Here is a 230,686-nt window from a genome sequence, read left to right on the forward strand (position 1 = left end):
GAGCCAACGCTACTGGATCTACATTATCCTCTACTGTCACCGTTGCATCTACTGTTGATACATTTCCATTGTTATCTGTTACCGTTAATGTCACTGTGTTATCACCTACATGAGAACAATCAAAGGCTGTCTGACTTAATGCTAATGACTGGATTCCACATGCATCATTTGATCCATTATCTACAGCTTCCGCTGTTGTACTTCCGTTTCCTGTGGCATCCAACTGTACCGTCACATTCTGAGCCAACGCTACTGGATCTACATTATCCTCTACTGTGATCTGAACTGGATCACTATCCGTTTGTGCTCCATTAGTATCAGTAACTCTTAAAGTCACAAAAATATCTTCGCCGATATCCGAACAATCAAAGGATGTCTGACCAATGATCTCAATAGAATTTATCCCACAGTCGTCTGATGAATTATTGTTTATATCCTCCACTGTAATAGTTCCATTACCAGTAACATCTAATTCAACTGTAAAAGCCATTGCATTAGCTACTGGTGGATTGTCTGTATATGTAAAGGTTGCTTTAAAGTTACTACCTCCATTGTTAGCAAAATGGGTACCTGTTCCACCTGCTACATTAGGCAAATTCCAGGTATAGTCAGCGGTATTAAAAACCTCCAAAATATAGACACCACTCTCAGTAAGAGATCCCAATAAATTAACATTAGCCTCCAATTTCTGCCATTTTTGGTTTTCACAGTCTTGTCCTGCACCACCAATAGTGGAATTAAAATCTAATCCTAACTCAGAGAAGCCAGGAGGATTCTCGCCCTGTTTGTAAAGACGATACATGGTTTTTCCATTTATAACATCGCCGTTTCCATAGGAACATTTGAATATTTTATTCTCACCACCGTCAATTTCCAATCCTGCATTACATGAAAAAGATCCTAAATCTGCCCCGTCAAAATCGGGATTACCAGTGCTAGCTCCTAAATCAAAGAATTGACCATTTACAACCACATAGCTTTCAAACAGGCCTGAATTTTCATCAGGGGTATTTGGATTACAATCATTATCAATTCCATCAAAATATAACTCCGGTGCGGAAGGATTAGTAGAGGCTTCTGTATCGTCACAATCATCAGCATTATCTACATAACCTGAGGGCTGATCACAAGCCTGTTGGGTTACATCAACATCACCAAAACCATCACCATCTGTATCTGCGTACCAAATTGGTTGTTCGTTGACAGTTAATACGCCATTATTGTTACCATTTCCATTCCAGAACCCATTATTAGTAGCTCCATATTTATAAGTGCAACCATTATCCAGAGAGTATCTAAATGAATAATAAAAGATACCTGTCGTTGATGGTGTTACCGTATATTGGTATTCATCATTATTTTCACCAAAATTATAACCGGGATTTGGAACAGCAGTATTCCAACTATTTTCATCCCAATTAGCGGGATCTTCATTTGTTGAATTAATACCAAAGTCAACTGAAATACCCGGAGCTACACCTCCATTAGCATCAGTTAAGCCGGCTTCATATACCTGCCCAAAAACCGTAAACGATTGGGATAGGCAAATTTCTTCATCTTGATCAGGAAATTGAATGTTGGCAAAATCAACCTCTGGGTTCGTCACTGTCACAGTTGCATCAGCCGTGGCTTGATTTCCATTAACATCGGTTACCGTTAATGTCACTGTGTTATCACCTAAATTGGAACAGTCAAAACTTGTTTGATTCAACTCAAGAGAATCTACGCCGCAATTATCAGTTGAGCTATTGTCAATCTGATTGGCTGTAACACTTGCCAATCCATTTGCATCTAATTCAACAGAAATATTTTGGGTCTGGACAGTTGGTGGGATATTATCTACAATGGTCACCACTGCAGTTTCCATAGCCTGATTTCCATTGACATCTGTTACCGTTAATGTCACTGTGTTATCACCTACATGAGAACAATCAAAGGCTGTCTGACTTAATGCTAATGACTGGATTCCACATGCATCATTTGATCCATTATCTACAGCTTCCGCTGTTGTACTTCCGTTTCCTGTGGCATCCAACTGTACCGTCACATTCTGAGCCAACGCTACTGGATCTACATTATCCTCTACTGTGATCTGAACTGGATCACTATCCGTTTGTGCTCCATTAGTATCAGTAACTCTTAAAGTCACAAAAATATCTTCGCCGATATCCGAACAATCAAAGGATGTCTGACCAATGATCTCAATAGAATTTATCCCACAGTCGTCTGATGAATTATTGTTTATATCCTCCACTGTAATAGTTCCATTACCAGTAACATCTAATTCAACTGTAAAAGCCATTGCATTAGCTACTGGTGGATTGTCTGTATATGTAAAGGTTGCTTTAAAGTTACTACCTCCATTGTTAGCAAAATGGGTACCTGTTCCACCTGCTACATTAGGCAAATTCCAGGTATAGTCAGCGGTATTAAAAACCTCCAAAATATAGACACCACTCTCAGTAAGAGATCCCAATAAATTAACATTAGCCTCCAATTTCTGCCATTTTTGGTTTTCACAGTCTTGTCCTGCACCACCAATAGTGGAATTAAAATCTAATCCTAACTCAGAGAAGCCAGGAGGATTCTCGCCCTGTTTGTAAAGACGATACATGGTTTTTCCATTTATAACATCGCCGTTTCCATAGGAACATTTGAATATTTTATTCTCACCACCGTCAATTTCCAATCCTGCATTACATGAAAAAGATCCTAAATCTGCCCCGTCAAAATCGGGATTACCAGTGCTAGCTCCTAAATCAAAGAATTGACCATTTACAACCACATAGCTTTCAAACAGGCCTGAATTTTCATCAGGGGTATTTGGATTACAATCATTATCAATTCCATCAAAATATAACTCCGGTGCGGAAGGATTAGTAGAGGCTTCTGTATCGTCACAATCATCAGCATTATCTACATAACCTGAGGGCTGATCACAAGCCTGTTGGGTTACATCAACATCACCAAAACCATCACCATCTGTATCTGCGTACCAAATTGGTTGTTCGTTGACAGTTAATACGCCATTATTGTTACCATTTCCATTCCAGAACCCATTATTAGTAGCTCCATATTTATAAGTGCAACCATTATCCAGAGAGTATCTAAATGAATAATAAAAGATACCTGTCGTTGATGGTGTTACCGTATATTGGTATTCATCATTATTTTCACCAAAATTATAACCGGGATTTGGAACAGCAGTATTCCAACTATTTTCATCCCAATTAGCGGGATCTTCATTTGTTGAATTAATACCAAAGTCAACTGAAATACCCGGAGCTACACCTCCATTAGCATCAGTTAAGCCGGCTTCATATACCTGCCCAAAAACCGTAAACGATTGGGATAGGCAAATTTCTTCATCTTGATCAGGAAATTGAATGTTGGCAAAATCAACCTCTGGGTTCGTCACTGTCACAGTTGCATCAGCCGTGGCTTGATTTCCATTAACATCGGTTACCGTTAATGTCACTGTGTTATCACCTAAATTGGAACAGTCAAAACTTGTTTGATTCAACTCAAGAGAATCTACGCCGCAATTATCAGTTGAGCTATTGTCAATCTGATTGGCTGTAACACTTGCCAATCCATTTGCATCTAATTCAACAGAAATATTTTGGGTCTGGACAGTTGGTGGGATATTATCTACAATGGTCACCACTGCAGTTTCCATAGCCTGATTTCCATTGACATCTGTTACCGTTAATGTCACTGTAACTGAATTTGATTCTGCTGTGATATCAGCACATGAGAAATTAGATTGACTAAGCGTCATACTATCCAAACCACAATCAGCAGAACTACCAGCATCTATGTCTGAAAGCTCAATACTTGCTGCCCCATTTGCATCTAATATCGCCGTATAATCCTGTGTTAAAGCTACTGGTAAACCACACACCTCAACAGAGTAATCTTCTATTTGGCCTCTTGAATTACCATTATTTGTGCCGTAGGTATTCTCTTCGCAAGGAGTTAATAAATACCCCCCTCTGTTCATAATAACTCTCATTCTTGTGGTACCTAATACAACATCATTAGGTACATCCACAATGGCACTAACTTCTTTACTTGCCTGAAAACCATTAGACTGTCTAATTGTTCCAATTTGATAATATTCTCCATCATCAACCGAAAATTCCCCATCCTGATTCCAGTCAAAATACACACTAACATAATGGGTTTGTCCACCCATTTGACCGTTGACAGTTATTTCATAACCTGTTCCCTGAGTCACCCCATTACCTTGGATAACAGTTGTGATAAAATCACCTGTAAAGTCCTCATAATCGGTAGACGTGTTACCAGCATTTGAATCTTGAATGTTGCTTATGTCACCAAAAACCACCTTAGTTATAGCTCCAATATTATCAAAATCGGTTTCACAATAATCAAAATCACAGACTTGAGCAGCCGTAGTAAACTGCCACTCCAACGGTGGAGATTGCCCTAACTCATTTTTAGCAATGACCTTACAGTAATAAGTGGTATTAGCAGTTAACGTTCCTACGGCAAAATCCGTGGATTCAATTCCAGAAGCAACAAGACCTGGTGAAGGATTGGTTCCAAAATAAACATCATAAGAGCTTTGACAGCTATTATCACTAGCTAACCACTGAATAGAATTTGCGTTGGGTAAATCAAAAAAACATATATCGCTGTCCCCATTTCCAGGAAATGGATCAGTTGGTGTATCTGGAGCTTGAACTGTCTCACCCTCTACCAATATATTATCGAAGAAATGCGCTTCACAGCAAAATCCACCTGCAATGTCATACCAATTAGAAATAATAACTTGAATCCTTAAGGTTGACCCACACAAACCACTTTGACTAGCAACTCTATTATTGAAATCATCTACAACATAACCATTAGTCTCAAAGTCAATCCAATTGCCATCATTGTCTAACATATACTGGACCTGAATCAAATCTGGGCCACCATTTGGTCTGTCTTCTAGTGTTCCTGTTTCACTAATGTCCATTGAAACTGAAACGTTAAAAAACCCGCTAATATCAATAGGGTTATCGGCAGTAATCTGCCAAGTAGTTAATCCTGTACCATTGGCATCAGACCCCGCTGTCCCGCCATCAAATCGAGTTTGAGTCCCTCTGATTTTCCCGCCTAAAACAGTAATACCATAAGGATAATTGTCTGGTATTGGATTTCCTTCTGAATTTAGTATCTCTGCAAATCCATCGGCAACCCATTTCACGTTATTCCCAAATGCATCTGGTTTATCAGCTTCATTTGTAAGATCTTGATAGTCAAAATCTTCTTCCCATATGGTTTGCTGTGCGTTTGACAAAAAGACCCCAAAGAACAGGGTTAACACGAAAATAAAGTAATGCTTTTTCATAAGTGTTTAGTTTAGTTACAACCACTAAACACAGGCAAGTCATGAGCGCAAAAAAATACGCAGTTTATTATAGAGTTGGGTTGGTTAAACTAACTTAAATAAAGTTAAAGTTGGTTAATGGCAAGGATAAATTTGCACAACTTAATTGAAAAGTCTCTAAAAAAAGGCTGTAAAAACTACGAATGGCTTATTTATTAGGATGAATAGTTAAAAGTTGTTAAATCGTTCGACGAACCGCAATTTGCTAAAGGTAAACTGTTACTTTATCCGGGTTTTCAGTGGTTTAATAGATTTAATTGATGTTTAATGGTCTAATAACGGTCTTAATCGATAAATTTTTTCAAGTCATTGTTGATGTCATACTTTTATTTGTTTGCCAGACAATTTACTAGTGAAAAATAACCAATACATAATTTTTCTTTCTAGGAGACAACTAGAGCTTATTCTGATATCTAAAAGAATTCTTTTACTTTTTACCTTTTTAGGATTAGGCTTTTTTTCACATGGACAATGTACAGATCCAGATGATACTCCCCCCGTAATGGTTTGCCCACCAGATTTGGAATATGATAATGACTCAGGAGAATGTTATGCCTATGTATCTTATATTCCGGACATTCCAAAATTTATCGTACCTCCACCGTCGACCAATGATAATTGCGTCAATGGATTGACACTCACACTTGACGGTGTTCCTACTGGCAATTTATTTCCTGTTGGTGAAACAGTTCTCACCTGGACTCTTGAAGATGCGGCTGGAAATTCGGTTCAGTGTCTTCAAACAATAACCATTAAAGACACCGAAGGCCCTATACTTTTGGCAGTTGATCCTAATGAGACCGAAGCTGATGTAGGGCTATGCACCGCATATGTATCCATTCCTTTGGCCACAGCAACAGATAATTGTGGTAGTAGTACTGTAATAACCAATAACTACAATGCCAATGGAGCCGATGCCAGTGACGTCTATCCTGTGGGAACCACAACGGTTACCTTTACCGCCTCTGATGGAACGTTTACTAGTACTTTTGATATTGATGTGACGGTTGTAAACACACAGAGTCCGGTCATATCTTTAGTTGGTTCTAATGACATTACCATTGAAGCCTGTTCAATTTTTAATGATCCAGGCGCAACGGCATTTGATAATTGTTTGGGTGATATAAGTGCTGATGTTGTAGTGGACAGCTCAGAATTGGACCTTACTAGCCCTGGCAGCTACACCGTAAGATATAACGTCATAAATGGGGCCGGTATTTCTGGAACTGAGGTAAACAGAACAATCAATGTTATTGACACAACAACCCCTGTGCTTAGCTTTGGGGCTGACGGTTCAACTCAGTTTGTGGGGGATTGCTCCACCTATGTAGACCCTGGAGTTGTAATGGACGACGGTTGTGTGACCAATGTAAATACAGTTCAAGTTACCGGAGATACTGTGGATACCACAACCTTAGGCACCTATTTTATCACCTACAGCTTTACCGACGATGCTGGTAATGTTGCCTCTAGTATTACCAGAACAGTAGAAGTTATTAACACAACAGGTCCAGAAGTAACCTTATTGGGAGAGTCTACCATAACCCTTCTGGCATGTACTTCCTATTCAGAACCTGGTTACACAGCTGAAGACCCTTGTACATTTGAAGACTTTACGGCTAACACGGTCATCGACAGTAGCGAGTTGGACCTCAGTGTACCTGGAGTCTATACGATTTATTACACATCCTTTGACGATGAACCAGTGCCTAATGAAGGGCCCACAGCAGAACGAATTATAATTGTTGAACCCAACACCTATATAGCCGATGCAGGACCCGATGTTGCTACAGCCAACTGTTCCGTCACATCTGTAAATTTAGCGGCTAATGCACCACCTGGGTTACTCGAGGGAACCTGGTCCGTCAGTTCTGGACAGACTTCTGGATTTAGTTTCTCGAATATTAATGATCCCAATGCCGTCTTTACAGGCGATGTGGGTGAAACATACACCTTAGACTGGATCGTGAGCTATGGTGGTGGATGTCCCGATCCCAGTGATCAATTGACTATTACCATTGACACCTGCGACGCTCTGGACTTTGATGGAACAGATGACAATGTTACGTTTAGAGATAACTTTAATTTTACAGGCGATTTTTCGATTGAATTATGGGTAAAACCCGAAGCCCAAAGTCTTAATACGCAGACCCTATTGTCCAAAAGGGAAACTAACAATCAAGTGGACGGGTATGATCTAAGATTGGTGAACAATGTTGTTTCCTTTAATTGGAATAACGGACAGTCAATAAGTACTACCCCTTATACACTTAATACCAATACTTGGCACCATGTTGCCGTGACCTTCGATGGGAGCACTTATACACTTTATGTTGATGGTATTGCATTAGATTCTTTGAGTGATTCCAATCAGCCCATAACCAATACGGTTGATTTTATTCTTGGCGCTATGGAAGAAACCATTAATACTCCAACAGATCAGGATTTGCATTTTAATGGGGGACTCGATGAACTTCGTATTTGGAACATCGCCCTTACAGAGAAACAGATCAGGCAAATGATGAATCAGGAGCTATACGATGATGCGGGAACTCTGAAAGGAAAAGAGATACAAGTTGGAATAGATGGGCTATCATGGAACGATCTTAACAGCTATTACCAAATGAACCAGGTAAGTGATATCAGTTCAGGATCTTTAGTATCGAGTAATGGAATTTCTATTGAGGGTATATTACGGTTTATGTCCAGCTACCAGGATGAAACAGCTCCTATCCCCTATGAATCTGAAAACGATGGGGATTGGAATTCTGAATCATCTTGGCTACACGGTAACGCTAGAAGTATTCCTAATGGATTTGGAATTGATGGTATTACCATTATCGATTGGAATATTGTAAAAATATCTCATGCCATAGAAGCAACCGATAGAAATCTGAACTTGTCGTCTTTGATAATTGATAATGGTTCTTTACGGGTATCCAATTCTGATGCAAGTGACGGCCAATACATTTACATTGAAGATTATTTGAATCTTAAAACCACGAATTCAAAATTAACTTTAGTTGGTGAATCGCAATTAATACAGGGAGAGAATGGTATGGTAGATTACACTGGCGAAGGGCAATTAATAAGAGATCAGCAGGGTACTCCCAACATGTTTAACTATAACTACTGGTCTTCACCAGTAAGTTCCGATGGTAATCTTTTTCAAATCGGAACTGTACTACATGACGGCAATACACCAGTGCAATGGACGAATGGCTTTAATGGTAATGCTTCAACTAGTCCAATAACTTTAAGTCGTCGCTGGCTGTATTTATTTGAAAATCATCCTGAGGATGATTATTACAGTTGGAATCCTGTTGATGAGACTAGTTCCATAAGTGTTGGATTAGGCTATATTGCTAAAGGTACAGGAACATCACAGCCCGAACAGAACTATTCCTTTATTGGAAAGCCAAATAATGGTGCTTACAACCTCCCCATCACACCTGGAAACAGAGCACTGGTGGGCAACCCCTATCCCTCCGCTATTGATGCCAATCAATTTATTAATGACAACAGTACTAGTATTCAGGGGGCACTATACTTCTGGGAGCAGTTTGAAACCAATAACACCCATATTTTTGCTGATTATCAGGGTGGTTACGCTACTTATAGTTTATCCGGAGCCGTTGAGGCGGTAGCGCATCCAGACATAAGTGATCAAGGTACTGCATCAAAACTCCCAGAGCGTTATGTACCTGTGGGACAAGGATTCTTTGTAGCCAGTAGTTCTACAGGTGGTAGCGTGAACTTTAACAATGGGCAGCGCGTTTTTGTCAAGGAATCCATAACTGGAGACGGCAGTGGTTCTGTATTTATGAGAAATGCTACTATTGTTGATAATCCAGAACCCGATATTATACAAAGAATACGGTTGGATTTTCATACTCCTGAAGGTGCCAGGCGCCCTTTACTTCTGGCCTTTACACCAAACGATATTGCTTCTGATAACTTTGATTTTGGTTACGACGCCTTAAATATTGAGGTACTGCCAAGTGATGCCTCCTGGATCATTGATGACACTAATTATGTTATTCAAGGGGTTGGATCCTTTAATGAGGACAAAACCTATCCCCTATTTGTAAAGACTCAAATGGACGGAAGCGTCAAATTTGCGATAAGAAGTTTAGAAAATTTTGATCATGCTGTTTCTGTTTATTTATTGGATTCCGAATCTGGAAGCACCCAACAACTAACAGCAGAGGGGCTTAGCTTAGATTTGTTGGCTGGGGAATATAGTAATCGCTTCTATATCGTATTTAGACCAGATGCAGTTCTTTCCGCACCAGAAAAAGATTGGCCACAATTAGATTTGCGCTATTTAAGCGAACGTCATGAAATTCAGATAATACTGCCTAACATTACAGTTGTGGACCAGGCTTACTTATACAATATGCTTGGCCAGCAGGTTCAGGAATGGTCTTCAGAAACATTGATTCCTCAAAATGGCAAGCTCAATATCCCCATTCAGCGTATTGACGAAGGGCTCTACATTTTTATAATTGATACAGACCAAGGTCCAAAGCAATTAAAGTTTCTATATAATTATTAGATGCTCATTCCTTAGGATGTCATAGGCATATGGATTATCAATAACTTTATTATTGATATAGTCACTTGCCATACAAGGACCTCAACTTCAAAACATACGCTCATAAAAAAACCAGATACAAAATGTATCTGGTTTGTTGTAGCGGGAACAGGACTCGAACCTGTGACCTTCGGGTTATGAGCCCGACGAGCTACCTACTGCTCTATCCCGCGATATTGGATGGCAAATATAATACTTTTTTTAAATCTGGCATGCTATTAAAAATAAAACTCCTGAGAAAAAGATCTTCTCAGGAGTTCAGCTAACTAACTTAATTAAAACCAGATTAAATTATTCGTCATCGTCATCATCAAGTTCAATATCCAAGGTTACTAAAGTACCTTTGGTATTGGCCTCATCGATATCAAAATTGATAATGCTTGGTAACTGCTCCTGTAAGTTGGCATAGTTACCTTTAAAGTCGTTATTGGTGAGAAATAATGTTTTTAAATTATCAAGCTTGGCCAGACTATTAGGTAATTGACCAAAAAAAGCATTATTAGATAAAACAAGTTCTTCCAGGTTCTCCAGATTACCAATTGAGTTTGGAAGATTTCCAAAAAGTTGGTTATCAAACACACTTAAAACCTTTAAGTTTTCACATTTTGAAATTTCAGTCGGGATCTTTCCAAAAAAGCTATTACTACTTAGTATTAGTACTTCTAACTTTTTAAGTCCTCCTATAGAAGACGGAATGGCTCCAGAAAAATCGTTGTTGTATAATTCAAGAACTCTTAAGTTTTCGAGGTTGGCAATATCATCAGGCATTGCACCGCTTAATTTGTTAGAGAATAATTGTAGTTCTTCTAAGGATGTAAGATCTGTTAAACTTAAAGGAAGTTCTCCTTCAATTGCATTAAATGCTAAATTCAATTTCTTTAAATGCGTCAACACATTTAAACCTTCTGGAAGTTTCCCTGTAAGGTTATTGAAACTTAGATTGATAGCAACAACCCTGTCATCTTTGAGGGTAATACCATGCCATGTTTCTACCGGCTTGGACATATCCCAAGACTTTGTCCAGGAATCGCCATTTGTTGCGTTGTAAAAGTTGACCAATGCTTCCTTTTCCAGTGGTGAAACGTCCGCATAGCCAAATGCAAATAGCAAACAACATAGTAGTGTTAGTTTGAGGTTTCTCATAATAGTAGATTTTGTTGAGGGACACAATCGTGATACGAATATAGAATATATCGGATAAAAGGACAAAAAAAATCGATGAAATGCACAGTGATTTTTATAAGTATCTGTTTATTAGATACTTAACATTTTACTGTTCGATGCTATTTGCTTGAAAATTTCCTATATTTCCATCCTCAATTGATATGGATATTTCAATAGGGTTGCAACACACTTCGCAATCCTCAACATATTGTTGTTGCTCTATTGAGACATCAACTAACATGGAAATAGTTTCCCAGCAATGCGGACACTGAAAAAACTGTTCTTCCACTATTAAAAAATATTGACATTTAATAATTCACCACTTAACTGAAGTACCACGACCTCAGCAAGCTTTGCTTCGTATTTAGCTTGGTTTCGTGTCAGCTCAGCCGATAGTAAATTAAGCTGTGCCTGTCTAAAGATAATAGATGTTACTTGCCCTAATCGAAACTGCTCCTCTGTCCTTTGAAAATTATTACGAGCCGTTCTAATATTATCCTCCTGGATATAGAAGATATTCAATTTATTCTTGTAATCAGTCCAAGCATTATTGAAATCCCTTTGAACATCTAATTTTATATCCTCTTTTATCAATCTTTGGTTCTCTAAGAGGATTTTGGAATTCTTGACTCGTGTTATGGTACTACCTCCATCAAACAAATTCCAAGAAAGACTGACTCCGGCAGAGACACCAGTATTAGTTGAAACGGCCACGAAGGATGCTGCATTGTTGTTGTTCTCATTCCAGCCATAGGTACCAAATAATCCGATAGCAGGTAAATATCCCGATCGGCTGGCCTTTAGACTAAATTCACTAATTATAATATTTTGCTCTGCCTGCAGCAGAGAGACATTATTAGCCAGAGTTTTAGCCATTAATTGTTCTTTATCCAAGCCTTCTAAAAAAGTGACGGTAGTATCAATTTCAAACTGTTCTGGTATAGCGTTACTTGTAACAACATTTAAATCGCGCTTGGCATTAATTAAATTTTGACGCGCATTAATAATATTGATACTGTCGTTATTAATATCTACCTCTGCGTTTAAAACATCAAGTTTGGTATTCTGTCCATATTCAAATTGATACTCCGCGCGCGTAAGGCGTTCTTTGGATATAGCCAAAGTCTCTTGAAGTGAGTTCACATTTTCAGACTGACGCGAGACATCATAATAAACACTCAATAGTTGCACTATGGTTAATTCAATGGTCTGCCGGGCCTCCAGTTCCGACAAGTTATACTCCTCTTTCAGCTGTTTGTAATTGTAGTACCTTCCTAGTCCATCGAACAACAGGTAATCAAGGCTAATAGACGCATTGTATCTGCTGCTTTCTGCTCCATTGAGTTCAGTAGTCTCACCACTCGCAAACTCTGCCTTTAAATTATCCTGATTATAAGTGGCTCCTCCATTACCTGAAAGAACTGGCAGATAACCTGAGTTTAGAATATCCTTATTATTAGCGGCTAATTCCACGGCATTATTAGCAATCTTAATACCGTAATTATTTTCCAGTGTCAGTGTAATTGCTTCTTGAGGTGTAACGGTTTCTTGTGCTTCAATTGAAGCAACTACGACGCATAGCAAAAAGCTAATAAATACCGTTCTAGTCATGATGTTCCTGAAGTTCATTTTGTTCTTTTATAGCACGTTCCACTTCTTCTTTTGATATCTGATTTCCAGTGGCCAACCATTTACTACCTACCTTTATATTATTGCTAATGGATAATAAAACTGGCAGCACTAAAAGGGTTAGAACCGTTGCGTAAGCAATACCAAATGTTATGGAAATTGCCATTGGTTTTAAAAATTGTGCCTGCCTGCTCTTCTCCAATAGCAATGGAGCCAATCCTGCAATTGTTGTTAAGGAGGTTAAGAAAATTGCTCTAAATCTCGATTTACCAGCTTCTCTAAGTGCCTCCTCGAAGACCATTCCAGATCTTAAATTCCGATTGAATTTTCCAATCAATACCAATCCATCGTTAACCATAATTCCAATCAAGGCAATAATTCCTAGTAGTGACAGTACATTCAATGGAAATCCTAAGAAGAAATGGCCCCAGGCCACTGCTGTTAAACTAAATGGGATTAATAGAATTAATAACAATGGTTGCGAATAACTTCTAAAGGTAAAGGCGATGGTGGCGTAGATTAGAAGAATAACTATTAAACCAACATTTGCTATGGAGTTATTCAACTTTTCTTTTTCTCTGTTCTGACCTTCAAAAGAAGCAGATACCGTAGGATACTTAGACTGAATTTCAGGGATAATGTTTACTCTAAGATCTTCCATCACATCCGTATTACTTCCATTGGGATCCTTCATATCGGCAGAGACCTGAATTTCACGCTTGCCTTCCAAATGGTTAATAACTACGTCACCGCGCTCAATTTTATAGGTCGCAATATCTCTTAAATTCACACGCTCCCCTCTTGGAGTAATGATGCGCATGGCATCCAGATTATTTATAGCTTCTCTATTAGACCTGTCATAACGAACCCATACTCTTATTTCATCTTGCCCTCTTTGAAATCTTTGGGCCTGTACGCCAAAGAAACCAGCTCTTACTTGATTCATTACAGTCCTTAGATCTAACCCAAGTAAATAGGCAGATTCACGGAGTTCAAGTCGAATTTCTTTGATACCAGCAGGATCATTATCTTCCACGTCTTTTAAAAGCGGATTACTACTTAAGACCTCCTTTAACTCACCTTTAGCCGATTTTAATTCCGCAATATTATTCCCTAAAAGCGATACCGAAATAGGACTACCACCAAAGTTGCCACCTGAACCAAAAGTCAGACGCTCCACCCCAATTACCGGGCCAACCATCTCACGTAATCTATTAGCTACTAGTAGTGAGGAAATTTCATCGGGTCGTTCTTCCCCAGGTAATAAGTTGATTCTTAACGTAGCGCTGGAACTGCTAGAAATAGTTCTGATTGTATTTTCAAACAAGGACTTACTAGAACCATCTAAATACTCATCCGTCATTGCCCTGTTTACAAGCTCAGCCTTCTCATCAATCATGTTTATAATGGAATCCGTGACACGCTCATTAGTACCATTAGGCATATCGAGTGTAACGGTGACCTGATCACTTGCAATCCTTGGAAATAAGGTGACACTAACGATACCTCCACCCACTGCACCAAAGGTGAAAATTAAAAGGGCAACAAAAATTCCTAAGGCGAGTAATTTATAAGTAAGGACAAAATTAAGCGTGGGTGCATAGATTTTATCTCTGAAGAACGCCATGAGTTTATCGCCCCATTTATTAATAATTCGCATCTTGGCAAAAAACTGTTGCACTCGTGACATGTCTTCAGTAGGCTTAGGAGGCTTCAGAGCTTTGGAATGTGCCAAGTGCGCCGGTAAAATTATTAAGGCTTCAATTAATGACACGGTCAAGGTGAGAATTACGATAACCGATACCTCACCGAAGAATTCACCGATTCTACTGTCTAGAAATAAAAAGGTTGAAAAGGCTAATAGCGTGGTAACTATGGCTGAAACGACAGGAGGTATCACCTCTAGTGTTCCATCTATGGCGGCATCCTTCGGACTTTTTCCTCGTTCGTAATGCTGATATATATTTTCAGCAATTACGATCCCGTCGTCAACGAGAATACCAATAACAATAATCATCCCAAATAAGGACAAAACATTAATGGTTACATCAAATTGTCCTGCAAACATGAACATCCCCAGAAAAGAGATGGGTAACCCAAATGCCACCCAAAAAGCCAGTCGAGTATTGAGAAATAGCGATAAAAATATCAGAACCAAAATAATTCCTGCAATAGCATTCTCTACCAAGAGTTCCGTTCTTTGTACCAGGGTAATGGATCTATCGCTAACCACATCTAAACGAACATTATTATGTCGAAGGTTATACTCCTCAACATATTCCTTCACCTTTTCGGCAGAGGATATAAGATCTTCATTATTGGTACTGGTTACTGTTACATTAACAGAAAGTTCACCATTGAAAAAGGTGGCATTTGGTGATTCGGAAAATCGATCTCTTATAACAGCGACGTCTTTAAGGCGCACCGTTTTTCCCTGCGGTGTGGCTTTAATAACAATATTAGATAATTCATCACCATAGTAAGAGCGGTTGTTTGCCCGTATCAAATACTCTTCGTTATTGGTTTTAATGGTACCACCAGTAACCAGAATATTAGATTGACCCACTGCTTGTGCTACATCATTAAAGGACAAATCATAAGCTAATAAACTCGTTTCATTAACGGCTATCTCTATTTCTTCTTGAGGAAATCCTGAAATATCTATTTGAGAAATCCCATCTAGTCCACGCAATTCATTCTCAATTTGCCTTGCAATTTGTTTCAATGTAATTAGTGGAATATTGTTACCGCTTACGGCAAAACTTATGGTTTGTCTTACCTCTTCTCGTTTAGCAACGACCAGAGGTTCCATTCCTGTTGGATAGCTTGGAACACGATCTACCGCATTTTTAACCTCAAGAAGCATGAAATCAATGTTCTCATCTTTTTCGATTTCAACAGTGATAGATCCGCTATTCTCTCTTGATTGTGATGTTACTCTGTCTACCCCTCTCAAACCTTTAAGGTTATCCTCAATTTTCAAAACAACACCCTCCTCTATTTCTTGAGGAGAAGCCCCAGGATAGGTGATATTAACAGTAATAATTTTTGATTCTACTAATGGGAAAAAGCTGGATTTTAATCCTAAGACTCCAATTATACCAAACGCCGCAAATGCAATAATCAGCACATTAACGGCTACGTGGTATTTAATGAAATACGCTATTACCTTTCTCATAACAACCTATTTCTCGTTTCTGGCTGATTGAACGGGCTTAACTACCATTCCAGCATATGCTCCAGGCACGGGTTTAGACACAATAACTTCTCCATCTGGAATACCTTTAACTACTACCTCCTTATCTGAGAAGTACACTGGTTTTACATCTATTAAATCCAGAAGAGTGTCTCTAACAACAAATATCTGATCATTTCCAAATAAGAGCCCGCGATTTATTTGTATGGCATTGGTTTCTTTTTTAGCAGCAATTTCAGCCTCTAAATAAATACCTTCGCGTAAATCAGGATGTGCAACTTGAAGAAAGGCTGTAATTGTTTGTGTTGTTAAATCAACGCTTCCATTGATTCTTGCCACTGTTCCAGTATAGGTTGAGGACCCATCCAAAGTAGTTAATGAAACTTCCTCACCCACCTTTAACATACTCGCATATGTTTTTGAAATAGCCACCTCTATCTCATAAGCAGAGGTATCAATAAAGTCTCCCAATTTCTGTCCATTTCGCACCAAACTACCCTCTGTAACAAGAGCATTAGTTAGGATACCATTAAAAGGAGCACTTATCACATATTTAGATAAGCGTTGTTCTAAATTTTTTACGTTGTAATAACTAGAAACAATCCCACGACCGGTAATAAAATAATTCTCTGTTTCACTGGTCATTTTAGGTAATTCTGGTGTGGACTTTTCCATATCAAAACTGCGCAAATAAGTCAACCACTTGTCATAAACATCAGGGTAATCCAAACGTAAATCGGGCATAATGGCTGCTATTGAGTTATACAAGTTGCTTTTGGCTGATTGCACAGACGCATAATATTCCGCAGCATCAATACGTATAAGTGCCTCTCCTTTCTTATAGATCTGGCCAGGTCTGAACAATTTCTTTGCGGGTTTAAAAACCCCCTGAACTTCGGCAAATAATTCCACTCTACTTCTTGCAATTAAGTTTCCACTTGCCTCTATCCTTATGGGCACAGTTCCATTGGCAACTGTATCTACATAGACAGCCTTGACAATTTTTGTGGTACGTGGCTTGGGACGCTTTTTGTTTTCTACTAAGTAAACGGATAAAAAGACGGATCCAATAACGAGTGCTAGCCCTAGAAAGGACAAAATAATTTTACGTAACATAGATATTGACGGTCAGTAAGGTGCAAAGTTACCCCGAAGTTCAGTTCTTGCAGTTAAAAATATCTTAATTGTTAAATCGACAATTCGTCAATACAGGTCTGTAATTCCTCCCACTCCATCATGAGTTGGTCCAGCTGTGTTTTCTTTTCTTGATAGGAATTGAAAAAATCAGGATTAGCTGCTGTTTCATCATAATTTGTTTCGAGCTGAACATCATCTTCTTTGATGGAACTCTCCAAATCGTTGATTTGACGCTCTACCTTACTTAACTTATTATTTAAGCTTTTAAGTCGTTTCTGGTTTTCGTAGCTGGATTTATTACTATGCGACTTAATATTTTTGCTTTTGGAGGTACTTCGTTGTTCAGCTTCACGAAGATTGTTCAAACGTCTGTGCTCCAAATAAAAATCAATATCTCCTAGATATTCTTTAATCTTCTTGTCCTTAAATTCGTAAACAACATTCGTAAGTCCTTGCAGAAATTCTCTATCGTGAGAGACTAAAACTAGAGTTCCTTGAAAAGCTCTCAGGGCTTCTTTTAAAACATTTTTTGATTTGATGTCCAAGTGATTGGTAGGCTCATCCATTATTAAAACGTTTAATGGTTGAAGCAGCAATTTGGCAAGTGCTAAGCGGTTTCTTTCACCACCCGATAACACCTTGACGTACTTATCAACCGTTTCGCCTCTAAAAAGAAATGCCCCTAATATATCTCTAACCTTTGAACGGTTACTTTCATTAGCTGCATCTATCATTGTGTCCAGAACCGTCTTATTACCATCAAGATAATCTGCCTGATTCTGAGCAAAATATCCAATCTGAACATTATGCCCTAATTTGAGACTTCCCCCGTGCTCCAATTCCCCGACCATAATTTTAGCAAGTGTAGATTTTCCCTGACCATTTTGTCCAACAAAAGCAATCTTAGAACCTCTCGCTATCAACATGGATACCGATCGCAGTACTTCGAGTTCTCCATAGAATTTTGAAACGGCCTCTAATTCTAAGATCACCTTCCCAGGCGGCACCTTAACCGGAAACTGAACGGTCATAACACTGTTGTCTTCCTCGTCCACTTCGATGCGATCCATCCGATCTAGCTTTTTAATAAGGGATTGTGCCATAGACGCTTTGGAGGCCTTTGCCCTAAATTTTTCAATGAGCTTCTCAGTCTGCTGTATTTGTTTTTCCTGATTCTTTTGAGCAGCAAGTTGTTGGGTTTTCATTTCTTTTCGCAACTCAAGAAACTTCGTATACGGTTTGTTATAGTCATAAATGGAACCCAATGAAATTTCAATAGTTCTATTGGTTACATTATCCAGGAACATGGTATCGTGTGAGACTAACACCACCGCGCCCGAAAAATTATTTAAGAATCCCTCCAACCATAAAATAGACTCAATATCAAGATGGTTAGTAGGCTCATCGAGTAAGAGAAGGTCATTTTTTTGCAATAACAGCTTCGCCAATTCAATGCGCATACGCCAACCTCCAGAAAAAGTATCTGTTTGTTTATTGAAATCTGAACGTTCAAATCCCAAACCCATTAATATTTTTTCAGTATCGCCTTGATAACTATAACCGCCTAGAATTTCATAGGTGTGCTGAAGTTCATTCAGATCAACCATTAACTGTTCGTAAGAATCGGATTCATAATCTTCACGTTCTGCCAACTCATGATTAATATCGGATAACTGCTTTTCGATTTCCTTTATTTCTGAAAAGGCTTTATACGACTCTTCCAAAACCGTTTGGCCATATTCAAAGTCAATATCCTGTTTTAGAAAACCGACCTTCAGGGTTTTGTCAGCAGCCATTTGCCCTGAATCTGCTTCCATTTCCTTGGATAGTAATTTAAGAAGTGTGGACTTACCTGCACCATTTTTTCCAATAAGACCTACACGATTACCAGGTACAATTTTGAAACTAATATTTTCAAAAAGATAAGTTCCTTGAAAGGCTATTGATAACCCATGTACGTTAAGCATATTTGTGACTTTTGTTACTTAAAAAACTGGTTAATAAAGTATCTTTACTATCCATATTTAGGCCGCTAAATTAAAGTAAATACAGATGATTAAAAAGGGAACCAAATTATACAGCATTCTATTTGGAGTTTGTCCTAAGTGCCAAAACGAATCTATGTACAACGAAAAAAATCCTTATATCATTACCGATACTTTAAAAATAAACGACAACTGTTTCCATTGTAAGACTAAATACAGACTAGAACCCTCTTTTTTCTATGGATCTATGTATGTAAGTTATGGCGTTGGTGTTGCCTTTGCCGTCGCGAGTTTTGTGATTACGTATTTAATAATGGGCACTTCATTAATGACGTCCTTTTATGGCATTGTAGGAACGCTTGTTGTATTTATGCCTATTATTATGAGACTATCCAGAAATATCTGGATAAATCTGTTTATGAACTATGACCCTAAATTAGATAAGAAATCCTCCTGAACTAAATTTTCAAACCTTTTAATATCTAGTTCGTCTTCTAATGGTTGATTTGACTCAATACTATTGAAAAGCTGTTTTGTTGCATAGGGAGCTATCATAACACCTCGAGAACCAAATCCATTTAAAACATAAAGTTGTTTATATTTAGGATGTTGACCCACTAGAGGCCTTCGGTCCTTTACCGTAGGCCGAATTCCCGTACGATGGTCTATCACTTCTACAGGTAACCTTATAAAAGAATTTAACTTATCTAATAATTCTGCTTTACCCTGTTCCGTTGTATCTTTAAGCTTGTCATGATTATTGTAAGTAGCCCCTACTCTATACAGGTCATCACCAAGTGGAATTACAAAAACACCAGATTTAATAGGTTCTTTCAATCCCAAACCTTTTATTCTAACCGTCAATACCTCTCCTTTATTACCACTAAGGGGTAAATAATTAAAAAATGGATTGTGCTTTAATCCATAGCCTTCGGCAAAGACAATTTGTTGCGCCTTGTATGATTGGTAGCTCAGACCATCCAATTTAACCTCCAGTTGATCATATTTGAATGAATCGTTCATCAAAAGTCCCTTTTCTCGTAAATACTTTTGATAAGTACTTATTAGAGCTTCGGTATACACCCGTCCAGTATGCAGTACTGTCCCAAATCCATGAGGAGCATCCACATTTGGATTGTCATTAATTGTTAATTCAAGGTCCATAAATGGAGCTAACCGAGGCTTATCAGCTGCCGTAAACCATTGATTTTGTTCTTCTATTGACGTAAATCGTCGTTTCAAAGGAAATCGGTAGTCAAATGTCTTATGAAGTTTCTCTTCTAACTTTTTGTAAAACGATGGTACAAGCTTAAGCTGCTCTTCAGCTCTCCATACCGGAGTAAAACGTTTTAAAATAACAGGATTATACATTCCTGCAGCAACAGATGAGGATTGTTGTGATCCATTGTCAAACACAACAAAGGTCTTATCATGTTCACTCAGTATCTCACAGAGTGCAATGCCTGCCAGTCCACATCCAACAATAATGTAATCTACTTCATTCACGATTCAAAAATACGTGGATATTAGATATTAAAAAACCCGCAACAGTATTGCGGGTTTGTTTTATAATCTTGAGTTTCTTAGTAACTCCACATATCTTGTTCGAAGTTTCTAATTTTCTCTCTAATACGTTCAGACTCTAGAAGTTGCATTAAGGCATTATCTGCAATATAATCTTTCACTTCTCTATCTCCGTATACATTTTCTTCCTTGTACATGAGTCCACTGAAACGTCTGGTATTTAACAGGTGATCGAAAGATACTGGCACAGCACTGTTATAGTTGTTAAAGGCCTTAGCTTCATAGAGAATATCTCTGATCTCTGGATAAAAAACCCAGAATAAACCAATAGGCTCTTTGTTTGCTTCGTCATCTGAATCAATAAAGTTAACGTCTGGTGCAGCAGGAGCAATTCCTAAAATTCTCCAACGCAATTCACCTTGTCTTTTATCGAAATACCATAACCCTTTGATTAAGTAAGCACTGATATCGCCTGCTCCAATCTCACGTCTTTTGATATATTCCTCTGGAACATCATCTATAGAAGTAATACCTTCTGCATTCATATAATCAATACCAGCGTCTAATATTTCAGCTTTCTTTAAAGATGGCTCCAATTCCTCCATTGTACGCTCTGTAGTAAAGTATTCATCTGCGTATACTTTTGGAATCATTCCATTCTCAATGTTAGCCATAAGTACGTGCCATAAAGATCTACGGTCTGCACTCATATTTACCGTATCAATTGGATACAACAAAGGAAAGTTTACTCGCTCATCTAAAACTACTTTTTCCCAAGTCATTTTAGAAAACAGGATGTCTCTGTCATCAACATAACCATACTCTAATGGTCTATCGTTATCTAAGAGTAACTGAGCTTCTGTTTTTAAGCCTATTTCCTCTGGAATCTTTGCGTTCAGGATATTTGCCTGTGCCATCATTGACTGCGCAGCCATCAATCCTACTAGAGTTAAAAAATATGCTTTTAGTTTCATTGTCTTAAGTTTATAATTTGGGACGCATCATTTCAAATGAAACGAGACTATCTTTTTTAGTTTGTTACTTCAACAGTTAATGGAAGTGGTGTCTTCAAGTTATACTTGCTATTGCCCTGGATCTTTGCCTTAATATCAAAGATTTGAATAATATCACCAGGTCTAGCTCTTTTAATAACACCTTTAGCCTGAGCATTCATTTTTGTTCCTTGAACAACTACTGTAGGCTGACCAGGAACTTTTAATTTAAATGACTGTACCTGAATTGGTAAATCAAAATCAAAATCATCAAGCTTAGCACCAATAGTACCAATTTCAACATTACGTTTAGGTAGTTTTACCATACCGTCCTGTCCACCGATAGTACCAGTTGGTTTAGGAATGTCCTTAATTCTGTATAATTTACTGTCTGAAACAACCTTCCCACCATCCAAAGTAGCATCTACTTTAATGGTAACTTCTCTACCAGATCCTGGCGTCATAACATACTTCCCATTTCCTACTTCCCTAAGTCCTGGGGCTGTTGCTTTTACCTTATTATCTGGAACACCAGAGAATGAAATGGTCATTGGGTTTTCAACACCACGATATACCACATTCATTTTATCAGCTGCAATAGTAGCTGAATTTGGTTGAGGCACTACCACATAGTTTCCTTTAATTGGAATTTCTAATGGCTGACCATCTTCCATGAAAGTGAAGGTACCTGAGATATCTTTCTTACCAACATTACCAACGTTAAAGTTTAGTCTTGCCGCACCTGTGGAATCCATAGCTTCTTCCACATTGATATCATTGCCACCTACAGACATAGCTGTTGGCTTTACATTGGCATACTTTCCAAGCACTACTTTACCAGAGAATTGCTCACCAGCAAAAAAGGCCGACTTATCTGCTAATACAATAGCCTGATAGTTTTTAAGAGTCACAGCTTCATCTAATGTATTACCTAAGAACAGATTATACATGTTAGTCTCTGTAACTTTAACATCGTTCTGCATTGCTGTAATTTTTGTGTAAGAAGCAATAGCTGGAAAACCTTTAAAATTGTAATCTAAAAATCCAATCTTCGCACCATCTAATGGCTTTACGTCGCTAAAGTCAAAACGCTTTTCAAAGTCTTCAACAGCAGACTGGTATTTAATATCATCACCAATAATAGCTTTAATGTCTGATTTGTATTTCTCCATTATCGCCATAACGCGGTCACCTTCCTTCGTTAAACGGTCTCCAGTAAACCAGGCTTCGTCAAGGATGTCTGTTTTATCCATTGCTTGGAATGGTAACTTACCATTTTCATCAAGCTCGTATCCACCTTCCTTGATGATGAACTGTTTTACTTTTTCTAAATCTCCGTAGAATTTATCTGAAACTGCTGCTATTTGATCAGCTTTTTCTGCAGCCTCCTTAAACTCAAGCGGTTTTTCTTCCGCTTTTGTCATTAGGTTTGCTAACATTCCAGCATTTCTTTCTGTTGCCGACTCATTGGATGTTTCGAACTTCTCGTCCATTAATCCAAATGCGGAGAGCACTTCCTTGGACATGTTCATTGCCATCATGGCAATAAATACCAAGTACATTAGGTTAATCATTTTCTGCCTTGCAGATACATTTCCTCCTGCCATAATAATTAGTTTTTAGGTTAATTAATTAAATAGATTGAGATAAAAACTAATTAGCTCTTATTCATTGCAGAAAGCATACCACCATACACTCCATTTAATGAAGATAAGTTAGATGCTAAGGATTGCATTTGCTCTTTCAACTTAGTTGCATTCTCAACAGCTTCTTCATTAATTGAAGCCTGACGATTAATGCTATCTAATTGCACTTTATAAAGACTGTTTAATGATTCCATTTGTGCAGCCGCCAATGAAAGTTCTTCACCATACTTTTTAGTTGCAGCCATAGAATCTACAGTAGGATTTAAATTTTTAGCCGCACCTTCAAAGTTTTTGATGCTGTCACCTAAGCTTGACATTAACTCACCATCAATCTTAGCTTCTTTTAATAACTCATCTAATTTTTTAGATAATTGTGCTTCAGCATCTTTTGGAGTCTGCTTCTTGTTTTTCCCTTTAGAATCACCACCAGCTAATTCTGGATATACTAAAGACCAATCAAGATCTCCTTTTACTTTTTCAAAAGCCGAGTATGTAAATACTAGAGCTTCTACAATCATACCTAAGGTTAGAATCTCTGAACCAAAAGGCCAGTGTTGAATTTTAAACAATGCTCCAACAATTACAATTGCAGCTCCTAGTCCATAGACCATGTTAGTAACAGTTATTTTTCCTTTCTGTGCCATAATTTCAATTTTAGTTTAAGTTAAATGGATAACTTAAGTAGGTTAATTAATAATTTTTAAGTCTTGTTGTTTGTTTAATTTGTTGCAGCATTTTTAGTTACTTCTGTACCCATGTAATCTTGTACAGTTCTAAATCCGATGTAACTTCTAGCTGAATCTGCATATTCATAATCTCTAGAACTCACTTGTAAGAAGTAAGCAACATCTTTCCAGGATCCTCCTCTAACTACTTTTCTAGAGTTATTTGGATCATTAACATTAGGATTAATACTAGAGGAATAATTATATGATGCTGGGTCGTAAGATCCATTTACCCACTCAGACACGTTACCTGCCATGTTGTAAAGGTTAAAATCATTTGGATCGTAAGCATCCACTTCTACAGTATAAAGTGCCATATCTGCAGCATAGTCTCCTCTTAATGGTTTAAAATTTGCCATAAAACAACCTCTATCATTTTTGGTGTATGGTCCTCCCCATGGATAGGTAGCTCCTTGAAGACCGCCTCTTGCTGCATATTCCCACTCTGCCTCAGACGGTAATCTGTAAGAGTTAACAGGCTGATGCCCCTTACTCTTCTGGTAAGCATTATGGTTTAAAGTTCTCCACTGGCAAAATGCCTGTGCTTGTTTCCAAGATACTCCAACTACAGGATAATCTCCATAAGCCTGATGCCAGAAATAATCATTGTGCATTGGCTCATTATAAGAGTAAGCAAAATCACGAATCCAAGCTGTAGTATCTGGATAAACCTCTATTTCTTCTTTAATGATAACATCAGATCGCTTCAGATTTCTATCCTTTGCCGCTTTCTGGATGTCCATGTACGTATACTGAAATTTAAATTTCTTAACATCCCAAGTACGCTGACCGTTGTACGATTCTTCCAATGGAAGATACATTTGGTCCATAACTTCAGCATACAACTCATCTGGATAATCTTCCGTTCTAAAGACGATATCGACATCTCTGTTTATTTTACGCTGCTCGTTACCGTAGGTGTTAAGCATATAACTTTCATAAGCGTTCAACTCATCATCCTCTGCATCCATGTAGGCATATTCACCTATATCACCATTTCCAGGAGTTTTCCCTTCAAGGTCAGCCATTTCTGCAAGGTTTAATCTGATGATTGAGTCACGAACCCAGTTTACAAACTGTCTATACTCAGAATTTGAGATCTCTGTCTCATCCATATAGAAAGCTCTAACGGTAGCTGTTTTGGTAGGTGCATCCATTACGCCTGCTAAATCATCGTCGGACTTACCCATTATAAAAGCACCACCTGGGACAAGGGTCATGCCGTAAGGCTTTTCAGGATGCCATTTCTTTCCTGGCGCCCCTACTAGCTGTCCTTTATCACCAGAGTTACAACTAGTGATAATTGCAAGGACTAATGTTAACAAAATAAGCTTCTTAATATTCATAGTAACTCAAGGTTAAATTAGTTGTTCATAAGTTTTGAGGTGGTAAACATATTATCTATTTTTTGAATAAACAACTTTTTTCAAAGTTTTTTTACACTTTATCCAAAAAAACTGCATTTTATCGATGTTTTGACCCCTATCCTATCGACGAAATGCACAATTTATACGATATTCTTCCTATAAGCCTTAAACCAGCGTTCAGGAATCTCATCCTGTGTTGCACGCACGTAATCCTCATAACTGCAAGGTAATAACGTATGCTTCTTCAATTTATTACTAACATCTGGTAAAAAGGGAATCTCGATCCACCAGCGGTTAGTTTTCAAACTTTTATAAAAAATCAACTCATCATTTTCAATAAGAACCCGATACTTCTGAAACGCACTGTCATTTTGAAAATCATCATCATTCACACGAGCGTTAAATCCTTCTATGAAATACCAAATCATTTGAGCAATAAGCATATCATTTATATCACCCTTATTACCTGTCTTGTATTCATAGACTCCAAATGATGAAACTTTATTACTGATTCCAGCATATCTGGTTATGGCACAAATGTCTCTTCCATTAAACCCATTAGGCGAATACTTCTGGCGGCCTTCAAATTCTGAGGCTCTTATTGATCTTAAGTCCACACTTACAATGTTTGCATCACGAAGAACCGGCTCAGCCAAAGAGATATTAGAAACAATCTCACCCAGTCGGTAGGGTTCAAAGTACAAACGATCCATCAGATCTATTTCCTCCTGAGAATTGAAATAAGTCTGATATCCTAATGTGGCGTAATTAAATAGATTATACGGCTCTTCAACTATAACTTTTCCTATGTAACTAGAATTCTTAATAGGCAAAGCAGCATCTCCAAGATCAAACTTTGCATCAACACTCACTATATTGATCATTGGCCTTAGTTCGTCATAAGCTCTGTAATTGACATAAGTAAGATCCTGACTTCCTCCTATTATAATAGGTGTAATGTTCTTTTCAATAAGAACACTTAAACAAGTTTGTAAAGCATAATAGGTATCATCAATAGAATCCCCAGGAAGCAAATCACCAAGATCAGCGATTTTGGCATGCCAACTTCCTTCTAATAAACTGTATAAAGCATGTCTAATACCAGCGAAATTTAATTCTTCACCCATATAATCCTCATCATTACGGTTTTCTGCAACCCCAATAATGGCGAGCTCTATATTGTCTAATTCTGGTAAGCCGTTTTGTTGAGAGTGTATTTCAATTTTTTTTCCTAGGGCTTGATTTGATAATAGCTCTGTGTGCGCTAATACTTCATCTGATACAGGAGACAAAAAATTGAAATTCATTTAGTTCTTCTTTTTCGTAGCTTTTTTTCTTGTTGTTTTTTTCTTTGGGGCAGCTTTATCAAGTTCGGCAATGGCTTGTTCCAAGGTCATTTCCGACACATCAACAGTTTTAGGCAATTCTACCTTCTGTTTTCCTTTAATAATATTATGGCGTCCCCAACGAGCCTTTTCAATTCTAATACCAGCTTCAGGCCAGTCATGAATCAACTTTTCTTTTTCTTTTTGAATCTTATCTTCGATCAAAGTTACAATATCAGACTCAGAAAGATTGTCCCAATCATACTTTTTATTGACATTAATAAAGAGATTGTTCCACTTAATAAAAGGCCCAAATCTCCCTTTACCCTTGGTTACATCCAAGCCCTGGTATGAATAGATTGGTGCGTCAGCTTTCTCTTTCTCCTTAATATATACTATGGCATCATCCAAATCTACACCTAAAGGATCTACCCCCTTAGGTAACGAAACAAACTTTTTCCCGTAGCGCACATAAGGGCCATATCGTCCATTATTCACCTCTACCTCATCCTCTTTGTAGTGCCCTAGGGATTTAGGTAGTTTAAACAAATCCATCGCTTCTTCGAAAGTAATGGAGCTTAACTGCTGATCAGGCGATAAACTAGCAAATTGTGGCTTTTCTTCTTCATCAACAGTTCCAATCTGAACCATAGGACCAAATCTACCCAATCGTACACTGACTTGTCTGCCAGATACAGGGTCAACACCCAACACCCGTTCTCCAGATTCACGCTCGGCATTTTCTTTTACATCTTCAACTTGCGGATGAAATCCTTTATAAAAATCTTTCATCATGGATCGCCAATCTTCTTTACCATCAGCGATATCATCAAAATTTTCTTCTACCCGAGCAGTAAAATTGTAATCTAAAATAGATTCGAAATTATTGACCAAGAAATCGGTAACTATCATTCCTATATCTGTTGGAACGAGCTTACCTTTATCTGATCCAACTCTTTCCGTAAGTGTCGATTCCTTAACTGAGCCGCCCTCAGCCAACAATTGTATATAATGACGTTCAGTACCATCAACCGTCCCTTTTTCTATATAATTTCTATTTTGAATAGTAGATATAGTTGGAGCATATGTTGAGGGCCTTCCAATTCCTAACTCCTCCAATTTCTTTACTAGTGAAGCTTCTGTATATCTTGCCGGTGGTCTCGTAAATCGTTCAGTTGCACTGATAAAAACTGAATCTAAAGCATCATTGACACTTAAATCTGGTAATAAGCCAGACTGCTCCTCTTCCTCTGTATCCGTTCCTTCTAAATAAACCTTTAGAAATCCATCGAAAGTGATAACCTCTCCATTGGCAACAAAATTTTGAGCAACAGGCCTATCGCCATTAATAGCAATTTTTACATTGGTGCGTTCTAAACTTGCCTCACTCATTTGAGAGGCAATTGCTCGTTTCCAAATAAGCTCGTAGAGTCGAGCCTGATCTCTTTCGGCATTGACAGATTGATTCTCGAAATTGGTAGGCCTGATAGCTTCGTGTGCTTCTTGTGCACCTTTGGACTTACCTTTATAATTACGCGGATTACTGTATACATCCCCATAATTGTTTGTAATAGCAACCTGAGCTCCATTTCGTGCTTCATCAGATAGGTTTACACTATCTGTTCTCATATAGGTAATTAACCCAGCTTCATATAATCGCTGTGCATTGCTCATTGTTCTGCTTACAGAAAAACCTAGTTTCCTAGCTGCTTCTTGTTGCAAGGTAGATGTTGTAAATGGAGGTGCTGGAGATTTCTTGACGGGTTTCTTCTCCAGATTTGAAACCGAAAAATCAGCGCTTAACACTATGTCTAGAAAGTCCTCAGCCTCTTGACGTGAGGTGAAATTTTTTGGAAGTTTGGCCTTAAAACGCTTTCCATCGCTAGTACTAAACTCAGCATCCACTCGGAATGAAGCAACAGGGTTAAACTCCTTAATTTCTCTTTCACGCTCTACGATAAGTCTTACGGCAACAGATTGCACGCGTCCTGCTGACAGACCTCCTTTAACCTTGCGCCACAGGACCGGAGACAATTCGTAACCTACAATTCTATCCAATACACGTCGCGCCTGTTGCGCATCAACTAAATGATAATCAATACTTCTAGGATTGGCTACCGCTCGCTCGATAGCGGATTTAGTGATTTCGTGAAATACTATACGCTTTGTTTTGGATTTCTCAAGATTTAGTACTTCAGCTAAATGCCAGGCTATGGCCTCTCCTTCGCGGTCTTCATCACTAGCCAACCAAACGATCTCTGCTTTTTTAGCTAGGTCTTTTAGTTTTTTGACGACATCCCGTTTATCCTTAGAAACTTCGTATTTAGGTTTAAAATCCCCTTCTACATCGACTCCCAGCTCTCTTGAAGGAAGATCAGAAATATGGCCAAAACTGGACTCGACTCGGAAGTCTTTTCCTAAAAATTTCTCAATGGTTTTAGCCTTTGCAGGAGACTCAACAATCACTAAATTCTTTGACATCATCAATTTTTTGAGGGTACAAATGTAATTGAAAAATAAGTTACTTACCTAATCGCATACCAAATGGGACCTTTAAACAATCGTTAAAAATGATGAACATTATTGCAATTATGATAAAATATTGGATCGTCTTAACCACCTCTTTTACTGACATAATGTCATTTCTGAAGAAATTAGTCTTATCTTTGCTACCTTAAAAACTGAAGACGTTTACGCGAATTAATGGAAAAGATAATTGACGAATCAAAACAAGGAGAGGCTTTAGTTCTTGATCAGAATCAACAAAATACCAAAAAGCTCTTTATTGAGAGTTATGGTTGCCAAATGAATTTTAGCGACAGTGAAATTGTCGCATCTATTTTGGCGGACCAAGGTTACAATACCACCAACGAACTTGAGGATGCAGACCTCGTACTTGTTAATACATGCTCTATACGCGATAAAGCAGAACAAACCGTTAGAAAGCGATTGGAAAAATACAACGCTGTAAAAAAAATAAACCCTGGAATGAAAATTGGGGTTTTAGGTTGTATGGCAGAACGTCTAAAAGCAAAGTTCCTCGAAGAAGAAAAAATGGTTGACCTTGTGGTTGGTCCTGATGCTTATAAAGATCTCCCTAACCTTTTAGATGAGGTGGAAGAAGGTCGAGATGCTATTAACGTGATTCTATCCAAAGAAGAGACTTATGGCGACATTGCACCAGTGCGCCTAAATAGCAATGGTGTTACGGCTTTTGTTTCTATTACAAGAGGTTGCGATAACATGTGTACCTTCTGTGTGGTGCCATTTACAAGAGGACGAGAACGCAGTCGTGATCCTCAAAGTATCATAGAAGAGGTAAATGATTTAGCACTTAAAGGGTTTAAAGAAGTTACCCTTTTGGGCCAAAATGTGGATAGCTACCTTTGGTACGGTGGAGGCCTTAAAAAGGATTTTGATAAGGCAACCGACATTCAAAAAGTCACGGCGGTCAACTTTGCTAATCTTCTGGAATTATGCGCTAAAGCACAGCCAAAGATGCGCTTTCGTTTCTCCACATCCAATCCTCAAGATATGACTTTAGATGTTATTGAAGTAATGGCCAAGTACGATAACATCTGTAAATACATTCATTTACCGGTACAAAGTGGTAGTAATAGTATTTTAAAAGCAATGAATCGTCAACATACCCGCGAGGAGTATTTTGAGCTTATAGATAATATCAAACAAATTATTCCAGATATAGGCTTAAGCCAGGATATGATATCTGGTTTCCCGGGAGAAACTGAGGCAGATCATCAAGACACTCTAAGTTTAATGGAATATGTGAAGTATGATTTTGGATTTATGTTCGCTTATTCTGAAAGACCTGGGACATTAGCCGCTCGTAAACTTGAAGACGATATCCCATTAGAAACTAAGAAACGTCGTCTTCAGGAAATCATCAATTTACAACAAAAACACAGTGCCTACAGAACAAATGCCGTCGTTGGAAAGACCGTAGAAATTCTTATTGAAAAGGCATCAAAAAAGTCTGATCAGCACTGGTCTGGACGTACCACTCAAAATACAGTAGCAGTTTTCCCAAAAGAGCATTATAAGGTCGGTGATTTTGTAAACGTCAAAATTACAGATTGTACCTCTACCACACTTATTGGTGAGGCAGTGGGCTATTCAGATAACCAACCTCAAACAATCTAATTACTATGGAATCTGTTCAAGCAATCAAGCAACGCTTTGGTATTATCGGCAATGATCCCAAATTAAATAGAGCTATTGAAAAAGCCATTCAGGTAGCCCCTACTGATATTTCAGTTTTGGTTACTGGTGAAAGTGGAGTTGGGAAAGAAAGTATCCCAAAGATCATACATCAATTATCCCATAGGAAGCACGGAAAGTACATTGCTGTAAACTGTGGCGCCATTCCTGAGGGAACAATTGATAGCGAACTTTTTGGACATGAAAAAGGTGCGTTTACGGGTGCTACACAAACGCGCTCAGGCTATTTTGAGGTGGCCGATGGTGGTACCATATTCCTTGATGAAGTTGGGGAATTACCGTTAACAACTCAAGTTAGATTGTTACGTGTACTGGAAAATGGCGAATTTTTAAAGGTTGGTTCTAGTAAAGTACAGAAAACAGACGTACGTATAGTTGCTGCCACCAATCTCGAAATGTTTGAAGCCATTAAAAAAGAGAAGTTTAGAGAGGATCTTTATTACAGACTAAGTACGGTTGAAATTCACTTACCTCCACTTCGCGACAGACACTCCGATATTCATCTACTATTTAGAAAGTTTGCCAGTGATTTTGCTCTTAAGTATAAGATGCCAACTATTAAATTGGCAGATGATGGTGTAAATATGCTTCAAAAATATCGTTGGAACGGTAATATTAGGCAACTTCGCAATGTAGCAGAACAACTATCTGTATTAGAACAAACCCGAATAGTCAATGCAGAGACACTTAGAAGCTATTTACCCAATTCAGGTAAAAATCTTCCAGCCATAGTTGAGCGAAAAACGAATGACGGTGATTTTAGTAACGAACGGGAAATTTTGTATAAGGTTCTCTTTGATATGAAAAGCGATCTGAATGATCTAAAAAAACTCACCTTAGAATTGATGAATAGTGGGAATACTAATGAGGTTAGAGAAAGTCATGATGAATTAATTCAAAAAATTTACGGAGAGGAAACAGCTCATAGTGAGTTCAAAGCACCATCCGGTGAAATGGAAGTCATTCCAATTCCAGAACACACACATCATCAAATTGAAAACTCATCTCAAGAGGATAAATATCATTTTGCTGAGGAAATACAAGAAGAAGAGACTTTATCCTTGCAGGACAAGGAATTGGAACTGATAAAAAAGTCTCTTGAACGACATAACGGAAAACGCAAGCTGGCTGCACAAGAATTGGGCATAAGTGAACGTACACTTTACCGAAAGATCAAACAATACGACCTTTAAACACTGCGTTTATACTTAAAATTCATGATAAAAAAACTAAAATCTTTTCTGCTAATCACATCCAGTTTTGTCCTCATAGGCTGTGGAGCCTATTCCTTTACTGGCGCAGATACTGGCAATGCTGAAACCTTTCAGGTCAATTTTTTTCAGAACAATGCACAACTCGTCGAACCCGGTATTGATATCTTGTTTCAGAACACCTTACAAGATCTCATTGTAAATCAAACCAATTTAAGCCTTGTCACCTCCGGCGGTGACCTAACCTATGAAGGAGAAATAACGGAGTACCGCATTTCACCAATGACAGCAACAGCTGAGCAGACCGCTGCACAAAACCGATTGACCATTACAGTTAATGTGCGATATTTTAATAAATTGGACGAAGAAAAGGATTTCGAAAAACGATTTAGCTTCTTCTTCGATTACCCTGCAGATAGTCAATTAGTTGGAACTGTAAGAGATGTTGCTATTGAAACAATTTACGAGCGTCTTACTCTGGATATATTTAATGCGTCATTAGCTAATTGGTAAATGGAAAAAGATGAATTCATAAAACTTTTGGACGACCCTACTCACTTAACAAGTGAGGACGTCAATAGCTTAAAATCAGTTACAGAAGAATTCCCCTATTTTCAATCTGCAAGAGCCTTGTATTTAAAAGGGCTTAAAAACATTGATAGTTATAAGTATAATAACAGTCTTAAAAAAACGGCCGCATATACAACAGACCGCAGTGTTCTTTTTGACTTTATTACATCTGAGGTGTTTAATCAAAATGCCATCTCCAAAAACATCAAACAAAATTCAGAGTATCTCAAGCAAATGGACTTGAATGAACTTGATGACATCTCAGTAAATAAAAGCATGCTTATTGATGAGGCGCTAAAAACGCACATTCAAAATACCGAAGGAGTTCTAGACCCAGACCTATTTAAGCCAAAAGAGACAGAACAAAACAGTCCTGACCGTTCATCAGAACAACCTATTATTGCCATTGACGTTGAAAATATTGCACCTGAAGAAACTCTAGAATTGGGCAAACCTCTAGAGTTTGATAGTAACGAGACCCACTCCTTCGCTGAATGGCTTAAGATTACTGATTTCAAACCAATTGACCGAGGCAATGAAACTTCCAATGACACATCCGTACCACCAATTACATCCAAACTTGATCTGATAGATAAGTTTATAGAAGACAACCCGAAGATTGTTCCTAAAGAGGAACAGCCAACATTGATAGTTACTCAAGAGAATTTATGGAAGGATGAAGGCCTAATGACAGAGACCTTAGCTCGTATATATCTAGAGCAAAAAAACTACAATAAAGCCATTCAATCGTATAGGATTTTAAGTTTGAAATATCCAGAAAAAAGTAGTTTCTTTGCAGACCAAATTAAAGCAGTAGAAGCAATTCAACTGCGCAACTCATAAATACAATGACAAAGTTTACCATATTTTTAATATTGATAGTTTTAGTAGCCTTTTTTCTGGTTGTAGTCATAATGGTACAGAATCCTAAAGGTGGAGGTCTTTCCTCATCTTTTGGTGGTGGCGGCAACCAACAAATTGGTGGAGTTAAGCAAACGGGTGACTTTTTAGATAAAAGTACCTGGGTATTAGCTACACTGCTAATCGCTTTAATCTTATTATCTAATGTTACCATTCAGGGAGCCGGTGAAGTCATAGATTCGAAAGCATTAGATTCAAATGATGTTGAAGTACCTGCAACACTGCCAGACACTTCTAATGAGGATACTACTGGAGACAACTAAAAAAACCCAATACCTTATACCATACAAAAAGCGCTTCCAATTGGAAGCGCTTTTTTTGATTAATCCCTATAAAATTTAATCAACTAAATGCCAATCTTAATTTAGCTTGGCAAAAAGTTTTTGCATTTTTTCCTTTTCTTCTTGGGCTAATTCTGCATCTACAAGAATTCTTCCACTGTGCTCATCAGTAATAACTTTTTTACGTGAGGCTATTTCAACTTGCACTTGGGGTGGAATAGTAAAGAAGGATCCACCAGAAGCACCACGTTCAACTGGTACTACCGCTAAACCATTTTTAACATTATTTCTTATACGCTTATAGGCCTTGACAAGGCGCTCCTCTATCTTGGTCTGAAATTCATCAGATTTCTCTAAAAGGGCCTTTTCCTCTTTTTCTGTTTCTTTAAGGATTTCATCCAACTCACTCTTTTTATTCTTTAAGTGGTTGTTACGCTCCTTAAGTTTATCTTTAGTCTCAGACATAACCTCTTTCTTCTGTTCAATCTGAGCCTTAAATTCTTTTATATGTTTCTCAGCAAGTTGAATTTCTAACTCTTGATACTCAATCTCTTTACTTAATGAGTTGTACTCTCTATTGTTGCGAACATTTTTTTGCTGCTCCGTATACTTCTTGATTAAAGCGTTGGACTCTTCTATTAAGTTCTTTCTTGACTTGATTTCTTCCTCGATCATGTCAAGGTTCTCATTAAGCTTATCAATTCTGGTGTTTAAACCTTCAACTTCATCTTCTAAATCTCTTACTTCTAAAGGTAGTTCCCCACGAACATTTCTAATTTCATCAACTCTGGAATCAATTAGTTGTAAATCGTATAATGCTCTTAATCTATCCTCTACAGAAGCTTCAGCTTTTTTTGCCATAATCTAAAGATAATTAACCGGATTTGTATTGGTTTTCGATAATATGATCTTGCCTTCCGACAAGGCAGGTGCAAAATTAGTAATTTTTTTTGAGAGATAGTCAGTTAAAAAGGATTTTGTAAACTGCTCGCTTTCATAGTGTCCAATATCAGCAATAACTATTTTCCCCTCGGCTCTAAAAAAGTCATGGTATTTAAAATCTGAACTTATAAATACATCAGCTCCTTGAGCTATAGCAGCCTCAATTGCAAAGCTTCCTGAACCACCTAAAACTGCAACTCTAGAAACTGATTTTTTAAGTAATTGACTGTGTCTTACAACTCCACAGTTCATAGTGTTCTTTACAAATTCTAAAAAGCCCTTCTCATTCATCGCCTCTGTAAGATTTCCTATCATACCCATTCCAATATGTTGATGAGAATTGTCTAGAGTTATGATCTCGTAGGCCACCTCTTCATATGGGTGCGCTTTAAACATTGCTTTTAAAACTTTACTCTCAAGATGTTTGGTGAAAGTTACGGAAATGGCAATCTCAGGCTCTTCTTGAACCTTCCCTCTTTCACCTAAGACAGGATTGGAATCTTTATTTCCTTTAAAGGTTCCCACACCTTTATAATTGAAACTGCAATCATCGTAGTTTCCAATTCCACCGGCTCCCGCACTAAAAAGAGCCTCTCTCAAATGATTAGCTGAAGATTCAGGCACATAGGTGAGCAACTTTTTGATTGAATTCTTTTGTGGTATTAATATCTGCTTATTAAGCAACCCAAGCTTGTTACATATAATGTCATTCACTCCCTTAAAAGAATTGTCTAAAGCTGTATGAATGGCAAAAATTGCAATATCGTTTTTTATAGCCTTTACAACTGTGCGTTCCACATAGTTGCCACCGGTTAAGGATTTAAGCCCTTTGAATATTATGGGATGAAAACTCACAATTAAATTGCACCCTGCTTCCACAGCTTCATCCACAACGGCTTCAATGGTATCTAAGGTTACAAGAACACCTTTGACCTCAGCTTCTTTATCACCGACCAAAAGGCCCACATTATCAAAATCTTCGGCATATTTTAAAGGGGCAAGTTCTTCCAGAATCTGAATTACTTCTCGGATCTGCATAAATTGACATTTGTATCAAAAATAGCATATTTTCGTACTAATGAAATTCATAAGGATATTATTGTTCCCTTTGGTCCCAATCTACTTTCTGGTTACCTGGACTCGTAACATCCTTTTCGATAAAGGCTTATTAAAATCAAAAGCTTACAATATCCCGATTATTTGTGTCGGAAACCTGAGCACGGGGGGCACTGGAAAAACCCCAATGATCGAATATCTCGTTCGATTATTATATGAGAATCATGAATTAGCAATATTGAGTAGGGGTTATAAGCGCGATACTAAGGGTTTTATTTTGGCTGATTCCAAAAGTTCTGTTTTAGATATTGGAGATGAACCTTTTCAATTTTATAGAAAATTTGACAGCCTAAGTATCGCCGTGGCCGAAAAACGCGTTGAAGGAATTGATAGATTATTGGCTTTGGACACCCCACCTAATTGCATATTGTTAGATGATGCTTATCAACATCGATATGTTAAGGCGGGATTCAATATTTTGCTTACCTCCTATCAGCAACCATTCTTTGAGGATATTGTATTACCTACTGGAAACTTACGTGAGCCCAAATCTGGTTCTAAACGCGCTGATATTATTATAATAACCAAATGCCCAGGAGGACTAGGTCAAAAAGAAAAAAAAATAATTACACAGAAATTAAAACTTTTACCCAATCAATCGGTTTTCTTTAGTTCCATTACCTACTCTCAAACAGTATTTAACCACAACGAACAAATGGCCCTTAGTGAACTAAAAAGCTTCACCTTGGTCACTGGAATTGCTTATCCAGATCCGCTTATCCAATTTTTAAAGGAGGAAGGGTTAGTATTTAAACATTTATCATTTCCAGATCACCATACCTTTTCGCCGGAAGAAGTAATTGATCTTTCAAAAGAATCATTAATAATAACTACAGAAAAAGACTTTGTAAGGTTATCTGAAGCTAAGGAATTAAACTCAAATCTGTGGTACTTGCCCATCGAATTTGTCCTGGACGATCCCAATAGGTTTAAAAACCTTGTTTTGAATTTTACTAAGAATTGAATTAGGCAGTGACATTTTCTTGGCCACTCAAAGCGCCATACAGCTTCTTCTCGAAGTCTTCTTGCCTAAAAGGTTTGGATATGATATCATCAAATCCAGCTTCATCAAATTCATGCATTTTATCCTCCAGAGTTACGGCAGTTAAGGCAAAAATAGTTAGCTCCTTATCGAAGCTTCTAATAATTTTTGTTGCTTCCAATCCACTAATTCCTGGCATGTGAATGTCCATTAACACAACGCTATAGGATACTTCTTTAACCTTATCTACAGCTGCCTCACCGTTATCAACTATATCACAGTGCAGACCCATTTTGTTGAGAATCTTTTTGGTAATCATTTGATTGATTTTGTTGTCCTCAACAACCAAAATTTTAATGTTACTTAAATCCAAGGCTTGTAGTTTTTTTGATTCCTCACTAACTTTTGGTTTTTCCTTAGGTTCTGAATAGGTTAAAGGAATTTCAAAAAAGAAAGTAGTACCTTTTCCCAGTTCACTAGTGAGATATACTTTTCCTTTGAGAATTTCTACCAACCCTTTTACAATGGATAGACCTAAGCCAGTGCCACCATATTTTCGGTTGATTTGAACAGATCCTTGAGAAAAACTATCGAACATATGTTCTTGTTTTTCTTTGGAAATACCGATACCATTATCCTCCACTTCGAATTTAAGAACGTAATCGTTTTGATTTTGATTTACTTTCTTAACACGAACCCAGATGTCGCCATCTTTGGTGAATTTAATGGCATTGCCAAGCAGGTTAATTAAAATTTGGGATATTTTTAATTGATCCCCATCAAAGGTTTCGGGGATCCCTTTTTCGTATTCGTAATGAATGACACTATTGTTATCATGGGCTGAATTACTTAAAGCCGAAATAACATTTTCTATCTTCTTATGTAAATTGAAATGTTCCGGATCCAACTCCACTTTATTGGCCTCAATCTTATTAATTTGAAGAATATCATTAATAAACGTCAACAAATAGTCTCCAGAAAATTTCAACGACTTTAAATGTGGGACCTGATGCTGCTTTGGATTTTCTTCAAGTAACATATTTGTTAGACCAGTAACTGCATAAAGCGGTGTTCTTAACTCGTGAGTTACAGTTGACAAGAAATTAGCTTTTGTCTTAGAGGCTAATTCAGCTTTTTCCTTGGCCACAATCAATTCATCATTTTTCTTATGAAGCATGTTATTGGTCTTCAACCGAATGTTGTTATTCTTGTATAAAGACAATGTTAGAAGCGATAAAATTGTAATTAAAGAAATACTCAAAATTGTGGTAATTCTTGATAAATTGCTTTCGGCCTCAGCCTCATCGATCTGATCTTTTAACTCCTCATTTTCAGCATTTCTATATTGATTAACATATTGTGCTCTTTTCTCCGGTGACAAATTATCGCGTCTAATATCAAGAATAGAATCTGATAACCTCAGGTGTTTATTTAGATAGACATTTGAGGATTTATAATCCTCAAGTTTCTGGTAAATCTTACTGAGTGCCAAGTAACCTTCATTTAAAGTACCAACCATATCACTATTGGATGCTATATCCATACCCTCTTCAACAAGAGTTAAGGCCATTTGAAGATTCCCTAGAGCACAATTAACTTTACCATTTTGTATAAGTGCATTGCTTAATACTCTTGTTTCGTTATGGCGTTTTGCCAACAAAATAGATGATTCTAATTTAGATTTGGCCTCGTCATACTGCTTCAGTTTCATGTAAACTTTAGCCTCATTTAGTAGTACCTCTGGAATATATTGATCCAAACCCTCTTCCTCAAATTTTGTATGAGCAGATTGAAAGTATTCGAGAGCAATACTGTGCTCACCCATGCTGCTACTGATATAACCTCTTATATTATATGTAAGGGCAAGATTTGCATAATCCTCAATCTCCCGCTGGATTTCTTGTGCTTTTTGGAGAGAGAATATCGCCTGTTTGGGCTCCTCAACCAAAAATTCAATTTTGGCAAGTTTGGTAAAAATCACGCCTTGCGTCTTCTGATCGTCAATTGATTGAGCCAATTGAAGCGCTTTTTCTAAATGATCTTTAGCTGGAAAATAATCACCTCGGTCGCTTTCAAGCCTGGCCTGTTCAATCAAATTTTGAACATTCATGGAAACCTTATCTTCCTCCTCATTATAACCACCTTGTGCTAATAATGGGAGTTGCCAAGTAAAAAGTAATACAAATAACGTCAGCCTGATTTGGGACATCTCAGCAGATTTTATAGAACAAATATAGATATTTATTCGATAAAAGTCACTTTTTTTCCGACAAATTGCAAATTAATTGTAAAATTCGTGAACTATATCCGGTTTCGTTATCATACCATCCTATGATCTTTACCATATTACCAATGACTGAAGTCATTAAAGAATCGAATATGCAGGAATGCCCATTTCCAATAATATCAACTGATACAATGGGATCTTCAGTAAATTCAATAATTCCTTTGAATTCTTCCTCTGACGCTTTTTTAAATACGGCATTAACTTCTTCTATAGATGTTGGTTTTTTAACATTAATAGTCATATCCGTTAAAGAACCATTTGGAACAGGCACGCGAATACCACAGCCCCCAATCACTGTTGACAATTCTGGAAATATCTTTGTCAAGGCCTTAGCCGCCCCAGTTGTAGTTGGAACTATCGATTGTCCAGCAGCACGAGCCCTGCGCAAATCTGCATGAGGAACATCGTGAAGACTCTGATCTGTAGTATACGAATGTACAGTTGTAATGTATGCTTCTTTTATTCCAAAATTGCGATGCATCAAGTCCATCATTGGTGCAGCATTATTGGTAGTACATGATGCATTGGAGACAATGACGTCCTCAGATGTTACGGTTTTATCATTAACACCAAGAACAATAGTTTTAATACTGTCTTCTGTTGGAGGAACGCTTAAAACTACATGCTTTACCCCTTTTTTTAAATGACCCTTTAGGTCCATTTTCTTCTTAAATTTTCCAGAAGACTCAACAACAATATCAACTTTGTAATCTCCCCAAGGAATTGATTCCGGATGCCTGGCATTTAAAAATGGAATAACCTTTCCATCAACAATAAGAGTATTGTCTTTAATGTTAATTGATGACTCTAAGCGACCATGAATACTATCGTACTTGAGAAGATGTCCTAATGTTCTAACATCCGCCACGTCATTTATGGCAACAATATTGATATCCGGATGGGAAATGGCTAATCTAAAAACACGTCTCCCGATGCGTCCAAAGCCATTGATACCAACATTTATCATTAATTGATATGTTTTTGTGCTTTATATGAAGACCTGACTAAGGCACTACTTTCCACATGTCTAAAACCTAATTCCAACCCAATTTCTTCATATTCCTTGAATTCTTCAGGATTAATAAATCTTTGTACTGGAAGATGTTTTTTACTTGGTTGTAGATACTGACCAATTGTAACAACATCCACATCGTTCTCGCGTAAATCATGAAGGGTCTGAATCACCTCTTCTCTAGCCTCACCCAATCCCAGCATTATTCCAGATTTGGTTCTTCGTTGGCCTTGAGATTTTAAATATTTCAAAACCCCCATACTACGATCGTATTTTGCCTGAATTCTAACTTCTCTTGTGAGTCTTTTAACCGTCTCTATATTATGTGAAACTACTTCTGGTGCAACTTCAATAATTCTATCAACATGTCTTTCAATACCTTGAAAATCCGGTATCAAAGTCTCAAGGGTAGTTTCCGGATTCATACGTCTTACGGCTTTGACCGTCTCTGCCCACATAATACTTCCCATATCTTTCAGATCGTCCCGGTCGACACTGGTTAACACAGCATGCTTAATTTTCATGATCTTAATAGAACGGGCTACTTTTTCAGGTTCGTCCCAATCTACTGCTTCAGGACGACCTGTCTTAACACCACAAAAACCACAACTTCGTGTACAAATATTACCGAGGATCATAAACGTAGCGGTACCTTCACCCCAACATTCTCCCATATTTGGGCAGCTACCAGAGGTGCAAATTGTATTAAGCTTGTACTTATCTACTAAGCTACGTAACTCGGTATACTTCTTACCTGTTGGCAGTTTTACCCGTAACCATTTGGGTTTTCTTTCTGGTAAAACATTAGATTTAGACCTTGCTTCCATGCTTTCTTTTTCAGCCAACAAAGATACAAAGTATTCGTCAGAAGATTACGATACTAAAAACCAGATACCAAAGATTATCAAGAATAAAATTCCAGCCCAACTTAACAGTTTCAAATAAGTGCCAGGCCGGTGCTCAACTGGGGTATATTTACTTGTGATTAACCAAAAATTTAATATGGCATAAACAGGTGCTGTGATAAAAGACAGGACTGTAGCAACCTTAACAAGAAGCGCCATCTCTGATGCAAGAAATAAAAAAACCATTATGGTTCCGCAGGTGAGTATAATTAACCACAAATAATAACTAGAAAAAATCGAATTACCGAATAACAATTGTACACTTTTGGCCATGGCCCTTGGAGAGGCATCCAGCGTTGTAATAGTAGTGCTCCACATGGCAGATAAAGCAGCTACTCCAATTATAACAGCTGACCATTCACCAAGAGCACTTGTATACAATCCAACTAGTTGACTTGCAAACTCTGCTGCTCCCGCACCAAAGGTTTCTCCAGAATTGTACAAGACAAGAGCTCCAAGAATTACAAACAAAATACCAATTCCAACTGTTGCTATATAGCCAATATTAAAATCAAACAGCGCCTCTTTTATCTTGAAACTATTTGAGTTTTCAGTTTGTTCTTCTACCCAAAGAGAGTGAAATACTGACACATCAATAGGTGCGGGCATCCATCCCATGAATGCAATCAGAAATACGAGATCGGTCTGAGATACTGGCCAAAAAAACTCTAATTCTAGGGTTGAATTAGATTTGGTGTTTAATACCACCACTGCTGTTAGTGTACTTAATGCCAAAAGAATAATCAGAATCTTTATTAATCTATCTAAGGCCTTGTACTTTCCAATCACCAAAATAACACAACACACTAAAAGAATAATAACAGTCCAAATTTCAACACCACTGAAACCCATACTATTTAGATTGAGGAAATTAATACTTCCAAATAAAGAGTCCGCAATCCCAGCAGTTACGATGGTAACCGCGGTCTGTATCGTAAACATAGTCCCCAGTGATAGAATAAAATACAAGAGTAAATAGGGTTTACCCAGTTTTCGATAGCCGTCCAACAAACTCTCTCCAGTAGCGCCTGCATATCGAGGACCAAATTCGAAAAATGGATACTTAAAAAGATTGACAATAAGAAGTGCCCATACTAACCCAAGTCCATATTCTGCTCCAGCCCTAGTAGATTGTACCAGATGGGATACCCCAATGGCAGCACCTGCAAATAATAGCCCAGGACCTAACCTCCTAAGAACTGAAATCATTGGTATGACGTATAATTTCTGCCAAGAGTTTTTTCGCCCTTAAGAGCTTTACTTTTATGTTATTAATAGGCTCATCCAACTCTTTGGCCATTTCTTTATAACTCATCTCCTGGAAATACCTAAGGTGAATTACCTTTTGATAATGGGGTTTAAGTTTTTTTATTTGAATTAATAAATTGGCAAGATTTTGTTTTTTTATCAAATTATCCTCCGGCGACGGTGACTCATCCACAATTTCATGAATATGGTCTTCAACATTATTAACAGTTTCACTTAAAGACGATTTCCGTTTTCTAATAAGATCGATATGTAAGTTTTTTGAAATACTGATTAGCCATGTTTTAAAACTATAATCCTCATTGTACGTGTCTATTTTATCAAAAGCTCTTGAGAATGATTGTATTGTAATATCTTCCGCATCATTTTCGTTTTGGGTTCGTTGGAGTTGAAACCCATAAACATCATTCCAAAACGTATCAAGCAAAAAATTAAAAGCCAATTGGTTATTTGACTTGGCCAATAAAATCGCCTCTTTTAGTTCCAATGTTTTGGTTTAGAAATAAGATTAGCAATAAAGATAAAAAATTGAGAAATAATAAGAGTTACCTCAAGAACTGGTAATAAAAAAGTGATTCCATGTTCATTGAGCTTGCTTGCGCTCTTGACGTAGGTCAAAATTGAAAGACAAAATCGAAATAATATTAAAGTCAATACAATTTCCCACCTAAATAAGAAGGATAAAAGAAGCACTGAGAGTAAAATAAACATCAATTGAGATGTATAGAACATTCCCAATACTAATTGATGTATTGGTTTATAATAGGAGGCTGTAGAAACATGTCGCCTTTTTTGCGCAATCCATTCCTTCCAATTATTTTTTGGCTTAGAAACTGTGATACTATCGGGATGATCTATAATTGCAACATTTGTTCTGGTCGCCACACTATTAACAAACAAGTCATCATCTCCAGACATAATATCCATATGTTTCATATAACCTGAATTCTCGAAAAATACATCTCTATGATAGGCTAGATTTCGTCCAACTCCCATATAAGGCAAACCTATTCTGGCATATGAAAAATATTGAATAGCCGTAAGTAAAGTTTCAAATCTAATCAAGGCATTAATAAGTGATCCTTTGTAACGCTGGTACGAACCGTAACCCAAAACGATACGCTTAGTTTTAGAAAATGATCCCGATATATGGCTTAACCATCGATTAGATGTTGGTTTACAATCTGCATCTGTAAACACTAAATAAGACTTTGTAGCCGCTTTAATTCCCAGTGTTAATGCATACTTTTTGTTACCCCAGAAAGATTCTACGTTTTCAACATTAACCACTTTTACATTAGGGTTTATATCTGCAAAACCCTCCATAATAGCTAAGGTCTCATCAGAGGAGCTATCGTTGACCAATATCAATTCAAAGTTTTGATATGATTGCTCAAGAAGCAGCGGAATATTGGTCTTTAAATTTTGAGCTTCATTTTTTGCACATACTATAACAGAAAGAGGTAAGGTGTTCCCAGGCTTTAGATCAGAAGTGTTTTTTAAAGCATAATACAGTAAAAAAACTAGAAAGAAGGCCATCTGACAGACGACGACTCCAACAAAAACCCAAAATACAATAGAAAGCCAGGGCATTAAGCCTCTGTATGTTGTGATTCTTTACAACTGTCAAATTGATCCGGAGTTTTTCCACAAAAGCCACAAGCTTCACCCTCTTGATTTAAATAGGGGTTTTGACTGGCACATGTACCGGCAAACTTTCCATCTTTTTTAGCCCAAATTTTAATTGCAATTCCAGCAAAAGCCAAACCTAAAAGCAAGAGCGTCAATAGAAAAAGTTTCATGTTGTAATTTTTAATAATTAAATTTAATGCAAAGATAATGCTTTTCAAGGATTTAAATACAGCCATATAGCTGCAAGAATCGTTGGAAAACAGATCTCATTAACTAACTATTAAAATATCAATATGAAGAAATTATTTGCCGAGTTCTTTGGCACCTTTTGGCTTGTTTTTGGTGGATGTGGGTCTGCCTTATACGCCGCTGGCGTTCCCGATTTAGGAATTGGATTTGCAGGTGTAGCACTTGCATTTGGTCTAACCGTTTTAACAATGGCTTATGCTGTTGGACATATCTCTGGGGGGCATTTTAATCCTGCTGTAAGTTTTGGACTTTGGGCTGGTGGTAAGTTTGAAGCAAAAGATTTAGTTGGCTACATTATTGCTCAATTGGTAGGAGCCTTTGTTGCAGGAGGTGTACTTTATGTGATTGCATCGGGATCTGCAGGATTTGCCATTGACAATGGTGCCGCTGGAGCATTCGCTGCTAATGGATATGGCGATCTTTCACCTGGCGGTTATTCAATGACTGCCGCCCTTATCGCTGAATTTGTACTGACCATGTTTTTCTTACTAATAATTTTAGGAAGCACCAATGAAAGAGCACCTAAAGGATTTGCACCTATAGCCATTGGTTTGGGGCTTACCTTAATTCACCTTATCAGTATTCCAATTACCAATACCTCCGTAAACCCAGCCAGATCCACAAGTCAGGCTATCATTGCAGGCGGCGGTTTTGTATCGCAGCTTTGGTTATTCTGGGCAGCACCAATAGCTGGGGCTATTGTAGCTGGAATTATTCATAAATCACTCTTTGATAAAAGTGAATAAAAAAAGCCACCAAAAAGGTGGCTTTTTTAGTGTTATGAAACACTTGTTATTTATTGTTCTTTAAAGAGATTTCTGCTACCTGATTATCTTCAGACTTAGATTCGCCATTTTTATTCTCAATAGTAATACTTAATGCCACAGCATTCTCCATGTATGGTATTGGTCTTAGTTTTCGCTCAGAGGCGTCTAACACTCCTATATTAACCATTTTATCCTGAAACTCAGCCCACATCTGATAGTATTGCTCTTCAGGAAGTTGTGGCAAGGTTATGACATCTATCATTGATGTCTTTTCTACAGGATTGATATAGGCAACCGTCTTTAGATTCTTAGCACGTTCATTACCTGTAAGAACATATTTCTTAGAGTCAGGATCATTAAGTTTAGACAATTCTTCTGCCAATTGATTCAGTTTATTATTGTTGTTCTCAATATCCTGTCTCAGGTCGAATATCTCCTCAACCACCACATTGTTTTCAGAATTCAATTGTCTATTTTGCTGATAGAGTAAAACACTGGTCACAGCAAATATTAGCGCAGAGACACTAGCAGCCACACTAATCCATGTCATCCTCGAAGAACGGCGTTTCAAACTAATTACCTTAGAATCGTCCAGTTGAGATTCGATTTTTGCAAATAGGTCTTTCGGAGGATTTACGGCTTCAAAATTAGCTAAAACCTCAAGATTATCTTGAAGCTTTTCATAGGCCTCAGCCACTTCCTCATATGTACCTATAAACTGCTCTACCGCCATGGACTCTCTTGAAGAAAGATCGCCAATCACATAGCGTTGCAGCATATCCGACTTTAAAAATTCTTGTACTTCTTTTTTCATTTCAAACCATGTTTAAGGATCGTAGATTTTTTTTAATTCTCTCAATCCAATTTTAAGTCTTGACTTAACCGTACCCAATGGAATTTCTAATTCCTCGCTCGCTTCTTGTTGTGTTAAGCCCTCAAAATACAAGGCTTTAATAACAATCTGGTACTTCTCGTCAAGTGTCTCAAGATGCTTTTTTATATCCATAACATCTTGATTAATATTCATAGTAGGTAAGATATATACGTCCGATTTATCGATTTGGACTTCCTTGTGATGCCTATTGTTGTAACTTCGTAATTTATCTATTGCCGTATTTCGTGCTATCCTGTACAACCATGTAAATAATTTGGCCTTTTTAGGATCGTACTTCGAGGCATTCTTCCATACTTTCACAAAGGTTTCCTGCAGGGCATCTTCTGCTAATTCTTGATTACTAGTTACCTTTAAAATAACACCAAACAAACTACCAGAATAGTTCTCGTAAAGCAAATTAAGCGCTCTTTTATCGCCTTGCTGCAAATATGAGATGATTCTCTGTTCGATGTTTGTCATTGATTATCCTTTCGAAATCCAAAAACACTTTGGCTTCGTAAATATAGAAAATGTGTTTTCAAATTTGTTAAACATAATTTTTAGACGTTAGAATAAAAATTGGAATGATTGATTAATAGCAAATAGTTTTATTCTAAACTGTAAAGGTCACAAACTATTGTGGCCTTTTTAAATTACATTAACCTCCATGATCAGATTAATGTCAAACAGTCTTGAAACAGTCTTCTGAATTAAAACCGCCAAATTGTAAATCTCATCCCCATCGGCACCACCATAATTAACTAAAACCAAGGCCTGGTGTTCATGTACTCCATAATTATTAAAACGCTTGCCCTTAAATCCTGATGTTTCAATTAGCCAACCTGCCGGGACTTTTATTGCTGAATCCGAGACCTTATATCCTGGAATTTTCGGGAATTGCTCCTGTAGCTCTAAATAGTGCTCTTGAGAAATTACAGGATTTTTAAAAAAAGACCCACTATTTCCTATTTCTTTGGGATCAGGCAACTTGCTTTTCCTGATGGTAATAACTGCATTTGATACGTCTCTAATGGTTGGAGAAGAAATATTTTCTGCTTCCAATTGGTTTTTAATAGCCCCGTAGTCTGTTTTAATTTCATGCTCATTAGTAGTCAGTTCAAAAACGACACTCGTAATTATGAATTTGCCTTTTTCTTGATTTTTGAAAACCGACTCTCGATAGTTAAAATTACAGTCGTTTAGATAAAACGTCGCAAATTCTTGAGTTTTAATATCACAGACCTCACATGAGAAAAAATGATCTTTCAACTCTACTCCATAAGCTCCAATATTCTGGATTGGTGCCGTACCCACATTACCTGGTATGAGTGACAAATTCTCCAATCCACCATAATTGTGATCTATACACCACAGAACAAAATCATGCCAGTTTTCACCTGCCATGGCCTTAACCAGCACTTTTCCATTTTCATTTTTTAAAGTTTCAATACCCTTTAAATTCAAATGAAGAACCGGTTTATCAATATCGGAGCGGAGTAACATGTTGCTTCCGCCGCCCAAGACAAAAACATCCTCATCCTTGTATTCAGTTAATGCAAATTTTAAATCCCCAAGTGACCTGACATCAAGATAGGATTTGGCCGAGGCGTCAATACCAAAGGTATTAAAGGGTTTTAAGGAAGTGTTATGTTGTACGGTCATCTAATCGCTGTAAACCTTAAGACCTTCTTTAATTATATTTACGGCTTTCTTAAGACTTTCTTCTTTTAATACGTATGCAATCCTTATTTGGTTCAATCCCATTTCTGGAGTGGAGTAAAATCCTGCTGCTGGAGCTACCATAACAGTTTCCCCATCAACATCAAACGACTCTAGCAACCATTGGGCAAAATTCTCAGCATTCTTTATTGGCAATTCAGTAACACAATAAAAGGCACCACTAGGTTTACCAATTTTCACTCCTTCTATTGATTCCAATTCCTTGATTAAGAGATTACGTCGGTGAACATACTCTTCCTTAACCTCATCAAAATAAGAATCTGGTGTATCTAAAGCTGCCTCACCAGCAATTTGAGCCAATGTTGGAGGACTTAGTCGTGCTTGCGCAAATTTTAATGCCGTTCCAATTACTGCTGTATTTCTAGAAACCAAATATCCAATACGCGCTCCACACATACTGTAGCGTTTGGATACCGAATCGATAACAATCGCATGTTCTTTCAGTTCAGGGAAATCAAGCACTGAATGATGCTCCAGGCCATCGTATGTAAACTCGCGATAAACTTCATCTGCAATTAAAAATAAATCGTGTTTTAAGACCAGTTTTGAAAGTTTCTCTATCTCCTCACGAGAATATAAATAACCTGTAGGGTTACCAGGGTTACAGATTAATATAGCCTTCGTTTTTTCGGTAATCAATGCTTCAAAATCCTCAATTGGGGGTAAGGCAAAGTTATCTTCAATTTTAGACACCACTGGAACAACATTCACGCCCGACGCTGTTGAAAATCCATTGTAATTGGCATAGAATGGCTCTGGGATAATAACCTCATCTCCAGCATCCATAATACTTCCAAAGGTGAATAATAATGCTTCACTGCCGCCAGTTGTTACTACAATCTCATCCGCATTTACACTAATATTATTTTTATCATAATACTGAGCAATCTTAGATCTGTAGGTCTCAGAACCTTCAGATCTACTATAGGCAAGCACGTCAATATCAGCTTGTTTTATAGCGTCTAATGCAACCTGAGGGGTCTTGATATCTGGTTGTCCAATATTCAAATAATAAACTGATTTTCCCTGCTGCACAGCATTTTCTGCAAAGGGTACCAATTTTCTAATTGGTGAGGCCGGCATGTTATGCCCTTTTAAAGAAATCTTTGGCATTTTTAAATCTACTTTAAGAGTGAACAAAGTTCCGAAAAATCTTAAAGTTTAATTAAAAAATATCTCTAAAAAAATGACAATGCATTAAGTTTCGTATCTTAATGATACTCATATAACTAAATCAATTGCAAAAACGAATAGCACATATTGTACTGTTGCTATTTACTGTTGTGTTTTATGGCCAATCAAACTTTCAACTGAAAAATGACAGCAGTAAAAAAATAAGGTTTCAACTTTTGAATAACCTCATAGTTGTCCCCGTAGAATTAAATGGTGTAGAATTATCATTTATAATAGATACTGGGGTGAGTAAGGTCATCTTATTTGATATTGGTAATTCCGATTCGTTAACGTTCAATAATTCTGAAATACTTCAACTTCGAGGACTTGGAGACAAAGGGTCTACCAAAGCCATCAAATCAGAGGGAAATCGTTTACGAATTGGTAATGCGGTTAATTCCAATCAAAGCATATTCGGGATATTTGATAAGAACTTGAATTTCACGCCGCGATTAGGAGTACCGGTACATGGTATCATTGGTTATGACCTTTTTAAAGATTTCTTGGTAGAGATTAATTATTCTTCCAAATACATTAGACTCCATAAAAACAACTCAAAACTGAATCTTTCTAAAAAGTGGGAACAAATTCCAATTAGCCTTCACAAAAAAAAACCCTATTTGTATGCCCATATCAACGGCAGTGATGCCAAGACTGAGGTAAAATTATTAATCGATACGGGGAGCAGTGATGCCCTATGGCTTTTTGAAAATGAAGAAAAAGCACTTTATCCTAATCCAGATTTATTTTTCGATGATTACTTAGGTAAGGGACTAAGTGGTTCAGTTTATGGAAAACGCTCTAAGATGAACGCCTTGACCATTGGAAAATATACACATCTGAATTTAAATGTCGCCTATCCAGATTCCATCTGTGTTGGTTTGGTTAAAAATCATAAAGAACGTAATGGGAGTATTTCTGGCAATCTATTAAAACGCTATAATTGGTTTGTTGATTACCGTAACAATGTCCTTTACGCCAAGTCCAATCGTTATTTTGATGAACCATTTACTTATAACAATAGTGGGATAATTATTGAACAGCATGGGGTGCGGGTCGTTAAAGAGTATAAAAAAGAGCGTATTTCAGATTTTGGAGTTTCAACTGGAAATAGTTTTAAGGATGCTAGTTTTATGGAAGCGTCGGTGGTACACTATTCTCTCAAACCTGCCTTTGATATTGTTGAAATCAGAAAGGGATCTAATGCAGATATAGCCGGATTAAAAATTGGAGATGAGCTACTTTCCATAAATGGTAACGAAACACATACTATGAAGCTCCAAGAGATCATAAAATTACTCCATGGTAAAACTGGTGAAACCTTGCGTCTTAGGGTACAACGACAAGGGGTTGAAAAACAGGTAAAATTTCGGCTCGATAATGTATTCCAAAAAAAAGACCCTCAACTTACTGAGGGCCTTTAACATATAATTTTTCTTTACTACTGCTCTACAGAACTTTTCCCCTCCTTTTCCATCACACTAGTCTTAGAAGGATCAATTACTGTACCTTTTATTTTAAGAGCTACGGTAGAACGGTCTGCATTGGAAATAACCGTTATAGTCTTTCTAATTGGATTAACACGATTGGTATCATATTTTACTTCAATCTCACCTGTCTCTCCTGGCATAATAGGAGCTTCTGGTTTTTTTGGAACCGTACAGCCACAGGTTGAACGAACACTTGATATGATTAAGGGTGCATCCCCCGTGTTTGTAAATTCAAATACACGCACTCCATTGGATCCTTTTTCAATGGTTCCGTAATCAATCACCTCAGTTTTAAACTCAATTTTGGCCACTTTTTCCTGAGCCATGAGTCCTAAACTAAGCATCCCAACGAATAAAATTGCAATTACATTTTTCATCTTTCTATGGTATTAGATTTGAATTCAAAACTAGTCACTTTTGGGGTTTAACCAAAATTTATTAGATGTATGACCCCTTATTTAACAATAATTGTGGATTTATTTCCCAAAAAAGGAATAATAAGTACTTTTGCCAATTACAGGATAAATCGGCAGTTTTAATGGAAATTCCTTCTAAATACAACGCACAAGACGTAGAGAAAAAATGGTATAATTTCTGGATGGAACAGGACTTTTTTAGTTCTAAGCCAGATGAGAGAGAACCCTACACGATAGTAATACCACCGCCAAACGTTACCGGTGTGCTTCATATGGGTCATATGCTGAATAATACTATTCAGGATGTGCTAATAAGACGTGCTCGGTTAATTGGTAAAAACGCATGCTGGGTTCCAGGGACTGATCATGCCTCAATTGCAACTGAAGCTAAAGTAGTAGCAAAGTTAAAAGAAGAAGGAATAGACAAAAATAGCCTTAGCAGATCTGAATTTTTAAAGCATGCCTGGGACTGGACGGATAATTATGGCGGCGTCATTCTCCAGCAACTGAAAAAGCTAGGCTGCTCTTGCGATTGGAACCGTACGAAGTTTACCATGGATGAAGATATGTCCGAAGCGGTGATTAAGGTATTCGTCGAGCTTTACGACAAGGGATTGATTTATCGTGGTCATCGTATGGTCAATTGGGATCCTCAGGCAAAAACCACCTTGTCCGATGAAGAAGTAGATTATATTGAAAAGCAAGGTCAACTTTATTACATCAACTATAAGATTGAAGGATCTAATGATGTATTGACCATTGCTACTACCAGACCAGAGACCTTATTAGGTGATACAGCTATATGTATTAATCCAAATGATGAAAGGCACACACATTTAAAAGGAAAAAGAGCTATAGTGCCTATTGCAAACCGAGTAGTTCCTATTATTGAAGATGAGTATGTAGATCTCGAATTTGGTACTGGTTGCCTAAAAGTAACACCAGCTCATGATGAAAATGATAAAGTCTTAGGTGAAAAACACAACCTAGAGATCATTGACATTTTTAATGAGGACGCTACATTGAATGCTCATGGACTCCATTATGAAGGTCAGGATCGTTTTGAAGTGAGAAAGGCCATTGTCAAAGAACTTGAGTCTTTGAATCAGGTTGTTAAGATAGAAGATTATACCAATAGAGTGGGAATATCTGAACGTACCAAAGCTATCATTGAGCCAAGGCTTTCAGATCAATGGTTTCTGTCCATGACAGAACTAGCGAAACCAGCAATTAAAGCCGTTTTAGAGGACCAAGACGTAAAGCTGTTTCCTAAACGTTTTAATAACACCTACAGGCATTGGATGGAAAACATCCGGGATTGGAATATTTCTAGACAGCTAATGTGGGGACAACAGATACCAGCCTATTATTACGGGCAAGGAACTGAAAATTTTGTAGTGGCAGAAACCGCCGAACTTGCCCTTGAAAAAGCTAAAGAGGTGACCGGTAACTCTGAGTTAAAACTAACAGACCTACGTCAAGAATCTGATGTGGTTGACACTTGGTTTAGCTCCTGGCTCTGGCCAATAAGTGTTTTTGACGGGATCAGACATCCTGAAAATGATGAAATCAATTACTACTACCCAACAAATGATTTGGTTACTGGTCCAGATATTTTGTTTTTCTGGGTGGCACGAATGATTGTAGCTGGTTACGAATTTAGAGACGAAAAACCATTTGAACATGTATATTTAACGGGGCTGGTAAGAGATAAGCAACGTCGGAAAATGAGTAAATCGTTAGGTAATTCTCCCGACGCTCTAGAGCTTATTAATAAATATGGCGCCGACGGGGTACGTGTTGGCCTGTTGTTAAGTTCAGCTGCCGGAAATGACTTATTATTTGACGAAGATCTGTGTCAGCAAGGTAAATCATTTGCTAACAAAATATGGAACGCATTTCGATTGATCAAAGGATGGGAATCCGCCGATATCGATCAACCTGAATCTTCCAGAATTGCTCTGAGCTGGTATCAAAGTAGATTCAATGCTACCCTAAAAGAAATTGAAGACCACTACAGCAAGTACCGTTTATCAGACGCATTGATGAGCATGTATAAGCTTATTTGGGATGATTTCTGTTCTTGGCTGTTGGAAATGATTAAACCTGGATATCAACAACCCATTGATAAGAAAACACTAAAGTCAGTGGTGCAATTAGTTGAGAAAAACCTTAAGATTCTGCATCCTTTTATGCCGTTCCTCACGGAGGAGATTTGGCAATTAATCACCGATAGACAACCAGAAGATGCACTAATAGTTTCTACATATCCAAAGCACCATGAAAGTGACCAACAACTCATTTCAGATTTTGAAATCATAAAAGAGGTGGTGTCCAATATAAGAACACTACGAAAAGAGAAAAACATCTCCTTTAAAAACAGCATTGAATTAGCCGTTATCAATTCTATGAACCTGTCTCAGGACTACTATTCTGTTATTGCTAAAATGGGCAACATTTCCAATATTGCAGAAACGTCAAGTTCTGTAGATGGAGCCCTGACCTTTAGAGTAAAAAGTAATGAATACTTTGTGCCAATAGGCGGAGCTATTGATATTGAAGAGGAAATTAAAAAATTGCAGCAGGAGCTGGAATACACTGAAGGCTTTTTAAAAACCGTTCAGAAAAAACTATCTAACGAACGCTTTGTATCTAACGCACCAGAACAGGTAGTGGCTTCAGAACGTAAGAAAGAAGCAGACGCTTTGGCTAAAATTGAAACCATAAAATCCAGCATTGCCTCCCTCAACTAGTTATTTTGCATAATTATTATTAATGTATTTCATTTAAAACATAAATAAAAATATATCAATTAATAATACGATCTTTACGTCAGTAATGATGACATCACGTCACAGACGTTCTTAAAAAAGAAAATGATCTCGATAGAGTTAGTAGTTAACAATTATGTCGAGAAGAAAATTAGACACCAGATATTAGATATACACTAATTGGTAAATTTTTTCATAGGTTGTTATATATACTAATTAGAAAAAACTCTGAGCAATTGTTGTGCTTAGGCTCGGAGAATTTAATAAAGTAAGTTAGAATGGTTAGTATTTAATAAGTGATATCTATGTTTTGGTGTCTTTTCAAAAACATGGAAGACATGTCAGGTATGAAAGACCGCAATTGCGGTCTTTTTTTATTACCATTCATTGATCTTATTGGAGTCCAGCTTAACAAAAATAAACAGCAAAATGGTAAAGCCCCATAAGGCAGACCCACCATAGCTAAAAAACGGCAGGGGAATTCCAACTGTGGGAATCAATCCCATTACCATACCTACATTGATTAAAAAATGAATAAAAAATATAGCAGCAACAGAGTAGCCATATACGCGACTAAACTGGCTTTTTTGAGATTCAGCCAGGACAACCACCCTACCAATCAATAACACAAAAAGGATAACTACAATTGAAGAACCTAAAAAACCCCATTCTTCTCCAACGGTACTAAAAATGTAATCGGTGTGCTGTTCAGGTACAAATTTACCGGTAGTTCTGGTACCCTCCAGATATCCTTTTCCTTTAAATCCCCCTGAGCTTATGGCCTTTTCAGACTCATTTAAATTGTATAAAATGGTCTGTTTCATTTGCTGGATCTTATCCGGGTCCTTTTCCAATCGTAACCATAAGCTTATACGGTCCTGCTGATGGGGCTTTAGAATCGATTTATAAAAGAATGACACAGAAACTGCTAATAAACTACTAATGAGTAAAATAACAATCGATGGAATAATTGGTGGTTTGCGTTTTCTTAAATATAGATTTACCATCAGACCTAAAACAACAAGTATTAGAACCGTTGTAAGAATACCAAACTTTAATGTTATGACGGCAATACCTACGAGAGTGGCTAATGCAATAAGATATATTTGTTGAATCCCTTCTCTATATAAAACAAAGAAAAAGGCTCCATAAACAAGTGTACTTCCAGCGTCGTTTTGCAATAAAATCAAGAACGCCGGTAATAAAATAATGACCATCGTACGTACCTGATCCTTGATAGTGGTCAAATCTGTTTCTAGGTCACTAATATATTTTGCAACTGCAAGAGCTGTTGCAAATTTTGCAAATTCACTCGGTTGAAGAGTCATACCGCCAATCCCATACCACGATGTAGCTCCGTTTACATTTTTCCCAAATAGAAATAAACCTACCAAGGACAATAAAGAAATAAGATAGATAATACTGGCAAAACGTTCATAAAACTTGGCTTCCAGCGATAACGTAATAGCAATAAGAATGAACGCCAATACTATAAAAACAGCTTGCTTTCCATAGGGTTGGCTCATATCAAAGAAGTTGGTAATTTCCCCTGTATGAGATGCTGACATTATATTAAGCCAACCGAAGAAGACTAACATCAAATAGATGACTATAATCGGCCAATCGAAACGATATGATCTGTCGAGTTGTCTATTCACTAGTTTTCTCAGGGTACTTTAAATGTTCTGGCACCTCAACCTTATCAACAAGCTGTAGTTCTGTTTCGCCATTTATCTTAAAGGGCTCATTAGATAAGGGCTTGTTATATTCATTTTCTAGACTGTGGGTTAAGACCCAGTCTTCCAAATCGGTTCTAGAAATGGTTCCTTTTAGGTGTTTTTCAATCATTAAGCTGGCCATCTTTCCAGCAAATCGGCTCCCCCAGTAACCGTTTTCCACAAAAACGGCAAGTGCAATTTTAGGATTGTTTTTGGGTGCAAAAGCCATAAATATAGAATGGTCTGTCAGCTGCACTTTTTTACCATCAATTCGGGTAAAATTTTCAGCAGTTCCCGTTTTTCCACAGATTTCAATTCCTGGTACCTGAACCCACTTGGCCGTACCCTTATTGTACACATCATACATCCCTCGAATCACAGGCTCAAAATGTTGCTTATCTATAGTAGTGTATTTTTTAGTTGTAAATTGCTCTGGAATGGTTTCGTCCTCAATACTTTTAATGATATGTGGGGTATAGTAGAATCCTCGATTGCCGATAGCAGCTGCCATATTTGCTAATTGAATTGGTGTGGCTAATACCTCTCCCTGACCTATAGCATTGGACAGCGTAAAAGTGGTATACCAACGGTTTTCACCATAGGCCCGGTTATAGGTTATGGAAGAAGGCACTTTTCCGGGTTGTCCAACAGACAAATCATTATTTAAGTAATTGCCAAGACCAAAACTTGTAACATGTTTATGCCAGGCATCCATTCCTTTGGCAGGGGTGTCATATTTATCTATAATGCGTCTGTAAACATTGGCAAAGTAGGCATTACAGGACTCATAAATGCCAAGATTCATATTAACAGGGCTATGATGCGCGTGACAGCCCATACGACGATTCCCATAACGATATCCCATGGAGCAGGTAAAACGGTCACTAACAGAAACCACACCCTCTTGTAAGCCTATTAGTGAATTTAAGGTTTTAAACGGCGACCCCGGAGGATACATCGCCTGAAGCCCTCGATCAAATAATGGATTAGCTATTGAATCGCGGTAAAGTTTTGTGAAGTTTTTAGATCGTTCCCTTCCAACTAAAATATTAGGATCGTAACTCGGTGCAGATACCATCGCCAGAATTTCCCCAGAACTGGGTTCAATAGCAATGATACCCCCCCTTTTATTGGTCATTAATAATTCGCCATACTCTTGAAGTGTGGCATCAATTGTTATAGTAATGTCTTTTCCAGGCACCGGTAAGGTATCATATATACCTTCTTTGTAGGGTCCAATGTCTTTATTAAATCGGTCTTTTTGGATGTACTTGACACCCTTTTGCCCGCGAAGTGTATTTTCATAAGAAATCTCCACCCCTTGCTTACCAATTAAGTCTCCAAGACGATAATAAGGATCTCTGTTAATAATGCGCTGATTTACCTCGCCAATATCCCCTAGTACATTAGCCCCAATGGCTGTTTGATATGATCTTAATGATCGTTTCTGAATGTAATAACCATCAAACTTTCGCATCTTCTCCTGAAGAATGGCATAATCGTCCTTAGACAAATGGGATATAAACACCTGTGGTAATCTTGGTGAATACCGATAGGCCTTTTCTAATTTCTTTTCATATTCTTCAGGGCTTATACCGATAAGACCGCAAAATTCGCTTAAAAGATCATCTTCCATGTCCGTGACCTCTCTAGGAATAACCATAATATCATAACTAGGCTGATTGGCCACCAAGAGCTTTCCATTCCTATCATATACATACCCTCGCTTAGGATAGTCATATACACGCCTTATGGCATTATCCTCGATAATATTATAGGAATCAAACGAATAGACTTGTAAGTAAAACAAGCGTCCAAGAAACACGACTCCAACAAAGACGACTAAAAATAAGAGGAGAAACTTTCTCATTTATTAGAATCAAATAAGAGAATTATTATAACACTTAATACTATGGTAAACACACCCGAGAATAAGGTATTCTTCAAGATGCTTAGCAATTCAGCCAATTGGAAGAAATCCAAACCAAACATCACTACATGGTGAGACATAACCATTAATGCCACATAAGAGAGTAGCGATCCCATTTCAGCATTACCAAATTTAATGGCCGAGTGCTCATACATGGACCCAAAGCTCATCTTTAAAAATCCAGGTCGTATAAATGCCGCAAAAACAGACGCTGCCGCATGAATGCCCCCCGAATCTGAAAAAATATCAACGGTGAGTCCTAATAAGAACGCCGCCAATAAGAAATTAGTACGGTTATTTTGAGAAGGATAAATTAGAATAAAAACCAAATACACATACGGATTGATATACCCTAAAAAATTAATGTGGTTACATATCAAAACCTGGATCATAACAAGCCCAACAAATCGCAGTAAAAACTTTAAAAATTGACTACTCATTGCTTAGGTTTTCCAATTCAAGTCGTTCCTTTTTATCCCTGTTTTCAATAACATAGACAAACCCAATGTCCGTCATATCATTAAAAAGCTCTACATCTAGTATATAGGTATCCCCGCCAATATCATCAGTGACTTCAGTCACCCTTCCAATACCAATTCCTTTTGGAAAAATAGCAGACTTACCACCGGTAACAATAGTATCATTAACAGCTACCGTAGCGAACTTAGAAATATCAACCAGTTGAACCGTATTTGGACTAGCACCATCCCACTCTAGGGTTCCAAAATGATTGGAATTCTTGAGCTGCGCATTGATTTTGCTATTCTTGTTGAGTATAGAAATCACCCGAGCGTACTTGGCTGAAGATTGATCCACGATTCCAACAATACCTTTATCGGTTATAACTCCCAGATCCTGCTTTATAGAATCCCTGATACCTCTATTAATGGTAATAAAATTGTAGTTTCCAGAATAACTATTCTTGTAAACCTCAGCCGCCACTACTCTGTATACTGAATCTATGAGCAATTGCGAATCATTGCTAAGTTGGGCATTTTGTTGATTGTAAAGTTGTTGTCTTAGCATTTGATTCTCATCCTGAAGTCGTTGATTCTCAGTTTTTAATCCAAAATACTGACTAACCGAAGAGAAAACCCCATAAGTACCTCCAGTTACTCTATTAGCAGAACTGATAAACTGACTTCTGTGGTAAGAATGCGACTGAATAGTGAGGGCTACAGAGACAGCAAAGAGTAATAAAAACAACAAGAAGTTTTTGTTTCTTATTACAAAATTGATGATTTGCTGCATTTAGAGAGCTTATTTAATCAATACGCTTTTGTATTTAGTTAAGTTCTTCAAGGTAATACCTGTACCCCTAACTACGGCACGTAGAGGGTCTTCTGCAATGTATACCGGAAGATCTGTTTTTTGAGACAAACGCTTATCCAATCCACGTAGCATTGAGCCTCCACCAGCTAAGTAAATACCGGTATTATAAATATCTGCCGCTAATTCCGGTGGTGTTTGTGATAAGGTCTCCATTACCGAATCTTCAATTCTCAAAATAGACTTGTCCAATGCCTTGGCTATCTCTCTATAGGAAATAGATACCTGTTTTGGTTTACCTGTCAATAGATCACGACCCTGAACACTCATATCCTCGGGCGGCAACTCCAAGTCTTCCGTTGCAGCTCCTATTTGAATTTTAATTTTCTCAGCCGTGCGATCACCCACATATAAGTTATGTTGGGTGCGCATGTAATAAATGATGTCATTGGTAAATACATCACCAGCTACTTTAACTGACTTATCACATACAATACCCCCAAGAGCAATCACAGCAATTTCAGTGGTACCACCACCAATATCAACAATCATATTACCCTTTGGTTGCATAATATCCACCCCAATACCAATAGCAGCAGCCATAGGTTCGTGAATCAAATACACTTCCTTTCCATTCACACGTTCACATGATTCCTTTACCGCACGCATTTCCACCTCTGTAATTCCAGAAGGAATACACACGACCATTCGTAAGGCTGGATTAAAAAACTTCTTCTTTAAAGCGGGAATGTTTTTAATAAACATACTAATCATCTGCTCAGAAGCATCAAAATCAGCAATAACCCCATCCTTCAAAGGTCGAATGGTTTTAATATTCTCATGAGTCTTCCCCTGCATTAAATTCGCCTCCTTACCAACAGCGATTATTTTACCGCTAATACGATCTCTGGCAACAATTGACGGATTGTCAACTACTACTTTATCATCATGAATTATTAGGGTATTTGCAGTTCCGAGATCGATAGCTATCTCTTCAGTGAGGAAATCAAAAAATCCCATGGGCTATGTCGGTATTAAAATTTGGGTTTGCGCACCTGCTGTGCATTCAACGTAAATGTAATGAATTATACGAAATTAATGCCAGATTAGATGTCGAATTCGCAATTAATTATTCACGATTTTTTAATGCTTAAAATGACGTGTTCCGGTGAATACCATCGCCATCCCATGAGCATCACAATAATCAATACTTAATTGATCTTTAATGGACCCACCCGGTTGAATTACCGCAGTAATTCCAGCGTTATCAGCAATCTCCACACAGTCAGGAAAAGGGAAGAATGCGTCACTTGCCATAACCGCACCATTCAAATCAAAATCAAAGGATTTTGCCTTATGAATGGCTTGGTTCAAAGCATCCACACGTGAGGTCTGACCAGTACCGCTAGCACACAATTGTTTTCCTTTAGCCAACACAATGGTATTAGACTTGGTATGCTTACAAATTTTAGAGGCAAAAATTAAATCCTCAATCTCTGCATCCGTTGCAGATTTATTGGTTCTGGTTTCAAGTCCTTCAACACTATCTGTAATATGATCGCGGTCTTGAACAAGCACACCATTTAAACAACTTCTGACGATGGTTGCTGGCACCTCAAATTCCTTTAATACCAATAAAATTCTATTCTTCTTACTCTTTAAAATCTCAAGAGCAGCTTCGTCAAATGCAGGTGCAATTACAACTTCACAAAAAAGCTTATTAATCTCTTCAGCTGTCGCTACGTCAATGGTAGTATTGGAAATAAGGATTCCTCCAAAAGCCGAAACGGGATCACCAGCTAATGCATCTCTATAAGCCTCAGCAACCGTTGCCCTTTGGGCCAGACCGCAAGCGTTATTATGCTTTAATATGGCAAATGTTGGCTTCTCACCTTTAAATTCATGAATTAAATTAACAGCAGCATCCACATCTAATAGATTGTTATAACTCAGTTCTTTCCCATGCAATTTGTCAAAAACAGCATCAAAATCTCCAAAGAAAAATCCTTTCTGGTGCGGGTTTTCACCATAGCGCAACACCTTACCATTGGTTTCGCTGATTTTTAATACGGCCTTGGAATGATCGGCATTGAAGTAATTAAAAATAGCCGAATCATAATGTGATGACACATTAAACGCATTGGTAGCAAATTTTTTTCTATCCTCAAGATCAGAAGCCCCTTTCTTAGAAGATAATAACTCTACCAACGGTTGGTAATCGTCTTTACTCGCCACACAAATGGTGTCTTTATAATTTTTGGCTGCGGCTCTAATTAAAGAAATACCCCCTATATCAATTTTTTCAATAATATCCTGTTCGCTTGCGTCAGATGCTACGGTCTTCTCAAACGGATACAAATCAACAATTACCAAATCGATCTGGGGAATATCAAACTGCTCCAACTCTGCCACATCACTACTGACGTCCTGACGGTTAAGAATACCTCCAAATACCTTTGGGTGTAAGGTCTTAACACGCCCGCCAAGAATCGACGGATAGGAAGTTATGTCCTCTACTGCCACGACATCAACACCAAGATTCTTGATGTATTGTTCTGTACCACCAGTCGAATAAATGGTTACCCCTAATGATTTTAGCTCATGGATAATAGCGTCTAATCCCTCTTTATCAAATACTGAAATTAGTGCCGATTTGATTTGTTTTTGATTCATGTTGTGTTAGGTCTGAGAATTAAAGTGCAAAAATACAGATTTGTTAAGCGTTATTTGACGTGACATGATAATTTGTTTTGGAATTTTGTAACAACTGAATGTTGAAAACGTCCTATTTTTACATTTCTAACTTGCAAGGCCAAATGCTAGTATATTTAAGACTGTTTAAAGAGAGCTTTAATTTTGCGATTAACGCCTTAAGAAACAACAAACTGCGGACCTTTTTATCCCTGCTTGGAGTGACCGTTGGTATCTTTTCTATTATAGCAGTCCTGGCCGCAGTTGACTCTTTAGATCGCAACATCAAAGAAGGTCTTGAAGGCATTGACACAAATACCATCTATGTTACTAATTTCTCATTTGGTCCATCTGATGTGCCACGCTGGGTGCGTGAGAATTTTGCGGAAATGGAATATTCAGATTACCAGTTTCTAAGACGTAACATCGGTAACGTGGACGCCATGGCCTATGTTATGTTTGGAAGTTTTGAAACCGTGCGATATCAGTCTGAGAGCATCGAAAACGTTCAGGTAACACCAGCTACACAGGAAATATATAGTATTAGTAATTTTAAAATTGGCAACGGTCGCTTTTACACAGAAGTCGAGTCTGATACCGGTGCCCCCGTGGTGGTTCTTGGATACTCTATAGCAGAATCCCTGTTTGGAAATATTAATCCGATTGGTAAACAGATTAGAGTTTATGGTCGAAAACTAACGGTTATTGGAGTCAATGAGAAAATTGGAGATTCTGGACTTGGAGACAATCCAGATGAACAGATTATCATCCCTGTTAATTTTGTCCGTCAATTTCAGCGCGTGTCAAAAACAGGTTTAAAAGGAGCTGTTTTAATCAAACCTGAGAGCGGTGCTGATATCGGTGCTCTAGAAGAAGTTTTAAAACAAAAATTTAGAGCACACCGAGGCCGTAAGGCCGATGAAGTGGATGACTTCTTTATCACGAAAATATCAGGATTTGTATCGTTTATTGATGGTATTATAGCGGTTATGAATACCATTGGCTGGATGATCTCTGGCTTCTCATTACTAGTTGGTGGTTTTGGTATTGCCAACATTATGTTTGTTAGCGTTAAAGAACGTACCAATTTGATTGGCATCCAGAAATCCTTAGGAGCTAAAAATAAGTTTGTATTGTTCCAGTTTTTATTTGAAGCCGTGATCCTTGCCGTTGTTGGTGGTCTGGTTGGTCTTGCCTTAGTGTGGGTATTAACCCTAGTGGCTTCAGGACTAGCTGGAGACTTTAAATTTGTACTATCCTTTAGTAATATGATCCTTGGCTTCTCATTAGCCATGTTCATTGGTCTCATTTCTGGTGTAATACCGGCTTTCTCTGCCTCGCGTCTAGATCCTGTAGAAGCCATTAGAACAGGCATGTGATTTTTATAAATTATAAGATTTCTGTAACATTTTCCCACGCTGAGGAGTCTATCTTTACAACCGCACCAATGATGTAACCATGCGACTCTATTTTAGGCTATTTATAGAAAGTTTCAATTTTGCACTCAGCGCTTTGCGCAACAACAAACTACGAACCTTTTTATCACTCCTTGGCGTTACCATTGGTATCTTTAGTATCATCGCCGTTTTGGCAGCTGTGGACTCCTTGGATAAAAACATCAAATCACAACTAAGCGCCCTGGATAGCAACACCATGTATGTAGCAAGGATGTCTTTTGGACCTACCGATGTACCGCGTTGGGTGCGACAAACTTTTGATGATATTAGCTACAGCGAATACAAATTCCTGGGCAGTAATGTAAACGATATTGACTATATGGCCTACCAGCTGTTTGTGAGACGCGAAAATATCCGCTATGGGTCTGAGCAGGTAGAAAGTGTTAATACGGTTGCGGTATCTCGCGAGTTTGAAGACATCCAACGATTGGAATTCTCAAAAGGACGATTTTATAACGAGAGTGAATCCGTAGCTGGTAAACCCGTAGTTGTAATTGGAGATGAAATTGCCAAATCGCTCTTTGGAGACCTTGAACCCATCGGGAAGAAAGTACGCCTTTATGGCCAGAAGTTTACGGTTATTGGTGTTGTTAAAAAAGAAGGTTCTGGCTTGTTTGGGGACAGTAATGACGAATCCATCTTCCTACCAGCCAACTTTGTAAGAACGCGTTTTGGAGAAAACAACAGAAACATCACTCCTGTAGTTATTATAAAACCAAGTGATGGAGCTGATATTGATGAGGTTAAGGCAGATATTACAGGCTTACTACGCAGTCGCCGCGGCTTAAAACCAGAAGAGGTCGATACCTTTTTTATCAACATCATCTCTGGTTTGCAAGATGCTATTGATGGCATTATTGCCACCATGAACCTTATTGGCTGGGTAATTAGTGGTTTCTCACTTCTTGTGGGAGGCTTTGGTATTGCCAATATTATGTTCGTGAGTGTTAAGGAGCGTACCAATCTTATTGGCATCCAAAAATCAATGGGCGCCAAAAATCATTTCATCTTATTCCAATTTCTTTTTGAGGCCGTGATCCTTGCTGTTGTTGGAGGGTTTGTAGGATTGGCTCTCGTCTGGATTGGCACCTTAATAGCCAATGGCCTGGCTACCGATTTTGAATTTGTGCTATCCTTCTGGAATATGTTTATAGGCTTCTTTATCTCCTCCATCATTGGATTGATCGCTGGATTAATACCCGCCTTTTCTGCGGCGCGTTTAGACCCAGTAGAGGCAATACGAACTGGTATGTAATTAGAGAACCAAGCCTTGTTCAGGGTTCCAATCGACAAATTTGGCCACTTCAGCACAAACGAATTCTAGAAAACGTTCATCAGCTTCTGTAAACGGATCTGGAGTATTAGAGTCAATATCTATTTGACCAATATTTTCACCGTTGATAAATAGCGGTACTACTATTTCGGCCTTGACGGTGATACTACAGGCAATGTAGTTATCTTGAGCCTGCACATCTGGTACCACAAAATTTTCATTACTCTCGGCCACTTGCCCGCAGATACCCTTGCCAAACGGAATAATGGTATGATCGGTAGGTTCCCCCACATAAGGCCCTAATTTTAGCTCGTGTTTGTTACCATTTTTAAAATAAAACCCTACCCAGTCGTAGTATGCTACTTTATCCTGAAGCAACTGGCAAATAGCATATAGTTTATCCTCCCTACTTAGTGCAGAATTAGCGGTGATAGCGGATATGTCGTGTTGGAGTCCTGCCCAATCCATAGATTCAAATTTTGAGCAAAAGTATTTAAAAACCCCTATTTTGTCTGATGTATTTTTAACTTTAACACCGTTTTAAACCCAAACCTGGTTGCATTACATTTTTAAGAAATACTGGCTGGTTATAAAGTTCATCTTGAGTTTTGTACTGGTATATTCGGTGCTAACCATTGGTTACAAACTGTATCTGGACTATTCAGACGGTAGCATCAATTATCCAGACTATTTTACCAATCTTGTGGGGAGGCAAAGTCAGCAGATCCTGATCGCCTTAGATTATCCCACCGTTCTGGAAGCGCACCCCAATGAACCTTCACTAAAAGTCATCATTAGAGATAAATATGTGGCACGAGTTATTGAGGGCTGCAATTCCATTTCCATCATCATTCTGTTTATTGCATTTGTGGTCTCCTTTTCAGACACTTTAAAACGTACATTCTTATTTATACTTGCTGGAAGTGTTTTAATCTATTGTGCTAACCTTTTAAGAATTGTCGTTTTAAGCGCTGGGCTTTACCACTACCCCTGGCGCCGCGATATTTTACATACGGTCATCTTTCCTTTAATCATCTACGGTATGGTGTTCTTGCTATGGATGGTATGGATCCAACATTTTACCAAACAACAAAAACAACTTGAGCCCAGCATTTAAAATCCTAACCGCATTGTTATGTCTTACAGGGCTGATTTGTATCAGGGCCTTTGAAAATGAGTTGTTCTACGATCCGTACCTTATCTTTTTTAAAAATGACTATCTCTACATTGACAGTCCGCGCCGGGAAGTAGCCAAACTGGTGTTCTTCACCTCTTTGCGCTATGGATTAAACACCTTGTTTTCCCTTGGTATTTTATATGTAGTATTTAGAGATAAGGGAATCATCAAGTTTTCCATGGTGCTCTATGCGCTGGCCTATCTGGTTTTATTAAGCGCCTTTTTATATTTTGTCATTAAACCACGGCAGGAAGATTATTATTTGTTTTTTAATGTCCGACGTTTTTTAATACAACCTGTCTTCCTTATTCTGTTTTTACCTGCCTTTTACTATTATAGGCTCAAGCGTTAAGAATTCTTAAACTCTAAGCGAAATTCGTCATAATGTTTACCTTTGCCATGTGAAACTTAGTGTGCTACATAAATATGTGTCTGTTGCCATGGCCTTATTGGTTCTGGTATCAACACTATCCTTAACCATTGAGAAGCACTACTGTGCCGATACTTTGGTAGATGTAGCCATTTTTACAGAGGCAAAAGGATGCTGCGCTGGCAAAAAAGCACCAGCCAGCGAATCTAAAAAAGAGGGCTGCTGTAAAAACGAGGTAGATCTCATTAAAGGGCAGGACGAATTGAGTGTCAAAGACACCGAGTCTTTTAAATCAATAAACAAGACCTTCCTGGTGGCCATGGCCACTGTATTTGGGGCCATCTTCCCAATTGAGGATGAGGCACCAGTACCGCAAGATGTTTATACCCCGCCCAAACTCTTTGACGACCTGTACCAACTTCACGAAGTGTATTTGATTTGATGCCGCAATCCATGATGGTGAGCCTATGGGCTCCTGTAATGATTACAAATCAAATAATACACAATGACACACACATATCATATATCGGGCATGACCTGTGGGGGTTGCAAAACCAAGGTAGAAAACGCCCTTAATAACATAAAGAATATCACTAAGGCTTCCGTTGATCTGGACCAAGCAGAAGCCGTGATACACATGTCCAGCCATGTACCTCTAAAGCAACTTCAAGAGGCACTTGGAAACAAATATACCATAGAGGAAGTAGTTAAAACTAACGTATTTAAAAGCACGGAAATTGCAGAAACACCCAATAAATGGCAACAGCTAAAACCGCTATTTCTCATATTTGGCTACCTCTTTGCAGCGGCTTTTTTGTTGAATCGAGATCCGTGGAATACCCAGGGGTTTATGTTGGATTTTATGGGATTGTTTTACATCGTATTTAGCTTTTTTAAGCTATTAGATCTTAAAAACTTTCCAACCAGTTTTAGTATGTACGATCCCATTGCCAAACGCCTTCCGGTGTATGGTTGGATCTATCCCTTCATTGAGGTGGGCCTAGGTTTACTATTTCTATTTCGCTTTCAAGTAGAATTAGCATTAGTACTCACACTCATTATCCTCGGGTTCACTACTTACGGGGTCACACAATCGCTATTGAAAAAGCAGCAGACCCAATGTGCCTGTTTAGGTACCGTATTAAAACTGCCCATGACTCAGGCTACCTTTATTGAAAACGCCATCATGATAGTCATGGCCATCATCATGCTACTAAATACCACGGCCCTATGAAGTACTTAATAGCATTTATATTTCTAATACCACTTAGTGTCTTGGCACAAGACACTTTGAAAGGTGAGATCCTGGAGCTAGTTGATGGTAAAGAGGTACCACTGGCAGGAGCCAATGTTTACTGGCAGAATTCATCGGTTGGCACAATGACGGAAGCCGACGGTAAATTTAGCATCCCCTATACTGGGGAATATTCGCAACTAGTCATCTCTTATGTAGGTTTTAAAACGGTAACACTGGAAGTTACTTCCAACACTTACATTAAACAGGTACTGGAAGCCACTTCCAGTCTGGATGAAATCACCGTTACTTCCAGAAAGCAGAGCACCATGAAATCCTACTTAAAAGCTGAGAACACGTTTACAGTATCCAGTGAAGAATTGTTGAAGGCTGCTTGTTGTAATCTCTCTGAGAGTTTTGAGACCAATCCGTCCATCGATGTCAACTTTGCCGATGCCGTAACGGGAACACGACAGATTAAAATGTTAGGACTCACCAGTCCTTATATTTTAATTGCCACAGAAAACATTCCTGCTGTGCGCGGGGCCTCTCAGGCCTTTGGTATGAGTTTTATTCCAGGCACCTGGGTAGAAAGCATTCAAATCACTAAGGGAGCTGGTAGTGTGGTCAATGGTTTCGAGAGTATTGCAGGGCAAATCAATGCCGAGTTGGTCAAACCAACCACAGATAGTCAGTTCTTTTTAAATGCCTACGCCAATGCCATGCAACGCTTCGAGCTAAATGCGCATTTTAATACGCAGCTGTCTGAAAAATGGAGCACCGGCATATATGCCCATGGTAATATTCTGGATAAGAAACACGACGTTAATAACGACGGATTTTTAGACATGCCTTTGTACAAACAGATTAACGTGATGAATCGATGGCAGTACACAGATGCCGAAAACGGTATTGTTAGTTTCTTTAATCTGCGTTATCTTAAAGATGATAAACAAGGTGGACAGGTTGCTTATAATCCAGCGACCGACCGCTTAACCACTAATGCCTGGGGAAGTGAAATTGATACGGAGCGTATTGAAGGCTCCTTAAAACTTGGGTATGTTAATCCTGAGATTACCTACCAGAGTTTAGGATTTCAGGCGGCCTATAGCTACCATAAACAGAAGGCTAATTATGGGCTACGTATTTATGATATTGCCCACAATAGCTTTTACTCCAATTTAATCTACAATTCCATCATCTCTGATAGTAGGCACAAGATTAAAACGGGTATAAGTTTTACGTATGACCGTTATGCGGAGCAGGTGGAAGCCACACCATTTCAGCGCACGGATAATTCCGTAGGAGGCTTTTTTGAATACGCTTTTGACTCTTTAGAGAATTTTACCATGACCGCAGGTCTACGTGTGGACCAGCACAACCGTTTAGGGTTCTTTGTAACCCCGCGTTTGCATATGCGTTACACTCCTTGGGAAAAAGCCGCTTTTAGAGCCTCGGTGGGCCGTGGTAAACGCAGCGCTAATATTTTTGCTGAAAACCAAAGTTTATTTGCCAGTTCACGACAAATTAATATTCTCAATTCCGGTGGTAAAATCTATGGATTGGATCCAGAGATTGCCTGGAATTATGGGTTCAGCTATTTGCAAGGCTTTAATTTGTTTGGCAGAAAGGCCGATGTAACTCTGGATTTTTACCGTACCGAGTTTCAAAATCAGGTAGTGGTGGATTGGGAAAACCCCTTTGAGATTAATTTTTACAATCTGCAAGGAGCCAGTTTTGCCAACAGCTTTCAGTTGGAGCTCAACTACAATCTGGCCAACCGTTTGGATTTACGCACGGCCTATAAGTATTACGACGTACAAACCGATTATCAGGTAGGCCGTCGTATCAAGCCGTTGGTTCCTAAGCACCGAGTATTTGCCAATTTGGCCTATGAAATGGACGGAAAACGGGCAGATGCTCCCTGGAAATTTGATACCACTTTTAACTGGATAAGTGAGCAACGTTTCCCCGATACCAGTTTAAGTGCTCCAGAATTTCAACGTCCGGAATTCTCGCCGACGGTGGCCACACTACATGCGCAGATCACCAAGGTGTTTTCGCCTAAGTTTGAACTTTATGTGGGAGGTGAAAACCTCACCAATGTGCGCCAACCGGACCCCATCATAAGTGCTGATGATCCGTTTGGCCCTAATTTTGATACCAATTTCGTATATGGCCCTATCTTTGGAGCGGTCTATTACGCAGGATTACGTTATAGAATTAATTAAACAACATAAAAGAATGAAACATATTATCACCATCCTTATGCTAAGCCTTATGAGCTTAGGATATAGCCAGAACAAAAACGCCAAAGCCAGTCTGGAGGTAGACGGTGTTTGTGGCATGTGTAAGGCCCGTATAGAAAAAGCAGCCATCCGCACCAAGGGAGTTAAGTCTGCTGTTTGGAATGTGGACACCCATGAGCTCAAACTTATTTACGATGAGCGCAAGACCAATCTGGACAGTATCTCTAAAAAGATAGCCGCTGTTGGCCATGACACCAAATTGTACAAGGCAACGGACGAAGCTTATAATGCAGTAGATCCTTGCTGTAAGTACCGAGACGAACAGGTGGTTAAAGACCACCAGAATTAAACTTATTAGAAAACCTTGATCATAGCGTCAGGGTTTTTTATTTGTAGAATTTAATTAAGTTTAATCATATGCCATTAAACGCAATACCACTAAGCTTCAATAAAATCTATGAATACATCTTTTAACCTCAAAGCCTGGCTAGGTTTTACTGTCGCCTTCATGCTTTTCACAGTTATTGGAACCCTAAGTCATGAATACGGCCATATTGCCGTTGCCCAATATTTAGGTTATGAGACCGAACTTCATTACTCCAGTATGAACTATTATCCTAAAGGTTATTCAGAGGATGCCGATGTTAAGCAGATGAAAGTTCTTATGAAGGATTATAGAGACAAGGATTATGAGGAGTGGCCAAAGGATGTTAAAGAGAAAAGAACCTATTACAGTAATGTAATACATGAACGCTATTGGGAAGGAAGGTCAATTGATATCCTATTAATATTGATCGGAGGTCCCTTACAAACCATGCTCACCGGCGTACTAGGACTACTCATCCTTTATTGGCGTAGAGCGTCAATTAAACGTCAAAGGCTTAAAATAGGAGACTGGTTGGCTGTGTTTTTGGCCCTGTTTTGGTTACGCGAGGTATTTAACCTGGTCATGAGCATTATCCAAGAATTCACTTCACCAAATGGCTATTGGTTTGGGGGTGATGAAGTACGTATCTCTATTCACTTAGATATATGGGACGGAACCGTACCTGTTATTTCAGGGCTACTAGGTCTTATCTGTGCCAGTTATGTAGTGTTTTATGTGTTACCCAAAAGTTTGCGTTTAAGCTTTATTCTCAGTGGTGTTATTGGTGGTAGTTTAGGGTTTTATCTGTGGATGTTTGTTTTAGGACCTCAAATACTGCCTTAGATTCAAGGGGTAGATACAATTCAACGTACTAATTCGATCGCGCCATATAATCCTGCCATTTCACTAAAATGAACTTGGTCGCATGCGCTTCCTCTTTTTTAAGAAAGCCAAATTCATAAACAAACCTGTAGACATCACCTTTTTGATTACGCCAGATATGGGTAAAGTAATTGGGATTAAAGCCCCCATTTAAAAGAACACTTTGACGAACAGTCGCCTTTCCCGCCTTGTTATAAGATTTTAAGAGTTTCCGATTAAGCTTTAACTGACGGTCTACCTGACTATAAAATCCTGCTTTCCCTTCCTTAGTTTTTTGGTACTGGTGCGAACTTTTGCAATGCACATCGCAATAGATCTTATCGGACCGTCCTTCCAAAGGTTTCTGACAATAGACACAGGTAGCACCTTTCATATAATAGTATATTATACGAATAATATACGCATAATATTCGATTATGGCTTGATTTTCAATTAGTTTGGACTTATGAAGCTGCATAAGAACGTGACCTTAAAACACCTTTTGATTAACAATACCAAGTGTATTGGGCTTAAGTTCTTCGCCGATAAGGTGCTTAGTCGCTTGGTTCTGGACTTGAATAAGGTGGCCTGGAGCGATGATTATGGCATGTACTACGTCCCCAACAACAAAACCCATTTGAGCGAAATCTTTAACCTGTTTCGCGGGGTGGCCTGGGTGAATACCAACTACTTCTTCAACCGCAGTAATGCCAAGCAATTGCGCGAAGAGTTTGACGTGGAGTGGTTTAGGAACCGCCAACCCAAAGAGGATTTTAAAGTGTGCCCGGACAGCTATCTGGACAAATTGCAAATACGGCGCTATGCCAATAATACCGTAAAAACTTATGTGTCGTGTTTTGAACGGTTTATCAATTACTACCCCGATAAATCCATTGATGAACTGGACGAATTGGACGTACGCAACTATTTGTTGTACCTGGTCAAGTCTAATTGGTCCAATTCCTATATTAACCAAAGTATCAATAGTATTAAGTTTTACTATGAGGTGGTGTTGGGTTTGCCCAACCGCTTTTATTCCATTGAACGCCCCAGACCTGAGAAAAAACTACCAGTAGTGCTGTCTCAGGATGAAATAAAACGCATGCTGCAACTTACCACTAACATTAAGCATAAGTGTATTTTGTCTTTACTGTACTCGGCCGGTCTGCGGCGCGGTGAACTGCTCAACCTAAAGCCTGCTGATATTGATAGTGCGCGGATGATGGTTAAGGTCAACGATGCCAAGGGCAACAAGGATCGCTATACCCTACTTGGAAAAGAAACCTTAAAAGACTTACGAACCTATTTTCTTGAATACAAGCCCCAGACCTTTCTTTTTGAAGGTCGACCCGGATACAAGTACAGTGTCGCCAGTGTGTCCAACATAGTACACAAAGCTGCTGATATGGCTCGAATAAAAAAGAAAGTCACCGCCCATACCCTAAGGCATAGCTTTGCCACCCATTTATTGGAAAATGGCACCGACTTACGATACATCCAACTTTTACTTGGTCATAACTCTACGAAAACTACAGAGATCTACACCCATGTAGCCAGCAATCATTTTGTTTCTATCCAGAATCCACTAGATTTGTAGGAAATATATAATGAAAATAAACACAATTGTGTTTATTGAATTGTTGTGTGTAAGCTGACAAAAAATTCGTGAAATAAGTAAATGGGAATATTTGATTTTATAAAAGGCAACAAAAAAACTAAATCGGAAAAAATCGAAAAACCATCGCCTGAACAAAAATTATTCTCGGAAAAAGCTATGGAAATTGTCATTCCGACTTTTGAAAAGTTTGGATTTAAAAAACATCGAATTGAAATAAAACAATACTCATCAACCATAATTTACCGAAAAGACAAACAGTATCTTCAAATTTCGAGTAATACTCACCCAAGAGATTATCCAAACTATTACAACTTAGTTCTCGGAGAAGGAAATAGCAAAGATTTCTTTGAATACGATTGGAATTCAGTCACACTTTGGCGATTTAAAAAAGAAATTAAGCCAGAATTAAAAGCAACGGAATATGAATTCCCAAAGGATAACGGAATTGAACCGAGTTTGAAAAATGCTAACTCTGAATTGCTTAAATATGGACTGACTTTTCTAAATGGAGAATTGGAATTGTTTCATAAAATTAGAAAAGAGCAGAATAAAGATAGAGAGCCTTATAAAATTCACTCACCTGACAAAAATGGAAATTACCAAACGTCATTTGAACCGAAAAGTGTGGAGCAAAAGAAAAAATATAGTTGAATGAAAAAAGCCTACACACAACAACGTGTAAGCGCAATAACGGCTGAATTTCCTACTCGGAAATTCAACTCGTTTTGCTAAATTAGGTGCGTCAGCGGAAAGTACTCGCGCACTTTCCCGTTACTGACGCTTACACAAAACCGTTACCCAACATTATGAACACACGAACCCATATGAAAAAAATGACAATTATTTTTACTCTTCTATTATTAATTAGTTGTAGCGACGACGATGGAAATAACATTTCTACATCGGAAACTGATATTGAATTAGTAACTGGGATTAATATAAGGAACTCTGAATTTTCTGCAGCTATACGATTAGGCAATCCAAATGTTTTCACCAATAATCAATTTATTGCTTATCCAAATCCACCAGCTGGAGCTTTAAGTTTGTTAGCCTCTGAAAATATTTCTGGTGTTTGGATTACAACTGCCAATGCAGAAAAAATATATCAACAAACGGATTTTAATTCAATTTTAAACTCGGATTTATACGCTGAATCTATAATTGAATTAAACTCTGAAATGGAATTTACTAATTTAAATTCAACAAATTTAGTACTAAATTTAGAGAACTTAACTTCTGGTTATTACAAAGTATTCGTTAAAATCAATGGAAACATATATTGGGATAATATATATGTCCCTGAAAACAATTTTGAAATTGATGATTTAATAAATTATTGGAATTAAAAACGTTGGGTAACACCGTGTATAGCTCATTGCGGCTGAATTACTAATCGGAATTCATTGCAATTCACTATCTTTCGGTTACAGCACGAAATCATAGCTGATTTCCCGCAACGAGACATACACAAACCGTTGTAAAGCATTAGAACGAAAATCAGAATATGAAGAAAAATCCGAAATTATTTTCAATCTTAATAACTTTAATTTTTTCTGCAATTTTAGGATATATTGAAATTGGAATATTCAAAGAATATGGTTGGACTGTATTTCTTGTAATACCTTTTATTATTGGATTTCTTCCTGCGTTTATCAATGGAAAACTGACTGAAACATCAAAAAGCAAAAGCTATCAATTGAGTTTTCTCACTCTTGGAATAGTTTTAATCGGACTTTTAGTATTTGCAATAGAGGGTATGATTTGCATAGCAATGTCTTTACCTTTAATTGCTTTACTTGTTTGGCTTGGTTCCTATATCGGATTTAAAGCCAATACTGGAAAATGGACAAATCCAACAAATACAACAATTGGACTTTTTGTTATCTGCATTTGTTCAATGAGTTTTGACTATATCAATGAATCTGAAAACTTAATTCCTGTCAGAACAAAAGTTATCGTTAATTCAAATATTGAGAACGTATGGAAAAACGTTGTGACTTTTGACAAAATAGATGAACCAACTGACTGGATTTTTAAAACTGGAATTTCATATCCGACAGACGCAACAATTAAAGGAAATGGAGTTGGAGCAATAAGATATTGTAATTTTACAACTGGTAGTTTTGTCGAACCAATTACAACTTGGAATGAACCGAATTTATTACAATTTGACGTAAAAGAACAACCAATTCCTATGAACGAATTTAATCCATTTTGGGAGATTCACCCACCACATTTGGATGGATACTTTAAATCTTACAAAGGTCAATTTAAGTTAACCAAAATAGGAGAAAATCAAACAGAATTAGAAGGAACAACATGGTACAAAGTGGATATAACACCAGAAATTTATTGGAAAACTTGGTCTGATTTCATTATTCACAGAATACACGAGAGAGTTCTGAACCATATAAAATTAGAAACTGAAAAAAAATAACGCTTTACAACAATGGCTATAAGTAATTGCTTGGGTTGGTAAGTGTTGCTCGGAAAATTCTCCGAATTTTCCTCAATTAGTGCCTTTTTGCTATCTTTAAAACCTTAAGCAACTACTCATAGCCGAACCGTTGCCCACAATATGAATAAATCACTCGCGATATTGATATTTCTGACTCTGAACTCGTGTATTATGTTCAAAGAAAACGGAATTGAGATGAAAATAACAAATGACTCAAGCGAACCGATAACCAGTGTGGAATTTACAACAACAGAAAAACTGGACGCGATAAAAATTGACCGAATTGAACCGAATGAAAGCGTGACAGAATTCCTGTCGATGCGTAGGAATAAAATTGACGGATCTTACTCTCTGACTTTTACTCGCGCAAGTGGAAAAAAGGAAATTAGTGGTGGAGGATATTATACAAATGGAGGCTCACTTGACCATTCCGTAGACTTCATTGTAGAAAACGATACGACAGTAGTAAAGTTTGATGGACCGATATACTAAAGTAAACCGCTAAGAATTTTATGAAAAGATTTTTTCTAAAAAAGATTTCAGTGTTATTCATATTCTCAATTCTCTTAATCATATTGTGTCTTTCAATTATGATCTTTGATTTTAAGGCTGTGAACGACCCATTTGGGTATGGATTTATAGCAATGGGAGTTGGAATTGGAGTTGGTCTTTTTGGAATCTTTATAGATTTTTTGCTGTCGTTAATGTTTAAAAATAAATTAACGCTAAACATAACGGAACTGGTTATGATATGCCTCTTTCTATATTCAGTATGGCCGAATTAAATACTGTGGGCAACACCACCTATAATGCATAGCTACTTCCAAGGTAAGTTAGAGATTATTTCCTACATTTAGTCTTAAATAAATGTATGAACGTTGAGAACATGCAGCGCGCTCCGCTACCGGTTAGAAAACCAAAGCAGACCGGAATGGCGCTTCGCCACGCTGCCTCTCGCAACGCATCATAGCCAAACCGTTGTAGCACATAAAAAACAACATTTGAAATGAAAATAATTCTAATTCTTGTATTTCAGTTACTTTCACTCTTAATAATCGCTCAGAGAAAAGTAAACGAAGCAGATATTAAAAGAATTAATAAAGAAATTGGAACTGAAATTGTCAAACTTCAAGATTCTTTGATTAGAGCTGATCAATATTTAAAACCAATTGACTTAGAATTTAAATCTGATATTTATAAAATTGAGAAACTAGCTGCCAAAAAAATTGATATTGATTATTCTACAGCTGGAATGACTAATGCTGTCTATGAATTGGAAAAAGGATATGATAAATTATTAAATAAATATTATAAAATTCTGTACGCAAAACTAAAGCCTGAGGATAAAGAAGAATTTAAAAAATCTCAAAGTAATTGGATAAAATTCAGAGATAGTGAAAGAATTATGATAGGAATTGTATCACAAGATGAATACTCAGGTGGAGGAACAATACAGAGCAATCTGAAAGCTAGTAGAATATGTGAGATTACATTGAAACGAGTGTATGAAATAAAAGAACATATTGACCAATTTATTGAGTAAAAAACGTGCTACAACAACACCTAATAATGCATTGCTACTCTCCTACTCAGTTTGAGAATATTTCCTACTTTTAATCAATAAATTAAAGCATGAACGTTTGCGTATTGCAACGCGCTTCGCTACTGGTTAGAAAACGCCAATCACACCGGAGTGGCGCTACGCTGCGTTGCCAACCGCAACGACATCATAGCTAAACCGTTAGGCACAATTGAAATGAATAAGCGGACTAAAATATTATTTACATTTTTCATTTTTATTCTAACACTCAATTCTTGCTGCTTTGGAGTAAAAGAGGAGTATTTAGGTAATAATATGTACCTATCTGAATATGATAATGTTGACCGACAAATTCTATATCAAAAAGAAAGCTGTGCTTCTTCTAGCATTCAAATAGTCCCAGTGACTGTGTTGGAAATTGGACATAATGATAAATGGATTATAGCAAAGTCGGGACTGGCTAAGGGTCAAGAACAATACGATTTAATTAGATACTGGGTAATTAAGAACGATTATCCAAGTCTACCTGACTCAGAAATTGTTAAAAGCAATACCACCGAATTTAGAAACCGACAGGATTTTGATAATTTTCTAAGTGAAAATAAAATTGGACTAACTCTAAGCAGTGTTGAATAAAAAAACTGTGCCTAACACCACCTATAATGCATTGCTACTTCTGAGGTAATTTGAAATTTATTCCTACATTTAATCAATAAACTAAAGCATGAATACCTGCGTAATGCAACGCGCTTCGCTACCGGTTAGAAAACGCCGATCACACCGGAGTGCCGCTACGCTGCGTTGCCAGCCGCAACGTCATCATAGCTAAACCGTTAGCCACAATTAGAAAACAATGAAGAAAGTCGAATTAAATAGTTATGATTTGTCCGATGAAGATTTATATCTTTTAATGCCTGATTATTTCTACAAATATTCGACCATAAATAACAATCTCAAGGATTCAATAGCGAATGGAAGGCTCTGGTATAATACTTCATCAAATTTCAATGACCCTTTCGACTGTAGAGCTTATCTAAATTTCGGAAGTACTGAAAAGGAATGCCGTAAGAATTTTGACAAATTTAATAGAGCATTTAATAACGACCTTCCAGAAATAAATAAAAAAGTTTGGAATCATCTTTTAAAAAAACCAAATGATTTCAACTTAATGAATTCTTATAGCGCAGCAAATAATATAGAAAAATCGATAGGTGTTACTTGCTTTTCAGAAAATTACAATAACACATTAATGTGGTCTCACTATGCTGATAGTCATAAAGGGTTAGTTCTAGAGTTTAAGAAGGACATAAATGGGAGTTTATCTCGTAAAATGCTTCCTGTAAATTATTTTGAAAATTATCCCATAATAAATGTTTCCGATTATACAGAAGAACAAATGATTTCTATCGTATATCAAGTTATTTGTGCAAAAGGAATTGATTGGGAATACGAAAATGAATGGAGAGCAATTACAGCTAATGGTAGTGGCCTAGAGGAATTTGACAAATCCGAATTAAGTGGTGTTATTTTTGGATTGAATACTGAAGAAAATCATAAAAAGGAAATATTTGATTTAATTCAAAAGTCGGGCTATTCCAAAATCACTTTCAAAGAGGCGGAATTTCAAAGCAGAAAATTCGTTGTTAATTATAAAAAATATAAGCCAAAATAACGGTGGATAAAAATCTAAAGAAAACTATGATAAAAAACGACTTTGACCCATTAAATAGTTCAGATAGCTTTGATAGTGAAATTGTTAATTCTGCTAAAAAAAGAGAAATTCGTAATATTTTAAAATCGTATGTTGGAATTTTTGATTCTTTTTCGGAGCTAATTCAGAATTCACTCGATGCGGTTGATAAAAGAAAAAAAGTCGACACAGATTTACAGAAAAAACTTTGGCTAGAAGTTAACCTACAAGATAATTCATTTACCATTGCAGATAATGGAATTGGATTTCAACAAAAAGAATTTGAAGCCTTTTTAGCACCGAATATATCTTTTAAAGATGGTAGTGAAACGAGAGGAAACAAGGGTGTTGGAGCCACTTATATCGCTTATGGCTTTAACAAATTAACACTTGGAACAAAAAATGCTGACTTCAATTATATTGGGCAAATTAGCAATGGAAGAAAATGGGTAGAAGACAAAGAGGGAATTGTTACAAGACCTGTTGTGACTTCTTTTGAACAAACACCTGATTTATTCAACCAAACAGAACAAGGAACTTTTTTTAAAATCGAATATGGAGGTGATTTTACTAGACCAAAATCCCTAACATATTTTTCTGCTAATAATGCAGAGCAATGGATTTATCTTTTACTATTAAAAACACCGTTAGGTGGAATTTACTTTGATGATTTAACTGACCAAGCCAAATTTAATTTAAAAGTTATCGATTCCTCTGGTTCTGTAACTGAAATTGACAATGAATCAGCTTTATATATATATCCGCACAACAAAATAAAAGCAAGTGCGAATATTAAAGAAATAGCTAAAATTCAAAAGAAACTTCTCGAAAGTGGAAAAGACCCATCAAAATTACCTGCTAAGTTTGAAAGGTTAAATGGAGTTTATGAAAACTATTCTTCAAAAGAACTAAAAGCCTTACCAACAAACAAATTAGAAGATAAACATCATCTTTTAATTGACGAATATTCAATAGAAGCATATGGCTATTTTGGTTACTCAACTCAGCTTTGGGATGAATTTAATGACAACTTAGCTAAATTGAGAAAAGGATATAGAGTTCTTAAAGGTGGTTTATTAATTGCTAATAATAATATGCTTCAAGGTGATTATATTGCTATTCCTTTAACTTCAAACATTGGTTATCAAAATCAAGCACACATTATAATACATTTAAAAAATGCAGACCCAGATTTAGGAAGAAAAGGTTTTCAACCTGAGATAAAAGAACTTTGCGAAATTCTGTCTGTTGGAATTGTAAATAAGCTAAAGCATTGGAAAAATAAGTTAAGAAACGATACTGGTGCAAAACCAGTTATTACAACACAAATCAATCTTCACAATTGGATAAAAGAGCAAGAAAATCACGAACAATCATTTCCGCTTGACTTAACAAACCCAAATTTTTTCAAACCAATTAACGAAATATCAATTTCATCAGTTCCGCAATCAGAACAAGATGTTATCGTTTTGTTTAATCAATTAATTGCAGGAGGAGTAATAAGAGGTTTAAAATTATTAGCTACAAGTCAATATGCAACTTATGATGGTATATTTAAATTCTATATTAAAGAACCAAGAGAAAATCACATTTTTGAAAAGGTAACTAATCCACTTGGTGTCCAAGAATTAGGGTTACCTATTGATACTGTATCAAACCCTATGGTACTAGAATACAAATTCAATTTAAACGCCCTTTTCCAAGAATTTGAAAATGAAGATAAATTTGAAAAAGATGTGAATTTGGCAATTGCTTGGGAATTAGGAGATGCCTGGAAAAGAAATTATGATATAACATCTTTATTAGACCTTGATAATTTACATCACAGACAATTTCACGGAATTACACACATAATCCATTCAAAGACTTCTAGCTTCAATTTAATAGTGTTAAAAGAGTTGATGGAATATTTAAATGACGTAGATGGTGTTCAGGATTTTCATAGTAAAAAGTATGGAGAAGATATTTTCGAATAAATAACTGTGGCTAACAATGTGTATAATTAATAGCGGTTTAAGTGATAAAACGTAAGATAAAACATAAAATAAAGATCAGTGTAAAACCGAAAGGTTTGTGAGTAGAAAACCGCTACTACTCATACACGAGACCGTTGTGCTTCATTTTAACCAACTACTAACCAATGATAAAATTCTTTAGAAAAATTAGACAAAACTTACTAATGGAAAACAATACTGGAAAGTATTTAAAATATGCTATTGGTGAAATTTTTCTCGTAATGGTTGGAATTTTATTAGCATTACAAGTCAATAATTGGAATGAAAATCGGCTTAAAAAAATACAAGTGTATACTTATCTTGAGAGTATTATAACAGATTTAAAATCTGATATTAGTTTATACCAGTTAAGTATTGATGTATATGAAAAACATATTGAAAATATTAGTCAAGTCTTATCTGATAATGAATATAAGCAGTTAAAAGTTGATTCCATTTACACTTTAATTACCAGGACTTGGGGTACTAATACGATTAAAACTCAAACTTACGAAAAGATAAAAAGTACAGGATTACAGGACATTCTTGGAACAGTGGAAATAGATAATGCAGTAAATAATTACTACGAAGAATCAACAACTTTTTTCGATTACTATGTAAATTGGAATAGAGAAATGACAAATAGAGATGATTTATTTTGGAATTATGCTAACAATTTTGAAACTGGAATTCTTGAACGAGTTAATTCAACTTCTATACCATATCAACAAGATCCAATAAAAAGAAAGGCGGAATTGGTAAAACTTGTTGAATCAACTCTTGGAAGAAATTATCTGAAAAATGCTTTGAGTCGTGATGTTTTTGGTGTCAAAATAATAAAAGACTTCAAGGCGAAAGCTGAAAATTTAGTAGAGTTAATAGAAGAACAAATTGACAAATAACGAAAGCACAACAATGGCTATAATTAATTGCTTGTTCTCTCCTACTTCTGAAAATCCTCGCGGATTTTCAGCTTTGTGTGTACTTGCAAAGTTAAGTGCTAAACCACGCAACTACTCATAGCCGAGACCGTTGTGCACAATTTGCGAAATGAAACAATAATCTAGAATTGTTAAGTGTTACTTAACTACAATAATGAAATTAAATATTTTAGGTAAACAAAGTGCTGTGGGAAATAAACAATCCAATTTCTTCACTTATGCTATTCGAGAAGTTATCTTAGTTGTAATAGGGATATTAATAGCCGTTTCAATAAACAACTGGAACGAAAATAGAAAGAAAAATAACGAACTTAACCAAATACTAGTTCAAGTAAAAGAAGATCTCAAAACTGACCTAGTCAAAATTGATAAAGTTTTCGAGTTTTATGAAAATAAAAAACCTGTATTCAAAAAAGTTCTAAAATCCGAATACACCATTGAAGACTATACAGAGAATCCAAATATAGCTTTTCTTATTTTTGGTTACCCAGAACTAGCTATAAATCAAAGAGGTGTTTCGTTATTGGAGGACTTTAAAGGAGATGTGGAAATAGAGAAAGAAACCCTAGTACAAGAATTAATTATGTTTTATAAGCAACAGATATTGGAAATTAATGTTGATGATGAACTGCGTTTCAAGGATTATAAAGAGAATTTCACATACTGGAAAAACAATACTGATTGGTGGTTAGATTATGTGCAACTAAAAGTAAATAAGGAGTTTATTGAATATGCTTTAAAAAGCAGAGACTATAAAACTAGAGTAGCTACTGCTGAATTTTTTGCCTATAAAGTTTATTTACCCGAATTATCGAAATTCAAACAGAAAGGACTCGAACTAATTGAAAAAATTGAAAAAATTAATGAATAAAAACTATGCACAACAATGTATAACCGCAATTACGGCGGATTCGACTACGTTCGAATCCACTCGGAATTGCGAGCGTCTGTGCTTAATCGAAAAACAGTAATTTAAAACCCGTAACTGACGGTTATACGAGACCGTTGTGCATAATTTAACCAATCAGAAACGTGAAAAAAATATTCATCTTGACTTTACTCTCTTTTTTCGGTTGTAAAAACGAACCAATCTGTACTATAAATGAAAATAACGCTGGAAAAGAAATTTATGACTTGGATGAGGCGACTTGTTTCATTGCTTTAAAGCTGAACAAAAATAAGTCTGACTTGAAATTGATTCGTAGTGCTCTAATTGCAGAAGAAAACTATATGAGTAAAATCGGACTGACAACAGAAAATCCGAATCCCGAAAATGAACTTGAATCGAATGCAGAATTGGACATTAACCAAATGGCTGAATATGCTATTAGTGAGGAAAAAGTTGACCTAACAAAAGAAGAATTAATCGAAATCTATGATACCGAAATTGAATATTTAATGTTCATTGGAGTCGTATCTGAATAAAAAACTATGAGGTTAATAATAATACTGACTTTAATTCTCGGAATTAATTCGTATAAAGCGCAATCCATATCTGAAAATAAACTTATAGGAAAATGGATTTTAGTTGCAGAAACGGACTCTTTTCCTACCGATATTGAGCCACTTACTGAAAACGAAACTGACTCGGAATCTGACTCAAAATCGGAACTAACAACTACTCTAACTTTTAATAAAGACAAAACAATCTTTATTAACCAAATGGGAAATGAATACGACTCAACTTATAAATTAAGTGACTCAATTCTAACAATTGGAAATCGGAATTACATTCTGGTTGAAATTAATGAGAAGAAGTTGATTTATAAAAATAAAGGTGGTTTGTTCAACAAGCATTATGAGTTTAAAAAGATAAAATAAAAACTATGCACAACAACGGCTATAGTTCATTACGGCTGAAATTCCTAATCGGAATTTCAAGCCTTTTTGCTAAATTAATGGTTACGGCGGAATGATACTCGCGTACCATTCCGTAACAAAACCATAGCCCAGACCGTTGGCAACAATTTTGACCAAGCTAAATCAATGATAAAATTCTTTAGAAAAATTAGACAAAAACTTCTCTCTGAAAATAAGTTCAGTAAATATCTGATTTATGCGATTGGTGAAATTATTCTTGTCGTAATAGGAATTTTGATTGCGTTAGCAATAAATAATTGGAAAGAAAATCAAACTGAAATTAAGCAACAGAATTTAATTTTTGAAAACTTAAATTTAGAATTAAGTAATAATCTAAAAAATCTGAATTCAGCAATTAAATTTTCTGAATCCTATATCAACTCTTCAGAATATCTTTTGCTATCAATGAATAATTTGGCAACTAACAAATTTAAAGGTGAAAAATTGGATAGCTTATTGTCGACGTTTGGATTTTCTCAATGGAAAAGAACTAATTTAAATTTAAAATCTCTCGAAAATTCTGGTAGATTAAATTCAGTTGAAAATAATGAACTAAAGAGATTGATTTATGACTGGTTAAGCTTGATTGAAGACCTAGAATTACTTGAAAAGAGAAGTGATTATTCCTTTCAATACTACGTAGATTTCATTAAAAAAAATGGTTCTTGGAGAGAAATAGATAAATATATGTTAGAAAGAGTTCAAGGTTCTCAACTTCTTCAATCTAACGACCATTTATTGTTGAGTCCTGAATTTGAAAATTGTGTGAATGACTTAAACATTTTTGAGACTCATAAATACAATAGGTATAAACAAATCAAGGTAACATTAAACCAATTAATAGAATATACCGAATAAATAACAGTTGCTAACAATGGCTATAAGTAATTGCTTGTTCTCGCCTACTTCTGAAAATCCTCGCGGATTTTCAGTTTGGTGTATACTTGCAAAGTTAAGTGCTAACCCACGCAACTACTCATAGCCTAGACCGTTAGCAACAACCTGAATATATGTCGAAAAAAAGAAAATATATCATCCCTTTCGTAATTATTATAATTCTAACTGCAGGATATTTAATAGCTGATTCCATCTTATTTGATGGGGTAAAACCAAAAGTTATAAACGTAAATGGTTTTCAAGCAAAATATTTTGCTAAAGATAATTTGGCCAATAAAACTGCAGTTATTCTAATTGGAGGTGGACAATGGGGAGATTATTGGGCAAATGAATTTGCCAATAAGGAAATGGTAGCATTATCATTGCCATATAATGGAATAGAGGGATTACCAAAATTACCTGAAGATATTGATTTGGAATACTTTGAAAATGCAATACAATGGCTAAAATCAAAAAAGGAAGTTAGTTCTGAAAAGATAGTTGTAATGGGAGCATCACGAAATGCTGAATTAGCTTTAGTCATTGCATCAACTTTCACAAATAGTATAAAAGGAGTTATTGCTTATTCACCAAGCTCTGTTTCTTGGTCAAATACAGTACTACCCTATAATTCGAGTGAACTGAAACCAAGTTGGAAATACAAAGGGATTGATATTCCTTATATACCCATGGAAAAATTATCTGGAAATGTGTCTGGTAAAGTTGAAATGATAGATTATTGGGAAAAGGGGTTATCTAAAACTGATTTAGTTGAAAATGCTTCTATAAAAGTAGAAAACATATCAGGACCAATCTTACTCTTTTCTGGCAGTGATGATAGGGTTTGGCCATCAGCAAAAATGGCTGATATGATTGAAAAAAGACTAGAAGAAAATAGTTTCACATATACCTTTAATAATATTCAATTTGAAAATGCAGGGCATTTAATTTCAAGAAATCCCGAACAAAAAACAGATATTAGAACCGGAAAAATCAATCTTGGTGGAAGGGAATTTGAATATGAATTTGGAGGAACTGATAGTGGAGATTACAAAGCCAAGAAAGATGCGAAAATGAAATTAATGGAATTTTTAAAAGCAATGTGAAACTTTAGAAAGGCAGTTGCTAACAATGTATAACCTCAATTACGGCGGATTCGACTTCGTCCGAATCCACTCGGAATTGCGAGCGTCAGTGCTTAATCGAAAAATAGTAATTTAAAACCCGTAACTGACGGTTATACGAGACCGTTAGCACTTATTTGAGAATAAAATGAAACGATTAATAAAATTCATAGAAAAGAATATTTCAGGCAAAAAGGTTTTAGGACTTTTTATCTTGACTAATCTTGTTTACACCTTTATGCTGACCGTTACAATTCCCAAAACAATGGAATTCTCTAATGGAATGAAATTATTGGATATGATGCCCACAGGATATGATTTGAATTATGTAGGTGAATTATTCACTTCGCTTGGAGAAAATGGACGTTTGACATATCTAACCAACCAAATACCTGTTGATATGATTTACCCACTGCTATTCGGACTTTCTTATTGTCTGCTTTTGGGATATTTTTTGAAAAAACTGGACAAATTAAATTCCCCATATATTTATCTCTGCCTATTACCGATAATTGCCGGAATTGCAGATTATTTGGAAAATATCGGAATTATCACAATGCTTAAAAACTATCCAGAATTGAAAGGGACTGCAGTTTATACAACTAATATATTTTCAGTTATAAAAAGCATTTCAACAAGTATATTTTTTATTGCATTAATAGTAATCTTAATAACACTTGGAATTAAAGTATTAAACAGAAAAACAAGTGCTAACACCGTATAAAAATTAATTGCTTGTTAAGAGCCTATTTATGAAAATCCTCGCGGATTTTCTATTCGGTTTGTACTTGCAAAATTAGTTGCTAAACCACGCAACTAATCTTATACAAAACCGTTGTACTCCATTAGAAAATGAACAATGTCAAAATGAAAGCAGCCGTACGAAGAGATTATTGTTCGCCAGGTCAACTTAGAATAGAGCAGACTGACAAACCAATCCCTAAGGACAATGAAGTCTTAATTAGGGTTTATGCTACAACCGTCAATAGAACAGATTGTGCTAACCTTACAGCGAAACCATTTATCATGAGGTTTGTTCTAGGGTTGTTCAAACCTAGAAAAGTTATTGTCGGGACGGATTTTGCAGGAGAAGTAATATCAATTGGCAAAAACATTAACTCAATTAGTATTGGCGACAGGGTATTTGGTTTTAATGATACAGGTTCCGAATCTCAAGCTGAATACTTAACAACTGTTAAGGAAAATATTTTCGCTATTCCAAAAAACATTGACTTCAAACAGGCTGCTGCAAGTTTGGAAGGAGCACATTACGCTTACTCGTTTATTCATAAAGTAAACATTCAATCAGGGCAAAGCATTTTAATAAATGGAGCAACTGGGGGTATTGGCTCTGCACTGCTACAATTTGTAAGACAATATGATATCAAAATAGCAGCTACCTGCAACACCAAGAACATCGAACTGATACAAACTTTGGGCGCTGACAAAATTTTTGATTACACAAAAGAAGACTTTACAGAGAAAGGTGGAAAGTATGACTATGTCTTTGACACGGTTGGTAAAAGCACATTTGGTAAATGTAAATCACTTTTAAATAAAAAAGGAGTTTACATTTCCTCTGAATTAGGACCTTATTCACAAAATGTTTTCTACCCCCTGTTTACGTCAATGTTAAGTAAGAAAGTATTCTTTCCTATTCCATATAATAAGAGAGAAACAATACCATATATCAGTAAAAACTTAGAGAAAGGAACTTTTAAGCCAGTGATTGACCGAGAATATTTATTAGAAGATATTTCTAAGGCGTACGAATATGTAATTAAAGGACAGAAAACAGGAAGCGTATTAATCAATTTAAATAACGAGAGTACAACAAAACATAAACTGCATTAAAACGCAGTTTAGCCAGACCGTTGTACCCAATTAAAACATAGATGTGAAAACACTCAAGATTAAAATAAAACCGCTTCCATTTTTAGTTCTAATAGCGATAGTGGTTTTCGGGTGTGAATCAAAAAATAAGAGTAAAGAATCTACTGAAGGAGTGATCCCTACTTCTAAATACCTATCTGTGCAAAAAGTTATTTCAGCGGTAGCGGATTCTATTAATTTGGAAATCAATAATGGAAAATACGGACTGATTGACCGTTTTATGGTCATACAAAACGAAAAATTATTAGCTGATTTTAAATACGAGCAGGACTATGAAACCATCGCTCAAAAATTTGACACCACTAATCATCAATATAATTACAATCATCCAAATTGGCATCCTTATTACAAGAAGACTAACTTACATACACTTCAATCAGCGACCAAAAGTATAACATCAATTCTTGTAGGTATAGCTTTAGATTCCAATAAAGATTTTGATGTTAACACAACAGTCGCGTCACTATTTGACAATTATGATGTTCAATCTTGGGGTAATAGAAAGCAAGAGATGACCGTTGAAGATTTACTAACTATGAGAAGTGGACTTAAATGGAACGAGGCAGACTACACCGACCCATTAAATGATTGCGTTTTATTGGAGGAAAGTGATGAATGGGTAAAGTTTATTCTGGATAAACCTTTGGATACAATTCCTGGTGCAAAGTTTAATTACAATAGTGGTGCAAGTGTCTTATTAGGTAAAATTGTTCGGATTATAACTGGAAAGCGCATTGATAAATGGGCAGAAGAAAAACTATTTGATCCCCTTGGCATAAGCGATTATTATTGGAAAGAGACACCTGATGGAGAAAATGATACGGAAGGAGGACTGTACCTTTCGTCTGAAGATCTATCAAAGATTGGCTTATTATTTCTTAATAAAGGGAGATGGAATGAAAGACAAATTGTATCTGAAAATTGGATTACCGATTCGACAAGCCCCATAGTCGAAGACACAAATCGAGGTGATAAGCACAAGATAGGATATGGTTATCAATGGTGGATTCCAGAACATACTAATGGTAAAAGTATTATTTATTCTGCGAACGGTTTCGGTGGTCAATTTTTAATGGTAGCACCTGAATATGAATTATTAGTCATTTTTAACGGATGGAATATTAATGACAGGGCTGAAAAGTCTACTTTTAGAGTTTTACAAGACAGATTAATCCCTGCACTTAAAAATGAATAACTGGGTACAACAATGGCTATAAGTAATTGCTCGTTCTCGCCTACTTCTGAAAATCCTCGCGGATTTTCAGCTTGGTGCGTACTTGCAAAGTTAAGTGCTAACCCACGCAACTACTCATAGCCGAGATCGTTGGCAATAATATGACAGAACAATCGAAAAATAAGAATAAAGTAAATAAAGGCGAAATCGTTGCCAATTTGTTATGGATGATTTTCGGGTTGATTGGAGGAATTGACTATTATTCCAAATCGGAATACTTGATTTGCGGAATTATGTCCTTAATTGGAATTTTGTATTGTTATAAACTGTTTCAATCAATATTGACGAAATGAAAAGAATACACTTTGGGAATTTGAATAAAAAAGGTCGCTGGATTTTACTACCTCTGATTTTAATTGGATTATTTCTAATAATAAATGGAGCTTTTGATTTTATTGAATTTGAGAATCCAAAAACACATAAGTATTTGAATGTTTTAGGATACATAATTGTGTTCGGATTTAGTACAAAGATTTTTTGGTATAAAAATTATGTTCAATGGAACAACAGGGGAATGTTAATCAGAATCAAATCATTTTTAGGGAAAAATATAAAATTTAAAGAAATTATATCATCTGAATTGACAAACAAGCAACTGATTTTAAAAACGGTTTATGGAAATAAAATTGAATTAGACTTGAGTGAAATTGTAGAATCTGACTCGAAAAAACTTCATGATATAATCAGAAAAAATACTATTGCCAACAAAGTATAAATGGCATTAAAACGCATTTTATACAAAACGTTGGGCATAATTTGAGAAAATCGTGAAAATGAAAAGTTTGGATTGGAAAAATATTTTATGGATTATAATTGAAATTATTATTTCAGTAGCTCTTTATTATTTAATTCAATGGACTTTGAAAAACACGGAATTTCCTTTCACGAATGACATGATAGCTGGAGTGTTCCTTTTACTTGTGACTACTGGAATAATTTATGGAATTACGATTTTTGGATTTATAAAAATTGACGAATTTATATCAGGAATTAAATTGAATGCGGGAAAAGGAATTTTACTTCTGATTATTGGAGCGGTGGTTTCATTAATCGGAATGAATTTACTTGTGGAATTGAATATAATTGATTCTGACTTTCCATTGTTATTGTTCATCTTAATAATGATGACGATACCAGTAATTTGTTTGAATTATGGATTGCGGATAAAAAAAACTATGCCCAACAATGTATAACCGCAATTACGGCGGATTCGACTACGTCCGAATCCACTCGGAATTGCTAAATACAGTGCTTAATCGAAAAATAGTAATTTAAAACCCGTAACTGACGGTTATACGAGACCGTTAGCAAAAATTTAAAACCAACCGAAATGAACAAAATAATTCTAATATCATTAAGCATAATTTTTGCTTGTAATTCAATTTTCGGACAAACGAACGAAGAAAAATATGCAAAAGATGTGAAATCAATAGATGCAATAATTAATGCATATTATGATGTTGTTTCAGGTTCGAGTAGTGACCCTTGGGAATTCGAAAGAGATAAATTTATTCATTCAGAAACTGCTCTAATCACGAGACTGAACGAAAATGGAAAAGCGGAATCACATAGTCTTGAGGCGGAATATATACCAATCGGATTATCACCGAAAGAGGATTTTTACGAAAAGGAACTTAAAAGAAAAGTAAGCAAATATGGAAATATTGCCCAAGTTTGGAGTGCATTTGAAATACGAACTGACCCAAATACGGAATCTAATATTAGAGGACTGAATAGCATTCAACTTCATTACGAAAATGGAAGATGGTTTATTGACAGTTGGACTTGTGAAATGGAATCTGATAAAAACAAAATTGTGACTGACTTTTTAAATGGCGAATAAAAAACTTTTGCTAACAATGTATAATCGCAATTACGGCGGATTCGACTACGTCCGAATCCACTCGGAATTACTAAAGCCTGTGTTTAACTTAAAAGTCCACGTATATTAACCCGTAACTGACGGTTATACGAAACCGTTATAGCCAATAGGAAGCCCATACCAAGCTATGTATAAAACAGAGTTTAACATTTCAAAGATGGATTGCCCCTCAGAGGAAAATCTGATCCGAATGAAGCTCAGTGAATATGATATAGCAAAGCTGGAATTTGATCTGGAAAAAAGAATACTGTTCGTATATCATTCAGAGGATATAGCCCCAATAGAAAAAGCGCTCTCAGAATTAAACCTAGGTTCAAAAGTGTTGTCAACCAGCAGCGTGGAACATTTTGAAATAGTTGAAGACACAAGTAAACAGCGCTCCTTACTGTGGACCGTTTTGATCATCAATTTCGCTTTTTTCGTGGTGGAAAGCCTCACTGGGTTCGTTTCCAAATCAATGGGTTTAGTAGCAGACAGTCTGGATATGCTTGCAGATGCCTCTGTGTATTCATTAAGTCTGTTTGCGGTGGGCGGTTCTCCACTTCGTAAGAAGAACATTGCAAAAGCCGCTGGCTACTTTCAGATCGTTCTTGCCATAATTGGATTCACAGAAGTCGTGCGTAGATTCATAGGCGTTGAAGAAATCCCTGAATTCAAGACAATGATCATTGTCTCCATTTTGGCATTAATAGCAAATGGAATTTGTTTATTCCTATTGCAAAAATCAAAAAGTAAAGAGGCGCATATGAGGGCAAGCATGATATTCACGTCCAATGATGTGATAATTAATTTAGGAGTAATAACTGCCGGTACCCTTGTTTACCTGATAAATTCCAGCTATCCGGATCTGATCGTAGGAACGATTGTTTTTGTTCTTGTTGTAATCGGGGCAATACGTATCTTGAAGCTTGGTAAATAAAATGGCCATAACAGCCACTAAAAAAGATAGGGCTATCAACCACACACGAGAAAAAGCCCTACCTTTCCTAGTGGCAAAACGTTGGCAAACATTTAAAACGAACCGAACAATCAACAATTATAACTGGATGGAAATGAATAAAATTTTAAAACCATTATTGACTTGGTTACCCTCTATAATAATAACATTGTTTTTTATCCCAAACGCTTTAGATAAAATACTTAACTCAAATCAATCGGATAAAATTGTAGCAAATAGTACTATAATGATTGCTACTGGAATATTTCTTTTAATATCAACAGCAATGTTCTTGTACAATAAAACAGTATTAATCGGAACTACTCTTTTAGCACTGTATATGACTTTTATAGTGTTTATTCATATGTACAAAGGGAAACCTTATGAAGTGACAATTTTAATCGTAATGGCAACAATATTCGCTTCTTATATTAGAAAGCCGCATCTATTTCAACAAAAACAAGAATTGTAGATTTATGAATAATTGGACAGAATTAGGGGCTAATAAACTGAATGAAATCGGAAATGAAAATCATTACATAATTGGATGATGAAAATTGTAAACAGAAAATAAAACGATTTGCCAACAACGCATATAATTAATGCCCTACGGGACACTAATCATATACGGGGACGTTGTGGTGCATCAAACAAACAATATGAGACTAAAGAAATATTTATCAGTCAATTTTAAACTTGCGGGTCTTGCTAGCTTGCTAATAGTTTTAAGTTCTTGTCAAAACACCATTCAAGAAGAACAAAAAATATCCCCCTATGAATTCCAAGGTGGATACCCTACTCAAGCTACTATTGAAAAGACATATGATGAGTTAGATGTTCAACGAGTCTCTCAAGTATACATGGAGTTCATGCCTTTGGCATCCATGCAAGCTCTATTCAATAGTCATGTTAATGAATCAGGAATGGAGTCTGGTGATATAGCAGTGTTCACAGAAATTGATGAAGGCAAGGTAAACCACATAGGTCTTACCTATAATACAGAAAGCATTTATGCATCAGCGTTTATTGATTTAAAAACTGATGGACCTATTGTTTTGGAAACTCCTCCAAACGTATTAGGTATAGTTAATGATGGTTGGATGCGTTATGTAACTGATCTTGGTAATGCAGGACCAGATAAGGGCCAAGGAGGAAAATTTTTGATCATTCATCAAGACTATGATGGAGAAGTCCCTGAAGGGTTCTTCGTATTTAGAACGCCAACCTATAGAAATTGGGTTATGGTAAGGGGCTTTGAGGAGAATACTGGAGCAGGCGATGAGGCGATGAAATATTATAAGAATCATTTTAAGATTTATCCATTAAGTGAAGGCCTAGAAGGTGTTGGTAATTATACTAACTACTCAATTGAAAAAGATATAAATACTACTCACCCAAGAGATGAGAATTACCTAGACTTGATCCATCAGACCTTACAATATGAGGCCAATGCAGCATTTACTTCATATGAACTGGGACTTTTAGAAACAATAGGCGTCAAGAAGGGCGAAGAATTCAACCCTGATAGTAGAATGGTGGATATCTATCGAAGAGGTATAGAAAGAGGAGATGCTATGGCTAAAGCAAATGCATACGCCAATCGGTTAGAAGACGTAAAAGTATATGATGACAGAGAATATGAATACCTATTTGTAGGAGGGAATTACCAGTTTATGAGAGGTCCTGCCATAAACCTAGATGCACGAACCTTATTCCATTATGAAGCTATTGTGGTCACACCTGCAATGGCAGCTAAAATGGTCGGTATTGGATCCCAATACTTGGCTGGATATAGAGATAGTGATGGTGAATTCCTTATGGGTGAGAACACATATAAGTTGCATTTGCCTGCTGGTATTCCAGCGAAGGACTTTTGGTCCGTGACTTTATACCATCCAGACACACGATCATTACTCCAAAATGGAATGGTGAAACCAAGTATCAACACATACGATGAGCCTGTAATTAATGAAGATGGCTCTGTGGATCTATATTTCGGACCTGAAGCACCAGAAGGAAAAGAAAAAAATTGGGTCAAAACATTACCTGGTGAAGGATGGACCACCTTGATAAGATTCTATGGGCCATTAGAGCCATATTTTGATCAATCTTGGAGGCCGGATGACATTGTGAAACTCTAGAATTAAAAAACTTCTTAAGACAAAGTTCTCTTCAGGGAAGTTGTTCACAATACCGTCAAATTAATTGTATATTCTGTGGTAGTCCAGAGTAAAATACGCACCACAACAAGGTATATAAGCCATTAAAAACGGCTCATATACGAACCGTTATGTATAATTTCGGCTGACAACGGTCTATTCAAACGATATAAACATAAAATTGATAAATTACAGGAAGATCATAATATTCATTTCTATTTCCTTTATTTCCGTGCAAATGGAGGTGGTTGCTCAGTCTGGCCCTGATTACTTTGTTTTTAAAGATTCTATTTATAATAATCCTATTGATGCCGCTAATGTAAAAGGCATTAGAATCCCATTTAAAGCTAAAATGAGGTCTTATTATCTATTTCAAGACCTATCAACAAACAAAAAAGAAGCTTTGGCTTTAGGTGGAAGTTTGCAATGGAACCCTTCTATATTTTCTGAGCACATTACCGGACGTGTTACTTTAGCTACTTCGCAAAAAATATACGGACCATTGGACAGGGATGGCACTATGCTATTAAAACCAGGTCAAGAAGGATTTGCTGTGTTACAGGAATATGCATTAAAATTCAAAAAAAATAAATTTCTCTTGAATATAGGTGCTAGAGAAATGAATAATCCATTATTGAATACGTCTGATGTTCGTATGCTTCCAGCCACGCATCGTGGAATAGACATCAACTACCTATTTAAAGAAGACAGCTATATAAGTTTTGGTGTCGTTGATCAAATAAAATGGATTAACAGCGATAGATTCGTTGATTTATATGAGTTTGCAGGTTTTGATAAAAACGAATTAGTTTGGGGAAGTGCAAATCGCTACAAAACTGATAAAATGGCTTTTGGATTTTATTATCTCAATGCAAAAGATTACTATCATGGATTGTACACTGAATATTACAGAGAATTTACTTTGAGTAATAATCCAATGAAATTAGGATTTCAGTACATGCATGAAAATGATATCGGAGATGGAATTGGTGGTGACTTTAATTTTAATATGATTGGAACGAAATTAGACTTCAGTATTTATGGAATAAAAAGCTTTATTGGATATACTAATGTGTTAAGCAAAGACAAGGCTCAGGAAATATGGAGTATTATGCCTTATTATAATATGATGATCTTTAACTTTTTTAATCGTCCTAAAGAGCAGTCTATTAAACTTGGTGTCATATTAGAATTTTCTGAAGTATTAAAACTTTATCCCAATATGGGGTTTGGTTTTACACCCAACAGTGGTGATGTAGCATCCCCAAACCAACAAGAATATAACCTCACTTTTGACTATACTTTTTTAAAGGATTTCAACTTAAAGGTGCGCGGTGCATTTGTTCATCAAAATTCGATTGGTAACCTTAATTTGGAAAGTAAGGACATTGTAGATTTTAGAATAATACTTAATTATAATTGGTCAAATAAATTTTAAACATATGAAGCGTAGAGATTTTGTTAAAAAGAGCAGTAGTGGTATCTTATATACTGCCGTTGCTGGTAGTATTTTACCAAGTGTATTAACCTCATGCCAAAATGGTAATAAAAAAATGGGGCAGGTAATGCCTGAATTATTTGATGAGTTTATGCAATATGATGCTATTGGTTTATCTGAACTTATAAAAACCAAACAAATTTCACCTGCCGAATTATTAGAGATCGTTATAACAAGAATAGAGTATTTTAATCCAAAAATCAATGCGGTTAATATTAAGCTTTATGAAAGAGCCATAGATACGATTCAAAACACAAATACCAAATCTATTTTTGCGGGTGTCCCGGTATTAATAAAAGATATGATTGATATAGGCGGAGTTGTACGTTCAGACGGATCCAAATTAATGCAAAATAATATACCTTCAGAATCTGTTTCTTATATTATAGAACTTGAAAAATCAGGTCTTAATATTGTAGGAAGAACTAATGTTCCTGAATTTGCTTCAAACTCAAGTACCTGGAACGAATTGTATGGAAAAACACTAAATCCTTGGGATGTAACAAAAACAGTATTTGGATCTAGTGGTGGCAGCTCTGCAGCAGTTGCAGCTGGAATAGTACCATTGGCTCATGGAACTGATGGAGCAGGCTCTAATCGCATTCCACCAAATGCTTGTGGTCTTTTTGGATTTAAACCATCTAGAGGCCGACTAGCCTCTGGAGAAATAGATGGATCGGACGATTTCTTAAAAGCAAATTGTGGAATCAGCAGAAGTGTGCGTGATAATGAGCAATTATTTATAGCCACTCAAAAAAGAGAGAATAATCCTTATGCCACTATAAAAAATTCATTGAAGAATTCACCTCTCAAACCTTTAAAAATTGGTTATATACGAACAGGCTTGGAAGGTTATGAAGTAGACCCTGATATTGTCGCTAAACAAGATGAAATTGCAAAACTTCTTACTAGCCTAGGACACCAAGTACAAGAGGTTACAATTCCATTAAATGGTGATGATTTTTATGATCAATTTAATATATTCTTCTTGACTAAATTTGTGCCTTTAGTTAATAATATAATCGCAAATAATAGCGCTTACACTAAAATTGAAGATATTAAAGAGCTTACCAATTTCGTGAAAACAGAAGCCATTTTTGCTAAAGATTATAATGAATCAGAAATAGAAAAGGCAACAGATTATATTAAAAATTATATCCCTACTATTTTTAAATCTATGTTTGAAAAAAATGATGTGCTCTTTTCTGCAGTTTGTCCTATTAAAACACAACCAGTTGAATTTTTAAATCCCATGACAGATTCTTTTATGGATAAAAAATATATTGTTGGCCAAACTCTAAGTTTAACTAGTTTTTCTAACATCTGTGGTCATCCTGCTATGTCTGTACCTTTATCTAACATTGATAATCTTCCATTAGGATCGATGTTTCAAGCAGCCAACGGCAAAGATGAATTATTATATCAATTAGCATATCAATTAGAAGATGCAAAACCTTGGAAAGACCAATGGCCAAAGATGTCTTATAAATAATCTAAATTTAAAAAACTATACATAACAACGCATATAAAAAATAGCGGTTTAAGTGTTTAAACAAAAAATAATGAACGCAATATAGATAAGTTTTAAACCCAAAAGTTAGTATGTGAAAATCCGTTACTTTTCATATACAAGACCGTTGTGAATAATTAAATTTACATGACTTATGAAAAATATATATCTAATTTCATTTATAATCATCCTCTTTTATGGTAATGTCCAAAGTCAAACATGGGAAAAGCCATATGTCGGTTCCGATAGTACCGTACTATATCTCCCAGATGCAAATGTTGTTTATTGGCGTTATGGTTGGAAACGGGAAGTAAATGATAAAAATGGGATTGTAATCAAAGGGGAATTCCCTAATGCTCGATATTTTAGTTATAACGTGTACAACGATGATACTAAAATGTCATTAGGTAGCTTCACAGATTTTGAAATTATACCGGAGAAGGTGGGGACTAATCCTTTCAAGACTCCTGAGACTAATAATAGCGGTTCTTATACTTTATTTGTCGTCCCAGAAGGCTCCGAAATTTCTGGAGAAAATATTTTGCACTTCCCTGATTCACTTACAAATGTTTCAGTGATACTAAGACACTATCTTCCAGAAGGTAATATCAATGGCGGGAAGGAACTCGCAAAAATATCTCTCTTGGATGTTGAAACTGATAAGATAATTGATGCCCCACCAAGTGTTCCAATCCCAAAATTATCTAAAGAAGAAGTAAAAACATATTTAATTCCACTTTTTAAAAAGTTGACAAAGGAATTCGAGGAAAACCCTAAAAAGGTGTTGTCTAAATTGGAAGATCAAAGAAAACAAAAGTCATTAAAAATAAATGAATTGGTGTGTAAAGAAGTTGTAGCCCGCTCATTTACACATTTTAAGTCAGGCGATAGCGTTCATTCTTTTAATCTTCAGACACAAGGAACCTATCCAAACAATGACAATTATTACCTAACAATGCCGATTATAAGAAAAGGAAATGAAGTATTATTTGTCAAATTTAAAAATCCAAAATACCCAAAATCAAGAAGCGACTATTCAAAATCAAACATTCGATATTTTTCTATGAGTCAAGGTGATGAATACACATATAATTATCTCACTTTAGCCGATAAAGATTTAACAGTAAGTGATGACGGTTACATCTATATCATTGTTGCAGATAACAAAAAAAATATAGCTGATAAGGCTAAAGAATTAAACATTAACTATATGCCTTGGGAAGTGAATGAAAAAATGCTTCTAATATATCGCCAAATGTTACCTAGAAAAGAATTTGAACACGGAATAAATAAGGTTAAGAAATATAATAATGATAAAAATGAGAAAGGACAAATGGCGGATGAATTTATAGGTGATTTTGCTCCTTTCGGAAAGTTCATTGATGTCCAACAATTTCTCCTTATTGATAATATTAAAAAACTGGAGTAAACATTTAGAACAATACCTGTTAGTAATTGCTTGTTCTCAAGCACTTCTGAAAATTTGCCACCGCACAGTTTGCACTTTGTACTCATGTCTCACGGATTTTCAGTTTAGTGTGCACTTACAGGCTTAAGTGCCAAACTGCTATATTACTCATAGCCAAGACTGTTGACTCTGATTTTAACCAGTAGCATGAAATGAAGCTAGACCTATATCAAATAGATGCATTTACAGACAAAATATTTGGTGGAAACCCAGCCTGTGTCGTCCCGCTAAAGGAATGGTTGCCTAATGATATACTTTTGAATATCACAAAGGAAAATGCCGTTGCTGAAACCGCTTTTTTTATAAATAAAGGGGACAAAATACACTTACGCTGGTTTACTCCTGAAATAGAAATGGATTTATGCGGACATGCAACACTTGCAACGGCACATTGCCTGAAATCAATTCTCAATTATTCTAAAGAAGAAATTGTATTTGAAACATTGAGCGGAAAGCTGACTGTTTTTACAAAAAATGATTCTTACTTTTTAGATTTTCCTTCGCGTATGCCCAAAACCACAGAACTTCCTAATATAATAAAAGAATCTTTAAATATACAGCCGAAAGAAGTCTATAAATCTAGAGATTATCTATTGGTATATAATACTGAAAAGGACATTAAGAACATCAATATCAACAAACACATATTTGACCGAATAAATCTTGCCCCAGGAGGGGTAATAGTTACAGCAAAAGGTGATAATAGCGATTTTGTTTCAAGATTCTTTACGCCACAAGCATCCATTTTAGAAGACCCAGTAACTGGTTCTGCTCATTGTTCGTTAATTCCATTCTGGTCACAAAGACTTAGAAAAAAAGAACTGAATGCAATACAAATCTCTGATAGAGTTGGTTTTTTAAAATGTGAGAATAAAAATGATAGAGTAATCATAGGTGGAAAAGCAAAAACATATTCAATTGGAAGCTTATGGATAGAATAAATCTACCGCGAACAACGTGTAATCATAATTATGATTGGATTCAGTTTTCTCTAAACGAAGTAAAAAGTTAGTCAAATTCACTCTTAATTTATAAAATACAGTGCTTAACCGAAAACCCTAACTTTAAACCCGTAACGGACGGTTATACGAGACCGTTGGAGGTAATTAAACCTTTATGAGAAAATACAGTCCAAGAACGGAATTTAATTAATGTACCAATTATGAATAAAATTGCTTACTTAATAATTTTCGGGGTATTATTATTTACTGCTTGTAGTAAAGATGAACCAATTTCACCAGTCAATGCAATACCGGTAGTAAAGGCTGAAGCCTCTTACACGATTTTAAAAGAAGAAGATATCACTTATGCTAATGGACTTAGTCATAATGCAACAAGTAATTCCGCTTTTTCAATTCCCCTAAAATTAGATTTGTATTATCCTGATAATAATTCTAGCAATAGACCTGTTTTTATGTTTATTCATGGAGGTGGATTTACAGGAGGAATAAAACATAAGCCTGAAATAGTAGATATGGCAAATTACTATGCTTCAAGAGGATGGGTTTTTATTTCTATAGATTATAGAACAACAGAAGAATTGGGAGTAATACAAGGAATGACCCCAGAAGAATTATTAGTGTATTACAGAGGAATTGCACCACAAGAATGGATTGAGAATGCTTTGCAGGGAGCACAGAGTTCGGGTCAAGTTCAGCAAGCTACTGCTATGTATCTCGCCCAAAGGGATGCAAAAGCGGCTCTTCGTTGGATAGTTGCGAACGCAAGCACTTATAACATAAATAAAGATTTTATTACAGTTGGTGGGGCTTCAGCAGGAGCTATCACTACTATTGCTTTGGGAATTTCAAATCAAGAAGACTTTAGAGACGAAATCACCATTAGCGAGGACCCAACACTATCTACTACAAACTTAAACCAAACTTACAATGTGAGGAGTATGGTTTATTTCTGGGGTTCAAATATAAAATTAGATGTATTTGAAGCAGTTTATGATTTGAATCAATACGACAGATATGACGGTAGCGATCCTGAATTGTTCATGGGACATGGTACTGCCCAGGATCTTGTCACACCGTATGAAGAAGCACTTGAACTGCAAAGTATCTATAACTCTTTGGGTATTTACAACAAACTGGCGACCCTAACACTACCGAATGGTAACCCTGCAGGACATGGAGCTTGGAATGGTGTGGTAGATGGAAAAGGCCTATCGGAATTAACTTTTGATTTTCTAGTTGAAAGACAAAATTTGAGTGTCGAATAAATAACTACCGCCAACAATATTATATTTTATCTAAACAGTATGAGAAAAGTAATTGTGTTTTATATGCTGCTACCAATGCTATTGCTTACAGCATGCTCTAAATCAGAGGATGAGCAAAATGTTCAAACTGGAAAAATGACAAAGAACCTCATAGTCAATGGGACTGCCAGAGAATATATTATTTATGTCCCAGAAAGTTATAATGCAACTACTGAAGTCCCTCTATTATTGTCTTTTCATGGGTTAACAAGCAACATGGACTTTAATTATAACTATACAAATTTTGATGAGATCGCAGAACGTGAAAATTTTATTGTTGTTCATCCGAATGGTATTGATAATAGGTGGACACTAAGCGCAAATAATAACCCAGACATTGATTTTATCAAAGCTCTATTAGAGCAATTGGAGAATGACTATAATATAGAATCTAACCGAATATACAGTACAGGAATGTCAAACGGAGGAAATTTTAGTTTTACATTGGCTTGTGGGCTAAGCAATAGAATTGCCGCTATTGGATCGGTAACAGGATTAATGCTTCAAGTGGCTATTGGCGATTGCATTCCAACAAGACCTTTGGCTATACTTCATATACATGGGACGGAAGATTCAATAGCGAATTATGCATTTGTACAAGGGGGCCTAGATTTTTGGATCGAACATAATTCCACTAATATGAATCCAGTTGTTTCTAATATCCCAAATATAGATACTCAAGATGGCAGTACGGTTGAAAAATATGAGTATTTAAATGGTGAAAATGGTGTAGAGGTTCTGCATCTTAAAGTCATAGGAGGTGGTCACCAATGGCCAGGTTTTCAGGGAAATATGGATATTAATGCTTCTGAGGAAGTTTGGAACTTCGTAAAAGCCTTTGACCTAAATGGCAAAATTGAATAATACAACTACTGGCAACACCACCTACTCCGTACGCGACAAAGCACTGCTTTAGAGTAAACGGATATCACGAAGTGATCATTGCTTCTTCTTCGGTGATTTGAAATTTATTCCCACATTTAATCACAGAAGAAAGCATGAGTGTTGAGTGAATGCAACGCGCTTCGCTACCGGTTAGAAAACACCAATCACACCGGAGTGGGGCTACCCTGCGTTGCCAGACGCAACGAAATGAGCTTGCGAATTCATGAGCTCCTCAAAAATAAAATTGATGCGAACTACATGATAGCTAAACCGTTGTATGCCATTTGAGAACAACTATTCAAATTGAATCAACATTGAGCTATAATTATTCTGAACAGTATCAATGATCATTGATTTATCAGCCTTAAGACCATCCACTAAATCTATTTCATTGAACTCTCTCAGATTAATGTTGCCCCATAGAGTGAGTTCGATAATTATTGTAGCTAAACCTATACCCTTCTTTGTAAGCAAGTAAATATTCTCTTTTTTATTTTCAGGAAGTTTTCTCTTTGTAACTATTTTATAAGACTCTAACAATTTAAGTCTAGCTGATAAAATACTTGGGGCAATTCTTTCATCTGAATCTGATAATTCTTTGAATGTTCTTTTATGTTTAATTAGCATATCTCGGACAATTAACAAAGACCACTTATCGCCAATAATGTCTAAAGTCGAAGCGATTGGACAACCAGAACGAAATCTATTATTCATTTTATTTAACTATTATTTCGATAGTAATAATTATTTTTACTATCGAATCGAAAGTAAAATTATGAAATTAAATCAAGAATTATGTTAGCAGGTCACTTCACTACAGCATTGATTGCAAAACACAAATTTCCGAAAGGAACTCTTTTGTATTTCTTAATTATATCTCAATTACAGGATTTTTTGTGGTTTTTATTCCATTATTTAGGACTTGAACCAACCGAGCCAAGTGATGCATTTGATGCTACTTTAAGTAATATGATGGTAGATATGATTTACAGTCACGATTTGTTACCTCAGTTATTTTGGTTGGCAATTGTTTTCTTACTTGGAAAATCCCTATTTAAAAGTAGTAAAATAGGTCTGGTAAGTGCGGCTTTAGTATCAATTCATTTTATTTTAGATTTCTTTTCAGGTCATATGCACCACATTTTTGGAACTGATACAATGGAAGCAGGACTTGGACTATACGCCTCTAATCCTTATTTAGCTATTTTAATAGAAGCCTTATTTATTATTGGTACTTTATGGTATTTCTTTAGAGAAGAAGCAAAAAAAGGAATTATCAGAACTACAAAAAATAGAATTGCAATTGTTTCTGTTTTCACTTATGGAATTGTTTTTATGTTATTAATTGCCACAAAATCATTTAGAGAACTATTTAGTATTCCAGAATTTGAATTAGGTTTTAACACCAATATTCCCACACTCATTTTCACTTATGGAGCAATGCTATATTGCTTGAATCACTATGCAACGACATTTGAGACGAAAAAAGAATAAAAAAACAGTATACAAAAAGGTAAAAAAGTAATTGCGGTTTCGATACATACTCCAACTACTTTAGTGCTTAATTGAGTACATTGGTTTTTGAAAGTAACCTCCATATTGTCCGCTACTACTCTTAAACAAAACGTTATTAAACCAATGAAGGAAATACTAGTCTAATAGGGAAAAATAAATAACATGAGAAAATTCAAATTTTTGATAGCTGCCGTAGTGGTATTATTTCTGTCTTGTAGTAATGAAGAACAATCACCTCAACCTACAGAAGCACAAGGGTATAACATGCTTCTCATTGGAAATAGCTTTTTTAGACCTTACGCGGAGAAACTTGATGTTATGGCAGTTGATGCTGGTTTTATAAATCACAATAGTAAAACTGTCTTTCGCGGGGGCGAAAATGGAAGACCTATCAATTTTTGGAACGATTCCACAAGTGCAGAACATCAAGAGATAAAGTCTATACTTGATGCGGGAAATATTGAATATTTTGGGATGACTTTTGGACATGATTCAATCAATCGAATTGAAGGTCATCACGCTTGGATAGAATATGCATTACAAAACAATCCAGACATCACTATTTTTATATCATTATCACCTTTTGACTTTCCTAATGGAGATCCAAATGGTACTCGACCTGATTGGAATACATTTGCAATAGACAACGGATTCAGCTCAATACAAGAGTTTTATGCTTATTATGTAAATGAGATCATACACAACGAAATTGTAGACGAATTGCGTATTGAATTTCCGTCTACCAAAATATTTACTATCCCAACTGGATTAGCAACTTTTAATTTAGCACAAATGAAAATTGATGGCCTATTGTTGGATGATATTGCTATGTTTGGGGCACGCGAAACTTCTATTTTTACTGATCCAAAAGGACATCAAGGTGATGTAGTTCGCGAAACAGGTGGTCTTATATGGCTAAATAGTATCTATAATGCCGATCTAAATACCAACACTTATGAAACAGGATTCAATACTGATTTACACGAAATTGCAAAGCAAATAACCAATAATCATGATCCAAATTACAAACAGTAGAGACCAACTATTTAAGAAATCATGAATCTAAAAAACAACAACAGCTAACAAAGAATATACGTAATGCGGGTTGGTGCGATATTATTAAAACCTAAGGCAACTAATAAATCTTTTAGCGGGTTGATAACTTGGAGCGTTAAAATTCCGGACTGCGCATAGACAAACCGTTGGCAATAATTGAACTTAATCGAGATATTTTAAAAGAATGAATCGTGAAATAATAGATATAAATGATTATACCATCTTGTTGGAAGAAGCTTCTACCGATAATAATTTAATTGATTCATGTTTCTTTGATGAACCTGTAATAGCTATAGCATTTTATGGTGCAGGTGATGTTGGTCTAAAGGTAAAATTTGATGAACAAATTAAAGAATTTCATCATACCAAAGGTATGGTACTATCGTTTTATGCCGATAGTAAGGTAGAATTTGAGCATCATGTATCTAAACTAAAATCTTTACAATGTTTAGTAATAGCAACTACCATTAGAAATTTAGATAAACTACCGCATGGAGAAAGTCAGTTTTTGGAACAGTTTTTACACCAATTAGTGCATCCTAAAGATCATTATGTTGAAGGTCCGGTATTTAATATGATCCCAGAAATGTTTCAATTAGTTGAACAGTTCTTCAGTAATACTTACGAGGGTGAGATTAAAATGATGTTTTATAAAAGCCATATCACAGCCTTACTTTCTCATTATTTTGGACAATTGGCTAAACAACAAAACTTAAAGCTTAATTCTTCTCAATTAGAAAAAATTATTCAGGCTCAAGAAATTCTTCTGGCTAATTTAGACACCCCTCCTTCCCTAACCGAACTGGCTAGCAACATAGGAATTAACACCAACAAACTTAAAATAGAATTTAAGGCACAGTTTGGTGTTCCTGTTTTTAAATACCTACAAAACGAACGCCTAAAGAAAGCCTACCATATAATAAAAAACGAACAAAAAACGATCCAGGAAGCTGCTTGGGCTGTTGGGTATGATAGTTTAGGGTCGTTCTCAAATGCCTTTGAGAAAAAGTTTGGCTGCAGACCAAGCCAGATATAAATTCTTTTCGAATAAATGATAATTCCTTTGGAATAAAAGGCTGGTAAGCTAGCTCTATAGATTTGTATCATAATTAAAAACCAAACAATTATGATCAACAGAATCCTATACAGTACTGTATGCGCCATCTTAGTATGGATCCTGGGTGTAAGTTGCTACTATCTATCTTCTTTTTTGACAATTTTAGAAAACACCCAACTACAATCAAATATTGTACTTGCGCTTGCCATTGTACCATGTGCATGCATTGGAACTTACCTGTTTTATAAAAGAAGCTTTATCAAACCTTCGGTATTAGCATTAATCTTTATCGGGGTTTCTATTGTATTGGATGCCCTAATTACAGTCCCACTGTTTATTATTCCAAATGGCGGCAGTTTCTCGGAGTTTTTTGGTGATGCTATATTTTACACCCTAGTCGTCGAGTTTTACTTTATAGTGCTATACTATGGCACCCATATAACCCAAAGCGCTGAAGCTTAAACACATACATGGAATTAAACCACTAACCTTTAATTTATCCTTCAACGCAATCAAATAAAAATTCCAAAAATAGACTTCAAATATGGTGACTCTAATTAAAATTTTAGTGGGAATTATAGCGACTCTCGTTATTATTACTGTAGACTCTTATAATTCAAATGGGGCAACTAATGAGTCTATTGCGCAGCATTCTTCAATAGCTTTAGATAAATCTTGTAAAGAGAAAGCTTATAAGATTCTAGAAAGTAAATGCAATATCTGTCATCGTAAGCGTAACAGAAGAAGAGTATTTACAAAAGAAAATATGGACAAATGGGCAAATGATATTTACAAACAAGTCTTTATAAAAAAAAGAATGCCAAGAGGAAAGAATGTAAAACTCAGTCCAGACGAATATCAAGATTTATTAACATGGATAACAACCACAAAAAACAGTCAAAATGGAAATCAATTATAAAATTATTGTTCTCATACTAAGTGTTCTCTTTACAGGTTTAACAGCCGGGTTATGTTTTACTTGGTCCAACGCAGTTACGCCTGGTATTGGAAGATTAGATGATATTAGTTATTTAAAATCTTTTCAAGCTATGAACAGGGCAATTATAAATGCTCAATTTATGCTTGTATTTATGGGACCAATCATACTGCTATTTTTTAATGCTTATTTATTTAAAAATAACGATACAGGTTTTTGTCTATTTCTTATTGCGGCAATACTCTTCCTTATTGGTATAGGTTTGGTAACCGTTTTTGGCAATGTTCCTCTAAACGAGATATTGGATAAATCAAATCTAGAATCACTCTCAAAATTAGAATTACAAACACTTCGAAGCAAATTTGAACAGCCATGGAATCGTTGGCATATGGTGAGAACGCTGTCCTCGCTTACTTCCTTTCTGCTATTAATCTGTGGTATTCTATATTTAAAATAAAACGCAATAAAATCTACAAACAAAAATTAAAATTATGCCATTTTTCAAAAATTTAAACGAGCTATCAGACATTACAGATATCACTTGGAACGACCGAAAAAGGTTAGGTCCACTAGACAAGGCTTCTCAACAAATTATGCGAGGAAAATCAAACTTTACCTACGCCCAAAAAGAGCTTTTCGCAGCCTATATTTCTGGACTTAACGCATGTAGTTTTTGTTATGGTTCTCATGTAGCGGTAGCCGAAAATTTTGGTGTTTCCCCAAATGTTGTAGAAGCGCTATTAGAAGATATTTCAACAGCGCCTGTAGATACTCATGAAAAACCACTATTTAATTACCTCAAAAAACTAACTCAATCAGCTAGTAAACTTACACAAATAGATGCTGACCATGTATTTAATGCAGGTTGGACTGAGGAAGATCTACAAGAGGTCATCCTTATTGGTTGTCTTTTCAATTTTTATAATCGCTTACTTGATGGTCACGGTATAAAAGGCAACAAAGCTATTTATCATTTTGGTGCAAATCATTTACATAAAAATGGCTATAGCGTTCCTTGGTTTATTGGATTAATCAAAGGCTTTATCAGAAAAAGTAAAATAAAAAAGCTTCAAGAATTTGAAGCCTAAATAATTTCAATTAAAATTTAGAATATATGAGCAGAGAAAATATTTTAATAATCGGAGGAACTGGAAAGACTGGTCGCCGAATAGCAGAGCAATTACAAAACAAAGGAATTGAACCAAGAATTGGCTCAAGAAATTCATCACCAAGCTTTGATTGGGATAATAAAGAAACATGGATAGAAACCTTGAGCGGCATCGAAAAAATGTATGTTACGTATTATCCTGATCTAGCTGTTCCAGGAGCCAAGGAAGCTATCGAAAGTTTAACTTATTTAGCAAAAGAATTAGGTGTTAAAAAAATGGTGCTGCTCTCTGGAAAAGGTGAAACTGAAGCTGAAACTTGTGAAAAAATTGTGATGGATTCCGGCTTGGATTACACAATAATTAGAGCATCTTGGTTTAATCAGAATTGGAGCGAAAGCTTCTTTTTAGACCCTATTCTTTCAGGAGAAGTGGCATTACCACTATCAGATGTTTTAATTCCATTTGTAGATGCTAATGATATTGCAGAAGTAGCAGCAACTGTATTACTAGATGATTCTTATAATGGTGAAATTATTGAGGTAACAGGTCCAGAATTAATTACTTTTAAGGATATTGTCAATATCATTTCAAAGACTAGCAACAGAAGATTAAATTTCTATGACATTACATTAGAACAGTATATTGAGGGTATGAAGCAAATGCAAATACCTGATGATGTTGTGTGGTTAATTGAGTATTTATTTAGCCATGTTTTGACCAATCCAAATAATCAACAGGTAGTTAATGATATTGAACGAGTTTTAGGCAGAAAAGCAAAAACATTCTCGGAATATGCTCAAAAGACTGCTGAATCTGGAATTTGGAATCAGGTAGGCGTCAAATAACTATTGCCAACAAAGTGTGTAAGTAATAGCGGTCTAGGTGAAAAATTAAACCGTTTTTGTTTTTAAAATATTATTTTAACAACCTGAAATATCGTTATATGTAGTCTGCTTCTACATATCCACAAACCGTTTTTATCACACCTTAACAATATCTAAAGTCTTGGGTCCAGATGATCAAACTCTTCAAATACACTCGTAGAAAACTACTCTCTGAAAATCAACTCAGTAAGTACCTCGCCTATGCAATCGGTGAGATTTTCTTGGTCGTAGTCGGAATACTAATTGCACTTTGGATTAATAACAAGAATCAAGAAAGAATTTACGAGGCAAAAGCAGTGACTATCTTAACGGAAATTCAAAGGGATTTGAAAAAAGACATTAGATTATCTAAAGATGTTGTTAATAGATTTATCACCCATGACTCAATTGCTAGGTTAATATTATGGGACAAGCTCACCACCCATGAAATGTTCAATGGTACTAACGGGTCACCTTACGAAATTGTATATCAAGGTATAACTTTCGAAACCTCTGATAATGGCTATCTTAATTTTAAAGGAAACCTCAATAACATACCAAGTAAATACAATTCTATAACAAATAAATTAAAAGAATTATACGATGTGAGAGTGGTAGAACTGGAAGTTTCTAATGAGAGAATACGATCAATTGTTTTCGAAAATCTTGATAAGATTAATAGGTTTGATTGGCATATTGAGAGCATAAAAAATGGATTACCAGAGGAAGCAAAGAACTATTACATGCGAGATTTAGAGTTTAAAAAAACAGTTTTAAAGTATATGAATGGTATTGAGAATGTTTTTCTTTCAACGGAAGTATTTAAATCAACAGCTATTCAATTGCATAATAAAATTTCGGATATTCTAAATATTGATGATTATATACCTTACTCGCCTACTTTCAGCTCCAATCTAGGTTCTTTAAAGGGAAAGAACATTCTTGGGAAATACAAATTAAAGGAAACGGTGAGTCAAAGGTTTCCAGCAGTTATAGAACTTAAGGAAGTAGACAACAAATTGCAACCTTATGCTCTTGGCTTGCCTGAAGTTAAATATTATTGGAACGATAAAACAACTTTTTTATATACGATGGATTATGGAGAACGCCTCTTAACCTATATCACCTTTAATAGATCAAAAAATAGCGAATTTTTTATATCAGTAAGTAAAAGCGAGTATGCTTATTATACCAAAGTAAATGACTAGTTAAATTGTAGAAAGGATCTAAAACTTGGGTTACCCTACATGATTTCTCTACTGATACAATTTGTAGTATATCTATTTAATCAACTAGAAGAATACATCTTACCGCCTACTTACCATCAACCAAACATTGGCTACAATAAAATAGTTGATCCAAGGCTTTCGGTTAAAATGCCGACGATTTTAGCACAAATGAAAATTGATAGTCTCTTGTTGGATGATATTGCCTTGTTTGGGGCACGCGAAACTTCCATTTTTACTGATCCAAAAGGACATCAAAGTGATATAGATCGCGAAACAGGTGGTCTTATATGGTTAAATAGCATCTATAATTCCGATCTAAACACCAACACTTATGAAACAGGATTCAATACTGATTTACACGGAATCGCAAAGCAAATAACCGACAATCATGATCCAAATTACAAACAGTAGAGACCAACTATTTAAGAAATCATGAATCTAAAAAACAACAACAGCTAATATTAGCTATGAGTAATTGTCTCATCTACTTATTATCGCTTGTTCTCGGTGGATTTGTTTATTTATTTTCGCAGCCTACTTGATGGTTGCGGCAAGTTTTGATAGTTCAATAGAATTTTGTTACTTATCTCAAGGAAATAGTCCTTTGACGATGGTGAAATTTAATCTGTCTATATTTTCAGAATGTATTTTTTAAAAATTTTATCTTCTTTTCTCTTTATACGGGTTGAAATACTATAACTAATATGCTCATTTATTTGTTCACAAGAAACTAATGCCTAATACGTGATATTCTTAATGAATTTAGAAATTAGTTTTAATTATAGTATATGGATCTTTCTAACATCAGTAATACTGCTTTGGGTTTTTAGTAATAAATTATCGAAAGTAGTTAACTTCATTGATGATGAATTTAAATTGGGTAGTTCATTTGGTGGTACCATCATATTATCAATAGTCACAAATCTGCCCGAAATTGCAATTACAGTTAATGGCGCTTTTAAGGGTAATGTAGACCTGGCAGTTGGTAACCTATTAGGAGGTATTGTAATTCAATCTATGCTTTTAGTGCTTTTTGATTTTGCGTCTCGAAAAGAAAAAAAACCATTAAGCACTTTAGTCAGTAATAAATCAAGTATTCTTCAAGGTCTGTTTTTAGTAGTTATTCTAACCTTGGTTATTTTAGGAAAACAGCTAAACGAAACCACTCTTTTTTTAAGAAGCACCATACCTGAACTGTCGATTGCTTTAACTTGGATTACAAGTATTATTTTATTAAAAAAGGTACAAGTGAACGACAATAAAAACACCCAAAAATTAAAGACAAAGGGGACCTCACTTACACGAAAATCATCTATTTTATGGCTTATCTCTATTTCTGCGGTTGTGCTAGTGTTTGGTGTACTTTTAGAGATAACAAGCGATACAATCGCAAATCACTATAATATTAACGGAATTATTTTTGGCGCTACCGTATTGGCCTTAGTCACTTCGCTTCCCGAGGTTTCTGGTGGACTTGAGTTTGTAAAAGAAAAGACATACCAGCCAATAATTAGTGATATTTTTGGTGGCAATGCATTTTTACCTGTACTGTTTCTACTTGCAACCTTAATAACAAATGATAGCATACTGCCAAAAGCACATAGTATTGATATTTACTTAACTACTATTGCTATACTTATTACATTGATTTACATGATGGGTATGCTACTCAAACTTCCCAATAGAAGAAAAGGAATTGGTATTGATTCTTGGCTGGTAATGGCTATCTATGTACTATCAATAATTGGAATGTTAGCCATAAATAACCACACACAATAATGGCTATTAATTTTAATAAAAAATCTCATTTTTTTCAGAGAATAATTGATGTTGGTGCTAATAAAGAGTTTTCATTCACAGAAAAAAGATATCTAAGAATAACAAATATTGCCTCTATTCTTGGAACGGGGTATAATGCAATTTGGATGCTAATTGCAATTTTTCTAATAGACTCGCAAATAATGTACTGTAGCAATGCTGTGACAGGATTGATGTTTCTTCTTGTTTTATTTTTCAATAAGAAAGGTTGGCGTGTTTTGGCCTCAGTATGGCTTATTGTCTTATCGTATTCATCGGTTATCTATTTTATTTATTTGCTTGGATATTCCTCAGGAGTTGCAGTCATTTGTTTCTTACTAATTATACTACCCTACATAACTTTTCCTCAAAGGGCAAGAAAGTTAGCTCATGGTTTTAGTCTTCTAGCTTGCTCAACTTTAATTGTTGCTGTCTGTCTTCAATCGAATATTAATGCCCAATATAATGGCGTAGATCCATACTTATCTCAAGTAGTCAATATTAGTTTAACGGGTTTAATCTGTCTCGCCATCATCTGGAGCTTGTCTATTCTAATTGATAGATCAGAGGAATCCTTATTGGTTGAACAGAAAAAAACAGATGACCTTTTGCATAACATTCTTCCGGCACATGTTATACCAGATTTAAAAGAAAACGGTAAAACCATTCCTAAAAGGTATGATAATGTAACTATTTTATTAACTGACTTTGAAGGGTTTACCGAGCTTGTATCATCCATCTCAGAAATCACTTTGGTCGAGGAGCTCAATGAGATTTATGGGCATTTTGATGAAATAATGGAGGAGACAAACGTTGAAAAGATTGAAACAATTGGCGATGCATATATGGCTGTGTGTGGACTTGAAGAAGACGTCATTTATCATGCTGTTAACTGTATTATAGCAGCACAGAAGATGCTATCCTTTCTGGAAGAGAGGAATAAGAGCCATGCCATACAATGGAAGATGAGGGTTGGGATACATTCAGGAACTATAGTTGCTGGTGTTGTGGGCAAAAAGAAATTTGCCTACAATCTTTTTGGTGACACCATCAATACGGCAAGCAGAATAGAATCCGCTGGTGAGGCCGGTAAAATCAACATCTCCTCATCCACTTATGACCTGGTTAAAAACGACTTCGCATGTCTGTCTCGTGGAAAGATCTTTGCAAAGGGAAAAGGAGAATTGGAAATGTATTTTATAAACTAACTTCAAGCTATCAAAGTTTATACTACTAAATATCCATGTACATAAGAGAATCGTTGGCTGCTTTAAGAATAATTTTATTAAAACTTTCTGGCAAAAAGCTTAAATTTTAGCCAAAATAAATACCGAATAAAACGCAAATAATATTGGTACCAATGCTATGGAATGAGCTCTTTTTTAAATCAGAACTATGGTATCGTCTGTCCGCTTGTATAGCCATAATAGTTCTTGTAGGATGCAAGCCAGACCATAAAGAGTTTGAACTTGCAGATAAACAACAACCCATTCAGGTTAATATAGTCTCACCTGACACTATTCTCCTGGCTAATCTACCAGACAGTCTACAGCCCAAACCAATATTTCTAGAAAACAGGCCAGCACCATTGAAAATTAAAATCCCAAAACCGGGTTCATCCGACCGCCCTGAGTTCCACCCAATCTTTAAAAAATCCCCACTGAAACCTCCTGTTGAAGTCGAGGCAGAATTTTCAACGGTATTCCAAAATTATTCCACTGAGGAAGGTGTGGCTGTCGACCTAATCTCTTGCTCATTTGCAGATTCAAAAGGTAACCTTTGGTTTGGCACATTTGTTGCCGGTTTGAGCAAATACAATGGAAAAGTTTTTACCAGATATACAACATCACATGGCTTAATTGATAACGAAATTTCTCAAATTTCAGAAGACCAACAAGGGAATATATGGATCGCCACCTCAAAAGGTGTTTCCAAATTTGATGGGGCAGGTTTTACAACTGTATATAATGAAAGTAAGGTAACTCACATTCTTCAAGACAGGGATGGGACATTTTGGTTTTCCACCTATAAAGGCCTTGTTCATCACACTAATAATGGCAACACACTTTATACAAAAAATAACGGTCTTTCCTCTAATCGCGTACATACATTAATCCAGAATGAATCGGGTGAATTATTCATAGCTAATGAAAATGGAATAAGCATTTACGATGGTGAGAAGTTCACTCATAAAACCGATGAGATCGATCCCAAGTACAGGCCCATCCGACAAATTATTATTGACAATAATCAAAATATCTGGATAGGATCACCCTTTGGCCTTGCAAAAGTTACTAAAGAGAATATCCGTTATTATCCTGTCAATAAAAAATTCAATAAATATTCGAAAACTTATACATTTTTAGATAGTCAAGGTAATATTTGGCTTGTAATTCGGGGAGAAGAAATACTTCGGTTTGATGGTTCAAATTTTACTTCAATCAATCCTTCGAGAGAAACAGAAAATAATGATATAGAAAATATTATAGAAGATGCAAGCGGCAATATTTGGATGGGAACAAATTCAGGCATAATAAAATATGCAGGAGATGCAATTCTTAATATCAAACGAGAACAAGGAATCATTGACAGGAGTATCAGAAGTATTGTTCAAGATGATGAAGGTTACCTCTGGTTTGCCGGAAACTCGGAAGGCATAAGCCGATTTGATGGTGTTCATTTTTTGAACTTTAGCATAAGACAAGGATTGCCCACACAAATTTTTTGGGCAATTGAAACAGACGATAAAGGCAATATTTGGTTAGGTACCACTAATATTGGCTATGGTGGTCTCATAAAGTTTGATAAAGAGTCTTTTACTATATTATCAAAGAATCAAGGATTGGCCTCCCCCCAGGTTTATTTCATTTATCATGACCAAAATGACTCCTTATATATTGCCACGTCTGCCGGAATAAGCCTATTCGACGGAAAGTCTTTTACCAATTTTTCAGACAGAAATGGACTTGTCAACAATCAGGTGTTTTGTATAACAAAAGATAAAAATGGAGATTTCTGGTTTGGTACGGCAGATGGTATTAGCAAGTTTAATGGTCAATCCTTTATCAACTACCATGGGGAGAACGGACCAGGTGACGCAGACATTAAATCCATCATTGAAGATAAAGACGGGAACCTCTGGTTGGGTAGCTATGGAAAGGGCTTATACCGATTTGATGGGGATTCTTTTCATCAATTTACAACCCAGAATGGCTTACCTGATAATGTCATTACACAAGTTGCCTTATCCGAAGAAGGTAATATTGTGATAGGGACCAATAACGGCATTGCCATACTTAAGGGGTTTAATCAAAAAAGGAAAATAAATAACTTTCAAAATAAATCAGAAAGTCTTCATATTAATGTAAATAACAGACTTTCAAATAGTGAATTATCCGAGTACGCACCTGTATTTGAAATTTACAACACCAGTACTGGTTATCAGATTAAAGATGTTAACCGCGGACAACGTGGCATCTATTTAGATAAAAAAGGTGTGCTATGGATAGCTACAGGCTCCGAAAAGAGTGGTTTAGTACGTATGGATTATAAAGAACTATCAAATAATAGACGTCCGCCTAATAATACGCTCACTGCCATTAAGATCAATAACGAAAATATTTCCTGGCGAAGTTTAAGGTTAGATTCGACCACGAAAAAATCGGATATCCATTCATTTTATACAGTAGATCCATCAATTTCTGAAGAGATTACTACTTTCGGGAAACCATTGAGTAGGGAAGAAAGATTAGGGTTAAGGTCAAAATATAAGGCCTTAGTTTTTGACAATGTTAGCCCATTCAATTCCATTCCCCAAAATTTGATCCTACCTCATTCACATAACAACCTAACTATTGAATTTTGTGCCATAGAGCCTGCGTACCCAAAACTCGTTAAATATCAATTCAAGTTGGAAGGATACAGCGACTCTTGGAGTCCTCCGTCTAATCAAACCTCTGCGACTTTTGGAAACATTTTTGAAGGTGATTACACATTTTACGTGCGTTCTAAAAGTACTGAAGGGGTTTGGTCGGAACCATTAACCTATTCATTTACTGTTCTCCCGCCATGGTATAGAACACTCTGGGCCTATGCTTCCTATATTATTATCTTTCTTTTTGGTTTCAGGAGCTTTAGTAAATACAGAGAACGAAAACTCATTGCTGAAAAGGAAAAGTTGGAAGAAACCGTTCTAGAGCGGACCAATGAATTAATTCTAGAAAAAAAGAAGTCGGATAATCTTTTACTCAATATTCTACCCAAAGAAATTGCTCAAGAACTAAAAGAAACGGGTAGCGTAATTCCAAAAAGACATAAAAATGTTACAATTCTCATGACCGATTTTAAAGGGTTTACTGAGCTGGTAGCATCTGTCCCGGCCATTACTCTGGTCGATGAACTCAATGATATTTTTGGACGATTCGATGAAATTGTTGAGGAGACAGGTATTCAAAAAATTGAAACCATTGGTGATGCGTATGTTGCTGCATACGGGCTTGAGGAGGAGACGACCGAGCATGCTATTAATTGTATTATAGCCGCACAAAAGATGTTAGCCTACCTTGAGAAAAGAAACGAAAAACATGACATAAAATGGAATATGAGAGTTGGCATACACTCTGGTCCAATAGTGGCTGGAGTCGTTGGAAAGAAAAAATTTAATTATGATCTTTTTGGGGATACCATAAATACAGCAAGCAGGATGGAGTCCTTAGGAGAGCCTGGCAGAATAAATATTTCAGATTCTACATATCAGCTTGTCAAGCATGCCGTCAAATGTGAGTATAGAGGAAAAATCCATGCCAAAGGTAAAGGTGAATTAGACATGTACTTTGTAAAATAAGATGAAATAGACTTAATTGAGGGTTCAAGAGGATCATGTGGAAATAATAACTATTACTGTTAACAAAAACTTGTTTGCACTTTAAAAACTACTGCCAACTATGTATAACTGCCAAAAAAAATTGTAATGAACGTTTTACCTAAAGAAATAAATAATAATTATCAAGGCAGAAAAATAGCGTTATACCTTTTCTATCTTATTGCAATAATGACTGTTGTAAGAAGCCTAATCCATATGTTTGCAACTGACGGCGGCGCTCAGAGTATCGCAACCATCCCCTTAAGCAGCTATTCTGCAGAAGCCGCAGATGTTGTTGTGCACATTTTTGCCGAGTGGGGACTGACCCAATTGCTTTTTGGCATTTTATATATCATTGTTTTGTGGCGATATAAAAGTCTAATTCCGTTAATGTATTTATTCATCTTAACAGAATACTCTGGCAGGCTTTTTCTAACATTCTATAAACCTATCATCTTAGAAGGCAATGCCCCTGGAGGTGTTGGCAATTACATCATGATTCCTTTAGCCCTAATAATGCTTGTTTTATCCCTTCGAAAGACTAAAAAAAATGCTTGACAAATCCTTATCTCTAAAAATCAACACTATCATTTTAGGTGTAATTGCTGTAATTGATATTATTCGAGGATATATGCACACGTTTAATATAAATTATGCATCTGCAAACATTGCTAGAATTGATCCGCACCCAGATGCAATGTACCTATTGGGTGTATTTGGCATGTCAAACTTTCTAACGGCATTCGTTTATGCAATTATAGTTTGGAAAGCCAAACACATAACCCCATATATCTTACTCATAATTCCTTTTGCGTACTTAGTAGGAATTATTGGACTTAGAACTGAAGATGTTCAAATGCAATCAGAATTTAATGGCCAGTACATAATGTTTGGCTATTTCACTATATGCCTCTTAACATCACTCCTGTATTTCACTTCAAAAAAACAATGATGAAGCATTTAATTTTAATCGCAGTAACACTTTGTTCATTTTCAGTATTTGGACAATCTAATCTAACCGGAACTTGGAATACAGGAGAAGACAATACCGTCATTGAAATAACTGAATCAGCTGGTAAAACAACCGGAAAAATTAAATCATCTGACAATCCCAAAGCCACCCTTGGCAAAGTCATGTTAAAGGATTTAAAAAAGAGCAGTAGAAGTTGGAAAGGAAAAATCTACGCAGCTAAAAGACAAAAATGGTACGATGCTGAAATCACCCCAAAAGGCGATGTTCTTGAAATTAAAATAAGTGTAGGTTTCTTTAGTAAAACTGTTGTGTGGAAGAAAACTTAAGATTTAACTACATATCCAAATTATCTAAAGCAAAGAATAAGTAACTGAACGAATTATAAAAGGAAATTATGAAAAACACAATCTTAGCAGTAACAATGATTATTTTACTCGTAAGTTGCCAATCAAACAAAAAAGAAGAATCAACCAAAACAGAGCAATCAACAACAGGAACAGTAACTACTGAGGATGCTTTTTTTGCTACCAATGGAAGAATAGTTACTCCTGAAACATATCCAACAGACGAAACATCCCGTCAAATCCTTAAGAATCAGAACCTAGTTGGAGTAAATAAATTTCTTCATAAGAGCCAATTAACGCCAACAGATAACCAACCAGTTGTTAGAATGAACAGAGATACTTACTACTCATTTGCAGTTATTGATGTTTCCAAAGGAGCTAAGATTATCATGCCTGAGATACCTAAAGGAAAGTATATGTCGGTACAGGGTGTGACAGAAGACCACCGTATTCAAGCAATGAAATATGGTCCTGGGACATTTAACCTATCAACCCATACAGGAAAGCATCTAAACCTTATTATACGACTAGATGCGACGTTCACCGAATCAGAAGTCAAAGAAATTCAGGATAAAATGCGTATAGAATCCAATTCCAATGAAGAATTTAGAACCGCTCCTGTAAATCAGAAATCATTCACTGAAGTGGAAAACGCGCTGAAAGCTAAACTACCTGCTATAGCTAAGCAAGATGATTTAAATCTGATGCAAGGAATGTTTACTGACCCCAATGATGAATCGGGTCAGGACTTTTCAGATGAGAAATATCAAGTTGGCGCAGCAGTTGGATGGGGAGGCGCACAAATGAAGGATAATATTTATGAAGCATCTGGAAACTTTTCTACGGATAGCTGCTACGAGCTTACCTTTGAAGACCCCAAAAACACAGCATTTTGGTCCATTACCGTTTATGATGCAAAGGGTTTTATGTTTAATGATCTAGCCAACTTCAGCTCAAATACTGCTAAAGCGAATGATGATGGAACATACACCATAAGTTTTGGTTGTGGAGAGGGTGCATCGAACAACATAGAAGTCGCTAACTCAACTAACCAATTTAACATCATTGTTCGTCACTACCAGCCATCAAAACGAGTAATTGACGAGGGCTATCGACTCGTGCCTTTCTTGAAAGAAGTTTCCAATGAATAGGGCTTTACTGGAATAAATGATAGAAATAAAATGTTTGGTTAGTTATGAAAAGTAACGTTTTTAATTCCCGTACTACTCATAGCGCTGACCGTTTTATGCAAACCTGGGAAAAATCTGATTGCTTCTAGAACATAATGAATTCGTGACAAAACAAATTTTAACGATTGAATAATCCTTTTTATTAATTGACGTTTGTATTTTTGTTTAGTTTATTTTATTAATGTTTAAACAAAATGAACAGGATAGAGCACATAGAAAAAGAAATCTCAAACTTAAGAAGAGAATTACAAAACCACATTTTATATAAAAATTTAAATACCGTTGAAGACATAAAGGTATTTATGGAAAATCACGTCTTTGCTGTTTGGGATTTTATGTCACTCTTAAAAAATCTTCAAATAAATCTTACTAAAGTCCAAACACCTTGGTCACCGCCAAAAAACCCAAAACTATCAAGATTTATAAATGAAATTGTATATGGTGAGGAAAGTGACATTAATGAATTAGGAGAGCCAAAAAGTCATTTTGAGATGTACTTGGATGCCATGAAGCAAATCAATGCATATACAAATGAAATTGATCGTTTCATAAAGTTGATTGAAATAGGTTATTCTGTAGAATATTCCTTAAATGAGACTGCAATTGATGAAAGAGTGAAAGACTTCGTTAAATTCACCTTTTCTGTAATAGACACGAATAAATCTCACCTTGTTGCTTCTGCATTTACATTTGGACGTGAAGACCTTATACCCGATATGTTCATTGAAATTCTCAAAAAGGCTGATTCCAAAAACGTAAAATATAGCAAATTAACCTACTATCTTGAAAGACACATCGAGTTAGATGGTGACGAACACGGTCCTTTATCCCTTGAATTGATTTCTGAGTTATGTGGTAATGATCGCACAAAATGGGCTGAAGCTTTAGCAGTTGCAAAACAATCTTTAGAAAAAAGAATTTCTCTTTGGGATGCAATCAATGACATCATTCAAAAGAAACAGCCAGTGTATAATACTGTGTATAATTAATTACTAGATCACGGCCGATTTACGAAAATTAGACTGGAATTTTCTATCTGTGATTTGTTTGATAGCATAGTTGCTTAACCACGTAACTAATAATACACATAACCGTTAGACAAAATTAAAACATACTCTCGTTATCAAGAATGCAAATTGACGGTCCAAATTAAAAAAGCTCTAAACAAAGAATGATCTGTAAAAACTGTGAAACTCAACTTGAAGGAGACTATTGCAATCACTGAAGCAGATGAATCCATTGAAAAGACCAACTGCGGTAGCACAAGAAACTATAGAACTGAAATATTTGATGGAACTTTTTCTAAAAAAAGGAATCGTCCTTGAAGAAAAGGTATATGATATTGAAGATTTAAAAAATGTTCCAAAAACCCTACACGTACCTAGCCATTTAAACGCTTATTGCGGATCTCGTTTTTAAAGAAGGAGTATTGGATACGAAGCCTTCTAAAACTTTAAAGAAATTAAGAATGTCTTCTTTACTGTTATTGGCATTAATGGTTACAAATCTTATGAAGGTATCATCATTGAAGGAGCCAAATCCAACCACTGTTTGCTGATGTTCGTATAAGGCCGTACAGAGTGCCATGGGATCTGTATCTTTATAATTAAAACAAACAGAAATGGAGTCGTCATAACTGTATAAGGTATAATCTGGATGACGTCTTATATAGTCCAGAGCTACATTTGCCAGCTCAAACTGTTGATCAATAATCTTCTCTAAACCACTGGTGCCAATAGACTTCCAAAGTGTCCAGAATTTTAAGGCATCATTTCTTCGTCCACATTGAAATGATGTTTTACCCAGGTTAAAGTCATCACCATCGGTCTGATACAAATAACTAGCGTCATTACTGAACGAATTGTGCAGGTGTTTTTTGTCATTAACCAGAATTAAAGAGCAGGTTAATGGAGTGCCTAACATTTTATGTGCATTGTAGCTAAAAGAGTCTGATCTTTCTGCACCCTTCACAAGATGTTTGTAAGTGTCACTAAAAATCACACTGCCACAATAGGCTCCATCTACGTGGAGCCAGATGTCATATGTTTCGGTAATATCGGCGATTTCATCGATGGGATCAAACGCCCCTAATACCGTAGTACCTGCCGTGGCATTCACAAAAAAAGGAATGCATCCCTTACTTATATCCGCTTTAATTTGGGCTTCTAGTTTATGGGGTATCATTTTTCCATCGGCATCCGTTTCTATATACCTCATGTTGTTTCTACCAATTCCCGCAAAACTGGCATTCTTTGCATTTGAGTAATGCGATTCTTTAGAAGTGTAGGCAATCAAGGGTTTCGACATTCCATCAAATCGGCAATTAGGATCTTTGGCATCACGTGCCATGACCATAGCCATGTAATTACTCATAGAACCCCCGGTTGGAAAAGTGCCATTACTGCTTTCTCCATAACCCACTAGCTTACACGACTGTTTAATAATTTCCTGCTCGATCCCAACCTGTGGACCAGCAACCTTGTAAGTATACATACTGTTATTGAGCAGCACCGCTAGCAAATCACCCAACACGGCTTTGGGTTGTCTCCCACCAAAAAGCTGATTAAAAAACAAACGGGTTGCAGTTTTGGGTGTTGCGATTAAAACATCACTTAATACGGCCTTCAATTCATCATCAATGACTGGATTCTGGTTTAATGATAGATCGAGCGTGTCGTATAATTGATTAGCGTCTATGCGCTCGGCAACAGGATTTTGCTCTTCTTCGTTGATTAATACCTCGACAAGCTCGTGGAACAACTCCAAATCGTTTCTTAGTGTAGACATAAATTTTTAAAAATTAAGCTGTAGTATGGTAGAAAAGCTCAGTTCTTACAAAGGTATTAGAATCCTCATCAAGGATATTGCAAGAACTTATAGGTTTTGCATACAAATGAAGAGTCAAACTTCTACTCTCTGATACATTTTGTAAACTATGGAAACCCATGAAGTCTTTCATATAGGTAACCTGATTAGGTTTTGAAATGGATGACCTGACGGCCACAAGATCATTATTTTTATTCTTCTTATAAATCACCTCTTCCAATTCACCCTCGATTACTTTTACCCAACATTCTTCACCACCATGATCATGAATGGGTGTCATCTGACCTGGCCCCCAACAAATTAAAACTAATTCAAACTTCTCATTGTTAACCACACAATTTCTAGTGTAACAATCTTTAGACCATGATGTATATGCATCAAAGTCTTTAGCCTCCAAACTAATGGATTTTATAAGGTAATTGTAGGTTGTTTTATCCTCTTCTAATAGAGCTGTAATTAAATCATCTAAGGTTAGAAGTGTTTCTAAAGAATCTGGATTAGAATTCAAAATTGTGAGTTTTTATAGGTTTAGATTACCAACTCAAGGACGATACTTAAACCTATCTACATTGAAGCCCTAAGCGAAATTGCTTTTTTCCAAAAATAGCATTTTAAAGCTGTTTTTGCTGGTTTTTTGGTCGTTTTATCATAAAAAAACGCTCAAAACCACCTGATTTTATATATTTTGAAGACTTTTAAAAATCCAACATCTACCTTGTTCAAGGCATCCAGATGATAGAATTTATAGAGTACATTTAGCATATGCTGTCTAAATACCTGAATTTATCGCTGCCAGGATGCCATGGTTAATACAAGCGAAACTCCAAAATAAAACCACAACAACTATATTAATTAAATCATGAGAATCATCCTTATATCATTAGTTTCATCCCTGTTGCTTAGTTGCTCAAGTGAGGCCCAGATTTACCCAGATACCAATTGGACAGTTCTACAAAATCCAGCTCATGAAGGTTGGAGCGAAACTGGCCTCAGGGGTTTTACGCGCTTCATTGTTGATAGTACTCAGATTACTGGACTGCTTATTATTCATAAAGGGCAGATAGTCCTTGAATACGGGGATATTGAAGAAAACAGCTATATCGCCTCATGTCGAAAAAGTGTTTTGGCCATGCTTTACGGTAATCACATTGAAAATGGAACTATTGATCTTGATAAATCTCTAAAAGAATTAGGTATCGAAGACCACTCACCCTTTCTTGAAATTGAAACATCAGCCACTATAAAAGATGTTATCTCAGCCCGTTCTGGTGTTTTTCTACCTGGCTCCAATGGCGGTGATTTTAGACGACTCGCCCCAGAAAGGGGATCTGTTAAACCAGGAAGTTATTGGCTTTATAGTAATTGGGATTTTAATGTAGCGGGGTATATCTTCGAACAGGAAACCCACCAAAATATCTATGACGAAATAGATGAACAATTAGTAAGCCCTCTTAGAATGCAGGACTGGGATCGAGCCTTACAACAAAAAAGTGGTGATTTGGAAGTATCGAAGTTTCCAGCCTATCACATTTGGTTATCAACAAGAGATATGGCGCGTTTAGGATTGTTGATGCTACGTAAGGGAAAATGGAGCGATGGTCAGGTTATTCCAGAGAACTGGGTAGAAGACATGGTAAAGCAAAAAACCTCTTATCTTGAAGCTCAAAAAAATGCACCAATCTTAAAAGAAGACGGCCTTGACCTGGGTTATGGGTATATGTGGTGGTTAATAGAAAACACCAAGGATTACAGACTCAAAAATGCCTATTCCGCCCAGGGGGCTTTAGGGCAAAATATTACTGTTTATCCAGAAATAGATGTGGTATTGGTTTTTAAAACTAAAAGTGCTTACGGAAGGGGAAATAGTATTCAAACACAAATGAGTGTCATACAAAAGGCGGTTGAAATCTATAAGCCCGATTAAAATAAACCTGAAACAAAAAAAATGACCTGTAAAAACTGTGGCAATGAATTTAAAGGGGACTACTGTAATCAATGTGGGCAGAGTTCAAAAGTGCAACGCATCAACTGGAACTATTTAAAGAACTCTATTGCAGACAATGTTTTTCAAATTAACCATGGCTTTTTGTATACGGTGAAAGTGTTGTTATTGAATCCAGGGAAGACTTTAAAAGATTTCTTCTATGGAAAAAGGACAAAATTCTACAAGCCATTTGCCTTTTTACTCATTTCTTCCACCATATTTCTTCTGTCTACAAAACTTATAGGCAATGATACCTTTGTAGATGATTTTTTGTCAGGGGTTAGAAATGGGGCTAGTGACAACCTAAATCAAACAGTCAATTTTGAAATCCTCGACTTTTTAAGCAACAATCAGACCTATGTATTTCTAAGCTTCGTTCCTTTGTTTGCTTTGGCTTCCTTTATAACATTCAGAAAGAATGACTACAATTTTTCGGAACATCTTATAATAAATCTGTACATAACAGGTGAGCAACTCTTAATCTACACCCTGTTTAGTTTTATACAAGACCGTAACAGCATCATCACAGTTGTACCATTGTTGCTAGGCTTTCTTTACAATTGGTATGTGTACAATCGCCTTTTTTCTGAATTGAGCTGGACGAACAAAAATTTGAAGTTGCTAGTCTCCTATGTGATTTATTTGACGCTATTAGTAATTACCTTAATGCTCTTATTAATCTTAATTTTAATAACTACTAAGATTTTAAAGTAATTTCAAATGAATCGATAGACTATGGAAGCTTATAAAACCAGGCATATCAACTTTAAAGAATTGATCACTGTAAACGACTGGCGGGTAAAAGTGTATACCATTTCTAAATCAAATGAATCTTTTTTTCGAATTATTTAGTACCGACCCTTCTTATTAAAATCCTTCTAATAGTTTTAATACCTGAGTCTTATAACTACGGCTAATGGTGAAGGTCTTATCACCTACAACCACATGTTCATGGGTAAAAGAGCTAATGTGTTTAATGGCAACAATATAGGACCTATGGATTCTTAAGAATTGAGACCGTGGGAGCTTGGCTTCAATATTGCTAATGGTCTCACGGGTAACTACAGACTGATGCTCACATTGGATTTTAATATAGTCACTATAGCTCTCCACATAGCGAATCTCAGCAAAATCCAGTTTTTGCATTTGCCGATTGGCCCGGACAAAAATAAAATCAGTGGTAGGCAGATCGATTTTAGCGGCTGGCGGGTCTTGCTTAGTAATTTCAAAGTAACGATTTACGGCTTGTAAAAGGCGCTCGAAAGACACAGGTTTCACGACATAATCTACCGCCTGCAAATCAAATCCTTCTACGGCATAATCACGGTAGGCCGTGGTAAAAATAATCCGAATATTCTTGTTTATGGATTTAGCAAAGGCAATCCCTGAGATATCGGGCATATTAATATCTAAAAACACCAAATCAATCGCATTCTTGCTAATGACATTAAATGCATCAATCGCATTACTGCATTGAGCCACAATGGTCACACCAGTCATACTTGTTAAATGAGTAGCAATAACACCTCGCGCCACGGACTCGTCGTCAACAATAATACAATTAATAGATCTAGTCATGTAAATCAAGATTTAATGCTACCTTAAAACTGTATTCATTTTCCTTGATATCTAAAGTATACCGGTTTTTATATAGCATTTCAAGCCGTTTTTTAATATTCTCAAGACCAATACCCTTGGAAGATGACTCTTGTTTTTGGCGTGTATTCTCAATGTAAAAATGAATGCGTTCATCCTCGCAATTAATTTCAAGGAACACCTGTAACTTGCCATCTTTTATGGCACCATGTTTAAAGCTATTTTCTACAAACGGTAGAAATAGCATGGGTGCTATACTAATGTCTTTGGAACAATTTTTCACCTCAAATGAGACATTAAGTGTATCGTTAAAACGCATTTGCTCTAATCCAATATAATCCTTGATATGGTTGATCTCTTCTGCAAGTGCCACCTTGGGTTTATCCACCTGATACAACAAATAATCCAATAGATTGGAGAGTTTTAAAATCATTTCAGGCGTACTCTCAGATTTCTGTAGGGCAAAACCATACATGGTATTCAAGGTATTAAACAAGAAATGGGGATGGATCTGCATTTTTAAATAATTGAGCTCCTGTTCTTTTAACTTTAATTGTGCCTCCAGGATTTTAGTTTCCAAAGCTTTGGTGCGTTGGGTTTGTTTTAAATTGTATTGCAATAGCTTAAAAGCACTAATAACAAACACAATAAGATACACAGCCCCTAACACCAGAATAATATTCTTAGTAGCAGGGTTCATTTCTGAGTATTCAAATCCGGATAGGTAAATAAGACTAAAAAAGACACTTGCCATCACCAAATAAGCAGAAATAACCAATGTATAACTGCTGTAAATAGCAAACCTTAAATACCGTTTGGTGATGAGATAATCAGGGATTAATTTATACACAGATACATAGGTCGTAGCAATGGTCGTGGGCATTAAAAACAAGCTAAAGGAAAAGGCATTTTCAAATGAGGTATTGCCAATACTAAAAAAGTAACTGTAAAATATAAGCACTGCAGACCAAAAGGCGGTGTGAAAAAACAACTGGATGAGTTTTACTTTAAGAAAACGCTGAAACGTCATAGAAATACTAGCTCTTACAATAATACTATATTTTTAAACGCCCATATGGCTTTGTAGACGAACGACGGATTTTGGCCTGGATTCAACATTTGGTATAAACCCTTTTTAAATTGGTTGTTCATCGCATTTTCATATTTTGGGATGGCATTAAAACTAAGTTTGGTCATGTTTAACTAAAATCTGTTTATGATGACTCTAGTAATTACCAATGAATTCGCGGATCGCTTTAGTGAGGGTGGCCCATTTTTTATGTCCTTAATTTTAATCTGCTTACTCCTGTCCATAGGCCTGCTAATTCGCGGTTTTTTAAGTTTAAAAAAGGATAAAAACCTAGCTCAAAAAATGCTCAACTTAACTGTAGACTCTAGTCTCCTGGGTTTGGTTATTGGGTTTTTTGCCTCTGTAATTGGCCTTATTACGGCTTTTGATTCTGTGGAAGCGATGGGAGATCCAGACCCTTCAATTTTTGCCGGTGGCCTTAAGGTCTCTTTGTTAACGGCCACCTTTGGACTATTGTCCTTCGTCATTGCCAGGATTGGCATATTAATATTGCGCTGGTTTATTAAACCAGAAACCCAAGAAGAATAATATTATTTAAGCTTTTTAGGCTTAGGTTCAATGATATGGTTCAAACTTAATAACCTAAGCCTAATCATCTTTTATTTGGTCTCACTTACTCATAAATAAGCGCGCCCAGAAACGTCAGGATTCCAGCAATACACAGGCCAATTATCTCTGTTTGCACGAGGGTGATTCCGGAGGCAAATCCAGCCCCACTTACCAGGCCTACAGTACCACCGGCCATAAGACCTAAAAAGGCAGCTACTAGAAAAAAGCCTAGGAACAAGTACTTTCGTTTTTTACAGGTTTCGTCCTCTTTACGACACTTCTTCATGTGTTAATTAAATTAAGATTCAAAAGAAAAACGAATCATTTCAATCCCGTGTGAACACACAAAATTATTAATGGAAAGATTTGATTGTCAGTTAGTAGGCTTAAATTACAACGAAATTTTTAAACAACCAAAAGTGCCATTTGTATGCTTGAATACCAATCTAAGGGATGGATTTACGCATCAGAACAAAGCCTATGCTCCTCATGAAGCTTAGACTTCTAACAATTGCAGAACAATCTTCCTGGAATCAAAATAACGCTCTGCAATAGCCCTGTAATAACCGGTGTCTGCTACATAATTTTGTTCAATATCTGCTTTTACATGTGCCAGATCAAACTTGTAATTATAAGCGCGTCCCGAACAATTTTTTTCTAAAAGTGCGGTTATATTGTCCTTAGTAACCAATCCATCATAACAGCCCTCCAGATTGTATTTTCGTTCGTCATAAACAACTGCACATCTGCCGCATGCTAAAAGTTCAAAACAACCCCTACCTAAAGAAAACCCCAAATCGGCCCAATTATACATTTCAATTTTAAGTTCTCTTCTGGATCGAAGGGATACAGCTGTTGAATAGGACTTATAACCAAGCTTAGAAATTCTAGATCTGGCTTTTTTCGATTGCACAAGGTTTAAAACCTGCATACGCTGTGCATTAAGAGGGTGTGTAGGAGTATATCTGGAAAGATTGATAGGATTATGCACCACAGTAGAGCTAAAACCCTTAAGTAGTAGATGATCCTGTACTTCTTTTGAGATGGCTACATAAGCGTCAAACCCTGCAATAGGTTGTTCCAGCTCTGGATAAATACCATGACACAGCATAACCTTCCTTTTAATAATGGCTTTACTGGTTAGCACATCCTTAGCACAGGTGTTGTGATTAACCAATGCCAAATCGTAATCTCCAGTGATCGAGTTAATAGAGGGAATCAAAGCTCCAACACCCGATTTTGCGGTGGTGGTTGTATAAACATCCACCTCTATACCTAGCGCAATTAGGGCCTCATAAACCGTTAAGATCCAGGTTTCCGTGCCACCAAATGATGAGAGATGATTATTGGTTAATAGTACCTTCACAATCGAAGTAGGCTTTCTTTAAATGTTAGAATGGCAGACGAAATTACTACCAAGGCACAAAGTAAGCATATTCCATTAGTTTTGTAAACGAACCTCAAACGAGAAAAAACTAAATCCATTGCCCAATACCCTCTATCGCGTTTATGTAATTGAACTTTCTAAAAAGGTATATTCAGAGCATACCCGTTTCCGGGCGGCTAATCCACAATTCAATGGTGTTCTGGAATGCCTGTATGTTGGCATTACTAGCAAGACCCCTAAAGAACGGTTTCAACAGCACAAAACTGGTTATAGAAATAAAAAAGGCTATAAACTGTCTTCCAATATTGTTGAGAAATATGGTTTGTATCTGCGGCCAAGTTTATACAAGCATATTGATCCTTTAACGACTAAAGCGGAGGCGCTGGAAGTAGAAAAAGGATTATCCCTTGAATTGCGACGTAAAAAATATGCGGTTTGGTTTAACTAAAGAGTATTTTTAACCACTCTTTTAACATCCAAAACAATTTCTGAGAAAAGTAACTACATGCAATTTGCCTATCTTAGTAGAATCAGTGATATAAACATCCTACTAATAAAAAAATCTAAAATTAGAATATAAAATTCCTACTTGTGATAATTGACTCAAAAAATGAGTACAAAAAAGGATTTAATAAACCTCTTAAAACAACATCGTAATGAGCGAGGAGTTGATCATTGGAGACGATTAAATCCTGATCCTAATGGATTACAAAGTTTTGGGGTTGGACTAACAGTTCTTCGGAAATTGGCCAAAAAGATAGGTAAGAATCATAAGTTGGCCGCAGAATTGTGGCCCAGTAATATCTACGATGTTAAAATCATATCCTTATTGATTGACGACCCTAAATTCATGACGGTTGAACAAGCAGAGTCTAAAGTAGATCAATTATACTATGGCTATTTAGCTCATGTGTTTTCGTCCTGTGATGCAGCCTTAGCAAAAACATCGTTTGTAGTACCACTGCTTATGGAATGGATTAATAGCAACAGTACCATAAGAAAACGATGTGGTTATGGCTTACTCTATGAAGTGTCTAAATCCACAAAAAAAAGTGCTCCGGACACAGATTTCTACCTTGATAGGATCGCGCAAATTGGAAACTCATATGCTAATAATAAAAATAGTGTCCGTTTGGCAATGGCCACAGCACTCATGGGTATGGGGAAAAAGAATATAACGCTTAATTCCGCGGCCTTGGAAGTCGCCAAAAAAATGGGTCCGATTGAGGTGACTTCAGGTGTTAGCAAGTGCGAGCCATTTGATGTGAGTAAACACTTAACCAGTGATTACATTAGAAACAAACTAAGTTGAGCAGAGAATCAAGAATACATGATTATTTGACCAAAGCCTGGCAGCTCAGAAGTACAGGAGATGCCACTAGCTCAAAATCAACTACAGATAAGGCCTATGAGCTTTGCCGTAGCGACGATAACGAGTTCCTTGGTCGAATCTTCCATATCTACAGACAGTTGGAAGCTGATACTGATAACTATGATGAAGCTCTGGCGCATAATATTCAGTCATTGACCTATTACAAAGCATCTGGTAATATTGACCGTATAGCCCATTCAATGAGACATTTGGCCGACCTACAAGCCCAACTTAAAAACTACAAAGAAGCGACTAAAAATTATACATCGGCCATCCAATTGTATGAAGACAATTCCAATACATGCGAAAAGGACTTGAGTAATGCTCTAATATCCTATGCCGAATTGTTGGATTTAATAGGCAAAAAAAAAGAAACTATTAATCAATGGACTAAGGCTTTGGATTTATACCAAAAAATAGGATTTAAAGAAGGAATGAAATTAGCCGAACATAAATTGACACAACTTCTTAAAAGTTGAAATAAAAAAGATGTTAGTTTTAGTAATGGCCACCTTAATCACTATGAAAAACAAAATAGAAATAAAAGAGGCACTTTAGATTTTAACCAGGTAACATCCTAAGACATACATTTAATGTTCCAAGTAATAATACAATCACAAAACTATTAAAGGTAAAAACATTCGATAAATCTGTTGTAAGGATGGTCAGTCTCTTAAGACTATTCACTCACATACAGATAGCCCTGGAAGCGTTACGGTGGTGTTAAACTCCTAGCCTTGCCTATTAAATGGTCTATCTTTGTCAATGAAAAAGAAAATAAACGTTATGAGAATTTCATTAATCTTAATTTTATGTTTGGTATTCATTACTGGAGCCTGCCAAAGCAATACCAAAACCGCAAACGACAATACCGTCTATCCCATTTCTAAAACCGATGCCGAATGGCAGAAACAACTGTCGGACGAACAGTTTTACATCTTACGGAAACAAGGTACCGAGCGTGCATTTACAGGGGAATACTGGGATAACAAGAAAAAAGGCATCTATTATTCTGCCGCTACTGGGCAACCCTTATTCAGCTCTGAACACAAATACAAATCCGGAACGGGCTGGCCAAGCTTTTACAAACCTATCGATGATAACGCCGTAAAAGAATTGGCAGATAGAAGCCATGGCATGGTTAGAACTGAGGTGGTAGACAGCGGTAGTGGATCGCATTTAGGCCATGTATTTAATGACGGGCCTGTACCTACAGGCTTGCGATACTGTATGAACTCAGCCTCGATGATTTTTGTTGCAGAAGGCGATGAGTTGCCGGGTATAGTCAAAGAATGGCAAGCTAAATACGGTGATAAGGCCAACTAGTTTTTCTGTCGTTCTGCGCTTCTAAATTGGTGGTCAAAAAAAGTGTTTTTGATAATTAAAAATCGGATTTTATAAAGACCTTTGTGATGTAAAGCTCACTCAATTCAGCCTATTCAATTCGTAAAAACCCTTTTGACAATGCACAAAAAACTGGAGATCAACCTTCTATTATCCTTAGGTCTGCTCATCGCATTTTTCGTCCTTACTGGTCATGACCTGTACTTAAAAATGGACACTTATTTCTTAAGACCCAATCAAGACGCTACACTAAGTCTGTATAATGGTACTTTCGAGAAAAGTGAAAACATCATTACCCGAGATCGCATGTTGGATGCTTCCGTGGTCATGCAAGGAGAGCGCATGACTATAAATCCGGACAAATGGATGGACAAGGATAGCACCATTACCTATCTACCATTTAGTGCGGGGAACTCAGGTACCTATGTGGCAGGGGTTTCTACAAAACCAAGAAACATAGAATTAGAAGCCGAAAAGTTCAATGATTATCTAAAACATGATGGTGTTTTAGATATGCTTGACAAGCGTACAAAGAAAGGCCTTTTAGAAGAAGATGCTGTTGAGAGTTACCAAAAACATGTTAAGGCTATTTATCAAGTGGGTAATAAAAAGACTGAGGACTGGAACACCGTCTTTGGGTATCCTATTGAATTTGTCCCTCAAAGCAATCCTTATAACAGCTATACCGGTGACAGCTTAAAAGTTCAATTATTACTGGACGGACAGCCTTTAGCAAACCAGTTGGTATATGCACATTATGTAAAAAACGATAACGCGCATACACACAATCATGATGATCATGGCCATGACCATGAACACCAACATAAACATGAGCATGGAAATACGGAACACAGTCATGAGCACGACGGTGAAAACCATTCCCATGATCATACAACAGAAGCCCATCATCACGAGAGTGGGCATTCGCACGAGCATGAACATGATAATCATTCCCACGAGCATCCCCATGATACCGTTAATCATGATCATAACAATGATACCGAGCATTCTCATACCGAAAGACAACAATTACGAACCAATACCGAAGGCATAGTAGCAGTTAACTTACCAGAAGACGGTATCTACTACATACGTACCATTCATATGGTTGAAGCCAACGATAATGATGAATTGACTCACGTATCTAAGTGGGCGACTTTAACCTTTGGCGTGACACACAGGCATGATCAAGAGGCGCATTCACATAATGGCCATGATCACGACCATGATGACGAAATTCCAACCTGGTGGTTTATAGTAGGCAGCTTATTAATTATCGGAGTGCTGTTTTTTGTCTTTAGAAAAAAGAGCTAATGGATCAACAACGATTAAATCAAATCTTAAGCGTTGTTTTAGTTTTTACCCCATTGATCGGTTTTGCTCATGATGTCACGAGTGCCGATCAGGAACTTCTACGCGCTGGAGGGCTTTGGGCCTACATCCAAGTTGGGGCTACACACATGCTTACCGGTTATGACCATCTGCTTTTCTTAACAGGAGTCATTTTCTACCTCAACAATTTTATAGACATCTTAAAGTTTATCACAGTGTTCACCTTAGGCCATTGTGTAACCCTCATTGGTGCCACCTATTTGGGCATTACTGCCGATGAGCATTTGGTCGATGCGGTCATCGCACTTAGTGTTTTATACAAAGGATTTGAAAACCTAGGTGGCTTTAAGGTCCTTGCTATCAAAGCCCCAAATTTATTGTTTATGGTAGGTCTTTTTGGTCTTATCCATGGCTTTGGATTATCTACTCGATTACAGTCTTTTGACATGGGACAGGAACAATTCTTAGCTAAAATTCTATGCTTTAATCTTGGCGTTGAAATAGGTCAGGTTTTGGCCTTAATTCCTATGATGTTCATAATTTCCTGGTCCCGTACACAAAAACAATTTCCTGCTTTCTATAAAGCCATTAACTGGTATTTGTTTCTTGCCGGTATTGGTTTGCTTATCTATCAGCTTTACAATTACTTCAATGGTCATTACTAATCATTTAAGTGGTATGTGGAAAACCCTTGTGTTTAGCTTTCCTTCAATGCCTTTAAAATCTTGAGATCTCATTTAATGGCTCCTTGAGTTTAATTATTTGAACTCATTGATCTGCCTTATCTGGAAATAGATTTAAGCATTAGTTTTTTCTTGAAATCAATAAATCTATATGGTATCTTCAAACAAAAGTAAAGCCATGATTAAAGGACTTTATGAAACCCATTTATATGTTGAAAATCTGGAGCGTTCTATTGAATTTTATTCTAAGGTTCTTGGTTTAAAACAATGTCGATTTAATGATGAACGACGTATAGCATTCTTTTGGATTGGCAAAGACAAACAAGCCATGTTAGGACTTTGGGAACGCCCTAAGGAAGAAATTGACCCCAGACATTTTGCCTTTGAATGCGATCCTGACTGGGTGCTAAATGAATCGGTACCCTTTCTAAAATCGCACAACCTCAATTACTGGAATTTTCTAAACGACCAAAATGACATCCCTATGGTATTTTGTTGGATGCCAGCAGTTTCAATCTATTTTTCGGATCCTGATGGCCATTATCTAGAATTTATAGGCATTCTTTCAGGTAAAACCAAGTCCAATGATGAAAAACGCGTGGTGAGCTATAAGGAATGGCTATCTTTAAGGGATGAATAACCTTTACGACGACATAGGCATCAACTACAGCGAAAAGCGCCAAAGCGACCCAAAAATTGCCAGACAAATCCATAAAAAGTTAAAGGGTGCCCAACGCATTCTTAATATTGGCGCTGGAGCTGGGTCTTATGAACCTACAGATATGGATCTCGTTGCAGTTGAACCCTCTATTGCAATGATTAATCAACGACCTAAGACGGCCCATCCCGTGGTCCAGGCTAGCGCTGAAGCCTTACCCTTTTCAAATAAAAGCTTTAGTCATGCCCTTACCATTCTATCCATGCACCATTGGACAAATAGAGACAAGGCGTTTAAGGAGATCAACAGGGTAACCACAGATCATTTCATTGCGGTATCATGGAATCCTGAAGCGGCGCCATTTTGGTTGACTCGTGATTATTTTCCTGAGATTATTAAAATGGACCGCCAAATATTTCCAAAAGTGTCCGAACTCGAATCCTATTTCGAAAAGGTTTCGGTTGAACCACTTCTAATACCTGACAATTGCATGGATGGGTTTCTAGCAGCCTACTGGAAACGTCCAGGTGCTTATCTGGAGCAAAGCGTTAGAAACTCAATTTCCAGTTTTGCCAAGCTTGAGAATCCTGAACCAGGTCTGGCATTACTTAAATCAGATTTAGATAACGGTAATTGGGAATCTAAGAATGTTAACATTCTAGAGCAATCGTCAATAGATGCGGGTTATGTGATAATTTCAGCTTATATAAAAAATTCTTAACTCAATGAATTCAAAATACAGCGTTGGCCACTTATTGTACGACCCTCAGATCTATGATGGTATGAATACCAACATGGACGATCTGCCATTTTACCGGAAATGGCTCCCTCAAAGTACAGAAGGATCGGTATTAGAGTTATGCTGTGGCACCGGCAGATTAACCCTCCCTTTAGTTGAAAATGGTCATCTTCTAACAGGAGTGGATTTTACAGCCTCCATGTTAGAAGAAGCCCGTGATAAATCAAAAGCCAAGCATTTGGGTATTGAATTTATTGAAGGAGATATGCGGACTTTAAATATAGACCAATCTTATAATAGCATTTTTATCCCCTTTAATTCCATTCATCACCTTTATGGTAATAAGGATTTGTTTGACTCACTTAGAACTGTTAAACGTCATCTTAAAAATGATGGCACGTTTCTATTTGATTGTTTTAATCCAAATATTGCCTTCTTAGCTGAGGGCTCAAAAGAACTCAAAACAATAAGCAACTACCAAACTCAGGATGGTCGAGAAGTGATTATCAAGGAGATTATGAGCTACGAAAGCGATACGCAAATTAACCGTATTGAATGGCATTACTTTATTAATGGCAACTTCCACTCTATTCAAAATTTGGACATGCGCATGTTCTTTCCACAAGAATTAGATAACTACCTAAGCATAAGTGGATTTGAAATAATCAAAAAGTTTGGAAGTTTTGAAGAAGCACCTTTTGATCAGCATTCAGACAAGCAGATCTTTGTCTGTAAATTGAAATAAATAATTCGTGAGCTATTAGTAACTTTAACCTAAAACTTTCTAAATACGAGGTCCATGATTCTGCAAGTCATTAAATTAAAGTCCAGTCTTAGTGAAGAAGAACTTTTAAAACGAGCCCATGAACGGGCTCCACAATTTGAAGCGATTTCGGGGTTGGTACAGAAGTACTATGTAAAAACTGACACAGCAGGAGAATATGGTGGCATCTATGTCTGGGATACCCCTGAGTCATTAATGGCCTTTCGAGAATCTGATTTGGCCAAGAGTATACCTGGAGCCTATGAAATCACAGAGGCCCCTAATATTGAATTGATGAACATCCTATTTCAGTTACGTTCATAATAGATTTTTCTTGCCTTAACTTGCTTCTAAAACAATTTAATTGCTATGCCAATGTTATTAATTGCAGCAAATAGCAACAATTAACAGTTTGCTAGTTAGATTTTTATATTTTTAAAAAAAATTAACCTCAACAGAAGATGGTCAGCAGCTTACCCAAGCAACGAAGCCTTTGGATATCCTATATTATTTGTAGTAGACTGCTGATAGCATCATCTCTCATCTTTGTTCTGGAGTCTTATCTATATTTCATACCATTAAAACGAGCCTATGCAAATGACAGCGCACTATGGACAGGCTATTGGCTATTTATGTTTCTGTTTGCATTTTTTCATATTTTCCTGGTATTTGCAGATGCCTGGTCGCGCTTTCAGAACTATAAACGCATTAAAGATCAGTTTTTCTATTTTGGGTATAAGACTAGAATTGTCAATCAGTATATTGGTTCTAAATGTCAACGCTTGGCTGTTGAGACTGCCGCTGATGAATTAGGATTTGGAGATGAAGTAAGACAGCACTTTAAGGCCATGGGCTATAAGTGGTACCATTTTATCCCTAGTTTTATGGTACAAGACCCCCTCTTTATTTTTAAACGTTACTACTGGAAACGCACCTTTGTTGAAAAACACTACGCCCCTAAATACGACTATCTTGCTTTAGAGAAAAGCATGGCTTTTCAGCAACAAGGATAATCCACGGAACATTTATGAAAAATATACCGCTAAAGGTACTTCTCCTTGCAATTGCTCTATTAACCTTTTCCTGTCAGGATAAACCAGGCCAGTCGGCAACAGTACAATCAGAGATTTCAGCTAAAAATCTTAGTGCTATTTTAGATAGCATTTGGATGAAAGAGCAACTTCCTATTCGCGAGCGCGATTCAATGATGGACATCTATGGTCCAGAGCACGACTATTTAATCCCCATTACTGAGGAAATTCGTGCCAATCATGAACAGAACATGAAACGCATTGCCCAGATTATAGACACCTTTGGCTGGCCAAGTCCTGAGCAATCGGGAACTAATGGCAACTGGACCATTTGCAATGTGATTCAGCACGATACACCTGAGACGCGTGAAAAGTACATTCCAATAATGCGACAAGCTGTAAAGGATGGCAAGCTGGAAGCGCGATGGTTGGTGCGGACGGAAGACCGATTGGCGACTGATAAAGGAGAACTGCAGATCTATGGGGGTCAAATGAAATATTACAAAGAGACTAAGAGCTTTAACGTATGGCCCGTATATGACCCTGTAAATGTTAACAAACGCCGCGCGGCCATCGGCCTAAATACCATTGAAGAGCATCTGAAAGAGCGTTTTGATTTTGAATGGAATCTTGAAGAGCAGATTGAGCGTACCAAAGCGTTTGGAAGACAACAATTAAGCGACAGTACTTATTAAAGATTTCTAATCCTTCTTTTGATGAAAATGAAAATCCCAAAGAGTGGACAATCTTTAATAAGAGAGACCTCTTTCAAATTGGAGATAAAAAAATCACCATTATGCTTTGTTTTATTATGGCTGTTATTTCAATTGACCTTTGCCCAAAAGGAATATCATTTCAGTCATGTTCTTCAATATAAAGAGACCTTTTACAAAGATTCCATAAGAATTAAAGATCGATTTTTTTATGAAAGAGACACGACTCGAAACAGATATTATTTAATTAATGTGAGTCAAAATCACTTTTTCGCTACAATTTTTGATAAGGACAGTTTAGAATACGATTTCTATTTTAAAGATGAAAATGGCATTGCTTTAAACGTCCAATACGTCAAACAGAATTTAAATAAGGCTGCCAATATAAAGGTGCAATGTGAGCATGTGCATAGATATAGAAACCCTTATAAGAAGCTCATAAATGACTATGCTTTTTCAATGGTGGGGGATACGATTATAGGAACAAGCACGTACAAAGTTTATAAATTGGCTTCTTTTAATTCTAAGCAAGTAAGAAAACATAAAATTGGTACACAGTACTATATTGTTGACACCACAAAAACAGACCTTCTCCCCTTCTTCAATTATTCTACAGCGTATGAAGAATGGAAGGCCAAAAACACCTTACCCAATGGTTTGATAATTGAACGTTATTTTATTGATTATTATGGACAACTGCATTCAAAAGAAACTTTGACAGATATATCTCCGACTAATAAAAAGCTATCAATAGATGCAGAATGTGATTTTACAAGCACTCAAAAACCTTAGGTTTATATGAACTACTTAAAAGCCACCTATTTCCTCGATTTTGAATCGGACCATATTCAAAAAGTTATATCGGATTTAAATAATAACAGCTTAACTACACAGCAAAAAGCTATTGACACTTACAAAAAGGTGCGTGATGGCTGGCGCTACGATCCCTATAGTATTAGCCTAGCTAAAGACAATTACAAAGCCAGCACTATTGCCCAAAGAAACTTTGGCAACTGTGTTGAAAAATCAGTACTCCTGGTAGCCTGCCTCCGTGGATTAGGAATTCCAGCCCGTTTGCATCTTGGGAAAGTTAAAAATCACATTGCTGTAGAGCGCCTCACCGAAAAATTTGGTTCCAACGAACTAACACCACATGGTATGGTCAATGTTCAGTTGAATGATGCATGGCTTAAATGCTCCCCAGCATTTAACGCAGATCTATGTGCACGTTTTAATGTAGACCCCTTAGAATTTGACGGAGTCTCCAATTCGTTTTTACAACAATACAATTCTGAAGGGAGCTTGTTTATGGAATATACAGAAGACTACGGCCATTTTGAAGACGTCCCTGTAGAGTTCATGAAGGACAATGTCATTGAACACTACCCACATATATTTGATAGGGACGATTCTATAACAGAGTTCAAACTCTAGTTATTAGGCTTAGGCCCATTACAATAATTCGGTTAGCTTTACTCTATGCAAGAACAACTCTTATTAATTGCCGCCGGTATAGGTATTATGATAGGGTTGTCATTACTATCTCAGGTTTTTACCAAACGAAAGGCCAACTTTTTCCTGGGCATAGTTATTCTCCTCATTGCGATTCAGCTATTATTTTCATGGGGAGCGCAATCCGGGTACAACAACCAACCCAATGCTATTCCATTCTGGTTGCTCCTCAATTATAATTTATCCTGGCCAGCGCTATGGCTATTTGTAAAGTATCAAGTGGATGATAATTTCCAATTTAAGCAAATGCATCTGTGGTTGTTTTTGCCGGCTGCTTTAGAATGGGGATTTCAATTTTGGTTCAGTGTACTAGGACTCAATTTAATTGAACACACATTTTGGCCAATACTCAGTGAGTACATTCCTGTACTGTCATCTGTTGGGGTATTGGTCTATTTCTGGGTGCACTACACTAATTATCGTAAATCGGTAAATCCAAAGCTGCAAAATAAGATAGTCATTGCTCAGTTAAGACTGCTGACTCTAATGATTGGTCTTAGCATAATGGTGCTGTTCTGGATTGTGTTTTCATTTATTGGTTGGGAATACTTTCAAATCATTGAGTACATCATTAGCATTACCATACTGATTTTGGCATTTCTACATTTTATGGATAGCCAGTCATTTGCGCATACTGGTTCGAAATCCAAATCAATAGAGTTCCCAAATTTCGAGGACGATTTTGAACTAAAAAAACTTAATGATACACTTATCAGAAAAGAATTATTCCTAAAACCAAATTTACCACTAAAGGAATTGGCTCTTGAGCTAGGATTACCCAGCCGCTATGTCTCTTATCTGATAAATCAATATCTAAATAAGAACTATAAGGAATACATCAATCATTTCCGCATCAATTATTTCCTAGACAAAGCCGCAACGGACGAAAAAAATAAGAAGACTCTTCTAGCATTAGCACTGGAGTCAGGCTTCAGCTCAAAGTCCACATTTAATCAGGTCTTTAAAACACAAATGGCATCCTCTCCCTCGGAATATTTAAAATCCACCTGATTCAAACTGTGCCCAATTCATGATTTTAGACGTCCGAAAACAGGTTTTCGGTCGATTTGCACCATTCTAACTTATAGGTTTGCTGAAAAATAAAAAATCATGAAAACAACAGTATTTACCCTCATTTTCAGTTTAACATTACTTCTTAATGCCCAAAAAAAAACAGTATCTATTGAATTTAATAAGAACCTTGATTTCTTTGGTTACTTAGTACACCTTGGGGAACCAGGTGATGACGACCCTAATCATCCCATTAGTATTATTCTTAGCAACTATAAGGATAATCAGTCGAACCCCTTACTACAAGAAATTTACGGAAATGCCAGTGACTTTACCTTTGCTATGTTTGTGGAGTTTTTCTATAATGACTTACCTGAATTACCCTTTTCATCGGATTATAATCTGGACGGCTTAATTCAAAAAAAATACCACTATAAATCAGAAGAGGATAAAGAGGCTCTTAAAGACCTTATGCTTTTGGTAAATAGGTTCTATCGAGAATCACAATTTGAAACAATTTGGAACCAACTTGAACCCCATCGTGCAAAGACCTTTGAAAATTTAAAGAATCGCCTGCCTTCAGATTCGGTGATAAAACTAATGGAATCATTCTATGAACAACATTTCAATTTCTATAAAATAGTCCCTAGTTTAACCATATGGCCAACAGCCGGGTGGGGACTTAAAAACTCTGAATTGTCAACAGACTCATTTATTTTAGGTCCGCTTCAAAAGAACTTTGACTTTACAGATATGGCACGTTTCGAAAATTTGGCCATACATGAATTTGGTCACTCTTTTGTCAATCATATTGTTCTCGAAAACAATAATACTATTTCTAATACCTCCAGTCTTTATGAACCCTTAAAAGGAAAAATGATCCCTCAAGGCTATAATGACTGGGAAAATTGTATCATCGAGCACTTTGTAAGAGCCAGCGAAATCATAATTCCAGAGCTTTTAAACAATGGAACTCAAACAGACACAATTCGTGATGATTATATCAATAATCGAGGCTTCGTATCCTTACCTTTTATTATAACTCAATTAAAACACTACCGTTTAACCAAAAGGTATTCTTATAAAGAATCTGTTAGAAGAACTATTGAAGATTTAAAAGAACGGTATCTATAAAGTACATCCAATTTTAATCATAGGGATAGGTTTTAAAAAATGAACCACAATTGTTATTGACCAAATGGATTTCACAATTGTATTGATTGGGACTTTGTTTACCGCTCGAGATCTTATTAAATTACACTGATTAAAACGAAACATTTAGTTCATGGCACCAATAGAAAAGATTAAAGACACAAATAGTGCAGCTGGTAGAATAATTTTAGTAACCTCTTTTTTTTCTATTGCTTATGCGGTTTTGAGATATCATGTTCTTGGTCCCATTCCTTGGAAAGATTTTCCGTTTTTTATTCTCAACAAGGGCATAGCCCTTACTGGTTTCATCCTACTGATACTAAATTTTTCATTAGGGCCTCTTAAAACTATTGGCGGACCAGTACCTTCCTCTTATTTAAATTCCAGAAAATCAATTGGAATGACAGGATTTCTCTTAGTTCTAATACATGTGCTAATGAGTTTTTTAATGTTTAGACCTACAGTGTATAGTCAGTTTTTCTTGATTGATGGTACACTTACATTAAACGGTGGACTTAGTATGCTTGGAGGGGTATTAGCCTTTGTCACATTATGGGCCTACAACTTAAGTTTTCAAACGTTTTTGAGAGAGGACACTAAGTTTATACAATTTATAACTTCAAGGAGATTCATGCTGGGAGCCATGTTATTTACTTTGATTCACCTATTCTTTATGGGATATAAAGGTTGGCTGGACCCTAGTTCATGGCATGGAGGTCTTCCCCCAATTAGTCTGGTTAGTTTCATTTTGTTTTTAATTGGATATGTTATCAACTTATTAGGAAGAAAATAAATTGGATATAAAATTCCATAACCAGTAATTCTTTGAAACTAAATTATTTAATACTTTTAAGCTTCTACTAATTCATTACCAATAACTTATGAAATGGAAAGGCCAACGCCGCAGTTCTAATGTTAGAGATCAAAGGGGGCAATCGGCAAGAGGAGCCGGTGGCATTAGCCCCATGCTAATTGCTCCTTTAATTCGATTACTTTTTTCTAAAAAAGGGCTCATTATTGTCGGTATATTTCTTGTTTTCTCCTATTTCACTGGTATTAATCCATTAAGTGTTATCGGACAGTTTTTTACTGGTGGAGGGCAACCTGTTCAAACCAGCAATACTTATCAAGGGTCTGTTGAAGAAAATGAGTTAGCAGAGTTTACTAAAACCATTCTGGCCAGTACCGAGGATGTCTGGCATCAAATCTTACCAAACTACGAAGAACCACAATTGGTTCTATTCACCAATTCTGTTAGCTCGGCCTGTGGATTTGCTTCCAGTGCTACGGGTCCTTTCTATTGTCCTGGAGACCGGACTATTTACATTGACCTAAGTTTTTTTAAAGACATGGAACGCCAACTAAATGCCCCTGGAGATTTTGCACAGGCCTACGTCATTGCGCATGAGGTTGGTCATCACGTCCAAAATCTGATGGGTATTACTGATGAAATGCAAAAAGTTCGTCAACGTGTTTCCAAATCTGAATACAACAGATACTCGGTGCGCTTGGAACTTCAGGCCGACTTTTATGCTGGTGTTTGGGCCAACCACTCTCAAGAGATGACGCAATGGATGGAGGCAGGTGATCTTGCAGAAGCCTTGAATGCTGCCAATGCCATAGGTGATGACAGGCTGCAAAAAAACGCCACGGGAAAAGTGATTCCAGATTCGTTTACCCATGGGACTTCTGCTCAACGCGTGCGCTGGTTTAAAAAAGGTTTTGAAACTGGGGACATACGTCAGGGTGATACTTTTACTACAAATAATCTCTAATTTTAGAATTCGACTCAATAGGCGTTAAATAAAAGCTAAAAATACTAACCCCTTCCAATAAGTACACTGCCTTATGCGTATTTTCATGCGAATTTTTTAAAAACCGACTATTTTGAAACAGATGACAATTCGCATCCTGTTTGTGGCACTTGCTTTGTTTGCATACTCTTGTAAGTCTTCAAAAAAAGCCAGTAAATCTAAAGCCAACACAGCAGCTGCAAAACCACCAGCCAAAAAACCTGGAAAGAATGACATTCAACCTTATGATAAGGTAATTACTAAAAAAGCCATTACGGATAAAGGACTATTTGATGTTCATAAAATTGATGACAAGTTCTTTTATGAAATCCCAGACACTTTGTTTGAACGAGAAATGCTCATGGTCACTCGAATTGCAAAAACTGCAAGTGGTATCGGTTTTGGTGGTGAAAAGCAAAATGAACAAGTTATCAGATGGCAGAAAAAAGACAAAAAAGTGCTTCTTAGAGTGGTTTCTTTTTCAATTGTTGCGGCAGACTCCTTGCCAATTCATCAGGCAGTAGTTAATTCTAATTTTGAGCCTGTTTTGGCCACCTTCCCTATTAAAGCTTTTAATAAAGACAGTACAAACACAGTCATTGACGTGACCCCTTTATTTACAAAAGATGTTAAAGCATTGGGATTTCCTGATTCAAGAAGACAACAATATAGGATCACAAGACTTGACAATGATAAATCATTTATTGAATCATTAAAAAGTTATCCTATCAATATTGAAGCACGTCATGTTAAAACCTATAATGCTGGAAGACCACCTTCTAACAGCAGCACAGGAACTATTTCATTAGAAATTAATAACTCCATGATTCTATTACCTGAAGTCCCAATGACAAAAAGGATATTTGATCAAAGAGTAGGCTGGTTTACAGCTGGACAAGTCGATTATGGTTTGGACAATCAAAAGAGCGAGACCGTCAGTTACCTAAGACGCTGGAGGTTAGAAGTTAAAGATGAAGATATTGAAAAATTTAAGCGAGGCGAATTGGTAGAACCTAAAAAACAAATTGTTTATTATATCGACCCTGCAACACCAATGAAATGGCGTAAATATCTTAAACAAGGGGTGAATGATTGGCAAGTAGCCTTTGAAGCTGCTGGTTTTAAAAATGCCATCATTGCCAAGGACCCTCCAACCCCTGAAGAGGACCCAGAATGGAGTCCTGAAGATGCAAGATATTCAGTAATACGCTATTTTGCATCACCTATACGTAATGCATATGGTCCACATGTTGCTGATCCTAGATCAGGAGAAATACTTGAGAGTGATATTGGTTGGTATCACAATGTCATGACCTTGCTTAGAAACTGGTTCTTTGTGCAAACTGCTGCCATTAACCCAGACGCCAGAGGGGTTGCCTTTAAAGACGAAGTTATGGGGCGCTTGATACGTTTTGTGTCTTCTCATGAAGTAGGACATACCTTGGGTTTACCGCATAACATGGGTAGTTCTGTGGCCTATCCAGTTGAAAAACTAAGAGATGCTGAATTCACTCAAAAATACGGTACAGCGCCATCGATTATGGATTACGCTCGATTTAACTACGTGGCACAACCAGGTGACGAAGGTGTTGCTTTAATGCCCAACATAGGGGTTTATGACAAGTATTCTATTATGTGGGGTTATAAACCAATACTTGATGCCGCCTCTGCAGAAGATGAAAAGAAAACTCTAGATAGTTGGATACTTGAACATGCCGGTGACCCGATGTACCGTTTTGGTCGTCAGCAATTTGGTGTCATTGACCCAAGCTCTCAAACAGAAGATCTTGGTGATGATGCGGTTTTGGCTAGTGAATATGGTATTGCCAACTTAAAGCGTATTATACCAAACTTAATTGAATGGACAGCTGAAGATGGTAAGAACTATGACGATCTTGAAACCATGTATCGAGAAGTTCTTGGACAGTTTAGTCGCTATATGGGGCACGTGTCTTCCAACATTGGTGGTGTTTATGAATATTACAAGACTTATGATCAGGAAGGTGCTGTTTACACTCATGTGGATGCTGACCATCAGAAAAAGTGTATGGCATTTATTCAAGATCAATTATTTACCACACCCGATTGGATGTTAGATAATGAGATCTTTAATAAGATTGAAAGTGCCGGACATATTGAGCGTGTTAGAGGAATTCAAACCCGAACACTTAATAATATGATGGATTTTGGAAGAATGCAACGTCTTCTTGAAAATGAGAACATCAATGGTTCTTCGGCTTATGGCCTATATGATATGATGAAAGACTTACGAAGCGGTTTATTCTCAGAACTTCGTACAGGTAAAACGATTGATATCTACAGAAGAAACCTTCAACGTGCCTACATTGACCGAATGGAGTTTATTATGACCAATGATCAACCTTCTGTTCCAGCACAATTCAGAAGATTCTTTGGTGGCACTAGAGTCAACGTAAGTCAATCCGATATACGTGCAGTAGTAAGAGCAGAACTTAAGTCATTAAGATCACAATTGCGCTCGGCTGGTGGTGCTGATACCATGAGTCGTATCCACATTGCAGACGCATTAGAACGTGTCAATAAGATTTTAGACCCTAATGGGTAAATCCCAGATTCTATAATAATTAAAAGGCCTCATAAAAGAGGCCTTTTTTTATTTTAAGGCTTTATCCAGAGCCCTATGAAAACCATCAAAGTCGACTAAGTTGTTATGGTCTCCCCTCTCAATGGTAATAAATTCAAGACCATCCGGTTTAAGAGCGGCCAATTTTTGTGCCGATTTATATGGCACCACACTATCGTCTGTGCCGTGAATTATGGTCACGGGAACATTTACATCTGGAATGTATTTATAACTGGGAAACTTATAGGTCATTAATTTCTCAACGGGAAAAATAGGAAATCGGTACTGCACCACATCTACAATACTATAGTATGGTGTTTCCAGTAGAAGTTGCTGACAAATTCTCTTTGAGGCCAGATAGCTTGAAATCCCAGTCCCTAAGGATCTGCCGTATAATACAATCTCTTCGGGCCTGTATTTGGTTAGTAGAAAATCATATATATGTTCGGCGTCATTATAAAAAGCCATTTCAGAGCGTGGGCCTTTACTTTTTCCATAGGATCGGTAATCCCAGACCAGCACATCATAATTGTACTTGACAAATCGCGAAGCTATCTCTCCCCAACGACTAAGGTCACCTGCATTTCCATGACTGTATAAAATGACACCTTTGGGTTGCGCACTTTTAAAATACAGCGCATTTAATCTAACTCCTTCTTCAGGTTTAAAATTCAATTCTTCAAATGGAAGGTCAAATTGGAAAGTATACGATTCTTCCAATTGTGTTGGGAGAAATAAGAGTTTTTCTTGAAAGAGATAAAGTGCCGATCCAATCACAATATAGAGACCTATTAATAGTATGATACCATTTTTAAACTTTCGATTTTTTCTTCCCGTGATTGACATGAATGCTTGTAGTTTCAAAATCGATTTTATTAGGCTTAGCCTTTAGAATGCGATCTAATATTTTATGATAGGACTCGAAAGTATTTAAATCTTTATGACCTCCTCCGATGATACTGTGCAACGTTGTGTTTTTTGGATTCACTTTAGACAACTTGACACTAGTTTTAAAAGGAATCAGTTTATCATTGGTGCCATGAATAATGTGAATGGGGCATCGGACATACTTAAGCCACTTATATGTTGGCAAAGGGTATTTAATAAGAACCGATAAGGGCATAAAAGGCATGTAACGCGAGGTGACTTTTGTAAGACTGTAATAAGGAGCGTCTAAAATGAGCATTTTGGGATGGTTCATTGAGGCGAGTTTTGCGGCAAAGCCTGAACCCAGTGAACGTCCGTATAGAACTATTTGATCTTCAGGAACCAGTTCCTTTAGCTTATTATAAATAACTTGAAGATCTCTTTTAATTGCTTTTTGTGAACGCTTGCCAGTACTTTTGCCAAACCCTCTGTAATCAACCATAAGCACGTTATAGCCATGTCTTGTAAAATCTACAGCAAACTTTCCCCAGCCTTTAATACTCTTAGAATTTCCCTTTAAATATAGAACTATGCCTTTGCTTTCACCCTTGGGGATAAACCGCAAACCATTAATAATAGCCCCATCTCTAGTTTCAAGATTGTATTCTCTAGTGGTTTGATTCTTATAATGAAATTCAAAATTGTCGGGTAATTTTTCTGGCTTAAATAGGAAGTAATCCTGTAGATAATATAGTAGGATGCTTATAACCACATAAGCAATCAGAACAATAACAAGTACAGATATCCAATAAGACATTATTTAATATTCGCTTAGATGTTACAATTTATGAAATTGTTATTTATAAGAGTAAATACAAAAATTAGTCTTTGATTTTAAGAGATTTAATTACATTTGAGATTCACCTTTTAAAAAATTCGAGAAATGAAAAAAGTATTAGTTATTATGTGCCTTCTGGTAGTAGCAATGAGCTATGGGCAAGATTTAAAGTCAATGGCCACAAGTACTGCAACCTCCAAAGTGTTAAACAACGATTATATTGATAAGCTAGCTTCTGATCAGGTTAAAAAACTTACCAAGAAGTTTAACCTATCTGAAAGTCAGCAAACTCAGGCCACTGATTTGGTAATGAAACAACTAAGAAGCGATAAGTTTCAAAGCATGCTTTCCAAATACACTCCAGAGCAATTAATGAGTTCTGAAGGAAGCGATAACATTACTAAAGCATTAATGGGTAGTGATAGCTTTAAAAAAGACATGGGTGGAATGCTTGACGATGAGCAGAAAAAAGCGATGAAAAAAGCCAACCTCCCCAAGTATTAGATCAACAACTTTTATCAATGTTAATTATTTGATAAAGTATAGTTATTCATTAAACTTATCTTGCTCTAGGCTGTCTTAACATTGAACGTAAAATAAATTAATCATGAAAAATATCTTTCTTATAGCGTTTAGTTTATTCTTTGCTGTGGCGATGTCACATGCCCAGGAAAGAAATTGGAACGAAGCTACCAAAAAGGAAATGAAACGAAAAGGGCAAGGAAAAAGCCCTGAAGAGCGCGCTAAAATTCAAACTGCAGAGATGAGTAAATCTCTGGATTTAACTTCAGACCAAGCTGTGGAAGTTGAAGCAGCACTTTTGGACTTTCATAGCGAAATGGAACAAACCAGATTATCTGTTAACAAAACCCATCAAAATATGAGTCCAGATGAGCGCAAAGAGATGAAAAACAAACATCTTCAAGCTCAGGATAAGCTTAAGAATAAAATGAAATTGGTACTTAACGAAGATCAATATGCCAGTTTCCTTTCAAAAATGGGGGAAATGCAACGTAAAATGCGTAAACGCAGAGCTGAAGGTAAAAGATAAAAATCAACTTGACGTTTAAAAAAAGGCCGCATTTGCGGCTTTTTTTATATCAGTTTTGTAAAGGCTCTAACGCCATCCAAAGTTTCCTCCAAATCAGATTGACTAAGCGCATCGGAAATAAACCAGGATTCATAAGCACTCGGGGCTATATAAATGCCACAATCCAGCATGCAATGAAACAACTTATTAAAGTGTTCCATATTGCAGCTACTAGCCTGAGTAAAATTGGTGACTTCTGTATTGGTAAAATGTACCGATAGCATGGACCCAACTTGATTAGTTATAAATTCAACTCCAGCTTTTTCTAATATTTCGGATATTCCTTTATTAAGAAAACTTGTTTTATCATTCAGTCGAGTAAACAACTCAGCATCATTATTTATTGAATAGAGCATGGCCAAGCCAGCAGACATAGCCAGTGGGTTCCCACTTAGAGTTCCTGCTTGATAAACAGGCCCTTCTGGAGCCAGGTAATTCATAATTTTATTTGGTCCTGCAAATGCACCAACTGGTAATCCACCCCCTATAACCTTGCCAAAACACACAAGATCAGCGGTGACCCCAAATAATTCTTGCGCTCCTCCTTTGGCCAACCTGAAACCGGTCATAACTTCATCAAAAATTAACAAGATATCGTTGTTGGTGCAGATGTCTCTTAATCCATTTAAAAATCCATCATTAGGAGGAATACAACCCATATTTCCAGCCACGGGTTCAAGAATAATTGCCGCAATTTCACCAGAATTCTGTTCGACTATTGATTTTACATGATCCAAATCATTATATACAGCTAGCAAGGTGTCCTTTGCTGTTCCTTGCGTAACACCAGGACTGTTAGGTGACCCAAAGGTAACTGCTCCACTTCCAGCCTGTATTAGAAATGAATCGCTATGACCATGGTAACATCCCTCAAATTTTATAATCTTGTCTTTTCCTGTATAACCTCTTGCCAATCGAATGGCACTCATACAAGCTTCTGTTCCAGAATTGACAAATCGGATCTTATCAATCCCAGGTACCATACTCACGGCCAATTCGGCAATTTGGGTCTCTAATTCGGTAGGCATACCATAAGAGGTTCCTAGCTTTGTTCGGTCAATAACAGCATCAACTACTGGGGGATAGGCATGACCTAAAATCATTGGCCCCCATGAATTAATATAATCTATATACCTGTTGTCGTCTTCATCATAGACATAAGGCCCTTTGGCAGACTTAGCAAAAATTGGCGTACCACCAACAGCTTTAAATGCTCTTACCGGAGAATTAACACCACCAGGAATGACCTCCTGAGCAGTTTTAAAAAGTTCGCTACTTCTTTTGTATAGCATATTATTTATTTGAAACTTTTAATGTTTGACCAATATTTATAGTATTATCTGTAAGCCCATTAAGTGATTTTATCTGATCCACACTAATTCCAAACCTTCTTGATAAACTAAAAAGGGTATCCCCTTGTTTAACAATGTAGGTACTAATACTTGTAGGAACACTGGCTACAGGTTCAGATTTCTGTTTTGGAGGAGTTTTTCCTTGCCTTCGACCTTTTTTAAGTCCTTCTCTGTCAAAGTCATCTAAATCATTATCCTCAATAAGTGCAATTAGTTTTTTGGGGTATTTCCGGTCTGTAGCATAACCAGCTTTCTTCAAACCTTTGGCCCATGCTTTGTAATCGTCTTCTTTTAAGTCAAATAAAAATGCATAACGTCCACGTTGTGTAAGAAACTTTGAATGATCTTCATACGATTTTATGGGATCCTTGTACTTTCTGAAGCATTCTTTAGATCTATCATCATCATGATATATACGAGCACCTGTCCAACCGTGACACTTAATACCAAAATGATTATTAGCTTCTACTGCTAGTCGACCTCTACCCGATCCAGACTCTAAAATCCCCTGTGCTAATGTGATACTTGCGGGAATACCATACCGACGCATCTCGGTTATGGCAATATCAGCGTAATTGGCGATATAAATATCCACAGCACTATTGGACTTTGGAATTCTAACTGACGGCTTAGCTATGACCAAGTCCTTTCCTTCCCCGGGTTTTTCAGACTCAATAACCACAGGGGAGGTTTCCATCTTTTCACTGGTCGCCACACGCTCTTTTTGATTTTTCTTTTTAGTGACTATGCCCTTTTTGGGGCCACAGGAACAAAGGGCCGCAATAACCATCAAAAAGCATATTTTAAAAATTGATTTATTCATTAATAAGGGGCTTTTGTAGGCGACTTAAACGCTTATTCATTCCTTTTATACCTTGTAATCCACCTGTATGAATAGCTAATATTTTAGACCCTTTAGGAAAATACTTAGCCTCAATTAAATTCATAATTCCGTACATCATTTTACCAGTATAAACAGGATCTAATGGAATGTTATAGCGGGTTTTAAACCAATTTATAAACGACACCAGGTCATCATTTATTTTGGCATAACCACCAAAATGATAGTCATAATTCACATCCCAATTAGAATGATTGGCAAATTTACTAATATCTTCTTTTAATCCCTGACCCTTTAAGGCCGAAAATCCCATAACATATTGATCAGAAAATGATGCTCTAATAAGACCCGCTAGAGTACCACCTGTACCTACCGAACTACAAATAAAGTTGTATTTTTTATCAACTTCGGTTAGAATCTCCTCACAGCCTTTTATAGCCAGTTCATTAGTACCCCCTTCGGGTAATATATACAGATGCTCGTATTTGTTCTTGAACCCTTCCAAAAATTCCTGTTGATGCTTTTGTCTGTATACATCTCTGCTTACAAAGTCTAAATGCATACCCATGCTTTGAGCAAATTTTAGAGTTGGATTTTCATTTATCCGAGCGGCTAGTTCTTCACCGCGAATTATGCCAATAGTGCGCACACCATAAAGCTTTCCTGCGTAGGCGGTAGCAGCAATATGATTGGAATAGGCTCCACCAAATGTTAGAAGGGTTTTACACCCCTGTTCTCTGGCTTCAATAAGATTGTATTTAAGTTTGCGAAACTTGTTTCCTGATATATGCGGATGAATAAGGTCTTCTCTCCTAATATCCAATTGAATTCCATAATCACCATCAATTTCAATATGTTCCGTCTTAACAATCTGCATAGAGCAAAAATACAATTTGACTAAGATAATTGTGTGATTTATACTCACAATAGCGCACAGCCACACAGGTTTCAGCTCAAATTTTCCGCTATCTTTGTAGAGATGAAAAAATATGTCCCCATTGAAGAGGGTGATTACTATTTAACCCCAGAAGGATATCGCTGTTTTACAGAACAATACCATTTAAAAAGAGGATACTGTTGTGAAAGCGGATGCAGGCACTGCCCCTATGGATTTGATAAGAAAACCCAAAGCACAAAACGATAATGACACAGATTGAGCAGTTGACATTTAAAGAAGAGATTAGTTTAGGAATTCCGGACTACTTGCCACAAGCATCAGTTTACGATCCCCAAGTCAATCACGCACCTAAGCGAAAAGACATTCTTAATGCCCAGGAAAAGCAACTAGCATTGGCAAATGCCTTGCGCTATTTTGACCCTAAATTTCATGCTGAATTAATTCCTGAATTTAAGCAAGAATTGGAGACCTATGGCCGAATCTATATGTATCGCTTCAGACCTACATACAAAATGTATGCGAGGCCTATTGAAGACTATCCAGCAAATACTGTACAGGCCGCTTGCATCATGATGATGATACAAAACAACCTCGATCCAGCTGTGGCTCAACATCCACATGAATTAATCACCTATGGAGGTAATGGAGCTGTGTTTCAAAACTGGGCTCAGTATTTACTCACAATGCAATATTTATCGGAAATGACGGATCAACAGACTCTGGTCATGTACTCGGGTCATCCACTAGGATTATTTCCATCTCATGAAAATGCTCCACGAGTTGTGGTTACTAATGGAATGATGATCCCCAATTATTCCAGTCCTGATGATTGGGAGCGATTTAATGCCATGGGAGTGACGCAATATGGTCAAATGACCGCAGGCAGCTATATGTATATTGGACCTCAAGGTATAGTTCACGGCACCACCATTACCGTCATGAATGCCTTTAGAAAAATAGGTACCTCACCCAATGGTCGTCTCTTCGTAACCTCTGGACTTGGCGGTATGTCAGGAGCACAACCTAAGGCAGGCAATATTGCCGGTTGTATAACAGTCTGTGCAGAGGTTAATCCAAAAATCACCCAAATACGATTGGATCAAGGATGGATTGATGAAAAAATTGAATCCATTGAAGAACTTATATCCAGAGTAAAGACCGCCAAAAACAACAAAGAAGTAGTCTCTATAGCATATTTAGGAAATGTAGTTGAGGTATGGGAGGCCTTTGCGCTTCACAATATTCATATAGATATAGGAAGTGATCAAACATCCTTGCATAATCCGTTTGCTGGAGGTTACTACCCTGTTGATTTAGACTTTGAAGAGGCCAATACGCTTATGGCTAAATCACCAGCAAAATTTAAGGATTTGGTATATGAAAGTCTTCGCAGACATGCCAATGCCATTAATGCGCATACCAAAAAAGGAACTTACTTTTTCGATTATGGAAATGCATTTTTATTAGAAGCTTCCAGAGCTGGCGCTGATGTTATGGTAGCAAATCCAGAAATTGGGCGCGAGTTCAAATATCCGAGTTATGTTCAGGACATTATGGGCCCCATGTGTTTTGATTATGGATTTGGGCCCTTCCGTTGGGTCTGTGGATCTGGTAGGCAAGAGGATTTAAGTATTACGGATCAAATTGCGACAGAGGTACTTGAGACTCTTATGCTAAAAGCGCCAAATGAAATTAAACAGCAAATGGCCGATAACATCCAATGGATCCAAGGCGCTCAGGAAAATGATTTGGTTGTAGGATCTAAAGCACGCATACTATATGCCGATGCAGAAGGAAGAATAGAAATTGCCAGGGCTTTCAACAAAGCTATTTCTGAAAATAGGATAGGACCTGTTGTATTGGGTAGGGACCACCATGATGTTTCTGGTACCGATTCTCCGTATAGGGAGACAAGTAATATCTATGATGGATCTCGATTTACAGCCGACATGGCCATACATAATGTCATCGGAGATTCCTTTAGAGGAGCCACTTGGGTCAGTATCCACAACGGTGGTGGTGTTGGTTGGGGTGAAGTTATAAATGGTGGCTTTGGTATGGTTCTTGATGGAAGTAAGGAAGCTGAAAAACGTTTAACATCTATGTTGTTTTGGGATGTCAATAATGGGATTGCCAGACGCGGTTGGGCCAAAAATGAAGGAGCGGAATTCGCCATAAAAAGAGCCATGGCGGAGCATCCAGGGTTAAAGGTCACATTACCAAACCATGTAGATAAAAAGTTGTTATAAGATGAAACTAGTTACAAATTCCATTAAGCTGTTAGTACTTGTATTATTGGTCTCTAGCTGCAATTCTGTACGTGTTGTTACCGATTATGACAGTCAGGTGGCATTTGATGATTATAAAACCTTTGCATTTTATAAACCAGGTATAGACCAAGCAGAAATTAGTGATTTGGATAAACGTAGAATTCTAAAAGCTATTGAAACAGAACTATTGGCTAAAGGGTTTACAAAGTCCACAAACCCTGATATGTTGGTAAGCATATTTACCAAAGCCAGTACGCGAGTCAATGTCTACAATAATGCTTGGGGCTATGGTGGCTGGGGCTGGGGTGGCTGGGGCTACCCTTATGGATATTACGGTGGCTGGGGCTGGGGTCCTGGTTGGGGTTGGGGATACGGTGGAAGCACCGTTTCTACAAGTGTTGAAGGCACATTATTTATAGACCTGATTGATTATAACAATAAACAGCTGATTTGGCAGGGAACGGCCAAAGGAGATTTACCACAGCGTCGGGATAAAAAGGAAACCAAAATTAAAGAATTTGTCAATCGGATGATGCTTGATTTCCCACCCCAAGAGGCACAATAAAACAAACACTTCCTAATCGAATCACCTGATAATCAGGTGATTTTTTATTTTAACACATTTCCAATCTTCTAAATAGAATCCAGTATATTTGCCGCTTTTTAAGGAGCGTCGGATATGTCACTAGTTCAAACCACAATAAAGAACTTTACTCAAAACCCAAAAAATGATATTCTCTCAGGGCTAACCGTGGCTCTGGCTTTAGTCCCTGAAGCAGTGGCCTTTGCATTTGTTGCAGGGATAGACCCATTGGTTGGGCTTTATGGTGCCTTTATGATGGGTTTAATTACGGCGCTGTTCGGGGGTCGTCCCGGTATGATTTCTGGTGCTACTGGAGCCATGGCTGTTGTCATGGTACACTTAATTCAAAAAGGAAATGAAGTTGGGTTGAGTTTAGCAGATCCCATTGATAATTTAGGATTACAATGGCTTTTTATAACCCTATTAATTGTTGGTGGTATACAAGTATTGGCAGGTATTTTGAGACTCGGTAAATTTGTAAGACTGATTCCTCATCCCGTTATGCTAGGCTTTGTAAATGGATTGGCAATCGTCATATTCCTATCCCAACTTGGTCTGTTTAAAGAACGAATAGATGGAGAGATGCAATATATGACAGGGACTACACTATGGACCATGTTAGGACTTGTAGCGCTAACGATGGGTATCATGTTTGGACTACCTAAACTTACCAAAAAGATTCCTGCAGCCTTAACAGCTATTATTGTTGTCGCTGCCATCACCATACTTGGAAAACTAGATGTAAGTACTGTTGGATCTTTTATTAGAGAAGGTGGCGGTTCGGGTCTTAAAGGAGGGCTTCCTTCATTTCAAATTCAAATATTTAGTCTTTTTGACACCCTAAATGGGCACTGGAATTTGATCATTTCTACCGCCTTTATTTTGGCAGCGGTTGGACTTATAGAATCACTAATGACCTTAACTCTGGTCGACGAATTGACCGAAACTCGTGGTAGTGGTAATCGGGAGTGTGTAGCGCAGGGTGGGGCCAATATTTTAAATGGTCTTTTCGGCGGAATGGGTGGATGTGCCATGATTGGACAATCCATCATCAACGTAAATTCTGGTGGTCGTGGAAGATTATCTGGGACTATTGCTGCCATTGCACTGCTTTGTTTTATTCTTTTTGCTGCTCCACTTATAGAACAAATTCCAATTGCGGCACTTGTTGGAGTTATGTTTATGGTAGTCATTGGAACCTTTGCCTGGTCGAGCTTTAGAATTTTACATAAAATCCCTTTAACAGATGCGATTGTGCTAATTGCTGTTTCCGCCATCACAGTTTGGCAGGATCTAGCTATTGCTGTTATTGCTGGCGTCATAATGTCGGCCTTATCCTTCGCCTGGAAAAATGCAAAGATGATTAGAGCTCGTAAGAGTTTTAAGGATGATGGTACAAAGGTTTACGAAATCTGGGGGCCGCTGTTCTTTGGATCCATTCAGAATTTCAATTCAAAATTCGATGTAAAAAACGACCCAGATAAGGTTGAGATTGATTTTATTGAATCACAAGTTACAGATCACTCCGGAATTGAAGCTTTAGAAAATCTTGCAGACAAGTATATTGCGGCCGGTAAACAGATAACTTTAAAGCATTTGAGCCCCGATTGTAAAGCGCTGCTTTTGAAGGCGAACCCTGGTTTTGAAAAGGTGATTGAAGAAGATATTGAAGACCCAAGGTATCATGTAGTAACTGATCTTATGGATGCAGAGGTATAATACCTACATCTGAACATTTCGTTCTTCAGGAAATTGGGTTGGAATATCTTCATGGTTTTCATCAAGCATCTGTCTCAAATTAATTTCAATCGCTCGTGAAATAGTGGAAATCGGAACATCATTAGGCACCCCTTCAAACGGATTTTCACCTACTCTAGCCATGCGCTCCATTACATGGAATGCCCATGACACCACGCCACAAAATGGAATTGCCGCCCATATAAAATAGTTACCAATATGATAAAAATCATCCAGCATACTTTCTCCAATTTCAGCAAACTCTGGAATTAAACCAAAAGGAAGTAACACAGCAAATACTCTTGTTAAATACAAAGACAAACTTGCATATTGCCTTGGGTATGGGAAATTCTTAATTCGTTCAGATTTACCTTGGTGTGTAAATAATTCTTCTAAAACATTTTCCAGATTTATAAAAGCAAATTGCCATAAACAACCTTTTTCTTTTAGCCGTCTTAAATGTTCAGACTGAAGAAATAAGATTGCCGTTGGTTTATTCCCCTTGCTTAATACATACTCATGTTCTTCTCTAGATAGGTACATCAATAAATTATCCTCAAGGGTAGATACCTCTTCTGGAATATGAATAGAATTTCTCCACTCTCGATTTGTTACAGCGGTATGCTGTGTTTCCCAGGATTTACGTGTACGCATAGCATATCGCAAGGCCGTTAACCAAGCAATGTGTCTATAAATCAAAACACGACGTTCCTCTATAAGTTCTTCTTCTGTAAGCTGTGCTTGATCCTCATAAGGTCGAATCATATCCTGCACTTTCATACCCCAGGTTCGTGATGTGTTAACGATGGCCCCCCATATTTTTCGAGCCTCCCAAATTCTTCCGTAGGCCGAATTGTTTTGAAAACCAATCATAAATGCTACGGCAGTACCAATCAATGCCACGGGAGTCCAAGGAACATTCAAAAATGTAAAATCAAAGACCCTATATAACACTGTTATAACACCAGCATATCCTAAATAAATTAGGGTTTCACCACGGGTCCAAAGCACCATTTCCTTTACGGAATAACGTCTTTTTGTGAGCACAGCTTAGCAATTTAAGTTTTGAAGATACTAAAATCTGCGAAGCTTGAAAACTGACTAATACGCTATAAGCTCTTGTATCTTTGAGATGACTTTTTCAGTGGACGGAATCATGGTCTGCTCTAGAGTAGCATTTAATGGAATTGCCGGCATATTTTCACTCCCTATGGTCATAACTGGAGCATCTAAATACTGAAAACATTCTGCTTGAATTTTTCCTGCCAATGCCATAGCAAAACTATTATTAGAAGGCTCCTCAGTAACAACCAAACACTTTCCTGTCTTCTTAACAGAGGTCATTATTGTTGTTTCATCCAGAGGAAACAAAGTCCGAAGGTCAATGATTTCAATTCTATCTCGCATGCCCAATTCTCCAGATGCATTATAAGCCCAGTGCACACCCATTCCGTAAGTAATAATCGCCAGGGTTTCTTCTTGTTCTTGTTTCCAAATTTCCTGTAACAACCAGGCTTTCCCAAAGGGCAAAATGTAGTCCTCTGCAGGTTCCACAGACGTGGCGCCTTGAGTTCCTGGAACCTTAGACCAATACAATCCTTTATGCTCTAGAATCACTACGGGGTTTGGATCATGATAAGCTGCTTTCATTAAGCCTTTAAGATCAGCCCCATTACTTGGGTAGGCAATTTTTATACCACGAATATTGGTTAATACACTTTCAACAGATGATGAATGATATGGTCCACCACTTCCGTAGGCACCAATAGGTACTCTTAATATCATACTCACTGGCCATTTACCATTGGTGAGGTAGCAACTTCTACTTACCTCTGTGAATAACTGATTAAGTCCTGGCCAAATATAATCGGCAAACTGTACCTCAACTATAGGCTTTAATCCAACTGCACTCATTCCAACTGTGGATCCTACAATAAATGCTTCTTGTATTGGAGTATTGAACACGCGGTCATCACCAAATTTTTGTGCTAAGGTTGCAGCCTCTCTAAACACACCACCTAGGCGACCACCAACATCCTGACCATATAGCAAGCACTCTTTATGTTTGCGCATTAATTCTTCAACGGCAAAAAGTGCACAGTCTACCATCACAACTTTATCAGCACCTTCTGGAGTTCGATCTCCAGATTCTTCAGTAATAGGAGTCGGCACAAAATCATGGGTGAATAAATCTTCTGGCTTTGGATCTTCGGCCTTAAGAGCTAATTGAAAATCCTTTTCAACTTTAGATCTAATCTCTGCTTCAATGGCCCTAATGTCTTTTTCAGCAATACCTGTATCCAATAATTGTTGTTTTAAAACAGGATAAGGATCCCTGGATTTGGCTTCCTCCAAATCGTCGCGATACCATTCCATGCGCACACCTGAAGTATGATGGTTTAAGAGTGGGACTTTAGCGTGGACCAACATTGGACGACGTTCGGTCCGAATGGTTTTTATGACATCCTGAAGTGTTTTGTAACTCTCTTGAAAATTAGCACCGTCTATACTAACCGCCTCTAAACCGTGAAATCCTTGAGCGTATTCAAATGCATTCTGAGCTCTCGTCTCTTCTGCATTGGCTGAGATATCCCAACCATTATCCTGAACTAAATATAAAATGGGCATTTGTTTAAGTGCAGCCATTTGAAACGCCTCTGCAATCTCACCTTCTGTCACCGATGCATCTCCAAGGGAACATACGACAATGGGATTTTCTTCATCTGGATTGTTTAAGCCTTGTAGCTCTTTGTATTGCATACCCATTGCAACGCCAGTTGCTGGTATGGCCTGCATACCAGTTGCCGATGATTGATGTGGAATCTTAGGTTTATCATCATCTCTTAAACTAGGATGGGAATAATAGGTACGACCACCTGAGAAAGGGTCTTCACGTTTGGCTAATAATTGCAACATTAAGTCATAAGGTCGCATTCCAATTGCCAAAAGCATGGCGTCATCCCTGTAGTATGGGAACATATAGTCCTGGGGAAGCAGCTGCATTCCGATAGCTGTTTGTATGGCCTCATGCCCTCTTGAAGTAGCATGGACATATTTTGAAACCAACTTAAAATTGGCTTCATATAATTCAGTCATGGTTTTAGCCGTTACAAGATTGTAAAAACCTTGCTCAAGAATCTCTCGGGTCATATTAAACTAATTCGCGTTCTGCCTTCACCATCCAATTGAAAGGATCGTCTTCTTTACCTATTTTAATTTCGTTTAAAGTATTATTAACCCTAACAGCAACAGGGCTTTCTTCAGACACATGAATGGTATCCTCACCATGACCAATTTCTTTGATGTATGCAATACCCACAGCAGTTCCCGTTCCAAAGGCCTCTTCCAATGTTCCATTTATAGACGCGTCTCTAATCTCATCAATAGTAATACGACGTTCTGTAACTTCATACCCAAAATGCCTTAATAGATCTATAACACTTGATCTTGTAATACCGTGTAATACAGATCCATCCAATTCAGGAGTTATAAATTTCCCATCGATTTTAAAGAAGATGTTCATGGTACCCACTTCTTGTATGTACTTATGTTCAGCTGCATCTAACCATAACACCTGGTCATATCCCTTAGCTTTTGCAATTTCAGTTGGTCTGATTGCCGCCGCATAATTTCCTGCCGCCTTAGCTTCACCGGTACCACCATGAGCTGCACGGATATAGTGATTTTCTGCCCATAACCTAATATGCTTGCTAAAATAGGGACCAGATGGAGATGCCATGATTATAAATTTATAACTAGTAGCTGCACGCATTCCAATGAAGGCCTCATCTGCATACATAAAGGGTCTCAAATACAGGGCTGAACCAGCTTGAGGTGGAATCCAGGCCGCATCAAGGGCTACTAACTGCTTTAATCCTTCAACAAATAAATCTTCTGGAAAATCCGGCATTCCCATTCTATCTGCGCTTTCATTTAATCGCTTGGCATTCTCAAAGGGTCTAAAAAGCATCGGATCTCCATTTGGATCTTTGTATGCCTTCATGCCTTCAAAAATAGCCTGACCATAATGCAAGGCCATAGCTGCAGGATGCGTAGCTACAGGTCTCAAAGGCTCTATACGCGGATTTATCCATTTTCCATCTTCATAATCACAAATAAACATGTGATCTGTAAATGTAGTCCCCAAAGGGATATTATTAAAATCAAGATCATGAACCTTGGACTGAGCGATGGGTGTTATTGGAATATTGTATTGCATAGTATGTAATTAAAAACTCAAACAATTATAACTAGTATTAGAATGAGTTTGATTTATATAGTTCGATTCACATCGAATTGTTCAAGATAATCGGCTACGCGCCTTAAGAAACTACCTCCTAAATAACCATCTACCACGCGATGATCAAAGGAAAGTGACAAATACATCATACTGCGAATAGCAATTTCATCACCATTTGGTGTTTCAATAACTTCAGGTCGTTTCTTAATGATTCCCAAGGCCAATATCGCCACTTCAGGTTGGTTAATTATTGGTGTACCCATGACACTACCAAAAGTGCCCACATTAGAAATAGTGAAGGTGCTTCCCTTAATATCATCTCCACCAAGATTATTCTCTCGTGCTTTATTGACTAGGGCATTGACATCTGAAGCCAACTCTTTTAAGTCTTTAGCATCGGCTTTCTTTACTACCGGAACTATTAAGTTACCAGAAGGCAAGGCTGTGGCCATACCAATATTAATGTCATCCTTTACAATTATGGTGTTACCATCTACCGAGGCATTAATATTTGGAAAGTCTTTAACGGCTTTAGCTACTGCTTCAACAAACAAGGGGGTAAAGGTTAATCGCTCACCGTATTTTTCTTGGAAAGCTCCTTTATTGGCATTTCGCCAGTTGACCATATTGGTCAGATCTGCCTCAACATAGGCGGTTACATGCGGTGAGGTATGCTTGGAATATACCATATGATCAGCAATCATTTGCCTCATACGATCCATCTCAATTCGCTTGCCTTCGCCTTTATCTAAATTCAATTGTGGAATGCGATAGGCTGTCTCATCTCTTTGGACTGGCTGGGCGAATTTATATGGTCTTCCTTCATCAATATATTGGAACACATCACTTTTTCTTAACCTTCCTTCCTCACCAGTTGCCGGAATACGTGCCAATTCCTCATAGCTAATATGGTGTTCCTTTGCAATGGAAAGAATTAAGGGTGATATAAACTGATTGGAATTAGATACTGTAAAAGCATTCGATGTGGGTTGCGAAGTCTGACTTTGAGTCACTGAGATTCTTTTATTCTCCTTAGGCTTTGAAATTCTGCTCTTATTTGTTGCTTTCTGCTCAGACTTCTTGATGGGAGCCGTAGCAGAAACTTCATTGAGATTCAACGTTGCTATTACCTCACCTACAGGAACGACATCTTTTGGGCCAAAATGTGTCTTTAATAGAATACCACCAGCTGGTGCTGGCACTTCATTATCAACTTTATCTGTAGCTACCTCCAAAAGAATATCACCTTCTTCAAAGCTATCCCCTTCTTCAATTAACCAATTAATAATAGTGCCTTCTGTGATACTCTCGCCCATCTTGGGCATTTTTAAGTCCGTTTTATTCAATGTACTCAGCCTTTAATACAGAAGTACCAAAATTAAGTGATTATAGTATTATTGACTGTTAATAACTTCTAAATTATATTTATACAGCATTTTATTCTTTATTTTTGATTTATTATTACACTATTTTCTTTTGCATAATCATTGATTAACACTTAAAATGAATTTTTGCTGATGGCCAATTTAGATACAGTTGATATCAAGATCTTAGAACTCTTGCAACAAAACAGTAATCGCACAACAAAGAGTATTGCTGAAGAATTAGGAATGACCACCTCACCCATTTTTGAACGTATTAAAAAACTTGAAAAAGAAGGGTACATTAAAGGCTATGTAGCGGTATTAAATCAGAAGAAAATTGGTTTAAAGCAAACAGTATTTATGGGTATAACACTGCAAGGACATACGCGAAGTTACCTTGAGAAATTTGTCACTCAAATCAATAATTTCCCTGAGGTTATTGAGTGCCATCGTGTAAGCGGGAATTTTGATTACTTGCTAAAACTTGTGGTTGAAGATATTGAGGCCTATGAACACTTTATTATATCTAAATTAACCTTACTACCTTATTTGGGGAATGTTCAAAGTTTAATCACCCTATCAACAGGCAAGGAGACCAATGAAATTAATCTAAGCAGATTGCAATAATTATTTTTTAAAGATCTCCCTTAAGGTCTTGTAAATGTCCTTTTGAACCTCTCTATTCTCAGGGACTTCACGCAATGGCTCTACTTCCCGCAGGCTCATATGACATTCTGCAGGAAGTTGCTGATACAGTTTGGTACCTTTGGTCTTCCAGGCAATCATCTCATCTGTCACCTCTTTCACAATCTTAGCAGGATTACCCACCACTAATGATCTCCGAGGAATAATGGTCTCAGCTCTTACAAAAGCCATTGCCCCAACTATACTTTCCTCACCAACTTCGGCATCATCCATGATTACCGAATTCATACCGATCAAACAATTTCGCCCTAGATTGGCACCATGGATGATAGCACCATGTCCAACATGAGCACTTTCTTTTAATACTATGGACTTACCAGGAAACATATGTATCGTACAGTTTTCCTGTACATTAACTCCATCTTCAAGAATAATCTGTCCCCAATCCCCTCTAACGGCAGCACCAGGTCCTATGTAACAATCTTTGCCTATAATAACGTTACCTGTAACAGCTGCTAGCGGATGAACAAAACTACTTTCATGAACTACAGGAATAAACCTCTGAAATTCGTAAATCATTTATTTAAATCGTTTCAATGTCTCCTTTGTGAATTCACTCAACACTAATCGACCACTAATAGCAGCACGTTTCGCCAGTAACTCATCCCAATCATCAGTTCCGGTCCAAAACATGGTTTTCATTTCACGCATGGCATCCGGATTATAAGTAGCTAAATGTTCTGCAAAAGATTTTACCCCAGCATCAAGTTCTTCTGTTGACTCAAACACCTGTGTATAAAGACCTTTATCCTTAGCCCATTCTGCAGAATAAAAACTATTGGCGTCAATAGCGATTTGAGACATTCCAGATACACCAAGTTTACGTTGAACTGCAGGTCCAACCACAAAAGGTCCAATGCCTACATTAAGTTCACTTAACTTAATGGCCCCAAACTTACTAGCCATACAATAATCGGTTGCAGAGGCCAAACCTACCCCCCCACCAACGGTTTTACCCTGAACTCTACCAATGATGAATTTTGGACACTTACGCATGGCATTAATAACATTTGCAAATCCAGAAAAAAATACTTTTCCAGTGGCCTCATCATTGATATTTATTAATTCTTTAAAACTGGCACCAGCACAGAATGTGCGGTTTCCTCCACTTTTAAGAACGATTACTTTTATCTCTTTATTAGTACCTGCATCAGTTATTGAAGTAGCCAGATCAGCAAGAATATCACCTGGAAGTGAATTATGGGCTGGATGAAAAAATTCTATATAACCGATTCCATTTTCTATGGTTTGCTTTACATAAGGTTTTGTCATAATTATAAAAGTCCAAATTGTTCAAAATGATGATTGTAGTGTTTTCTATGGAACAAATTCCACTCGTATCGATTCAGATTACCAAATACTATGTTCTTTAGCCTGGTGTCTGGATTGGATTTAAAATATTCAATATAATTATCATAAGCCTCAATTAGCTTCGCCTTTGCCGCATCTAGGTCAACATGTTTTAAGGTTTTCAGTTCTTCCTCAAGCAAAGCTGGCGCACCAAACTCTCTTGGCATTTTTCTATAATTGTACAAGGTAGTGTGCACCTTTTCCATAATCTTCTCAGGAGTTGAAAATTCAAAATCTTGTATTTCACCTGAGGAAATTCTAGTAGAATATTCCAGATGCTCCAACATATGCTGCGGGGACATGGTCCCCCACAATGGCTTAGTATCTTCAGTCAATTTACTAAGATAACCCTCAATTGTTTCTCTATTGATTTCTACAAAGGTCTCTTGCTTCTTCTGCACCATGGTTAAAATGGTAGCTACAGCAACTAAGGGAGTGTCCTTGGGTGATTTCTCACTTTCAGGTCTACTTTCAAAATTGGCATCAAACACCTCAACATGCCACTTTACGATACCACTTGGATGTTCAGTAGAAGACACATCACGATCCACTTTCTCTTTGCATGTCAATCGCACATAAATGGTGTCATTATGATATAAGGGTCTTAGAAATCTAATAGTATCCAAGCCATAGTTGGCAGCTACAGGTCCCTTATTAGGGTGCACAAATAAACCAGCGGCGGCCGAAATTATGAAGTAACCATGAGCCGTGCGTTTTTCAAATATACTTCCATCTAAAGCAGTGATGTCCGTATGCGCATAGAAATGGTCCCAGGTAAGATTCGCAAAATTAATAATGTCTGTATCTGTAATCGTTCTCTGATGGGTCTTTAAAGACATTCCTGGTTGAATATCTTCCCAATGGTATTTAAACGGATGTTGCTCTGCTTCCTTGTATTTAGCATTTTGCTGATAAATACCTGTAATAGCAGTTATTGTCGTTGGTGAGCCCTGAATAGCTGTTCGTTGCAGGTAGTGCTTAATACCTCTCATTCCACCCATTTCTTCACCACCGCCCGCTCGTCCTGGACCACCATGAACTAGATATGGCAATGGAGACCCATGCCCTGTGCTCTCCTTAGCATTCTCTCTATTCAACACCAAAATTCGTCCGTGATGACTAGCGGCATTAACCACATAATCACGAGCAATAGCATCGTCGTAAGTTGCAATAGAAGATACTAAAGACCCTTTACCCATCTGAGCTAGGGTAATAGCTTCATCTAAGGACTTATAGGGCATAATGGTACTTACAGGACCAAACGCCTCACGCTCATGTACCGTTAAACTTTTAAAAGGATTATCCGTTCTCAAGACTATTGGACTTATAAAAGCCCCTTTGGTGGCGTCGGCACCAAACGTATCTATTTTATCTAAATGACCATACACTATCTCTGCCTCCTTAGCAAGGTCAGACACCGAGTCTTTAACGGCCTGCACTTGTTGTTGACTAATTAATGCGCCCATACGTACTTCTTTTAGTCTTGGGTCTCCGATAGTCACCTTGTCTAAGGCCTTTCCAAGGGCAATTTGCACATCCTCTACCAGGGATTCTGGAACAATTATTCTTCGAATAGCGGTACACTTTTGACCGGCCTTAACCGTCATTTCTTTACGGACTTCTTTAATAAAAAGATCAAATTCTGGCGTTCCTGATACAGCATCTTCTCCAAGGATAGATGCGTTTAACGAGTCTGCTTCTGTGGTAAAAGGTACGGACTCTTGGATGAGCCTGGGGTGTGCTTTCAACAAACGTCCTGTTGCGGCAGAACCTGTAAAGGTCACCACATCCTGAGATTCCACCGTATCCAAAATAGTTTTGACGGTACCATTGATAATTTGAAGAGCGCCCTCAGGTAAAATTCCTGAATTAATTATGGATCGCGCTACAGCCTCTGCAAGATATGACGAAGAAGGCGCCGGTAAAACAACCGCTGGCATTCCTGCCATCCAGTTCACAGCACATTTTTCCAACATTCCCCAGACCGGAAAATTAAAAGCATTAATATGTACAGCCACACCCTTTTTAGGTACCATAATATGGTGGGCCATAAATCGTCCGCCTCGTGATAAATCTACAGGATCTCCTTCCACATGGAATGGTTGGTTAGGAAACAACTTCCTAAGTGATGCGTTGGCGAAAAGATTCCCAAAACCACCTTCTATATCAATCCAACTATCCACTCGGGTAGCTCCCGTCCGATAACTTAATTCATAGAAATCTTCTTTCCGTTTAGTGAGGTAGAGTGCTAACTTCTTGAGCATATTGCCGCGCTCTTGAAATGTCATTTTCCTTAGCACTTCACCACCTTTGGTTCGTCCGTAATTAAGAACTTCAGGAATATTTAAACCCTCAATAGCCACACTGGCAAAAGCCTCTCCTGTTACAGCATCAAAAATGGGTTGTCCTTCCTCTGTTCCTGTAGTCCAGGCACCCTGAACATAATGTTGTATTTTTTCCATATTAGACCCGTTCTATAATTGCTGCATAGCCCTGCCCTACCCCCACACACATGGTAATCAAGGCATATTGTTTTTGCTGTTCATGTAATTCTAAGGCCGCAGAATAAGCGATTCGCGTACCTGTTACGCCTAAGGGATGGCCTATGGCAATAGAACCTCCATTAGGATTTAATCTTGGATCATCATAATTCAAGCCCCAAGCCCTTGTGCAGGCTAATGCCTGTGCAGCAAAAGCCTCGTTTAATTCAATAACATCCATGTCATCCATGGTCAGGCCTGCTTTTTCAAGTGCTTTGTTGGAAGCCTTAACTGGACCGATTCCCATAATTCTGGGTTCCACTCCAACAACTGCTGAACTTACAATCCTTGCTAATGGTTTTAAATTATACTGTTTTACAGCATCTTCGGATGCAATAATGGTAGCCGCTGCCCCATCATTAAGACCACTTGAATTACCAGCCGTGACACTTCCTCCGTCTTTTTTAAAGACCGCGCGTAATTTTCCTAGAACCTCAAGAGATGTCCCTGGTTTAATAAATTCGTCTTTGACAAAATGAATTGGGTCCTTCTTTCGTTGTGGAATATCGACTGGTATAATTTCCTTTGCTAAACGTCCATTCTCTTGTGCTTTAGAAGCCTTCATCTGACTCCAAAAAGCAAATTTGTCCTGGTCTTCGCGGGATATCCCATACAATTCAACCAAATTCTCGGCAGTCACCCCCATGCCGTCGGTGCCATACATCTCATGCATTTTTGGATTGATAAACCTCCATCCAAAGCTGGAATCGTACATTTTAGAGTCATTTCCAAAAGCTGAAGAGGGCTTAGCAATTACATAGGGACCTCTGGTCATGTTTTCAACTCCACCTGCCACAAACACATCTCCATCTCCACTTTTTATGGCGCGGTTAGCATGAATTATGGCTGAAAGGCCTGAACTGCACAAACGGTTAACCGTTTCGCCAGGAACACTGAAGGGTAACCCTGCAAGTAATGCCGACATCCGAGCTACGTTACGGTTGTCTTCACCCGCTTGGTTGGCACAACCCAAAATAACATCATCATAGGCGTCTTTTGGAATGTTTGGGTTCCTGTCAACAACTGCTTTAATAACGTGAGCACCTAAGTCATCCGTTCTTACAGCTGACAAAGTTCCTTTATAATTGCCGATGGGAGTTCGTACCCCATCAATAATAAATGCGTCTTTCATAATTTATTCTTCCCAATCTTTTTGCGTTCTATATACAATCCCTTTAAATAAAGCCACTAACTCGTCCTGTCGTTTTACTTCAATAATATTAAAGCCTAATTTGGTTTTCACCTTTTCTATAACCGATTCAGCAACAAGATAATCCCCTTCGTTAAGCGCTTCAATATGGTTGATGCTTGATTCAATAGACACGGCATATTTTCCATAGGTATTGGCTGCAAAACCAAAGGCCGTATCTGCCAAACTATAACTTATACCTCCATGAGCCTTTCCCATACTATTAAGCATATCTTTTCTCACGGTCATTCCAACTCTACATCGCCCTAATTCGCACTCTAAAATTTCAATACCCATCCAAGTACTAAATGGGTCCTGACTGAGCATTTTGTATGGAATATCCTCTCCCTTCATTAAAAAAATGTTTTCTGATCGCGATTCATTTTTCTCAAAAGGGGACTGCAACGGTATCGGTCCTCATGATATTCATCATAAAGTGCATCCATTCGCTCAACACACCAGTTGATACCCATTTCATCGGCCCAGGCTAAAAGTCCTTTAGGGTAATTAACTCCTTTAGTCATGGCTAAATCTATATCCTCTGGAGACGCAATATTTAAAAATAAAGCATCAGCTGCTTCGTTAATAAGCATCACGAGTACACGCTCAAATATGAGTCTTGACAACTCCTCATTTTCGTCTGGCTTAGGTCGCTGAGATCCTTCATTATAGTCATAATAGCCTTTCCCCGATTTCCGCCCTAAATAACCTGCTTCAGACAGACGCTTTTGGGTAAATGACGGTTTGTATCTAGGGTCGTAATAGAAAGCTTCAAAAACCGTTTCAGTCACGGTATAATTGACATCATTACCAATAAAGTCCATAAGTTCAAATGGTCCCATTCGGAAACCACCAAGTGTCTTTAAACTATCGTCGATAGTTGCAAAATCTGCCAGACCTTCCTCATAAATCCTTAGGGACTCCCCATAAAAGGGGCGCGCTACTCTATTGACAATAAATCCTGGTGTATCTTTAGCAATAGCTACGATTTTACCCCAATCCTTTATTGTGTTCACACAAGATTCTAACGTCTTTTCAGAAGTTTGTACCGCTGGAATAACCTCAACCAACTTCATTAATGGTGCTGGATTAAAAAAGTGAATGCCGATACAACGTTCAGGCTTTTTCAAAGATGCAGCAATTGAGGCTATAGATAAGCTAGACGTATTAGATGCTATTATACAAGATTCAGAAACCATTGTCTCCAGTTCAGAAAACACTGCCTGTTTAATCGATAGGTCTTCAACTATGGCTTCAATAACCAGGTTAACCTCAGACAAATCTTGAAGTTGTTTGACATAGGAAATATTTGATTGTATTCGATTTTTCTCAGCTTCATCAATTCGACCTTTCTCAATAAGCCTTGATAAAACCTTCTCCAGATTAGCCTTTGCTTTATCCAATGCCGATTGATTAGTATCAAACAGACTAACCATACATCCCGCAGTGGCTGCCACTTGAGCAATTCCACTTCCCATGGTACCAGAACCAATAACTCCTACATTCATACTTTTTGTTCGAAAGGAAGATTTTTCAGGTCGACATTACCACCCGATAAAATAATTCCGACTTCTTTATTTTTAAAAGTTGATTTTTGTTTTAATACTGCTGCAAAAGGAACCGCACATGAGGGTTCAATTATTATTTTCATTCGTTCCCATATAAGCCTCATAGCTTCAATAATCTCATCTTCTTCTACGCGAATGATATCATGAACCAATTCCTTTATAATGGGGAAATTACGATCCCCCAGATGCGTTCGTAATCCATCAGCAATCGTATTAAAAGATGTATTGGTTTCTATCTTTCCCGATTTTAGGGATCTATAAGCGTCATCAACATTCATAGGTTCCCCACCAATGACGACACATTTTCCTGAAAATTCATTAGCCGACAGAGCTGTTCCAGCAATGAGACCTCCACCACCAACTGGAGTTAATATAACATCCAGATCTGGATAGTCCTCAAGCAATTCTGTCGCGGCGGTGCTGTTGCCTATGATGACCTCATCCTGATTGGATGGATGCAAAAATGTTGCTCCTTTTGAGTTCTGAATGGCCATTGCAGTGGCCTCACGTGCTTCAGGAGTTGATTCGCACTCAATAATTTCTCCCTGATAGGACCTAACAGCTTCTTTTTTAACATCTGGGGCATTTTCAGGCATAACTATATAGGCCTTAACTCCAAGTTTCAAGGCGGCCAAAGATACGGCTTGAGCAAAATTTCCAGACGAATGTGTGACCACACTTCTATCTCGCTCTTCCTGGCTTAAGGATAAAATAGCATTGGCAGCACCCCGCATTTTAAAAGCCCCCATCTTTTGGAAGTTCTCGCATTTAAAATAGAGCTTAGCGCCAGCTTCATCATTGAGTAATTGTGATGTGAGAACTGGCGTCCTATGAATATAAGGAGCCACACGTTCCTGTGCTTGTAATAAAATATCTCTGTTCAACTATTGACCTTTGAAGTTAGGTTGACGCTTTTCAATGAATGCCGCTACTCCTTCTGCATAATCATCCGTTTGAGCCGCTTCAATTTGATATTCTGATTCCATAGCTAATTGCTCCTCTAATGAATTTGACATAGAGGCATTAAACAACTCCTTAATCATTCCCAATGCCTTTGTTGGCATTTTGGACAATTTATCAGCTAATTTTAAAATCGTGGATTCAAATTCTTCTAAAGGTACAGCTTTATAAATCATTCCCATAGCCTCCGCCTCTTCAGCGGAAATCTTATCACCGAGCATGGCCAATGCCTGAGCTTTTTGGAAGCCTATTAAACGGGGTAAGGTATAGGTGCCACCACTATCTGGAACAAGTCCTATGAGGCTAAATGCTTGAATAAAACTTACCTTTTGATGGGCTACCACAATATCACAAGCTAGGGCAATATTGGCTCCTGCGCCAGCCGCAACCCCATTTACGGCACCTATAACGGGCTTTTTGATAGTTCGTAATCTCTTAATTATAGGATTGTAGTGTTCTTCTAGTATTTTTCTAAATCCAGGATTGAGTTCAGGGTCGGTAACTTCCTTTAAATCTTGACCCGCACAAAATGCTTTTCCCGAGCCAGTTAAAACAATAGCTCTCACTGCATCATTGGCCTCACATTGACCCAATACATCCTGAAGTGCCAGAGCCATTTCCCTATTAAAACTATTAAATACTTCTGGTCTGTTAAGCGTAATCGTAGCTACTGCTTCCTCAATTTGTAGCGCAATAAAGTTGCTCATTTATTTAAGACATTTAAAATAATCAAAAGGTTCCAGACAATCATCGCATTGGAACTGGGCTTTACAAGCAGTTGAACCAAATTGACTAACCATTCTGGTGTTTTTGGACGAACATTGTGGACAAGACACTAATCGCTTACCTTCCAATAATACCGCCTTATCGGCCTCAGGATTTAATGGAGCTGCAATACCATAATTTTCAAGGGCAGCGCGTCCTTTTGGTGTAATCCAGTCTGTTGTCCAGGCGGGAGATAAAACAAGTTCTACTTCAGAAGTGTAACCAGCTTTCTTCAGTGCTCTATTGATGTCGTCCCCAATAACATCCATTGCTGGACATCCACTATAAGTTGGTGTAATCTTAACGTACACATGATTTTTATCTAATTGTGCAGACCGTACCACACCCATTTCCAAAATTGATAAGACAGGAATTTCAGGATCTGAAACCTTCTCTAGAATTGGTATGAGCTGCTCATCGATATGTACGCCTTGAATCACTGTCATCTTACCAAGTCATATTTGGAAAGGTGCGTTGCATATACTGCATATCGCTTAGGATATAGCCCATATGTTCTGTATGCACACCTGCTTTTCCACCTTTTTGGAACCATTTAGATTCTGGAGTTACTAATTTAGATTCCTCCAAAACTTGAATGACTCTACTGTAATAAGGGTCCTTTAATTCTGAAAGATTCACCCCTATACCAGCCTCAATAATCTTATCATCAATGTTACTTGTATGAAACAGTTCATCTGTATACCGCCATAAATCATCAATAGCGGCTTGAATACGTTGAGCACTTTCTGGAGTTCCATCGCCTAATCTTTTAATCCAATCTGTTGAAAAACGTTGATGGTAACTCACCTCTTTTATCGCTTTGTTAGCGATAGCCGATAGGTTGAGATCGTTGCTATTTTTTAACTGATCTAAGAACAAAAAGTGAAACACATCAAACAGAAACTGTCTTGCTATAGTGTATGCAAAATCAGTATTAGGTTGTTCTACCAACAGCACGTTTCTATATTCGCGCTCAGTTCTAAGAAATGCGACAGTATCCTCAGTGGCGTCGTTACCAATTAATTTAGCAGCATATTGAAAATAGGATCGCGTTTGTCCGAAAAGATCCAATGAGATATTGGTACAAGCAATATCGGTCTCAAGGCTAGGGCCATGACCACAAAGTTCACCAAGTCGCTGTCCTAAAATCAACGAATTATCTGCGACCCCTAGAATATATTCATATAACTCTTCCTTCATCATTACATATGTTTTATTTCATCAGGAATGTTATAAAAAGTTGGATGACGGTATACCTTATCTTGAGCTGGCTCAAATAATTCGCCATTGTTCTCAGGATTAGAAGCTCTAATGTGCTTGGACTCCACTACCCAAATACTAACCCCTTCATTTCTTCGTGTGTAGACGTCTCTAGCATTTTCAAGAGCCATTTCAGCATCAGCGGCGTGTAAACTACCAAAATGACGGTGCTCTAATCCATTTTTACTTCGTACAAATACTTCCCAAAGTGGCCAATTCTTACTCATTACATTGCTTGTTTAGTTCGACTTTCTTCCTGCTTTTTAGCGTATGCCATAGCTGCATCTCTCACCCATTCACCATTCTCCCATGCTGACACTCGAGCATTGATACGCTGCTTATTCATAGGCCCATGCCCTTTAACCACCTGCCAAAATTCATCCCAATCTATAGCACCAAAATCATATGATTGGCGCTCGTCGTTCCATTTTAAATCAGGATCTGGCACAGTTAAACCAATTAATTCTGCCTGTGGCACTGTTTGATCAACAAATTGTTGACGTAATTCATCATTCGTCTTGCGCTTTAATTTCCATTTCATGGATTGAGCCGTATGTACAGATTCTGCATCAGTTGGTCCAAACATCATTAAAGACGGCCACCACCATCTATTTAATGCGTCTTGAGCCATCGTCTTTTGTTCTTTTGTTCCTTCTGCCAGTGTCATCATAATTTCATAACCCTGTCTCTGGTGAAAACTTTCCTCTTTACACACACGAATCATTGCTCTGGCATAAGGACCATATGAAGTATTACACAAAGGCACTTGATTGATAATTGCTGCACCATCAACCAACCATCCTATAGCTCCTATATCTGCCCATGTAATGGTAGGGTAATTAAAAATACTGGAATATTTAGCCTTACCTGTGTGTAATTGCTCATATAATTCATCTCGAGAAATGCCAAGCGTTTCACAAGCACTATACAAATACAGACCGTGCCCGGCTTCATCTTGAACCTTTGCCAAAAGTGCTACTTTACGTCTTAGAGATGGTGCTCTAGTGATCCAATTTCCTTCAGGTAGCATTCCAACAATTTCAGAATGCGCATGCTGAGATATCTGCCTAATATGGGTTTGACGGTACTTTTCAGGCATCCAGTCCTTCGGCTCAATTTTTTCGTCTCTAGCTATTCTAGCATCGAATTCTGCCTCTATATTCTTAATTTGATTTTCACTCATTGCTAATGGATTTAAATCTTATTTCTTTTTCATTTATTTAAACGTCAAAATCAACCGCCACACGATCTGATGTTGGCACTGCCTGACAGCTCAAAACCAAATCCTGAGCCACTTCATCTTCCTCCAAGGCATAATTAATTTTCATCTCTACATCACCGTCAATCACCTTACACTTACAAGTACTGCAAACCCCACCCTTACAAGCGTATGGTAAATCGGCACCAGCATTTAATGCAGCATCAAGTATGTTATCGAACTCTTTGGTCATAGTAAAATTAAATTCTTTACCCCCATCGATAATGGTCACTTCAGTGCCCTCAACAGATTGTTGTGCTAAACGTTCTTGGCGCTTAATATCTTTATCTGATAAACCAGTAACGAATAACTCAAAGTGAACCAATTCTTTGGGTAAACCAGCTTGAATTAAGTAGTTACTCACATAGTTGACCATTTGTTCAGGACCACAGAGAAAAACCTCATTGGTATCTGGAATATCAATAAATGTTTTCGTCAATACTGCCATTTTCTCATCATCGAAACGACCGTTAAACAAATCAATATCACGCTTTTCTTTTGTAAGGAAATAATATATCTCCAATCGACCAAAATAGGTGTTTCTAAGCTGTTCTAACTCCTCTTTAAATATGATTGATTTAGCTGTTTTATTGACATAAAACAATTTACAAGTAGAATTTGGTTCCTTAGCCAGATGTGTCTTGATCATTGACATTACAGGGGTAATACCACTTCCAGCAGCGAAGAACAAATAGTTCTTTTTAATTCCATCTGATACATCGACACCAAAGGTTCCACTTGGGGGCATCACTTCCAAATAATCACCAGGTTCTAATTTCTCGTTAACATAGGTAGAAAATTTTCCCTCTGGAATCTGCTTAACGGCCACCTGCCATTTATCCTCAATAGGACTTGAGCACAAAGAATAAGATCGCCTCAAGTCTTCACCATTAATTATTTGCCTCAGAGTTAAATGTTGACCTTGTCTAAAATTAAAACCAACCCTTAACTCCTCAGGAATATCAAAAGTAAGTACCGATGTATCATCGGTTTCCTTATAAACATCCTTAATCTGTATGCGATGGAAATCTGCCATTTACTTAATAAATCTAACCAACTAACAATTGTTAGTTACATCAGCAAAGTTAACCATAAAATTCTTAACTATGTGTTAATTCCTCTTATGAGTACTTCAGCTAAATCCTCAGAAAAGGATTGTAATTCCTCAATATTCTTCTTAGGTATCCACAAATACAAGGACCTTAGTGTGGTAAGCATAGAAAAAACAACAATATTGACATCAATATCCTTCAACTCACCAGCTGATATCCCTTGTTTAATAATTTGTCTAAAATTTGATTCGTAATCATCCCGCATTTGAATATACGCAGCTTGTTTTTTTTCAAGATGCATCCAATCGGAATTTAGTGCTGACATTCCGTTAGGATTTTGCACGGCCAAGTTCACATGTAGGTGCACAATTTGAGTTAGCTTTTGAATTGAAGTATTAGATTGATTCATAATTCTACCCATTCCTTCGGTAAAATCTTCCGCTATACTAATAACTATAGCCTCCAGAATATCTTGTTTTGAAGAAATGTGGTTATACAAACTTGCGGCCTTAATCCCTAATGCAGATGCGAGATCTCTCATGGTTACTGCACTGTAACCTTTTTCACGGAATAGACTGGCCGCTGTTTTTAAAATTTCTTTTTTTCGGGATTCCATCAATTATATAAAGATGCTTCAATGTAACTTAAGTTACGCTTAGAAACCAGAATAAGTTGGACTTTTACAAAAATTATACGATATGGGATTATTAAATGTTCTTTTTGGAAACAGCTCAAAAGAAGTGCAAAACTATCTTCAAAAAGGGGCGATCATTTTAGATGTAAGAACGGATGGGGAATACAATTCCGATCATATTTCCGGAGCGAAACATATTCCTCTGCAGGAGTTAGAATACCGATTTCAGGAAATTGAAAAACTAAACAAACCGGTAATTGTGCATTGTGCTAGTGGTATGCGATCTGAAAAAGCTAGCAAATTCTTAAACAGTTGTGGAATCGACACTATAAATGGGGGTGGAATTTCTGCGGTAAGGCAACATCTAAAATAAAAAAACATTAGTCTCTTTATCCGAAGACAAGTATGACTAATGTTTTACCCTTAGATTAATAGCTACACAAAGGTAGCTAATTTGCTATTCTTAAGGAAGCAATGAGGTTAAAAAATTGTTACTTTCCTAACTCAAGTTTTTCAGCAAAGTAATCACAGAAATCTTTCATGGTAGCCGTCATTTTTTCATCTTGAGTGGCTCTCATAAAGGTATCACTCATGGTAACAAGAGTCTGATGAAAAAATTGTTTCATTTCATCAACCGGCATATCCTTTGTCCATAAATCGATTTTGAGCGTTTCCTGTGCATTACTATCCCATACAGACAGCATTACTGCTTTTGCCTCTTCATTATTAACACCGCCGTCTTCAGCCGACCAAAATAATTTTTCAGGAACTCTATTTTCATCAAGCTCTACGTTTAACTCAATCTTGGATTTTATAACATCTGACATTCTATCCTTTTATTTATTTGGTTTGAATTTTGATTTTTTAAAAAGTTCATCCGCGGGCATTCGCATAAGTGTTGCTAGGTCAGCTTCTGTATTTTTAGCATACGCCCTAACTATCTGCCACCCTATATAAACACCAATCCTTCCTGGCGATTCATTATCTAACTCAAGATAAAACTTTGAATAAGGAGCTGGGTTTATAAATCTTCCATTTAGCTTGGTATCCGTACTATATAAAAGCTCTTTATCTATGAAATAACTCCATATTGAAGACTCATTATCATTAGCCCATTTTAATTGTTCTTCGCTGTAGCCAATTTTTTCTGCATCGGGTTTAAATGGGATCATAATATCCTTAAAATACAATTGCTTGCCCTGGTAGATCATTTCGTCTAATAAGCTTCGTGGAGGCTTCTGTTGTACCATCTGCCTAGCATAAGCTTGAGCCAAATCGCATACAATTTGATCTTCTTTCATATTGGCGGAAATATATTGCGCAATATTTTGGTAAAACCTATGGTCTGCTCCCAGATAGTTATCCAGCGCAATTAACACAAGAGTATCCGTAGCTATGGTCTTATTTCTGTAGTCTACCTCATTAACTAAGGTCACAATTTCAGGAGTCTCAAAATCAGGATAATAATAAACCATATGCCTGTAGAAATCTTCTATTTGTCGTTGTGGCTCACTAAAATCATTGAACTTTTTGTCAACCTCAGAATACAACTCCTGCTGTAAAGGATCATTTATTTTATTGAGCCAGACAGAATCGGGCACCTTAGTATTAAACAAAAACGGAAATGCTAGTTTTAACTCTGGGAGATCAGAAGAATTGGCCTTTGACAACATTTGATCAAATCTAGAAACCCGTAATTCAATAGGAATTTTTAATATCTCGCTATTGATTCCATTGTCTTTTTTACATGCCAAAAAAGAAGAAATCATGAGAACAACAACTACCTTAGAAACGTTCTTTCTTAAAAACATTTTAATGCCAATCACGATTGAATTATTTTTGCTGGTAAAGGTACATTACTTTTAACTTAATACACTTACAAAAATGCAGACTGAAAAAGTAAAAGATTATATTGTTAATTGGTTAAAAGACTATGCTAAAAATGCTGGCATGCGTGGATTCGTTGTCGGTGTGTCTGGCGGAATAGATTCAGCACTTACCTCAACACTATGTGCCCTAACAGGGTTGGAAGTTTTGTGTCTAGAAATGCCCATTCACCAGGCGCCCAGTCAAGTAAGCCGAGCCATGAATCATATTAATTGGTTACAAAATCAATTTTCTAACGTACAAATGACTCAGGTGAATCTTACACCGGTGTTCGACCAATTAATTGAAGCATTACCTCCCGTTGAAAATGAAGAGAGTCGATTTATGTCTTTGGCTAATACGAGAGCAAGATTACGCATGACGTCTTTGTACTATTTCGCAGCTTTAAACAAATACCTTGTAGCTGGAACCGGCAATAAGGTTGAAGATTTTGGTGTTGGTTTCTATACTAAATATGGGGATGGTGGAGTGGACCTAAGTCCAATTGCAGATTTAATGAAAAGCGAGGTTTATGAAATTGCAAAGCTCTTAGGAGTGAATGAAGAAATCATTAAGGCAGCACCTACAGATGGATTATGGGGAGATGACCGAACCGATGAAGATCAAATTGGAGCCTCGTATCCAGAACTCGAATGGGCTATGAAAATGGATGCTTCAGGAAAATCTGCAGAAGACTTTGAAGGACGCAAAAAATTGGTTTTTGAGATCTATAAAAGATTAAACAAAATCAATCAACACAAAATGCAACCAATACCAGTATGTGAAATTCCCTCAGAATTAATGAATTAGGAAGGATTTTTCTTAACGTTTTTTAACATTCGTGTAAAAATTTAGTTATTTTTGTTTAGCTACCACGACTTAAATATGGATTGACCGAGCCATATTTAGGCATACAACTAACTATTAAGTAACTAAATCTTAAGCACAATGGTAAACATTCTTGTTGTCGACAGTCATCCTGTCGTACGAAATGGATTAAAACATTTCCTCAACGAGCTTCCAGATTACAATGTGATTGGAAGCTTGAGAAGTGGTGTTGAAATCTTTGAATTTGTCAGAAGAAATAATGTTGATATCATTATTTCAGAAATTGACTTACCAGAATTAAACGGGATCACAGCGCTTAGGGCTATTAAGAAAGAGAACAAAAAAATCAAGGTGATTATGTTCAGTCATCAACCAGAAGAAATCTATGCTATTAGCACAATTAAAGCAGGAGCTTCAGGTTATTTGAATAAATCTGCAGATTTAGACCTTTTGCAAAAAGCCGTTGAAACCGTACTGGAAGACAAAATTTATTTAAGTGAGAAAATGGACAAACACTACAGGTACGAGGATACTCGAAAGAGTCGCACCCGTTTGTTCAAAAGACTTTCTACTAGGGAAGTTGAAGTACTAAAGCTCTTGTCTATTGGAAAAAAGAACAAGGAAATTGCTCAGGAACTGGACATTAACGAGAAAACCGTTAGCACCTACAAAGCGCGCTTATTTAAAAAATTAAACGTAACCAATGTTGTAGATCTGATACATCAAGCTGAGCATCATAACTTGACGTAATCCTCAACCTACAACTCGTCCAAGTTTTTTGGATAGTAACATCTTAAGGCCGACATAATCTTGTATATCTTCAATGATAGCTCTTGTGTCGGCTTCTGTATTTAAAGTCTCCTCTTTAAACGCGGCTACTTTTTTGTCAATTAAAAAACACCTAAGACTTAGAATGGTTTGATTAACTAGCTGAGCTATACTTTGTGACTTCTCTTTTGGTATTATATGATTTCGTTCCCAATCATGCAGAGAATAACGTTCTTCTTCCATTAAAATACTAGTTACTAACTGCGCCTCTTCCTGTTCGAGCGAATTTATGTATTGTCTAACCTCAAATTCACTAGACTGATTGAGAGTATTAATTAAGCTAGTATAAAGCGATTTGAAATTAACATTGGTGAATTCCATTTCGTCTTCATGCAGATCTAAATATATCTTTTCAAATACTTTAGACTCGTGACTCACAGGCTCTAAATCAAGATCTCCGGTGACATCACTCTCTTTTAGAATAAGATCTTCAAAGGTCTCATTGGCATTGCCATAGATTAAAAGAATTTCAATGATTTTCTTTTCAAGTTCGAACTGACGATCTACCTTTTTAATAGTTGCAGTCTCATTTTTTACCACCTGGAATGGACTTGGAGCAGATCTTTTTTTAGAGGCTTCTGAAACTTCCTTTTTGTGGATTTGTGCCAAAGTACTAAACAGCACCTCTTCACTAACCTCCATTATTTGAGAGCAGGTACGCACGTATATCTCACGTTTTATCTGATCAGGTATCTTTGAAATACTATTGACAATATCCCTTACAGTCTCAGCCTTTTTAATGGGGTCATTGGCTGCCTCATTTGCCAATAAGGATGCTTTGAACTGAATGAAGTCCTGAGCATTGGAACTCAAATAATCCTTAAGTTCAGTCAGGGAATTTGACTTAGCAAAACTATCGGGATCTTCACCATCTGGAAAGGTACATACTCTTACATTCATACCCTGCTCCAAAATAAGATCAATACCCCTTAAAGAGGCTCTTAATCCAGCCGCATCACCATCAAAAAGGACCGTAATATTTTTGGTTAACCTATTTATTAAACGAATCTGATCTGAAGTCAAGGCTGTTCCAGAGGAGGAAACTACATTCTTGACACCAGTCTGATACATTTGAATAACATCAGTATAGCCCTCAACCAAAAAGCAATTATCCTCTTTTGCAATATCTTGCTTAGCAAAGTAGAGGCCATACAATACCTTACTCTTATTGTAAACCAAACTCTCTGGTGAGTTTAGGTATTTAGCAGCCTTTTTATCATTTGTTAAAATTCTTCCTCCAAAACCTAATATGCGTCCACTCATACTATGTATAGGGAACATAATACGCCCCTTAAAGCGATCAAATGTTTTGGTCTCCTTGACTATAGTTAATCCTGTTTGCTCTAAAAACTCAAGCTTGTATCCTTCTTTGACGGCCCTATCTGTAAAGGCACTCCATTCATCGAGGGAATAACCCAATTGGAACTTGCTAATAGTTTCCTCAGAGAAACCCCGTTCAACAAAATAGCTTTTACCAATGGCTTTTCCTTTATCGGTTTTATGAAGAATATCCTGAAAGTAATTATTGGCGAAAGTATTAACCAAATAGAGACTCTCTCGCGCGTCAGCTGCCTCTTTTTGTTCATTGGTCTGTTCGGTTTCTTCAATTTCAATGTTGTATTTCTTAGCTAAATATCTAATGGCCTCTGGATAGGTAAAGTGCTCGTGCTCCATTAAAAAGGTCACCGCATTTCCTCCTTTTCCACTTGAAAAATCTTTCCAAATTTGTTTCACAGGAGATACCATAAAACTAGGGGTACGTTCATCAGAAAAAGGGCTTAAACCTTTATAATTACTTCCTGATTTTTTTAATTGAACGAAATCACCAATAACCTCCTCAACTCTGGACGTTTCAAATACTTGTGCTATGGTGTTCTGAGAGATCAAACTTTAAATACTTCGATTGATTCGTTTATAAATACGAAGAAGGTAAAAATAATTAAAACAGAGAAATCAATACCCATTAATGGAATCAAAAAAGTCCCATTCAAAGACGAATAGGACTTTTGTATACTGGTATTTATTATGGTTTAATCAAAATCAAACCTTACACCTAAGGAAATATTATTTTGTTCAATTACCTGATCTCTGAATATGGGATTTAAATCGTACTTGCAATAGAATGCAAAATTTCCAATCCCCACATAACCGCTTAATCCATAGATGAAATGTGAAGGCCTATAGGCCCCATCAATTTTTTCTTTAACTCGACCATCACCAGGCAGGTCGTATTTTAATTTTTGTCTGGTTTGAAGATTCAATCCCGCATAACCCCCGACACCTATTTTAAATTGTCTTCTTGTAGAGTATCTGATGTACGAACCTCGATCTTTCTTTCTTGAAGGGCCAAACTCAAAATGAACTGGTAATACCAAGTTGGTCATTCTGTATTTGGCGACATTCAATTGTTGTGGAAATTCTTCAAGGACGATATTTCCCTCATCATTAACTAAATATTGATTGTTTTTAATATTTAGTTTGTTCCAAGTCACGGAAAAACCGTATTTAAATCTAACCGCATTTGAATTGTTAAATACACGTGTCTTCCAGGCCCAACCTATTTCCCAAAATGTCGATCTTGAACGATATGGAGAATCATCAATTTGCCCATCTATAATGGCATTATTTAAACCAGCAGCAAACACAAAATCAACAGTTGTGCGTCTGTCATACTTTTTAGGCTTTTCAATAGTTGAACTTCCAATAGTAATAACCGGAGACTCTGTTTCTTCATCGATATCAATAGAAATTTTAAAATCCCCATCGTCATCAATTTTAACATAGGAAGTCTCATTGCGCTCAATTAAGGAAATTTTATTATCTATAATAGCAACTCTATTTTCGATATTTTGAGCACGTTTCTCAGCTGCCTTATTTTTTAATTCATCAGCTTCGGCTGGAGTAATATCACCACGGTCCAAGCGGATATTTATATTTTCAATTTCTTGTTTTAGAAACTCCTTTTCCTCTTTTCTAATTTGTTCTTTTAAATTGTTCAGCTTTTTAATCTGCTCCTGCTTCACAATTTCAGATTTGGATTCAGATTTTGTGTCATTAGTTTCTTGAGCTTCCAGGACCGATACCATAAATACAAGAAGCAGTGGAAAAATTAAGTGTTTAATGTTTGACATAATTGTTCGTTTTTTGATTATTAGATTTTGATTAATGTATTATTTGTTGTTGCGTTGCGCGACTGCCGTCTTTACCTTTTTGAAGCCACTCTCAATAACGCGGTATACTTTTGTTTTTAATGATGGCGCTACCTCCTCTTCAGCCTCTTTTAAAAGAAGATCAGCATCGACTATTTGTGTATTACTCATTATCTCCTTTTTTATAAACAACTGTTTTTGGGCCGCCTTTAATAGAGAATCAACCTCCTTATTAAGATCATTTCCAGAGGTGGTTTTAGCTTCTTGAAGAACCTCATCAACTTTAGACTTATCTATTTCTGTTATTAAAACGGGATCTGTTTTAATCTCAATATCTTTTTTAGTTGAAGACTCACTTAACTCCGCATAATATGTTTCATCTGTTACTCTGCTAGGTTCTTCTGACTTGATAGTTGCTTCGTATTTCGTTTCTACTCGATTCTTGCCAGAATTGTCGTTAACTCCTACTGCCAAGGATTCCTGACTATCAAATAAAATCTTGGTTTCTTTTTCTGATGATACTGGATCTTCCTTTATTTCAATTTTTGGCTCTTCAACCGAATAAGAATCATTCTTAGTTTCTATTTGACTGGGCTCTTCGATAAGAAAAGGAACGGCAATCAACGCCAATAGAAAAGTTGCTGCCATACCCATCCACCAATACTTCTTACCCGATTTTTTATTGGATTTGTCTAACTGTTTCGCCAAACGATCCCAGGACTGAATAGAAGGCTCTATCATTCTACCTTCAAGCTTTTCTTTGATTCCTTCTTCAAATTTAATTGGCGCCATAACTACTTTGATTTATTTTTTTTATCTGCTCCTGAAGTAACTTTCTCGCCTTAAATAATTGAGATTTAGATGTCCCTTCAGAAATTCCCAGCATCTGAGCAATCTCAGAATGCTTATAACCCTCGATGGCATACATTACAAACACCACTCGGTATCCTTCGGGCAGCTCATCAATAACTTGTTGAATTTCCGAAACTGCCATATCACTATTTATACTGTCATATCCACCTTTTAAATTCTCATTAATCTCTGCTGAAAACTCAAATGGATTTTTCTTTCTTAATTCTGAAATGCATTCGCGCACCATTATACGTCTTATCCAACCTTCAAAACTGCCTTGGTTTTTAAAACCACCAATATGTTTAAAGACCTTAAAAAATCCATTGAGCATAACCTCTTCTGCAATACTAACGTCCTTCATGTAATACCTGCAAACACTCAACATCTTTGGAGCAAAGGTCTTATAGATAATATGCTGAGCCTGTCTGTTTTGTTTGGCTGCACGCTCAATTAGTTTTGTTTGGTCTTTATGAAGTTGAATGACTTTCATCTATACCTTCATCAAATGATTGGTTTTATACTTTTATAGACGCAGTTAAGAATCGGATGGTTGCCTAGGGATAAAAAAAATTATTTTTTGCGCTCAATAACGTAGTTCACCATGAGAATTAAGGAGTCCTTATATGCTGAAGAAGGAAACTCATCAAGTATAGCAAGTGCCTCGGTTTGAAAAGATACCATTTTATCTATGGCATAGTCTAGACCGCCTTCTGTTTTCACAAAACTGATTATCTCTTTAACCCGTTTTTTGTCCTTATTTTTATTCTTTACACTATTAATAAGCCATGCTCTCTCCTTCTTAGAGACTTTATTCAGTACATGAATTAAAGGAAGTGTCATCTTTTGTTCCTTTATATCAATTCCTATGGGCTTACCTATTTTATCCTCGCCATAGTCAAATAAATCATCTTTAATCTGAAATGCCATCCCAATGAGTTCCCCGAAACGGCGCATAGATTCAACTTGAGAAGAACCTGGCTTCACTGAAGCCGCACCTAAGCTACAACAAGCAGCAATCAAAGTTGCCGTTTTTTGCCTAATAATATCGTAATAAACGGCTTCTGTAATATCTAATTCTCTTGCCTTTTCTATTTGTAAAAGTTCTCCCTCGCTCATTTCTTTAACCGCAACAGAAATGATCTTGAGAAGATCAAAATCATTATTGTCTATAGAAAGAAGTAAACCCTTAGAAAGCAAGTAATCTCCAATTAAGACGGCGATTTTGTTCTTCCAAAGCGCATTTATACTAAAAAAACCGCGTCGGCGATTGCTATCATCTACAACATCATCATGTACTAATGTAGCGGTATGAATTAACTCAATTACCGAGGCACCTCGATACGTGCGCTCGCTAACGTTACCATTATTAAGCATCTTAGCAACTAAAAAAACAAACATTGGACGCATTTGTTTCCCTTTCCTATTTACAATGTAATGAGTGATTCTATTTAAAAGAGCCACCTGACTAGACATGGATAATTGAAACTTCTGTTCAAATAAATCCATCTCAAAGGCAATGGGTTGTTTTATTTGCTCGGTAATTTTCAAAGGCAAGATTTAAAAGCTAAATTAATGATTAAGCCGGTTTTAACGGAAAAAGTTGATCATTATCTGAATTGGCTTTTATTCTATGAAATATTTACTAATTTTATTCTAATATATGATATTATATAATTTAATACCCTGACAATTAGAGACAACACAATTACACCAACTTAATTATTAACCATTTCTACAAACACACAACACATGAAAAAAATTACTTTACTACTTTTTTATTTAATCGCTCTGACTGGATTTAGTCAGGATCTAATATCTTTTGAAACTGGTGAAGGCTATGTTTTAGGTGATATTAATGGTCAGGATAACTGGACTGTTTCAGCCTCTGGACCAAATTTTATAGCAAATCAAGAAATTACTGATGCAGATGCAACCGATGGTATTTATTCACTAAGATTAGCTCAAGACCCTGCCTTTGGAGGGCAAGTTACCAGAAACACCGGTGCTTTTTACCCTTTGGATGCACCTCTTGATGCTAGTACAGCCATTATTTCATTTGATATAAACATCACTTCATTTAGTTCGACAATATTTGAAGTTGGTTTTGATAATACTAATGAAAATGCCACCATAACAAGTATTGCTATTAATATTGACGGTTCAGTTAATGTTTATGCCAATACCCAGGCAGATGGAAATGGCAGCATTGTTTTTGAGGATACCAATGAAGATTTGGTTGCCAATACCTGGTACAATATTAGACTTGAAATTAATGGCTCTGCCATTGAAGTATTTATTGACGATGCCTCTGTATATACAGGTTTTGTAGGCACACCCAATGTTGATATTTTAAGAGCCGTTTGCGTTCATGACAATCAAGGTGGCTCATTTTTGTTTGATAATTTTAGAATAAACAACGAAGTATTATCAGTTGACGATGTGAAAGCCAATACCTATGATTTTAGATATGTTTCTAACACAAAAGAATTATTGTTGAACTCCCCTTCAGTACCATTAGAGAATCTAGCTGTTTATAACATGCTTGGACAGCAGGTATTCGGGAGTAGATTATCTGGAAACAGTGAACAATTAAGTGTCTACAATCTTCCTAATGGGATCTATGTTGCTCAAATTACTATGGGTGGCCAAACAGAAACTTTCAAATTCGTAAAGAATTAGATTTGATCTTTTAACTATAAAAAAAGCAACCAAAATTGGTTGCTTTTTTTATGATTTATTTGCCAATTGCCCACAGGCGGCATCAATATCTTTTCCGCGAGACCTTCTCACTGTTACAACAATGTTATGCCGTTCAAGTTCACGAATGTACTCTTGCACTGCAGATTCGTCGGCTTGTTGAAACTCGCCATCATCAATAGGGTTGTATTCAATTAGATTAACTTTACTTGGCGCGAACTTACAAAATTGGATTAGTGCATCAATATCTTCTTTTTGATCGTTTATTCCTTGCCAAACCACATATTCATAAGTAATACGCTTTTTGGTTTTAGAATACCAATATTCCAAAGAAGACCTAAGGTCATTTAATGGAAAGGTGGCATTGAAAGGCATTATTTGAGTTCTTACTTCATCTCTAGCAGAGTGCAAAGACACTGCCAAATTGAACTTGACCTCATCATCAGCCATTTTCCTAATCATTTTTGGAACGCCAGAAGTTGATAATGTGATTCGTTTTGGCGACATTCCAAGACCTTCTTTTGAGGTAATCTTATCTATTGCCTTAAGCACATTGTTGTAATTCATTAATGGCTCGCCCATACCCATGAATACGATATTAGATAAAGGTCTGTCATGGTATAAGCGACTCTCATTATCAATGGCTACGACCTGATCATAAATCTCGTCAGGGTTAAGATTTCGCATCCGTTTAAGCCTGGCAGTTGCACAAAATTTACAATCCAAACTGCAACCAACCTGCGAGGAAACGCAAGCTGTAGTTCTTGACTCTGTTGGGATTAAAACCGATTCAACCACAAGCCCGTCATAAAGTTTTACAGCATTTTTTATTGTACCATCAAAACTTCGTTGCATAGTATCAACACTGATATGATTAATAACAAAGTTCTGCTTCAACATGGCTCGCGTTTTGAGTGAAATATTGGTCATATCTTCAAAACTATGAGCTGACTTCTGCCATAACCACTCGTAGACCTGATTCCCCCGAAAGGCTTTGTCTCCTTGTTTTTGGAAAAACTCTCGGAGCTGGTCCTTTGTTAGTGCCCTAATATCTTTCTTACTATCCATTCATTACAAAAATAGCCATTACTTAAACGTATAATCAAAAAAGGCCTCTCTATTGAGAAGCCCTGTTTAAGTTTCTTATTTATTATATGATTAGCATGGCATCACCATAGGAATAGAATCTGTATTCTTCCTTAACCGCTACATCATAAGCGTGCTTTACAAACTCATGTCCTGCAAAAGCAGAAATCATCATCAGTAAGGTCGACTTTGGAGTATGGAAGTTAGTAATCATTGAATTGGCAATACTAAAATCATAAGGCGGGAAAATAAACTTGTTAGTCCAGCCTTGGTATGGATTTAAATGCCCGTCTGATGAAACAGAACTTTCAATGGTACGCATAGAAGTGGTACCAACAGCACAGACACGCTTTTTATTATCAATTCCATTGTTAACAACATCAGCGGCTCTTTGCCCGATATAAATTTCCTCACTGTCCATTTTATGTTTGGACAAGTCTTCTACCTCAACAGGGTTAAATGTTCCAAGACCCACATGCAGTGTTACCTCGGCCATATCAACACCTTTAATTTCTAATCGCTTAAGCAAATGTTTAGAGAAATGTAAACCTGCTGTCGGAGCAGCCACTGCACCTTCGTTTTTTGCAAAGATGGTCTGATAGCGGTCTTCATCTTCCGGTTCAACGTCCCTTTTAATATATTTTGGAAGCGGTGTTTGACCAAGTTCTGTCAATTTATTTCTAAACTCTGAATATGGACCATCGAATAAAAATCTCAGGGTCCTTCCTCTCGAAGTTGTATTATCAATAACTTCTGCAACCAAAGTTTCATCTTCACCAAAATATAACTTGTTTCCAATTCTAATCTTTCTAGCCGGATCAACAAGCACATCCCAAAGACGCTGGTCCTGATTTAATTCTCTTAATAAAAACACTTCAATACGAGCACCAGTTTTTTCTTTGTTTCCATAAAGTCTAGCTGGAAATACCTTGGTGTTGTTCAGAATCATTACATCACCTTCATTGAAGTAATCAATAACATCTTTAAACAATTTATGCTCTATAGTTTCATTAGCTCTGTCCAAAACCATCAGTCTAGATTCATCTCTATGCTCAGATGGATACTCAGCTAATAACTCTTCAGGAAGCTTAAAATTAAAGTGTGATAATTTCATAAAAGGGTATTTTTTGAAGGTGCAAATATACACTCCTCAGATACCCCTTGTCAAGGAAATAAAGCTTTTATTTCATTTGAATACCAAGGAGGCTCAAATCCCTCCAAAAGTCCGGATAGGACTTAGATACTACATCCTTATCATTTATGTTGATATCTCCTTTTAAGGCCAAGGGTGCAAAAGCCATTGCCATGCGGTGATCATTATAGGTCTCAATGGTTTGATTTATGATGAACATACTTGAAGTTTCCAATTTGAGACTGTTGTTTGTAATTGAAATATTGGCTCCTAGTTTGGAAAGTTCATTCTTTAAGGCCACCAAGCGATCAGTTTCTTTGATTTTTAAGGTATGCAATCCTGATAAGTAACATCCCACGTTAAGCCCAAAACAAGTTACCACAATGGTCTGAGCGATATCTGGAGCATTCACAAGATTAAGATCTATATGAGTGGATTTTGGTTTTGCTTTTTTATTCAATGTGATTCCCGATTCTGTAAAACTAGTCTCAACACCAAAGTGTTTATACACTTCTTGAAGAACAGAATCTCCTTGTAGCGAATTACTAAAGTAATGACTTAAATGGACTTCAGTATCAACTTCCGAAAGCGCAATCAGACTATAAAAATAGGATGCAGATGACCAGTCTGACTCAATGGTCAAAAGTTTCCTTTCCTCTAATTTTTCTAAAGGCTTGACAGTTATTAATTGTCCTTCAAATTCGACTTCTACACCAATTTTAGTCAATAATGCCAGGGTCATTTCAATGTAGGGTCGTGAGGTAATATCCCCTACCAAATGCAACAACAGACCATTTTTAAGTAATGGTGCTATTAGTAGTAAAGCAGATATATACTGACTGCTAACATTAGCACGAAGTTTAACTTCATTATTGATTAAGTCACGCCCAACTATTCTTAATGGTGGAAATCCAGAATTTCCTATGTATTCAATTTGAGCCCCAAGACTAGTTAAAGCATCAACAAGGACCTGGATTGGGCGTTCCTTCATTCGATTAGAACCCGTGAGAGTCACTTCACTCTTATCCAAAACACTGAAATAGGCGGTTAAGAAGCGCATGGCCGTACCGGCATGATGAATATCTACCACATCAGAATTATCACTTAAAGCTTTAACTAATAATTGGGTATCGTCGGAATTAGAAAGGTTTTGCAACTCAATTCCTGAATATAAGGCTTGAAGAATTAGCGCTCTATTGGATTCACTTTTTGACCCTGTGATCTGGATATCAACCCCAGATTTTAATTTAGAACGACTTAGCTTAATTAAACTATTTGACATCTCGGATAATAAATAAAAGCAAATCTACCTCAATTTGTCATTATTATGATGCCTATCGTGATCTCTTTTAGTCTTGAAATCTAACTTCTTGTCAAATGCCTCTTGCAGGTTCACACCTGTCTGATTGGCCAAACAAAGCACTACAAATACCACGTCAGCTAATTCCTCTCCTAAATCCTTCTGTTTATCACTCTCCTTTTCGCTCTGCTCACCGTAGCGTCGCGCAATAATCCTGGCAACCTCTCCAACCTCCTCGGTGAGTTGCGCCATATTAGTTAGTTCGTTAAAATAGCGAACACCATGGTTTTTAATCCATTCATCTACTTGTTTTTGCGCATTTCTTAATTCCATAGTTTTTATTTTATTCGCGATGTTTGGAATCAACGATAATAGTCACCGGCCCATCATTAACTAAATGAACCTGCATATCCGCACCAAAGATACCGCTATATACAGCCTTATTCAAAACAGCTTTCGCTTTAGATAAAAAATTATTGTATGTGGATATAGCTACTTCGGGTTTTGCGGATTGAATATAACTTGGACGGTTTCCTTTCTTAGTACTTGCATAAAGAGTGAATTGACTTACAACTAAAAGATCGCCACCTAAATCAACTAGGGATTTATTCATGACTCCATTAGAATCATTAAAAATGCGAAGGTTAACGATTTTCCTTAAAATCCAATCTGAATCCTCTTCAGTGTCATCTACAGCAATACCAAGTAACACTAATAATCCATTCGCTATTTTGGAGTGGCACTTACCGTCGATGCTAACTGACGCCTCTTTTACGCGCTGAATAACTACTTTCATTTATTCCCAATAATCAGTTCTATATTGTGATTCATCGCCTTCTAAAATTTGCAAATAACTACGATAGCGCGAATAGGCAATATCATCATTATCCAAAGCTTCTTTAACAGCACACTTAGGTTCTTTTAAATGCAGACAATTATGAAATTTGCATTGGCTCTTCAACTTAAAAAATTCAGGAAAATAATCGCTTACCTCTTCTCTTTCCATGTCTACAACTCCAAATCCTTTGATACCTGGAGTATCGATGATACTAGCTTCAAAACTCAGATCATACATTTCTGCAAATGTTGTAGTATGCTGTCCCTGCATATGTTGGGAAGAAATCTCCTTAGTCTTAAGATTTAATCCCGGTTCAAGTGCATTGATTAAAGATGACTTACCAACACCAGAATGACCAGCAAACATATTTACTTTACCAATCATAAGGTTTTTAACCTTAGAAACATTGTGGTTTTCAGTAGCAGAAATCTCAATGGTTTTATATCCTATTTTAGAATAAATGTGATTTAAATATTTTAATTCCCCAATGGCATCATCATTGTAAGAATCCAACTTGTTAAACAATAAAATCACCTCAATACTATAAGCCTCAGCTGTCACCAAAAAACGGTCTATAAAGCTCGTTAAGGTAGGAGGGTTATTTATTGTGACTAATAAGAATACCTGATCAATATTAGCTGCGATAATATGAGTCTGCTTAGATAGGTTAACAGACTTTCTAACTATGTAGTTGCGTCGTTCTTCAATGCGTTTAATAATTCCAGTTTCTACATCATTCTTTTTCTCCAGTTCAAAAACCACATGATCGCCAACGGCCACAGGATTAGTGCTTTTAAGTCCCTTTAATCGCAACTTACCTTTCATGCGACACTCATAAAACTTACCATTTGAAGTTTTAACTGAATACCAGCTGCCGGTCGATTTATAAACTGTTCCTATCATAAAAATATCACCTACAAAGAAACAATATTTTATATCATATACTTCTATTCTGTAACTTTATGTCTCACTTATAAAACTTTAAAAATGAAACTTAGTCACTTCTTATTTTGCGCGTTGTGCTTTATTAGCCTTAACCTATTTAGCCAAGTTGAATATAAAATTGTCACCAGTGTTGAATCCATTGTTCCGTTGGGAGTTGGGCGATCCAGACTTATTACAACAGATACACAGAAAAGTTTTGCAGATTACACGTCGTCAAGAAGCGGCGATAAAGAAAAAGATAAACGTAACAAGTCTAACAGGAGCGACATTCGAGTCAAAGACTTTGAGGAAACTAAGCTCTTAAATTTCTATAACCTTACAGGAATCAGATTCCAGAATATCGTTGCAAACGACGTGCTTGTAACCTCAAAATTAAATGAGTTGGCTCAAGAAGGCTGGGAGTTAGTTTTTGTAACAGGGGGTGTTGAAAGTGACGCAGGAAAGGATGATGGCAATGGGATCTTTATTACCAGGTATATTTTTAAACGCCAGGTATCTACAACTGAGTAAGCCCGTTGTACTTTTGATTTCTAGTAAATGCCCAAACCATTGTAACAATGACAATGACCACCACATAATAAACAAATGTTGGGATGGGAACAGGGTCACCAGCAGCATAGCTATGCAAACCTGAGAGGTAATAGTTGACACCAAAAGAGGTCATAATGATAGAGGCAAAAGCAAAAACGCTTGCTGAGTTTAGTACAAACTGATTATTTAGTCTAGGTACAAACCTCAAGTGCAATACAATAGCATAAACAATAATACTAATTAAGGCCCAGGTTTCCTTTGGGTCCCATGCCCAATAACGGCCCCATGATTCATTAGCCCATATACCACCAAGAAAGGTACCAACAGAAAGAACAAACAGCCCAATGGTCATGGATATTTCATTAATATAACTGAGCTCCTGGATCTTTATTTCAATAACCTTTTGGTTGTTAGTATTTTTTATGATCATTAATACAAGTGCCATAAATCCTAAAACCGCTGATAAAGCCAAGGGGGCGTAACTACTCACAATAGTCGCCACATGAACTTTTAACCAAAACGATTTTAATACTGGCATTAAATTGGTTATCTCCGGACTTAACCAATCAAGGTAACTCACAAACAGTAATGCTCCAGAAAATAAGGTAGCCAATGGAAGTGCAAAATCAGATTGTCTAAATGTAAGCAATCCACATAATAACAGTACCCAAGCAACAAACACCAACATTTCGTAGCCATTACTCCATGGGGCATGTCCGGCAATATACCATCTCAAAATTAAATTGAATGTAAAGACCACAAAACTCAAAAGACTAAGGAGTATAAAAGCGTTCCAAAGTAATTCGATCGTCTTTCCCTCAACAAAAACTTTAATTAAGGAGAATACTAATAATACTCCTCCCAAGGTGAATAGAATTTGAAACAACCAAAAATTCAAATTCAATTCATTATATAGAATTTCCGATTCAATTTTTTTCTTAGAAGGAATTATTGATACGCCCAAGACCTCCTGGTAAGTTTTTATGTAATCAAGTTTTGTAAATGCAGCCTCCCAATTCTTGGTATTAATATCTCTGAAATATTCTGGGATTATTTCTTGAGCAAATGTCGCGTCTTCTATGGGAAAATCTTCAAAATGGTGGTTGTAACTATGCCATTTATTATTGGCATCATTCTTATTTGGAAATACAGCTAGGTAGTTACCTACAAAAACATTGTATAGGATGTTAAAGCGTTCATCCACTTTTATGATCTCCTTGTCCTGCTCATTACGTTCAGATGGTACTTTCTTATTGGCAATCTCTGCGGCCTTTGCAAGCTTATACTGCCCATTGAAGGCTATGAGTTGGTTAAAAGCAATAAATCCTTCATCAGTGACTAATTTCTTATCTATCTCATCCCCAATTTTGTCCGAATCTATTTTTATGATTGGTACAGATTCCCAAACCTGAGGAGAGGCCATCATGCCTAAAAACACCTTTGTAGCAGCAAGTCTCTGCTCTTGATTATTGGTATTCTTAAACTTAAGATAAGGTTTTCTAGACACCTTCCTTAGTAATTCTGATGCGAGGGTATGGACAGGTTTAATTCTACCGTCAAGATCCTGTACAAGTAATCTGCTAAATACGGCTGTATTGGCTTCATCCATTTCTGCTATGGCGAGGTCCCAAACATTGCGCTTATCATCAGTTTCTTGTGCAAAACTGTTAGAAATTGTCAATAATATCAAAATAAACAATGCCTTAGTCTTAAGGTTTTTGAGTCGCTTATTGACTAACCTAAATCGCGATGCTTTTCCAAAAAGTGTAAAAAACATGCCGAGCATCATCAAAAAATAGCCTAGATACGTGATATAAGTGCCTAGGGCATCATGGTTGACGGCTAAAACTGTTCCCTTTTCATCGGTATCATAGCTAGCTTGAAAAAAGCGGTAACCCTTATGATCCAGTACGTTATTCATATAGATTCTGTAGGTATACGGATCTTCATCATCAATTACCTCAACTTCACTTGCATAAGAAGAAGGACTGGTTGACCCAGGATATCGCTCAAGTTGAAAATCATAAAGTTTAATAGCAAAGGGCATTGTTTTTAATTCCGCGCCGTAGGATATTTCAAAAGACAATCCATTTAAACTATCTGTTAACACCGTTGGAATTAATCCTACATTGAAAGGCACACTTAAGTTTTTCTTAGCATCACCTATTGTTAGGTCTAGTTTTAAAATATCTTTCTTGGTCTCATCATTATTCTTTGGCCGCTCAGAACCACTGACCATAGCCACTCGTGACTGCTTATGAAACGCTAGAGGAACAAATGACATGTCTCCTGCCCGATATAAGGTGCGGTATTTGAGAATAGACACGGTATCCGCAGGGATTATTCCAGCCACTTCAGTAGCCATTTCAAAAGTACTTAGAGGTACCGTAGACACTAATTTTAGGCCTTCGTCCGTTTCCCATATATTAATGTCCCCTTTGATATCACTATCAAAAACTAAAGAAGGTCTTACATCTGGCAATTCCTCAACACTACCCTTTTTTAAGAATATATTTTCTCTACCATTGCCATTAGAAAGTACCATTTCAAGAATATCACTACCATTGGCAGGGTCTTCTATAACCTGTGGTATAGCGTCTGGAACAAACTGATTATATGACAGGGTCACTGGAATACCATCGACTGTTACTGATTCTTCAAAATTGTTTTGAGAAATGGCATTAAAATCAGCAGACTCTCTAATAGTAACTATTTCACCATTTTTTGAAAACTTTGCCTTAAGGTAGTTCTCATTGGTTATAATTATATTAGAAGATTCTCCCTCTCGAATTCTCATGACACCTCCGGTGGAATAATAACGTGTCACGGCAGCCCCAATAAGTATAACAATAAAGGCTATGTGAAAAAGTAAAATAGCCCATTTACGCCTTTGCAGCAATTGGTATTTTTTAATGTTTAAAACAAAACAAATACCTAAACCTAGCATCAGCATCTCAAACCACAAAGAATCATATATAAGTTGCCAAGCTACACTAGTTCCAAAGTCGTTTTCAACAAAGGTTGCTGCGGCCATTGAGATGCCAAATAACAACAAAAGAATTAAGGCCAGACTAGGGGAAGATAGCCAGCGCAATATGTTTTTCATAGCAATATATCAGCAACATTTAAACCTGAGAAAAGGCTTATTCGGCATCATTAAGAGCAACCTTAGTGGTCTTAAGCTTAGATTCTCTTTCCTTGGCTTCTTCTAACCATTTAGGTAATAGATTGTTCTTAAATTCTTCTTTTTCTTTTTCTAATTTTTCCATATCAAGACCTATATATTCCTGAGCCTTTTCCTTAGTAGAAATATCTGGCATTTCCACAGGTTTATTATGACCAAGGTCTGAAAGTACTCTTGCTAGTTTAACTCTAGCCTCTTGAGCTAATACCAATCCACCGCCAATAACTCTAGCGGTTTCAACTGGTGAGTGGAATGAGGCACCATGAGCGGCAGCTGAATAATCCCAACGCCATTGCGCGTGTCTTATGTCCTGAAGTATGGGTTGCATTTGTTCTTCTGTAGCGCCTAACTCCCAGCATTTACCAGCTTCTATATGCGCTTTTACTATCAATCCTTCTAATTTAAGTCTGTTTTCTGTCGCCTTTCGCTGTCTTTCATAGACATTGGCAATTAGATTTTTGGTTTCCTCTCTGTGACAGACCTGGCAAGCATTAGACACATTGTTTAATGGAGATTGTATGTGATGGTCTGTGAATTTTTGTCCACCCTCACTCTTGTATGGCATATGACAATCAGCACAACTCACACCACGATCGGCATGCACACCAGTTAAGAATGTTTCATATCCAGGATGCTGGGCCTTTATCATAGGGGTCTTACTAATTGGATGAATCCAATCTGCAAAAGCCATGTCATCATAATAGGTCTCCATATTTTCAACAGCCATTCCATTCTGCCAAGGGAATTTCAAGTACGGTACACCTTCTTTTCCAGGAATATTCTTGTCAAAATAATATTCAACATGACATTGAGCGCATACCAAAGATCGCATTTCATTATGGGTCGCTTGATTAATATCCTCACCCATTGATTCAAATGCTTCTACCAGAGCAGGTCTTGTAATTCTTAATTTCATACTTTTTGGATCGTGACAATCTGCACAACCGATTGGGTTTACAACCTCAGCGCCTTTATCAGCCCATTTTCCAGAATAAAATTCAGCAATGCCATTTTCATTCATCAATCTTGGAACATCAGGGCTTTTACAAGTCCAGCAGGTAGCTGGCATTGGCCCATCACCTTCTCCTTTTGGACCACCAGTTCTTAGAGTATTATGTATATCCTCGATCGAATAGGCATGTCCTCGACCCTGATTGTAGTCTTTCGAAAATCCGTAGCCTGCAAACAGGATTACTAAGTTGGGATCTTCTTCTAAAACATCCCTCATAGCAGAGCCACCTTGATATGAGGCAAAAGAGGTATCAAGTGTTTGTAATGATGACTGATATTCCAATGGGAAATTTTCACCCCAAACCTCATTTCTAGGTTCATTAGCCGAAATCTCAACCTTTGGTACATACTTATACTTGGCTTCAGATTTTCTATTAACAATACTTGAGGCCAATAAGCCCAAAAAGAATACCGCAACAATTGTTACTACAAAAAGGATTTTATTTCTCATTGCTCTCGTTTTTTTTATTTAACTCTTCCTCTAACCAAGAAGGTACTACACCGGTTTCTTTATCTGTTGGAATCGGTGCTATATTGTATGTAATTGATGATAATCCATGTACTTTCCCATGTGGCACTTGTTTATGGCAACTCCAGCATTGTCTCCCCGTTCGACTTTCATTATGACCTTCGAGCCAACCCGCATATTTCTCCTGAGTCACCTGTTGCACATGACATCTAATACAATTTTGTTGCACCACCTTCTGAGAAGCCTCCTGCATTTTAATCACATCAGGTTCAGCTCTCGCCGTAAAAACACTGGCGTGGTATAGACCATCTTTGGCTTTAAAATAATATTTGTTGACCACATTGTTATGAGGAACATGGCAATCATTACATTTTGCCCATTCCCTATGCGAACTATGCATCCAACTGTTATATACCGGGGTCATTACATGACAATTAACACAAGTCTGTGGATCATCTGATAAATAAGATGCCACCCTAGACTCCTTTGCAATAAACAACGCTATACCAATAGCAACAGCCAGGACAATACTTGCTCTTTTACGCCAGACCAGATTGGATGGTAATAGTTTCAATTCTTAAAAATGTGTTAAAGTAAATATACTAAGTCTTTACAAATTAAGGCGTTGCTCCATTGTATTTCTTTCCTTAAGCTTTTCAATTACTTAGAGTTAGCTGAATTATAGAGCGTAGGCCTAATAGTCAACTGAACCCATGCCCAATTGTTAGTATTATTATTTGGCAATCCGTTCTTAATCAAACTCATACTTGTTGAAGCAAACATATGGGAGTAACCCACATTAAGTTTCACATTCTTAATTAGATTGTGCGTATAAACCAAATCCACCTCCGTTCCTAAGTATGGATCTGCGTCTCCAGATAATTTGGCGTTAGCCGCAAAGTAATGGCCTTTGACCAATAAATTGGATGCCTGTGACAGCTGGAACACTACCTTGGCATAGATATCGTTTAACCCAACATTATTCACGTGATTACCAACATAGAAATAGTCCATATAACCGTTAAATTTATGATTAGTTCCATATAAAGGAAAGAACGATTTATTTTGCGTGTCACCATCTTGATCCGTTCCACTTAAGATTTCAAGTCCAAGTCCAAATAATGTTTTATTAGGTTGGTATTTAGCTTCGAGCAAGAGGTTGTAAGCATTTAAAGTGGTGTTTTTATCTGACTTACCTGACTGATAATAGGCATTACCATACATGCCGACATTGCCTATTGGAAACTTTACATGAGCCCCTGTTGTTTGTCTGTAGAAGACCCCATTTGGCTGATCATTGTTATCACCTGTATAGGCTTGAAATCCATTATTCATGAATAAGAAACTTGCCAAAACATTATCCCATGTTTTATTCAAATGAGCAAATTGCATGACCTTATATGAGAAAAAGCCTTGAATGCTGTAATCATTACCTATTAATCTCGGACGCTCCTGATTAAAAGCAAAACCAACATCCAATTTAAACCCTCCTGAATTGAACTTAATAAGTACTAAGTCATGAAACCGTCCCTGCATAGCCCAGTCCAAACCACCGAGGATCCGTTCATCATCATATGATAGTACCTGACGTCCTAATTTAATAGCCCATTTTTCAGACATTTCATATTGGACCCAGGCTCCAAATAAGGATAGAGATAAGTTACTATCCTGACGGTCTATCTGTCTTGTATCACCCCAGACACTTACATCTTGAATACTCACTGAAACTTTAAGTCGTTCCATACCGTAGTTGAGATTTAATCTGGTACGCTGTTCAACGAATGCGGCTGGCTTGGCATCGTCTGGAAATAAATTACCGAAGCCATGTCTGTATTCAAATCGTGGCCTTATGTCTGCATCAATAACAAATTGTGAAAATACTTTTGTACAAGTAAAGAGTAGAAAAACAAATAGTGTTATTTGCTTCATATTTCGATTGATTAAGTTAGTTAGGATGAAAATACAAATTTATTGATAGTAGATAGACTACTAAATTAGATTTACATACATCCTTATTTGAACAAAAAAGGCTCACAACTGTGAGCCTCTAATTAGTTATTGATAATCTTTTCCTGATGATTAATTGATTCCTGGTGGATGGCTTTAAACACCCTCAGAATAAATTCCTCACTAAGGCTCTTTTCTTCCCCCTGCAGTATCATTTTTCCTAAAATCTCATTCCATCTCTTGGTTTGCAAAACCGCTACATTGTGTTCTTTCTTTAATTCACCAATTCCATCTGCAACAACCATGCGCTTACCAAGAATTTCAATTAGCTGATGATCAATCACGTCTATCTTAGTTCTAAGGGTGTTGATCTTGTTATTATAGATAGCATCGTCACCTATTTCTTTTCTGATTTTTAAATCAACCGTATATTGATCTAATGTAGACGGTGTGATCTGTTGGGCGGCATCGCTCCATGCATTATCAGGGTCGTGATGTGTCTCAATCATTAGACCATCATAGTTTAAATCAAGAGCTGTTTGGCTTAAATCAAAAATAATATCTCTACGTCCCGCAATATGAGAAGGGTCTAAGAATAAAGGTAAATCTGGGAATCTGTTTTGTAAATCTATAGGTATTTGCCATTCCGGATTGTTTCTATAACGGGTCTTTTCATAAGTTGAAAACCCTCTATGAATTACCCCCAAATTCTTTACATCAGCCTTATAAAAACGCTCGACAGCCCCTAACCATAGTGATAAATCAGGATTCACAGGGTTTTTAATCAGGACCGGTTTATCCACACCTCTCAAAGCTTCGGCAATTTCCTGGATAATAAATGGACTCACTGTGGTTCTCGCACCAATCCATAAGAAATCGATATCGTGCTTTAGGGCCAACTCAACATGGTTAGGGTTGGCCACTTCAGTAGTCAATAAAAGACCTGTTTCTTCTTTAGCTCTTTGCATCCATTTAAGACCCAAGGCTCCAACGCCTTCAAAATTCCCCGGCCTGGTGCGTGGTTTCCAAATACCCGCTCTAAATACTGTTGTGTCCGTGTTCTTAAGTTGATGTGCAATCTTAAGCACCTGTTCTTCAGTTTCGGCACTGCATGGCCCTGCAATAACCATGGGATGCTCCAAACCAAAAGCGTCCAACCAATTGCGTAATTCCTTTTTATTTTCCATTATTCAATTTTTTTAATTTATCTGTATTCCATTTAAAATCTTACCAATCCTATTGGTACCAGTCATTTCTTGGTAAACCTGTTCAAACTCATCATTTTCCATGAATTGTTTAAATCTGGTAAGGTTTGCAATGTATTCCTCCAATGTTTCTAAAATATTCTCTTTGTTCTGCTTGAAGATTGGGGTCCACATTTCTGGTGAGCTTTTTGCGAGACGTACCGTACTTTCAAAACCACTGCCAGCCATATCAAAAATATCGCGTTCGTTTTTCTCTTTCTCCATTAATGTTTTACCTAGCATAAAAGAACTTATATGTGACAAGTGCGATACATATGCTATATGTTTATCATGAGCCTTAGGATTCATATATCTAATACGCATCCCAATTCTTGAAAACAAGTCTAATGCTTTTTCTTGTAGCTTGAAAGCAGTCGCCTCCACCTCACAAATAATGTTGGTCTTACCCTGATACAAATCAGAATTAGCAGCCTCGGGTCCTGAAAATTCAGTACCAGCAATGGGATGTGCCGCTAAAAAATTTCGTCTACGCTGATGATTTTTAATAACCATACAAATAGATTCTTTAGTAGACCCAGCGTCAATCACTAATGTGTCATCTGAAATAGCATCGAGAATTTCTGGAAGTAGTTTGACTGTAGCATCAACAGGAATAGCAATAAATACAACCTCAGCATTGCTTAGATCATTTAAGCCTCCTTGATGATCAATAATTCCAATTTCTTCAGCTTTCTTTAAATGCTCCGGATTTGAGTCAATACCAATGATTCTTAGGTTGGCAAACGACGCTCTTGCTGCTTTAGCAAAGCTTCCTCCAATTAACCCAACTCCTATTATATATAGATTCTTCATGTATTCAATTAATTTATCCGTGCTAATGCTTCCTGAAAAACTGCCTCTTCAGCACAAAGTGAAAAACGGATGTAATCGTCCCCTTTGGAACCAAATACTTTCCCTGGAGCAGCAAAAATTGAATGCTCTTTTAATAATAGATCTGAAAACTCCTCGGACTTAATATGCGGGGGTAACTTGGCCCAAACGAATAATCCCGATGCATCTTCGTCATAGGTGCAGTTTAACTTAGTTACTAATTCCCAGGCTAATTGACGACGCTTTTCATAAACACTATTTAAACTTGCAAACCACATTTCTGTAGATCTCAATGCCTCAATAGCCCCCTTCTGAATTCCAAAAAACATACCCGAGTCCATATTACTTTTTACTTGTAATACAGCCTGAACATAATCGTAGTTACCACACAACATTCCCACTCTCCATCCGGCCATGTTAAAGGTTTTACTGAGCGAATTCAATTCCAAACAAACCTCTTTCGCATTATTGTACCGTAAAATACTTTTGGGAGCATCGTTTAGAATAAAACTATACGGATTATCATTAACTATAAGAATATTGTGACGTCTTCCAAAGGCTATAATATCGTCATAAAATTTATGCGGAGCATTTGCTCCTGTTGGCATATGCGGATAGTTAATCCACATGATCTTGACCTTCTCCAGATTAGATTTCTCCAGTTTGATCAAGTCTGGCAACCAATTATTTTCTTCGTTCAAATCATAATAAACAGTTTTAGCTTCTAACAATCCCGCAACCGAGCTATACGTTGGATATCCAGGATTTGGCGCTAAGATTTTATCACCTTTATTTAAAAAGGCCATTGAGATGTGCATAATCCCTTCTTTACTCCCCATTAGCGGCAGGACTTCTGTATGAGCACTGAGATAGACATTAAATTGTTGCTTGTAAAACTCTGCAATCGCCTCCCTCAATTCGGGTAACCCTTGATAACTTTGATATTTATGAGCGTCCTTCAAGTTTAGACTTTGTTCCAATGCCAGGTTTGCCTTGATTGGAGGCTCAAGATCTGGACTACCTATTCCCAGATTGATAATAGGCCGTCCTTGAGATTTCAATAGATTTACCTCCCTGAGCTTTTTTGAAAAGTAGTACTCTTCAACCTTATTTAATCTATTGGCTGGTTCAATCATTTTTAGCGTTTTTATATACTCCAAGAATTTTAAAATTCTCTGCCATAATCGTTATTATTTCTACTGCCTTTTGGTATTCTTCAAACTGGTCAAATGTAACATCCACAAAAAAGGCATACTTCCATGGAGTGTGAATTTTAGGCAAGGATTGTATTTTGGTTAAGTTCAAATTACAATCACTCATAACATTTAAAATCGAAGCCAAACTCCCTCTCTTATGATGTAATTCAAATTTGAATGAAGCCTTATTACACAGACCCATATCATTGCTATCTCTCTTCTTTTTAACGAGCACAAATCTGGTTTCATTATGCTTTATCGTCTGAATACTTTGCCCAAGTATATTTAATCCAAATTGGTGAGCTGCTTCAACACTTGCAATGGCCGCAACCCCCATAGTTTGCTCTTCGCTTATTCTTCGAGCCACCTCGGCGGTATCCTTAGCTTCCACCAACTTAATATGAGGGTGCCGCTTTAAATAGGATTTACATTGAAGTATGGCCATTGGATGCGATTGTACTTCCTTTATTTGAGAAATGTCCTGACCAGGCAACGCCATTAAATTATGCTGTACATCTATATAACACTCACTTGTTATTTGAAGGTCATTAGTATCAATTAGCGCATAATTCGGTAAAATTGATCCAGCAATCGAATTTTCTAAAGCCACAATGGCTGCTTCAACCTCACCTTTTAGTAATGTCTCTATTGTATCATCAAAACTCAAACAGGGAACAAAACTAACTGTATCTGAAATTAGCTTCATCGCCGCAATGTGATGAAAAGACCCTGTAACTCCTTGGATTGAAACCATCTTTTTAATTCATAAAAAAAGTCTCGATAAAAATCGAGACTTTAATTCTATACTATATATACATACTAAGCCTCGATCCCCTTGGAATAAAAGAAATAAAACCAGCTAAAATATGCGTTAAACATTGTCAATTGTATTAAACAGTGGCTAATGTAATTAATATATTTAAAAAACAAAATCCTGCTTTCATTTTTTTAAATCATCCATACTGAATTGATTATTTTTACCAAAATCTTGACCTATGTCCATAACCGTAACCAATATTAGCAAAACTTACAATGATCAAAAAGCCCTTGATAATGTGAGTTTTAAGGTGAAATCGCCAGAAGTTGTTGGCTTCTTAGGACCAAATGGAGCTGGGAAATCTACGATGATGAAAATATTAACCACCTATATTTCTCCTTCGGAGGGATCGGCCATGGTTAATGAATTTGATGTTAACACCAACCAAAAAGATGTGCAGAGAAGTGTAGGTTATTTACCAGAGCACAATCCACTTTATCTCGATCTCTTCGTGAGGGAGTATTTACAATTTAATGCCAATGTTTACAAGGTTAAATCCAATCGCGTTGAGGAAGTCATTGAATTAACGGGACTTGGCCCTGAATCTCATAAAAAAATTGGACAATTGTCCAAGGGTTACCGTCAAAGAGTTGGTTTAGCTAATGCTCTTTTGCATGACCCCGAGGTTTTAATATTAGATGAACCCACTACTGGCTTAGATCCCAATCAGCTAATGGAAATCCGATCATTAATTACCACCATTGGACAAACCAAAACAGTGTTTTTATCTACCCATATCATGCAGGAAGTTGAGGCCATGTGTGACCGGGTGATCATTATTAATAAAGGAAAAATCGTTGCGGACAAAAACCTGAATGAGCTTAGAAGTGGTGACTCTCAAGTGGTCATTGTTGAATTTGATTATAGAGTTGAAGACACATTCCTTCTCAAATTACCGAAAGCAAGCAAAGTGACCAACACTCATGGTTTCATATATGAAATAACGTTTGACACCAATACCGATATGCGGTCTCATGTCTTTGACTTTGCCCACGACAACGATCTTAAAATTCTGCAATTAAATCAAAAAAATGCGAGTCTTGAAAGCTTGTTTAGAGAACTAACGTCTTAGATTAATCCTGAATTATTAGGCTCCCCACATAGGACTCCTGGACATCAATAATGTCAGGTGTATTAAGTATAATGGCATTGCCTGTACCAAGAATCTCACCACGAATGGATTGCTGAGGATTTAAAATCATATCATTCGAACCTCTATGGTAAATCTCAATATGTTCTGATATTAATTCTGCTCCTTCAAATCTGCCAACGCCACCAAAAAAGTTTACATTCAATTGCTCCAAATTCCCCGACAAATAATATGAAGATATATTATTAGACACAATTGCGAGACGCTCGGCATTGACGTCCAGTCTAAAATCACCAACAGAAAAAAGGTCTGGGTTATTAAAATTTTCAGAAATCAAGGAAAGTTCAGCAAAGTTCAGAATTCCTATTGATGAGATATCATACTGTGTCGATGATCTGATTCTTTTTAATTCTGGTACTGTAATATACACCCTTGAGTTACCATAGTCTCTGACCAGATTGCAAGTATTATTATCTGTCACCACCAATTCCTGGTCCACTACAGAAACTATGATATCGTCAATAAGATTTTCTCCCGAGACAACTTCAACCTGATAATTAGTTCCCATTCTAACAAACGCTTCTACATTACGGTTGATCAGAATATTGTTAAAGGCTTCAAATTCATAGGTCTTAGTCACCTCATCCCCAGACGCTTTAAAACAAGTATTGGCATCTGGATCATCGCATGATAAAGCCATGCAAATTAGCAGCAAAACAACTAGCGCTCTTTGTAGATTCATTGTCCTATATATGTCTAATTTCATAGTCGAATTCCAATTCCTAATTCAACGGCCTCTGCCTTGGCACCATGGGACTTTAATGTCAAAGCCGCAAATAAATTTTTGTACACATAGCATTTCAATCCAACCCTAAAATATACTCTTCCCTCAAAATCGTAGGGATAATAAACATAGTAGCCCAATTGTGTTAGGAGAGATAATTTACTAATAAACAATTCGTGGCCCACAAAGACCCCCACTCGTTTATAATCTTCATCACCTCTTACATCACTCTCCGGAACAGAAATAGATTCATAACGGATAAGTTCTTTCAAAAATTCTGAAAAAAAGATTTCAGTTCCAAACTGGACAGCGCTCACATGAGCTAAACGTTTATCAGCATATGCCGAAAAAATATAAAAAGGAAATTGACCACTTCCAACGATATCACTTTCATTAATTCCTGTTCTAAAGACCAGATTAAACTTTAAAGGCTCTATGTATCGTTCTTTTGACAAAGAATACTGAAACTCCGGATCCTCCGATTTAAAGCTATAATTAAGCCCCACATTAAAGGCGACTGTATTAACACTCGTGTTTGGGGCTTTAACATTGGCATTGGAATAGTGTATTAAGGATAATCCTGCCTGTACGCCAAAATTTCCCATAAGTCGTTCTCGTTTGTAATTAAGCATTACCATTGTAGAACTTAAAATATCGGATCCAAAGGCAACATTTCTTTGGTTGGCTATTTTATCATATGGATTATTTGCGTAAGCCAACCCTTGCGCCACACGAAACATAAGGTGCCGCTTAAAAAAGTAAAAATTATAATGGGCATAGAGGCCATAGTTCTGACCGAGATACTGGTTTTGAAAATCCTGATATGTAAAACTAATTCCCCAGTCTGGATAGTTATAGCGCTGTTGCCATTCCTTTTCACCAAAAGTTTTTCTGTTCCAACTTGCGATCAATCCATTTGGATGACCAGAGATTAGGTGGAGTATATCATTATTGTGAAGGGCAATATTCCCAGAATAAAAATTGGCCTCTAAAAAATCATGATGCTTATTTTGTGAGATGGCATTTAAACCAAGGAGGAAAACAAATACACATAATAGGTAGCGCATGTAGGACAAATAAAGCACCCAAATGTAATGTAAACTTAGAAAACCTCTTGAGCTATGGCCTTTATATTGTCACTCTTACCCATTGAATAATAATGAAGCACGGGGATACCTGCCTCTTTAAGAGCTTTAGATTGACTTATGCACCAATCAATCCCAACTTGTTTCACTTGTTTATTGTCCTTGCATTTTACAACCTCTATAACTAATTCTTCTGGTAAGTCCACATTGAACCGATGTGGAATGAGATTGAGTTGTTTTTTCGTGCTAATTGGCTTTAAACCTGGAATTATAGGAGCTGTAATTCCCGCATCTCTGCACTTTTTAACGAACTTGAAAAAACAATCGTTATCAAAGAACATTTGTGTAACGATATAATGAGCGCCTTTTTCTATTTTTTTCTTTAAAAAGTGAATGTCACTTTCCAAGCTTGGAGCTTCTAGGTGTTTTTCTGGATAGCCAGCAACTCCGATGCAAAAATCTGTAGTAGCTGTATTTTGCAATTCTTCATCCAAATAAGCCCCTTTATTAAGATCATCTATTTGAGACACCAATCCGGTAGCGTAGGAATGCCCTTCCTTTTCAGGTCTAAAATAGGTTTCGGTTTTAACAGCATCCCCACGCAGGGCCAAAACATTATGGATTCCTAGGAAATCAAGATCAATTAGAAAGTTCTCAGTATCTTCTTTTGTAAATCCACCACATAAAATGTGGGGAATTGCGTCCACCTGATACTTGTTCTGGATAGCGGCACAAATACCAACAGTTCCTGGCCTTTTCTTGACAATCTGTTTTTTTAGTAACCCGTTTTCCAATTCCTTATAAACGTATTCCTCTCTGTGATAAGTCACATCAATAAATGGAGGTTTAAACTCCATCAAAGGATCAATATTATCAAAAAGCGATTGTACATTCTGTCCTTTTAAGGGCGGTAATATTTCAAATGTGAATTGAGTTTCACCGTTTGCTTTCTTAATATGGTCGGTAACTTTCATAGTTAAATTTGGTTGGTATGGTTAAAGCTTGTATTGCAGGTATACTAGAAGTAAAGCAACCGAAACTAATACAAAGAGCTGAACAACAAAACGCAATTCTGATCGGTATTTTCTCATCATTTTTTTCTGCAATGTTATCACAAACTTGTTGGTTTGTTATTTGTTTTAAGTGTATTAAAAAGTTAAGAATTGGCTAAGTTAGGATTAAGCCACTTCGTAGCCTCTTCAATTGAAATGTTTCGACGTTTGGCATAATCTGCTAATTGGTCTTGTTTTATTTTTCCCAATCCAAAATATCTAGATTCGGGATTTCCAAAATAATAACCACTGACACTTGCGGCTGGCCACATTGCTAAATTTTCGGTCAATCGCACCCCGATAGATTCTTCAACCTTTAACAACTTCCATATGGTCTTCTTTTCCAAATGATCTGGGCAAGCCGGGTATCCAGGGGCTGGCCGTATACCTTTATACTCTTCTTTTATTAAGGATTCATTGCTTAGGTTCTCATGGGAGGCATATCCCCAATAGTCTTTTCTAACCTTTTCGTGTAAAAACTCAGCAAAGGCTTCGGCTAATCGATCAGCCAGGGCTTTAATCATTATTGAATTGTAATCATCATGATCTTTTTCAAAACCTGCAGCTAATTCGTCAGTTCCAAATCCTGTAGTCACACAAAAACAACCAATATAGTCCTTTGTCCCAGTTGTTTTTGGAGCTACAAAATCTGCTAAAGCAAAGTTGGGCACACCTTCTCTTTTTTTAAGTTGCTGTCTCAAGGTTAAAAACGTGGCGATAGTTTCATTTCCTAAAGAATCAGGGGAGTAAATCTCAATATCATCATTTATTGAATTAGCAGGAAACAAACCAAAAACCACCTTGGCCTCAAGTAATTTTTCTTCCAAAACTCTATTTAAAAGTATTTGGGCATCCTCGAACAACTCAGTTGCTTGAGATCCTACCACGTCATCATTAAGTATCTCAGGATATTTTCCATGTAAATCCCAACTTCTAAAGAATGGTGACCAGTCTATGTAAGGCACTAAAGTCTTTAAATCAAGAGACTCAATAACCTTAACTCCAAGTTTGTTGGGCTCAACCGGTTTAAAACTTTGCCAATCTATTTGAAACCTATTTTGTTGTGCCTGTTCGAGACTTAGGTAGTCTTTTATTTTACCTCGCTGAAGAAACTGTTCACGAAACTTATCATAGTCTGACCTAATGTTTTCCTTGTAAAGCTTGTTATTTTCTTGTAATAGATTACCCACCACTGTTACAGCTCGAGACGCATCGTTCACATGAACTACGGTATTAGAATAATGAGGTGCAATTTTTACCGCTGAATGCGCCTTAGAGGTAGTAGCCCCACCAATTAGCAATGGCACATCCATTGCCTCTTTTTCCATAGCCTGAGACACGTATACCATTTCATCTAAAGATGGTGTTATTAAGCCACTAAGACCAATCACATCAACCTGCTCTTTTTTAGCGATCTCAATGATTTTATCTGCTGGCACCATAACCCCAAGGTCAATAATCTCGTAGTTGTTACACCCTAAGACCACGCTTACAATATTTTTGCCTATGTCATGAACATCACCTTTAACAGTGGCCATTAATATTTTACCTGCATACTCTTGACCTCCTGTTTTTTCAGCCTCTATAAAAGGCTGTAGATAAGCTACTGCCTTCTTCATAACGCGTGCTGATTTTACCACTTGCGGCAAGAACATTTTTCCGCTGCCAAATAAATCTCCAACCACATTCATTCCAGTCATTAAATGTCCTTCAATCACCTCAATTGGTCTATTGACAGATTGTCTTGCCTCCTCTACATCATCCGTTATAAAGGCATCAATACCTTTTACTAGACTATGGGTTATCCGATCCTGTAAAGAATTGGAACGCCATTCCAGGACTGAGTCTTCAGATTTCTTTTTATCACCTTTTACAGTTTCTGCAAATGTGATCAAACGTTCAGTGGCATCGTCATTTCTATCAAAGAAAACATCCTCAACCAAATCCAAAAGCTCCCTGTCAATATCGTCGTAAACCTCAAGCATAGCTGGATTAACGATTCCCATACTCATACCGTATTGTATAGCATGGTATAAGAATGAGGAGTGCATAGCTTCACGAACCGTATTGTTTCCACGGAAAGAAAATGAAACGTTACTAACACCACCTGAAACATTGGCATAGGGCAAATTATCACGTATCCATTTCGTAGCTTCAAAAAAGTCTAGAGCATTTCTGCGATGTTCATTCATCCCTGTAGCAACGGGAAAAATATTGGGATCGAAAATTATATCCTGAGGTGGAAATTTTATCTTTTCAACGAGAACCTTATAGGAGCGCCGACATATTTCAATTCGCCTATCCAAGGTATCGGCCTGACCTTTTTCATCAAAGGCCATTACAATTACAGCCGCACCATAGCGTCGAACCAACTTAGCTTGACGTATAAACTCTTCTTCGCCTTCTTTAAGGCTGATGGAATTGACCACGCACTTACCTTGAGCAACTTGTAAACCAGCCTCGATAATCTCCCACTTAGAACTATCAATCATAATGGGAATCTTAGCAATATCAGGTTCCGATGCTATTAGATTAAGGAAGGTCGTCATAGCCTTTACACCATCCAGCATTCCCTCATCCATATTAACATCAAGGATTTGTGCACCCCCATCAACTTGATGGCGCGCTACCTCAATGGCCTCAGCGAATTTTTCTTCCTTAATTAGACGTAAAAATTTTCTTGAACCTGTAACATTAGTACGCTCTCCAACGTTTATGAAATTACTTTCTGGAGTAACTACTAAGGGTTCTAAACCTGATAAGGTTAGGTACTGTTCTTGTTTGGTCATACTGCAGGTTGAGCGATAGGTCTTGGTTGATATTTATTGGCTAAATCAGCAATAGCCTTAATATGATCTGGTGTCGTTCCACAACATCCGCCTATAATATTAACCAGACCATCCTTTAAATAAGAGTCTATTAAATCTCGCATTTGTTCTGGCGTCTGATCATACTCCCCAAAGGCATTTGGTAAGCCTGCATTTGGGTGAGCTGATGTATAAAAATTAGTTTCTTTAGAAAGCCTTCTTAAATAAGGTTCCAGTTGTTCAGCTCCAAGAGCACAATTAAAACCAACACTAAGAAGAGGAATATGAGAAATAGAGATTAAAAAACCCTCTACAGTTTGCCCAGATAAGGTTCTACCTGATGCATCAGTAATGGTTCCAGACACCATAACTGGCGGATTAATTTGGCGTTCTTCTTTAACTTCTTCAATGGCAAAAAGCGCTGCCTTTGCATTTAAGGTATCAAAAATGGTTTCCACTAAGAGAATATCCGACCCACCGTCCAGTAATGCTTCCACCTGAGTTTTGTATGCCTCTCTCAACTCATCGAAAGTTATGGCCCTGTATTCTGGGCGGTTGACATCAGGAGATAAACTCGCTGTTTTGTTAGTTGGCCCTATACTACCAGCAACGAATCTTGGTTTGTCAGGGTTTGATGAGGAAAATTCATCTGCAACCCTTTTTGCTATTCTGGCAGATTCGTAGTTAAGTTCATATACCAAATCTTGCATCTGATAGTCTGCCATGGCAATTGTGGTTCCAGAAAATGTATTGGTTTCAACAATATCGGCACCAGCTTCAAAGTATTTGCGATGCACCTCAGCAATGGCCTCGGGTTGTGTCAAGGATAATAAATCATTGTTTCCTTTAAGAGGCTGATCGTAGTTTTTAAATCGATCTCCTCTAAAGTCCTCCTCGTTAAAATTATAGCGTTGAAGCATAGTTCCCATGGCCCCATCCAGCACTAATATACGCTCCTGTAACTCCTTGTAAATATCTTTCATTAGCCTAAAGCTTGTCTTAAATCATTAATAATATCCTCTTTATGTTCCAACCCCACTGAAACTCTAATTAACCCATCTGTTATACCTGTTTTTAAGCGATCATCTTGGGATAATTTTGCATGAGTTGTGGAAGATGGATGTGTTACGATGGTTCTGGTATCACCCAAATTAGCAGAAAGAGTGCATAGTTTTATGGCATCTAAAAACTTTCTTCCCGCTTCAATCCCCCCTTTTATTTCAAATGCCACAATATTTCCCCCCAATCTCATTTGTTTTATTGCCAATTTTTGCTGCGGGTGAGATTTTAGGAAGGGATACTTCACAAAAGCAACATTTTTATGTGTCTCCAGAAATTTCGCTACTTCCATCGCATTCTCACAGTGTTTATCTACTCTTACTGGTAATGTCTCTAAACTTTTAGATAAGACCCAGGCATTAAATGGTGATAATGCGGGTCCTGAATTCCTAGCAAAGAAAGTGATTTTCTCAACTAAATCTGAGCGTCCCACTGTAACCCCGCCTAACACTCTACCTTGACCGTCCATTAGTTTAGTGGCCGAGTGAATCACTAAATCTGCACCAAATTTTATGGGTTGTTGCAAATAGGGGGTTGCGAAACAATTATCAATTATTAATAAGATGTCGTGTTTTCTGGCAATATCTCCAAGAAACTCAATATCCAAAATGTCAACCGCTGGATTTGTTGGAGACTCGGCATAAATAACCTTTGTGTTTGCATTGATTAAACTCTCTACTTTCTCCAGCTCATGAATATTAAAATAATCAGTTGAAATATTCCATTTGGGCAGTACCGAGTTAAAGAGAACTTGAGTTGAACCAAATATATTTTGTAGTGAAACGATGTGGTCTCCAGAGTCAAGTAAGGCAGCGAAAGTAGAAAAAACAGCGGACATTCCTGAAGCAAAAGCATAACCACTTTCAGCACCTTCCATTTTACAAACTTTTTCTATGAATTCAGTTGTATTTGGATTGGAGTAGCGACTGTAAACATTGCGTTTCTTCTCATCTGCAAAAGATGCTCGCATATCTTCAGCATCTTCAAATACATAACTCGAGGTGAGATACAGTGGATTAGAATGTTCTAAAAATTGTGACCGTTCTATTTGTGTGCGAATCGCTTCAGTTTCAAACTGGTTTTCATTCATAGGCATTGTAACTAATTATTTTTTTCGGCTAAGCGCAGGATATCCCCAAAAACACCTCTTGCGGTGACGGAGGCTCCTGCTCCTGCTCCTTGAATCACTACCGGATGTTCTCCATAACTCTCCGTATAAATTTCAAATAAGGAATCTGCTCCCTTTAAAGATCCAAGGGGAGATTGTTTAGGCACAGAGACCAACTTTACATCTAAGGTTGCCCCATTCTCATCAGCCAAATCACCATACAAATCTCCTACATATCTCAAGACATGTCCATCCTCCTGTTTTGCTTTTTTCTGTTTGAAAATCGGGTTCATTTCATCAATTCTTGTTAAAAATTCGGAAGTACTGATATCCCTTAAATTATCAGGAATTAAATTTTCAATACGTATATCACTTAACTCATTGTGTAGGTCTAACTCGCGAGCAAGGATCAACAACTTTCTCGCCACATCATTGCCATTTAAATCTTCTCTTGGATCTGGCTCTGTATAACCCTTATCCAAAGCATCCTGGAGGACCCTTGAAAATGCAATATCATCTTCCGAAAATGTATTAAATAAATAACTTAAAGATCCTGAAAAGACCCCTCTAATTCGCACTATATTTTCTCCAGAAAGATGGAATAATTTAATAGTATCAATTAATGGTAGACCAGCTCCTACATTAGTCTCATACAAATAGGTTTTTTGATGTTTAGCTAATACTTGTCTGAGAGAATCATAAAACTCTAAGTCGATGGTATTTCCAATTTTATTTGATGATACCAGGTCAAATCCTTCTTCAATCAACCTTACATAGTTGGACACAAATTCTAGACTCGCCGTGTTATCAATGGCAATCAGATTTTCTAAGTGGTTAGCTTCTGCAAACTCTAAAACATCATCAATTGTATAATCAACTCCTTCTGCCTTTATCTCCTCGCGCCAGTCTGCACTAACACCATCTCTTTTTAATAATACTCTGGTCGAATTGGCAATTGCGAAAATATTGAGTTTAATACCTTTTCTTTTTTTAATTTCACTGGTTGAAGAAACAATCTGGTCTACCAAGGCAGAACCTACAGTACCATGACCAAAAATTGCTAGATTTATTTTCTTCGAAATTCCAAAAATCTCACCATGAATAACGTTAAGCGCTTTGTTTAACTGTGGTTTTCTAACCACGACACTAACATTGTTACCTGAAACTGTATTATTAAATAATAGTGGCGTTATTTGATTTTTTATAAGTCTGTTAAAGGGCTTATGAAAGGTAGCAAGCCTTTGCCCCACAATAGAAATAACGGCCACATCATCCATAACACTAATTTTATTAATATCCTGGACATAAAAATCATTCTCAAATTCGCGCTCTAAAGCGAGGACAGCACTAGACGCATCCTGCTTTGGAATCACCAATCCAATGCCTCTTTCTGAAGATCCCTGAGAAATGATACTTACGCTGATATTCTGTAAACTCATCGCTCTAAAAATCCTGGCATCTACACCTACTTTACCGAGTAAGCCGCGACCTTCGATATTTATAAGTGCAACGTCATCCAACACAGAAAGCGAGCAAATTCCATTAGAATTACCTTGCGCAGTGATTAAAGTACCACCGTCTTCTGGATTAAAAGTGTTTAATATTCGTAAAGGAATATTTTTTTCAATCAAAGGAATTATTGTTTTTGCATGCAGAATATTAGTTCCAAAATTGGCCAACTCGTTGGCCTCATTAAAAGACAACTTTTCTATCTTTTTAGCTTCCTGCACTAAGCCAGGATCAGCTGTATAAATTCCATTGACATGTGTGTAGTTTTGCAATTCTTCGGCATCCAAGTAATTGGCCAATAATGATGCTGTATAATTGCTTCCATTTCTTCCTAGAGTAGTTGTTTTGTTGTCCTTGTTGGAGGCTATAAAGCCAGTCACCACATTTACTTGAGTTCCGTTCTGATTCTTAAAATAATTAAGTACATTCTTTTTAGACAGCGCATCGATTGGCTTAGCATTTCCATATGAATCATCAGTCTTAATTAAGGTCCTAGCATCGGTAGCTTTAGCTTTTATTCCATTATCTCTTAATAAGGCAGCAATTTGTTTTACAGAGATAAGTTCGCCCTGTGCCAATATTTCATCTTTGACCTTAACACTCGAATCCCCTAATAACTGAACACCTCTCAGCAGACTATCCAATCTAGTATACTCCTTGGATAAATCAATATCTACCACCTCATCCTGATAGACTTTAAAGTCCTCTAAATCCCTCTGATGAAACTCCCCCTTCACAGCTTTGTTAAGCATGGTTTCCAGCTCGTCTGTAGCCTTTCCTCTCGCCGAAACTACAACTGCAATCTTCTCCTGATTCTTTATCTTATCAGTTATAATAGAAATAACCCGTTCAAGGCCTTGTCCATTAGCTAGGGATCTACCCCCAAATTTTAATATTTTCATTTTTTTGTTTGCTCTTTCCGGCATAAAAATTTCCTCAACGATTTGTTTTAATTGGTCGAATTCCATCAAAAAAGCATCATGTCCAAAAATTGAGTTAATCTCATTGTAAGTGACATTTGATTTTGATTGTGCAAGCTGTTTTTGAGTTTCAATATTCTCATCCGCAGTAAAAAACAAATCTGAATCCACAGCAATGATGGTAATCTTTGATTTTACAGTACTCAGAACCTTTTCTGAACTTCCTCTACCTTTGGTAACATCAATCGTTCGTAGCAATTGATTCATAAGCTTATATGCTGGCAATTGGAAGCGTTCTTGCAATTTCTTGCCATGGTGCAGCAGCCAACTCTCAACATTGAATATTTGTAACTCCTCATTGACAGATCGTTGAAACCGCTCCTTAAAAGATTCTGGTGTACGATAGGACAACATTGCATGCATCCTTGCATCATGAACAGGATTTTTTGAATTCACTAAAAATTGCTCCTGGATCTGACAATTAGCAATAAGCCAATCTGTAGATTTCCAATCTGTAGCAATAGGTATCAAATGCTCTGTTAAGGCTGGCTCCAGTACCGCCATTTCCCAGGCTATACCTCCACCCAATGAACCACCTATGATAGCAAAAAGCTCTTTAATTTCAAGCTCTTCTAGGCCGCTTATGAATATCCGGGCGATATCACGAGCAACAAAAGCTTTGTAGTTGTCTATAATACAACCATCATATCCATTCCCAGGAATATTAAATGAAAGTACGGTATAGCGATTTGTATCAATAACCTTGTCTTCACCTATTAATTCAGACCACCAACCATTCTCACCGGTAACATTAGAATTACCTGTTAGAGCATGGTTTACCAATACAAGAGGAGCTTCATGTAAGGGCCTACCAAATAACTGATAGGACAGGTTAATCCTATTTATCAACACTCCACTTAGCGTGGTATAATCTGTAATTCGAATATGTTGTAAGGCTCCCATTTTATTAATTAAACTATTGGTACTAATCGCTATACAAATACTTGTCTTCTAGATGTTATGCCGTTATCGGTTTCTGAATTTCTGTAAATACCTCTTTCAAGTCTGCCTTTAAATCTTCAATAGATTCAAGTCCAACTGACAACCTTATAAGGTCTTTAGTAACCCCGGTACTTTCTTGGGCTTCATCACTCAATTGCTGGTGGGTAGTACTAGCAGGATGAATTATTAGAGATTTGGTGTCACCAATATTAGCCAACAAAGAGAATAATTTAGTTTTGTCTGCCACAGTTTTAGCAGCCTCATAACCTCCTTTAACTCCAAAAGTGACAATACCACTTTGCCCTTCAGGAAGGTATTTCTCTGCCAACAATTTATATGGGCTCGAATCTAAACCAGGGTAGTTAACCCACGCGACTTCCTCTTGTACTTGAAGCCACTTAGCCAATTCAAGAGCGTTTTCACTATGCTTCTTAATTCTAATCTCTAAAGTCTCGAGTCCCTGGATTATTTGAAACGCATTAAAGGGACTTAAGGCCCCGCCATAATCTCTAAGACCTTCAATTCTAACTTTAGCAATAAATGCAGCTGCCTCAAGTGCCTCAGAATATACCAAGCCGTGGTATCCTGGTGACGGTTCTGTAAACTCAGGGAACTTACCATTAGCCCAATCAAAGGTTCCTGCATCAATTATAACGCCACCAAGTGCTGTACCATTACCATTGATGTATTTGGTTAGGGAGTGAATGACAATATTAGCTCCATGCTCTATTGGATTTAACAGATACGGTGTTGCCACTGTATTATCAACAATTAGCGGTACTTGATGGGACTTAGCCTGTTCGGAAATAGACTGAATATCTAATACGTCTAGCTTAGGATTTCCTAAGGATTCTATAAAAAACACACGTGTGTTTTCCTGAGCAGCTTCTTTAAAACTATCTGGTTCGGACGGATCTACAAACGTAGTGGTTATGCCATGCCTTGGTAGCGTTACACTAAGCAGATTATAAGTTCCACCATACAAACTATTTGAAGCTACAATATGGTCCCCAGCTCTTAGTAATGTTAATAATGAAGTAGCAATAGCAGAAGTACCTGAAGCGGTCACCACTGCAGCAATACCTCCTTCAAGAGCCGCAAGTCGCTGCTCAAGAATATCATTTGTTGGATTGTTGATTCGGGTATAGATATTACCCGTTTCTGCCAATGCAAATAAATTAGCCGCATGATCAGAATCATTAAATACATAGGCTGTTGATTGATAAATAGGAACTGCTCTGGTTCCTGCATTGGACGTTACGTCATGTCCGGCATGTAATGCCTTTGTTGCAAATTTTTGTGCACTCATTTTTCTAGTCTTTTTGAGTTAATAATGATTAAACCAAAAGTCAAATGCGCCTTATAAAAGACGTACTTAATAGAAAAATGTTATAAGAAATTATACCAATTACAGATGGGTAATTGGGTTTGGGTTATCTACCTCAAAGCAGGGATAAATGAATCACTCTTTAAGTAGAATTTAGCACCTTCTTCAATAAATTTGAAGGGTTGCTAAGGCTTCACAGGGTCTATTCCCTCCACCTTTCTTGATAACATTTCAATAAGAATTTGAACTTTATGAGCACAAATATTGCAACACAAAAAATTAAAAAACAAATTATTTGAATAAAAAAAATGAATTTAACGTTGTCTTAATACCTGCTCCTTTATCATTCGTTAGGATCTTTTTTTAACGAAGATGGACACATTAAGACAGCTAATTAAGCAAAACTTGAGGGATAACTATTTACACATAACTGCACAACATAGCCCGGGTTTTGGATGAGTGAACATTAACAAAATTTTATTTTCAACTAATTCTTAGAACGTTTTTTTCTTCTCTTTTAATCTGTATTTTTGCGAGATTAATAAGAGGAATGATTTGACTGATTGCAACCTCTGCATAAAAAATGCTAAAGCAGTGTTATGCTCTCCCTGCACTTACGTCAAATCTTTCACAGAAAAATAGTTTTATGGCGTATTTATTTACTTCAGAAAGTGTTTCTGAAGGTCACCCGGATAAAGTAGCAGATCAAATTAGTGATGCTTTAATTGATAACTTTTTAGCCTTTGACCCTGAGTCTAAAGTAGCTTGCGAAACCCTTGTAACAACAGGTCAAGTAGTACTCGCTGGTGAGGTGAATTCTAAAACCTATCTGGACGTACAAAAAATTGCCAGAGACACCATTCATAAAATCGGCTATACTAAAGGGGAATATATGTTCGATAGCCATTCGTGTGGTGTTCTTTCAGCAATTCACGAGCAATCACCAGATATTAATCAAGGGGTTGATCGTGGAAGTAAAGAAGAGCAAGGAGCAGGTGATCAAGGAATGATGTTTGGCTATGCTACTAATGAGACTAACAACTACATGCCTTTGGCATTAGACATCTCTCATTTAATTCTAAAAGAATTAGCCGAATTAAGACGTGAAAATAACGAGATTACTTATTTAAGACCTGATTCTAAAAGTCAGGTGACCATAGAATACTCAGATGACAATACCCCTCAGCGAATTGATGCCATTGTAGTTTCAACTCAGCATGATGATTTTGATACAGATGAGGCCATGCTTGATAAGATTAGAACTGACATCAAAGAAATTCTTATTCCGCGTGTTATCGCTAAGGTTCCAGATCACATCAAGCCGTTATTCACTAATGAAATTACCTATCATATTAACCCAACAGGAAAGTTTGTAATTGGGGGGCCGCATGGCGACACAGGATTAACAGGACGTAAGATCATTGTAGATACCTATGGTGGAAAAGGTGCTCATGGTGGGGGGGCTTTTTCAGGAAAAGATCCAAGTAAGGTAGACCGAAGTGCAGCCTATGCCACAAGACATATTGCTAAAAATCTGGTCGCAGCCGGATTATGTGAGGAAGTATTGGTACAGGTGTCTTATGCTATTGGTGTTGTAGAACCCATGGGAATATTTATTGATACTTACGGAACTTGTGAATTAAACCTTACTGATGGCGAAATTGCTGAAAAAGTGTCTAATATTTTTGACATGAGACCCGCAGCTATCGAGGAGCGTTTAAAACTACGCCAACCTATGTATAGTGAAACAGCGGCCTATGGTCACATGGGAAGAAACCATGAAATAGTTTCTAAGACTTTTGAGCAACCAAACGGTGAAAGCAAGACAATGGATGTGGAATTATTTACCTGGGAGAAACTAGATTATGTTGATGAGGTTAAAGCGGCATTTGACTTGTAATACCGAATTACAATCTCCAAAAATAAATACCTTAATATTTCAAATGTTAAGGTATTTTTTTGAACATAAAAGTCTGGTTATGAAAAATACTACAAAAAATTAACCAAAAAAGGGACAGAATGGTTAATTTGCAGTACTAATAACCAATCACTTATCACCAAATGAAATCCTCTAAGTTTTTGTGTGTAGGTATATTCACCGCTATTTTGATAATAATCTCTTGTCAAAGAGATGATGATTTCTCTGGAGGAACTGACCAACTAGAATCAATACCAGAAACCTTTAGTGAGTATTTTGGGGATGAGGTTTCTAGAGACTTTTTAGGCACAGTTATCGACAAGAATAACAACCCCATTGAAGGAGTAACTATCACTGTCGGTAATCAATCAGTAACTACAGATATCAATGGAACCTTCATCCTTAATGAGGCATCGGTTCATCAGCGTTTTGGATATCTAAAAGCTGAAAAAGCTGGATATATACATGCATCAAGAAGCATGGTCCCTTCAAATGGATTCAACAAAATTAACATAATGATGTTGGAAGCGAATGTTGTCGGTACTGTGATCAGCGGAAGTATGAGCACTGTCGCCTTACCAAATGGAAGCTCTGTTAGTTTTGAAGGTGAATTTATTACTTCTGACGGTAATCCTTACTCAGGTTCCGTTGATGTCATCATGCACCATTTAGACCCTACCGACCAAGATATGGAATTACAGATGCCAGGTATGCTTTATGCCCAAAATGACGATGGCGCGGAAAGAATGCTTCAGACTTTAGGAATGTTAGCAGTTGAGCTAAGAGGTTCAAATGGTGAAGAATTAAATATAGCACAAGACTCCTTTTCCGAAATAAAAATACCAGTTGACAACAGCCTATTACAAACTGCACCAAACTCCATCCCTTTGTGGTATTTTGATGAAAGTGGTGGCTATTGGAAAGAAGAAGGTGAAGCTACTTTAAATGGCAATGTATATACTGGTCAAGTATCGCATTTTTCTTTTTGGAATTGCGACATTCCAGTTGAAACCGTCAATCTTTGTGTGTTAACCACAGACCAAGAAGACAACCCTATTGGAAATTTAGTAGTATCGGTTTCAAGCAATTCCTATGGGACAACGAGTAGCCTAACTAATACCAATGGAACAATATGCGGTCTTGTACCAAAAAACGAAAATCTAGAATTAAATATTTTCAATAACGACATATGTGGTGATGCACCAATTTACACTCAAAGTATTGGTCCGTTTACTACAGACTCCAACATTACCATCATTATCCCAGACGATCCAGATATTATTTACGAGACGGTAACTGGAATATTTAATGATTGTGATGGTAATCCCGTGACAGAAGGATATGTTCAGCTGACCTATGGTAACCAAACCTATGTTGACCTAGTGGATGATGGAATCTTTGAAATCAAACTTTCAAGATGTTCCAATGACAATACCTTCTCAATTACTGGAACCGACTATACAAATCTACAGTCTACATCAGAAATTAATTACACCTTTACAACTCCAACCACCAATATTGGAACTATATCGGCCTGTAATTCCATTGACGAATTTATATATATCAACATAGACAATAGTATCACTTATACATTTGATAGCAATAATTTAAATTTTTCATTTAACTGGGCCTCCTTTATCGAAAATGACTCTACTTGGAACTATGGCCCACAAATAGAAGTTTTTGCCATAAACAACGAATTTGATTTTCGAATTGAAGGATTCCTAAATAAGTCCAGCTATTTAAGAACATACATTTACAACTACCCTTATCCCATTTACGGCGGTGATATTGTTCCTGATGGGTTTTTCATTTTTATGCCTTGGACTGATTTCGATATTTCAGGATCGAATAACAATATTATATTTAACCTAACCACTTTAGGAGAGATTGGAGAATATATAGATATAAATTTCAGTGGAGATTATGAAGATTCAATTGGCAACATTCACACCATTAATGGAGTAGTGCATATGTTACGGGATTACTAAGCAACTCTTTATGCAATGATTTGTACTAATCCTTTATAATTTATTACATCTATTTGAAAATGAGATTAAATAGTATTATTAAATTTTAATTATTGCTATAAGAATCTATTGTAGAAACATAAAAAAAGCCTCTTTTACAAAGAGGCTTTTTTTTAATGCTTTTATATAATCTACTACAAAGTATAAGTAGCTCTCAAAGACAAAAATCGCGGTTGTATAAAGTATTCGCTAATATTAACAAAGTTGTCATTAGTACTAGTGGTTATTCTTGACTGAGTATTTAACAGGTTGGTTGCTCTCAATTGAAACTCCCAATTAGCGTCTCGATTTTTTCTATAGGAAATAGAGGCATTCCAAATATCGAATGCATTCGCTTCCCCTGACGTACTAACTCTTGAATAAGCATAGTCTGATCTTATTGTAACAGAATCCCATATGTAGGCATCAAAATCAATCGTAGGTGCATTAGTTATAACCGTCGTTTTGTTCTCCCCTTGATTAGCGTCCTGAATACTATAGCGGTAACGGAAACTCACATTTGGTGCCTCTCTAAAGTTTGTACGAATACCCGGTGTATAGGTCTGTACAAAAGTTTCATTGATTGAAGGCACATCCACAAATTCATCTATCTGATCGTCAAATTCCTGAATGATTTGAGTAAACTTGCTGTAGTTCAAATTAACCCCAAGTTCACCCCTAATTTTCCCCCAGGTTCTTTGGTAACGACCAAATGCCGTTAAAGTCTCATCTAAAAAGGGTGAGTTAAAAAAGGTTGTTCTTCTAACTACATTATCAAAGAAACTTGTAATGTTTCTAATCTGGTCTACACGATTGCTGTAGTTAATGACCGCAAATATGTTAGTGAAATTAAAAAGGTTAAAATTCCTGTAAGTAAGATTTAAGTTTTGTGATAAACCATTTTCTAATGTTGGATTACCAAACGTTGGATTATTCAGGTTGGTTAATACATAACCTTGAGCCAATCGCGTCACATCCGTAAACTGATTGGTCATGTTATACCTAAAGGTTAAGGTCTCACTATTTTTAATCTGATATCTAATTTCGACCTCTGGAAGTACCCTATAGAAGTCTTCACCAAACTTCTCGCCAAACTGGAAGTTATTATTACCATAAGCATGAAGGGAGACCGCCGGTGCAAACGTAAATTTCCCCACCTTTGCTGTATAGCGCGCACCCAAATAAATATCACTGAAGGTGTAACGCACATCATTGATCGTCGTATTACCATCTATCGGCATAGGATCAAATACTGTCCCATTTTCTAAAGTTTGGAATAGTCTAGAGTCAAAATCCTGACGGTTATAAATTGTCCCAAAAAACAGATTTAAATTACTTTTAGTGTTGAGAACGTTATAATAATCCACCTTGGCATCAAGCTGGTTGGTACGGACCATACGTTCTTGGGTTAAATCATATAATTCTTGATTTCTATCCAATCCTAATAACGTCGCTGTATTCTGATAATTGGTAGTATCAACAACTGCATTATAGAATGGATCCTCGTTTTGGAATAAATGTTGAGCCTCAACAGCAAAAATGTGCTTCTCATTTAAGGTAAAGTAGTAGTTGAGATTTTGATTGATACTGTAGGGATCATTCTTTTCCTCTTCAATTGATTCACCAATGACAGACGAATTAGAGATTTGATCTTGTCGTTCTCTTGTAATACGTCCAAGCACATCATAATCAATTTGATTGTTGAAATTAGGATTTATCGCTGCACTAAGTTTTAATAGTCCTGCGTCATTGGCTTGATCTGTTTCAGACTCAGTGATTTCTTCCCCTCTATCATTGGTAAATGTTCGAATTTCATTTTGACCAATTTCCACTCTCGATCTATTGTAAATCGCGAAGCCACTTAGATCTACTATCTCACTAGGTGAATAGCTAAAATTCGTAGCAAGCAATTGCGTCTCTATTCGCTCCGCCTGATTGTTCTGAAGGCTTAAAAAGCCAAGTCCATTATTCCCAATATTTAAATCAGTTCCACTATTTCTACTTGGAGCTCTAAATCCTCCACCAAATCCCCTAAGGTCACGACCAGTTAAGGCAGGTTCACCTAGATTATTGGCATCAGCGATAATATTAATACTACCCTTCGGGCTGTAGTAAAACAATTTGGGTTGCACAATATACAGACCTTCATCAGGGGACGTTCCAACTCCAGCGGTAACATCTCCAAACCAGAAATTAGTTTTACCTTCCTTAAGTTTGATATTAATAGCCACATTATTTTGATTATTTCTAACCCCACTCAACTGGCGTTGCTCAGAATAATTTTTAAGTACCTCAATTTTATCTACAACATTAGAAGGGATGTTTTTGGTGGCTAGTTTGGTATCCCCATCAAAGAAGTCCTTACCTTCAACCATAACCTTTTGCACCACTTGTCCTTCTACCTCAATTTGTCCATCTTCATTAATCTCAACCCCAGGTAATTTTTCGAGGACATCTTCCAGTTTTCGCTCAGATCCATTTTTAAAGGAATCCGCATTATAAATAAGCGTGTCTCCCTTGACGGTTACAGGCATTTCATAGGTTAATTCAACGGCATCTAGCGCATTGTCTAATTGCATTTGAAAATCCTTAGTTATATCTGCTTCTTTAGTGGTAACTATTTCTTCAATAGTTTTTAACCCAATCGCTGTTACTTGAACTTTATAAGAACCATTCTTCCCTAATGACAAGACATATTTTCCTTTATCATTAGTGATTCCGTAAGATTCGAGCCCACCAGTCTCCTGATTAATCGCAATAACATTGGCTAGCTCTAGAGGTGTACCGATACTATCTTTGACAACTCCGGTCATTTTAACTTGGGCGTAGGACCATCCTGTAACGCACAAAAGCGTCACGAGTAATATTCGTTTCATTTATGGTTTATTGATTAATAAGTGTGCTGACAACCAAGTGTTATCCGCGGCGTCTGCCTCGGTTATTACGGAATTCTTCCATTTTACTTGTAATTGTCTGTTTGTATTCTGACTTGGTAATTTCTTTACCTCTCTTAGGTGCTTCTATTTCAATTTTTTCCTCTGGATTCATAACAATCTTGGAACACAACATTGTTGTATTTCCGGCGCTTACCTCCAAAATTAATCCTGGTAACCCCCAGTACTCCAAAGGTCCGTGACTTACAGGAATCTGTGGTGAGTACCATGCCTCCACCTGTGTCATCGCCACCATTTCTTCTACTTCAGGCTCCTGTCCAAGAGCCTTGAGCGAATCAACTTCTTGCTGCCGTCTTTGGGTGGCACGCATTTCGTTCCATGAGAATGTGTACCAGTTTAATTGTTCAGTTGGAATAGAGGCTGTGGCCTTAAAACACATGTAATTTCCAATTTGTTTTGATTCTTTTCCCATAGTCCATTCTATAGGTAATAATTCGTCTACCACTAAAAATTGCTTGCCATAGAATTCTTGTTCCTGAATTTGAGAATTTGACTTTACGTTTTTATAACTGTCTCCTGCTGAAAAGTTCTTTCCCCATGAGTTTGTAGCTCCTGACATGGCATCTAATTGTTCTTCCTCATAAAACACAGATTCTGCTTTATTAAAGGTCAACACAAAATTCTTTTCAAGCTGACTCTTCATTCGAGCTTCTATTTGTTTTTTCTGTGCTTCGTTTAATCGAGATCCCCATCTTCCAAGATCCATTTTTGTTTTTGAAAAATAGTAGGCTTTGCCCTGGAATTCCTGGACTGGTTTATTTGTTGATACTAAAAATCCAACAGCAACTATTAAAAGGCTGATTTTTAATGCAATACTTCTCATGAGTTTAGTCTAAATTGGTTAATTTGTTCAACAAAAATAATTAATGTTTAAACAGATGGCCTTGGTTTATCAAAACATTAACAACATTTGTTACCAATAAGACCCTAGTCCTTGAGGAAGGTTTAAGCTAGAAATACTAAAGCTTTGTTAAAGTTTAACCACCAATTCTAATTTGCATTGTTGACCCTCCATCTCCACGTCTAGCGCGAAATTGCTCTTGCATTTCTTTCATTTTCTCTTCAGAAATCTCATCAAATTCCTCCTGATTGACTTCTTTTCCTTGAGTTGGTTTTTTTATAGTAACCTTATCCTCTGGATTCAGTACTATTTTACTACATACAATTTGTTGGTTACCATCATTAAGCTCTAGAATTAACCCTGGGAGACCCTGGTATTGTTCTGGACCATTATTCACTGGAATTTGAGAAGTGTACCAAGCCGTCACTGTTCTTGTCTCAGTCCTTGTCTTTGGTTCCTCGTCCTCTGGACCATCACCAAAGTTAGCTTCCATGATCTCAATTTCCTCTGTATAAGTAGCTTTATAACAAGAATACTCCCCAATAAACTTGGTATCACTTTCTAGTTTCCATTCGCGAACTTCAAGCTGATCCTTAATTAAAAACATCTTACCCAATAATTCATTTTGGTTAATAAACGAACCTTCCCTTGTATTTTTATAAAGAATGTCAGAACCTCCACCACCAAGTGTCTTAATCATTACACCTCCCGTTGCCATTTGAGGCTGCGGTGAACTCAATTCTTCGTCCTCTCTATATACAGATTCTTCCTTATTAAAAGTAAGAATGTAAGTTCTTTCGAATTGCTTTTTGAGCATTTCAGTCATTTGTTTTTGAACCTCAGGAGTCAGACTAGTATGAGTACTGTCTATTTTTAAGTCCACCTTTCTTTTGGTTTTGTAAGTGGCAACGCCTTGAAAATCTTGGGCATTTAAACCTGAAACACCCAAGACTATAGTAACTATAATTACTCTAATTAATGTGAACATCATTTTAATGTTATTTGTTGTAATAATGTAATGCTGCTTTTCTAATTTTTTTAACCATTTTAATGAATTCCTTGTCGCTCATATCCCCTTTCTCAATCTCATAACTCATTGTGGAAGGTTTGCCATTAGACATTAGCTCTCCTCTGCAGGTTATTTTAAAGGTGGCTGATTGTCCCCAAGTCAAATCCAATAACTCTTTAATATCATCAACTTGAAATGTGGCCTCCAATTCTTCAGCAGAATCAATTGTTATTTCCATTTTAACATCCTCAAAGTTATTTTCAGAATAGCTCACATGCAAATCGTTTTCCTGAGCAAAAGTTAATACCCCTAATGACAGTCCTAAAATTGTAAATAATTTTTTCATTTTGTTTTTTGATTTAATTGATTAACGATACAAATATGAGACAAGCTTTGTTTTCAATGGGTTAACGAGTGTTAACTAGTGTTAACCGATTGGCATAGAAAGGAGGTAACTACTACTTTTGAGGTATGAAAACAAATACTTACCGATGGATCTTATATGGAATTGCTACTGTTATTTTGGCTACCATTACCATCCAAATTTATTGGAATTATAAGAACTATCAGGTTAATAAGCAGCAATTATACAATGACGTTCAAAATAGTTTGGACAAAGCCATTGACGATTATTATGCCCAACTGGCTGAAAAGTCGACCCTTGGATTAGCGCTTACCGGAGAGTCACAGAAAACAGCTTTGGAAGATGGCGGATTACTAGATCAAATAGCCAAAAAAATTGACACTAATCAAAGTACATTTATAACATTTGATTCTCTCGATATTGAAGATGTCAAAGAAGTTCAAATCTTCAGAGGGCTCGAAGCAGATTCATTGCTTTCTAGTTTTTCCGATAATCAGGTATCACCAGATTCTTTTAAGACACAAATTAAAGAGCTTAAGCAAAGCCAATCGTTTAATCCAAAAGCCGATTTTGAACTACTGACTTCTAAAATTGTCATTTCAATTTCCAATGATACACTAGAAGTACAAAAAGTTGACAGTTTATTTATTCAGGAGCTGAATAGAAAATCTATAGATGTGGATTACGAATTGTTGTTTTATACAAAGGAAGACCGATTTGCTTATTTAAGGGAAAATAAGCAATGGCCAGAAAAAGATATTCCAATTCGTCGAAAAGATCAATTGATATCGGAATCCAAGTCCACATTTTTACCAGATCAAAGTGTTTTTTTAATTTCATTCTCCAATACTACTAAGACTTTATTGGGAAGAATTATTAGTGGTATGCTCATCTCGTTACTACTAGTAATTGGGGTTATTGCCACCCTATTTTACCTGTTGAAGATTATTCAAAATCAAAAACAGATGGCAGAAATGAAGAACGATCTTATCAGTAATATTACTCATGAATTTAAAACTCCTATCGCAACGATCGGAGTGGCTCTAGAGGGAATACAAAGTTTTGACATACTTAAGGATAAAGAAAAAACCAAATCGTATCTTCAAATGTCAACACAGCAATTGAGTAAACTGAACCTCATGGTTGAAAAGTTATTGGAAACTGCTTCCTTAGATACTAACAGCCTGGATTTAGATGAAGAAGCCTCTGATCTGGTCTTATTACTTGAAACCATATGCCTAAGAGTATCTTCCCACAACAATCAAAAACAAATTGGGTTCAGTTCTAATACCCCAAGTTTTATAATTGATATCGATGTTTTTCATTTCGAAAATGCTATAAATAACATTTTGGATAATGCCATTAAATATGGTGGAGATACCATACAAATAAGTCTGATAGCTAAAGGCACTGAGGTTCGAATTGGTATATCAGATAACGGAGAGGGCATACCATCAGAATATCAAAAACATATATTTGATAAATTTTATCGTGTTCCTAAAGGAAACACGCATGATGTTAAAGGATTTGGAATAGGTCTTTATTATACCAAGACCATCATTGAACGCCACGGAGGTCAAATTGAATTAGATTCTAGAAAAGGCAAAACCACATTTAATATTACACTTGCAAATGTCAGTAATTAAAATACTACTCGCAGAGGATGAACCTGCCTTAGGTCAAATTATAAAGGAAAGTCTTGAAACCCGAGATTTTGAGGTCAACTGGTTGCAGGATGGTGAAGCGGCCCTTAAAGCCTTTAAAAATAATCAACCTGACATCCTTGTATTGGACGTTATGATGCCTAAAAAAGATGGATTCACTTTGGCTAAGGATATAAGAACTCTTGATGATACTATTCCAATTATATTTTTAACTGCAAAATCTCAGACTAAAGATGTTGTTGAGGGATTCTCGATTGGGGGCAATGACTATCTTAAAAAGCCATTTAGCATGGAAGAGTTGATTGTAAGAATACATAATCTACTCAAACGAGTCGCACTTCAAAAAACAGCTGATATTTTAAAAGTCGGGAATTATACTTTTAATTTTCCCAAACAGGAGTTACGCTACCAGGATGACAAACCCCAAATGCTCACCCACCGTGAAGCGCATTTACTGTTTAATTTAATAAAAAACAAGAATCAGCTTTTAGACCGCTCGGTTATCCTCAATAAACTTTGGGGTACCGATGATTTTTTTTCAGCAAGATCAATGGATGTGTTTATTAGTAAACTCCGTAAGAAGTTAAGTCAGGATTCCAATATCCAAATTATTAACGTTCGAGGCTTCGGTTATAAATTGATTGTTTAAGTACATTTGTAGCAATAAACCACTCTAATAATAGTTCTACATTTGATGGTTATTGCAAAATCCATTAGGCTAGTTAACACTCTATCTTTAATTCTGGTATCGACAGTTGCATTCTGTCAAATACAAGCTGAAGCAAAGGGCACATTTGAAATTAACACTTACAAGATTTGGGGTATCGATAAATTTGAAACTGTTTATCACAGCTCAGAAAACCAAACCTTCTTTAAAACCACAGTCGATACGACCATCACTTATGCTAATTTTCAACTAGGCCAAATCAGCAATGTCAACACCTTTAACCCCTTAAAAATTAACCTATTTTATCAGGATTTTAATACAGTCATCATCCTGGATAATCGACTAGCTGAAATTCAACGAATCGATTTTAATACGACTCAACCCTACAGAAATGTAACCTTTATGTCTACTGGATATGATAATACAATTTGGGTTTACAATCAAGACCTTCAAATATTGGAATTATATGACTACAGAACCAATACCAGTAGAATTAAAACTGTTCCAATAATAGATGAAATTCTTGATATAAAAAGTGATTACAATAACTGCTATTTGTTGACGAAACAATACCTATATGTTTATTCCTATTTTGGAAATCTTCAATCCAAACACCCAAATATAGGTTTTGATAAAATGGCTTTTAGCGAGGCCAATTTGGTCTTACGCGGTGAAGATCAGTACTTTTTTTATATAAAAAAATCTAATGAAATCCTCCCTATAGAAAACTTGAATTTGTTGATAAATGATTTTTTGGTAACAAATGAAACCTTGTATCTTTATCAAGATAATCTCCTTTATCGTTACCAACTAAATACAAATTAACATGCACGTAGCCATTGCTGGAAATATAGGCGCAGGAAAGACAACTTTAACAAAACTATTAGCAAAGCATTATCGTTGGGAGCCCCAGCTCGAAGACGTTGTAGATAATCCATATTTAGATGACTTCTACAATCAAATGGAACGCTGGAGTTTTAACTTGCAAGTCTATTTTCTTAATAGCAGGTTTCGACAAGTACTACAGATCCGACAAAGTGGAAAAAATATAATCCAGGATAGAACTATCTATGAGGATGCACATATTTTTGCACCAAATCTTCATGCTATGGGTTTAATGACCAATAGAGATTTTGAAAACTATAGGTCATTATTCGACTTAATGGAAAGTTTGGTAAAAGGTCCTGACTTATTAATTTATTTGCGCAGCACAATCCCCAACTTAGTTAAGCAAATCCATCAACGTGGTAGGGACTATGAAAATTCAATAAGCATTGACTACTTAAGCAGACTCAATGAACGTTATGAAGCTTGGATTCATGGTTATGATAAAGGGAAATTGCTGGTTATTGATGTTGATGAGTTAGATTTTGTGAGTAATCCAGAAGACTTGGGCAATGTCATTAATAGAATTGATGCGGAAATAAACGGTCTGTTTTAACTTATAAATCCATTGGCTTTAGCATGTGCAATGGCATCACGAGTGTTCTCAACTATAAGACAAGGCACCTTGCTATAATCTCGCAACTGATCCGTTACCTTCTTCATTCTTCTTGAATGTGTCACACTTCTAAGATATATACCAGCAATCTGCTTAGGGTACTTTTTAACCACATCTAGATAAATGTATGGGTCTTTTTCACCACAATCACCAATTAATATAAAGGAGAGGTTTGGATATGTCTGCAGAATATTAAATATCTCATGGTATTTGTGAGCTAATTCCATTTTTGGGGTTTTGTCAAATGGGGTTCTAAAATCACGTAACAATAATGGCCCATGAGGAAATTCATTGACTCTTAAGAAATACTCCAGGTAACGGTAAAGATTCCAAGGGCTATTACTTACATAGAAAATAGGATTAGAAATACCAGACTTTGAATTTGAATGCAATAAATTATAGAACTCGGAGCTTCCTTCAAGTGCCCTGCGCTTTTCTGGGGATCTAAAAAAGGTATTAACAGCAACTTTCCATTTTAAACGTGATGTCACACCTGTGTGTAGTATGGTATCATCGATATCACTAATAACACCAAATTGTGCATTTTCATGAGGAATCAACATTTGACCCTCAAATGAATTGTTAATATTAATTGGACGCTGACCCTTATAATTATCATATCCAATCGTATAATTTACCCAACCTTTTGCATCTTTTAACTCAGACAATGAATCAGTGGCATTATCCAATAAATAATATCCTTCAGCATCAGTTTTTATCCTATAATAACTTCCACTAGCTACTACTAATTTTAGCTTACAGTGCCTGATCTCATCTGTCTCAAATTGTTTCCAGGAATTTACCAAGAGATTAAACCAACCTTTCTGAGAAAGATCAATGTCTTCGTCCTCAAGAGCCCTTCCCTTTAGGTAAAGATGTTCATCAGTACCATAAGTTCTAAATGGAATAATTTGAAGTGGATCTTTTTTAAATATTCCCAATTTTATGAGAGTTGCAATCTAATTAAAGTTTAAAACTATATAATTATTCGGTTAAATTTAAACAGAATACAAAGACTCGACAATAAACTTATTAAATCCAATCCATAAAAAAGGCAGCTGAGAATTCAACTGCCTTAAATTTTTGAAACGATAGAATCAACTATCTACTCTTAATCCAGCGTAAGGTTAGTTTTCCAAATTCTGAATTGAGAATCATTATATAATTTCCGTTTGATAGAGTAGAAACATCAGTAGACACCTCGGATTGATTGCTATCAACAGCCACTTCTTTAACTAATCTTCCCGTCATATCATAAATACCAAGAGTATTTATGAATACATTTCTTGAATTAGACAAAACCAACTCATCTTGAATAGGGTTTTTAATTAATTTAACGCTATTGAAAAGTTCATTTTCTTCAATACTCAAACTTCCATCAGTAACTTCAATTGGCGCTCCTGTTACATCTAAAGCTGCGCAGAGCCCATTTGAAATCACAATATTTAATACAGCAGCTGCTGGCGTTACACCAAAATCAATTACACTTAAATCTAAATAGTTAGCATCACCTGCATCCGTAGTCTGTGCCACTAGGGTGTGTATTGTATATAAACCGGGAGCATCTACAGTGAAGAATGGTGATGAATTTACTGCCTCAATTATCAGATCATTGCCTGAGGTCAAAACAGAAACAACTGAGTACCCTGTTGGCACCACTGGAGCTGTGTCATAGGAAGCACTGATCGATACAGTTGCACCACTTAACTCTACTGGTGTAGCGTTGGCAACTAATGTCCCTGCATCTGCTGAACATAAAACATTGATTGGGGCTCCTGTGACATCTAAGGATGCACAAATATCATTATCAGCAACAATTTGTAATACTGCAGTCGCTGGGGTGGTTCCAAAATCGATAACTCCTAAATCTAAATAGTTAGCATCACCTGCATCTGTTGTCTGTGCCACTAAGGTGTGTATTGTATATAATCCAGTATCTGGAACATCGAAATTCGGTGTTGAACCCGCATCCTCAATAATAAGATTATTACCTGAAGTTAGTACATAGGTTACCGTATATCCTGTTGGAACTACTGGTGCAATTCCTTCAGTTGCGCTTATTGTAACTCCACCATTAGCAATTGCCACTGTATCAGCATTTGCAGTTAATGTACCCGCATCTGCTTCACAATCGACAATGATTTGCGCTCCAGTCACATCTAAGGCCGCGCAAAGATTGTTATCAACAACAATTTGTATTACTGCACTCGCTGGAGTTACCCCAAAATCGATAACACTTAAATCCAAATAGTTGGCATCAGCAGCATTCGTAGTCTGAGCAACCAAGGTATGAATTGTATATAACCCCGTATCGTCGACATCAAAACTAGGTGTTGATCTAGCATCCTCAATGATCAGATTGTTTCCAGATGTTAATACGTAAGTAACTGTATATCCTGATGGTACTACTGGAGCTGCATTTTGAGTAGCGCTTATAGTTACACCACCATTGGCAATTCCTACAGGAGTCGCATCAGCCGTTAAAGTTCCAGCATTTGCTTCACAATCGACAATTATTGGGGCTCCTGCTACGTCTAAGGCCGCACAAAGATCATTATCAGCTACAACTTGTAACACTGCGGTTGCTGGAGTGACACCAAAATCAACTATACTTAAATCTAAAAAATTAGGGTCATTTGCGTCAGAAGTCTGAGCTACTAAGGTATGTATTGTATATAAACCAGGCGCATCCACAATAAAGAATGGGGATGTGTTTACAGCCTCAATAATTAGATTGTTACCCGATGTTAACACATATGTTACGGTGTATCCTGCAGGTACCACAGGACCAGCATTTTGTGTTGCAGTAATGGTGGCACCACCATTACCAATTGCAACTGGAGAGGCATCCGCAGTTAAGGTTCCAGCATCTGCTGAACACACAACATTGATTGGTGCTCCTGTTACATCTAAAGATGCACAAACATCGTTATCTATAACAATTTGAATAACAGCACTTGCAGGGGTTGTACCAAAATCGATAATTCCTAAATCCAAATAATTGGCATCACCTGCATCTGTGGTTTGTGCTACTAAGGTGTGGATTGTATATAAACCTGTATCCTCTACATCAAAACTAGGTGTTGCGCTAGCATCCTCAATAATAAGATTGTTTCCTGATGTCAACACGTAGGTTACCGTATATCCTGATGGTACTACTCGATCTCCATTTTGAGAAGCCCCAATGGTAACCCCACCATTAGCAATATTTACTGTATCAGCATTGGCCGTTAATGTACCTGCATCCGCTGTACACTCCACTGTTATAGGTGCACCACCACCATCCAAAGAGGCACAAATACCACTAACAATAATATCAACAAACACATCACCGGCATTAGTAACACCTAATTCGATGGCGCTTAGGTCCAAATAGTCTGGACTACTAGCATCAGAGGTTTCTGCAACTAGCGTGTGAATACGATAATTACCTGTATCTGGAACCGTAAAACTTGCTGCGGAACCTATTTGTTCTATGACAAGTTCAGAACCAAAGGTGAGTAAATAATTAACTTCATAATCGGCTGGAACTGTAGGTCCAATGACAGCAGAGGCACTAATCGTTGCCCCACCATTTGCAATTGCAACAGGAGAAGCATCAGCAGTCAATGCACCAGCCGACGCAGTACACTGCGCTTCAGCCGTTGAAACCAGTGCTAAAGTAAATACGCATAAAAATGCGACTACTTTATTGGTTAAACTATTAATTTTAATTGGGTAGTTTTTTTTCATCATTTCTCTGTTTAATTATAATCCCTTAAAGTTAGACATTATGTTGTTGGAGAATTTATTTCAATATGTTAAAATTATTGTAAAATATACATAGTCAACACAATACAACTTTCTTAAGACCTTGGACTAATGAAGAAAACAAAAAAACCTCGCAATGCGAGGCCTTTTATGTTGATTCTATTGAGAGTTCTAATTCGTCTACTCAGCTTTTTCCTTAATAATCTTAACTTCTTTTTCTACTGAAGCATTTTCATCAACGTTTACCTTAAGGTCCTCTACCTCTTTCATTACCTCGGCTTCTGAACCTTTAATAGAAACTTCCTCTGAAACCTCTTCACCGTTAACATTAGATGTTGTTGTGATAACAGCTGTAGCATTATCATTTGCGTCAACAGTAACTTCAACTTTCACTTCTTTCTCATTATAAGCCATATCTTCGTCTGCATGACCACCTAAAATAGGTGCAATAACTAAACCAACCAAACATGTAAGCTTAATTAAGATGTTCATTGATGGTCCTGACGTATCTTTAAATGGATCACCAACTGTATCACCAGTAACAGCCGCCTTATGAGCGTCAGATCCTTTATAGGTCATTTTTCCATCAATTTCAACTCCAGCTTCAAAAGATTTTTTAGCATTATCCCATGCACCACCAGCATTATTTTGGAAAATAGCCCACATAACACCGCTAACACAAACACCGGCCATATAACCACCAAGTGGTTCTGCTCCGAATAAAAGACCAATAATGATTGGCGTAATAATGGTTATTAATCCTGGTAAAATCATTTCTCTAAGTGCTGCTTGAGTAGAAATGTCAACACATTTAGCGTACTCAGGAGTTCCAGTACCTTCCATAATACCAGGGATTTCTTTAAACTGTCTTCTTACTTCTTTTACCATTTCCATGGCAGCCTTTCCTACAGATTGCATAGCCAAAGCTGAGAATATAACCGGGATCATTCCACCAACAAATAACATCGCCAATACATCAGCCTTGAAAATATTAATACCATCAATACCAGTAAAAGTAACGTAAGCTGCAAATAAAGCCAAAGCTGTGAGCGCAGCTGAAGCAATCGCAAATCCTTTTCCAACCGCCGCTGTAGTATTTCCAACTGAATCCAAAATATCTGTACG

213 protein-coding genes, 1 tRNA gene and 1 riboswitch (1 of these 215 cut by a window edge) are annotated in these 230,686 nt (G+C 37.0%); of the genes, 111 read left to right on the forward strand and 103 right to left on the reverse strand.

Annotated elements, in window-relative coordinates:
- A partial coding sequence (locus DN064_RS07750) for a MopE-related protein (RefSeq protein ID WP_198659421.1) occupies positions 1–5,362 on the reverse strand: 5,362 nt, incomplete at its 3' end.
- Positions 5,363–5,753: 391 nt separating this feature from the next.
- Between DN064_RS07750 and DN064_RS07755 the strand changes: the two genes are divergently transcribed.
- A complete protein-coding gene (locus DN064_RS07755; protein ID WP_157962265.1) occupies positions 5,754–9,959 on the forward strand; it encodes an immunoglobulin-like domain-containing protein in 4,206 nt (1,401 codons plus the stop codon).
- 139 nt (positions 9,960–10,098) lie between these two features.
- Here DN064_RS07755 and DN064_RS07760 read toward each other — a convergent pair.
- The 7 genes from DN064_RS07760 to DN064_RS07790 form a co-directional block, all read right to left on the reverse strand.
- Positions 10,099–10,171: transfer RNA gene (locus DN064_RS07760), tRNA-Met, on the reverse strand.
- 118 nt (positions 10,172–10,289) lie between these two features.
- Entirely contained in the window at positions 10,290–11,141 is an 852-nt protein-coding gene (locus DN064_RS07765; protein WP_232827441.1) for a leucine-rich repeat domain-containing protein, read from the reverse strand.
- Between the two features lie 127 nt (positions 11,142–11,268).
- Positions 11,269–11,451, reverse strand: coding sequence for a CPXCG motif-containing cysteine-rich protein (locus DN064_RS07770; protein WP_115462081.1), 183 nt, complete (start codon positions 11,449–11,451; stop codon positions 11,269–11,271).
- Positions 11,452–11,453: 2 nt separating this feature from the next.
- Positions 11,454–12,791, reverse strand: a complete 1,338-nt coding sequence (locus DN064_RS07775) for a TolC family protein (protein WP_232827443.1) — start codon at positions 12,789–12,791, stop codon at positions 11,454–11,456.
- Complete coding sequence (locus DN064_RS07780) at positions 12,766–15,969, reverse strand: efflux RND transporter permease subunit (RefSeq protein ID WP_115462083.1); 3,204 nt, start codon at positions 15,967–15,969, stop codon at positions 12,766–12,768. The genes DN064_RS07775 and DN064_RS07780 overlap by 26 nt, the downstream gene beginning before the upstream one ends.
- A gap of 6 nt (positions 15,970–15,975) precedes the next feature.
- Positions 15,976–17,103: an efflux RND transporter periplasmic adaptor subunit gene (locus DN064_RS07785; protein ID WP_115462084.1), complete on the reverse strand. Its 1,128-nt coding sequence runs from the start codon at positions 17,101–17,103 to the stop codon at positions 15,976–15,978.
- Positions 17,104–17,174: 71 nt separating this feature from the next.
- A complete protein-coding gene (locus DN064_RS07790; protein WP_115462085.1) occupies positions 17,175–19,091 on the reverse strand; it encodes an ABC-F family ATP-binding cassette domain-containing protein in 1,917 nt (638 codons plus the stop codon).
- 85 nt (positions 19,092–19,176) lie between these two features.
- Between DN064_RS07790 and DN064_RS07795 the strand changes: the two genes are divergently transcribed.
- Complete coding sequence (locus DN064_RS07795) at positions 19,177–19,566, forward strand: DUF983 domain-containing protein (protein WP_115462086.1); 390 nt, start codon at positions 19,177–19,179, stop codon at positions 19,564–19,566.
- Here DN064_RS07795 and DN064_RS07800 read toward each other — a convergent pair.
- The 7 genes from DN064_RS07800 to topA form a co-directional block, all read right to left on the reverse strand.
- Positions 19,533–20,615, reverse strand: a complete 1,083-nt coding sequence (locus DN064_RS07800; RefSeq protein WP_115462087.1) for an NAD(P)/FAD-dependent oxidoreductase — start codon at positions 20,613–20,615, stop codon at positions 19,533–19,535. The genes DN064_RS07795 and DN064_RS07800 overlap by 34 nt on opposite strands.
- 77 nt (positions 20,616–20,692) lie before the next feature.
- A complete protein-coding gene (gene porN, locus DN064_RS07805; RefSeq protein WP_115462088.1) occupies positions 20,693–21,607 on the reverse strand; it encodes a type IX secretion system ring subunit PorN/GldN in 915 nt (304 codons plus the stop codon).
- Positions 21,608–21,663: 56 nt separating this feature from the next.
- Complete coding sequence (gene porM / locus DN064_RS07810) at positions 21,664–23,232, reverse strand: type IX secretion system motor protein PorM/GldM (protein WP_115462089.1); 1,569 nt, start codon at positions 23,230–23,232, stop codon at positions 21,664–21,666.
- Between the two features lie 50 nt (positions 23,233–23,282).
- Positions 23,283–23,915, reverse strand: a complete 633-nt coding sequence (gene porL / locus DN064_RS07815) for a type IX secretion system motor protein PorL/GldL (RefSeq protein ID WP_115462090.1) — start codon at positions 23,913–23,915, stop codon at positions 23,283–23,285.
- A 74-nt stretch (positions 23,916–23,989) separates the two neighbouring features.
- Positions 23,990–25,336, reverse strand: coding sequence for a type IX secretion system lipoprotein PorK/GldK (gene porK / locus DN064_RS07820; protein WP_449441483.1), 1,347 nt, complete (start codon positions 25,334–25,336; stop codon positions 23,990–23,992).
- A 167-nt stretch (positions 25,337–25,503) separates the two neighbouring features.
- Positions 25,504–26,670, reverse strand: coding sequence for a formimidoylglutamase (locus DN064_RS07825; protein ID WP_115462092.1), 1,167 nt, complete (start codon positions 26,668–26,670; stop codon positions 25,504–25,506).
- A complete protein-coding gene (topA, locus tag DN064_RS07830; RefSeq protein ID WP_115462093.1) occupies positions 26,671–29,169 on the reverse strand; it encodes a type I DNA topoisomerase in 2,499 nt (832 codons plus the stop codon).
- A 222-nt stretch (positions 29,170–29,391) separates the two neighbouring features.
- On the opposite strand from topA, the gene miaB reads away from it, so the two are divergent.
- The 5 genes from miaB to secG are packed head-to-tail and all read left to right on the forward strand — an operon-like array spanning position 29,392 to position 33,892.
- Entirely contained in the window at positions 29,392–30,849 is a 1,458-nt protein-coding gene (gene miaB / locus DN064_RS07835; protein WP_115462094.1) for a tRNA (N6-isopentenyl adenosine(37)-C2)-methylthiotransferase MiaB, read from the forward strand.
- Between the two features lie 5 nt (positions 30,850–30,854).
- The gene (locus DN064_RS07840) at positions 30,855–32,120 is read left to right on the forward strand and encodes a sigma 54-interacting transcriptional regulator (protein ID WP_115462095.1); all 1,266 of its coding nucleotides are present in this window, start codon (positions 30,855–30,857) and stop codon (positions 32,118–32,120) included.
- A gap of 24 nt (positions 32,121–32,144) precedes the next feature.
- Complete coding sequence (locus DN064_RS07845; RefSeq protein WP_115462096.1) at positions 32,145–32,651, forward strand: LptE family protein; 507 nt, start codon at positions 32,145–32,147, stop codon at positions 32,649–32,651.
- Positions 32,652–33,551: a hypothetical protein gene (locus DN064_RS07850; protein ID WP_115462097.1), complete on the forward strand. Its 900-nt coding sequence runs from the start codon at positions 32,652–32,654 to the stop codon at positions 33,549–33,551.
- A 5-nt stretch (positions 33,552–33,556) separates the two neighbouring features.
- The gene (gene secG, locus DN064_RS07855) at positions 33,557–33,892 is read left to right on the forward strand and encodes a preprotein translocase subunit SecG (RefSeq protein ID WP_115462098.1); all 336 of its coding nucleotides are present in this window, start codon (positions 33,557–33,559) and stop codon (positions 33,890–33,892) included.
- A 96-nt stretch (positions 33,893–33,988) separates the two neighbouring features.
- Here the strand turns inward: secG and DN064_RS07860 are convergent, their stop codons facing one another.
- Both DN064_RS07860 and DN064_RS07865 read right to left on the reverse strand, forming a co-directional pair.
- Complete coding sequence (locus tag DN064_RS07860; RefSeq protein WP_115462099.1) at positions 33,989–34,771, reverse strand: zinc ribbon domain-containing protein; 783 nt, start codon at positions 34,769–34,771, stop codon at positions 33,989–33,991.
- Positions 34,772–34,774: 3 nt separating this feature from the next.
- Positions 34,775–35,890, reverse strand: coding sequence for a Nif3-like dinuclear metal center hexameric protein (locus tag DN064_RS07865; protein ID WP_115462100.1), 1,116 nt, complete (start codon positions 35,888–35,890; stop codon positions 34,775–34,777).
- Between the two features lie 40 nt (positions 35,891–35,930).
- On the opposite strand from DN064_RS07865, the gene lpxK reads away from it, so the two are divergent.
- Positions 35,931–36,932, forward strand: coding sequence for a tetraacyldisaccharide 4'-kinase (gene lpxK, locus DN064_RS07870; RefSeq protein WP_115462101.1), 1,002 nt, complete (start codon positions 35,931–35,933; stop codon positions 36,930–36,932).
- A gap of 1 nt (position 36,933) precedes the next feature.
- Here the strand turns inward: lpxK and DN064_RS07875 are convergent, their stop codons facing one another.
- Genes DN064_RS07875 through DN064_RS07905 form a run of 7 tightly spaced genes read right to left on the reverse strand, consistent with a single transcriptional unit; the run spans position 36,934 to position 44,222 of the window.
- A complete protein-coding gene (locus DN064_RS07875) occupies positions 36,934–39,159 on the reverse strand; it encodes a tetratricopeptide repeat-containing hybrid sensor histidine kinase/response regulator (protein ID WP_115462102.1) in 2,226 nt (741 codons plus the stop codon).
- A 46-nt stretch (positions 39,160–39,205) separates the two neighbouring features.
- Entirely contained in the window at positions 39,206–40,204 is a 999-nt protein-coding gene (gene gap / locus DN064_RS07880) for a type I glyceraldehyde-3-phosphate dehydrogenase (RefSeq protein WP_115462103.1), read from the reverse strand.
- The gene (gene lipA, locus DN064_RS07885; protein ID WP_115462325.1) at positions 40,204–41,076 is read right to left on the reverse strand and encodes a lipoyl synthase; all 873 of its coding nucleotides are present in this window, start codon (positions 41,074–41,076) and stop codon (positions 40,204–40,206) included. Before lipA ends, gap begins: the two co-directional genes overlap by 1 nt.
- A gap of 45 nt (positions 41,077–41,121) precedes the next feature.
- Entirely contained in the window at positions 41,122–42,363 is a 1,242-nt protein-coding gene (locus DN064_RS07890; RefSeq protein ID WP_115462104.1) for an Nramp family divalent metal transporter, read from the reverse strand.
- Entirely contained in the window at positions 42,347–42,907 is a 561-nt protein-coding gene (locus DN064_RS07895) for an RNA polymerase sigma factor (protein ID WP_115462105.1), read from the reverse strand. Before DN064_RS07895 ends, DN064_RS07890 begins: the two co-directional genes overlap by 17 nt.
- The gene (locus tag DN064_RS07900) at positions 42,898–44,013 is read right to left on the reverse strand and encodes a glycosyltransferase (protein WP_115462106.1); all 1,116 of its coding nucleotides are present in this window, start codon (positions 44,011–44,013) and stop codon (positions 42,898–42,900) included. Before DN064_RS07900 ends, DN064_RS07895 begins: the two co-directional genes overlap by 10 nt.
- The gene (locus DN064_RS07905) at positions 44,013–44,222 is read right to left on the reverse strand and encodes a membrane or secreted protein (RefSeq protein WP_115462326.1); all 210 of its coding nucleotides are present in this window, start codon (positions 44,220–44,222) and stop codon (positions 44,013–44,015) included. The genes DN064_RS07900 and DN064_RS07905 overlap by 1 nt, the downstream gene beginning before the upstream one ends.
- A gap of 123 nt (positions 44,223–44,345) precedes the next feature.
- Here DN064_RS07905 and aqpZ point away from each other — a divergent pair, with 123 nt between their 5' ends.
- Positions 44,346–45,047, forward strand: coding sequence for an aquaporin Z (aqpZ, locus tag DN064_RS07910; RefSeq protein ID WP_115462107.1), 702 nt, complete (start codon positions 44,346–44,348; stop codon positions 45,045–45,047).
- Positions 45,048–45,093: 46 nt separating this feature from the next.
- Here aqpZ and DN064_RS07915 read toward each other — a convergent pair whose 3' ends face one another.
- From DN064_RS07915 to DN064_RS07930, 4 genes are all read right to left on the reverse strand, one after another.
- Complete coding sequence (locus DN064_RS07915) at positions 45,094–45,882, reverse strand: anti-sigma factor (protein ID WP_115462108.1); 789 nt, start codon at positions 45,880–45,882, stop codon at positions 45,094–45,096.
- Between the two features lie 12 nt (positions 45,883–45,894).
- Positions 45,895–46,422 (reverse strand): RNA polymerase sigma factor, encoded by a 528-nt coding sequence (locus DN064_RS07920; protein WP_115462109.1) that lies wholly within the window; start codon positions 46,420–46,422, stop codon positions 45,895–45,897.
- Between the two features lie 168 nt (positions 46,423–46,590).
- The gene (murB, locus tag DN064_RS07925) at positions 46,591–47,604 is read right to left on the reverse strand and encodes a UDP-N-acetylmuramate dehydrogenase (RefSeq protein WP_115462110.1); all 1,014 of its coding nucleotides are present in this window, start codon (positions 47,602–47,604) and stop codon (positions 46,591–46,593) included.
- Positions 47,605–48,795 (reverse strand): pyridoxal phosphate-dependent aminotransferase, encoded by a 1,191-nt coding sequence (locus DN064_RS07930; RefSeq protein WP_115462111.1) that lies wholly within the window; start codon positions 48,793–48,795, stop codon positions 47,605–47,607. It abuts the gene before it with no gap.
- Between the two features lie 236 nt (positions 48,796–49,031).
- On the opposite strand from DN064_RS07930, the gene DN064_RS07935 reads away from it, so the two are divergent.
- On the forward strand, positions 49,032–50,279 hold the full coding sequence (locus tag DN064_RS07935) for an aspartyl protease family protein (RefSeq protein ID WP_198659422.1): 1,248 nt from the start codon (positions 49,032–49,034) through the stop codon (positions 50,277–50,279).
- A 17-nt stretch (positions 50,280–50,296) separates the two neighbouring features.
- Here DN064_RS07935 and DN064_RS07940 read toward each other — a convergent pair whose 3' ends face one another.
- Entirely contained in the window at positions 50,297–50,722 is a 426-nt protein-coding gene (locus DN064_RS07940; protein WP_115462113.1) for a DUF1573 domain-containing protein, read from the reverse strand.
- A gap of 161 nt (positions 50,723–50,883) precedes the next feature.
- On the opposite strand from DN064_RS07940, the gene DN064_RS07945 reads away from it, so the two are divergent.
- Positions 50,884–53,514: a valine--tRNA ligase gene (locus DN064_RS07945; protein WP_115462327.1), complete on the forward strand. Its 2,631-nt coding sequence runs from the start codon at positions 50,884–50,886 to the stop codon at positions 53,512–53,514.
- A 395-nt stretch (positions 53,515–53,909) separates the two neighbouring features.
- Here the strand turns inward: DN064_RS07945 and rodA are convergent, their stop codons facing one another.
- The 6 genes from rodA to purH form a co-directional block, all read right to left on the reverse strand.
- Entirely contained in the window at positions 53,910–55,190 is a 1,281-nt protein-coding gene (rodA, locus tag DN064_RS07950; RefSeq protein ID WP_115462114.1) for a rod shape-determining protein RodA, read from the reverse strand.
- Positions 55,183–57,120 (reverse strand): penicillin-binding protein 2, encoded by a 1,938-nt coding sequence (gene mrdA, locus DN064_RS07955; RefSeq protein ID WP_115462115.1) that lies wholly within the window; start codon positions 57,118–57,120, stop codon positions 55,183–55,185. The genes rodA and mrdA overlap by 8 nt, the downstream gene beginning before the upstream one ends.
- On the reverse strand, positions 57,117–57,620 hold the full coding sequence (gene mreD / locus DN064_RS07960; RefSeq protein ID WP_115462116.1) for a rod shape-determining protein MreD: 504 nt from the start codon (positions 57,618–57,620) through the stop codon (positions 57,117–57,119). Before mreD ends, mrdA begins: the two co-directional genes overlap by 4 nt.
- Positions 57,613–58,431, reverse strand: a complete 819-nt coding sequence (gene mreC / locus DN064_RS07965) for a rod shape-determining protein MreC (protein ID WP_115462117.1) — start codon at positions 58,429–58,431, stop codon at positions 57,613–57,615. The genes mreD and mreC overlap by 8 nt, the downstream gene beginning before the upstream one ends.
- A gap of 9 nt (positions 58,432–58,440) precedes the next feature.
- The gene (locus tag DN064_RS07970) at positions 58,441–59,469 is read right to left on the reverse strand and encodes a rod shape-determining protein (RefSeq protein WP_115462118.1); all 1,029 of its coding nucleotides are present in this window, start codon (positions 59,467–59,469) and stop codon (positions 58,441–58,443) included.
- A 123-nt stretch (positions 59,470–59,592) separates the two neighbouring features.
- Complete coding sequence (gene purH, locus DN064_RS07975) at positions 59,593–61,122, reverse strand: bifunctional phosphoribosylaminoimidazolecarboxamide formyltransferase/IMP cyclohydrolase (protein ID WP_115462119.1); 1,530 nt, start codon at positions 61,120–61,122, stop codon at positions 59,593–59,595.
- 143 nt (positions 61,123–61,265) lie between these two features.
- On the opposite strand from purH, the gene DN064_RS07980 reads away from it, so the two are divergent.
- Together DN064_RS07980 and DN064_RS07985 are read left to right on the forward strand one after the other, a co-directional pair.
- Positions 61,266–62,519, forward strand: coding sequence for an ABC transporter permease (locus DN064_RS07980; RefSeq protein ID WP_115462328.1), 1,254 nt, complete (start codon positions 61,266–61,268; stop codon positions 62,517–62,519).
- Between the two features lie 79 nt (positions 62,520–62,598).
- Entirely contained in the window at positions 62,599–63,852 is a 1,254-nt protein-coding gene (locus tag DN064_RS07985) for an ABC transporter permease (RefSeq protein WP_115462120.1), read from the forward strand.
- Here the strand turns inward: DN064_RS07985 and DN064_RS07990 are convergent, their stop codons facing one another.
- Positions 63,853–64,338, reverse strand: a complete 486-nt coding sequence (locus DN064_RS07990; RefSeq protein WP_115462121.1) for a GAF domain-containing protein — start codon at positions 64,336–64,338, stop codon at positions 63,853–63,855.
- A gap of 88 nt (positions 64,339–64,426) precedes the next feature.
- Between DN064_RS07990 and xrtF the strand changes: the two genes are divergently transcribed.
- From xrtF to DN064_RS08025, 7 genes are all read left to right on the forward strand, one after another.
- Positions 64,427–64,987, forward strand: coding sequence for an exosortase family protein XrtF (xrtF, locus tag DN064_RS07995; protein WP_115462122.1), 561 nt, complete (start codon positions 64,427–64,429; stop codon positions 64,985–64,987).
- Positions 64,971–65,399: an exosortase F system-associated membrane protein gene (locus DN064_RS08000; RefSeq protein ID WP_115462123.1), complete on the forward strand. Its 429-nt coding sequence runs from the start codon at positions 64,971–64,973 to the stop codon at positions 65,397–65,399. Before xrtF ends, DN064_RS08000 begins: the two co-directional genes overlap by 17 nt.
- A 49-nt stretch (positions 65,400–65,448) precedes the next feature.
- On the forward strand, positions 65,449–65,859 hold the full coding sequence (locus tag DN064_RS08005; protein ID WP_157962266.1) for an HYC_CC_PP family protein: 411 nt from the start codon (positions 65,449–65,451) through the stop codon (positions 65,857–65,859).
- A gap of 63 nt (positions 65,860–65,922) precedes the next feature.
- A complete protein-coding gene (locus tag DN064_RS08010; RefSeq protein ID WP_115462125.1) occupies positions 65,923–66,651 on the forward strand; it encodes a heavy metal translocating P-type ATPase in 729 nt (242 codons plus the stop codon).
- Positions 66,648–68,882, forward strand: a complete 2,235-nt coding sequence (locus tag DN064_RS08015; RefSeq protein WP_115462126.1) for a TonB-dependent receptor — start codon at positions 66,648–66,650, stop codon at positions 68,880–68,882. Before DN064_RS08010 ends, DN064_RS08015 begins: the two co-directional genes overlap by 4 nt.
- Positions 68,883–68,895: 13 nt before the next feature.
- A complete protein-coding gene (locus tag DN064_RS08020) occupies positions 68,896–69,249 on the forward strand; it encodes a heavy-metal-associated domain-containing protein (RefSeq protein WP_115462329.1) in 354 nt (117 codons plus the stop codon).
- 108 nt (positions 69,250–69,357) lie between these two features.
- Positions 69,358–70,110 (forward strand): hypothetical protein, encoded by a 753-nt coding sequence (locus tag DN064_RS08025; RefSeq protein ID WP_115462127.1) that lies wholly within the window; start codon positions 69,358–69,360, stop codon positions 70,108–70,110.
- Between the two features lie 28 nt (positions 70,111–70,138).
- Here DN064_RS08025 and DN064_RS08030 read toward each other — a convergent pair whose 3' ends face one another.
- Entirely contained in the window at positions 70,139–70,606 is a 468-nt protein-coding gene (locus DN064_RS08030) for a hypothetical protein (RefSeq protein WP_317047364.1), read from the reverse strand.
- Here DN064_RS08030 and xerA point away from each other — a divergent pair.
- The 30 genes from xerA (at position 70,595) to DN064_RS08190 (ending at position 99,940) form a co-directional block, all read left to right on the forward strand.
- On the forward strand, positions 70,595–71,725 hold the full coding sequence (xerA, locus tag DN064_RS08035; protein ID WP_115462128.1) for a site-specific tyrosine recombinase/integron integrase: 1,131 nt from the start codon (positions 70,595–70,597) through the stop codon (positions 71,723–71,725). The genes DN064_RS08030 and xerA overlap by 12 nt on opposite strands.
- 81 nt (positions 71,726–71,806) lie before the next feature.
- A complete protein-coding gene (locus DN064_RS08040; RefSeq protein WP_115462129.1) occupies positions 71,807–72,397 on the forward strand; it encodes a hypothetical protein in 591 nt (196 codons plus the stop codon).
- A 155-nt stretch (positions 72,398–72,552) separates the two neighbouring features.
- Entirely contained in the window at positions 72,553–73,092 is a 540-nt protein-coding gene (locus DN064_RS08045; protein WP_157962267.1) for a hypothetical protein, read from the forward strand.
- Positions 73,093–73,250: 158 nt separating this feature from the next.
- The gene (locus tag DN064_RS08050) at positions 73,251–74,183 is read left to right on the forward strand and encodes an SRPBCC family protein (protein WP_115462131.1); all 933 of its coding nucleotides are present in this window, start codon (positions 73,251–73,253) and stop codon (positions 74,181–74,183) included.
- A 192-nt stretch (positions 74,184–74,375) separates the two neighbouring features.
- Entirely contained in the window at positions 74,376–74,696 is a 321-nt protein-coding gene (locus DN064_RS08055) for a hypothetical protein (RefSeq protein ID WP_115462132.1), read from the forward strand.
- Positions 74,697–75,210: 514 nt separating this feature from the next.
- Positions 75,211–75,747, forward strand: a complete 537-nt coding sequence (locus DN064_RS08065) for a lysozyme inhibitor LprI family protein (protein ID WP_115462134.1) — start codon at positions 75,211–75,213, stop codon at positions 75,745–75,747.
- A gap of 213 nt (positions 75,748–75,960) precedes the next feature.
- Entirely contained in the window at positions 75,961–76,380 is a 420-nt protein-coding gene (locus DN064_RS08070; protein WP_115462135.1) for a DUF3997 domain-containing protein, read from the forward strand.
- A 217-nt stretch (positions 76,381–76,597) separates the two neighbouring features.
- A complete protein-coding gene (locus DN064_RS08075) occupies positions 76,598–77,416 on the forward strand; it encodes a DUF2971 domain-containing protein (protein ID WP_115462136.1) in 819 nt (272 codons plus the stop codon).
- Between the two features lie 2 nt (positions 77,417–77,418).
- Positions 77,419–79,410, forward strand: a complete 1,992-nt coding sequence (locus DN064_RS08080; protein ID WP_198659423.1) for an ATP-binding protein — start codon at positions 77,419–77,421, stop codon at positions 79,408–79,410.
- Positions 79,411–79,613: 203 nt separating this feature from the next.
- Positions 79,614–80,330 (forward strand): hypothetical protein, encoded by a 717-nt coding sequence (locus tag DN064_RS14210; protein WP_198659424.1) that lies wholly within the window; start codon positions 79,614–79,616, stop codon positions 80,328–80,330.
- A gap of 193 nt (positions 80,331–80,523) precedes the next feature.
- Complete coding sequence (locus DN064_RS08090; RefSeq protein ID WP_115462137.1) at positions 80,524–81,240, forward strand: DUF6090 family protein; 717 nt, start codon at positions 80,524–80,526, stop codon at positions 81,238–81,240.
- A 161-nt stretch (positions 81,241–81,401) separates the two neighbouring features.
- Positions 81,402–81,794 (forward strand): hypothetical protein, encoded by a 393-nt coding sequence (locus DN064_RS08095; protein ID WP_115462138.1) that lies wholly within the window; start codon positions 81,402–81,404, stop codon positions 81,792–81,794.
- A gap of 6 nt (positions 81,795–81,800) precedes the next feature.
- Positions 81,801–82,190, forward strand: a complete 390-nt coding sequence (locus tag DN064_RS08100; RefSeq protein WP_115462139.1) for a hypothetical protein — start codon at positions 81,801–81,803, stop codon at positions 82,188–82,190.
- Between the two features lie 165 nt (positions 82,191–82,355).
- On the forward strand, positions 82,356–83,087 hold the full coding sequence (locus tag DN064_RS08105) for a DUF6090 family protein (RefSeq protein WP_115462140.1): 732 nt from the start codon (positions 82,356–82,358) through the stop codon (positions 83,085–83,087).
- A 152-nt stretch (positions 83,088–83,239) separates the two neighbouring features.
- Positions 83,240–84,211: an acyl-CoA thioester hydrolase/BAAT C-terminal domain-containing protein gene (locus tag DN064_RS08110; RefSeq protein WP_115462141.1), complete on the forward strand. Its 972-nt coding sequence runs from the start codon at positions 83,240–83,242 to the stop codon at positions 84,209–84,211.
- Positions 84,212–84,377: 166 nt separating this feature from the next.
- Positions 84,378–84,953 (forward strand): hypothetical protein, encoded by a 576-nt coding sequence (locus DN064_RS08115; protein ID WP_115462142.1) that lies wholly within the window; start codon positions 84,378–84,380, stop codon positions 84,951–84,953.
- 143 nt (positions 84,954–85,096) lie between these two features.
- A complete protein-coding gene (locus DN064_RS08120; RefSeq protein ID WP_115462332.1) occupies positions 85,097–86,083 on the forward strand; it encodes an NAD(P)-dependent alcohol dehydrogenase in 987 nt (328 codons plus the stop codon).
- 43 nt (positions 86,084–86,126) lie between these two features.
- Positions 86,127–87,317, forward strand: coding sequence for a serine hydrolase domain-containing protein (locus DN064_RS08125; RefSeq protein ID WP_157962268.1), 1,191 nt, complete (start codon positions 86,127–86,129; stop codon positions 87,315–87,317).
- A gap of 328 nt (positions 87,318–87,645) precedes the next feature.
- Positions 87,646–88,071 (forward strand): hypothetical protein, encoded by a 426-nt coding sequence (locus DN064_RS08135; RefSeq protein WP_115462145.1) that lies wholly within the window; start codon positions 87,646–87,648, stop codon positions 88,069–88,071.
- A gap of 58 nt (positions 88,072–88,129) precedes the next feature.
- The gene (locus DN064_RS08140) at positions 88,130–88,549 is read left to right on the forward strand and encodes a hypothetical protein (RefSeq protein ID WP_115462146.1); all 420 of its coding nucleotides are present in this window, start codon (positions 88,130–88,132) and stop codon (positions 88,547–88,549) included.
- A 137-nt stretch (positions 88,550–88,686) separates the two neighbouring features.
- Positions 88,687–89,199 carry a hypothetical protein gene (locus DN064_RS08145; RefSeq protein ID WP_115462147.1) on the forward strand — a complete coding sequence of 171 codons (513 nt, stop codon included), beginning with the start codon at positions 88,687–88,689 and terminating at the stop codon, positions 89,197–89,199.
- Between the two features lie 166 nt (positions 89,200–89,365).
- Positions 89,366–90,157: a cation transporter gene (locus DN064_RS08150; protein WP_115462148.1), complete on the forward strand. Its 792-nt coding sequence runs from the start codon at positions 89,366–89,368 to the stop codon at positions 90,155–90,157.
- Between the two features lies 1 nt (position 90,158).
- Positions 90,159–90,647 (forward strand): hypothetical protein, encoded by a 489-nt coding sequence (locus DN064_RS08155; protein ID WP_232827445.1) that lies wholly within the window; start codon positions 90,159–90,161, stop codon positions 90,645–90,647.
- 187 nt (positions 90,648–90,834) lie between these two features.
- Positions 90,835–92,316, forward strand: coding sequence for a DUF1254 domain-containing protein (locus DN064_RS08160; protein ID WP_198659425.1), 1,482 nt, complete (start codon positions 90,835–90,837; stop codon positions 92,314–92,316).
- Between the two features lie 256 nt (positions 92,317–92,572).
- Positions 92,573–93,772, forward strand: a complete 1,200-nt coding sequence (locus tag DN064_RS08165; protein ID WP_115462150.1) for an OprD family outer membrane porin — start codon at positions 92,573–92,575, stop codon at positions 93,770–93,772.
- A gap of 4 nt (positions 93,773–93,776) precedes the next feature.
- Entirely contained in the window at positions 93,777–95,324 is a 1,548-nt protein-coding gene (locus DN064_RS08170) for an amidase (protein WP_115462151.1), read from the forward strand.
- Between the two features lie 172 nt (positions 95,325–95,496).
- On the forward strand, positions 95,497–96,771 hold the full coding sequence (locus DN064_RS08175; RefSeq protein ID WP_115462152.1) for a hypothetical protein: 1,275 nt from the start codon (positions 95,497–95,499) through the stop codon (positions 96,769–96,771).
- A 191-nt stretch (positions 96,772–96,962) separates the two neighbouring features.
- Positions 96,963–97,751 carry a PhzF family phenazine biosynthesis protein gene (locus tag DN064_RS08180; RefSeq protein WP_115462153.1) on the forward strand — a complete coding sequence of 263 codons (789 nt, stop codon included), beginning with the start codon at positions 96,963–96,965 and terminating at the stop codon, positions 97,749–97,751.
- Positions 97,752–97,972: 221 nt separating this feature from the next.
- Positions 97,973–99,037 carry an alpha/beta hydrolase gene (locus DN064_RS08185; RefSeq protein ID WP_115462154.1) on the forward strand — a complete coding sequence of 355 codons (1,065 nt, stop codon included), beginning with the start codon at positions 97,973–97,975 and terminating at the stop codon, positions 99,035–99,037.
- A gap of 39 nt (positions 99,038–99,076) precedes the next feature.
- On the forward strand, positions 99,077–99,940 hold the full coding sequence (locus tag DN064_RS08190) for an alpha/beta hydrolase family esterase (protein ID WP_115462155.1): 864 nt from the start codon (positions 99,077–99,079) through the stop codon (positions 99,938–99,940).
- 315 nt (positions 99,941–100,255) lie between these two features.
- Here DN064_RS08190 and DN064_RS08195 read toward each other — a convergent pair whose 3' ends face one another.
- The gene (locus DN064_RS08195; protein ID WP_115462156.1) at positions 100,256–100,675 is read right to left on the reverse strand and encodes a winged helix-turn-helix transcriptional regulator; all 420 of its coding nucleotides are present in this window, start codon (positions 100,673–100,675) and stop codon (positions 100,256–100,258) included.
- Positions 100,676–100,756: 81 nt separating this feature from the next.
- On the opposite strand from DN064_RS08195, the gene DN064_RS08200 reads away from it, so the two are divergent.
- The 19 genes from DN064_RS08200 to DN064_RS08290 all read left to right on the forward strand — a co-directional run bounded on the left by DN064_RS08200 (position 100,757) and on the right by DN064_RS08290 (position 118,311).
- On the forward strand, positions 100,757–101,455 hold the full coding sequence (locus DN064_RS08200) for a hypothetical protein (RefSeq protein ID WP_115462157.1): 699 nt from the start codon (positions 100,757–100,759) through the stop codon (positions 101,453–101,455).
- A gap of 183 nt (positions 101,456–101,638) precedes the next feature.
- Positions 101,639–102,511 carry a hypothetical protein gene (locus DN064_RS08205; RefSeq protein WP_115462158.1) on the forward strand — a complete coding sequence of 291 codons (873 nt, stop codon included), beginning with the start codon at positions 101,639–101,641 and terminating at the stop codon, positions 102,509–102,511.
- A gap of 205 nt (positions 102,512–102,716) precedes the next feature.
- Entirely contained in the window at positions 102,717–103,568 is an 852-nt protein-coding gene (locus DN064_RS08210; protein ID WP_115462159.1) for a helix-turn-helix domain-containing protein, read from the forward strand.
- 90 nt (positions 103,569–103,658) lie between these two features.
- Positions 103,659–104,051: a hypothetical protein gene (locus DN064_RS08215; protein ID WP_115462160.1), complete on the forward strand. Its 393-nt coding sequence runs from the start codon at positions 103,659–103,661 to the stop codon at positions 104,049–104,051.
- 82 nt (positions 104,052–104,133) lie between these two features.
- The gene (locus DN064_RS08220) at positions 104,134–104,508 is read left to right on the forward strand and encodes a hypothetical protein (protein ID WP_115462161.1); all 375 of its coding nucleotides are present in this window, start codon (positions 104,134–104,136) and stop codon (positions 104,506–104,508) included.
- Positions 104,492–104,983: an anthrone oxygenase family protein gene (locus DN064_RS08225; protein WP_115462162.1), complete on the forward strand. Its 492-nt coding sequence runs from the start codon at positions 104,492–104,494 to the stop codon at positions 104,981–104,983. The genes DN064_RS08220 and DN064_RS08225 overlap by 17 nt, the downstream gene beginning before the upstream one ends.
- A 34-nt stretch (positions 104,984–105,017) precedes the next feature.
- Positions 105,018–105,614, forward strand: a complete 597-nt coding sequence (locus DN064_RS08230) for a carboxymuconolactone decarboxylase family protein (protein WP_115462163.1) — start codon at positions 105,018–105,020, stop codon at positions 105,612–105,614.
- A gap of 26 nt (positions 105,615–105,640) precedes the next feature.
- Positions 105,641–106,480: an NmrA family NAD(P)-binding protein gene (locus DN064_RS08235; protein ID WP_115462164.1), complete on the forward strand. Its 840-nt coding sequence runs from the start codon at positions 105,641–105,643 to the stop codon at positions 106,478–106,480.
- Positions 106,481–106,650: 170 nt separating this feature from the next.
- Positions 106,651–107,706, forward strand: coding sequence for a hypothetical protein (locus tag DN064_RS08240; protein WP_115462165.1), 1,056 nt, complete (start codon positions 106,651–106,653; stop codon positions 107,704–107,706).
- Positions 107,707–107,745: 39 nt separating this feature from the next.
- A complete protein-coding gene (locus DN064_RS08245) occupies positions 107,746–108,138 on the forward strand; it encodes a hypothetical protein (RefSeq protein ID WP_115462166.1) in 393 nt (130 codons plus the stop codon).
- A 345-nt stretch (positions 108,139–108,483) separates the two neighbouring features.
- Entirely contained in the window at positions 108,484–109,506 is a 1,023-nt protein-coding gene (locus DN064_RS08250; RefSeq protein WP_157962269.1) for a sodium:calcium antiporter, read from the forward strand.
- Positions 109,506–110,732: an adenylate/guanylate cyclase domain-containing protein gene (locus DN064_RS08255; RefSeq protein ID WP_115462168.1), complete on the forward strand. Its 1,227-nt coding sequence runs from the start codon at positions 109,506–109,508 to the stop codon at positions 110,730–110,732. The genes DN064_RS08250 and DN064_RS08255 overlap by 1 nt, the downstream gene beginning before the upstream one ends.
- Before the next feature lie 152 nt (positions 110,733–110,884).
- Positions 110,885–114,367 carry an adenylate/guanylate cyclase domain-containing protein gene (locus DN064_RS08260; RefSeq protein ID WP_115462169.1) on the forward strand — a complete coding sequence of 1,161 codons (3,483 nt, stop codon included), beginning with the start codon at positions 110,885–110,887 and terminating at the stop codon, positions 114,365–114,367.
- Positions 114,368–114,493: 126 nt separating this feature from the next.
- The gene (locus DN064_RS08265; RefSeq protein WP_115462170.1) at positions 114,494–114,943 is read left to right on the forward strand and encodes a hypothetical protein; all 450 of its coding nucleotides are present in this window, start codon (positions 114,494–114,496) and stop codon (positions 114,941–114,943) included.
- Positions 114,936–115,337, forward strand: a complete 402-nt coding sequence (locus DN064_RS08270; RefSeq protein ID WP_115462171.1) for a hypothetical protein — start codon at positions 114,936–114,938, stop codon at positions 115,335–115,337. The genes DN064_RS08265 and DN064_RS08270 overlap by 8 nt, the downstream gene beginning before the upstream one ends.
- On the forward strand, positions 115,337–115,684 hold the full coding sequence (locus DN064_RS08275) for a DUF2147 domain-containing protein (protein ID WP_157962270.1): 348 nt from the start codon (positions 115,337–115,339) through the stop codon (positions 115,682–115,684). The genes DN064_RS08270 and DN064_RS08275 overlap by 1 nt, the downstream gene beginning before the upstream one ends.
- Positions 115,685–115,752: 68 nt before the next feature.
- Positions 115,753–116,853, forward strand: coding sequence for a DUF1214 domain-containing protein (locus DN064_RS08280; RefSeq protein WP_115462173.1), 1,101 nt, complete (start codon positions 115,753–115,755; stop codon positions 116,851–116,853).
- Between the two features lie 233 nt (positions 116,854–117,086).
- Positions 117,087–117,881, forward strand: coding sequence for a DUF3050 domain-containing protein (locus DN064_RS08285; protein WP_115462174.1), 795 nt, complete (start codon positions 117,087–117,089; stop codon positions 117,879–117,881).
- A gap of 241 nt (positions 117,882–118,122) precedes the next feature.
- The gene (locus DN064_RS08290; RefSeq protein ID WP_115462175.1) at positions 118,123–118,311 is read left to right on the forward strand and encodes a hypothetical protein; all 189 of its coding nucleotides are present in this window, start codon (positions 118,123–118,125) and stop codon (positions 118,309–118,311) included.
- Here DN064_RS08290 and DN064_RS08295 read toward each other — a convergent pair.
- On the reverse strand, positions 118,282–119,679 hold the full coding sequence (locus DN064_RS08295) for a pyridoxal phosphate-dependent decarboxylase family protein (RefSeq protein WP_115462176.1): 1,398 nt from the start codon (positions 119,677–119,679) through the stop codon (positions 118,282–118,284). The genes DN064_RS08290 and DN064_RS08295 overlap by 30 nt on opposite strands.
- Before the next feature lie 13 nt (positions 119,680–119,692).
- Positions 119,693–120,226 (reverse strand): cysteine dioxygenase, encoded by a 534-nt coding sequence (locus DN064_RS08300; protein ID WP_115462177.1) that lies wholly within the window; start codon positions 120,224–120,226, stop codon positions 119,693–119,695.
- 351 nt (positions 120,227–120,577) lie between these two features.
- Between DN064_RS08300 and DN064_RS08305 the strand changes: the two genes are divergently transcribed.
- Both DN064_RS08305 and DN064_RS08310 read left to right on the forward strand, forming a co-directional pair.
- Positions 120,578–121,642, forward strand: coding sequence for a serine hydrolase domain-containing protein (locus DN064_RS08305; protein WP_115462178.1), 1,065 nt, complete (start codon positions 120,578–120,580; stop codon positions 121,640–121,642).
- 21 nt (positions 121,643–121,663) lie between these two features.
- A complete protein-coding gene (locus DN064_RS08310; RefSeq protein ID WP_115462179.1) occupies positions 121,664–122,416 on the forward strand; it encodes a DUF3667 domain-containing protein in 753 nt (250 codons plus the stop codon).
- Positions 122,417–122,569: 153 nt separating this feature from the next.
- Here the strand turns inward: DN064_RS08310 and DN064_RS08315 are convergent, their stop codons facing one another.
- Positions 122,570–123,280: a LytR/AlgR family response regulator transcription factor gene (locus DN064_RS08315; protein ID WP_115462180.1), complete on the reverse strand. Its 711-nt coding sequence runs from the start codon at positions 123,278–123,280 to the stop codon at positions 122,570–122,572.
- Positions 123,273–124,289: a sensor histidine kinase gene (locus DN064_RS08320; protein ID WP_232827446.1), complete on the reverse strand. Its 1,017-nt coding sequence runs from the start codon at positions 124,287–124,289 to the stop codon at positions 123,273–123,275. Before DN064_RS08320 ends, DN064_RS08315 begins: the two co-directional genes overlap by 8 nt.
- A 225-nt stretch (positions 124,290–124,514) precedes the next feature.
- On the opposite strand from DN064_RS08320, the gene DN064_RS08325 reads away from it, so the two are divergent.
- Positions 124,515–124,916, forward strand: a complete 402-nt coding sequence (locus DN064_RS08325; RefSeq protein WP_115462182.1) for a MotA/TolQ/ExbB proton channel family protein — start codon at positions 124,515–124,517, stop codon at positions 124,914–124,916.
- An 85-nt stretch (positions 124,917–125,001) separates the two neighbouring features.
- On the opposite strand, the gene DN064_RS08330 is transcribed toward DN064_RS08325, so the two are convergent.
- Positions 125,002–125,223, reverse strand: coding sequence for a hypothetical protein (locus tag DN064_RS08330; RefSeq protein ID WP_115462183.1), 222 nt, complete (start codon positions 125,221–125,223; stop codon positions 125,002–125,004).
- 70 nt (positions 125,224–125,293) lie between these two features.
- Here DN064_RS08330 and DN064_RS14165 point away from each other — a divergent pair, with 70 nt between their 5' ends.
- Complete coding sequence (locus DN064_RS14165; RefSeq protein ID WP_157962271.1) at positions 125,294–125,437, forward strand: hypothetical protein; 144 nt, start codon at positions 125,294–125,296, stop codon at positions 125,435–125,437.
- Here the strand turns inward: DN064_RS14165 and DN064_RS08335 are convergent.
- Positions 125,434–126,303: a glycosyltransferase family protein gene (locus DN064_RS08335; RefSeq protein ID WP_115462184.1), complete on the reverse strand. Its 870-nt coding sequence runs from the start codon at positions 126,301–126,303 to the stop codon at positions 125,434–125,436. The two genes, DN064_RS14165 and DN064_RS08335, sit on opposite strands and share 4 nt — an antisense overlap.
- Positions 126,304–126,421: 118 nt before the next feature.
- Between DN064_RS08335 and DN064_RS08340 the strand changes: the two genes are divergently transcribed.
- The 19 genes from DN064_RS08340 to DN064_RS08430 all read left to right on the forward strand — a co-directional run bounded on the left by DN064_RS08340 (position 126,422) and on the right by DN064_RS08430 (position 143,011).
- Complete coding sequence (locus DN064_RS08340; protein ID WP_115462185.1) at positions 126,422–126,772, forward strand: GIY-YIG nuclease family protein; 351 nt, start codon at positions 126,422–126,424, stop codon at positions 126,770–126,772.
- Positions 126,773–126,934: 162 nt separating this feature from the next.
- The gene (locus tag DN064_RS08345; protein ID WP_115462186.1) at positions 126,935–127,636 is read left to right on the forward strand and encodes a DNA alkylation repair protein; all 702 of its coding nucleotides are present in this window, start codon (positions 126,935–126,937) and stop codon (positions 127,634–127,636) included.
- Positions 127,633–128,175 (forward strand): tetratricopeptide repeat protein, encoded by a 543-nt coding sequence (locus DN064_RS08350; protein ID WP_115462187.1) that lies wholly within the window; start codon positions 127,633–127,635, stop codon positions 128,173–128,175. Before DN064_RS08345 ends, DN064_RS08350 begins: the two co-directional genes overlap by 4 nt.
- 286 nt (positions 128,176–128,461) lie before the next feature.
- Positions 128,462–129,022, forward strand: coding sequence for a peptide-methionine (R)-S-oxide reductase MsrB (msrB, locus tag DN064_RS08355; RefSeq protein ID WP_115462188.1), 561 nt, complete (start codon positions 128,462–128,464; stop codon positions 129,020–129,022).
- A gap of 138 nt (positions 129,023–129,160) precedes the next feature.
- The gene (locus DN064_RS08360) at positions 129,161–130,354 is read left to right on the forward strand and encodes a DUF4198 domain-containing protein (RefSeq protein WP_115462189.1); all 1,194 of its coding nucleotides are present in this window, start codon (positions 129,161–129,163) and stop codon (positions 130,352–130,354) included.
- Positions 130,354–131,037, forward strand: a complete 684-nt coding sequence (locus DN064_RS08365; RefSeq protein WP_115462190.1) for a HupE/UreJ family protein — start codon at positions 130,354–130,356, stop codon at positions 131,035–131,037. Before DN064_RS08360 ends, DN064_RS08365 begins: the two co-directional genes overlap by 1 nt.
- Positions 131,038–131,233: 196 nt before the next feature.
- Positions 131,234–131,695 carry a VOC family protein gene (locus tag DN064_RS08370; RefSeq protein ID WP_115462334.1) on the forward strand — a complete coding sequence of 154 codons (462 nt, stop codon included), beginning with the start codon at positions 131,234–131,236 and terminating at the stop codon, positions 131,693–131,695.
- Positions 131,688–132,434, forward strand: coding sequence for a class I SAM-dependent methyltransferase (locus tag DN064_RS08375; protein ID WP_115462191.1), 747 nt, complete (start codon positions 131,688–131,690; stop codon positions 132,432–132,434). Before DN064_RS08370 ends, DN064_RS08375 begins: the two co-directional genes overlap by 8 nt.
- Before the next feature lie 4 nt (positions 132,435–132,438).
- Positions 132,439–133,197 carry a class I SAM-dependent methyltransferase gene (locus DN064_RS08380; RefSeq protein ID WP_115462192.1) on the forward strand — a complete coding sequence of 253 codons (759 nt, stop codon included), beginning with the start codon at positions 132,439–132,441 and terminating at the stop codon, positions 133,195–133,197.
- Positions 133,198–133,251: 54 nt separating this feature from the next.
- A complete protein-coding gene (locus tag DN064_RS08385) occupies positions 133,252–133,539 on the forward strand; it encodes a YdhR family protein (protein ID WP_115462193.1) in 288 nt (95 codons plus the stop codon).
- A 137-nt stretch (positions 133,540–133,676) separates the two neighbouring features.
- Positions 133,677–134,228: a hypothetical protein gene (locus DN064_RS08390; RefSeq protein WP_115462194.1), complete on the forward strand. Its 552-nt coding sequence runs from the start codon at positions 133,677–133,679 to the stop codon at positions 134,226–134,228.
- A 14-nt stretch (positions 134,229–134,242) separates the two neighbouring features.
- Complete coding sequence (locus DN064_RS08395; protein WP_115462195.1) at positions 134,243–134,941, forward strand: DUF6624 domain-containing protein; 699 nt, start codon at positions 134,243–134,245, stop codon at positions 134,939–134,941.
- Between the two features lie 21 nt (positions 134,942–134,962).
- Positions 134,963–135,751 (forward strand): hypothetical protein, encoded by a 789-nt coding sequence (locus DN064_RS08400; RefSeq protein WP_157962272.1) that lies wholly within the window; start codon positions 134,963–134,965, stop codon positions 135,749–135,751.
- A gap of 6 nt (positions 135,752–135,757) precedes the next feature.
- Complete coding sequence (locus DN064_RS08405; RefSeq protein WP_115462197.1) at positions 135,758–136,393, forward strand: transglutaminase-like domain-containing protein; 636 nt, start codon at positions 135,758–135,760, stop codon at positions 136,391–136,393.
- 45 nt (positions 136,394–136,438) lie between these two features.
- Positions 136,439–137,482 carry a helix-turn-helix domain-containing protein gene (locus DN064_RS08410; protein ID WP_115462198.1) on the forward strand — a complete coding sequence of 348 codons (1,044 nt, stop codon included), beginning with the start codon at positions 136,439–136,441 and terminating at the stop codon, positions 137,480–137,482.
- Between the two features lie 99 nt (positions 137,483–137,581).
- Complete coding sequence (locus DN064_RS08415; RefSeq protein WP_115462199.1) at positions 137,582–138,616, forward strand: DUF4932 domain-containing protein; 1,035 nt, start codon at positions 137,582–137,584, stop codon at positions 138,614–138,616.
- A gap of 151 nt (positions 138,617–138,767) precedes the next feature.
- Entirely contained in the window at positions 138,768–139,427 is a 660-nt protein-coding gene (locus tag DN064_RS08420; RefSeq protein WP_115462200.1) for a hypothetical protein, read from the forward strand.
- An 88-nt stretch (positions 139,428–139,515) separates the two neighbouring features.
- Positions 139,516–140,409 carry a KPN_02809 family neutral zinc metallopeptidase gene (gene ypfJ, locus DN064_RS08425; RefSeq protein ID WP_115462201.1) on the forward strand — a complete coding sequence of 298 codons (894 nt, stop codon included), beginning with the start codon at positions 139,516–139,518 and terminating at the stop codon, positions 140,407–140,409.
- A 121-nt stretch (positions 140,410–140,530) separates the two neighbouring features.
- A complete protein-coding gene (locus DN064_RS08430; RefSeq protein WP_115462202.1) occupies positions 140,531–143,011 on the forward strand; it encodes a zinc-dependent metalloprotease in 2,481 nt (826 codons plus the stop codon).
- 48 nt (positions 143,012–143,059) lie between these two features.
- On the opposite strand, the gene DN064_RS08435 is transcribed toward DN064_RS08430, so the two are convergent.
- Both DN064_RS08435 and DN064_RS08440 read right to left on the reverse strand, forming a co-directional pair.
- Positions 143,060–143,875, reverse strand: coding sequence for an alpha/beta hydrolase (locus DN064_RS08435; RefSeq protein ID WP_115462203.1), 816 nt, complete (start codon positions 143,873–143,875; stop codon positions 143,060–143,062).
- Positions 143,841–144,713 carry an alpha/beta hydrolase gene (locus DN064_RS08440; RefSeq protein ID WP_115462204.1) on the reverse strand — a complete coding sequence of 291 codons (873 nt, stop codon included), beginning with the start codon at positions 144,711–144,713 and terminating at the stop codon, positions 143,841–143,843. Before DN064_RS08440 ends, DN064_RS08435 begins: the two co-directional genes overlap by 35 nt.
- A gap of 126 nt (positions 144,714–144,839) precedes the next feature.
- Here DN064_RS08440 and DN064_RS08445 point away from each other — a divergent pair, with 126 nt between their 5' ends.
- Together DN064_RS08445 and DN064_RS08450 are read left to right on the forward strand one after the other, a co-directional pair.
- Positions 144,840–145,238, forward strand: coding sequence for a hypothetical protein (locus DN064_RS08445; protein WP_115462205.1), 399 nt, complete (start codon positions 144,840–144,842; stop codon positions 145,236–145,238).
- A 103-nt stretch (positions 145,239–145,341) separates the two neighbouring features.
- Positions 145,342–145,785 (forward strand): hypothetical protein, encoded by a 444-nt coding sequence (locus DN064_RS08450; RefSeq protein WP_115462206.1) that lies wholly within the window; start codon positions 145,342–145,344, stop codon positions 145,783–145,785.
- A gap of 44 nt (positions 145,786–145,829) precedes the next feature.
- Here DN064_RS08450 and hemL read toward each other — a convergent pair whose 3' ends face one another.
- Genes hemL through DN064_RS08465 form a run of 3 tightly spaced genes read right to left on the reverse strand, consistent with a single transcriptional unit; the run spans position 145,830 to position 148,894 of the window.
- On the reverse strand, positions 145,830–147,116 hold the full coding sequence (hemL, locus tag DN064_RS08455; RefSeq protein ID WP_115462207.1) for a glutamate-1-semialdehyde 2,1-aminomutase: 1,287 nt from the start codon (positions 147,114–147,116) through the stop codon (positions 145,830–145,832).
- Between the two features lies 1 nt (position 147,117).
- A complete protein-coding gene (locus tag DN064_RS08460) occupies positions 147,118–147,999 on the reverse strand; it encodes a glucosaminidase domain-containing protein (protein ID WP_115462208.1) in 882 nt (293 codons plus the stop codon).
- Positions 147,992–148,894 carry a 1-aminocyclopropane-1-carboxylate deaminase/D-cysteine desulfhydrase gene (locus DN064_RS08465; RefSeq protein ID WP_115462209.1) on the reverse strand — a complete coding sequence of 301 codons (903 nt, stop codon included), beginning with the start codon at positions 148,892–148,894 and terminating at the stop codon, positions 147,992–147,994. The genes DN064_RS08460 and DN064_RS08465 overlap by 8 nt, the downstream gene beginning before the upstream one ends.
- Positions 148,895–148,996: 102 nt before the next feature.
- Here DN064_RS08465 and DN064_RS14170 point away from each other — a divergent pair, with 102 nt between their 5' ends.
- The 4 genes from DN064_RS14170 (at position 148,997) to DN064_RS08480 (ending at position 153,487) form a co-directional block, all read left to right on the forward strand.
- Positions 148,997–149,161, forward strand: coding sequence for a DUF5522 domain-containing protein (locus DN064_RS14170; RefSeq protein WP_157962273.1), 165 nt, complete (start codon positions 148,997–148,999; stop codon positions 149,159–149,161).
- 17 nt (positions 149,162–149,178) lie between these two features.
- The gene (locus tag DN064_RS08470; protein ID WP_115462335.1) at positions 149,179–151,164 is read left to right on the forward strand and encodes a urocanate hydratase; all 1,986 of its coding nucleotides are present in this window, start codon (positions 149,179–149,181) and stop codon (positions 151,162–151,164) included.
- 1 nt (position 151,165) lies between these two features.
- Positions 151,166–151,750, forward strand: coding sequence for a DUF4136 domain-containing protein (locus DN064_RS08475; RefSeq protein ID WP_115462210.1), 585 nt, complete (start codon positions 151,166–151,168; stop codon positions 151,748–151,750).
- Between the two features lie 114 nt (positions 151,751–151,864).
- Entirely contained in the window at positions 151,865–153,487 is a 1,623-nt protein-coding gene (locus tag DN064_RS08480) for a SulP family inorganic anion transporter (protein ID WP_115462211.1), read from the forward strand.
- Positions 153,488–153,490: 3 nt separating this feature from the next.
- On the opposite strand, the gene DN064_RS08485 is transcribed toward DN064_RS08480, so the two are convergent.
- The 4 genes from DN064_RS08485 to DN064_RS08500 are packed head-to-tail and all read right to left on the reverse strand — an operon-like array spanning position 153,491 to position 159,061.
- Complete coding sequence (locus DN064_RS08485; RefSeq protein ID WP_232827447.1) at positions 153,491–154,552, reverse strand: bestrophin family protein; 1,062 nt, start codon at positions 154,550–154,552, stop codon at positions 153,491–153,493.
- A gap of 54 nt (positions 154,553–154,606) precedes the next feature.
- The gene (locus tag DN064_RS08490; protein ID WP_115462212.1) at positions 154,607–156,655 is read right to left on the reverse strand and encodes an alpha-ketoacid dehydrogenase subunit alpha/beta; all 2,049 of its coding nucleotides are present in this window, start codon (positions 156,653–156,655) and stop codon (positions 154,607–154,609) included.
- Position 156,656: 1 nt separating this feature from the next.
- Entirely contained in the window at positions 156,657–157,724 is a 1,068-nt protein-coding gene (locus DN064_RS08495; protein WP_115462213.1) for a branched-chain amino acid aminotransferase, read from the reverse strand.
- 53 nt (positions 157,725–157,777) lie between these two features.
- Entirely contained in the window at positions 157,778–159,061 is a 1,284-nt protein-coding gene (locus DN064_RS08500) for a dihydrolipoamide acetyltransferase family protein (protein WP_394347481.1), read from the reverse strand.
- 201 nt (positions 159,062–159,262) lie between these two features.
- On the opposite strand from DN064_RS08500, the gene DN064_RS08505 reads away from it, so the two are divergent.
- Positions 159,263–159,736: an Lrp/AsnC family transcriptional regulator gene (locus tag DN064_RS08505; RefSeq protein ID WP_198659426.1), complete on the forward strand. Its 474-nt coding sequence runs from the start codon at positions 159,263–159,265 to the stop codon at positions 159,734–159,736.
- Here DN064_RS08505 and DN064_RS08510 read toward each other — a convergent pair whose 3' ends face one another.
- From DN064_RS08510 to DN064_RS08575, 14 genes are all read right to left on the reverse strand, one after another.
- Positions 159,737–160,333, reverse strand: a complete 597-nt coding sequence (locus DN064_RS08510; protein WP_115462215.1) for an acyltransferase — start codon at positions 160,331–160,333, stop codon at positions 159,737–159,739.
- Positions 160,334–161,086, reverse strand: coding sequence for an enoyl-CoA hydratase/isomerase family protein (locus DN064_RS08515; RefSeq protein ID WP_115462216.1), 753 nt, complete (start codon positions 161,084–161,086; stop codon positions 160,334–160,336).
- 2 nt (positions 161,087–161,088) lie between these two features.
- On the reverse strand, positions 161,089–163,626 hold the full coding sequence (gene paaZ, locus DN064_RS08520) for a phenylacetic acid degradation bifunctional protein PaaZ (RefSeq protein WP_115462217.1): 2,538 nt from the start codon (positions 163,624–163,626) through the stop codon (positions 161,089–161,091).
- Between the two features lies 1 nt (position 163,627).
- Positions 163,628–164,836, reverse strand: coding sequence for an acetyl-CoA C-acyltransferase (locus tag DN064_RS08525; RefSeq protein WP_115462218.1), 1,209 nt, complete (start codon positions 164,834–164,836; stop codon positions 163,628–163,630).
- 3 nt (positions 164,837–164,839) lie between these two features.
- The gene (locus DN064_RS08530) at positions 164,840–165,247 is read right to left on the reverse strand and encodes a PaaI family thioesterase (RefSeq protein ID WP_115462219.1); all 408 of its coding nucleotides are present in this window, start codon (positions 165,245–165,247) and stop codon (positions 164,840–164,842) included.
- Positions 165,247–166,401, reverse strand: coding sequence for a 3-hydroxyacyl-CoA dehydrogenase NAD-binding domain-containing protein (locus DN064_RS08535; protein ID WP_115462220.1), 1,155 nt, complete (start codon positions 166,399–166,401; stop codon positions 165,247–165,249). Before DN064_RS08535 ends, DN064_RS08530 begins: the two co-directional genes overlap by 1 nt.
- A complete protein-coding gene (locus DN064_RS08540) occupies positions 166,398–167,345 on the reverse strand; it encodes a pyridoxal-phosphate dependent enzyme (RefSeq protein ID WP_115462221.1) in 948 nt (315 codons plus the stop codon). The genes DN064_RS08535 and DN064_RS08540 overlap by 4 nt, the downstream gene beginning before the upstream one ends.
- The gene (locus DN064_RS08545; protein ID WP_115462222.1) at positions 167,346–168,128 is read right to left on the reverse strand and encodes an enoyl-CoA hydratase-related protein; all 783 of its coding nucleotides are present in this window, start codon (positions 168,126–168,128) and stop codon (positions 167,346–167,348) included.
- Positions 168,129–168,632: a 1,2-phenylacetyl-CoA epoxidase subunit PaaD gene (paaD, locus tag DN064_RS08550; RefSeq protein ID WP_115462223.1), complete on the reverse strand. Its 504-nt coding sequence runs from the start codon at positions 168,630–168,632 to the stop codon at positions 168,129–168,131.
- Position 168,633: 1 nt separating this feature from the next.
- Positions 168,634–169,389 carry a 1,2-phenylacetyl-CoA epoxidase subunit PaaC gene (gene paaC / locus DN064_RS08555; protein WP_115462224.1) on the reverse strand — a complete coding sequence of 252 codons (756 nt, stop codon included), beginning with the start codon at positions 169,387–169,389 and terminating at the stop codon, positions 168,634–168,636.
- On the reverse strand, positions 169,389–169,673 hold the full coding sequence (paaB, locus tag DN064_RS08560; protein WP_115462225.1) for a 1,2-phenylacetyl-CoA epoxidase subunit PaaB: 285 nt from the start codon (positions 169,671–169,673) through the stop codon (positions 169,389–169,391). Before paaB ends, paaC begins: the two co-directional genes overlap by 1 nt.
- Entirely contained in the window at positions 169,673–170,629 is a 957-nt protein-coding gene (gene paaA, locus DN064_RS08565; RefSeq protein WP_115462226.1) for a 1,2-phenylacetyl-CoA epoxidase subunit PaaA, read from the reverse strand. The genes paaB and paaA overlap by 1 nt, the downstream gene beginning before the upstream one ends.
- A gap of 37 nt (positions 170,630–170,666) precedes the next feature.
- A complete protein-coding gene (locus tag DN064_RS08570) occupies positions 170,667–171,740 on the reverse strand; it encodes a 2Fe-2S iron-sulfur cluster-binding protein (RefSeq protein ID WP_115462227.1) in 1,074 nt (357 codons plus the stop codon).
- A gap of 68 nt (positions 171,741–171,808) precedes the next feature.
- The gene (locus DN064_RS08575; RefSeq protein WP_115462228.1) at positions 171,809–172,372 is read right to left on the reverse strand and encodes a TetR/AcrR family transcriptional regulator; all 564 of its coding nucleotides are present in this window, start codon (positions 172,370–172,372) and stop codon (positions 171,809–171,811) included.
- 82 nt (positions 172,373–172,454) lie between these two features.
- On the opposite strand from DN064_RS08575, the gene DN064_RS08580 reads away from it, so the two are divergent.
- Positions 172,455–172,763, forward strand: a complete 309-nt coding sequence (locus DN064_RS08580; protein WP_115462229.1) for a rhodanese-like domain-containing protein — start codon at positions 172,455–172,457, stop codon at positions 172,761–172,763.
- Positions 172,764–172,881: 118 nt separating this feature from the next.
- On the opposite strand, the gene gldC is transcribed toward DN064_RS08580, so the two are convergent.
- Both gldC and gldB read right to left on the reverse strand, forming a co-directional pair.
- Positions 172,882–173,217, reverse strand: a complete 336-nt coding sequence (gldC, locus tag DN064_RS08585; protein ID WP_115462230.1) for a gliding motility protein GldC — start codon at positions 173,215–173,217, stop codon at positions 172,882–172,884.
- A 9-nt stretch (positions 173,218–173,226) separates the two neighbouring features.
- Entirely contained in the window at positions 173,227–174,201 is a 975-nt protein-coding gene (gene gldB / locus DN064_RS08590) for a gliding motility lipoprotein GldB (protein WP_449441484.1), read from the reverse strand.
- Between the two features lie 73 nt (positions 174,202–174,274).
- Here gldB and nadE point away from each other — a divergent pair, with 73 nt between their 5' ends.
- Both nadE and DN064_RS08600 read left to right on the forward strand, forming a co-directional pair.
- Positions 174,275–175,066: an NAD(+) synthase gene (gene nadE, locus DN064_RS08595; protein ID WP_115462232.1), complete on the forward strand. Its 792-nt coding sequence runs from the start codon at positions 174,275–174,277 to the stop codon at positions 175,064–175,066.
- A 138-nt stretch (positions 175,067–175,204) separates the two neighbouring features.
- On the forward strand, positions 175,205–175,834 hold the full coding sequence (locus tag DN064_RS08600) for a response regulator (protein WP_115462233.1): 630 nt from the start codon (positions 175,205–175,207) through the stop codon (positions 175,832–175,834).
- 3 nt (positions 175,835–175,837) lie between these two features.
- Here the strand turns inward: DN064_RS08600 and dnaG are convergent, their stop codons facing one another.
- The 5 genes from dnaG to DN064_RS08625 all read right to left on the reverse strand — a co-directional run bounded on the left by dnaG (position 175,838) and on the right by DN064_RS08625 (position 181,461).
- The gene (dnaG, locus tag DN064_RS08605) at positions 175,838–177,799 is read right to left on the reverse strand and encodes a DNA primase (protein WP_115462234.1); all 1,962 of its coding nucleotides are present in this window, start codon (positions 177,797–177,799) and stop codon (positions 175,838–175,840) included.
- A 143-nt stretch (positions 177,800–177,942) separates the two neighbouring features.
- A complete protein-coding gene (locus DN064_RS08610; RefSeq protein WP_115462235.1) occupies positions 177,943–179,043 on the reverse strand; it encodes a hypothetical protein in 1,101 nt (366 codons plus the stop codon).
- A 39-nt stretch (positions 179,044–179,082) separates the two neighbouring features.
- Positions 179,083–179,853, reverse strand: a complete 771-nt coding sequence (locus tag DN064_RS08615; protein ID WP_115462236.1) for a hypothetical protein — start codon at positions 179,851–179,853, stop codon at positions 179,083–179,085.
- Complete coding sequence (locus tag DN064_RS08620; protein WP_115462237.1) at positions 179,840–180,403, reverse strand: RNA polymerase sigma factor; 564 nt, start codon at positions 180,401–180,403, stop codon at positions 179,840–179,842. Before DN064_RS08620 ends, DN064_RS08615 begins: the two co-directional genes overlap by 14 nt.
- A gap of 80 nt (positions 180,404–180,483) precedes the next feature.
- Complete coding sequence (locus DN064_RS08625) at positions 180,484–181,461, reverse strand: polyprenyl synthetase family protein (protein WP_115462338.1); 978 nt, start codon at positions 181,459–181,461, stop codon at positions 180,484–180,486.
- Between the two features lie 201 nt (positions 181,462–181,662).
- Between DN064_RS08625 and DN064_RS08630 the strand changes: the two genes are divergently transcribed.
- Complete coding sequence (locus DN064_RS08630) at positions 181,663–182,592, forward strand: T9SS type A sorting domain-containing protein (protein WP_115462238.1); 930 nt, start codon at positions 181,663–181,665, stop codon at positions 182,590–182,592.
- Between the two features lie 48 nt (positions 182,593–182,640).
- Here the strand turns inward: DN064_RS08630 and rlmN are convergent, their stop codons facing one another.
- The 6 genes from rlmN to rsgA form a co-directional block, all read right to left on the reverse strand.
- On the reverse strand, positions 182,641–183,678 hold the full coding sequence (rlmN, locus tag DN064_RS08635; RefSeq protein ID WP_115462239.1) for a 23S rRNA (adenine(2503)-C(2))-methyltransferase RlmN: 1,038 nt from the start codon (positions 183,676–183,678) through the stop codon (positions 182,641–182,643).
- Positions 183,679–183,760: 82 nt separating this feature from the next.
- Entirely contained in the window at positions 183,761–184,810 is a 1,050-nt protein-coding gene (gene queA, locus DN064_RS08640) for a tRNA preQ1(34) S-adenosylmethionine ribosyltransferase-isomerase QueA (protein WP_115462240.1), read from the reverse strand.
- Positions 184,811–184,877: 67 nt separating this feature from the next.
- Positions 184,878–186,110 (reverse strand): 3-phosphoshikimate 1-carboxyvinyltransferase, encoded by a 1,233-nt coding sequence (locus DN064_RS08645; RefSeq protein ID WP_115462241.1) that lies wholly within the window; start codon positions 186,108–186,110, stop codon positions 184,878–184,880.
- Between the two features lie 24 nt (positions 186,111–186,134).
- Positions 186,135–186,461, reverse strand: coding sequence for a nucleotide pyrophosphohydrolase (locus tag DN064_RS08650; protein ID WP_115462242.1), 327 nt, complete (start codon positions 186,459–186,461; stop codon positions 186,135–186,137).
- Positions 186,462–186,471: 10 nt separating this feature from the next.
- Positions 186,472–186,924: a D-aminoacyl-tRNA deacylase gene (dtd, locus tag DN064_RS08655; RefSeq protein WP_115462243.1), complete on the reverse strand. Its 453-nt coding sequence runs from the start codon at positions 186,922–186,924 to the stop codon at positions 186,472–186,474.
- Entirely contained in the window at positions 186,925–187,869 is a 945-nt protein-coding gene (gene rsgA / locus DN064_RS08660) for a ribosome small subunit-dependent GTPase A (RefSeq protein WP_115462244.1), read from the reverse strand. It lies immediately after the preceding gene.
- 84 nt (positions 187,870–187,953) lie between these two features.
- Between rsgA and DN064_RS08665 the strand changes: the two genes are divergently transcribed.
- A complete protein-coding gene (locus DN064_RS08665) occupies positions 187,954–188,421 on the forward strand; it encodes a hypothetical protein (RefSeq protein ID WP_157962274.1) in 468 nt (155 codons plus the stop codon).
- Here the strand turns inward: DN064_RS08665 and ccsA are convergent.
- The 8 genes from ccsA to DN064_RS08705 all read right to left on the reverse strand — a co-directional run bounded on the left by ccsA (position 188,408) and on the right by DN064_RS08705 (position 199,087).
- Positions 188,408–191,548 carry a cytochrome c biogenesis protein gene (gene ccsA / locus DN064_RS08670; RefSeq protein ID WP_232827452.1) on the reverse strand — a complete coding sequence of 1,047 codons (3,141 nt, stop codon included), beginning with the start codon at positions 191,546–191,548 and terminating at the stop codon, positions 188,408–188,410. The genes DN064_RS08665 and ccsA overlap by 14 nt on opposite strands.
- A 37-nt stretch (positions 191,549–191,585) precedes the next feature.
- A complete protein-coding gene (gene nrfA, locus DN064_RS08675) occupies positions 191,586–193,088 on the reverse strand; it encodes an ammonia-forming cytochrome c nitrite reductase (protein WP_115462246.1) in 1,503 nt (500 codons plus the stop codon).
- A complete protein-coding gene (gene nrfH / locus DN064_RS08680; RefSeq protein ID WP_115462247.1) occupies positions 193,078–193,680 on the reverse strand; it encodes a cytochrome c nitrite reductase small subunit in 603 nt (200 codons plus the stop codon). The genes nrfA and nrfH overlap by 11 nt, the downstream gene beginning before the upstream one ends.
- Positions 193,681–193,766: 86 nt before the next feature.
- A complete protein-coding gene (locus tag DN064_RS08685; protein WP_115462248.1) occupies positions 193,767–195,035 on the reverse strand; it encodes an alginate export family protein in 1,269 nt (422 codons plus the stop codon).
- A 122-nt stretch (positions 195,036–195,157) separates the two neighbouring features.
- Positions 195,158–196,240, reverse strand: coding sequence for a bifunctional 3-deoxy-7-phosphoheptulonate synthase/chorismate mutase type II (locus DN064_RS08690; RefSeq protein ID WP_115462249.1), 1,083 nt, complete (start codon positions 196,238–196,240; stop codon positions 195,158–195,160).
- Positions 196,241–196,252: 12 nt separating this feature from the next.
- Positions 196,253–197,110 carry a prephenate dehydrogenase gene (locus tag DN064_RS08695; protein ID WP_115462250.1) on the reverse strand — a complete coding sequence of 286 codons (858 nt, stop codon included), beginning with the start codon at positions 197,108–197,110 and terminating at the stop codon, positions 196,253–196,255.
- An 8-nt stretch (positions 197,111–197,118) separates the two neighbouring features.
- Positions 197,119–198,264: a pyridoxal phosphate-dependent aminotransferase gene (locus tag DN064_RS08700; protein ID WP_115462251.1), complete on the reverse strand. Its 1,146-nt coding sequence runs from the start codon at positions 198,262–198,264 to the stop codon at positions 197,119–197,121.
- Positions 198,257–199,087: a prephenate dehydratase gene (locus DN064_RS08705; RefSeq protein ID WP_115462252.1), complete on the reverse strand. Its 831-nt coding sequence runs from the start codon at positions 199,085–199,087 to the stop codon at positions 198,257–198,259. The genes DN064_RS08700 and DN064_RS08705 overlap by 8 nt, the downstream gene beginning before the upstream one ends.
- A gap of 232 nt (positions 199,088–199,319) precedes the next feature.
- Between DN064_RS08705 and gldA the strand changes: the two genes are divergently transcribed.
- The gene (gene gldA / locus DN064_RS08710) at positions 199,320–200,213 is read left to right on the forward strand and encodes a gliding motility-associated ABC transporter ATP-binding subunit GldA (protein ID WP_115462253.1); all 894 of its coding nucleotides are present in this window, start codon (positions 199,320–199,322) and stop codon (positions 200,211–200,213) included.
- A gap of 1 nt (position 200,214) precedes the next feature.
- On the opposite strand, the gene DN064_RS08715 is transcribed toward gldA, so the two are convergent.
- The 8 genes from DN064_RS08715 to DN064_RS08755 all read right to left on the reverse strand — a co-directional run bounded on the left by DN064_RS08715 (position 200,215) and on the right by DN064_RS08755 (position 212,866).
- The gene (locus DN064_RS08715; protein ID WP_157962275.1) at positions 200,215–200,931 is read right to left on the reverse strand and encodes a head GIN domain-containing protein; all 717 of its coding nucleotides are present in this window, start codon (positions 200,929–200,931) and stop codon (positions 200,215–200,217) included.
- A gap of 62 nt (positions 200,932–200,993) precedes the next feature.
- Positions 200,994–202,082: an acyloxyacyl hydrolase gene (locus DN064_RS08720; RefSeq protein WP_115462255.1), complete on the reverse strand. Its 1,089-nt coding sequence runs from the start codon at positions 202,080–202,082 to the stop codon at positions 200,994–200,996.
- A 35-nt stretch (positions 202,083–202,117) separates the two neighbouring features.
- Positions 202,118–203,074: a methylenetetrahydrofolate reductase [NAD(P)H] gene (metF, locus tag DN064_RS08725; RefSeq protein ID WP_115462256.1), complete on the reverse strand. Its 957-nt coding sequence runs from the start codon at positions 203,072–203,074 to the stop codon at positions 202,118–202,120.
- Between the two features lie 182 nt (positions 203,075–203,256).
- On the reverse strand, positions 203,257–205,941 hold the full coding sequence (metH, locus tag DN064_RS08735; RefSeq protein ID WP_115462258.1) for a methionine synthase: 2,685 nt from the start codon (positions 205,939–205,941) through the stop codon (positions 203,257–203,259).
- Complete coding sequence (locus DN064_RS08740) at positions 205,938–206,942, reverse strand: homocysteine S-methyltransferase family protein (RefSeq protein ID WP_115462259.1); 1,005 nt, start codon at positions 206,940–206,942, stop codon at positions 205,938–205,940. Before DN064_RS08740 ends, metH begins: the two co-directional genes overlap by 4 nt.
- On the reverse strand, positions 206,942–208,108 hold the full coding sequence (locus tag DN064_RS08745) for a trans-sulfuration enzyme family protein (RefSeq protein ID WP_115462340.1): 1,167 nt from the start codon (positions 208,106–208,108) through the stop codon (positions 206,942–206,944). The genes DN064_RS08740 and DN064_RS08745 overlap by 1 nt, the downstream gene beginning before the upstream one ends.
- 11 nt (positions 208,109–208,119) lie before the next feature.
- Positions 208,120–211,518: a bifunctional aspartate kinase/homoserine dehydrogenase I gene (thrA, locus tag DN064_RS08750; RefSeq protein WP_115462260.1), complete on the reverse strand. Its 3,399-nt coding sequence runs from the start codon at positions 211,516–211,518 to the stop codon at positions 208,120–208,122.
- Between the two features lie 55 nt (positions 211,519–211,573).
- Positions 211,574–212,866, reverse strand: coding sequence for an O-acetylhomoserine aminocarboxypropyltransferase/cysteine synthase family protein (locus tag DN064_RS08755; RefSeq protein WP_115462261.1), 1,293 nt, complete (start codon positions 212,864–212,866; stop codon positions 211,574–211,576).
- Positions 212,867–212,987: 121 nt separating this feature from the next.
- A riboswitch (SAM riboswitch) is annotated at positions 212,988–213,114 on the reverse strand.
- Positions 213,115–213,530: 416 nt separating this feature from the next.
- Here DN064_RS08755 and metK point away from each other — a divergent pair.
- Complete coding sequence (gene metK / locus DN064_RS08760; RefSeq protein WP_115462341.1) at positions 213,531–214,784, forward strand: methionine adenosyltransferase; 1,254 nt, start codon at positions 213,531–213,533, stop codon at positions 214,782–214,784.
- A 161-nt stretch (positions 214,785–214,945) separates the two neighbouring features.
- Positions 214,946–216,793: a carboxypeptidase-like regulatory domain-containing protein gene (locus DN064_RS08765; RefSeq protein ID WP_115462262.1), complete on the forward strand. Its 1,848-nt coding sequence runs from the start codon at positions 214,946–214,948 to the stop codon at positions 216,791–216,793.
- 173 nt (positions 216,794–216,966) lie between these two features.
- Here the strand turns inward: DN064_RS08765 and DN064_RS08770 are convergent, their stop codons facing one another.
- The 4 genes from DN064_RS08770 to DN064_RS08785 form a co-directional block, all read right to left on the reverse strand.
- Positions 216,967–219,687, reverse strand: coding sequence for a TonB-dependent receptor (locus DN064_RS08770; RefSeq protein ID WP_115462263.1), 2,721 nt, complete (start codon positions 219,685–219,687; stop codon positions 216,967–216,969).
- Between the two features lie 40 nt (positions 219,688–219,727).
- On the reverse strand, positions 219,728–220,588 hold the full coding sequence (locus DN064_RS08775; protein WP_115462264.1) for a GLPGLI family protein: 861 nt from the start codon (positions 220,586–220,588) through the stop codon (positions 219,728–219,730).
- A 154-nt stretch (positions 220,589–220,742) separates the two neighbouring features.
- Positions 220,743–221,597 (reverse strand): GLPGLI family protein, encoded by an 855-nt coding sequence (locus DN064_RS08780; RefSeq protein ID WP_232827454.1) that lies wholly within the window; start codon positions 221,595–221,597, stop codon positions 220,743–220,745.
- Between the two features lie 7 nt (positions 221,598–221,604).
- Positions 221,605–221,961 (reverse strand): hypothetical protein, encoded by a 357-nt coding sequence (locus DN064_RS08785; protein ID WP_115462265.1) that lies wholly within the window; start codon positions 221,959–221,961, stop codon positions 221,605–221,607.
- 125 nt (positions 221,962–222,086) lie between these two features.
- On the opposite strand from DN064_RS08785, the gene DN064_RS08790 reads away from it, so the two are divergent.
- From DN064_RS08790 to DN064_RS08805, 4 genes are read left to right on the forward strand one after another with little or no spacing between them, the layout of a single operon-like run.
- Positions 222,087–223,625 carry a sensor histidine kinase gene (locus DN064_RS08790; RefSeq protein ID WP_115462266.1) on the forward strand — a complete coding sequence of 513 codons (1,539 nt, stop codon included), beginning with the start codon at positions 222,087–222,089 and terminating at the stop codon, positions 223,623–223,625.
- Positions 223,612–224,292 carry a response regulator transcription factor gene (locus DN064_RS08795; protein ID WP_115462267.1) on the forward strand — a complete coding sequence of 227 codons (681 nt, stop codon included), beginning with the start codon at positions 223,612–223,614 and terminating at the stop codon, positions 224,290–224,292. Before DN064_RS08790 ends, DN064_RS08795 begins: the two co-directional genes overlap by 14 nt.
- Positions 224,293–224,337: 45 nt before the next feature.
- Entirely contained in the window at positions 224,338–225,135 is a 798-nt protein-coding gene (locus DN064_RS08800) for a hypothetical protein (protein WP_157962276.1), read from the forward strand.
- A gap of 1 nt (position 225,136) precedes the next feature.
- Positions 225,137–225,751: a deoxynucleoside kinase gene (locus DN064_RS08805; RefSeq protein WP_115462269.1), complete on the forward strand. Its 615-nt coding sequence runs from the start codon at positions 225,137–225,139 to the stop codon at positions 225,749–225,751.
- On the opposite strand, the gene DN064_RS08810 is transcribed toward DN064_RS08805, so the two are convergent.
- The 3 genes from DN064_RS08810 to DN064_RS08820 form a co-directional block, all read right to left on the reverse strand.
- The gene (locus DN064_RS08810) at positions 225,748–226,752 is read right to left on the reverse strand and encodes an App1 family protein (RefSeq protein ID WP_198659427.1); all 1,005 of its coding nucleotides are present in this window, start codon (positions 226,750–226,752) and stop codon (positions 225,748–225,750) included. The genes DN064_RS08805 and DN064_RS08810 overlap by 4 nt on opposite strands.
- A 160-nt stretch (positions 226,753–226,912) precedes the next feature.
- A complete protein-coding gene (locus tag DN064_RS08815) occupies positions 226,913–229,543 on the reverse strand; it encodes a T9SS type A sorting domain-containing protein (protein ID WP_157962277.1) in 2,631 nt (876 codons plus the stop codon).
- 198 nt (positions 229,544–229,741) lie between these two features.
- On the reverse strand, positions 229,742–230,686 hold the 3' portion of the coding sequence (locus DN064_RS08820) for a sodium-translocating pyrophosphatase (RefSeq protein WP_115462271.1). Its footprint extends 1,449 nt past the window's final position; only the last 945 of its 2,394 coding nucleotides appear in the window; its start codon lies beyond the right edge, outside the window; it ends in the stop codon at positions 229,742–229,744.

The sequence above is a fragment of the Winogradskyella aurantiaca genome (genome assembly GCF_003362725.1).
Classification (GTDB): Bacteria; Bacteroidota; Bacteroidia; order Flavobacteriales; family Flavobacteriaceae; genus Winogradskyella_A; species Winogradskyella_A aurantiaca.

Excerpts from the sequence above, each read along its gene's own strand:
- DN064_RS08435 (WP_115462203.1), bottom strand. The coding sequence starts at position 143,875 with ATGTCAATCACGGGAAGAAAAAATCGAAAGTTTAAAAATGGTATCATA.
- DN064_RS08795 (WP_115462267.1), top strand. The coding sequence starts at position 223,612 with ATGTCAGTAATTAAAATACTACTCGCAGAGGATGAACCTGCCTTAGGT.
- DN064_RS08325 (WP_115462182.1), top strand. The coding sequence starts at position 124,515 with ATGATGACTCTAGTAATTACCAATGAATTCGCGGATCGCTTTAGTGAG.
- DN064_RS08345 (WP_115462186.1), top strand. The coding sequence starts at position 126,935 with ATGAGTACAAAAAAGGATTTAATAAACCTCTTAAAACAACATCGTAAT.
- DN064_RS07900 (WP_115462106.1), bottom strand. The coding sequence starts at position 44,013 with ATGCCCTGGCTTTCTATTGTATTTTGGGTTTTTGTTGGAGTCGTCGTC.
- DN064_RS08205 (WP_115462158.1), top strand. The coding sequence starts at position 101,639 with ATGAGAAAATTCAAATTTTTGATAGCTGCCGTAGTGGTATTATTTCTG.
- DN064_RS08720 (WP_115462255.1), bottom strand. The coding sequence starts at position 202,082 with ATGCGCTACCTATTATGTGTATTTGTTTTCCTCCTTGGTTTAAATGCC.
- DN064_RS07775 (WP_232827443.1), bottom strand. The coding sequence starts at position 12,791 with ATGAACTTCAGGAACATCATGACTAGAACGGTATTTATTAGCTTTTTG.
- DN064_RS07945 (WP_115462327.1), top strand. The coding sequence starts at position 50,884 with ATGGAAATTCCTTCTAAATACAACGCACAAGACGTAGAGAAAAAATGG.
- DN064_RS14165 (WP_157962271.1), top strand. The coding sequence starts at position 125,294 with ATGGAAAGATTTGATTGTCAGTTAGTAGGCTTAAATTACAACGAAATT.
- DN064_RS07860 (WP_115462099.1), bottom strand. The coding sequence starts at position 34,771 with ATGGCAAAAAAAGCTGAAGCTTCTGTAGAGGATAGATTAAGAGCATTA.
- msrB (WP_115462188.1), top strand. The coding sequence starts at position 128,462 with ATGAAAAAGAAAATAAACGTTATGAGAATTTCATTAATCTTAATTTTA.
- DN064_RS08315 (WP_115462180.1), bottom strand. The coding sequence starts at position 123,280 with ATGACTAGATCTATTAATTGTATTATTGTTGACGACGAGTCCGTGGCG.
- DN064_RS08510 (WP_115462215.1), bottom strand. The coding sequence starts at position 160,333 with ATGATTTACGAATTTCAGAGGTTTATTCCTGTAGTTCATGAAAGTAGT.
- DN064_RS08440 (WP_115462204.1), bottom strand. The coding sequence starts at position 144,713 with ATGTCTTATTGGATATCTGTACTTGTTATTGTTCTGATTGCTTATGTG.
- DN064_RS08115 (WP_115462142.1), top strand. The coding sequence starts at position 84,378 with ATGAAACGATTAATAAAATTCATAGAAAAGAATATTTCAGGCAAAAAG.
- DN064_RS08175 (WP_115462152.1), top strand. The coding sequence starts at position 95,497 with ATGAAAAATATATATCTAATTTCATTTATAATCATCCTCTTTTATGGT.
- DN064_RS08360 (WP_115462189.1), top strand. The coding sequence starts at position 129,161 with ATGCACAAAAAACTGGAGATCAACCTTCTATTATCCTTAGGTCTGCTC.
- DN064_RS07780 (WP_115462083.1), bottom strand. The coding sequence starts at position 15,969 with ATGAGAAAGGTAATAGCGTATTTCATTAAATACCACGTAGCCGTTAAT.
- DN064_RS07985 (WP_115462120.1), top strand. The coding sequence starts at position 62,599 with ATGCGACTCTATTTTAGGCTATTTATAGAAAGTTTCAATTTTGCACTC.
- miaB (WP_115462094.1), top strand. The coding sequence starts at position 29,392 with ATGGAAAAGATAATTGACGAATCAAAACAAGGAGAGGCTTTAGTTCTT.
- DN064_RS08190 (WP_115462155.1), top strand. The coding sequence starts at position 99,077 with ATGAGAAAAGTAATTGTGTTTTATATGCTGCTACCAATGCTATTGCTT.
- DN064_RS08245 (WP_115462166.1), top strand. The coding sequence starts at position 107,746 with ATGATTTCTCTACTGATACAATTTGTAGTATATCTATTTAATCAACTA.
- DN064_RS07940 (WP_115462113.1), bottom strand. The coding sequence starts at position 50,722 with ATGAAAAATGTAATTGCAATTTTATTCGTTGGGATGCTTAGTTTAGGA.
- DN064_RS07785 (WP_115462084.1), bottom strand. The coding sequence starts at position 17,103 with ATGTTACGTAAAATTATTTTGTCCTTTCTAGGGCTAGCACTCGTTATT.
- thrA (WP_115462260.1), bottom strand. The coding sequence starts at position 211,518 with ATGGGAGCCTTACAACATATTCGAATTACAGATTATACCACGCTAAGT.
- nadE (WP_115462232.1), top strand. The coding sequence starts at position 174,275 with ATGCAGACTGAAAAAGTAAAAGATTATATTGTTAATTGGTTAAAAGAC.
- mreD (WP_115462116.1), bottom strand. The coding sequence starts at position 57,620 with ATGAGTAGTCAATTTTTAAAGTTTTTACTGCGATTTGTTGGGCTTGTT.
- lipA (WP_115462325.1), bottom strand. The coding sequence starts at position 41,076 with ATGGAAGCAAGGTCTAAATCTAATGTTTTACCAGAAAGAAAACCCAAA.
- DN064_RS08775 (WP_115462264.1), bottom strand. The coding sequence starts at position 220,588 with ATGAGAAGTATTGCATTAAAAATCAGCCTTTTAATAGTTGCTGTTGGA.
- DN064_RS08645 (WP_115462241.1), bottom strand. The coding sequence starts at position 186,110 with ATGTCAAATAGTTTAATTAAGCTAAGTCGTTCTAAATTAAAATCTGGG.
- DN064_RS08235 (WP_115462164.1), top strand. The coding sequence starts at position 105,641 with ATGAGCAGAGAAAATATTTTAATAATCGGAGGAACTGGAAAGACTGGT.
- lpxK (WP_115462101.1), top strand. The coding sequence starts at position 35,931 with ATGAAATTCATAAGGATATTATTGTTCCCTTTGGTCCCAATCTACTTT.
- ccsA (WP_232827452.1), bottom strand. The coding sequence starts at position 191,548 with ATGAAAAACATATTGCGCTGGCTATCTTCCCCTAGTCTGGCCTTAATT.
- DN064_RS07790 (WP_115462085.1), bottom strand. The coding sequence starts at position 19,091 with ATGCTTAACGTACATGGGTTATCAATAGCCTTTCAAGGAACTTATCTT.
- DN064_RS08025 (WP_115462127.1), top strand. The coding sequence starts at position 69,358 with ATGAATACATCTTTTAACCTCAAAGCCTGGCTAGGTTTTACTGTCGCC.
- DN064_RS08030 (WP_317047364.1), bottom strand. The coding sequence starts at position 70,606 with ATGCAGCTTCATAAGTCCAAACTAATTGAAAATCAAGCCATAATCGAA.
- DN064_RS08040 (WP_115462129.1), top strand. The coding sequence starts at position 71,807 with ATGGGAATATTTGATTTTATAAAAGGCAACAAAAAAACTAAATCGGAA.
- DN064_RS08715 (WP_157962275.1), bottom strand. The coding sequence starts at position 200,931 with ATGGCTTTATCATGCGATGATCCAGATGCCAATACTTGTTTTAAAGCG.
- paaB (WP_115462225.1), bottom strand. The coding sequence starts at position 169,673 with ATGAGTAAGAATTGGCCACTTTGGGAAGTATTTGTACGAAGTAAAAAT.
- DN064_RS08475 (WP_115462210.1), top strand. The coding sequence starts at position 151,166 with ATGAAACTAGTTACAAATTCCATTAAGCTGTTAGTACTTGTATTATTG.
- DN064_RS08375 (WP_115462191.1), top strand. The coding sequence starts at position 131,688 with ATGAATAACCTTTACGACGACATAGGCATCAACTACAGCGAAAAGCGC.
- DN064_RS08765 (WP_115462262.1), top strand. The coding sequence starts at position 214,946 with ATGAAATCCTCTAAGTTTTTGTGTGTAGGTATATTCACCGCTATTTTG.
- DN064_RS08525 (WP_115462218.1), bottom strand. The coding sequence starts at position 164,836 with ATGAAAGACGCATTTATTATTGATGGGGTACGAACTCCCATCGGCAAT.
- ypfJ (WP_115462201.1), top strand. The coding sequence starts at position 139,516 with ATGAAATGGAAAGGCCAACGCCGCAGTTCTAATGTTAGAGATCAAAGG.
- DN064_RS08155 (WP_232827445.1), top strand. The coding sequence starts at position 90,159 with ATGGCCATAACAGCCACTAAAAAAGATAGGGCTATCAACCACACACGA.
- DN064_RS08255 (WP_115462168.1), top strand. The coding sequence starts at position 109,506 with ATGGCTATTAATTTTAATAAAAAATCTCATTTTTTTCAGAGAATAATT.
- DN064_RS08395 (WP_115462195.1), top strand. The coding sequence starts at position 134,243 with ATGAAAAATATACCGCTAAAGGTACTTCTCCTTGCAATTGCTCTATTA.
- queA (WP_115462240.1), bottom strand. The coding sequence starts at position 184,810 with ATGAAATTATCACACTTTAATTTTAAGCTTCCTGAAGAGTTATTAGCT.
- DN064_RS08270 (WP_115462171.1), top strand. The coding sequence starts at position 114,936 with ATGCTTGACAAATCCTTATCTCTAAAAATCAACACTATCATTTTAGGT.
- DN064_RS07825 (WP_115462092.1), bottom strand. The coding sequence starts at position 26,670 with ATGAATTTCAATTTTTTGTCTCCTGTATCAGATGAAGTATTAGCGCAC.
- DN064_RS08410 (WP_115462198.1), top strand. The coding sequence starts at position 136,439 with ATGCAAGAACAACTCTTATTAATTGCCGCCGGTATAGGTATTATGATA.
- paaZ (WP_115462217.1), bottom strand. The coding sequence starts at position 163,626 with ATGGAAAAAATACAACATTATGTTCAGGGTGCCTGGACTACAGGAACA.
- topA (WP_115462093.1), bottom strand. The coding sequence starts at position 29,169 with ATGTCAAAGAATTTAGTGATTGTTGAGTCTCCTGCAAAGGCTAAAACC.
- DN064_RS07905 (WP_115462326.1), bottom strand. The coding sequence starts at position 44,222 with ATGAAACTTTTTCTATTGACGCTCTTGCTTTTAGGTTTGGCTTTTGCT.
- metK (WP_115462341.1), top strand. The coding sequence starts at position 213,531 with ATGGCGTATTTATTTACTTCAGAAAGTGTTTCTGAAGGTCACCCGGAT.
- DN064_RS08690 (WP_115462249.1), bottom strand. The coding sequence starts at position 196,240 with ATGGAAAATAAAAAGGAATTACGCAATTGGTTGGACGCTTTTGGTTTG.
- aqpZ (WP_115462107.1), top strand. The coding sequence starts at position 44,346 with ATGAAGAAATTATTTGCCGAGTTCTTTGGCACCTTTTGGCTTGTTTTT.
- paaC (WP_115462224.1), bottom strand. The coding sequence starts at position 169,389 with ATGATGAAGGAAGAGTTATATGAATATATTCTAGGGGTCGCAGATAAT.
- DN064_RS08800 (WP_157962276.1), top strand. The coding sequence starts at position 224,338 with ATGGTTATTGCAAAATCCATTAGGCTAGTTAACACTCTATCTTTAATT.
- DN064_RS08305 (WP_115462178.1), top strand. The coding sequence starts at position 120,578 with ATGAGAATCATCCTTATATCATTAGTTTCATCCCTGTTGCTTAGTTGC.
- DN064_RS07990 (WP_115462121.1), bottom strand. The coding sequence starts at position 64,338 with ATGGATTGGGCAGGACTCCAACACGACATATCCGCTATCACCGCTAAT.
- porN (WP_115462088.1), bottom strand. The coding sequence starts at position 21,607 with ATGAAACTAAAAGCATATTTTTTAACTCTAGTAGGATTGATGGCTGCG.
- DN064_RS08500 (WP_394347481.1), bottom strand. The coding sequence starts at position 159,061 with ATGGGCGAGAGTATCACAGAAGGCACTATTATTAATTGGTTAATTGAA.
- DN064_RS07865 (WP_115462100.1), bottom strand. The coding sequence starts at position 35,890 with ATGCAGATCCGAGAAGTAATTCAGATTCTGGAAGAACTTGCCCCTTTA.
- DN064_RS08695 (WP_115462250.1), bottom strand. The coding sequence starts at position 197,110 with ATGAAGAATCTATATATAATAGGAGTTGGGTTAATTGGAGGAAGCTTT.
- dtd (WP_115462243.1), bottom strand. The coding sequence starts at position 186,924 with ATGAAAGTAGTTATTCAGCGCGTAAAAGAGGCGTCAGTTAGCATCGAC.
- DN064_RS08150 (WP_115462148.1), top strand. The coding sequence starts at position 89,366 with ATGTATAAAACAGAGTTTAACATTTCAAAGATGGATTGCCCCTCAGAG.
- DN064_RS08285 (WP_115462174.1), top strand. The coding sequence starts at position 117,087 with ATGAACAGGATAGAGCACATAGAAAAAGAAATCTCAAACTTAAGAAGA.
- DN064_RS08240 (WP_115462165.1), top strand. The coding sequence starts at position 106,651 with ATGATCAAACTCTTCAAATACACTCGTAGAAAACTACTCTCTGAAAAT.
- DN064_RS08215 (WP_115462160.1), top strand. The coding sequence starts at position 103,659 with ATGATCAACAGAATCCTATACAGTACTGTATGCGCCATCTTAGTATGG.
- DN064_RS08665 (WP_157962274.1), top strand. The coding sequence starts at position 187,954 with ATGAAACTTAGTCACTTCTTATTTTGCGCGTTGTGCTTTATTAGCCTT.
- DN064_RS08370 (WP_115462334.1), top strand. The coding sequence starts at position 131,234 with ATGATTAAAGGACTTTATGAAACCCATTTATATGTTGAAAATCTGGAG.
- DN064_RS08120 (WP_115462332.1), top strand. The coding sequence starts at position 85,097 with ATGAAAGCAGCCGTACGAAGAGATTATTGTTCGCCAGGTCAACTTAGA.
- DN064_RS08610 (WP_115462235.1), bottom strand. The coding sequence starts at position 179,043 with ATGTCAAACATTAAACACTTAATTTTTCCACTGCTTCTTGTATTTATG.
- DN064_RS08400 (WP_157962272.1), top strand. The coding sequence starts at position 134,963 with ATGAAAATGAAAATCCCAAAGAGTGGACAATCTTTAATAAGAGAGACC.
- DN064_RS08275 (WP_157962270.1), top strand. The coding sequence starts at position 115,337 with ATGAAGCATTTAATTTTAATCGCAGTAACACTTTGTTCATTTTCAGTA.
- DN064_RS08515 (WP_115462216.1), bottom strand. The coding sequence starts at position 161,086 with ATGACAAAACCTTATGTAAAGCAAACCATAGAAAATGGAATCGGTTAT.
- porM (WP_115462089.1), bottom strand. The coding sequence starts at position 23,232 with ATGGCAGGAGGAAATGTATCTGCAAGGCAGAAAATGATTAACCTAATG.
- DN064_RS07920 (WP_115462109.1), bottom strand. The coding sequence starts at position 46,422 with ATGACAAACATCGAACAGAGAATCATCTCATATTTGCAGCAAGGCGAT.
- DN064_RS08480 (WP_115462211.1), top strand. The coding sequence starts at position 151,865 with ATGTCACTAGTTCAAACCACAATAAAGAACTTTACTCAAAACCCAAAA.
- DN064_RS08050 (WP_115462131.1), top strand. The coding sequence starts at position 73,251 with ATGAAGAAAAATCCGAAATTATTTTCAATCTTAATAACTTTAATTTTT.
- porL (WP_115462090.1), bottom strand. The coding sequence starts at position 23,915 with ATGGCACAGAAAGGAAAAATAACTGTTACTAACATGGTCTATGGACTA.
- DN064_RS07980 (WP_115462328.1), top strand. The coding sequence starts at position 61,266 with ATGCTAGTATATTTAAGACTGTTTAAAGAGAGCTTTAATTTTGCGATT.
- DN064_RS08465 (WP_115462209.1), bottom strand. The coding sequence starts at position 148,894 with ATGCAGATTGTTAAGACGGAACATATTGAAATTGATGGTGATTATGGA.
- DN064_RS08430 (WP_115462202.1), top strand. The coding sequence starts at position 140,531 with ATGACAATTCGCATCCTGTTTGTGGCACTTGCTTTGTTTGCATACTCT.
- DN064_RS08310 (WP_115462179.1), top strand. The coding sequence starts at position 121,664 with ATGACCTGTAAAAACTGTGGCAATGAATTTAAAGGGGACTACTGTAAT.
- DN064_RS07765 (WP_232827441.1), bottom strand. The coding sequence starts at position 11,141 with ATGAGAAACCTCAAACTAACACTACTATGTTGTTTGCTATTTGCATTT.
- DN064_RS08805 (WP_115462269.1), top strand. The coding sequence starts at position 225,137 with ATGCACGTAGCCATTGCTGGAAATATAGGCGCAGGAAAGACAACTTTA.
- mrdA (WP_115462115.1), bottom strand. The coding sequence starts at position 57,120 with ATGAGAAAGTTTCTCCTCTTATTTTTAGTCGTCTTTGTTGGAGTCGTG.
- DN064_RS07795 (WP_115462086.1), top strand. The coding sequence starts at position 19,177 with ATGATTAAAAAGGGAACCAAATTATACAGCATTCTATTTGGAGTTTGT.
- nrfA (WP_115462246.1), bottom strand. The coding sequence starts at position 193,088 with ATGAGAAATAAAATCCTTTTTGTAGTAACAATTGTTGCGGTATTCTTT.
- DN064_RS08105 (WP_115462140.1), top strand. The coding sequence starts at position 82,356 with ATGATAAAATTCTTTAGAAAAATTAGACAAAAACTTCTCTCTGAAAAT.
- DN064_RS07840 (WP_115462095.1), top strand. The coding sequence starts at position 30,855 with ATGGAATCTGTTCAAGCAATCAAGCAACGCTTTGGTATTATCGGCAAT.
- DN064_RS08225 (WP_115462162.1), top strand. The coding sequence starts at position 104,492 with ATGGAAATCAATTATAAAATTATTGTTCTCATACTAAGTGTTCTCTTT.
- DN064_RS08045 (WP_157962267.1), top strand. The coding sequence starts at position 72,553 with ATGAACACACGAACCCATATGAAAAAAATGACAATTATTTTTACTCTT.
- DN064_RS08210 (WP_115462159.1), top strand. The coding sequence starts at position 102,717 with ATGAATCGTGAAATAATAGATATAAATGATTATACCATCTTGTTGGAA.
- DN064_RS14170 (WP_157962273.1), top strand. The coding sequence starts at position 148,997 with ATGAAAAAATATGTCCCCATTGAAGAGGGTGATTACTATTTAACCCCA.
- DN064_RS08380 (WP_115462192.1), top strand. The coding sequence starts at position 132,439 with ATGAATTCAAAATACAGCGTTGGCCACTTATTGTACGACCCTCAGATC.
- DN064_RS08490 (WP_115462212.1), bottom strand. The coding sequence starts at position 156,655 with ATGACCCGAGAGATTCTTGAGCAAGGTTTTTACAATCTTGTAACGGCT.
- DN064_RS08280 (WP_115462173.1), top strand. The coding sequence starts at position 115,753 with ATGAAAAACACAATCTTAGCAGTAACAATGATTATTTTACTCGTAAGT.
- DN064_RS08250 (WP_157962269.1), top strand. The coding sequence starts at position 108,484 with ATGAATTTAGAAATTAGTTTTAATTATAGTATATGGATCTTTCTAACA.
- DN064_RS08390 (WP_115462194.1), top strand. The coding sequence starts at position 133,677 with ATGGTCAGCAGCTTACCCAAGCAACGAAGCCTTTGGATATCCTATATT.
- DN064_RS07970 (WP_115462118.1), bottom strand. The coding sequence starts at position 59,469 with ATGGGATTTTTTGATTTCCTCACTGAAGAGATAGCTATCGATCTCGGA.
- DN064_RS08615 (WP_115462236.1), bottom strand. The coding sequence starts at position 179,853 with ATGGCGCCAATTAAATTTGAAGAAGGAATCAAAGAAAAGCTTGAAGGT.
- DN064_RS08180 (WP_115462153.1), top strand. The coding sequence starts at position 96,963 with ATGAAGCTAGACCTATATCAAATAGATGCATTTACAGACAAAATATTT.
- DN064_RS08170 (WP_115462151.1), top strand. The coding sequence starts at position 93,777 with ATGAAGCGTAGAGATTTTGTTAAAAAGAGCAGTAGTGGTATCTTATAT.
- DN064_RS08755 (WP_115462261.1), bottom strand. The coding sequence starts at position 212,866 with ATGAGTGCACAAAAATTTGCAACAAAGGCATTACATGCCGGACATGAC.
- DN064_RS07930 (WP_115462111.1), bottom strand. The coding sequence starts at position 48,795 with ATGCCAAAGATTTCTTTAAAAGGGCATAACATGCCGGCCTCACCAATT.
- DN064_RS08785 (WP_115462265.1), bottom strand. The coding sequence starts at position 221,961 with ATGAAAAAATTATTTACAATTTTAGGACTGTCATTAGGGGTATTAACT.
- DN064_RS08220 (WP_115462161.1), top strand. The coding sequence starts at position 104,134 with ATGGTGACTCTAATTAAAATTTTAGTGGGAATTATAGCGACTCTCGTT.
- gldA (WP_115462253.1), top strand. The coding sequence starts at position 199,320 with ATGTCCATAACCGTAACCAATATTAGCAAAACTTACAATGATCAAAAA.
- DN064_RS08185 (WP_115462154.1), top strand. The coding sequence starts at position 97,973 with ATGAATAAAATTGCTTACTTAATAATTTTCGGGGTATTATTATTTACT.
- DN064_RS08790 (WP_115462266.1), top strand. The coding sequence starts at position 222,087 with ATGAAAACAAATACTTACCGATGGATCTTATATGGAATTGCTACTGTT.
- paaD (WP_115462223.1), bottom strand. The coding sequence starts at position 168,632 with ATGACAGTGATTCAAGGCGTACATATCGATGAGCAGCTCATACCAATT.
- DN064_RS08405 (WP_115462197.1), top strand. The coding sequence starts at position 135,758 with ATGAACTACTTAAAAGCCACCTATTTCCTCGATTTTGAATCGGACCAT.
- DN064_RS08110 (WP_115462141.1), top strand. The coding sequence starts at position 83,240 with ATGTCGAAAAAAAGAAAATATATCATCCCTTTCGTAATTATTATAATT.
- DN064_RS08385 (WP_115462193.1), top strand. The coding sequence starts at position 133,252 with ATGATTCTGCAAGTCATTAAATTAAAGTCCAGTCTTAGTGAAGAAGAA.
- DN064_RS08230 (WP_115462163.1), top strand. The coding sequence starts at position 105,018 with ATGCCATTTTTCAAAAATTTAAACGAGCTATCAGACATTACAGATATC.
- DN064_RS08460 (WP_115462208.1), bottom strand. The coding sequence starts at position 147,999 with ATGAATAAATCAATTTTTAAAATATGCTTTTTGATGGTTATTGCGGCC.
- mreC (WP_115462117.1), bottom strand. The coding sequence starts at position 58,431 with ATGCAGCAAATCATCAATTTTGTAATAAGAAACAAAAACTTCTTGTTG.
- DN064_RS08090 (WP_115462137.1), top strand. The coding sequence starts at position 80,524 with ATGAAATTAAATATTTTAGGTAAACAAAGTGCTGTGGGAAATAAACAA.
- DN064_RS08780 (WP_232827454.1), bottom strand. The coding sequence starts at position 221,597 with ATGATGTTCACATTAATTAGAGTAATTATAGTTACTATAGTCTTGGGT.
- DN064_RS08630 (WP_115462238.1), top strand. The coding sequence starts at position 181,663 with ATGAAAAAAATTACTTTACTACTTTTTTATTTAATCGCTCTGACTGGA.
- xerA (WP_115462128.1), top strand. The coding sequence starts at position 70,595 with ATGAAGCTGCATAAGAACGTGACCTTAAAACACCTTTTGATTAACAAT.
- DN064_RS08070 (WP_115462135.1), top strand. The coding sequence starts at position 75,961 with ATGAATAAGCGGACTAAAATATTATTTACATTTTTCATTTTTATTCTA.
- DN064_RS08055 (WP_115462132.1), top strand. The coding sequence starts at position 74,376 with ATGTTCAAAGAAAACGGAATTGAGATGAAAATAACAAATGACTCAAGC.
- DN064_RS08100 (WP_115462139.1), top strand. The coding sequence starts at position 81,801 with ATGAGGTTAATAATAATACTGACTTTAATTCTCGGAATTAATTCGTAT.
- DN064_RS07845 (WP_115462096.1), top strand. The coding sequence starts at position 32,145 with ATGATAAAAAAACTAAAATCTTTTCTGCTAATCACATCCAGTTTTGTC.
- DN064_RS08260 (WP_115462169.1), top strand. The coding sequence starts at position 110,885 with ATGCTATGGAATGAGCTCTTTTTTAAATCAGAACTATGGTATCGTCTG.
- hemL (WP_115462207.1), bottom strand. The coding sequence starts at position 147,116 with ATGCTATACAAAAGAAGTAGCGAACTTTTTAAAACTGCTCAGGAGGTC.
- rsgA (WP_115462244.1), bottom strand. The coding sequence starts at position 187,869 with ATGATAGGAACAGTTTATAAATCGACCGGCAGCTGGTATTCAGTTAAA.
- DN064_RS08650 (WP_115462242.1), bottom strand. The coding sequence starts at position 186,461 with ATGGAATTAAGAAATGCGCAAAAACAAGTAGATGAATGGATTAAAAAC.
- DN064_RS08415 (WP_115462199.1), top strand. The coding sequence starts at position 137,582 with ATGAAAACAACAGTATTTACCCTCATTTTCAGTTTAACATTACTTCTT.
- DN064_RS08700 (WP_115462251.1), bottom strand. The coding sequence starts at position 198,264 with ATGATTGAACCAGCCAATAGATTAAATAAGGTTGAAGAGTACTACTTT.
- purH (WP_115462119.1), bottom strand. The coding sequence starts at position 61,122 with ATGAATCAAAAACAAATCAAATCGGCACTAATTTCAGTATTTGATAAA.
- DN064_RS08600 (WP_115462233.1), top strand. The coding sequence starts at position 175,205 with ATGGTAAACATTCTTGTTGTCGACAGTCATCCTGTCGTACGAAATGGA.
- DN064_RS08570 (WP_115462227.1), bottom strand. The coding sequence starts at position 171,740 with ATGGCAGATTTCCATCGCATACAGATTAAGGATGTTTATAAGGAAACC.
- gap (WP_115462103.1), bottom strand. The coding sequence starts at position 40,204 with ATGATAAATGTTGGTATCAATGGCTTTGGACGCATCGGGAGACGTGTT.
- DN064_RS08740 (WP_115462259.1), bottom strand. The coding sequence starts at position 206,942 with ATGAAAGATATTTACAAGGAGTTACAGGAGCGTATATTAGTGCTGGAT.
- metF (WP_115462256.1), bottom strand. The coding sequence starts at position 203,074 with ATGAAAGTTACCGACCATATTAAGAAAGCAAACGGTGAAACTCAATTC.
- paaA (WP_115462226.1), bottom strand. The coding sequence starts at position 170,629 with ATGAGTGAAAATCAAATTAAGAATATAGAGGCAGAATTCGATGCTAGA.
- secG (WP_115462098.1), top strand. The coding sequence starts at position 33,557 with ATGACAAAGTTTACCATATTTTTAATATTGATAGTTTTAGTAGCCTTT.
- rlmN (WP_115462239.1), bottom strand. The coding sequence starts at position 183,678 with ATGGATAGTAAGAAAGATATTAGGGCACTAACAAAGGACCAGCTCCGA.
- DN064_RS08010 (WP_115462125.1), top strand. The coding sequence starts at position 65,923 with ATGACACACACATATCATATATCGGGCATGACCTGTGGGGGTTGCAAA.
- DN064_RS08290 (WP_115462175.1), top strand. The coding sequence starts at position 118,123 with ATGAATCCATTGAAAAGACCAACTGCGGTAGCACAAGAAACTATAGAA.
- DN064_RS08165 (WP_115462150.1), top strand. The coding sequence starts at position 92,573 with ATGGAGGTGGTTGCTCAGTCTGGCCCTGATTACTTTGTTTTTAAAGAT.
- DN064_RS08065 (WP_115462134.1), top strand. The coding sequence starts at position 75,211 with ATGAAAATAATTCTAATTCTTGTATTTCAGTTACTTTCACTCTTAATA.
- DN064_RS08505 (WP_198659426.1), top strand. The coding sequence starts at position 159,263 with ATGGCCAATTTAGATACAGTTGATATCAAGATCTTAGAACTCTTGCAA.
- DN064_RS08200 (WP_115462157.1), top strand. The coding sequence starts at position 100,757 with ATGTTAGCAGGTCACTTCACTACAGCATTGATTGCAAAACACAAATTT.
- DN064_RS08575 (WP_115462228.1), bottom strand. The coding sequence starts at position 172,372 with ATGGAATCCCGAAAAAAAGAAATTTTAAAAACAGCGGCCAGTCTATTC.
- DN064_RS08075 (WP_115462136.1), top strand. The coding sequence starts at position 76,598 with ATGAAGAAAGTCGAATTAAATAGTTATGATTTGTCCGATGAAGATTTA.
- DN064_RS08420 (WP_115462200.1), top strand. The coding sequence starts at position 138,768 with ATGGCACCAATAGAAAAGATTAAAGACACAAATAGTGCAGCTGGTAGA.
- DN064_RS08530 (WP_115462219.1), bottom strand. The coding sequence starts at position 165,247 with ATGAAGGGAGAGGATATTCCATACAAAATGCTCAGTCAGGACCCATTT.
- DN064_RS08140 (WP_115462146.1), top strand. The coding sequence starts at position 88,130 with ATGAAAAGTTTGGATTGGAAAAATATTTTATGGATTATAATTGAAATT.
- DN064_RS08330 (WP_115462183.1), bottom strand. The coding sequence starts at position 125,223 with ATGAAGAAGTGTCGTAAAGAGGACGAAACCTGTAAAAAACGAAAGTAC.
- DN064_RS08445 (WP_115462205.1), top strand. The coding sequence starts at position 144,840 with ATGAAAAAAGTATTAGTTATTATGTGCCTTCTGGTAGTAGCAATGAGC.
- DN064_RS08265 (WP_115462170.1), top strand. The coding sequence starts at position 114,494 with ATGAACGTTTTACCTAAAGAAATAAATAATAATTATCAAGGCAGAAAA.
- DN064_RS07850 (WP_115462097.1), top strand. The coding sequence starts at position 32,652 with ATGGAAAAAGATGAATTCATAAAACTTTTGGACGACCCTACTCACTTA.
- DN064_RS07890 (WP_115462104.1), bottom strand. The coding sequence starts at position 42,363 with ATGATTTCAGTTCTTAGGAGGTTAGGTCCTGGGCTATTATTTGCAGGT.
- DN064_RS08685 (WP_115462248.1), bottom strand. The coding sequence starts at position 195,035 with ATGAAGCAAATAACACTATTTGTTTTTCTACTCTTTACTTGTACAAAA.
- gldC (WP_115462230.1), bottom strand. The coding sequence starts at position 173,217 with ATGTCAGATGTTATAAAATCCAAGATTGAGTTAAACGTAGAGCTTGAT.
- DN064_RS08745 (WP_115462340.1), bottom strand. The coding sequence starts at position 208,108 with ATGAATGAAAACCAGTTTGAAACTGAAGCGATTCGCACACAAATAGAA.
- gldB (WP_449441484.1), bottom strand. The coding sequence starts at position 174,201 with ATGTTTTTAAGAAAGAACGTTTCTAAGGTAGTTGTTGTTCTCATGATT.
- DN064_RS08815 (WP_157962277.1), bottom strand. The coding sequence starts at position 229,543 with ATGAAAAAAAACTACCCAATTAAAATTAATAGTTTAACCAATAAAGTA.
- murB (WP_115462110.1), bottom strand. The coding sequence starts at position 47,604 with ATGACCGTACAACATAACACTTCCTTAAAACCCTTTAATACCTTTGGT.
- DN064_RS08620 (WP_115462237.1), bottom strand. The coding sequence starts at position 180,403 with ATGAAAGTCATTCAACTTCATAAAGACCAAACAAAACTAATTGAGCGT.
- DN064_RS08195 (WP_115462156.1), bottom strand. The coding sequence starts at position 100,675 with ATGAATAATAGATTTCGTTCTGGTTGTCCAATCGCTTCGACTTTAGAC.
- DN064_RS08295 (WP_115462176.1), bottom strand. The coding sequence starts at position 119,679 with ATGTCTACACTAAGAAACGATTTGGAGTTGTTCCACGAGCTTGTCGAG.
- DN064_RS08365 (WP_115462190.1), top strand. The coding sequence starts at position 130,354 with ATGGATCAACAACGATTAAATCAAATCTTAAGCGTTGTTTTAGTTTTT.
- DN064_RS07915 (WP_115462108.1), bottom strand. The coding sequence starts at position 45,882 with ATGAAAAAAGAAGTACAAGAATTTTTAAAGTCGGATATGCTGCAACGC.
- DN064_RS08160 (WP_198659425.1), top strand. The coding sequence starts at position 90,835 with ATGAGACTAAAGAAATATTTATCAGTCAATTTTAAACTTGCGGGTCTT.
- DN064_RS08145 (WP_115462147.1), top strand. The coding sequence starts at position 88,687 with ATGAACAAAATAATTCTAATATCATTAAGCATAATTTTTGCTTGTAAT.
- DN064_RS08450 (WP_115462206.1), top strand. The coding sequence starts at position 145,342 with ATGAAAAATATCTTTCTTATAGCGTTTAGTTTATTCTTTGCTGTGGCG.
- DN064_RS07875 (WP_115462102.1), bottom strand. The coding sequence starts at position 39,159 with ATGTCCCAAATCAGGCTGACGTTATTTGTATTACTTTTTACTTGGCAA.
- DN064_RS08015 (WP_115462126.1), top strand. The coding sequence starts at position 66,648 with ATGAAGTACTTAATAGCATTTATATTTCTAATACCACTTAGTGTCTTG.
- DN064_RS08580 (WP_115462229.1), top strand. The coding sequence starts at position 172,455 with ATGGGATTATTAAATGTTCTTTTTGGAAACAGCTCAAAAGAAGTGCAA.
- DN064_RS08770 (WP_115462263.1), bottom strand. The coding sequence starts at position 219,687 with ATGAAACGAATATTACTCGTGACGCTTTTGTGCGTTACAGGATGGTCC.
- DN064_RS08545 (WP_115462222.1), bottom strand. The coding sequence starts at position 168,128 with ATGAGCAACTTTATTGCGCTACAAATTGAGGAAGCAGTAGCTACGATT.
- DN064_RS08495 (WP_115462213.1), bottom strand. The coding sequence starts at position 157,724 with ATGCAATACAATATTCCAATAACACCCATCGCTCAGTCCAAGGTTCAT.
- DN064_RS08535 (WP_115462220.1), bottom strand. The coding sequence starts at position 166,401 with ATGAATGTAGGAGTTATTGGTTCTGGTACCATGGGAAGTGGAATTGCT.
- metH (WP_115462258.1), bottom strand. The coding sequence starts at position 205,941 with ATGACCAAACAAGAACAGTACCTAACCTTATCAGGTTTAGAACCCTTA.
- DN064_RS14210 (WP_198659424.1), top strand. The coding sequence starts at position 79,614 with ATGGAAAACAATACTGGAAAGTATTTAAAATATGCTATTGGTGAAATT.
- DN064_RS08135 (WP_115462145.1), top strand. The coding sequence starts at position 87,646 with ATGAAAAGAATACACTTTGGGAATTTGAATAAAAAAGGTCGCTGGATT.
- DN064_RS08020 (WP_115462329.1), top strand. The coding sequence starts at position 68,896 with ATGAAACATATTATCACCATCCTTATGCTAAGCCTTATGAGCTTAGGA.